Source organism: Gracilibacillus caseinilyticus (assembly GCF_022919115.1).
GTDB classification, from domain to species: domain Bacteria; phylum Bacillota; class Bacilli; order Bacillales; family Amphibacillaceae; genus Gracilibacillus; species Gracilibacillus caseinilyticus.
The window spans coordinates 3746791-3977476 of sequence record NZ_CP095072.1; the positions used below are offsets into that span (position 1 = coordinate 3746791).

General features: G+C 38.4%; 220 protein-coding genes, 5 pseudogenes and 1 other annotated feature (2 of these 226 running past the window's edge). Of the genes and pseudogenes, 70 read left to right on the forward strand and 155 right to left on the reverse strand.

Going from position 1 to position 230686, the window contains the following annotated elements:
• The 7 genes from fmt to MUN88_RS18015 form a co-directional block, all read right to left on the reverse strand.
• A protein-coding gene (gene fmt / locus MUN88_RS17985; RefSeq protein WP_244717661.1) for a methionyl-tRNA formyltransferase crosses the window boundary here: on the reverse strand, positions 1-470 show its 5' portion. It extends 469 nt beyond the left edge of the window; the window shows 470 of its 939 coding nt (coding positions 1-470); it begins with the start codon at positions 468-470; its stop codon lies off the left edge, out of view.
• Positions 471-484: 14 nt separating this feature from the next.
• A complete protein-coding gene (gene priA, locus MUN88_RS17990; RefSeq protein WP_244717664.1) occupies positions 485-2893 on the reverse strand; it encodes a primosomal protein N' in 2409 nt (802 codons plus the stop codon).
• An 8-nt stretch (positions 2894-2901) separates the two neighbouring features.
• Positions 2902-4095: a bifunctional phosphopantothenoylcysteine decarboxylase/phosphopantothenate--cysteine ligase CoaBC gene (gene coaBC / locus MUN88_RS17995; RefSeq protein ID WP_244717666.1), complete on the reverse strand. Its 1194-nt coding sequence runs from the start codon at positions 4093-4095 to the stop codon at positions 2902-2904.
• A gap of 70 nt (positions 4096-4165) precedes the next feature.
• A complete protein-coding gene (gene rpoZ / locus MUN88_RS18000) occupies positions 4166-4381 on the reverse strand; it encodes a DNA-directed RNA polymerase subunit omega (RefSeq protein WP_305852476.1) in 216 nt (71 codons plus the stop codon).
• Entirely contained in the window at positions 4378-4998 is a 621-nt protein-coding gene (gene gmk / locus MUN88_RS18005; RefSeq protein WP_244717669.1) for a guanylate kinase, read from the reverse strand. Before gmk ends, rpoZ begins: the two co-directional genes overlap by 4 nt.
• A gap of 15 nt (positions 4999-5013) precedes the next feature.
• On the reverse strand, positions 5014-5274 hold the full coding sequence (gene remA, locus MUN88_RS18010; protein WP_244717672.1) for an extracellular matrix/biofilm regulator RemA: 261 nt from the start codon (positions 5272-5274) through the stop codon (positions 5014-5016).
• Between the two features lie 30 nt (positions 5275-5304).
• On the reverse strand, positions 5305-6216 hold the full coding sequence (locus MUN88_RS18015; protein WP_244717675.1) for a YicC/YloC family endoribonuclease: 912 nt from the start codon (positions 6214-6216) through the stop codon (positions 5305-5307).
• Positions 6217-6324: 108 nt separating this feature from the next.
• Between MUN88_RS18015 and MUN88_RS18020 the strand changes: the two genes are divergently transcribed.
• Positions 6325-8037 carry an Rqc2 family fibronectin-binding protein gene (locus MUN88_RS18020; protein WP_244717678.1) on the forward strand — a complete coding sequence of 571 codons (1713 nt, stop codon included), beginning with the start codon at positions 6325-6327 and terminating at the stop codon, positions 8035-8037.
• Between the two features lie 416 nt (positions 8038-8453).
• On the opposite strand, the gene MUN88_RS18025 is transcribed toward MUN88_RS18020, so the two are convergent.
• The 21 genes from MUN88_RS18025 to MUN88_RS18125 form a co-directional block, all read right to left on the reverse strand.
• A complete protein-coding gene (locus MUN88_RS18025) occupies positions 8454-9155 on the reverse strand; it encodes a polysaccharide deacetylase family protein (RefSeq protein ID WP_244717681.1) in 702 nt (233 codons plus the stop codon).
• 757 nt (positions 9156-9912) lie between these two features.
• Entirely contained in the window at positions 9913-10536 is a 624-nt protein-coding gene (gene pyrE / locus MUN88_RS18030; protein ID WP_244717684.1) for an orotate phosphoribosyltransferase, read from the reverse strand.
• Positions 10529-11233 (reverse strand): orotidine-5'-phosphate decarboxylase, encoded by a 705-nt coding sequence (gene pyrF, locus MUN88_RS18035; protein ID WP_244717686.1) that lies wholly within the window; start codon positions 11231-11233, stop codon positions 10529-10531. Before pyrF ends, pyrE begins: the two co-directional genes overlap by 8 nt.
• Positions 11230-12141, reverse strand: a complete 912-nt coding sequence (locus MUN88_RS18040; protein ID WP_244717689.1) for a dihydroorotate dehydrogenase — start codon at positions 12139-12141, stop codon at positions 11230-11232. The genes pyrF and MUN88_RS18040 overlap by 4 nt, the downstream gene beginning before the upstream one ends.
• The gene (locus MUN88_RS18045) at positions 12138-12899 is read right to left on the reverse strand and encodes a dihydroorotate dehydrogenase electron transfer subunit (protein ID WP_244717692.1); all 762 of its coding nucleotides are present in this window, start codon (positions 12897-12899) and stop codon (positions 12138-12140) included. Before MUN88_RS18045 ends, MUN88_RS18040 begins: the two co-directional genes overlap by 4 nt.
• Positions 12896-16096 (reverse strand): carbamoyl-phosphate synthase large subunit, encoded by a 3201-nt coding sequence (gene carB, locus MUN88_RS18050; RefSeq protein WP_244717696.1) that lies wholly within the window; start codon positions 16094-16096, stop codon positions 12896-12898. Before carB ends, MUN88_RS18045 begins: the two co-directional genes overlap by 4 nt.
• A complete protein-coding gene (locus tag MUN88_RS18055) occupies positions 16096-17187 on the reverse strand; it encodes a carbamoyl phosphate synthase small subunit (RefSeq protein ID WP_244717699.1) in 1092 nt (363 codons plus the stop codon). Before MUN88_RS18055 ends, carB begins: the two co-directional genes overlap by 1 nt.
• Positions 17184-18464, reverse strand: a complete 1281-nt coding sequence (gene pyrC, locus MUN88_RS18060) for a dihydroorotase (protein ID WP_244717702.1) — start codon at positions 18462-18464, stop codon at positions 17184-17186. Before pyrC ends, MUN88_RS18055 begins: the two co-directional genes overlap by 4 nt.
• Entirely contained in the window at positions 18424-19353 is a 930-nt protein-coding gene (locus MUN88_RS18065) for an aspartate carbamoyltransferase catalytic subunit (RefSeq protein WP_244717705.1), read from the reverse strand. Before MUN88_RS18065 ends, pyrC begins: the two co-directional genes overlap by 41 nt.
• 33 nt (positions 19354-19386) lie before the next feature.
• Entirely contained in the window at positions 19387-20769 is a 1383-nt protein-coding gene (locus MUN88_RS18070) for a solute carrier family 23 protein (protein WP_244717708.1), read from the reverse strand.
• A gap of 208 nt (positions 20770-20977) precedes the next feature.
• Positions 20978-21526 carry a bifunctional pyr operon transcriptional regulator/uracil phosphoribosyltransferase PyrR gene (gene pyrR, locus MUN88_RS18075; protein ID WP_244724602.1) on the reverse strand — a complete coding sequence of 183 codons (549 nt, stop codon included), beginning with the start codon at positions 21524-21526 and terminating at the stop codon, positions 20978-20980.
• A gap of 203 nt (positions 21527-21729) precedes the next feature.
• Positions 21730-22644, reverse strand: a complete 915-nt coding sequence (locus tag MUN88_RS18080) for an RluA family pseudouridine synthase (protein WP_244717711.1) — start codon at positions 22642-22644, stop codon at positions 21730-21732.
• A complete protein-coding gene (gene lspA / locus MUN88_RS18085; RefSeq protein ID WP_244717714.1) occupies positions 22641-23117 on the reverse strand; it encodes a signal peptidase II in 477 nt (158 codons plus the stop codon). The genes MUN88_RS18080 and lspA overlap by 4 nt, the downstream gene beginning before the upstream one ends.
• Before the next feature lie 561 nt (positions 23118-23678).
• Positions 23679-26438, reverse strand: coding sequence for an isoleucine--tRNA ligase (ileS, locus tag MUN88_RS18090; protein WP_244717717.1), 2760 nt, complete (start codon positions 26436-26438; stop codon positions 23679-23681).
• Between the two features lie 115 nt (positions 26439-26553).
• Positions 26554-26774 (reverse strand) — a binding site (T-box leader).
• A 60-nt stretch (positions 26775-26834) separates the two neighbouring features.
• Positions 26835-27350 (reverse strand): DivIVA domain-containing protein, encoded by a 516-nt coding sequence (locus MUN88_RS18095; RefSeq protein ID WP_244717720.1) that lies wholly within the window; start codon positions 27348-27350, stop codon positions 26835-26837.
• An 84-nt stretch (positions 27351-27434) separates the two neighbouring features.
• The gene (locus MUN88_RS18100; RefSeq protein WP_244717723.1) at positions 27435-28208 is read right to left on the reverse strand and encodes a YlmH family RNA-binding protein; all 774 of its coding nucleotides are present in this window, start codon (positions 28206-28208) and stop codon (positions 27435-27437) included.
• A gap of 31 nt (positions 28209-28239) precedes the next feature.
• The gene (locus tag MUN88_RS18105; protein ID WP_244717725.1) at positions 28240-28506 is read right to left on the reverse strand and encodes a YggT family protein; all 267 of its coding nucleotides are present in this window, start codon (positions 28504-28506) and stop codon (positions 28240-28242) included.
• An 8-nt stretch (positions 28507-28514) separates the two neighbouring features.
• Positions 28515-28961, reverse strand: coding sequence for a cell division protein SepF (locus tag MUN88_RS18110; RefSeq protein WP_244717728.1), 447 nt, complete (start codon positions 28959-28961; stop codon positions 28515-28517).
• A 13-nt stretch (positions 28962-28974) separates the two neighbouring features.
• Entirely contained in the window at positions 28975-29655 is a 681-nt protein-coding gene (locus MUN88_RS18115; RefSeq protein WP_244717731.1) for a YggS family pyridoxal phosphate-dependent enzyme, read from the reverse strand.
• Positions 29656-29676: 21 nt separating this feature from the next.
• Complete coding sequence (pgeF, locus tag MUN88_RS18120) at positions 29677-30480, reverse strand: peptidoglycan editing factor PgeF (protein WP_244717735.1); 804 nt, start codon at positions 30478-30480, stop codon at positions 29677-29679.
• Between the two features lie 62 nt (positions 30481-30542).
• Entirely contained in the window at positions 30543-30836 is a 294-nt protein-coding gene (locus MUN88_RS18125) for a YlmC/YmxH family sporulation protein (RefSeq protein WP_244717738.1), read from the reverse strand.
• 135 nt (positions 30837-30971) lie between these two features.
• Between MUN88_RS18125 and MUN88_RS18130 the strand changes: the two genes are divergently transcribed.
• The gene (locus tag MUN88_RS18130) at positions 30972-31151 is read left to right on the forward strand and encodes a YfhD family protein (RefSeq protein ID WP_244717741.1); all 180 of its coding nucleotides are present in this window, start codon (positions 30972-30974) and stop codon (positions 31149-31151) included.
• Positions 31152-31270: 119 nt separating this feature from the next.
• Here MUN88_RS18130 and sigG read toward each other — a convergent pair whose 3' ends face one another.
• From sigG to MUN88_RS18245, 23 genes are all read right to left on the reverse strand, one after another.
• Positions 31271-32050, reverse strand: coding sequence for an RNA polymerase sporulation sigma factor SigG (gene sigG / locus MUN88_RS18135; RefSeq protein ID WP_244717744.1), 780 nt, complete (start codon positions 32048-32050; stop codon positions 31271-31273).
• A 94-nt stretch (positions 32051-32144) separates the two neighbouring features.
• On the reverse strand, positions 32145-32867 hold the full coding sequence (gene sigE, locus MUN88_RS18140; RefSeq protein WP_244717747.1) for an RNA polymerase sporulation sigma factor SigE: 723 nt from the start codon (positions 32865-32867) through the stop codon (positions 32145-32147).
• A 26-nt stretch (positions 32868-32893) separates the two neighbouring features.
• The gene (gene spoIIGA, locus MUN88_RS18145; RefSeq protein ID WP_244717750.1) at positions 32894-33787 is read right to left on the reverse strand and encodes a sigma-E processing peptidase SpoIIGA; all 894 of its coding nucleotides are present in this window, start codon (positions 33785-33787) and stop codon (positions 32894-32896) included.
• 772 nt (positions 33788-34559) lie between these two features.
• Positions 34560-35717 (reverse strand): cell division protein FtsZ, encoded by a 1158-nt coding sequence (gene ftsZ, locus MUN88_RS18150; RefSeq protein ID WP_244717753.1) that lies wholly within the window; start codon positions 35715-35717, stop codon positions 34560-34562.
• 66 nt (positions 35718-35783) lie between these two features.
• Complete coding sequence (ftsA, locus tag MUN88_RS18155) at positions 35784-37079, reverse strand: cell division protein FtsA (RefSeq protein ID WP_244717755.1); 1296 nt, start codon at positions 37077-37079, stop codon at positions 35784-35786.
• 124 nt (positions 37080-37203) lie between these two features.
• Positions 37204-37578, reverse strand: a complete 375-nt coding sequence (locus tag MUN88_RS18160) for a small basic family protein (protein ID WP_244717758.1) — start codon at positions 37576-37578, stop codon at positions 37204-37206.
• Positions 37578-38306, reverse strand: a complete 729-nt coding sequence (locus tag MUN88_RS18165) for a DUF881 domain-containing protein (RefSeq protein WP_244717761.1) — start codon at positions 38304-38306, stop codon at positions 37578-37580. Before MUN88_RS18165 ends, MUN88_RS18160 begins: the two co-directional genes overlap by 1 nt.
• A 2-nt stretch (positions 38307-38308) precedes the next feature.
• The gene (locus MUN88_RS18170) at positions 38309-38995 is read right to left on the reverse strand and encodes a DUF881 domain-containing protein (protein WP_244717763.1); all 687 of its coding nucleotides are present in this window, start codon (positions 38993-38995) and stop codon (positions 38309-38311) included.
• Entirely contained in the window at positions 38985-39776 is a 792-nt protein-coding gene (locus MUN88_RS18175) for a cell division protein FtsQ/DivIB (RefSeq protein ID WP_244717766.1), read from the reverse strand. Before MUN88_RS18175 ends, MUN88_RS18170 begins: the two co-directional genes overlap by 11 nt.
• 107 nt (positions 39777-39883) lie before the next feature.
• Positions 39884-40978 carry a stage V sporulation protein E gene (spoVE, locus tag MUN88_RS18180; protein ID WP_244724604.1) on the reverse strand — a complete coding sequence of 365 codons (1095 nt, stop codon included), beginning with the start codon at positions 40976-40978 and terminating at the stop codon, positions 39884-39886.
• 83 nt (positions 40979-41061) lie between these two features.
• Positions 41062-42408, reverse strand: coding sequence for a UDP-N-acetylmuramoyl-L-alanine--D-glutamate ligase (murD, locus tag MUN88_RS18185; protein ID WP_244717769.1), 1347 nt, complete (start codon positions 42406-42408; stop codon positions 41062-41064).
• Positions 42405-43391 carry a phospho-N-acetylmuramoyl-pentapeptide-transferase gene (gene mraY / locus MUN88_RS18190; protein WP_244717772.1) on the reverse strand — a complete coding sequence of 329 codons (987 nt, stop codon included), beginning with the start codon at positions 43389-43391 and terminating at the stop codon, positions 42405-42407. Before mraY ends, murD begins: the two co-directional genes overlap by 4 nt.
• 39 nt (positions 43392-43430) lie before the next feature.
• Positions 43431-44891, reverse strand: coding sequence for a UDP-N-acetylmuramoyl-L-alanyl-D-glutamate--2,6-diaminopimelate ligase (locus MUN88_RS18195; RefSeq protein WP_244717775.1), 1461 nt, complete (start codon positions 44889-44891; stop codon positions 43431-43433).
• A gap of 85 nt (positions 44892-44976) precedes the next feature.
• A complete protein-coding gene (locus MUN88_RS18200; RefSeq protein WP_244717778.1) occupies positions 44977-46902 on the reverse strand; it encodes a stage V sporulation protein D in 1926 nt (641 codons plus the stop codon).
• Between the two features lie 80 nt (positions 46903-46982).
• Positions 46983-49166, reverse strand: coding sequence for a penicillin-binding protein (locus MUN88_RS18205; protein WP_244717781.1), 2184 nt, complete (start codon positions 49164-49166; stop codon positions 46983-46985).
• Between the two features lie 10 nt (positions 49167-49176).
• Positions 49177-49557 (reverse strand): cell division protein FtsL, encoded by a 381-nt coding sequence (gene ftsL / locus MUN88_RS18210; protein ID WP_244717784.1) that lies wholly within the window; start codon positions 49555-49557, stop codon positions 49177-49179.
• A 15-nt stretch (positions 49558-49572) separates the two neighbouring features.
• A complete protein-coding gene (gene rsmH / locus MUN88_RS18215; RefSeq protein ID WP_244717787.1) occupies positions 49573-50532 on the reverse strand; it encodes a 16S rRNA (cytosine(1402)-N(4))-methyltransferase RsmH in 960 nt (319 codons plus the stop codon).
• A 23-nt stretch (positions 50533-50555) separates the two neighbouring features.
• On the reverse strand, positions 50556-50987 hold the full coding sequence (gene mraZ / locus MUN88_RS18220) for a division/cell wall cluster transcriptional repressor MraZ (RefSeq protein ID WP_244717790.1): 432 nt from the start codon (positions 50985-50987) through the stop codon (positions 50556-50558).
• Between the two features lie 439 nt (positions 50988-51426).
• Entirely contained in the window at positions 51427-53052 is a 1626-nt protein-coding gene (bshC, locus tag MUN88_RS18225) for a bacillithiol biosynthesis cysteine-adding enzyme BshC (protein ID WP_244717793.1), read from the reverse strand.
• A 94-nt stretch (positions 53053-53146) separates the two neighbouring features.
• A complete protein-coding gene (locus tag MUN88_RS18230; protein ID WP_244717796.1) occupies positions 53147-53542 on the reverse strand; it encodes a DUF3397 domain-containing protein in 396 nt (131 codons plus the stop codon).
• 211 nt (positions 53543-53753) lie between these two features.
• Entirely contained in the window at positions 53754-54206 is a 453-nt protein-coding gene (locus MUN88_RS18235; protein WP_244717799.1) for an RsfA family transcriptional regulator, read from the reverse strand.
• Positions 54207-54793: 587 nt separating this feature from the next.
• Positions 54794-54967, reverse strand: coding sequence for a 50S ribosomal protein L32 (rpmF, locus tag MUN88_RS18240; protein WP_244717802.1), 174 nt, complete (start codon positions 54965-54967; stop codon positions 54794-54796).
• A gap of 32 nt (positions 54968-54999) precedes the next feature.
• The gene (locus MUN88_RS18245; protein ID WP_244717805.1) at positions 55000-55527 is read right to left on the reverse strand and encodes a YceD family protein; all 528 of its coding nucleotides are present in this window, start codon (positions 55525-55527) and stop codon (positions 55000-55002) included.
• A gap of 184 nt (positions 55528-55711) precedes the next feature.
• Between MUN88_RS18245 and MUN88_RS18250 the strand changes: the two genes are divergently transcribed.
• Positions 55712-56920 carry a nucleotidyltransferase gene (locus tag MUN88_RS18250; protein WP_244717808.1) on the forward strand — a complete coding sequence of 403 codons (1209 nt, stop codon included), beginning with the start codon at positions 55712-55714 and terminating at the stop codon, positions 56918-56920.
• A 22-nt stretch (positions 56921-56942) separates the two neighbouring features.
• On the opposite strand, the gene MUN88_RS18255 is transcribed toward MUN88_RS18250, so the two are convergent.
• A complete protein-coding gene (locus MUN88_RS18255) occupies positions 56943-57965 on the reverse strand; it encodes a SepM family pheromone-processing serine protease (protein ID WP_244717810.1) in 1023 nt (340 codons plus the stop codon).
• 142 nt (positions 57966-58107) lie between these two features.
• Between MUN88_RS18255 and spoVV the strand changes: the two genes are divergently transcribed.
• Positions 58108-59298, forward strand: coding sequence for a dipicolinic acid transporter SpoVV (spoVV, locus tag MUN88_RS18260; protein ID WP_305852477.1), 1191 nt, complete (start codon positions 58108-58110; stop codon positions 59296-59298).
• On the opposite strand, the gene coaD is transcribed toward spoVV, so the two are convergent.
• The 7 genes from coaD to MUN88_RS18295 form a co-directional block, all read right to left on the reverse strand.
• The gene (coaD, locus tag MUN88_RS18265) at positions 59295-59780 is read right to left on the reverse strand and encodes a pantetheine-phosphate adenylyltransferase (RefSeq protein ID WP_244717812.1); all 486 of its coding nucleotides are present in this window, start codon (positions 59778-59780) and stop codon (positions 59295-59297) included. The two genes, spoVV and coaD, sit on opposite strands and share 4 nt — an antisense overlap.
• Positions 59773-60342 carry a 16S rRNA (guanine(966)-N(2))-methyltransferase RsmD gene (rsmD, locus tag MUN88_RS18270; protein ID WP_244717814.1) on the reverse strand — a complete coding sequence of 190 codons (570 nt, stop codon included), beginning with the start codon at positions 60340-60342 and terminating at the stop codon, positions 59773-59775. The genes coaD and rsmD overlap by 8 nt, the downstream gene beginning before the upstream one ends.
• Before the next feature lie 887 nt (positions 60343-61229).
• Positions 61230-61511 carry a YlbG family protein gene (locus MUN88_RS18275; RefSeq protein ID WP_244717816.1) on the reverse strand — a complete coding sequence of 94 codons (282 nt, stop codon included), beginning with the start codon at positions 61509-61511 and terminating at the stop codon, positions 61230-61232.
• A 30-nt stretch (positions 61512-61541) separates the two neighbouring features.
• Complete coding sequence (locus tag MUN88_RS18280) at positions 61542-61985, reverse strand: YlbF/YmcA family competence regulator (RefSeq protein ID WP_244717818.1); 444 nt, start codon at positions 61983-61985, stop codon at positions 61542-61544.
• A 61-nt stretch (positions 61986-62046) separates the two neighbouring features.
• The gene (locus MUN88_RS18285; RefSeq protein ID WP_244717820.1) at positions 62047-62280 is read right to left on the reverse strand and encodes a YlbE-like family protein; all 234 of its coding nucleotides are present in this window, start codon (positions 62278-62280) and stop codon (positions 62047-62049) included.
• Positions 62281-62290: 10 nt separating this feature from the next.
• On the reverse strand, positions 62291-62695 hold the full coding sequence (gene ylbD, locus MUN88_RS18290) for a spore coat protein YlbD (protein WP_244717822.1): 405 nt from the start codon (positions 62693-62695) through the stop codon (positions 62291-62293).
• A 68-nt stretch (positions 62696-62763) separates the two neighbouring features.
• Entirely contained in the window at positions 62764-63804 is a 1041-nt protein-coding gene (locus tag MUN88_RS18295; RefSeq protein ID WP_244717824.1) for a CAP domain-containing protein, read from the reverse strand.
• 153 nt (positions 63805-63957) lie between these two features.
• Here MUN88_RS18295 and MUN88_RS18300 point away from each other — a divergent pair, with 153 nt between their 5' ends.
• Positions 63958-64323 carry a YugN family protein gene (locus MUN88_RS18300; RefSeq protein ID WP_244717827.1) on the forward strand — a complete coding sequence of 122 codons (366 nt, stop codon included), beginning with the start codon at positions 63958-63960 and terminating at the stop codon, positions 64321-64323.
• Positions 64324-64435: 112 nt separating this feature from the next.
• Positions 64436-65491: a sporulation integral membrane protein YtvI gene (gene ytvI / locus MUN88_RS18305; protein ID WP_244717830.1), complete on the forward strand. Its 1056-nt coding sequence runs from the start codon at positions 64436-64438 to the stop codon at positions 65489-65491.
• Positions 65492-66154: 663 nt separating this feature from the next.
• Here ytvI and MUN88_RS18310 read toward each other — a convergent pair.
• The 7 genes from MUN88_RS18310 to cyoE form a co-directional block, all read right to left on the reverse strand.
• Positions 66155-66610, reverse strand: coding sequence for a DUF420 domain-containing protein (locus MUN88_RS18310; RefSeq protein WP_244717833.1), 456 nt, complete (start codon positions 66608-66610; stop codon positions 66155-66157).
• Between the two features lie 20 nt (positions 66611-66630).
• Complete coding sequence (gene ctaG, locus MUN88_RS18315; protein WP_244717836.1) at positions 66631-67530, reverse strand: cytochrome c oxidase assembly factor CtaG; 900 nt, start codon at positions 67528-67530, stop codon at positions 66631-66633.
• Between the two features lie 306 nt (positions 67531-67836).
• Positions 67837-68160 (reverse strand): cytochrome c oxidase subunit IVB, encoded by a 324-nt coding sequence (gene ctaF, locus MUN88_RS18320; protein ID WP_244717840.1) that lies wholly within the window; start codon positions 68158-68160, stop codon positions 67837-67839.
• 3 nt (positions 68161-68163) lie between these two features.
• Positions 68164-68784: a cytochrome (ubi)quinol oxidase subunit III gene (locus MUN88_RS18325; RefSeq protein ID WP_244717843.1), complete on the reverse strand. Its 621-nt coding sequence runs from the start codon at positions 68782-68784 to the stop codon at positions 68164-68166.
• Complete coding sequence (gene ctaD / locus MUN88_RS18330; RefSeq protein ID WP_244717846.1) at positions 68781-70643, reverse strand: cytochrome c oxidase subunit I; 1863 nt, start codon at positions 70641-70643, stop codon at positions 68781-68783. The genes MUN88_RS18325 and ctaD overlap by 4 nt, the downstream gene beginning before the upstream one ends.
• A 17-nt stretch (positions 70644-70660) precedes the next feature.
• Positions 70661-71755, reverse strand: a complete 1095-nt coding sequence (gene coxB, locus MUN88_RS18335; RefSeq protein ID WP_244717849.1) for a cytochrome c oxidase subunit II — start codon at positions 71753-71755, stop codon at positions 70661-70663.
• Between the two features lie 87 nt (positions 71756-71842).
• Positions 71843-72778 (reverse strand): heme o synthase, encoded by a 936-nt coding sequence (cyoE, locus tag MUN88_RS18340; RefSeq protein ID WP_244717852.1) that lies wholly within the window; start codon positions 72776-72778, stop codon positions 71843-71845.
• Between the two features lie 384 nt (positions 72779-73162).
• Between cyoE and MUN88_RS18345 the strand changes: the two genes are divergently transcribed.
• Positions 73163-74044: a COX15/CtaA family protein gene (locus tag MUN88_RS18345; protein WP_244717855.1), complete on the forward strand. Its 882-nt coding sequence runs from the start codon at positions 73163-73165 to the stop codon at positions 74042-74044.
• A gap of 967 nt (positions 74045-75011) precedes the next feature.
• Here MUN88_RS18345 and ftsW read toward each other — a convergent pair.
• Together ftsW and MUN88_RS18355 are read right to left on the reverse strand one after the other, a co-directional pair.
• Positions 75012-76202 (reverse strand): putative lipid II flippase FtsW, encoded by a 1191-nt coding sequence (gene ftsW, locus MUN88_RS18350; RefSeq protein ID WP_244717858.1) that lies wholly within the window; start codon positions 76200-76202, stop codon positions 75012-75014.
• A 139-nt stretch (positions 76203-76341) separates the two neighbouring features.
• Entirely contained in the window at positions 76342-76632 is a 291-nt protein-coding gene (locus tag MUN88_RS18355; RefSeq protein WP_369809899.1) for an Fpa/YlaN family protein, read from the reverse strand.
• 293 nt (positions 76633-76925) lie between these two features.
• Between MUN88_RS18355 and MUN88_RS18360 the strand changes: the two genes are divergently transcribed.
• Together MUN88_RS18360 and MUN88_RS18365 are read left to right on the forward strand one after the other, a co-directional pair.
• Complete coding sequence (locus MUN88_RS18360) at positions 76926-77378, forward strand: hypothetical protein (RefSeq protein ID WP_244717860.1); 453 nt, start codon at positions 76926-76928, stop codon at positions 77376-77378.
• Between the two features lie 209 nt (positions 77379-77587).
• Positions 77588-78181, forward strand: a complete 594-nt coding sequence (locus tag MUN88_RS18365; RefSeq protein ID WP_244717863.1) for a YhcN/YlaJ family sporulation lipoprotein — start codon at positions 77588-77590, stop codon at positions 78179-78181.
• A gap of 75 nt (positions 78182-78256) precedes the next feature.
• Here MUN88_RS18365 and MUN88_RS18370 read toward each other — a convergent pair whose 3' ends face one another.
• The gene (locus MUN88_RS18370; protein ID WP_244717865.1) at positions 78257-78514 is read right to left on the reverse strand and encodes a YbyB family protein; all 258 of its coding nucleotides are present in this window, start codon (positions 78512-78514) and stop codon (positions 78257-78259) included.
• Positions 78515-78654: 140 nt separating this feature from the next.
• Here MUN88_RS18370 and MUN88_RS18375 point away from each other — a divergent pair, with 140 nt between their 5' ends.
• The gene (locus MUN88_RS18375) at positions 78655-78861 is read left to right on the forward strand and encodes a YlaI family protein (protein WP_244717868.1); all 207 of its coding nucleotides are present in this window, start codon (positions 78655-78657) and stop codon (positions 78859-78861) included.
• A gap of 124 nt (positions 78862-78985) precedes the next feature.
• On the opposite strand, the gene MUN88_RS18380 is transcribed toward MUN88_RS18375, so the two are convergent.
• A complete protein-coding gene (locus tag MUN88_RS18380; RefSeq protein WP_244717871.1) occupies positions 78986-79369 on the reverse strand; it encodes a YlaH-like family protein in 384 nt (127 codons plus the stop codon).
• A 119-nt stretch (positions 79370-79488) separates the two neighbouring features.
• Here MUN88_RS18380 and MUN88_RS18385 point away from each other — a divergent pair, with 119 nt between their 5' ends.
• Positions 79489-79659, forward strand: a complete 171-nt coding sequence (locus MUN88_RS18385; protein WP_244717875.1) for a DUF5325 family protein — start codon at positions 79489-79491, stop codon at positions 79657-79659.
• Between the two features lie 31 nt (positions 79660-79690).
• Here MUN88_RS18385 and MUN88_RS18390 read toward each other — a convergent pair whose 3' ends face one another.
• Complete coding sequence (locus tag MUN88_RS18390) at positions 79691-80494, reverse strand: inositol monophosphatase family protein (protein WP_244717878.1); 804 nt, start codon at positions 80492-80494, stop codon at positions 79691-79693.
• Positions 80495-80636: 142 nt separating this feature from the next.
• On the opposite strand from MUN88_RS18390, the gene MUN88_RS18395 reads away from it, so the two are divergent.
• A complete protein-coding gene (locus MUN88_RS18395; RefSeq protein ID WP_244717880.1) occupies positions 80637-81257 on the forward strand; it encodes a YktB family protein in 621 nt (206 codons plus the stop codon).
• Between the two features lie 45 nt (positions 81258-81302).
• On the opposite strand, the gene MUN88_RS18400 is transcribed toward MUN88_RS18395, so the two are convergent.
• Positions 81303-81572, reverse strand: a complete 270-nt coding sequence (locus MUN88_RS18400) for a UPF0223 family protein (protein WP_244717883.1) — start codon at positions 81570-81572, stop codon at positions 81303-81305.
• Between the two features lie 145 nt (positions 81573-81717).
• Here MUN88_RS18400 and MUN88_RS18405 point away from each other — a divergent pair, with 145 nt between their 5' ends.
• A complete protein-coding gene (locus MUN88_RS18405; RefSeq protein WP_244724611.1) occupies positions 81718-83187 on the forward strand; it encodes an aminotransferase class I/II-fold pyridoxal phosphate-dependent enzyme in 1470 nt (489 codons plus the stop codon).
• Between the two features lie 833 nt (positions 83188-84020).
• On the opposite strand, the gene MUN88_RS18410 is transcribed toward MUN88_RS18405, so the two are convergent.
• From MUN88_RS18410 to MUN88_RS18435, 6 genes are all read right to left on the reverse strand, one after another.
• Positions 84021-84956 (reverse strand): polysaccharide deacetylase family protein, encoded by a 936-nt coding sequence (locus MUN88_RS18410; protein ID WP_244717886.1) that lies wholly within the window; start codon positions 84954-84956, stop codon positions 84021-84023.
• Positions 84957-86171: 1215 nt separating this feature from the next.
• Positions 86172-87581, reverse strand: a complete 1410-nt coding sequence (lpdA, locus tag MUN88_RS18415) for a dihydrolipoyl dehydrogenase (RefSeq protein ID WP_244717889.1) — start codon at positions 87579-87581, stop codon at positions 86172-86174.
• Between the two features lie 3 nt (positions 87582-87584).
• Positions 87585-88874, reverse strand: a complete 1290-nt coding sequence (locus tag MUN88_RS18420) for a dihydrolipoamide acetyltransferase family protein (protein ID WP_244717892.1) — start codon at positions 88872-88874, stop codon at positions 87585-87587.
• A gap of 30 nt (positions 88875-88904) precedes the next feature.
• Entirely contained in the window at positions 88905-89882 is a 978-nt protein-coding gene (locus MUN88_RS18425) for an alpha-ketoacid dehydrogenase subunit beta (RefSeq protein ID WP_244717895.1), read from the reverse strand.
• A 3-nt stretch (positions 89883-89885) separates the two neighbouring features.
• Entirely contained in the window at positions 89886-90968 is a 1083-nt protein-coding gene (gene pdhA / locus MUN88_RS18430; protein WP_244717897.1) for a pyruvate dehydrogenase (acetyl-transferring) E1 component subunit alpha, read from the reverse strand.
• A gap of 684 nt (positions 90969-91652) precedes the next feature.
• Positions 91653-92297 carry a YkyA family protein gene (locus MUN88_RS18435; RefSeq protein WP_244717900.1) on the reverse strand — a complete coding sequence of 215 codons (645 nt, stop codon included), beginning with the start codon at positions 92295-92297 and terminating at the stop codon, positions 91653-91655.
• 170 nt (positions 92298-92467) lie between these two features.
• Between MUN88_RS18435 and def the strand changes: the two genes are divergently transcribed.
• On the forward strand, positions 92468-93022 hold the full coding sequence (gene def, locus MUN88_RS18440) for a peptide deformylase (RefSeq protein ID WP_244717903.1): 555 nt from the start codon (positions 92468-92470) through the stop codon (positions 93020-93022).
• Positions 93023-93070: 48 nt separating this feature from the next.
• On the opposite strand, the gene MUN88_RS18445 is transcribed toward def, so the two are convergent.
• Complete coding sequence (locus tag MUN88_RS18445) at positions 93071-93847, reverse strand: Cof-type HAD-IIB family hydrolase (RefSeq protein WP_244717906.1); 777 nt, start codon at positions 93845-93847, stop codon at positions 93071-93073.
• A gap of 428 nt (positions 93848-94275) precedes the next feature.
• Here MUN88_RS18445 and MUN88_RS18450 point away from each other — a divergent pair, with 428 nt between their 5' ends.
• Both MUN88_RS18450 and rnjA read left to right on the forward strand, forming a co-directional pair.
• Positions 94276-94485 (forward strand): DNA-dependent RNA polymerase subunit epsilon, encoded by a 210-nt coding sequence (locus MUN88_RS18450; RefSeq protein ID WP_244717909.1) that lies wholly within the window; start codon positions 94276-94278, stop codon positions 94483-94485.
• Between the two features lie 3 nt (positions 94486-94488).
• Positions 94489-96156, forward strand: a complete 1668-nt coding sequence (rnjA, locus tag MUN88_RS18455) for a ribonuclease J1 (RefSeq protein WP_244717911.1) — start codon at positions 94489-94491, stop codon at positions 96154-96156.
• A gap of 359 nt (positions 96157-96515) precedes the next feature.
• Here rnjA and MUN88_RS18460 read toward each other — a convergent pair whose 3' ends face one another.
• The 3 genes from MUN88_RS18460 to MUN88_RS18470 all read right to left on the reverse strand — a co-directional run bounded on the left by MUN88_RS18460 (position 96516) and on the right by MUN88_RS18470 (position 100889).
• Entirely contained in the window at positions 96516-97190 is a 675-nt protein-coding gene (locus tag MUN88_RS18460) for a potassium channel family protein (RefSeq protein ID WP_244717913.1), read from the reverse strand.
• Positions 97191-97279: 89 nt separating this feature from the next.
• A complete protein-coding gene (locus MUN88_RS18465) occupies positions 97280-99118 on the reverse strand; it encodes an ABC transporter ATP-binding protein (RefSeq protein ID WP_244717915.1) in 1839 nt (612 codons plus the stop codon).
• Between the two features lie 19 nt (positions 99119-99137).
• Positions 99138-100889 carry an ABC transporter ATP-binding protein gene (locus tag MUN88_RS18470; protein ID WP_244717917.1) on the reverse strand — a complete coding sequence of 584 codons (1752 nt, stop codon included), beginning with the start codon at positions 100887-100889 and terminating at the stop codon, positions 99138-99140.
• A 167-nt stretch (positions 100890-101056) separates the two neighbouring features.
• On the opposite strand from MUN88_RS18470, the gene MUN88_RS18475 reads away from it, so the two are divergent.
• Complete coding sequence (locus MUN88_RS18475; protein ID WP_244717919.1) at positions 101057-101890, forward strand: mechanosensitive ion channel family protein; 834 nt, start codon at positions 101057-101059, stop codon at positions 101888-101890.
• A 424-nt stretch (positions 101891-102314) separates the two neighbouring features.
• Here MUN88_RS18475 and MUN88_RS18480 read toward each other — a convergent pair whose 3' ends face one another.
• From MUN88_RS18480 to cbpB, 3 genes are all read right to left on the reverse strand, one after another.
• Complete coding sequence (locus MUN88_RS18480; protein WP_244717921.1) at positions 102315-103430, reverse strand: N-acetyldiaminopimelate deacetylase; 1116 nt, start codon at positions 103428-103430, stop codon at positions 102315-102317.
• Between the two features lie 83 nt (positions 103431-103513).
• Positions 103514-104233, reverse strand: a complete 720-nt coding sequence (gene dapD / locus MUN88_RS18485) for a 2,3,4,5-tetrahydropyridine-2,6-dicarboxylate N-acetyltransferase (RefSeq protein ID WP_244717923.1) — start codon at positions 104231-104233, stop codon at positions 103514-103516.
• A gap of 69 nt (positions 104234-104302) precedes the next feature.
• Complete coding sequence (cbpB, locus tag MUN88_RS18490) at positions 104303-104743, reverse strand: cyclic-di-AMP-binding protein CbpB (RefSeq protein ID WP_244717925.1); 441 nt, start codon at positions 104741-104743, stop codon at positions 104303-104305.
• A 172-nt stretch (positions 104744-104915) separates the two neighbouring features.
• Between cbpB and MUN88_RS18495 the strand changes: the two genes are divergently transcribed.
• The 3 genes from MUN88_RS18495 (at position 104916) to MUN88_RS18505 (ending at position 106889) form a co-directional block, all read left to right on the forward strand.
• Positions 104916-105767: a metallophosphoesterase gene (locus MUN88_RS18495; protein ID WP_244717928.1), complete on the forward strand. Its 852-nt coding sequence runs from the start codon at positions 104916-104918 to the stop codon at positions 105765-105767.
• Positions 105768-105783: 16 nt separating this feature from the next.
• Positions 105784-106353, forward strand: a complete 570-nt coding sequence (locus tag MUN88_RS18500; protein ID WP_244717931.1) for an SCO family protein — start codon at positions 105784-105786, stop codon at positions 106351-106353.
• Positions 106354-106415: 62 nt separating this feature from the next.
• Complete coding sequence (locus MUN88_RS18505) at positions 106416-106889, forward strand: YkyB family protein (protein ID WP_244717934.1); 474 nt, start codon at positions 106416-106418, stop codon at positions 106887-106889.
• 89 nt (positions 106890-106978) lie between these two features.
• On the opposite strand, the gene MUN88_RS18510 is transcribed toward MUN88_RS18505, so the two are convergent.
• The gene (locus tag MUN88_RS18510; protein ID WP_244717937.1) at positions 106979-107290 is read right to left on the reverse strand and encodes a hypothetical protein; all 312 of its coding nucleotides are present in this window, start codon (positions 107288-107290) and stop codon (positions 106979-106981) included.
• A gap of 111 nt (positions 107291-107401) precedes the next feature.
• Between MUN88_RS18510 and MUN88_RS18515 the strand changes: the two genes are divergently transcribed.
• On the forward strand, positions 107402-108553 hold the full coding sequence (locus MUN88_RS18515) for an aminotransferase A (protein ID WP_244717940.1): 1152 nt from the start codon (positions 107402-107404) through the stop codon (positions 108551-108553).
• A gap of 77 nt (positions 108554-108630) precedes the next feature.
• Here the strand turns inward: MUN88_RS18515 and MUN88_RS18520 are convergent, their stop codons facing one another.
• The gene (locus tag MUN88_RS18520) at positions 108631-108816 is read right to left on the reverse strand and encodes an aspartyl-phosphate phosphatase Spo0E family protein (RefSeq protein WP_244717943.1); all 186 of its coding nucleotides are present in this window, start codon (positions 108814-108816) and stop codon (positions 108631-108633) included.
• A 712-nt stretch (positions 108817-109528) separates the two neighbouring features.
• Between MUN88_RS18520 and MUN88_RS18525 the strand changes: the two genes are divergently transcribed.
• Genes MUN88_RS18525 through MUN88_RS18535 form a run of 3 tightly spaced genes read left to right on the forward strand, consistent with a single transcriptional unit; the run spans position 109529 to position 112526 of the window.
• Positions 109529-110686, forward strand: a complete 1158-nt coding sequence (locus tag MUN88_RS18525) for a zinc-ribbon domain-containing protein (protein WP_244717946.1) — start codon at positions 109529-109531, stop codon at positions 110684-110686.
• A gap of 17 nt (positions 110687-110703) precedes the next feature.
• Positions 110704-111837, forward strand: a complete 1134-nt coding sequence (locus MUN88_RS18530) for a S1C family serine protease (protein ID WP_244717949.1) — start codon at positions 110704-110706, stop codon at positions 111835-111837.
• A 14-nt stretch (positions 111838-111851) separates the two neighbouring features.
• Positions 111852-112526 carry a hypothetical protein gene (locus tag MUN88_RS18535; RefSeq protein ID WP_244717951.1) on the forward strand — a complete coding sequence of 225 codons (675 nt, stop codon included), beginning with the start codon at positions 111852-111854 and terminating at the stop codon, positions 112524-112526.
• Between the two features lie 114 nt (positions 112527-112640).
• Here MUN88_RS18535 and MUN88_RS18540 read toward each other — a convergent pair whose 3' ends face one another.
• Positions 112641-113090 carry a hypothetical protein gene (locus MUN88_RS18540; RefSeq protein ID WP_244717954.1) on the reverse strand — a complete coding sequence of 150 codons (450 nt, stop codon included), beginning with the start codon at positions 113088-113090 and terminating at the stop codon, positions 112641-112643.
• Positions 113091-113240: 150 nt separating this feature from the next.
• On the opposite strand from MUN88_RS18540, the gene MUN88_RS18545 reads away from it, so the two are divergent.
• From MUN88_RS18545 to spoVAE, 4 genes are read left to right on the forward strand one after another with little or no spacing between them, the layout of a single operon-like run.
• Entirely contained in the window at positions 113241-113693 is a 453-nt protein-coding gene (locus MUN88_RS18545) for a YhcN/YlaJ family sporulation lipoprotein (RefSeq protein ID WP_244717956.1), read from the forward strand.
• A gap of 14 nt (positions 113694-113707) precedes the next feature.
• Positions 113708-114145 (forward strand): stage V sporulation protein AC, encoded by a 438-nt coding sequence (spoVAC, locus tag MUN88_RS18550; protein WP_244717958.1) that lies wholly within the window; start codon positions 113708-113710, stop codon positions 114143-114145.
• A gap of 15 nt (positions 114146-114160) precedes the next feature.
• On the forward strand, positions 114161-115165 hold the full coding sequence (gene spoVAD, locus MUN88_RS18555) for a stage V sporulation protein AD (protein ID WP_244717961.1): 1005 nt from the start codon (positions 114161-114163) through the stop codon (positions 115163-115165).
• An 18-nt stretch (positions 115166-115183) separates the two neighbouring features.
• A complete protein-coding gene (gene spoVAE, locus MUN88_RS18560) occupies positions 115184-115534 on the forward strand; it encodes a stage V sporulation protein AE (protein ID WP_244717964.1) in 351 nt (116 codons plus the stop codon).
• A gap of 374 nt (positions 115535-115908) precedes the next feature.
• Here the strand turns inward: spoVAE and MUN88_RS18565 are convergent, their stop codons facing one another.
• Both MUN88_RS18565 and MUN88_RS18570 read right to left on the reverse strand, forming a co-directional pair.
• Positions 115909-116874: a zinc-binding dehydrogenase gene (locus MUN88_RS18565; RefSeq protein ID WP_244717967.1), complete on the reverse strand. Its 966-nt coding sequence runs from the start codon at positions 116872-116874 to the stop codon at positions 115909-115911.
• A 16-nt stretch (positions 116875-116890) separates the two neighbouring features.
• On the reverse strand, positions 116891-117361 hold the full coding sequence (locus tag MUN88_RS18570; protein ID WP_244717970.1) for a DUF6884 domain-containing protein: 471 nt from the start codon (positions 117359-117361) through the stop codon (positions 116891-116893).
• A 671-nt stretch (positions 117362-118032) separates the two neighbouring features.
• Here MUN88_RS18570 and ilvB point away from each other — a divergent pair.
• The 8 genes from ilvB to MUN88_RS18610 all read left to right on the forward strand — a co-directional run bounded on the left by ilvB (position 118033) and on the right by MUN88_RS18610 (position 127480).
• The gene (ilvB, locus tag MUN88_RS18575; protein WP_244717973.1) at positions 118033-119769 is read left to right on the forward strand and encodes a biosynthetic-type acetolactate synthase large subunit; all 1737 of its coding nucleotides are present in this window, start codon (positions 118033-118035) and stop codon (positions 119767-119769) included.
• A complete protein-coding gene (gene ilvN / locus MUN88_RS18580) occupies positions 119766-120290 on the forward strand; it encodes an acetolactate synthase small subunit (protein ID WP_244717975.1) in 525 nt (174 codons plus the stop codon). The genes ilvB and ilvN overlap by 4 nt, the downstream gene beginning before the upstream one ends.
• Before the next feature lie 52 nt (positions 120291-120342).
• A complete protein-coding gene (gene ilvC, locus MUN88_RS18585; RefSeq protein ID WP_244717977.1) occupies positions 120343-121374 on the forward strand; it encodes a ketol-acid reductoisomerase in 1032 nt (343 codons plus the stop codon).
• Positions 121361-122890 carry a 2-isopropylmalate synthase gene (locus MUN88_RS18590; RefSeq protein ID WP_244717979.1) on the forward strand — a complete coding sequence of 510 codons (1530 nt, stop codon included), beginning with the start codon at positions 121361-121363 and terminating at the stop codon, positions 122888-122890. The genes ilvC and MUN88_RS18590 overlap by 14 nt, the downstream gene beginning before the upstream one ends.
• A gap of 18 nt (positions 122891-122908) precedes the next feature.
• A complete protein-coding gene (gene leuB / locus MUN88_RS18595) occupies positions 122909-123979 on the forward strand; it encodes a 3-isopropylmalate dehydrogenase (protein ID WP_244717981.1) in 1071 nt (356 codons plus the stop codon).
• Between the two features lie 87 nt (positions 123980-124066).
• Positions 124067-125485, forward strand: a complete 1419-nt coding sequence (leuC, locus tag MUN88_RS18600) for a 3-isopropylmalate dehydratase large subunit (RefSeq protein ID WP_244717983.1) — start codon at positions 124067-124069, stop codon at positions 125483-125485.
• A gap of 22 nt (positions 125486-125507) precedes the next feature.
• A complete protein-coding gene (gene leuD, locus MUN88_RS18605; protein WP_244717985.1) occupies positions 125508-126092 on the forward strand; it encodes a 3-isopropylmalate dehydratase small subunit in 585 nt (194 codons plus the stop codon).
• 698 nt (positions 126093-126790) lie between these two features.
• Complete coding sequence (locus MUN88_RS18610; protein WP_244724614.1) at positions 126791-127480, forward strand: TraR/DksA C4-type zinc finger protein; 690 nt, start codon at positions 126791-126793, stop codon at positions 127478-127480.
• A gap of 49 nt (positions 127481-127529) precedes the next feature.
• On the opposite strand, the gene MUN88_RS18615 is transcribed toward MUN88_RS18610, so the two are convergent.
• From MUN88_RS18615 to MUN88_RS18665, 11 genes are all read right to left on the reverse strand, one after another.
• Complete coding sequence (locus tag MUN88_RS18615) at positions 127530-128144, reverse strand: DUF421 domain-containing protein (protein WP_244717987.1); 615 nt, start codon at positions 128142-128144, stop codon at positions 127530-127532.
• A gap of 28 nt (positions 128145-128172) precedes the next feature.
• Positions 128173-129201 (reverse strand): spore photoproduct lyase, encoded by a 1029-nt coding sequence (gene splB / locus MUN88_RS18620; protein WP_244717989.1) that lies wholly within the window; start codon positions 129199-129201, stop codon positions 128173-128175.
• Positions 129201-129443, reverse strand: a complete 243-nt coding sequence (locus MUN88_RS18625) for a transcriptional regulator SplA domain-containing protein (protein ID WP_244717991.1) — start codon at positions 129441-129443, stop codon at positions 129201-129203. The genes splB and MUN88_RS18625 overlap by 1 nt, the downstream gene beginning before the upstream one ends.
• A gap of 135 nt (positions 129444-129578) precedes the next feature.
• Positions 129579-130244 carry a deoxyribose-phosphate aldolase gene (gene deoC / locus MUN88_RS18630; protein WP_244717993.1) on the reverse strand — a complete coding sequence of 222 codons (666 nt, stop codon included), beginning with the start codon at positions 130242-130244 and terminating at the stop codon, positions 129579-129581.
• A 16-nt stretch (positions 130245-130260) separates the two neighbouring features.
• Entirely contained in the window at positions 130261-130665 is a 405-nt protein-coding gene (locus tag MUN88_RS18635) for a cytidine deaminase (RefSeq protein WP_244717996.1), read from the reverse strand.
• Positions 130666-130686: 21 nt separating this feature from the next.
• A complete protein-coding gene (locus MUN88_RS18640) occupies positions 130687-131499 on the reverse strand; it encodes a purine-nucleoside phosphorylase (protein WP_244717999.1) in 813 nt (270 codons plus the stop codon).
• Between the two features lie 15 nt (positions 131500-131514).
• Positions 131515-132693 carry a phosphopentomutase gene (gene deoB / locus MUN88_RS18645; RefSeq protein ID WP_244718002.1) on the reverse strand — a complete coding sequence of 393 codons (1179 nt, stop codon included), beginning with the start codon at positions 132691-132693 and terminating at the stop codon, positions 131515-131517.
• Positions 132694-132716: 23 nt separating this feature from the next.
• Positions 132717-132881 (reverse strand): XapX domain-containing protein, encoded by a 165-nt coding sequence (locus MUN88_RS18650; protein WP_244718004.1) that lies wholly within the window; start codon positions 132879-132881, stop codon positions 132717-132719.
• A gap of 66 nt (positions 132882-132947) precedes the next feature.
• The gene (locus MUN88_RS18655; RefSeq protein ID WP_244718006.1) at positions 132948-134249 is read right to left on the reverse strand and encodes a pyrimidine-nucleoside phosphorylase; all 1302 of its coding nucleotides are present in this window, start codon (positions 134247-134249) and stop codon (positions 132948-132950) included.
• Positions 134250-134434: 185 nt separating this feature from the next.
• A complete protein-coding gene (locus MUN88_RS18660; RefSeq protein ID WP_244718008.1) occupies positions 134435-135631 on the reverse strand; it encodes a NupC/NupG family nucleoside CNT transporter in 1197 nt (398 codons plus the stop codon).
• Positions 135632-136094: 463 nt separating this feature from the next.
• Positions 136095-136820 (reverse strand): GntR family transcriptional regulator, encoded by a 726-nt coding sequence (locus MUN88_RS18665; RefSeq protein ID WP_244718010.1) that lies wholly within the window; start codon positions 136818-136820, stop codon positions 136095-136097.
• A 229-nt stretch (positions 136821-137049) separates the two neighbouring features.
• Here MUN88_RS18665 and htpG point away from each other — a divergent pair, with 229 nt between their 5' ends.
• The 3 genes from htpG (at position 137050) to MUN88_RS18680 (ending at position 141443) form a co-directional block, all read left to right on the forward strand.
• Positions 137050-138930 carry a molecular chaperone HtpG gene (gene htpG, locus MUN88_RS18670; RefSeq protein WP_244718012.1) on the forward strand — a complete coding sequence of 627 codons (1881 nt, stop codon included), beginning with the start codon at positions 137050-137052 and terminating at the stop codon, positions 138928-138930.
• Positions 138931-139308: 378 nt separating this feature from the next.
• A complete protein-coding gene (locus MUN88_RS18675) occupies positions 139309-141246 on the forward strand; it encodes an aconitate hydratase (protein ID WP_244718014.1) in 1938 nt (645 codons plus the stop codon).
• A 20-nt stretch (positions 141247-141266) separates the two neighbouring features.
• Positions 141267-141443: a hypothetical protein gene (locus MUN88_RS18680; protein ID WP_244718016.1), complete on the forward strand. Its 177-nt coding sequence runs from the start codon at positions 141267-141269 to the stop codon at positions 141441-141443.
• A gap of 36 nt (positions 141444-141479) precedes the next feature.
• Here the strand turns inward: MUN88_RS18680 and MUN88_RS18685 are convergent, their stop codons facing one another.
• From MUN88_RS18685 to MUN88_RS18715, 7 genes are all read right to left on the reverse strand, one after another.
• Positions 141480-142520: a lactonase family protein gene (locus tag MUN88_RS18685; protein ID WP_244718018.1), complete on the reverse strand. Its 1041-nt coding sequence runs from the start codon at positions 142518-142520 to the stop codon at positions 141480-141482.
• 277 nt (positions 142521-142797) lie between these two features.
• Positions 142798-143055 (reverse strand): hypothetical protein, encoded by a 258-nt coding sequence (locus MUN88_RS18690; RefSeq protein ID WP_244718020.1) that lies wholly within the window; start codon positions 143053-143055, stop codon positions 142798-142800.
• 72 nt (positions 143056-143127) lie between these two features.
• Complete coding sequence (locus MUN88_RS18695) at positions 143128-143664, reverse strand: RNA polymerase sigma factor (protein ID WP_244718022.1); 537 nt, start codon at positions 143662-143664, stop codon at positions 143128-143130.
• Positions 143665-143708: 44 nt separating this feature from the next.
• Entirely contained in the window at positions 143709-145427 is a 1719-nt protein-coding gene (locus tag MUN88_RS18700; protein ID WP_244718024.1) for an ABC transporter permease, read from the reverse strand.
• Positions 145402-146301 carry an ABC transporter ATP-binding protein gene (locus MUN88_RS18705; protein ID WP_244718026.1) on the reverse strand — a complete coding sequence of 300 codons (900 nt, stop codon included), beginning with the start codon at positions 146299-146301 and terminating at the stop codon, positions 145402-145404. The genes MUN88_RS18700 and MUN88_RS18705 overlap by 26 nt, the downstream gene beginning before the upstream one ends.
• Entirely contained in the window at positions 146276-146680 is a 405-nt protein-coding gene (locus tag MUN88_RS18710) for a GntR family transcriptional regulator (RefSeq protein ID WP_244718028.1), read from the reverse strand. Before MUN88_RS18710 ends, MUN88_RS18705 begins: the two co-directional genes overlap by 26 nt.
• A gap of 818 nt (positions 146681-147498) precedes the next feature.
• Positions 147499-148107 carry an alpha/beta hydrolase gene (locus MUN88_RS18715; protein ID WP_244718030.1) on the reverse strand — a complete coding sequence of 203 codons (609 nt, stop codon included), beginning with the start codon at positions 148105-148107 and terminating at the stop codon, positions 147499-147501.
• Positions 148108-148261: 154 nt separating this feature from the next.
• Here MUN88_RS18715 and MUN88_RS18720 point away from each other — a divergent pair, with 154 nt between their 5' ends.
• The gene (locus MUN88_RS18720) at positions 148262-148876 is read left to right on the forward strand and encodes an NAD(P)-binding protein (protein ID WP_244718032.1); all 615 of its coding nucleotides are present in this window, start codon (positions 148262-148264) and stop codon (positions 148874-148876) included.
• Between the two features lie 540 nt (positions 148877-149416).
• On the opposite strand, the gene MUN88_RS18725 is transcribed toward MUN88_RS18720, so the two are convergent.
• From MUN88_RS18725 to nirB (MUN88_RS18745), 5 genes are all read right to left on the reverse strand, one after another.
• Entirely contained in the window at positions 149417-150466 is a 1050-nt protein-coding gene (locus MUN88_RS18725; RefSeq protein WP_244718034.1) for an anthranilate phosphoribosyltransferase, read from the reverse strand.
• A complete protein-coding gene (locus MUN88_RS18730) occupies positions 150438-151205 on the reverse strand; it encodes a sirohydrochlorin chelatase (protein WP_244718036.1) in 768 nt (255 codons plus the stop codon). The genes MUN88_RS18725 and MUN88_RS18730 overlap by 29 nt, the downstream gene beginning before the upstream one ends.
• Positions 151206-151217: 12 nt before the next feature.
• On the reverse strand, positions 151218-151994 hold the full coding sequence (gene cobA, locus MUN88_RS18735; protein ID WP_244718038.1) for a uroporphyrinogen-III C-methyltransferase: 777 nt from the start codon (positions 151992-151994) through the stop codon (positions 151218-151220).
• Between the two features lie 404 nt (positions 151995-152398).
• Entirely contained in the window at positions 152399-152728 is a 330-nt protein-coding gene (gene nirD, locus MUN88_RS18740) for a nitrite reductase small subunit NirD (protein WP_244718040.1), read from the reverse strand.
• 17 nt (positions 152729-152745) lie between these two features.
• A complete protein-coding gene (gene nirB / locus MUN88_RS18745) occupies positions 152746-155145 on the reverse strand; it encodes a nitrite reductase large subunit NirB (protein WP_244718042.1) in 2400 nt (799 codons plus the stop codon).
• A gap of 236 nt (positions 155146-155381) precedes the next feature.
• Here nirB (MUN88_RS18745) and nirB (MUN88_RS18750) point away from each other — a divergent pair, with 236 nt between their 5' ends.
• The 4 genes from nirB (MUN88_RS18750) (at position 155382) to MUN88_RS18765 (ending at position 163032) form a co-directional block, all read left to right on the forward strand.
• Positions 155382-157718, forward strand: a complete 2337-nt coding sequence (gene nirB, locus MUN88_RS18750; RefSeq protein WP_244718044.1) for a nitrite reductase large subunit NirB — start codon at positions 155382-155384, stop codon at positions 157716-157718.
• A gap of 29 nt (positions 157719-157747) precedes the next feature.
• Positions 157748-159886: an assimilatory nitrate reductase catalytic subunit NasC gene (gene nasC / locus MUN88_RS18755; RefSeq protein ID WP_244718046.1), complete on the forward strand. Its 2139-nt coding sequence runs from the start codon at positions 157748-157750 to the stop codon at positions 159884-159886.
• Between the two features lie 63 nt (positions 159887-159949).
• On the forward strand, positions 159950-161389 hold the full coding sequence (locus tag MUN88_RS18760) for an MFS transporter (RefSeq protein WP_244718048.1): 1440 nt from the start codon (positions 159950-159952) through the stop codon (positions 161387-161389).
• A gap of 191 nt (positions 161390-161580) precedes the next feature.
• Entirely contained in the window at positions 161581-163032 is a 1452-nt protein-coding gene (locus tag MUN88_RS18765) for a NarK family nitrate/nitrite MFS transporter (protein WP_244718050.1), read from the forward strand.
• 581 nt (positions 163033-163613) lie between these two features.
• Here MUN88_RS18765 and MUN88_RS18770 read toward each other — a convergent pair.
• Positions 163614-163841, reverse strand: a complete 228-nt coding sequence (locus MUN88_RS18770) for a hypothetical protein (protein WP_244718052.1) — start codon at positions 163839-163841, stop codon at positions 163614-163616.
• A gap of 226 nt (positions 163842-164067) precedes the next feature.
• On the opposite strand from MUN88_RS18770, the gene MUN88_RS18775 reads away from it, so the two are divergent.
• The 4 genes from MUN88_RS18775 to MUN88_RS18790 are packed head-to-tail and all read left to right on the forward strand — an operon-like array spanning position 164068 to position 168349.
• Complete coding sequence (locus MUN88_RS18775) at positions 164068-165198, forward strand: ABC transporter ATP-binding protein (RefSeq protein WP_244718054.1); 1131 nt, start codon at positions 164068-164070, stop codon at positions 165196-165198.
• The gene (locus MUN88_RS18780; protein ID WP_244718056.1) at positions 165195-166121 is read left to right on the forward strand and encodes a carbohydrate ABC transporter permease; all 927 of its coding nucleotides are present in this window, start codon (positions 165195-165197) and stop codon (positions 166119-166121) included. The genes MUN88_RS18775 and MUN88_RS18780 overlap by 4 nt, the downstream gene beginning before the upstream one ends.
• The gene (locus MUN88_RS18785) at positions 166118-166930 is read left to right on the forward strand and encodes a carbohydrate ABC transporter permease (RefSeq protein ID WP_244718058.1); all 813 of its coding nucleotides are present in this window, start codon (positions 166118-166120) and stop codon (positions 166928-166930) included. Before MUN88_RS18780 ends, MUN88_RS18785 begins: the two co-directional genes overlap by 4 nt.
• Positions 166931-166948: 18 nt before the next feature.
• Positions 166949-168349, forward strand: a complete 1401-nt coding sequence (locus MUN88_RS18790; protein WP_244718060.1) for an ABC transporter substrate-binding protein — start codon at positions 166949-166951, stop codon at positions 168347-168349.
• Between the two features lie 899 nt (positions 168350-169248).
• Here MUN88_RS18790 and MUN88_RS18795 read toward each other — a convergent pair.
• From MUN88_RS18795 to MUN88_RS18810, 4 genes are all read right to left on the reverse strand, one after another.
• Positions 169249-170178, reverse strand: coding sequence for an aldo/keto reductase (locus MUN88_RS18795; protein ID WP_244718062.1), 930 nt, complete (start codon positions 170176-170178; stop codon positions 169249-169251).
• A gap of 13 nt (positions 170179-170191) precedes the next feature.
• Entirely contained in the window at positions 170192-171166 is a 975-nt protein-coding gene (locus tag MUN88_RS18800; RefSeq protein WP_244718064.1) for a 2-hydroxyacid dehydrogenase, read from the reverse strand.
• Positions 171167-171750: 584 nt separating this feature from the next.
• On the reverse strand, positions 171751-172563 hold the full coding sequence (locus tag MUN88_RS18805; RefSeq protein ID WP_244718066.1) for a pyruvate, water dikinase regulatory protein: 813 nt from the start codon (positions 172561-172563) through the stop codon (positions 171751-171753).
• A gap of 20 nt (positions 172564-172583) precedes the next feature.
• The gene (locus tag MUN88_RS18810; RefSeq protein WP_369809900.1) at positions 172584-173219 is read right to left on the reverse strand and encodes a helix-turn-helix transcriptional regulator; all 636 of its coding nucleotides are present in this window, start codon (positions 173217-173219) and stop codon (positions 172584-172586) included.
• 247 nt (positions 173220-173466) lie between these two features.
• Between MUN88_RS18810 and MUN88_RS18815 the strand changes: the two genes are divergently transcribed.
• Positions 173467-174702 (forward strand): MFS transporter, encoded by a 1236-nt coding sequence (locus MUN88_RS18815; RefSeq protein WP_244718068.1) that lies wholly within the window; start codon positions 173467-173469, stop codon positions 174700-174702.
• Positions 174703-174722: 20 nt separating this feature from the next.
• Positions 174723-175016: a helix-hairpin-helix domain-containing protein gene (locus MUN88_RS18820; RefSeq protein ID WP_244718070.1), complete on the forward strand. Its 294-nt coding sequence runs from the start codon at positions 174723-174725 to the stop codon at positions 175014-175016.
• A gap of 33 nt (positions 175017-175049) precedes the next feature.
• Here the strand turns inward: MUN88_RS18820 and MUN88_RS18825 are convergent, their stop codons facing one another.
• From MUN88_RS18825 to MUN88_RS18835, 3 genes are all read right to left on the reverse strand, one after another.
• A complete protein-coding gene (locus tag MUN88_RS18825; RefSeq protein WP_244718072.1) occupies positions 175050-176762 on the reverse strand; it encodes a DNA-binding protein in 1713 nt (570 codons plus the stop codon).
• 163 nt (positions 176763-176925) lie between these two features.
• Positions 176926-177453, reverse strand: coding sequence for a hypothetical protein (locus MUN88_RS18830; protein ID WP_244718075.1), 528 nt, complete (start codon positions 177451-177453; stop codon positions 176926-176928).
• 676 nt (positions 177454-178129) lie between these two features.
• Entirely contained in the window at positions 178130-178411 is a 282-nt protein-coding gene (locus MUN88_RS18835; RefSeq protein WP_244718078.1) for a DUF2524 family protein, read from the reverse strand.
• A 107-nt stretch (positions 178412-178518) separates the two neighbouring features.
• Between MUN88_RS18835 and mnmM the strand changes: the two genes are divergently transcribed.
• Both mnmM and MUN88_RS18845 read left to right on the forward strand, forming a co-directional pair.
• On the forward strand, positions 178519-179076 hold the full coding sequence (mnmM, locus tag MUN88_RS18840) for a tRNA 5-(aminomethyl)-2-thiouridylate-methyltransferase MnmM (protein ID WP_244718080.1): 558 nt from the start codon (positions 178519-178521) through the stop codon (positions 179074-179076).
• Between the two features lie 63 nt (positions 179077-179139).
• Positions 179140-180510, forward strand: coding sequence for an aldehyde dehydrogenase (locus MUN88_RS18845; protein ID WP_244718082.1), 1371 nt, complete (start codon positions 179140-179142; stop codon positions 180508-180510).
• A 481-nt stretch (positions 180511-180991) separates the two neighbouring features.
• Here MUN88_RS18845 and tbcS read toward each other — a convergent pair whose 3' ends face one another.
• A complete protein-coding gene (gene tbcS / locus MUN88_RS18850; RefSeq protein WP_305852478.1) occupies positions 180992-182062 on the reverse strand; it encodes a tetraprenyl-beta-curcumene synthase in 1071 nt (356 codons plus the stop codon).
• Between the two features lie 82 nt (positions 182063-182144).
• Here tbcS and MUN88_RS18855 point away from each other — a divergent pair, with 82 nt between their 5' ends.
• Positions 182145-182654 carry a gamma carbonic anhydrase gene (locus tag MUN88_RS18855; RefSeq protein ID WP_244718084.1) on the forward strand — a complete coding sequence of 170 codons (510 nt, stop codon included), beginning with the start codon at positions 182145-182147 and terminating at the stop codon, positions 182652-182654.
• 155 nt (positions 182655-182809) lie between these two features.
• Here MUN88_RS18855 and asnB read toward each other — a convergent pair whose 3' ends face one another.
• The 7 genes and pseudogenes from asnB to MUN88_RS18890 form a co-directional block, all read right to left on the reverse strand.
• Complete coding sequence (asnB, locus tag MUN88_RS18860) at positions 182810-184711, reverse strand: asparagine synthase (glutamine-hydrolyzing) (protein WP_244718086.1); 1902 nt, start codon at positions 184709-184711, stop codon at positions 182810-182812.
• 899 nt (positions 184712-185610) lie between these two features.
• Complete coding sequence (gene metK / locus MUN88_RS18865) at positions 185611-186813, reverse strand: methionine adenosyltransferase (RefSeq protein ID WP_244718088.1); 1203 nt, start codon at positions 186811-186813, stop codon at positions 185611-185613.
• Between the two features lie 290 nt (positions 186814-187103).
• Entirely contained in the window at positions 187104-187580 is a 477-nt protein-coding gene (ytkD, locus tag MUN88_RS18870) for an RNA deprotection pyrophosphohydrolase (protein ID WP_244718090.1), read from the reverse strand.
• Positions 187581-187602: 22 nt separating this feature from the next.
• Positions 187603-188139 (reverse strand): hypothetical protein, encoded by a 537-nt coding sequence (locus MUN88_RS18875; protein WP_244718092.1) that lies wholly within the window; start codon positions 188137-188139, stop codon positions 187603-187605.
• Positions 188140-188243: 104 nt separating this feature from the next.
• On the reverse strand, positions 188244-188564 hold the full coding sequence (locus MUN88_RS18880) for a hydrolase (RefSeq protein WP_244718094.1): 321 nt from the start codon (positions 188562-188564) through the stop codon (positions 188244-188246).
• A gap of 645 nt (positions 188565-189209) precedes the next feature.
• Positions 189210-190430 (reverse strand): annotated as a pseudogene (locus MUN88_RS18885) (ISL3 family transposase).
• Between the two features lie 189 nt (positions 190431-190619).
• Positions 190620-191462 carry an ABC transporter ATP-binding protein gene (locus MUN88_RS18890; protein WP_244718096.1) on the reverse strand — a complete coding sequence of 281 codons (843 nt, stop codon included), beginning with the start codon at positions 191460-191462 and terminating at the stop codon, positions 190620-190622.
• Between the two features lie 210 nt (positions 191463-191672).
• Between MUN88_RS18890 and MUN88_RS18895 the strand changes: the two genes are divergently transcribed.
• Positions 191673-192923 carry a DNA polymerase IV gene (locus MUN88_RS18895; RefSeq protein ID WP_244724623.1) on the forward strand — a complete coding sequence of 417 codons (1251 nt, stop codon included), beginning with the start codon at positions 191673-191675 and terminating at the stop codon, positions 192921-192923.
• 327 nt (positions 192924-193250) lie between these two features.
• On the opposite strand, the gene MUN88_RS18900 is transcribed toward MUN88_RS18895, so the two are convergent.
• The 5 genes from MUN88_RS18900 to MUN88_RS18920 all read right to left on the reverse strand — a co-directional run bounded on the left by MUN88_RS18900 (position 193251) and on the right by MUN88_RS18920 (position 199520).
• On the reverse strand, positions 193251-194714 hold the full coding sequence (locus MUN88_RS18900) for an o-succinylbenzoate--CoA ligase (protein WP_369809901.1): 1464 nt from the start codon (positions 194712-194714) through the stop codon (positions 193251-193253).
• 71 nt (positions 194715-194785) lie between these two features.
• Positions 194786-195604 (reverse strand): 1,4-dihydroxy-2-naphthoyl-CoA synthase, encoded by an 819-nt coding sequence (gene menB, locus MUN88_RS18905; protein ID WP_244718099.1) that lies wholly within the window; start codon positions 195602-195604, stop codon positions 194786-194788.
• The gene (gene menH, locus MUN88_RS18910) at positions 195582-196394 is read right to left on the reverse strand and encodes a 2-succinyl-6-hydroxy-2,4-cyclohexadiene-1-carboxylate synthase (RefSeq protein ID WP_244718102.1); all 813 of its coding nucleotides are present in this window, start codon (positions 196392-196394) and stop codon (positions 195582-195584) included. Before menH ends, menB begins: the two co-directional genes overlap by 23 nt.
• Positions 196381-198132, reverse strand: a complete 1752-nt coding sequence (menD, locus tag MUN88_RS18915; protein WP_244718105.1) for a 2-succinyl-5-enolpyruvyl-6-hydroxy-3-cyclohexene-1-carboxylic-acid synthase — start codon at positions 198130-198132, stop codon at positions 196381-196383. Before menD ends, menH begins: the two co-directional genes overlap by 14 nt.
• Positions 198129-199520, reverse strand: coding sequence for an isochorismate synthase (locus MUN88_RS18920; protein WP_244718108.1), 1392 nt, complete (start codon positions 199518-199520; stop codon positions 198129-198131). The genes menD and MUN88_RS18920 overlap by 4 nt, the downstream gene beginning before the upstream one ends.
• Positions 199521-199830: 310 nt before the next feature.
• Here MUN88_RS18920 and MUN88_RS18925 point away from each other — a divergent pair, with 310 nt between their 5' ends.
• Together MUN88_RS18925 and MUN88_RS18930 are read left to right on the forward strand one after the other, a co-directional pair.
• Positions 199831-200769: a 1,4-dihydroxy-2-naphthoate polyprenyltransferase gene (locus MUN88_RS18925; RefSeq protein ID WP_244718111.1), complete on the forward strand. Its 939-nt coding sequence runs from the start codon at positions 199831-199833 to the stop codon at positions 200767-200769.
• A gap of 13 nt (positions 200770-200782) precedes the next feature.
• Positions 200783-201163: a hotdog fold thioesterase gene (locus MUN88_RS18930; RefSeq protein ID WP_305852479.1), complete on the forward strand. Its 381-nt coding sequence runs from the start codon at positions 200783-200785 to the stop codon at positions 201161-201163.
• A 349-nt stretch (positions 201164-201512) separates the two neighbouring features.
• On the opposite strand, the gene MUN88_RS18935 is transcribed toward MUN88_RS18930, so the two are convergent.
• Entirely contained in the window at positions 201513-202088 is a 576-nt protein-coding gene (locus tag MUN88_RS18935) for an ECF transporter S component (RefSeq protein WP_369809902.1), read from the reverse strand.
• A 64-nt stretch (positions 202089-202152) separates the two neighbouring features.
• Positions 202153-203205 (reverse strand): M20/M25/M40 family metallo-hydrolase, encoded by a 1053-nt coding sequence (locus tag MUN88_RS18940; protein WP_244718114.1) that lies wholly within the window; start codon positions 203203-203205, stop codon positions 202153-202155.
• Positions 203206-203272: 67 nt separating this feature from the next.
• On the opposite strand from MUN88_RS18940, the gene MUN88_RS18945 reads away from it, so the two are divergent.
• Entirely contained in the window at positions 203273-204289 is a 1017-nt protein-coding gene (locus MUN88_RS18945) for a potassium channel family protein (RefSeq protein WP_244718117.1), read from the forward strand.
• A gap of 179 nt (positions 204290-204468) precedes the next feature.
• On the opposite strand, the gene MUN88_RS18950 is transcribed toward MUN88_RS18945, so the two are convergent.
• The 3 genes from MUN88_RS18950 to yugI form a co-directional block, all read right to left on the reverse strand.
• On the reverse strand, positions 204469-204885 hold the full coding sequence (locus tag MUN88_RS18950) for a YugN family protein (RefSeq protein WP_244718120.1): 417 nt from the start codon (positions 204883-204885) through the stop codon (positions 204469-204471).
• Between the two features lie 175 nt (positions 204886-205060).
• Positions 205061-206407 (reverse strand): glucose-6-phosphate isomerase, encoded by a 1347-nt coding sequence (locus MUN88_RS18955; RefSeq protein WP_244718123.1) that lies wholly within the window; start codon positions 206405-206407, stop codon positions 205061-205063.
• Positions 206408-206567: 160 nt separating this feature from the next.
• Positions 206568-206918, reverse strand: a complete 351-nt coding sequence (gene yugI / locus MUN88_RS18960; RefSeq protein WP_244718126.1) for a S1 domain-containing post-transcriptional regulator GSP13 — start codon at positions 206916-206918, stop codon at positions 206568-206570.
• A 252-nt stretch (positions 206919-207170) separates the two neighbouring features.
• Between yugI and MUN88_RS18965 the strand changes: the two genes are divergently transcribed.
• Positions 207171-207983 (forward strand): alpha/beta fold hydrolase, encoded by an 813-nt coding sequence (locus MUN88_RS18965; protein ID WP_244718128.1) that lies wholly within the window; start codon positions 207171-207173, stop codon positions 207981-207983.
• Between the two features lie 73 nt (positions 207984-208056).
• Entirely contained in the window at positions 208057-209220 is a 1164-nt protein-coding gene (locus MUN88_RS18970; protein ID WP_244718130.1) for a MalY/PatB family protein, read from the forward strand.
• A 759-nt stretch (positions 209221-209979) separates the two neighbouring features.
• On the opposite strand, the gene MUN88_RS18975 is transcribed toward MUN88_RS18970, so the two are convergent.
• From MUN88_RS18975 to MUN88_RS18985, 3 genes are all read right to left on the reverse strand, one after another.
• Positions 209980-210567 carry a superoxide dismutase family protein gene (locus tag MUN88_RS18975; protein ID WP_244718132.1) on the reverse strand — a complete coding sequence of 196 codons (588 nt, stop codon included), beginning with the start codon at positions 210565-210567 and terminating at the stop codon, positions 209980-209982.
• A gap of 61 nt (positions 210568-210628) precedes the next feature.
• Positions 210629-210796, reverse strand: coding sequence for a hypothetical protein (locus MUN88_RS18980; RefSeq protein ID WP_244718134.1), 168 nt, complete (start codon positions 210794-210796; stop codon positions 210629-210631).
• Between the two features lie 111 nt (positions 210797-210907).
• Positions 210908-211171 (reverse strand): phosphocarrier protein HPr, encoded by a 264-nt coding sequence (locus tag MUN88_RS18985; RefSeq protein WP_058306856.1) that lies wholly within the window; start codon positions 211169-211171, stop codon positions 210908-210910.
• 217 nt (positions 211172-211388) lie between these two features.
• On the opposite strand from MUN88_RS18985, the gene deoD reads away from it, so the two are divergent.
• Both deoD and MUN88_RS18995 read left to right on the forward strand, forming a co-directional pair.
• Positions 211389-212096 (forward strand): purine-nucleoside phosphorylase, encoded by a 708-nt coding sequence (gene deoD / locus MUN88_RS18990; protein WP_244718136.1) that lies wholly within the window; start codon positions 211389-211391, stop codon positions 212094-212096.
• 258 nt (positions 212097-212354) lie between these two features.
• A complete protein-coding gene (locus MUN88_RS18995) occupies positions 212355-212828 on the forward strand; it encodes a divergent PAP2 family protein (RefSeq protein WP_244718138.1) in 474 nt (157 codons plus the stop codon).
• Between the two features lie 695 nt (positions 212829-213523).
• On the opposite strand, the gene spsC is transcribed toward MUN88_RS18995, so the two are convergent.
• The 3 genes from spsC to MUN88_RS19010 form a co-directional block, all read right to left on the reverse strand.
• On the reverse strand, positions 213524-214201 hold the full coding sequence (gene spsC / locus MUN88_RS19000; RefSeq protein WP_244718140.1) for a stationary phase survival protein SpsC: 678 nt from the start codon (positions 214199-214201) through the stop codon (positions 213524-213526).
• Positions 214202-214268: 67 nt separating this feature from the next.
• Positions 214269-214580: a YuiB family protein gene (locus MUN88_RS19005; protein WP_244718142.1), complete on the reverse strand. Its 312-nt coding sequence runs from the start codon at positions 214578-214580 to the stop codon at positions 214269-214271.
• Positions 214581-214735: 155 nt separating this feature from the next.
• Complete coding sequence (locus tag MUN88_RS19010; RefSeq protein ID WP_244718144.1) at positions 214736-215956, reverse strand: NAD(P)/FAD-dependent oxidoreductase; 1221 nt, start codon at positions 215954-215956, stop codon at positions 214736-214738.
• A 279-nt stretch (positions 215957-216235) separates the two neighbouring features.
• Between MUN88_RS19010 and MUN88_RS19015 the strand changes: the two genes are divergently transcribed.
• The 3 genes and pseudogenes from MUN88_RS19015 (at position 216236) to MUN88_RS19025 (ending at position 219340) form a co-directional block, all read left to right on the forward strand.
• A complete protein-coding gene (locus MUN88_RS19015; protein WP_244724633.1) occupies positions 216236-217219 on the forward strand; it encodes an NAD(P)/FAD-dependent oxidoreductase in 984 nt (327 codons plus the stop codon).
• A 412-nt stretch (positions 217220-217631) separates the two neighbouring features.
• Positions 217632-217931, forward strand: coding sequence for a YhjD family protein (locus MUN88_RS19020; RefSeq protein ID WP_244718147.1), 300 nt, complete (start codon positions 217632-217634; stop codon positions 217929-217931).
• 180 nt (positions 217932-218111) lie between these two features.
• A pseudogene (locus MUN88_RS19025) lies at positions 218112-219340 on the forward strand (IS256 family transposase).
• A 73-nt stretch (positions 219341-219413) separates the two neighbouring features.
• Here the strand turns inward: MUN88_RS19025 and MUN88_RS19030 are convergent.
• The gene (locus MUN88_RS19030; RefSeq protein ID WP_244718150.1) at positions 219414-220256 is read right to left on the reverse strand and encodes an alpha-helical endospore appendage domain-containing protein; all 843 of its coding nucleotides are present in this window, start codon (positions 220254-220256) and stop codon (positions 219414-219416) included.
• A 309-nt stretch (positions 220257-220565) separates the two neighbouring features.
• Between MUN88_RS19030 and MUN88_RS19035 the strand changes: the two genes are divergently transcribed.
• Together MUN88_RS19035 and MUN88_RS19040 are read left to right on the forward strand one after the other, a co-directional pair.
• Positions 220566-221264 (forward strand): hypothetical protein, encoded by a 699-nt coding sequence (locus MUN88_RS19035; RefSeq protein WP_244718153.1) that lies wholly within the window; start codon positions 220566-220568, stop codon positions 221262-221264.
• The gene (locus MUN88_RS19040; protein ID WP_244718156.1) at positions 221215-221814 is read left to right on the forward strand and encodes a sensor histidine kinase; all 600 of its coding nucleotides are present in this window, start codon (positions 221215-221217) and stop codon (positions 221812-221814) included. The genes MUN88_RS19035 and MUN88_RS19040 overlap by 50 nt, the downstream gene beginning before the upstream one ends.
• 215 nt (positions 221815-222029) lie before the next feature.
• Here the strand turns inward: MUN88_RS19040 and MUN88_RS19045 are convergent, their stop codons facing one another.
• The 3 genes from MUN88_RS19045 to MUN88_RS21915 all read right to left on the reverse strand — a co-directional run bounded on the left by MUN88_RS19045 (position 222030) and on the right by MUN88_RS21915 (position 223562).
• Entirely contained in the window at positions 222030-222326 is a 297-nt protein-coding gene (locus MUN88_RS19045; RefSeq protein ID WP_244718159.1) for a chymotrypsin family serine protease, read from the reverse strand.
• Between the two features lie 137 nt (positions 222327-222463).
• A complete protein-coding gene (locus MUN88_RS19050; RefSeq protein WP_244718161.1) occupies positions 222464-222895 on the reverse strand; it encodes a spore germination protein in 432 nt (143 codons plus the stop codon).
• Positions 222896-223313: 418 nt separating this feature from the next.
• Positions 223314-223562, reverse strand: a complete 249-nt coding sequence (locus tag MUN88_RS21915; RefSeq protein ID WP_369810003.1) for a spore germination protein — start codon at positions 223560-223562, stop codon at positions 223314-223316.
• Positions 223563-224058: 496 nt separating this feature from the next.
• On the opposite strand from MUN88_RS21915, the gene MUN88_RS19055 reads away from it, so the two are divergent.
• From MUN88_RS19055 to MUN88_RS19070, 4 genes and pseudogenes are all read left to right on the forward strand, one after another.
• A complete protein-coding gene (locus tag MUN88_RS19055; RefSeq protein ID WP_244718164.1) occupies positions 224059-224814 on the forward strand; it encodes a metallophosphoesterase family protein in 756 nt (251 codons plus the stop codon).
• Positions 224815-224879: 65 nt separating this feature from the next.
• Positions 224880-225395 (forward strand): annotated as a pseudogene (locus MUN88_RS19060) (DinB family protein).
• 169 nt (positions 225396-225564) lie between these two features.
• Positions 225565-225747, forward strand: a pseudogene (locus MUN88_RS19065) (GNAT family N-acetyltransferase); the annotation flags it as partial.
• A 113-nt stretch (positions 225748-225860) separates the two neighbouring features.
• On the forward strand, positions 225861-226337 hold the full coding sequence (locus MUN88_RS19070) for a GyrI-like domain-containing protein (protein WP_244718167.1): 477 nt from the start codon (positions 225861-225863) through the stop codon (positions 226335-226337).
• A 94-nt stretch (positions 226338-226431) separates the two neighbouring features.
• On the opposite strand, the gene MUN88_RS19075 is transcribed toward MUN88_RS19070, so the two are convergent.
• From MUN88_RS19075 to MUN88_RS19100, 6 genes and pseudogenes are all read right to left on the reverse strand, one after another.
• Positions 226432-226542, reverse strand: a complete 111-nt coding sequence (locus tag MUN88_RS19075; protein WP_244718170.1) for a peptidoglycan-binding domain-containing protein — start codon at positions 226540-226542, stop codon at positions 226432-226434.
• Between the two features lie 390 nt (positions 226543-226932).
• Positions 226933-227238: a hypothetical protein gene (locus tag MUN88_RS19080; RefSeq protein WP_244718173.1), complete on the reverse strand. Its 306-nt coding sequence runs from the start codon at positions 227236-227238 to the stop codon at positions 226933-226935.
• 800 nt (positions 227239-228038) lie between these two features.
• A pseudogene (locus MUN88_RS19085) lies at positions 228039-228131 on the reverse strand (HesB/IscA family protein); the annotation flags it as partial.
• A 301-nt stretch (positions 228132-228432) separates the two neighbouring features.
• The gene (locus tag MUN88_RS19090; protein WP_244718176.1) at positions 228433-228588 is read right to left on the reverse strand and encodes a hypothetical protein; all 156 of its coding nucleotides are present in this window, start codon (positions 228586-228588) and stop codon (positions 228433-228435) included.
• A 13-nt stretch (positions 228589-228601) separates the two neighbouring features.
• Complete coding sequence (locus MUN88_RS19095; protein ID WP_244718178.1) at positions 228602-230533, reverse strand: phage tail spike protein; 1932 nt, start codon at positions 230531-230533, stop codon at positions 228602-228604.
• A 141-nt stretch (positions 230534-230674) separates the two neighbouring features.
• Positions 230675-230686, reverse strand: the final stretch of a protein-coding gene (locus tag MUN88_RS19100; RefSeq protein WP_244718181.1) for a hypothetical protein. 735 nt of this gene lie beyond the right edge of the window; 12 of the gene's 747 nt are visible here — the last part of the coding sequence; its start codon lies off the right edge, out of view; its stop codon occupies positions 230675-230677.

Sequence of the window (230686 nt, forward strand, 5' to 3'; positions counted from 1 at the left end):
GTCTCAGCAATGGTTAATGCTTTTTGACTAATTACATCTCCAGCATCGAGTTTTTCTGCCATATACATAATCGAGATTCCTGTTTGTTGATGTCCTTCTAAGATCGAATAATGGATCGGGGCACCACCGCGTAAACTAGGTAGCAGAGATGCATGCACATTAATACAACCGTATGTCGGAATCTCTAATAATCCCTTAGGCAGCAACTGACCAAATGCCGCAGTCACAATCAAATCTGGTTTGAGGTCTTCAATGTCCTGATAATTATCTTTTATTTTTTCAGGCTGAAAAACCGGGATTTGATGTTTCTCTGCTGCTGCTTTAACGGGTGGTGGAGTCATGATACGCTTTCGGCCGCGTGGACGATCAGGCTGTGTTACCACCAAATCAACCTGATATCCTTCAGCAAGGATTCGTTCCAGTACAGGTACTGCAAAATCTGGGGTACCCATAAAAATAATATTGTTCATAAGAAAAACTCCTCTTACATTAATGAATATGGTTCAAAATCTACTTGTATCGTTAAATCGTGACGATGGATGTCATCACGATAATGTGTTTGGATTTTACGAATAATTTCTTTTTGATTTGGTTCATGCTTATATTTTACCATGCACTGGTAACGATATCTATTATTTATACGGACCATCGGTGAAGGGGTAGGTCCCAAAATGGTCGCTTGGTCTGATAAATGTTTGTACAATAACTTACAAATCGTCTTCGTTACCTCTTGCACTTTTATTTGATTTGGGTGAGAAACCGTGATCAATGTCAGAAAATAATAGGGTGGGTAATGAAAGCTTCTTCGCATCGACATTTCCTGCATAAAGTATTGCTGATAATCATAATGACTGGCCAATTGAATACTGTAATGCTCAGGAGTGTATGTTTGTATGATAACTTCGCCGGGCAACTGATGCCTTCCTGCCCTGCCGCTGACTTGTGTTAACAGTTGAAATGTTTTTTCAGATGAACGGAAATCTGGTAAGTGCAACATCGCATCGACAGCTAATACTCCTACTAATGTAACATTCTCGAAATCTAATCCTTTGGCAATCATTTGCGTACCTAGCAAAATATTCGCCTTCCCGCTACCAAACTGATCGAGCAGTTTCTTGTGAGCTCCTTTTCGCCTGGTTGTATCCACATCCATTCGAATAATATCAGCTTCTGGAATCTGCTCTTTTAATGCTTCTTCTACTTTTTGGGTCCCAGTACCGAAATAGCGGATTGTTTTACTACTGCACGTTGGGCACTCGTTCACCATTGGAATTTGATAGTCACAGTAATGGCATTTTAACTGGTGAGAGCTTTTATGATAAGTAAGTGCAATATCACAATTGGGACATTTCATCACATCTCCGCACTCCCGACACATAACAAAAGTCGAATAACCTCTTCTATTTAAAAATAACACAACCTGCTGTTGTCTTTCTAATCGAGAACGGATAGCTTGTAATAATTTCACCGAAAACATCGTACGATTACCCGCATACAATTCTTCGCGCATATCTACAATTTCTACTGGTGGCATCGTTGCCTCATTCATCCTGTCTGGCATCTCTAGCAGTCGATAGACACCTTTTGTCGCTCTAGCATATGACTCCAGCATCGGTGTAGCACTACCAAGTACAACCGGGCAATGATGGTAGATGCCTCGCTGCTTTGCGACTTCTCGAGCATGATATCTTGGTTGTTCATCCTGTTTGTAGCTTGTTTCATGCTCTTCATCAATGATAATAATGCCGATATTTTCAAATGGAGCGAAGATAGCGGAACGGGCACCCACTACTACTTTTACTTCTTTATTATGAATTTTTGTCCATTCATCAAATTTTTCTCCAGCTGACAATGCACTATGCAAAACCGCCACTTCTGAACCGAATCTGCCTTTGAAACGGTTGACCATTTGTGGTGTCAGGGCAATTTCAGGGACTAATACAATCGCTTCTTTTCCTTTGTTCAACACTTTCTCTATCGCTTGCAAGTACACTTCTGTCTTACCACTTCCTGTAACGCCATGCAACAGAAATACTTCATTCTGACCGGTTTCCGTCGCCCGCCATATCGGTTCAATAGCGGTACGCTGCTGCTCACTTAGAGGGAGAGGCTTTGTAACTTTAAACTCACTGTCCTGATAAGGATCGCGATACACCTTACGATCAATTCTTTTCAAAAGATTACGTGAGATTAATTGGTTGACAGTCTGTGTAGTTGTTTTTAGCTTATCCAACAATTGTTTCTGACTGATCGGTTCAGGATTTCCAATAAAAAATTCGATGATTTGTTTTTGTTTTTTCGCTTGGTTTGGGACATCCTCTAAGGCCTCTTCTAACAAGTATGTCTCTTTAGCAGCGGCGATAAACCGTTGAATCTTGTTCGTTTCTTTCGATTTCACTTGATAGTTGATTTGAACATGTCCATTACGAACTTCCTTTAACAACAATGCATGATTTCCCTGCCTCTCGAGAAATTCCGCATAATCCATGACACGCCTTCCAGCGAAAAACTGTTGCAGTTCGTCATCTAACTCTTCTTCCGTTAATGCCTCTATTTCCTTTCTATACTTTGCCTTTAGTATCTGCGGTAGCATGGCCTGAAATGTTTGAATATAAAAACTAACCGTCTGCTCACTAATCCATTGTCCCAATTGCAATAATTCTTCTGTCAAAACGGGAGTCAAATCCATGACCTCATCAATGGCTTTTAATTTATCGAATTCCGAATGATTATCGATATCGAGAACAAAGCCCATCACTTTCCTCGGTCCAAACGGAACAGAAACGCGCATACCTTTTTGAATAAGATCTTCAAAATTCTCCGGTATCAAATAATCAAACGTACGATTCGTCTGATTTGTCGGTACATCGACAATAACTTTTGCAACTTGCATGTTTCGTTCTACCTCAATTCCTTATCAATAAGTTGAATAATTGCTTCGGCAATGTCTTTCTTACTTGACTGCGGAATAGAATGCTCTTTACCGTCTTTCGTCAGAAAAATCACTTCATTTTGATCAGAGGCAAAGCCTATATCTTTGTTACTGACATCGTTCATGACAATCGCGTCTAATTTTTTTCTTGTAAGTTTGCTCTTTGCATAATCCATTACATTGTCTGTTTCAGCCGCGAAACCTACTAAAAACTGATGTGTTTTCTCATTGCCTAAAAACTGAAGGATATCTGTTGTTCTTTCCATTTCAACAGTCATTGTACCTTCCTGTTTTTTAAGCTTCTTATTATGAACATGTGCAGGAGTGTAATCAGCTACAGCAGCCGATTTAATAATTACATCCATATCCTGGTAATGTTGTTTCACCTTTTCATACATATCGGCTGCACTGTTTACCTTCAACAGTTGTACACGTTGCGGAGGGCTAATATGGACAGGACCTGATACTAGTGTCACTTCTGCCCCTAGCTCCATAGCCGCTTGTGCAAGTGCATATCCCATCTTCCCTGATGAATAATTGGTCAAATATCGGACTGGATCTAATGCTTCACGTGTTGGCCCTGCGGTGATCAACACTTTTTTTCCTTGCCAAGCATTAGAACGATTTGTTTCACTCTCAAGTAGCTCTACCATTTTCTCCGGTTCTTCCAAACGGCCTTTGCCAACATAACCACACGCTAAATAACCTTCCCCTGGCTCAATAAATCGATATCCCCATGAATCTAACAGCTGCATATTGTGGATTACTGCAGGGTGCTGGTACATATGAACATTCATAGCAGGAGCGATGTACACCGGGGCTTGTGTTGCCATTAATGTCGTCGTCAGCAAATCATCTGCAATACCTCCTGCAATTTTACCAATTACGTTTGCAGTAGCTGGCGCAACTATTACCATATCTGCCCAATCTGCCAAATCAATATGGGCAATTTTTTGTGGATCTTTCTCGTCAAAAGTGTCCGTATAGACCGGATTTCTTGATATCGCCTGAAACGTTAATGGTGTTACAAACTCCTGTGCATGATCAGTCATCAGCACCTTCACATCTGCTCCAGCATGTGTCAATTTACTTGTGAAAGCAACGGCTTTATATACAGCAATGCCTCCCGAAACACCTAAAAGAATTTTTTTTCTTTTTAACACGTAGACACCCCATCTCTGATATAGAAGAAACCCTCGCAGCGCGATGCAATGCGAGGGAGATATTTAAATATTAATCATGTATGATTTCCTGATCAGGATCAACCATTAATTTTTCTTCAAGGATTTCTTCTAATGCTAACCCGACAAAAGTTGCTGCTTTCGGGTTTTCTACCTGATGCATTTTCGTATTTTGAATTTGACGAGCACGCTTTGCTGCTAACGTAACCAACGTATATTTCGAATTAATTTTTGTTTGTAATTTATCAATGGATGGTTCTAATATCATTTCTCATCTACCTCCAACAATGCTTTATATTGTTTTGCCACTCTTTCTCGTTTACAATGTTCACTTTTCACAATCGCCTGCACTTTATTTACCGCTTCTGCGACATTATCATTAACCACAACATAATCATACTTATCCATCATTTCGATCTCATTACGCGCTTCTTTCAAGCGATTAATAATCAGATCTTCTGTTTCTGTTCCTCGATCCATGATACGGTTTTTTAATTCCTCTAAACTAGGCGGAATTAAAAAGATGAACACACCTTGCGGAAAATTTTCTTTCACTTGCAGCGCGCCTTGCACTTCAATCTCAAGGAATACGTCATGACCTCTCTCGATGGTTTCCTCTACATATTCTTTTGGTGTACCGTAATAGTTGCCGACATATTCAGCATATTCTAGCATACGTCTTTCTTCGATCATCTGTTCAAACTGCTCACGCGTCCGGTAAAAGTAGTCTACACCCTCCTGTTCACCTTCGCGCATCGCTCTTGTTGTCATTGAAATCGAATATTTTAAGTTGGTATCCTGTTCAAATAATGCCTTTCTGACTGTTCCTTTCCCTACTCCAGATGGACCAGATAAAATAAACAGTATCCCTTTCTCTTTAATCAAAATAGTTCCTCCCTATTATTCTTCATTTATTTCATCGTGGCTGAGAACACGTTGTCCAACTGTTTCCGGTTGAACAGCTGAAAGTACTACATGATCACTATCTGTAACAATAACAGCTCTTGTTCTTCTTCCGTATGTAGCGTCTACTAGTTTATTATTTTCCCTAGCGACCGTTATAATACGTTTAATTGGAGCGGACTCCGGTGATACAATTGATATGATCCTGTTGGCAGAAACCACATTTCCAAAACCGATATTAATTAACTTTAAACTCATCTCGAGCTCCCCCTTAAATCTAAGAACAACTTACTCTACATTCTGTATTTGCTCTTTCATTCTTTCTGCTTCGCTTTTTAAAGATACAACGTGCTCACTTATCCATATGTCATTTGACTTCGAACCGATCGTATTTAACTCTCTATTTAGTTCCTGGACAATAAAGTCCAATCTCCTCCCAATCGGCTCCGTCTCTTTCATTAGTTGCTGAAACTGCATGACATGACTATGTATTCTTGTCAGTTCTTCTGTTATGTCGCCTTTTTCGGCTAGAAGCGCGATTTCTTGAAACAACCTGGATTCGTCGTAAACAGAAGTATTTTCGAGATAACTGTTTATACGTTCTTTTATTCGCTCCTGATACTCTATTATAACAATTTTTCGCCTCTCACCCAACTGTTTTATTCTATTTTGTATAATTTCTGTTCGTAATTGAAGATCTTTTCCAAGTTCAGCGCCTTCTTTTAGCCGCATAGCATGAAGGTTCCCTACTGCTTTTTCCAAAGTAAGCAGTACGTTCGTATCTGTATCCGTATTACTTTCCTCTCGTTGCTCCACTTCAAATATATCCGGATATTGCCCCAGCATGTCCAATGTTATTTCGCCATGAAGCTGATATGTTTGTTTAATTTGTTGAAACTGATTTATGTATTGTTCCACTAAATCCCAATTCGTGGTAAGCTTTTTAGAGCTCGTAAAGGTTCCACTCACATTGATCGTTACACTAACTTTTCCTCGCTTAACCTGCTGCTGAATTATCTTCTTCAACCGGTCTTCTAACGGAACTAAAAATTTTGGCATTTGAAAAGATATATCCAAATAACGATGGTTTACTGTTTTGACTTCTGCTATGATGTACATTTCATCCAGTTGCAATTCCTGTCTGCCGAATCCTGTCATGCTTTTCATTAATACATCACTTCCATCTTCTATTATAAACATAATCTGATTATCATAATCATCATATCAGACTTTTCAACTGTTCGACAAATGATTCTGGGCAGTTTTTTGCTTAAAGAAATGTTATAATAATCAGATGAGGTGATTTATATGGTATTTGACGGAATTGTTACACGTGCTGTAGGAAACGAGCTTGATCAAGAGTTGGTTTCTGGACGCGTTTTAAAAATATATCAACCAACAGAGACAGAATTAGTCATGACGATTCGCAAACATGGAGAAAATAAGCAATTATTAATTAGTGCTCATCCTAGTTACGCAAGATTGCACCTTACTAAGGATACATACGATAACCCGAAGGAACCATCGATGTATTGTATGATGTTGCGCAAATATTTAAGTGGAAGTTTTGTTGAATCAGTCGAACAGATTGAGAATGAACGAATTATTCATCTTCATTTCCAGACAAGAAATGAAGTCGGTGATCCAAGTGTTAAAATACTTGTCGTGGAAGTAATGGGAAAACACAGTAATATTATTTTAATCGATAAGGAAAGACAGGTCATTCTTGATAGCATCAAGCATATATCCAGTGCTCAAAATCGGCATCGATCGATTTTGCCAGGCAGCACCTATATACAGCCACCGAGTCATCAGAAGGTTAACCCTTTCTGCCTTGATGGGGATCAACTGATAAGAAAATTGGATTTTAATGCAGGTAAACTGGATCAACAGCTGGTTAATACGTTAATGGGCGTTTCTCCGGTGTTAGCGAAAGAAATCGTAACAAGAGCTGGATTAGGTGATCATCAAACATATAAGGATGCTTTTGAAGACGTTCAACATCAATTGCTAGCACATCAGTATCAGCCAAATATTATGCATGGCAAAAAAGAACGTTTCTATGTCATCCATTTAGCATATGCAACGGAAGATCGCGAAGATTTAAGCAGTGTTAGTGGAATGCTGGATCACTTTTACTCTGGTAAAGCGGAACGAGACAGAGTAAAGCAAAGAGCAGGTGATTTACTCCGATTCCTAACCAATGAACAAAAGAAAAACAAACGAAAATTAGGGAAGCTCGACAAAACATTAGATGATGCTAAGGATGCGGATCGTTATCAGCGTGATGGCGAATTATTGACAGCGCATATGCATTTAGTTCGTCACGGTGATAAAGAGGTCGAGGTGATTGACTACTATGATCCTGATCAATCGAAGCGAGTCATTTCACTAAACCCGAACAAATCTCCGAGCGAAAATGCACAGTCGCTCTTTAAGAAGTACCACAAACTGAAAAAGTCTAAAGAAATGGTAGAGGAAGAAAAGAAAAAAACGTATGAGGAAATGAAGTATCTCGATGAAATTATTGAACAGATTGATTCTGCACGTGAACAGGATATTGAAGAAATACGTGAAGAATTACAAGAGCAAGGTTACCTAAAGAAAAGACAGTCTAATACGAAACAGAAGAAAAAGCCAGCAAAACCAGCTCCTGAAATTTTTTATGCAACAGACGGTACAGAGATCTTAGTAGGTAAGAACAATAAGCAAAACGAATATGTGACAAACCGGTTAGCAAGAAAAGATGACATTTGGCTGCATACGAAGGATATACCAGGATCACACGTCGTCATCCGTGCCCAAGATCCAAGCGAAGATACGTTACTAGAAGCCGCACAACTGGCTGCAAATTTTAGTAAATCGAAACATTCCTCCTCAGTGCCGGTAGATTATACCTTGATTAGGCATGTTAAGAAACCAAACGGTGCAAAGCCTGGTTTTGTCACCTATGATAACCAAAAGACATTGTTTGTAACACCCGATCAGCGATTGATTGATCATTTACGGAAGAAAAGCTAGATTTATTAACACATTTAAGTCAACTGGTTTTATGATTCGACATTGTTAACCGTTCTAACATATCAGTTGTATAGAAAAAAGCTCCGTTAACATGGACGGAGCTTTTTTAATAAGCAAAGAAAATTATATACTTACAGTCATAAAGTAGAATTCAGAACCATACTTAAGAAAAAGTATAGGTTCTCATAATACAGATTATATAAAGTGGAACTGTATTCACAGTATGGTAAATTTGATTTATTGTATTTGCTTAGCACTTAAGTTAGTTTGATCAGCAAGTTTATACTCGGCTCTTCTAATGACCAAGGTAAGCACAATTCAATGAATGAGGTAATTGACTAGTAATAAACTGGATAGCCTTCAAATCATATAACATATTATACTGCTCAGCACTGCTTTATTTGTGGCTAGTTTTTTTAGTTTGCATGCTGTTGTAGTTCGTCTACTGTAACGAATCGGTAGTTTTGTTCTGTTAGTTCTTTTAAGATTGTTTCCATTACTTTTAATTCCTCTCCATCGTCGTACATTGGATGGAGTAAGATAATTGATCCTTTTTCTATGTTGTCGAGTACATAATCCACTTTTTCTTCTACTGTGGCCGCATAAGTATCTGGTTCAAGATTCCACATGATTGTTTCCCTTTTCTGATTGTTTAGAATCCATGGTAATACTACAAGCTTTTTACCAAATGGCGGTCGAAAATCGATGTCACCTTCATATCCGGCATCTCTGATTAAAGAATCTGTAGAGGATAATTCCTGCTGTACAAAAGATGGAGATTTCCCTATCATTCTAGAATGTGTATAGGTATGATTTCCGATTTGATGTCCGGCAGCTGCAATAGCCTTGGTCAGCTCCGGATATTTCCTAATATCATGTCCAATGAGAAAAAAGGTAGCCTTTACCTGATAATCCTCCAACATAGATAAAATACCTGGTACATTCTCAGACGGTCCATCATCAAAAGTCAGTGCAATGACCTTTTCATCAGTTTCCACTTGAGCTGTTAATTCACCAAATAATTGAAATTCCCGTGCATTCATCAATTTATAGCTGCCAAGACCCAGTAGTATTAGACAACATATAGCCAAACCACTCCATAGCAATTTCTTTTTCATCAAAAATTACCTGCTTTCCTAATTAATAAGTTTACTAAAATCTATCTTAGTCATTGTCGGTCCTATTCCACAACAAATAACATTTTACGATTTTGAGTATCACTGAAATGATTATCTGTGATTTCTTCAAGAAAACAGGGCAAAAACCCAACAGGACGTATCTAAATTAAGTATTTATTAAAGTTTCTATAATACGGATTATGTAATGCTAGCGTTGCATCCATTTTGAAATGTAGTTAGAGGTATGAGGAAGCAGATTGACTGGTACCCTCATGTGACCATCCATATAGCAGCTTCATTCTCAAATACATTATGCTAGCACTGTTGCTTTTAGCTGTTCCAATCGTTGTAGAACTTCCGTTAAGCGTAGGAAATATGTAGAGACTCCCGTGGGATCAGTCGTGTCCGAAAATCCCGCAGGAAAGCGGGTTTCTTTCCGAGGAAGTTGAGGCCGATCCCACAGGACGCGGAGCATATTTCCGGAGCTTTGCTAAGCAAATACAATATATCAAACTTAGCATATTATTATACAGTTTCACTTTACATAATCCGTATTATAAGCACCTGATGCTTCCCATTCTTCGACAAGCTCTCTTCTGCAAGTTACATTAATAACAGTGAAATATAATATTTTTACATAAAAAAACAGATTACAGATATGGTAGATCTGTAATCTGTTAGATGACTATTGTTCCTGTTTTGCCGTCGAATGATAGCGAAATAAACTGCATTTTGCGGTTGCCCAGGAAATATTATCTTAATTATTTTCTAGTTCATCCCGCCATTGTATTAAATCTGTTTTTTCTGCTTCGGTGATTTTATGATTCTCAACCAATGTCTCTGCAAGTACATCAAAATTACTGATCGTTGCGAATGGGATACCAGTAGCACTAAACTGTTTATCTGCCTTCTGTAAACCATAGCTAAAAATGGCTAAAACACTTAACACCTTAGCTCCTGCTTCCTGTAATACTACAGCACTGTCTAAGGAGGATCCTCCAGTCGAGATCAAGTCTTCGATGACAATGACATTATCACCTTCTGAAATTTTCCCTTCAATCTGATTTTGTTTACCATGGCCTTTTGGCTTCGATCTCACATAAACCATTGGTAAATCTAAATAAGACGCTAACCATGCAGCATGCGGAATCCCTGCCGTTGCGCAGCCAGCAATCACATCAGGCTTTTCATCCATCTGTTCGATCATTTGCGCAAATTGTTCCACGATTTGTTGTCTTATTTCCGGATATGACATGGTTAAGCGATTGTCACAGTAAATTGGTGACTGAATTCCTGATGTCCAGACAAAAGATCGATCAGGTCGTATTTGAATTGCATCAATATCATATAATGCATATGCCAATTCTTTTGATTTAAGCATGATCCCACTCCTCTAGTACACGTTGATAATTAGCTTTCGGGCTTTCTGCCTGTGTAATACTTCTGCCAATCACCAAATAATCGGCTCCGTTCTGTTTCGCAAGTGCTGGTGTTGCCACTCGTTTTTGATCATTATTACTTACATCTGTTAACCTGATGCCTGGTGTTACCGTCAAAAAGTCTTTGCCGCACACTTCTTTAATTGTACGCACCTCATGGGCCGAACAAACAACACCATCTGCTCCACTTTCTTTCGATAGCAAGGCTAGACGTTGAACTGTCTCGTCCACGGATTGCTTTACATACAATTCCTTTTGCAATGTCTCTTCATCCATGGAAGTAAGTACGGTAACTGCTATCAATTTTGGTAATGATCCATTTGCACCTGCATCAAGTCCTCTTCTGGCTGCTTTGATCATCTCTGAGCCACCAGCAGCATGAACATTTACGATATCCACTCCTAAATGAGCAAGATTGTACATCGCCTTTTCGACAGTTGTTGGAATATCGTGTAATTTCAAGTCTAAAAAAATCGAATGATTCCGTTCTTTTAACCAAGAAATAATGGCTGGACCTTCTCGATAAAATAATTCCATTCCTACTTTGACTGGGACCTCTGCTAAATCATTCGTTTGCAAAAAGTCTTTCACTTCATCCCCAGTCCGAAAATCCAAAGCTAGAAAAAATGGTTTGTTCACGCTTCATGCCCCTTTCCAATTGCATCTTCTACAGATTCAAACCCATATTTATTCAATACGTCTGGTAATGCCTGAATAATCTCAGGGCAGGCTAACGGATTTTGGAAATTGGCTGTTCCTACCGCTACGGCATTTGCACCTGCCAAAAGATATTCTACCACATCTTCAGCAGTCACGATGCCTCCAATACCGATAATCGGAAGATCTAATGCTTGACGCACTTCATAAATCATTCGGATCGCAATTGGTTTTACTGCTGGACCTGATAAGCCACCGGTTTTATTTGCTATGATCGGCTTACGTTGCTTCAAGTTGATTTGCATACCTGTTAACGTATTAATCATGGAGATTCCGTCTGCTCCACCATCAGCTACTGCTTTAGCCATGCCTATGATATTCGCTACATTTGGAGATAGTTTGACGTAAACCGGATAGTTACTTGCTTGCTTTACTGCATACGTCACTTCTTTTGCTAACTCAGGGTCTGTCCCAAATTGCACGCCGCCTTCTTTCACATTGGGACATGAAATATTCAGTTCAAGAGCAGATACGTCTTCTGAACGGTTCAGTGCTTTCGTCACGTGCTCGTATTCTTCAACCGTACTGCCAGCAACATTTGCTATAACAGGTGTATCGAATTGTCTTAAAAAAGGTAGTTCTTCATCAATGATTTTTTCCACACCTGGATTTTGTAAACCAATTGCATTCAACATTCCGCTTGCTGTTTCTGCAACACGTGGAGTCGGGTTACCATAACGTGCCTCTCTAGTAGCGGCTTTTACGATAATCGCACCCAGTTCGTTCAGGTCAAAAAACTGACTGTATTCTTTTCCGAAACCGAAACAGCCGGAAGCAGGCATTACCGGATTCTTTAAAGTCAGTCCTGGCATTTTAGTCGATAAACTCATGTTAACAACACCTCATTCGCCGCAAAGACAGGACCATCCTTACATATTTTTTTCGACTTGGTTGGATCTGTTTTAGATGGAACCACACATGCATAGCACGTACCCACACCACAGCCCATCCGTTCTTCCAATGAAATGTAACCATTATGAGCCTCTAATTGATTAGTTACAGCTTTCAGCATTGGGGTCGGACCGCATGAGAAATAATAATCAAATGCATCAGGAAGCCCTGAAATAATATCTGTGACAAATCCTTGTGAACCATAGCTGCCATCATTAGTAGCAATATGCGTATCCCCTAGCAATTGAAATTTCTCTTCATAAAATACCTGATCTTTATTCTGAAATCCTAGTACACTCGTTACCTTAACACCTTTTTCCTTTAAGGTTTTTGCCAGGTAGTAGAGAGGAGGAACACCGATTCCTCCACCTACTATTAAGGCATGATCAAGCTGTAAATCATCTAAGGGATAGTAACTGCCACACGGTAAAATCACATCTAATGCATCCCCAGCCCGAAACTGGCTTAATTCGCGTGTTCCTTCACCAAAAATTTTAAAGATAATAGTGAAATTGTTATTCTCTTTATCAATACCAGCTACGGAAACTGGTCTTCTAAGCATATGATTCTTTAAGGCAATATGCACAAACTGTCCTGGTTTTAATTCTTTTGCCAATGAAGATTGTAAGACCACTTCAAACGTATCTTCCGCAATTTGAACATGACTTATAATTTGCAGTAATTGTTTGGTTATCAAAGTATTATTGCCTTCCCTTCAACTGCTGGTTTTGCAGTAAACGTAGTTGAGTCAATCACATTCACAATTGCTTCTGCTGTATCAAGGCTTGTTAAACAAGGTACCCCATGTTCCACTGCTTCACGACGAATCCTAAATCCATCTGAACGAGGTTTCTTACCTGATGTTAACGAGTTGACCACAAGCTGTACTTCTCCTTGTTCAATAACAGAGATTACGTTCTTGTCATCTGCTCCTACTTTTCCTACTTCGGTTACTGGCAAATTCATTTCTCTAAGGACGTTTGCAGTACCTTCTGTCGCATACATGGTAAAGCCAAGTTCAAAGAAACGCTGAGCTAGTTGACTTGCTTCTTCTTTGTCTTTATCAGCAACTGTAATCAAGACTGCACCTTCCATTGGTATCTTTAATCCTGAAGCCGTTAATCCTTTATAAAGTGCTTTTTCTAACGTTCTGTCTCGCCCAATTGCTTCCCCGGTCGATTTCATTTCTGGTCCAAGCATTGTATCAACGCTGCGTAATTTCTCAAAGGAGAATACCGGTACTTTTACCGATACTGTTTCTGGTTCTGATAATAATCCCTTTTTGTATCCCATATTGGCTAATGATTCACCAATGATACAACGAGTTGCAATATTTGCCATTGTGACGCCCGTAATCTTACTTAAGAACGGTATGGTACGGCTTGCTCTTGGATTTACTTCCAGCACATAGACTTCATTTTTGTGAACGACAAACTGAATATTGATCAAGCCGCGTACGCCTAATTTTTCCGCGATATTAATGGTAATGTCCACACATTTGTGTTTGATCTCTTCAGATAAACGTTGTGTCGGGTATACCGCAATTGAGTCCCCAGAGTGTACACCAGCGCGTTCAATGTGCTCCATCACGCCTGGTATAATCGTCGTTTCCCCATCACTAATCGCATCTACTTCAACTTCAATACCTGTTAGATATTTGTCAATTAAAACTGGATGCTTATGTTTAATATGATTGGTCTTCGCTAAATAACTTTCCAATTCTTCCTGATTATAGACAATTTCCATCTGACTTCCACCGATAACATACGATGGACGTACTAATACCGGATAGCCAATCTCAGCTGCAGCTTCTTTAGCTTGGTCAAGCTGACGAACGCTTTTACCTTGTGGCTGTGGAATATTTAATTCTTGTAATAATTGTTCGAATTTGTCACGATCCTCTGCTGCATCTATTGCTGTAAGAGGTGTTCCTAGTATTTGAACTCCTCGTCTTTCTAAACCTTCTGCAAGATTGATCGCTGTCTGACCACCGAACTGAACGATTACTCCTTCTGGTTTTTCCAATTCTACAACATGCATGACATCTTCTAATGTTAACGGTTCGAAGTATAGTTTATCCGAAACACTGAAATCAGTAGACACTGTTTCCGGATTACTATTCATGATGATTGCTTCATAACCAGCTTCTTTTAATGCCAGTACGGAGTGCACAGTTGCATAGTCGAATTCAATCCCCTGTCCAATGCGGATCGGTCCAGAGCCAATTACTAATACTTTCTTGCGATTTGTTACTTCTGACTCATTCTCTTCTTCGTATGCACTGTAAAAGTATGGTGTCGCTGATTCAAATTCTGCAGCACACGTATCTACCATTTTATACACTGGTAAGATGTTCTCTGCGATACGCAGTTGGTATACTTCATCTACATCAACATTCCAGACACGAGCGATTTGAGTATCAGATAATCCAAGAGTTTTCGCTTCTTTCAGTAAATCGATATTTTGTGGAATGTCTGCTAATTTACGTTCAAAATCAATGATTTTCTTAATTTTATCTAAGAAGAAGCGATCAATTTTTGTTAAGTTAAAAATCTCTTCAACAGATAGCCCTTTACGTAAAGCTTCCGCTAATACATAAATACGTTCGTCATCAGCTTTCACTAAGCGCTCTTTTAGCACTTTCATTGATTCATCTGCGATTTTAGGTAAATAGAAATCTTCGCCACTAATATCTAATGAACGGATACCTTTTAATAAAGACTCTTCAAAATTACGTCCGATTGCCATAACTTCTCCAGTTGCTTTCATTTGTGTTCCTAGCGTACGATTCCCTAATACAAACTTATCGAATGGAAAGCGTGGGAATTTCGTTACGATATAATCTAGTGCTGGTTCATAACATGCATAAGTTGTTTCCGTAATAGGGTTCATGATTTCATCCAAAGTCATACCTATTGCGATTTTTGCTGCAATTTTCGCAATAGGATAACCTGTAGCCTTCGATGCTAACGCAGAAGATCGACTTACTCGCGGATTTACTTCGATAATATAATATTGAAAACTGTATGGATCGATCGCTAACTGAACGTTACAGCCACCTTCTATTTCCAAAGCACGGATAATTTTCAGTGATGCAGAGCGAAGCATTTGGTATTCTCTGTCACTTAACGTTTGAGATGGAGCTACTACGATGGAATCACCGGTATGTATACCGACCGGATCAATATTTTCCATATTACAAACAACGATAGCTTGATCGTTTTTATCACGCATTACTTCATATTCAATTTCTTTAAAACCAGCAATATTTCGTTCAATTAAACATTGGTTTACCGGAGAAAGCGATAATCCATTTCTAGTAATATCTCTTAAATCTGCTTCATTGTAGCACATTCCACCACCTGTTCCCCCTAATGTATAGGCAGGACGAACAATTAATGGATAACCAATTTCATCGGCAAAATCTAATGCTTGTTCCACTGTATTCACTATTTGACTCTCTGGTACTGGTTCGTTGATTTCATTCATCAACGTTCGGAATTTTTCACGGTCTTCGGCATTTTGAATCGCGTCTAATTTCGTACCTAACAATTCTACATTGTATTCGTGCAAAATACCTGATTCATCTAAAGAAACAGCCAGATTCAAACCTGTTTGACCGCCAAGTGTCGGCAATACTGCGTCAGGGCGTTCTTTTCGAATGATTTTGGACAGGAATTCAACGCTTAAAGGTTCCATATAAACCGTGTCTGCTATCGTATGGTCTGTCATGATCGTCGCTGGATTGGAATTAGCCAAAATAACGGTATAACCTTCTTCTTTTAACGACTGACAAGCTTGCGTTCCAGAATAATCAAACTCCGCAGCCTGTCCGATGACAATTGGTCCTGATCCGATCACTAAAATTTTGTTAATATCTGTTCTTTTTGGCATTAGACTTCCTCCTTGTTTGCACTTTGATAGCTTTCGATCGTTTGCATGAATTTATCAAATAAGTAGTTCGTATCGTCTGGTCCTGGCGAGCTTTCCGGATGATATTGTACGGAAAAAGCCGGATAAACAGTATGCTTAACTCCTTCAACCGTTTTATCATTTAAAGCAACCTGTGTTAGTTCTAAATCAGTCTCTTCTAATGATTCCGCGGTTACCGCATAGCCATGATTCTGTGAAGTCAAATACGTACGCTTCGTTTCATAATCATATACCGGATGGTTCGAACCACGGTGACCAAATTTCAATTTATCCGTATCTGCTCCGCAAGCTAACGAAAGCAGTTGATGGCCTAGGCAAATACCAAAAGTCGGTACCGATGGAATGACATCTTTAATCATTTCGATCGCTTCTGGTACTTTTTTCGGATCTCCTGGTCCGTTGGTAAGCATGATACCATCTGGTTTTAAGCGGAGAATATTATCTGCACTATAATTATATGGTACTACTGTTACATTACAGTTTCGTTTCGTCAATTCACGCAGAATACCATGCTTCATGCCAAAATCAACAAGAACAATACGAAAGCCTCTTCCTGGAGATACGTATGGTTTAATTGTCGAAACCTGTGCAACCTGATCGTGCATCGGAGTTGACTGAGAGAGTTTCTCTTCTGCACGTTCGTCTTCTGCGCCAGCCTCTGTCAAGATGCCACGCATCGTACCATGTTTACGCAAAATCTTTGTCAACTTTCGTGTATCAATACCAGCAATACCAGGAATATTATTGGCTTTTAAAAACTCGTCCAAATTCTCGTCACTGCGAAAATTAGACGGTGTCTGGCAATATTCTTTGACTACAAAACCGAATATGGAAGGATTAATCGTTTCGAAGTCATCGCGATTAATACCGTAATTTCCGATTAACGGATAGGTCATGGTAACAATTTGTCCACAATATGACGGATCTGATAAAGTTTCCTGATAACCAGTCATCCCTGTGTTAAAGACTACTTCCCCAATACTTTCATTTAAGGAACCAAATGCTTCCCCGTTAAATACCGTACCGTCCTCTAAAATTAGCTGTCTTCTCATCGTACTGCCTCCTCATATACTGTCTCACCTTGATAAATGGTCATAACTGGTTTACCTTTCACTTGCCATTGATCAAATGGTGTGTTTTGTCCTTTTGACAGAAACGTTGATTTGTCAATGGCTAGTTGATTGTTTAAGTCAATCAATGTCAGATCTGCACTTGCACCAAGCTCAATCCGACCGTATGGCAGACCAAATGTTTTAGCTGGTTTGATTGTCATCCAGTCAATCAGCTGCTTCAATGTGAAAATCCCTTTTTCTACGAAATGAGTATGCAATAAGCTAAAAGCTGTCTCAAATCCTACAATTCCAAATGGTGCTTCTGTCATACCGTTAGCTTTTTCGGCTGTGGTATGTGGGGCATGATCGGTTGCAATAAAATCAATTGTCCCATCAAGCAATCCATCAATTAAAGCTTGGTGATCTTCAATTGCACGCAATGGCGGGTTCATTTTGAAATTAGCATCATCTTCCTTAATGCTATTTTCATTGATTAATAGATGATGTGGTGTAACTTCTGCCGTCACTTTAATACCAGCTCGTTTCGCATCGCGAATCACACGAACCGATTCTTTCGTACTAACATGACAGACGTGATAATGACAGTCCGCCGCTTCTGCTAAAAGTACGTCTCTCGCTATCTGGACAGATTCACAAATAGATGGAATGCCTGGTAAGCCTAGTTGTTCACTAACTTTCCCTTCATGCATCACGCCACTATGGATCAACGTGTTTTCTTCGCAATGTGCCACAATTGGCATATTGATTGATGCTGCTTGTTGCATAGCTTTCAGCATCATGTCAGCTGATTGAATGCCAACACCATCATCAGTATAGGCAAAGGCACCAGCTTCTTTTAATGCTTTCATATCCGTTAATTTGTTGCCTACTAATCGTTCCGTAATGGACGCATACGGTAACACTCTAATCTGGGCCGTATCCTCGATTTTTGCTTGAATCATATCTAAAATCTCTACTGAATCAGGAGTGGGCTGCGTATTAGGCATCGCACACACCGTCGTATAACCGCCACGTGCTGCCGCAGCTGTACCGGTTGCGATCGTTTCTTTTGTCTCCCCGCCTGGTTCACGAAGATGGACATGTACATCGACAAATCCAGGCGTTACCAGATGGCCTTGCCCATCGATTTTTTCCGCATCATCCGCGGTAAGGTGAGTTCCAATAGCCGCAATCTTTCCATTTTCAATTAAAAGCTCACACGATTGTGTGGATCCATTATCCAGTAATTGCTTGACGTTTGTTAATAGTCTTTTCATGAAAAGTTCCCCCTTGATTTAGCAGTGTCTCGATGACAGCCATTCTTGTAGCTACACCATTCTGCATTTGTTTAAATATTCTGGAACGTCCACATTCAACAAGGTGTGTATCAATTTCTACTCCACGGTTAACAGGAGCCGGATGCATAATGATTGCATCATGTTTCATTTTCGCTTCCCTCGCCAATGTGAGTCCGTATTGCTCTAAGTAACTTTCCTGCTGAAATGAAACATGATCCTGATGTCTTTCATGCTGAATCCTTAACAGCATAAATACATCTGCTATCTCTGTAGCTTCATCAATCGGTACATATGGGTACGGTAATGTGTTATCCTGCCATTGTTCCATCCCTGTTAAGTAGACTTCAGCACCTAACGTTGACAATGCATATGCATTGGATCTTGCAACCCGACTATGTTTGATGTCACCAGCGATTACCACTTTAACTCCTTTGAATTGTTGAAATTCCTGATAGATCGTAACCAAATCAAGCAGTGACTGGGTCGGATGTTCCCCCGTCCCATCTCCTGCATTAATGACAGGGATGGAAATGGAGTCAGCTAGTTGGCTTGCGATATTTTCTTGCTGATGACGCAGGACGATGACGTTTGCGCCAATCGATTCAAATGTTCTTGCCGTGTCATAAATACTTTCACCCTTCGTTACACTAGAGGAATCAGCGGCAAAATCTAATGGTTCGATACCTAGTTTTCGTTCCGCTACAACAAAACTCATTTTGGTTCTTGTACTCGGTTCAAAGAAAAGATTTGCAGCAAAAAATGGTGACTGAAATGGGACAGTACCATGTTTACTAATATAATCTGCCTTTTTTACCAGTTGAAGAATATCTGCTTCGCTTTGATCCTTCATTGTCACAAAATGTTTCATCTAACATTCCTCCCTAAGAATTATACTATCTATTTATTGATCATCTTCAGGTGAAGAGAACATGCTGCCATTGCCATAACCTGTTTCTTTTCCTGGCAGAACAAGATTTAAAATCAGTCCGATAAATGCAGACAGTGCCATACCAGCGATCGTAACTACCTGACCATTACCGATTGGTATATTTACATATGCTCCACCAATCCCAATCACTAAGATTACGGAAGAGATGACTAAATTACGCTTGATTCCTAAGTCCACCTGATTGTCGATTAACATTCTCAGACCACTTGAAGCGATAATACCGAACAACAGGATTGACACACCACCCATCACAGGTGTTGGAATTGAACTAATGATTTCGGTGATAATACCGATAAACCCGAAGAGTATCGCAAGAAAGGCAGCTCCGCCAATGACAAATACACTGAATACGCGGGTAATGGCCAATACGCCGATATTTTCTCCATATGTTGTGTTCGGCGGTCCACCAAGGAATGATGCAATCATCGTTGCCACCCCATCCCCCATAATGGAACGGTGAAGACCAGGCTTTTTAATAAAGTTTTTTCCGACTACTTTTGAAAGTACCATCTGGTCACCAATATGTTCTGCTACTGTTACAACAGCGATTGGAACCATTAATAACACTACGGAAAGATTCAATACTTCGAAAGGCTGGTAGTCGACGAACGGAATCACAAAATTCGGTACAAGAAAAAGGGAATGGAAGAATTCGCCGATTGAATTACTCGATATTATTTGTGTCCATGCTGCCCGGACACCACTTGTATCTAAAACAGTCACTCCCGTAATTGCTGTAATCACTAAGGAATACGTATAACCGCCAATTATCCCGATTAAAATCGGTATGATACCAAAAATTCCTTTAAAAAGTAGTGATGCAAGAATTGTGATTAGCAATGTTACTGCCGCTGCACTGAAATGAACCGCGCTGTATTCTCCATCGACGTTCATTGCCATATCAACCGCAGTTGGTGCCAAACCTAATCCGATCACAATAATGACAGGTCCGACTACGACTGGTGGCAATACTTTAATAACCCAATCTGTACCAAATGCTGCGATTAAAAGCGACAAAATTCCGTAAACAATACCTGCCAGGAAACTCCCCATCATGACGCCTCCGGTTCCACCTAATGCCATTGCACTGGTGATTGGCGTAATGAAAGCAAAGCTGGAGCCTAAATAGGCTGGAATTTGCCCTTTGGTAATGATAATATAGGCTAATGTACCTAACCCACTTGATACTAAGGCAACAGCTGTTGAAAGATCTGTTAAATAAGGTACTAAAATGGTCGAACCAAACATTGCAAATAGATGCTGTATACTAAAGAGTATCCATTTTGATATTTTTGGTACTTCTTGTACATCTAAAACTACATTTTTGTCTTTCATTGTTGTAACTCCCTCTTGTCTTTTAAAGAAAAATTTTGTTCTTAAAAAATTTTGCCACGTCGCATGACGACTCTGATAAAATTTTATACTTTCCAACGAATAAAAAAACCTCTTTGCTAGGTCGCAAAGAGGCAGACGTGTCCTCAAAATGATACACGTTTCTCAAGATTGCAACCTTTTAAGCATCTCTGTACTTTTTTAAAGGTCTTTATTTATTTTTTTCGAATATACTAACGCTGTCTGACTGATCGATTTCAGCTAATTTTACTGTAATAATTTCACCCTGTGAGGTCGGAATGTTTTTCCCGATGAAATCTGCTCGAATCGGCAATTCACGATGACCTCTGTCTACCAGCACTGCCAATTGTACCTGTGATGGTCTTCCTTGATCCATGATAGCATCCATCGCAGCCCTTACTGTTCTTCCTGTATAGAGAACATCATCAACTAAAATAACTTTCTTACCTGATACTTGTTCATGTAGATTCGTTTCATTAAGTTGTGGCTCCTGATGATCAGCAACGGGTGATAAATCATCACGATAAAGGGTGATGTCCAATTCACCAATTGGCACTTCTACTCCTTCAATATCTTTGATTCTCTCTTGCAGTCGTCTAGCAATTGGTACTCCTCTGGTTTTGATCCCAACAAGCATTAGTCCGTCTACACCTTTATTCCGTTCTAATATTTCGTGGGCAATTCTGGTCAGTGCTCTACTCATTGCCGCTGCATCAAGTACATTTGCTTTTTTATTCATCATAAAAACCTCACTTTAATTCCTGTATTTATACTTAGATCATTTGCGTTATATAGTATAAAAAAATCCTTATTCTCCGCGAGAGAATAAGGATTCTGGGCATACGTATAGCTATGCTAACCGTCTTCCTTTTCAGCCTCACGGGACTGTTTTAAAAGGTCTTTATGATACTGTTAATAGTATGACAAATCCGAGTTGTAAAGTCAATAACTTTTGCGAATATTTTCTAAAACTTGCTCGAATTTCGTCGGTAAAGGTGCTTCAAATTCCATTTGCTCATCTGTGACCGGATGGACAAACTTTAATTGATAGGCATGTAATGCTTGTCCTTCCACATCAATCGTCTTTCGTTGTCCATATTTCGGATCACCTACTAACGGGTAACCGATATATTTCATATGCACACGAATCTGGTGTGTTCTTCCAGTTTCTAACATACATTTCACAAAAGTGAATTTACCATGCAATCGTTCGATTACTTCAAAATGCGTCACAGCAGGTTTTCCTTTTTCAGTTACCGCCATGAGCTGTCGATTTTTTTCACTGCGGCCAACAGGGGCATCGATCGTACCGTAATCATGCGGTATATCACCATGCACTATCGCTTTATAAGACCGTTTCATCGTTTTCTCTTTTAATTGCTTTGCTAGTCGTTCATGTGCTTTATCATGCTTCGCAACGACTAATAATCCACTGGTGTCTTTGTCAATTCGATGTACAATACCAGGCCGTTTCACACCATTTATTCCGGACATATCATCACAGTGATACAACAAGGCATTTACTAATGTGTCTTCAAAATGCCCTGCTGCAGGATGAACAACCATCCCACTCTGTTTATTGATAACTAAAATATCCTGATCTTCATAGACAATATCGATCGGTATATTTTTAGGCTCCACATCAAGTGGCTTGGCAACAGGTACCATCCATTCGATTGTATCTCCATTTTGACATTTATAATTTTGTTTGACCACTTTATCATTTACAGACACTAAATCTTTCTCGAACCACATTTTTATTTGTGATCTGGAAAAGTCCTCGGTTACGTCGACAAGTAATTTATCAATTCTTGTGCCTGCTTCTTCATTTGTTACTTGATAAGAAAACTCACTCATTTTTTCGTGTTACTCCTTTTTTGATTCCGTTCATCAAAGAATGTGTAGATAAATATAAAAATGACACCAACTACTAATGCTGAATCAGCGATATTAAAGATCGGATAATCGTAACTGCCAATATAAACATCAAAAAAGTCGACTACCTCTTTCCGGAACAACCGATCAATAAAATTCCCAATCGCTCCGCCAAGTACGAACGCCAAGGCAATGCCCAGCCATTTGCTTTCTTTCGCAAATTTCTGGATATAGAAAATAATAAAGCCAATGACAATAATCGTTATAATATAAAAGAATCCCATTTGACCTTGCAAAATTCCCCATGCTGCCCCTGAATTTCGATGAGACGTTATGTAAAAAAAGGATTCAATTACCGTTAAGCGATCGCCGATTTCCATGTTTGCGACAACCAGATATTTGGTTACCTGATCAACTAATATAACTGCTAATGCTATAAGATATACTCGCCACATAATGTACCTCCGCTTATTCTCTTACATACCTTTCACATTATACCACTAATATCTCAAATGAAAAAGTGGCTTCGATATAACAGAAGTGCGTATGCTGAAAATCGAACAAACCAGATATAAAAAAACTCTGCAAGTTACCAATTAATACGAAGTTGAAGCAAACTGCGAAGTAAATACCGCTCAAAATGCTACCTCTTACATCAGTTGTGAAATATTAACATTAGCGTAGGCCAACCACGTAGACTCCCACGGGGATTGTGCAGGTGCTGAAGATCCACTTTGTGAAGCGATCTTCTTTACAAAGTTAGCTTCAGCCGTGCCCCGCAGGACGCGAAGTGATTGGCCGGAGCGGAATTTAAGCACAGTATATATGTCAATATGATCTCAAAGCTGATCATCACGTTCATTTTTTACGGTTATATACGAAGTTACTTCATAGTTTATAGATACAGTTCAATAGACAAAGCCGAACATAACACGAATGTTAGTTAAAAACATTTCGTGGGATGTTCGGCTATGATTTGACTAAAACACTTTTGCTCCAGCCTCCTAGCAGACGGATTACTCTGCTATGTCCTGATAATTTTCTTTTACAACTTGAGCGCAGCGTTGACAAAGTGTTGGGTGGTCAGGGTCTTCTCCTACTGTATCTGCTACAACCCAGCAGCGTTCACACGTTTCACCATCGTGTTTGTTAATGTGAACAGAAACATGGTCATATTGCTTACCCACTTCAAGTTGATCAACCACTTCAACATGTGAAACGATCAATAACTGATGTAAATAAGGGATTTCCTGCAATAATGTCGCAATTTCCTGGTTGTTTGCTTTTAGCGTTACCGCTGCCTCTAAAGATTTACCAATTGTTTTCTCTGCACGAGCTTCTTCTAAGGCTTTGAGAATATCATCTCGTACTTCCATGAATTGAGACCATTTAGCAGCCAAAACTTCTTGATCTGGTAATTCTTTAGGTTCTGGCATATCTGCTAACTGTGGTGAAGCAGCTTCCACTCCCGGAATGTATTGCCACACTTCTTCCATTGTATGGGTTAGAATCGGCGTCAACAGTTGAACAAGTGACGTAATGATTTCATGATAAACTGTTTGAATGCTACGTCTTCTATGATCATTTTCTGCTTCAATATATAAAATATCTTTGGCAAAATCTAGATAGAACGAGCTTAAATCAATCGTACAGAAGTGATGGATTGTTTGATAGACAGTAGAGAAATCATACGCATCATACGCTTTACGTGCTTTCTCGATCACTTGTTGCAAACGGTAGAGCATATAACGATCAATTTCTTCTAACTTCTCATCTGCGACTTTATCTTCTACATTGAAATCTGCTAAGTTACCTAAAAGGAAGCGGAACGTATTTCGAATTTTTCGATAGCCTTCTGCAGATTGTTTGATAATCTCATCAGAAATACGTACATCCGCCTGATAATCAACAGATGCTACCCATAAACGAAGGATATCTGCACCATATTGTTTCATAATTTTTGAAGGAACAACGACATTACCTACCGATTTACTCATCTTACGGCCTTGACCGTCTAGCGCAAAACCATGACTAATGACAGTTTCGTACGGTGATTTACCCGTTACAGCTACAGCTGTCGAGATCGATGAATTAAACCAGCCGCGATATTGGTCTGATCCTTCCAAATATACATCAGCAGGTCGCTGTAATTCTTCTCTTGATTCCAGTACCCCTTGATGGGAACTGCCAGAGTCGAACCAAACGTCCATAATGTCGGTTTCTTTGGTGAATTCACCATTTGGACTGTGTTCTGAGCTGAATCCAGCTGGAAGTAAATCTGTCGTGTCCCAATCAAACCAGATATTTGAACCATGCTCTTCAAATAATCCTGCTACATGCTCAATGGTTTCATCATTAATAATCGGCGTTTTATCCTCGCCATAGAAAACAGGAATTGGTACACCCCAAGTACGTTGTCTCGAAATACACCAATCTTCGCGATCGCGAACCATGTTAAATAATCTTGTTTCGCCCCATCCTGGCAACCAGTTAATTCGCTTGATTTCAGAGAGAATGTCTTCACGGAAATCTTTAATCGATGCAAACCACTGACTAGTCGCACGGAAAATTGTTGGTTTCTTCGTACGCCAATCATGAGGATAAGAATGTGTAATGAAATTCATCTTTAACAATGCGTTTGTTTCTTTTAGTTTTTCTGTTACTACTTTATTTGCTGCATCATAGAACAAGCCTTCGAAACCAGGCGCTTCTTCCGTAAAGTTACCTCTTTCATCAACCGGACAAAGTACATCCAAACCGTATTTTTTCCCGATGATAAAGTCATCTTCACCATGTCCAGGTGCTGTGTGGACAAGTCCTGTACCACTTTCTGTTGTAACGTGCTCTCCTAAAATTACTAATGATTCACGATCATAAAATGGATGCTGTGCCACAACATATTCCGCATCCTGACCTTTAAAAGATTTGACTACTTCTGCTTGCTGCCATTCTAATTGTTCTGTTACTTCTTCCAGTAAATCATGAGCAACGATATACTTCGATCCTGCTTCTTTTACCACTACATATTCTAAATTCGGATGAACAGAGATTGCTAAGTTCGCCGGAATCGTCCAAGGCGTTGTCGTCCAAATAACGAACTTCTCGTCACCATCCAGCAACTGTTTGCCATCCCTCACATCAAATGCCACATAAATCGATGCAGATCGTTTATCCTGATATTCGATTTCTGCTTCCGCTAATGCAGACTCGGAAGATGGAGACCAGTATACAGGTTTACGTCCTTTATAGATATAGCCTTTTTTCGCCATCTCGCCGAACACTTTAATTTGAGCCGCTTCATATGATTTATCCAGAGTGATATAAGGATTTTCCCAATCCCCTCTTACACCAAGCTGTTTAAATTGAGTACGTTGGTTATCAATTTGTTTTAACGCATATTCAGCACATTTCTGTCTAAATTCAGATACCGTCATTTTCTTACGGTTTACTTTTTTCTTAGCCAGCGCCTGTTCAATTGGCAATCCGTGTGTATCCCAGCCTGGAACATATGGTGCGTGAAAGCCGGCCATCGACTTATATTTCACGATAAAGTCTTTTAATACTTTATTTAACGCATGCCCCATGTGAATATCGCCATTAGCGTACGGAGGGCCATCATGGAGCATAAACAATGGTCTTCCTTCTGTACGTTGTTGTACTTGTTGATAGAGATGTTCGCTATCCCATTTTTCTTGCAGTTTCGGTTCTTTGTTCGGTAAATTACCACGCATTGGGAAATCTGTTTGCGGCATTTTTAACGTTTTTTTGTATTCCAATTTGCATCCTCCTATTTAATTTCTGTTGATAATCTCATTCACAATACTAAGTAATGTTACCTTTTTAGGTCCATTTTAATTGTCTCACAGGACCATAAAAAAACTCCTCATCCCAAAAAGGGACGAGGAGTTCTCGCGGTACCACCCTTATAGACAGCAAGATCTTTCGTACTGTCCACTCAGCAATTCGTAACGTGAATGATTCGTTTACACTTACTCTATTTCGGTGTAACTACTCATGGGTGATCTTCTATTAAAGGGCTAAATTAGGCTCCCACTATCCCTAAATCGCTACGTTAGCATACTTTAATATACTGTCCCAATCCTAGTATTTAACTAACATCATCAAAAGTTTGTAATAAGAATTATATGTAATAATTCTTATTTCGTCAAGGCTTAATAATGTGTTGACTCTTCTTGTGCGGATTCGTCTTCATCCTGATCGAAATCCATATCGAAGAGCCCGTCCCAATCTTTATTATCCAAAAGGTCAAGCTGAGCTTCTACTAACATTTTCAATCTTGTGCGAAAGACCTTGGCTTGCTTCTTTAATTCTTCCACTTCCAACGCGATAGATCTTGATTTATGTAGAGCCTCATTAATAATTCGATCGGCATTTTTCTCTGCTTCTTTTATAATTAATTTCGATTCTTTTTTGGCGTTTTCTTTTACTTCTTCCGCTGTTTCTTGTGCAACCAGAATGGATTTATTCAAGGTTGATTCAATATTTGAGAAATGACTCAGCTTCTCATTTAAATGATCGACTTTTTCATTCAGTTCCTTCTTTTCACGAATGACTGTCTCATAATCTTTAATGACTTGATCCAGAAATTCATTCACATCATCTTCATCATAACCGCGAAATCCTCTGGCGAACTCTTTGTTATGAATATCGAGCGGTGTTAAAGGCACATTGGCCACCTCCTAATAGATGTCTTTCTTTTATACATTATCTTATCATACTTTTTAGGCAAGTCAGCAAAATTTTCGCAAAAATTATAATAATTTCTCATAATTGATCCTAAATTTATCTTTTTTTGTCATTCCTTGTAGTTCTGCTATCCGTGATCTGCCTTTTCCTCTTACCGAAATCATATCGGCTTCTTCCAAAGTAAAAGCTGGCTGTTCGATCGTTTGAAAATTTACTTTGACAAAACCTTTCTTAATAAGTGTTAAAGCTTGTTGTCGAGACATCTGGTACATTTCTTTCATTAGCACATCTAAACGTAAGGATGCGCATGTAGCAGTGCGTGATTGCCACTGATCCTGACTAATCAGCCGATTTGATAACCCCACTCGTTCAAATTGAATTCCAGCCTTCTTAATTCCGGTAATGTTGGCAATTAAATAGGCAGATATATCTTCTGTAACGAGGATCTGTATGACATTATCATGTATCACAATGTCACCTATTTTTTTCCGTTTGATACCAGCAGACAAAAATGCACCAAGTACATCACGATGTTCAATGGATACGAATTTATCCGGAAAAGTCGCTTGCAGCAGCTCTAATTCAAAATCAATATCGGTGATTTCTTCATAGTATGGTGCCAGAATTGCTCTTTTACGTTCGGCATGATCCCAGCCTCCAGCAAACGAAAGCGATAATTCTTCATCATTTCCAATAATGGATTGAAGTATTCGTTGTTCACGAGGATGTAAAAAATCGATGAGTTTGCGCTGGTAACGAGTTGTAATTTCCTCCCGCCAAGATAAAACTTGATCTATGAACGGGTATTCTTCTTTTCTAAAATGTTGATAAAGGTCCATTTAATCACCTGTCGTCTATGTAATACTGGATTTAAAGCAGATTAAAAAATAAAAAGCCTAATCCGCGCATCGCAAATTGTAATACAAATAAAGCAACGATTGGCGAAATGTCAATCATGCCACCGATAGGAGGAATTATCTTGCGGAACGGCTCTAAATAAGGCTCAACGATGGAGCCGAGAAAATTACCGATAGAAGATTGTCGTGCTCCCGGAAACCAGGACATTAAAATATAAATAATGATCGCATACGTATAAAGCTGCATTGCGTAATATAATATCTCATATAACATATACATTGAATTGATTACCACCTTTGTTCTGGATCTACTTCCTCCATTATTTCAGTAATATTACCTGATATTTCAATATTTTCAGGTGTACATAAGAAGGTCTGTGAACCTAATTTTTTTATTTGACCAGATACAGCATATACTGTACCACTCATAAAATCAATAATTTGACGGGCCTGCTGATTATCTACTCGCTGCAGATTGATGACAACCGATCGCCGGTTTACAATATGATCGGCAATGTCTTGTACTTCATTATAGTTTCTAGGTTCACATAATACCATTTTCGTATTCTTTTGTACCGAAGATAAGCTGACGACATTTGTTTTATCCTCTTTGCGCTGACTTCTTCTCATTGGTTCTGCTTCTGCAGAAGATTCCTGTTCCAGCTCCTCTTCTACTATTTCATATTCTTCATCTTCGAGTCCGAAAAGATTACGAAATTTTCCTTTCATACTCATCGTTCATTCACCTCTATTCTTCATATGGTCCTACAAGGCTCGAACCAATACGTATATGGGTTGCTCCCTCTTCAACAGCGATCTGATAATCATTGCTCATGCCCATCGAAAGATAAGTACAGGGTGCATGACTGTGTCCTTTTTGTTTAATTTGATCACGGAGTTTTCTTAACGAACGAAAAATTTCCCTTAATTGATTGCGATCTTCCATATATGGTGCCATTGTCATTAAGCCGACTACTCTAATATTAGAATACCCTTCTAACGTTTCGATAAACGGTTCCACCTCAGCAGGTGACAGACCGTGCTTTGATTCTTCTCCACTAACGTTCACCTGAACGAAGCAATCAACAGGCTTGTCTGCTCGCTTATTAATTTCCTTTGCTAAAGACTTACGGTCCAAAGAATGAATATAATCTACTTTATCGACCACTTCTCTTACTTTTCTCGATTGAAGGGTTCCAATAAAATGCCAATTAGCTTTACTGCCGATCTGCTCATACTTCTCTAAAAAACCTTCGATTCGATTTTCACCAAAATGGCTGATCGTTGCTTCTAATGCTTCAAGGGCTCGTTCAACGGATACATATTTCGTCACCCCAATTATTGAGATGTCTTTTGGATGACGTCCTGTCTTTTCACATGCTTGATTGATTTGCTGGTTGATTGCTGCTAAGTTTTCTGCTACAGACATGATTATACTCCCTTCTCACTTTTAAGCTAGACCAATGAATCCGATCATCCGGCCTGTCGGATGCTTGTCACGTCGATGAGAATAAAAAAGGCTGTCATGCGACGTGCAATACGATGTTGTATATATATGAGCTGGTAATACGCCTGCCTCGATTAGTAATTGCTTGTTTAACTGCTTTAAATCCAATTGGTATTGACCATCCCAACCGTCGTAACAATTTTGATGAGCAGGTTCAATATGCTGAATGACATGATCATTGACTTCATAACAGGACGGACAAATACTTGGTCCTATTACTACTTCTATATCACTTGGATCAGCAGACAATTGTATCATCGCCTGGGTGGTTTTCTGTGCGATTTTGTTTACGGTCCCTTTCCATCCCGCATGTGAGATGGCAACAATTCCTTTTTTCCTGTCTGCGAAAAATAACGGCACACAGTCAGCAAACAGTGCAGCACAGACCATCTCATTCTCCATTGAAACTAAACCATCGGCATCTGGTATTGCCGTTTCCATGGAGTGACTCCCCTTACCTTTATCTCGTTGCTCTGCTATGTGCACTTTGTTTCCATGCACTTGTTCTGCTAATACCCAATGATCTAAAGGTACAGAAATAGCATTCGCAAGTAATTGTCGATTGTTCAAAACGTGCGTAGGATTGTCCTCAACATGAAATCCTAAATTGTTGCTATCATAAGGGGGTAAACTGACCCCACCTTCTTTTGTCGTAAAACCTGCTATGATCTTCTTATCACCATTTATCCATGGAGCTATCCAAACTATCGGCTCTTTTTCATCTCGTACAAAGGGTTCTGTCATCATACCCCTCCCTATTTTACCCCATTTTATCACATATTGTGCGATCATAACAGCGACAATGTCGTTTATTGCGAATATGCGGAAGAATCGTCATCTTTTGGCGAAGTCGTTATTGCAGAAAAGCTGCCATTCTTTTTAACCAGGATCACGTCATGACCAATTTTCATAACATGCTCCCAAGGGATAATGACTTCTCTTGACTCTCCAAAAACACCGAACATTTTTGTTTTAGTGGCTACGACCAGATTTGAAATGCTGCCTAAATCGATATTAATTTCAATATCTGTCAAATTGCCAAGCTTAGTACCATCTTCAATATAGACAATATCTTTTAATTGTAGTGACGATAATGTGATCATGAATACCTTTACCTCCTTTTTATCAATATATGTCTTATTAAAAAAAATATGGTGTTTATGACAATAAAAATAGTTCATCTTCTCAGATGAACTGCGCAACCTATTAAAGTATTCGTAAAAGAAAGGATGATAAAAGTGGGTAGAGATGAACATAAGAAAAAAGCTGGAAAGAATCGCTTAGCACAAACACCAAAGCAAGAAAAGATGGATGGTTTTGACGTCGAATTTTCCTCTGAATTAGCAGATGCGGAGGACAAAGAAGCACAAGCGCGTGGTAAACAGGCGGACAGTCGAGCGAAACACGCTAGACCATAATAGAAGATTGCCATTTCTGTTTAAATTTGATGATAACGAAAAAGCCGAATTTAACACGAAGTATTTATCCTCCGTGTTAAATTCGGCTATATCTGTTTTTGCTCTAGCCCTTCTTTTACTTACTCAAACATTTCTTTATTCATTTCTTTAATTGCGGCTTTTTCCAAACGTGAGACCTGTGCTTGCGAAATACCGATCTCTTCTGCGACTTCCATTTGTGTTTTTCCTTGGAAGAAGCGTTTATTTAAGATCATTTTCTCACGTTTATTCAGTCGGTGCATTCCTTCTTTGATAGATAAATTATTAATCCAATCATTATCTTTAATGGAATCATCACCAACTTGATCCATTACATAAATAGGATCTCCTCCATCGTTGAAAATCGGTTCAAACAATGAAACAGGGTCTTGAATGGCATCCAATGCAAATATTACGTCTGTCACAGGCACATCTAATTCATTCGCAATTTCCAGAGGAGAAGGATCCTTTGATGTCTTATTCAAAAGCTTTTCTCTTGCATGAAGTGCTTTATACGCAATATCCCGTAATGACCTGGATACCCTAATTGGATTGTTGTCACGGAGATACCGTCTAATTTCACCAATAATCATCGGAACAGCATAGGTGGAAAATTTCACGTTTTGACTTAAATCAAAATTATCAATAGATTTTAATAAGCCGATACATCCTACTTGAAACAGATCATCACCATACTCTCCACGATTATGGAAGCGTTGAATAACACTAAGTACTAACCTTAGATTGCCATTGACCAATTTTTCACGTGCTGATTGATCTCCATTTTGCATGGCTTTGAATAAAATTCTCATCTCTTCATTCTTTAGAACCGGTAATGTAGCTGTGTCTACCCCACATATTTCTACTTTGTGTCTTGTCATATCGTACCCTCCCAATTGGAGATCCTTCTCAAAAATCAGTATCACCAATCAGGAGGTTTTTATGCATCATCCATCATTTACCATGAAGAGAGATTTACACCATTTTATTAAACTCTTTTTGCAATCTTTTGATGATTTTTTTCTCCAATCTGGAAATATAGGACTGCGATATTCCAAGCATATCTGCTACATCTTTTTGTGTCATTTCTTCTTCTTTTTCCACAAGACCAAAACGCAATTCCATGATTTGTCGTTCACGTCCATTTAATTGATCTAATGCTTTTCGTAATAACGATTTATCTATACTTTGTTCTAAGTCTTTAAATGTCACATCTTCATCAGTACCAAGTACGTCTGACAACAGTAATTCATTGCCATCCCAATCAACGTTTAACGGTTCATCAAAAGAAACCTCTGTTTTTATTTTATTATTTTTCCTGAGGTACATAAGAATCTCATTTTCAATACATCTTGATGCGTATGTTGCTAGCTTGATTTTTTTCTCAGGATTAAATGTATTGATTGCTTTAATTAAACCAATTGTACCAATACTGATCAAATCCTCAATATTAATACCAGTATTTTCAAACTTTCTAGCAATATAAACAACAAGACGTAAATTTCGTTCAATCAGCATTGCTCGAGCTGCCTTGTCACCTACCGGAAGCCGATTAATTAATTCAAATTCTTCTTCCTTCGACAATGGTGGAGGTAATGCTTCGCTTCCCCCAATATAATAAATTTCATCTACTTTAAACCCTAGCTTCTTTAAAATTTTGTAAAAAATCATTTTATATTTTTGTTGCACGATTTGCATTCCTTCCACTCCTTATCGATATAATGTCACCCTGTCTGTTGAAATAATTTAGGGTGTAATAAACAATGATAACTGTCATCAGATACCAAATTCCCAAATTGAATTCCTATTAACACCTTTTTACTAGTCAGTTGAAGATCCTTCATATGTATGTTCAAAAGGTCGGGTTTAAATGCCAGCATAAAATCCTGATCGCCACTAACACCCTGAAATGGTAATAGTCTAAATCCTACATTTTGAAATTCATTACTTTCACCTCCTAGCAGTTGTTGATAGGAAGTTCGAAGCTGTGCAATTTGCGCCTCTGTATACCAATGCCTTAAGATTGTTTCATCTACAATAATCACAGGCGTTTGGGTAAAAGGATCAACTAAATGGTTCCCACTGTCCAAATAACCGATCGTTTCTATGCTTTTCTCTTTCCAGCCGATCGAGACAGTATAGTAAAATTCCTGTTCAAACTGTTGCATTTTGTGCTTGTCCATTCGGAATTTTGTGAAAATTAGAACAATAGGAAAACCAATTAATACAAATAGTGCATGTATTTGACCTGCCTCCACTCCTTGACTAGTCAAATTCCCTTCTTGATAAAATAAAAAATGAATGGCAAATAAGCCACCGCCTATTGAAAAAGTCATAAAATAAAATGTACATAATAACTTTAAATAGACAGCAACATTTCGGAATCCAAACGCCATGCATACCATCAGCATGGAGTGAATAACTTTGAAATACCAAGCATCTATCGGGAATGTTGGAGCAATGAAAGATAACGGTACAATAATGGATCCAAATAAGCTCGCAAGTAAAAGGCGATACCATTTGCTCATGTTTCTGGTGATGGACTGGGTCAGCAAAAGGATCATCCAGTCAATCATAATATTGATAAGCCAAATGACTTCGATATAAACTGTCACCATGTCCTCCCTTTCCCAACAAACTTAACAAGCATTTCTTGTCTACTAAGTATAAAGAAAGAAAGGAAAGAAGTCTGTCACAGTTTGTATGCAAAAATCATCTAGTTTTAAGAAAATTTGATTGAAATTGTTGAATGAATGAATTAGCGGGAGGGTAGTTAGATCGCAACATGCCTTGATCAAGGCACTAAGTGTGAAACCGGCTAACTCAAGAAGTATGTCGATGCTAAATGAGGAAAACTTTCAATGAAGCTTGCAGCAGAAGTATAACAAAATGATTGCACGAACAGATAGGGTATTATGATCACCGCAAAATTCAAAAATTCTTCAGATCAGAACCACTCACAGTCCTATCAAAATTACATAATACGGATTATGTAAAGTGAAACTTTATGATGATGTGGTAATTTTGATAGTTAATATATGCGTAGCAAAGCTCAGGAAATATGCTCCGCGTTCTGTGGGGCAAGGCTTTACCTAGGCTATTACTTGCACTGCTTCTTTGCTGCCTTGTGCCGAGGAAGTCCACTTCGAAGCGATACTTGTAGACACAAGCACAAACAAAGTGGATCTTTAGCCTTGCCCGCAGGACGCGAAGTGGTTGTCCGGAGCGTTATCATAGCACTTTAAACATGCCAAAATGACCTCTACGCTGACATAATCCGTATTATCGACAGCAAAACATTTCCTTTATTCATAACGACATTCAATGCTTTGTGATGGTGTTTAAAAAATTGTTGATAAAAAAAGCTGCCAAGGATGGCAGCTTTTTAGATTATCTTCTTCTGTTACGATTTCTTAAGAATGTTGGAATATCCAACGTGTCTTCTTCTTGCTTTGGTCTTGATGCAGAAGATGTTGGTGTTGGCTCTTGTTGTGCTTTTTCTGGTTGTGGCTGTTGTTTTGGTTGTTGTTTTTCTCTTTTTTGAGGACCGGATTGTAATACGGATCTAGGTTTGTTTTGTGCATTTTTAATTTGTGTTTCATCAAATCCAGTTGCAATAACCGTTACAACAATCTCGTCTTTTAAATCTTCGTTAATAACAGAACCAAAAATAACATTTACTTCCTGATCTGCGGCAGATGTCACGATATCAGCAGCCTCTTGTACTTCATAAAGGCTTAAATTAGCTCCGCCAGTAATATTCATTAGAACGCCATGTGCCCCATCAATTGATGTTTCAAGCAATGGAGAAGAGATGGCCTTCTTTGCAGCTTCAGCAGCTCGGCTCTCACCAGTCGCGATACCGATACCCATTAATGCTGAACCTTTATCAGCCATAATGGTTTTCACATCTGCAAAGTCAACGTTAATTAAACCGGGTGTTGCAATTAAATCAGAGATACCTTGTACCCCTTGACGCAATACATTATCAGCTTCACGGAAAGCTTCTAACATCGGCGTGTTTTTGTCAATAATTTCTAACAATCGATCGTTCGGAATAACGATTAATGTATCTACACTGCTTTTTAATCCATCGATTCCTGAAACTGCCTGTGTAGCACGTTTTCTACCTTCAAAGGTAAATGGACGAGTAACAACCCCTACAGTTAACGCTCCTAGCTCTTTTGCTACAGAAGCGATGACTGGTGCAGCACCTGTTCCGGTACCACCACCCATACCTGCAGTAACAAATACCATATCTGAACCTTTTAAGATTTCTTCAATCTGTTCTTTGCTTTCTTCTGCTGCTTTTCTTCCTACTTCTGGATTGGCACCTGCACCTAATCCTCTCGTTAATTTCGTTCCAATTTGCATTTTTACTTCAGCTTTTGACAAGTTCAGTGCCTGTGCGTCGGTGTTTACCGCAATAAATTCCACACCTTGTACACCATGTTCTATCATTCGGTTCACAGCGTTGCTCCCGCCACCGCCGACACCGATTACTTTTATCGTAGCTAGCTGATCCATATTCGTATCAAAGTCTAACATGCCATTTCCTCCTATTTTGCAAGATTAATAGTCTGTATGTTTCCACGTGTGAAAAGATAGTCCTTCTTAATCAAAGAAATATTTGAAAAAGTTTGCTAATTTAGGCTCTTTCTTCTCTTTTGGCTGTCTTTGTTTCTGAGGTTTTGCCTGTGCCCGGTTCGGTTTTTCTTTTTGAACAGGTTTCTCTACCATTTCTTGTTCTGTTACTGCATTTGAAAACTGTTTCCCTTGTATTTTCGCATTCTTGTAGGCAAATTTCAAGATACCAATTCCGGCTGTAAATTGAGGCTCTCGAACCCCTATATAATCCGGTATCGCAATTCTGACATTACTTTGGTAAATATCCTGTGCTAATTCAGCTGTACCAGGCATACTCATAGTCCCGCCTGTAAGTACTAAACCACCCGGAATCTCATCATATCCCATTTTTTGTATTTCTCGAGCACTATATACCAGAATTTCTTCTAATCTAGCTTCAATGATTTCGGCTAAATCTACTTGATTATATGTTTGTCTTTGATTACTGCCAATAATATTGACATCAAAGATTTCCTCCTCATTCGCATCTTGGAAAAATGCATGTCCATGATCAAGTTTAATATCCTCTGCTTCTTCTGAGGTGGTCCGTAAGCCGATTGATAAATCTTTCGATATATTGTATCCGCCAAGTGGTATGACACTCGTAGCAGCTAATCCATCGTCTTCAAATACCGAAACGGTCGTACTTCCACCGCCGATGTCCAACAAGGCAACGCCTAAACTTTTTTCATCTTGTGATAATGCCACTTCACCCGTTGCCAAAGGCTGTAAGCAAATATCCATAATTTTTAAACCAGCTTTTTCAACACACTTCAAAATATTATGCAACATGGTTTTGGAGCAAGTAATAATAGTGCCTTCCATTTCCAAGCGTACACCAATCATTCCCCTAGGATCACGTATCTCGTCAAGCCCGTCCACAATGAATTGTTTCGGAATAACATCGACAATTTCGCGCTCTGGCGGAATGGACATAACTTGTGCCGCATCCATAACCCGATATATATCTTCTTCTGCAATTTCTTTACTGTCACTGGAAACTGCTACAACACCATGGCATCTTTGTAATTGAACATGATTACCATTAATGCCTACAATTACTTGATCAATATGTATATCTACCATACGCTCCGCCTGTTCGACTGCTGCACGGATTGAATGTACAGTTTCGTCTATGTCTACTATAGCTCCTTTTTTCATACCTAGTGACTTGGCTGTTCCTACACCAATTACGTTAAGTGAATCTCCAACAATCTCTCCGATAATCACTTTTATTTTTGATGTACCTATATCCAAGCTGACTAGAATTTCACCGTTATCCATAAGGCACCTCCTAATTCTATGCATTAAACTACGTATCTCTTCATATAATAAACTGTATTAAACACTATTATAATAAAAAAAACAACAATTTTACACGTATAAGTGCAAATTTAGCAGAAAAAATTCATTCCTTTTCTTTTGCATGCTTTTTTTGTTGTTTATATTCATCATATTTGTTGAGTAACAACCGGCGAATGATGGCCAAATTTTGAAACAATCGAACACCAAATGCAAATATAGCAGCTAGATAAAGATCGATTCCCAGCTGTACTCCTATAAAGGCAAGAAAAGCTGCCAGTGAGACATTGAAGAAAAAACCGGTAATGAAAACTTGCTGATCAAACTTCCGATCTAATTGCGCTCTAATTCCTCCAAATAAGGTGTCTAAGGCAGCCAATACAGCGATCGATAAATAATTTGAATATGCTTGAGGTATGGACACATTCGTCATAAAGCCCAATATTAAGCCAATTATTAAAAACAGTGCCGGTAGCCACATTACTTTTCATCCTCTTTCGTTACATCCGTGTCCTTAAGTTCGTCAACATTTAATGGACCATCGTATTTTGTTATCGTGATTGCATCTTTTTCCATCATTTTGATTGTAACATTTTCTAAAGCAAAATAGTCTGCAATTTCACTGACTTCAACGTGATCAATCACACTATCAGGTTCATTTGTCAGGAAATTGATTTGTACAGGCAGATCTCCAATCGATGTATTGTTTACATAGACATCGCCATTTACGTCCCTGATCGGGGTTAGACTGATAATCCTCTGGTCTTCAATGGCTATTTCTTTAACACCTGCTGCATTCAGTTCATTAATCAACAATTGAATCAATTCCGCATTTAATTCTGGGTATTCCTGATATTCTTCATCTAAAAACATGGGCTCTAATGTAATTTGAACACCTTTTCCTTCCACTTCAGTTAAACCAGCTTTCTTACGTAGATCACTAATTGAATCTTTCAATGACTCAATCTGCTGAAGCTGTGTTTGTTCTCCATAATCACTTAGAATATTTTGTGCTTCCGCGATTTCCTGATAAAGGTTTTGTTGCGTTATTTGTTCTTCTTGTATGGCTGTGCGAATTTCCCAACTGTCTCTTGTATCGCGCTCTGCTGGTTGCTGGTGGGTGTTAAATAGTATGGCAACCATAAAACCGATAAGCAAACAAATAAAACTGATGGTTACATATTGTTTGGAAAATAACTTCTTCATCATGTTCATATATCCTTCGCTTGCATTTCAATATCAGATTTTTTCTCAATCGTTACTTCGATATTATCTTGGACCAGTTGATCTATTACTCCGTTTTTTAAGTTTAGACTAACATCTAAAATGTCTTGATCACCTATAGCTGAAATAACGAATGGTGCGGGATAAGCATTACCATCAACAGAAATCACCGGGCCAATACACGTGATATAACTGTTGCGGTATATCCGCTGACCATTTATGGAAACAGCTTTTGCACCAGCACTAAACAGTTCGTTTACGGTTTGGTGAATGTGTCTGTCATGGACAATATATTGATTCGCGTGATCCTCACTAGGAATATAGCTGGCGTCCTTTAATGTCACCATAATACCATTCCCTTTCACAGCCAGCTCACCAGTTAATTTTTGCAGGGTGGTTTTCGTTTCAACCAACTGTTTTAAATCATCCGTGCTTTCCCCTAAATCCTGTTCCATTTCCTTCACTGCCTGCCTTGTTTGATAGAGTTCTGTCCGAAGTTGTTTATTCGATTCTTCCATTTCTATTAATTGCTTGCGATAGTAATAATCTCTTTCCCAATCATGATCATTCACTTGAACAATCTCTGCGGATGACTTGGTTTGCTGATAACTAAATGTAATCAGAAATCCTAATACTAAAAAAACGAATGCAAATATTACTGGATTACTCTTCATTATCCTCTATTTCTTCCTCCTCTTTCTTTTCGACCTTATAAGGAGTAAATACTGCCCCACTCTGGTCAATCTTAATTACGCCTTCTTTCTCTGGATCCAGCTGGCTGACGATCGATGGATAACTTTCTAAATTAGAGGATAAGTTTCGGATAGAAGACTCTACTTCCTGACCATCTGTCATATAAAGTTTAATTTTATACGGGTTCGAATCAGAAGGTACCCAATTCACTTCAGAAATTAACACCGCAACATAAGGAGAGGTGTTTGCTAATTCCTCCGATATTTCCTGCAAATAATGATCATCTGTAAATCCTTTTAGAACTGGTACATCACCTTTAATATCAGACCACTCTACCGAATCTAACAAATCACCGTTTTCTAACAAAGGATAAAGGTTGTCCTCCATCAGTGCATAAGCGACATGATTTAATTCTTTCACATTCATCACAATGGTATTTGGAAAGGACTTGGACACTTCCACTGATTTAATTTGTGGATGTGTAATAATATTTTCTTCTAGTTCTTTTGTATGTACTCCCCAAAAATTAGCATTGTCCTCTATATCACTCTGATTAATAATCACATCCTCATCAATCCATTGTGTCCCTTTAACTGTAATATGTTTCACATTACTCATAGGAGATTGAAGATAAATAACGATAAAAATTAATAGAAAAAAGACAAGCAAATAAAAAATTAATTTTCTATTTGCTCTTTTACGACGGTCCTGTTTCAATTTTGGAATACGATCTTCAATCGAAACGACTCTTTTTTGTCCCATATATATACTTCCTTTACTTTTAAATCAATATACTGCCAAATATATACTTGCTTTGTTCTATTATAGCACACACTACCCCATTAGAGCATCATCCAAATAGACCATGTTTACTGGCGATATTTACTAATGTTAATTAATATGCCAACTGAACATAGTGTAAGGGTTAAAGAGGATCCTCCATAGCTTAAAAAAGGTAAGGTAATACCTGTAACAGGGATCAGGCCAATAACTACACTGATGTTAATCATTACCTGGATCGCGATCATTCCTACAATACCAATGGCAAGCAATCTCGCAAATAAATCAGGAGCATGAATAGCAACTAATATACCTCGCCAAATGAACAAAAAGAACAATAAAATAACAAAACTTGCACCAAGAAAACCTAATTCTTCTGCAATAATAGCGAATATAAAATCATTGTGCGGTTCTGGTAAATAAAAATATTTTTGCAGGCTGTTTCCAAAACCTACTCCCAGTAATCCACCTGGCCCAATCGCATAGAGTGACTGAATAATTTGAAATCCTGTTCCAAGCGGGTCTTCCCACGGATCAAGAAATGCAGTAATTCGGTTAACTCGATACGGAGCAGAGATAATCAGCAGCATAAAGCCAATAAAGCCAAAGCCAGCTAAAAAAACAAAGTGAATGATTCTCGCCCCTACTACAAAGATTAACAGAAAGCATGTCAACAGAAAAACCATACCTGTCCCAAGATCCGGCTGAAGCATAATAATCAAAAATATCAACATCGACAAAGCTAGTGGTGGCACGAACCCTTTCTTAAATTCAGTAATTTTATCTTGATGATTGACCAAATAACCACTTAAAAACATAATCATGCCAAGCTTGATAAACTCTGCTGGCTGGATACTAAATGCTCCTACACCAATCCAGCTTCTTGCTCCCCCTCTAACCATTCCAACCCCAGGAATAAGGACTGCAACCAGAAGAATAAAGCAGCCGATAAAAATCCACTTACGGTATTTAATCCATTGAAAATAAGGGATCTGTGAAACAAACCACATCGCAGCAATCCCTACACCGGCAAATAACAGCTGCCTTTTCAAAAAATAATACGTGTCATCAAATTTATACTCTGCCCAGATCGAGGAGGCACTATATACCATAATCGTGCCTACTGCAAGTATCAATAAAATAAAGAAGATTAATAGATAATCCGGTTTTTGGTGTTTCACCATTGTTTGCACAAAAAAACCCCCAAATTCGTTTAGAATTAGGGGCTATTGCGTGATACGTGCTGATTATAATAGACAAGCCCCTATTATAACTTATGCACAGAATCGATAAACATGTTGCCTCTTTCCTCAAAGGTTTTATATTGATCCCAACTCGCACATGCCGGAGATAAGAGAATAACATCACCTTTTGCCGAAAGTTGATAGGCTTGTTGAACGGCTTCTTCCATCGTTGCTACGGTTTGAATTTGTTCCACTTCTGCTGCCTTACCTGCTCGAGTTAACTTCTCACTCGTCTCTCCGAACAAAATCATTCCCTTGACATTGGACATGTGTGGAATTAGTTCATCGAATTCATTCCCGCGGTCAAGTCCTCCTGCCAATAGAATAACAGGCTGATTGAATGCATTTAAGGCTTTCGTAGTTGCTAATATATTGGTAGCTTTCGAATCGTTATAACAAAGCCTTCCGTTTACTTCTTCAACAAATTCCAAGCGGTGCGATACGCCTGTAAAACTACCAAGTACTGCTTGTATAGTAAGATTAGAGATTCCTTCAATCTTAGCAACTGCCACTGCAGCCAGAATATTCTCTAGGTTGTGTGCGCCTACTAAAGCAATAGCATCAAGATCAATGACTTTCTCTTGCTTGAAATAAATTACATCATCTTTGCAATAAGCTCCCGTTGTGACATGCGCTTCACGACTGAATGGCACAAGTGTGGAGGAAGCGGGTTTGACCATCTGCTTGATACGTGGATCATCAGCATTATATACGAGATAATCCTGCTCCGTTTGATTTTTAAAAATAGTTGCTTTCGCATTTTGATAATGTTCGATCGTATGATGATAATCGAGATGTGCTTCAAACAGATTAAGTAATACAGCAATTCTCGGTTTGAATCGGTCGACGCCTAATAACTGAAACGACGACAATTCAATGATCATCGATTCATTCTCCTTCATGCCTTCTGCAACTTCTGAAGCAACATGGCCAATATTTCCAGCAAGTGCAGCCGGGAATTCTTCCCGTTTAAACATCTCATAGATCAATGTTGTAGTAGTGGTCTTTCCATTGGATCCTGTAATACCTACAACTTGATCAATACCAAAATAAGCAATTAGTTCAATTTCAGTCAATACCGGCAAACCTTTTTGCAACGCTGTTTTGATTAGAATATTTTCATAAGGAATGCCAGGGTTTTTGATCACAGCATCAACATCGTCTAATAAAGATAGTGGGTGTTCCCCTACGATTACTTGTATGCCAAGATCTCTAATTTGCTTGACATTTTTATCCTCTTCCGGCGTTTTCAAATCATTGACGATGACACCAATGCCATTGCGGTGTAATAATTTTGCTACAGCTGTTCCGCTTTTTGCCAGCCCTAATATTAATACTTTTTGATAAGGAAATGCTTTTAACTCATTCATGCTGATAACACCTCAATGTAAATGCCTAGTATCGCAAACAGTATACCAACTGCCCAGAAAGTCGTAACGACACGCCATTCTGACCAGCCTTTTAGTTCATAATGGTGATGAAGTGGACTCATCAGGAAGATTCGCTTCCCTCTCGTTTTGAATGATATAACCTGAATAATAACGGATAATGTTTCTAAAACAAAGACACCACCAATAATGACAAGTAAAATTTCCATTTTCAATAAGATGGCGATCGCCGCAATAGCACCACCTAATGCTAAGGAGCCTGTATCACCCATAAATACTTTAGCGGGATGCGCATTAAATACTAGAAAACCTAACAGAGCCCCAACAACAGCAAGACTGAATAGCGTAATCGTTAAATCAGGAATTCCGTACCAAGCTAAAATAGCAAAAGCGCCAAATGCAATTGCAGCAGTTCCTGCTAATAATCCATCTAATCCATCAGTCAAGTTGACAGCGTTAGAAGCCCCTACCAGCATGACCACAATAAAAATGGGATAGAACCAGCCGAGTTCGAGCGACATTTCCGTCCCTGGCACCGAAATCGTAGTGGCAAAATCTTCTTTTAATAATACGATATAAAAAATGACTGAAATGACAAGCTGACCTAGTAGTTTCTGTTTGGATGTTAATCCTAAGTTACGTTTTAAAACAACTTTAATAAAATCATCCAGGAAGCCTAACAGACCAAATCCGATTAATACTAATAATAATAAGAAAATTTCATAACCGAGCACACCATTGTTCACGCGAAGTACAACGAAAACAGTCGTAATCGTAATACTTAAAATAATCATCACGCCACCCATTGTTGGTGTTCCAGACTTCTTCTGGTGTGATTTTGGTCCTTCCTCTCTGATACTTTGACCAAATTTCAATCTGCGCAGAAAAGGGATCAATATCGGGGATAGCAGAACAGTGATCAAAAATGCGATCGCTACTGTAATTAAAAATGTATATTCATTCATCCATGTTCTCTCCAATCTTCTATCCAGCTGTTACGTTTATTACTCGCTTAAATATTTTTTTGCAACTTGCTCATCGTCAAAATCTAATACTTGGTCACCGACGATCTGATAAGTCTCATGTCCTTTACCTGCAATAAGTACAACATCTTTATCATTGGCTTGCTCGATAGCCTGTTTAATCGCTGTTTCTCTATCAGGAACAATTTGATAATTCTCATAGGACAGATTATCTACCATATCTTCAAGAATAGCCTGAGGTGACTCAGATCGTGGATTATCCGCAGTAAAAATCGCATTATCTGCGTATTTACATGCCACTTCAGCCATCAGGGGTCTCTTTCTTCTATCGCGGTCCCCACCACAGCCAACCACTACATGAATCGTTCCTTCACAAAAACATTTAATGGTCGTCAATACATTCTCAAGTGAATCAGGGGTATGAGCATAATCTACGATTACACCGAAGTCTCCACTGTGTTCCACCGGTTGAAAACGCCCTTTCACACCTGAAGTAGCATTTAACACAGCTTGTATCGTAGTTAACTCAATTCCCGCTGCATAACTCGCCGCTGCTGCAGCTAATAAATTGTAAACACTAAACATACCCATCAGCTTACTTTCAATTAGCACATCACCTTCCGGGGTCTTCAAGGTAAAGGAAACACCACTAGCCATCAATTTTACATTGACAGCTTGAAAAGTGGCATTATGCTTTACTCCATACGTTAATACCGGTTGAGCTGTTGCTTTTTTCAAGAAAGTGGCGTTGGCATCATCTTCATTGATAATAGCATACTTGGGCTGCTTTTCATCAAATGTATTACCTAATTGTGAGAATAATAAACTTTTGGCATGCAAATAGCTTTCCATTGACTCGTGATAATCAAGGTGATCCTGACTTAAATTAGTGAAAACGGCTATGTTAAAATCTACGCCATGAACCCTTCCTAAGTCAAGTGCATGTGACGAAACTTCCATTGTACACACATCAATCGCTTGATCGACCATTTTTTGAAAGCTGTTTTGCAAAAATAACGCATCTGGCGTCGTATTTTTCACTTCATATACCGTCTTATCAATTGTCATCTTAATCGTACCAATTAGCGCTGTTTTCTTTGTAGCCTGTTGCTGAATTTGATCAATGATATGTGTAACGGATGTTTTTCCATTTGTTCCTGTTACACCGATGACGTTCATGCGCTTAGAAGGTTGTTGATAGAACGTATTCGCTAATTGAGCTAGCGCTCTGGATGTATCCGGCACGATCACTACTGGTACGGAAACATTTAATTCTCTTTCTGCTACAATCAACTTTGCACCACTTTCTACAGCCGCCGCTGCATACTCATGTCCATCATTGGTATAGCCTTTTATACAAACAAATAATGCATTTGTTTTGATTTGTCTGTTGTCCATCTCAATTTGTTCGATTTCAATTGATTCTATATTGTTCGTGCAAGTATAGTCTGGTAAGACATTGATTAATTGTTTGGCATTCATTGTGTCACCTTTTCTTTTTCTTTTTATCCTTTACAACTATATTATTATAGCAGAGAGACATGTTCTTTACGATCAATCTTTTTAACTATTTATTTCCTAAAACAATGCGAATCTTACTTCCTTCTTCTACTTTTTCTCCTGCTTCAGGTGATTGATCAATAATATAGTCCCCTTCACCGACAGCATCCACTTCAAGAGAAAGTAGAGATTTTTGCAGTTCACTTTTCTTCAATCCGACTAAATCAGGGATCTCCACTGGTGATGATTCCGGCCATTGGTATTCCTTTTCAATACCTTCTTTTTGTTTCTCGACACCTAACGCACGTAAGCTGTCATCGATAATTGTTCCAACTATTGGTGCTGCCACTACGCCTCCAAATTGGACTGTATCCTTAGGGTTATCGACCGCTACATACACTACAATTTCCGGATCATTTGCTGGTGCAAAGCCAATGAATGAAACAATATGATTATTCTCCATATACTGACCATTTTCACCGACTTTTTGTGCTGTACCTGTCTTCCCACCAACTCGATAGCCTTCCACATAGGCACTGCGCCCAGTACCTTGTGCAACTACAGATTCGAGTGCTTCTCTTACCTTTTTGGACGTTTCAGATGAAATAACGCGATTCTTCAACACTGGTTCCGATTCTTTTACCGATTCACCAGTTACCGGGTCAAGAAACGCCTTTGCTACATATGGTTCATATAAATAACCGCCATTAACAGCCGCAGATACCGCCATTACTTGCTGAATCGGTGTCACCGAAACCCCTTGACCAAAAGCTGTGGTCGCTAATTCTACTGGGCCCACATTATCTATATCAAACAAAATCCCGGATGCCTCTCCTTGGAGATCTATACCTGTTTTTTCTCCGAAACCGAATTGATCAATGTAAGAAAATAAACGTTCTTTTCCTAACTTTTGCCCCATCACGATGAATCCCGGGTTACAGGAGTTCTGGACAACTTCTAAGAAGGTTTGCTCACCATGACCACCACTTTTCCAGCAATGAAGATGAGTACCACCTACTTCAATATCTCCGTCATCATGATAATGGTCATTTTCCAAATCGACAAGGTTTTCTTCCAGTGCCGCTGCTAGTGTAATAATCTTAAAGGTGGAACCAGGCTCATACGTACTCCAAATCGGCAAGTTTCGATTATAAACATCTGCACTGATTTCTTGATAATTTGCCGGGTCAAATGTTGGTCTAGAAGACATACCTAAAATACTGCCATCCTTCGGATTTACAGCAATAGCAATCGCACCATCCGGATTATATTTTTCTTCTGCAATATCCAGCTCACGTTCAATAATTGTTTGCACGCGACTATCAATCGTTAATTGCAGATCATAACCATCCGTAGGCGGCTTATATTTATCGGCCATCTTAGTCATTCGTTTTCCCTTCGCATCACTATAAAAAGAAAGACTGCCTTCTGTTCCACTCAACATATCATCATATGTTAACTCTAAACCAGTTAAACCTTGATTATCAATACCACTAAACCCTAGTACATGTGATAAATAGGCGCCATTGGGATAATGCCTGATCGAATCTTCAGCCACATATACCCCTTCTAAATCTAATGTCTGAACAGCGGTTGCCTTTTCTTCTGATATCTTTCGCCCTTCCGGCTTTAAGATAACGATACGTTCATTTTGTTGGACAGCAGCTAGTACATCTTCACTGGACATGTCGAGTACTTTGGCCAAAGCTTGTGCTGTGCGGTCAGGATCCGTTATCTGTCTTGGCACAAGCATTACAGTTGGTGCAGATACATTTTCTGCCAACACTTCTTCGTTTCTATCAACTATTTTTCCTCGCTCTGGTTCGAATACGATATCTCTGCTCCATAATTCATCAGCCTGAGCAATTAAGAAATCAGACCAGATAAATTGGACATACCCTAATCTGCCTAGGATAATTCCCATTATCACAAATACAATAAGAAACACAGCGACTATTCGGCGTTGTACCATAATATTGGTTACTCGTTTCATGACATTACTCCTTTATACGCAAGAAACTGTTTGTCCCAATATATGATTTTAAACGGATGAATAGAACACTGTGTCTGTTGTTACTCTTCTTCGCTTGTCTCTTCCGATTCGTTCGATGCTTGTGGCTGTTCAAGTTCAACCATCACATAATCTCCTTCATTTAATGCAGCACCTTTTTCAATACTTTGCTTGGTGACATAGCCGTCACCAACCCATTCCACATCTAAATCCAGGAAGTCCCTGAATGCCAATACTTCTCTAAAAGCCCAATCTGTCATATCCGGCATTGTTAAGTTATCGGTAGCGACAAAAACAGTCTGTCTCGATGTTAGTTTCGTCCCTGGTTTGAGGTTGACTTTCGTAACTTTCTCACCATCACCTATCACAATTGGATCGATACCTAACTCTTTCAGCTTCGACACATAGTTTTCTGTACTGCTGCCATCCCACTCGGGCATCTCTACTACTTTAACTGGTTCAGAAGCTTCTTTATCCGGTGCAATGTTTAAGTATTTTAAACTATTTTCCATCACATTTTTAAATACGAAGGAAACAGGTGCTGAACCTGACTCTGTATCTTTCAGCTTCGGCTCTTTGACCGAAACATACATAATCAGCTCTGGATCATCAGCTGGTGCCATCCCTAAGAACGAAAAGATGTAGCCTTCTCTTCCTGTTTTATACTTGCCTGTCTCTGAGTCTACAAAATTAGCGGTTCCTGTTTTTCCAGCAACAGTATAATCACTTAGATTATAAATATTATGTCCAGTCCCTTTCTCAGAAGTAATGACTGTCTCCAATACGTCCAATGTCTGTTGTGCTGTATCTGCTGAGATAGGCTGCCCTACCATTTCCGGTTCATTTTGAGAAATTACTTCCTTGGTATCATGATCAACGGTCTTATCAATGATATATGGTTTTAGCATTTTACCATCGTTGGCAATGGCGGTAGCTGCCTTCATTAGTTGGATTGGCGTTACAGTAGTACCTTGTCCAAAGGCGGTTGTCACTTTTTCATCCACCCAATTATATAAAATCGTACCTGGTACTTCGCCTGGTAAATCGATGCCTGTTTTTTGATCAAAATCAAACGCGTTTAGATACTCCAGGAATCGCTCGTGTCCAATTTTTTCGTAGGCTAACTTCGCTGCCGCTACGTTGGAAGAACGTTGTATACCTTCTAGATAACTGATCTCTCCCCAACCACGTCGACCATTATGATCACCAATTGTTTGTGCTTTTTCATTTGCTTTGTATGTTCCCGACATATACGTATCGTTCGGGTTCCAAACCCCTTCTTCAATTGCAGACGCTAGTGTGAACACCTTCATTGTCGATCCTGGTTCAATTGGTGTGGCAATGACATCATTATACCAGTTGCCCACATCCCCGAGATCATTCGGATTGTATGTTGGTCTGTTACTCATTGCCATCACTTCACCCGTCTTAGCATTCATCACAACGGCTGTCATTCGTGATGGTTCATATTCTTCCTCTACTTGGGACATAGCATCCTCGAGCAATGTTTGCACCTTCTGATCAAGTGTTAAATAGACATCATCACCATTTTCAGGCTGATTAATGACTTCTTTTGGGTTTAATAGTTTCATATTGAAATTGTCACGTTGATACGATATCGACCCGTCTTTTCCTGTTAAACTATCATTCATTAACCCTTCGATTCCGTTTATACCGACAATCTGGTCTTCCTTCTTATCCGTCAATCCAATAGTATGGGAAGCAAATACACCATTTGGATAGTAACGGATCGGTTCTTCAATAAAATTGAGCCCTGGAAGCTCTAATGCTTCGATCTCTTCTTTTTGCTCTTGATTAAGTTCTCTGGCTTGCTGACCAAATTCCACTTGAAACATGTCATTTTCCACACCGCTGTTTAATCGGTCTTTGATATCCTGCTCATCCATTTCTAAAATGGGAGCAAGCTTTTCGGCAGTTTTATCTATATCCTTCACATGTCTGGGTTTTGTCGGACTTGTTGTATAGCTTTCATCGACAATCGCATATAACCGGTAGACAACATGTTCCTGCGCCAAAGCCATACCATTTCGGTCATAGATTGTACCACGTTTCGCCGGAATACTATACTGATTAGTCCTTTTTTCATCAGCAAGTTCCTGAATCGACACGCCGCTCACTTCACCAGCAATTTCGATATATAAAAACCTGCCTGCAATAATAAGAAACAGCAATGAAAAAATGATCATCCATACGGTTGGCATGATTTTTGTTATTCTACTTTTCATTTAAAAACACCTAATCTGTCACTTCACTTGCTTGCTTTACTTGTGTGTTTTGTACTTTTAGACCATGTTCTTTTGCGTTTGCGATGATGCGCTCTGGTTGGCTTAACTCTTTCACTTTATACGTTAAGTTGGCATTATGTACGCTTTGCTCTTCGATCTGTGTATTGAGAGTATCAATATTTCGATTTAATTGATCAAGAGAAGAACTATAAGTAACAATGTAAGTAGAAAAGCTAAGAGTGATGGCGGCAAACAAAATATACATAAACTTTTCTCCACGCGTTACCCAACGCTTCTGTACTTTTACCTTCTTTCTTACAACATTCGGTTGTTGAACCGGATGTTGTACTTGTTCTTGCGAATGAAAGACTCTTGCGTGTTGACTACTCATCGTTTTTCCACCCTTCTAATGATAATTTTCTTCTTTATCTTCTTTTACTTTTTCAACTATTCGGAGTTTCGCTGATCTCGAACGTCTGTTTTCATCCAATTCCTCTTGTGAAGGCAATAAAGGTTTCCGATTTACCAGTTTAAATGCTGGCTGGAATTCCTCAGGTATAATCGGAATATTCTTCGGAACCTGCTTACTTGAACTCCATTGCTTAAAAGTCTGCTTACAAATACGGTCCTCTAAAGAGTGGAACGTAATAACAGAGATTCTACCGCCTACCGTAAGGAGTTTTCCTGCCTGGTTTAATGCATCTTCAAACACTTGCAACTCATCGTTCACTGCGATTCGGATAGCTTGAAAAATACGTTTGGCGGGATGTCCGCCTTTTCTTCGTGCAGGAGCCGGAATAGCTTCTTTGATTATCTCGACTAATTCGTAAGTTGTTTGGATCGGGGATTCCATACGGTGAGCTTCTATTTTACGCGCGATTTGCTTCGAAAATTTTTCTTCACCGTACCGAAAGAAAATCCTTACTAAATCTCCATATGACCAATGATTAACAACGTCATATGCGGATATTTCACCACTTTGGTTCATACGCATATCTAACGGAGCATCATGTTGATAACTAAAACCTCGTTCACCTCGATCTAGTTGCGGTGAGGAGACTCCTAAATCAAACAGCACGCCATTGACTTGATTTATCTGCAATTGCTGCAATTCATCTTCCAAATAGCGAAAATTCTGTTGAACAAAGGTAATCTTACTCTGATATTCGCTCAATCGGTCTTTTGCAGCTTTTATGGCGTCTTCATCTTGGTCAAATGCAATCAAACGTCCAGCATAACTTAATTGCTTCACTATGTATTCAGAGTGGCCACCACCACCTAAAGTGCAATCCACGTAAATACCGTTCGGATCAACATTAAGACCATTGACGGTTTCTTCTTTTAATACCGTATAATGTCCAAACATGGAGTTACTCCTCTCTTGGTGTCTTATAAATCAAAATCCATCATGTTTTCTGCAATTTCAGCAAACGATTCTTCTGATACATCGACAAATTCATTCCATTTTTCTTCTGCCCAGAACTCTACTCGGTTGGATACACCGATTACTGCACATTCTTTTTCAATTCCTGCATATTTGCGCAATGGAGCTGGTATGTTTATTCTTCCCTGCTTGTCCAGTTCGCATTCAACTGCACCTGAAAAGAAAAACCTGGTGAATGCGCGGGCATCTTTTTTTGTTAATGGTAATTTTTTGAGTTTTTCTTCCAGTTGGTGCCATTCGTTCATTGGGTATGCAAACAAACATTGATCTAATCCACGGGTAACGACAAATTGCTCTCCCAGATTCTCACGGAACTTGGAAGGAACAATAATACGCCCTTTTGTATCAATGTTATGCTGATATTCTCCCATGAACATACCATAGCACCCACCTTCTACCCTTATCGTACCACATTCCCCCACTTTCCTCCACTAAAACTTCAAAAAAATAACTATTTTTTAAAAAAGCTTGTGATATAGCGGTTTAAACCAGCTCTTGCCAGGAAGTTTGATAACCAATTCACTCGTATTTTCCCTGAGAAAGTGGGGTTCCGGATAAGAAATAACCGAAAAGGTGGCGGAAAGTGGTACAGGTTCAATCAGATATTGCAACTCCCTAGAACACAAGCAAATTCTGCAACCTAACACAACACGACTGTTACTTGCCGCAGGATGCGAAGTGGTTGGCTGGAGCGGTCTCCCATCACATGAATCATTTCAAAATTACCACATAGCCACTTGACGTAATCCGCATTATAAGAACCAATTCTTACCCATTAAAAAAAGACAATCGGTTTTTTACCGATTGTCTTCTTGTTTATACATAAACGATATAATGCTGTTCTTTCCAATCAAATGGATAATGATTAATTTCACGGAGCCAGTCAGATCCGTTCTGGTTGATAAAATAGATAATATTCCACATCCGCTCCTGCAGCCCACCTTCTGGCTTTAAATGAAGCTGGATGTAGTCGAATTCTTGTAAACTAAACTGATATTTTTTTGACAGCTCCTGATTCAACCTGTTAGTCAATTCATCCACGCGATTTAGTAGTAACTGTTTATTTTTTTCTGCGTATTGCTGCACATCATCAGACAATGCCTTTGCAGCACCTTGAATCGGCTGGTGACCTTGCGAAATCATTTGCTTCAATTGTTCCGTCATTTCCCCAATTGGCACTTGCTGCTGAGCAGCTAACCAATTCTGTTTGTAGGAGTGTACTCTCCCATTAATCGCAGCAGTTGTGGCAATATTATATTTTGCTAGCAGTTTCTCTACACGCTCTTCTATCAGAGTCAATGACACTCTAGGTAGTACCGGAGGCATCGTTAATGAGATGCTGTGAAAAGCATTTTTCAACAAGGACCAGTATGCTGCTTCACTCGGACCTGCAAAAAAAGCCAAGGTAGGGAAAAGCATTTCCTGCATCAAGGGTCTCGTCACGACGTTGTTACTCAATCTTTCTGGCTCTTTTTCGGCAATGTGCAATAATTGTTCCGTTGAATACCTACATTCACCGTTTTTCCCAACCCATATATCATCTCCAGCTTTCTGCAAAAGCACTCTGTCGCCATGCTCTTCTATAAACAAATGCGCGTCTTGTTCACCTGTATCAACGCTTACGTGATATCCTTTCGTTCTCATCGATTGTAACGAATGGTATGCATGCTGACTAATGTTCTTCTGATTATTTATAATCGTTTGAAAATAAGGTATTTCTAATTTCCGTAATTTCGGATTCCCTGAATCAATCAATATAATGCCAGTATCCTCAAATAATTCATGTATAAAGGAAGCGAAAAAATCAACAAAAGTAAGTGATTGTTCAATTTTATGCTCTAAGTTCTGGAATAATTTTTTCGTATAGGCTGTTTCCCGAAGCGCTCTGAATGTAGTTCTCAACCAAGCTCGTGCAGTTTCCTTGTCGAGCGTACGATTTGATACCGACACCTTCTCCTTCAAAGGATTGGTAATCGGGAACTTATGTAATTTCGTTGCTTCTGGCAAAAATATATGATTGACCTCATCGAAATCATGATCTTCACCCGCAATCCAGAACACAGGTAAAACTGGAACATTCAGTCGTTTTTCTTGTTCTTTCGCAAACGATAATATCGATATGATCTTATTGATAGTATACAACGGTCCTGTTAAAATCCCAGCCTGTTGCCCTCCAATGACCACAACACTTTCGGGATTTTTTAGCTTTTCTATGTTCTGACTTGTTAAAGCAGATGCAGACCAAGCTTGGTTCATGTCCTTTAACAAGTCAGAAAGAACATCTCTTTGAAATGAACGTTCATTCAAATCTGCGAGACGCTGCTCGTATACATCATTGTCATACGGATCATAATCAAAATGATCTAACAGTCCTTCAACACCATTTTGATAATCGGATAAAAATTTATTTTGAAAATCGAGTCTATGGGATTCGATGCGCATTACTGAACTGCTCCTTTATTTATCAATATATACAATAGTAATCCACTAGTATTGTACATAAAGCAAGCGATAAAAGCACATAATTTGTTTATGCTTATGACAGATCAATAAATACAACACTAATTTGATAAAATAATCCATAACAGACAGAGATAATATGTAAGACGAAAAACAATAAAAAGGTCGACTTCCAAAACCGTTTGCATACTTGGCGAAAGACGATATCAGTATATCTCTTCCAATGAATATAAACACAAATCATCAGAATAACAATAAGAATTAATGCGATGTATCCCATAGGATTTACTGAAAAAATAGAATAAATAATAGCTGCAACAGACCCAACATACAAAACCGTAGTTGAATCGATGGCAAAATGAAAGGAGAATTTCCGCTTTTTCACTAGTCTATAGGTCAATATGTATACAAGTAAGGTTATAACTGTGGGTAATGTTACCATTAACGCAAATAAATAATAAAAACCTTCCACTTCCACTCCTCCTTTCGACTCAACAACTGCATAACCAACCATTACTTTTGGTTTGTTCCTTTATATTATATAGGACTTTTTCACTCATGCAAGTCCATATACGAAATTCCTCTTCATAATATGCTGTATCCAAATTCCCGATTAAGGAACAATTAAAACTAGTTTCATGTAAAAAACCTCATCAAGTCGATGAGGTTTCTTCACGTATGAATTATGATTGCTTTAGCTTTTCCATCGCATGATATACGGAATCAGTAAAACTTTTATATTTCGTAATAGACTCTTTTAATTGTTGATTTTCCGCAATCATCGACTGCAATTCTTCCTGCTGACTATTATCCTGATAAAATTTTTGCAACTGCTCTAAGGTTTGAATTACTTCATGAATATTGGGCTGCTCTTGTGATGACATACTCACGTTCTTCTGGGTCGTAAATGTAATTTTTTTTCGATTTTGTTTGGCTAAGTGAATGGCTTCCTCATATTGCTTACGTAATGTTGCATTCCAACGAAATCCGCAAGCTGCAGCAGTTCGGGATAATTGCTTGCCCACTTCTTTAAATGCTTCTAATTGTGTATTTCCTTCTCGGATAAACCGTAATACTGTTTCTGCAAGCAATACATCTTCATCACTTGACCAGGCATCCTGACGATTTCCTTGCACAGCTCCACCTCCTCTATTCTTGATATAATGTATGCAAATAATAGAAGAGATAGACATATTGTTTTTTAAGAAAAAAAGACTATTTCAATTTAAACCATCTTCCACCTAACTGTTTTTTCATTCGTTATCTTACTACTGGCTATTTTTTCAGCAAGCCTGCCTTACCCTATTATTAATCAATTTAAATATAAATAATACAGATTATGTTAACTAGCGTTGGGACCATGTTGATATATTGTGTGTGTGCTGGAATACCGCTCCCGGCCAACCACTTCGTGTCCTGCGGAGCACGGCTGAAGCTAACTTTGTGAAGAAGATTGCTTCACAAAGTGGATCTTCAGCCCCTGCACGTCCCGCGGGAGTCTACGTGGTTGGCCTACGCTATTGTTTGAGTTCTACAACGGATGCAAGAGAATGCATACGGGTCTGTTTATACCGTTCCGCTTTACATAATCCGTATTTTAAGAAACGATACTCTTATTCTCTCAATCTTCGGCACTTCTGTCTTTTGCTTTACTTTGTTCAGAAACAAAAAAATAGTGCAGGAGATCTCTTCTCCTGCACTATTTGCTGTACAACATATCTAATTATTGTTCTACTACTTGTTTGCCATCATATTGTCCACATGATTTACAAACATGGTGTGGTTTTGTTAGTTCGCCACAGTTAGAACATTCTACCATTCCTGGTACGTGTAATTTTTTATGAGTACGACGTTGGTTTTTTACCTTTTTTGAAGTTCTTTGCTTAGGTACTGCCATCCGTTACACCTCCTTTAAAGAGAAGTAAAGAATTACTCTTTACTGTTGTCCTCATTACTATTGTCATCTAATAAAGATTTTAGTTTTTCAAGGCGAGGATCCACTTTTTCAGATTGTTCTTGTTCTGTTACAAGTGTCCATCCGTTGCCTTCAGTCAGTGTGTTTGCATCCAGCTTATTCTGATCCGCAAATACTCTGATAGGCATTTCTAATAATACATTTTCCTTGATAAATGGCGTTAAGTCAAGTACCTCCCCATTTACTAAATGCACTTCCTCTTCCTGATGATAAGAAGTTGTAGTAAATGATTCAATAGCATGGACCACGAAATTGTACGGTACATCTACCAAAGTCCGGGCACAAGGTAGAATCATCGTTCCTTTAATTTGAAAATCACAGGCAATATCCTCACCATCCATTCTAGCAGTGCCCTCCACTTGAACTGGATCAATTCGTCGAATATCATTTTCTAAATCGGTTAGATCAGAAATGTCTACCTTTTCCTGGAAAAGAACGGGTTCTCCCTGCGATTGTTTTAATTTTTGGATAAATAATTTCATTACATTCACCTCAAGGCAACAAGAAATATTTTAAAAGGAATTCAGCTATTTGTCAATATATTTTCTTTACACTGACAACTTTTATTGATCTATATGATATACTACTGATTATCATACACTTATATTTTACATTTACCTCAACAATCATTCGATAAAACATAAATCAGGAACAAAGGAGGTCCCTATGAAAAGCTGTGGACTTATTGTAGAATACAATCCTTATCATAACGGACATCATTACCACTTTCAACAGGCAAAAGAAATTACTGGTGCAGACTGTGTTATTGCCGTGATGAGTGGGAACTTTTTACAACGAGGAGAACCTGCCCTGATCGATAAGTTCTCCAGAGCAAGAATTGCGGTAGAACAAGGCATTGATTTGGTCGTGGAACTTCCCTACTTTTACGCTGTTCAACACAGTGAACTATTTGCCAAAGGGGCTATTCGAATACTGGACAGTTTACAGACAGATGCCGTCTGTTTTGGAAGTGAGCATGGTCAAATAGATGAGTTTCAACAATTATATCAGACAATCCAGCACCATCATCAGGAGTACCAGGAATCCCTAAAAGATTCTTTACAACAAGGACACTCCTATCCGAAAGCGAACGAAATAGCTTTTTACCAAGTAAGTAATCAACAGGTAGCGCTCGATTTTACTAAACCTAATAACATATTGGGATTTCAATATGTGAAGAATATTTACGATCTCGACAGCTCCATAACACCTGTAACGATAGAACGGATTAAAAATGATTACCATGATCTTGATATCCAGCATCCAATCGCAAGTGCCACTAGTATTAGACAGGCATTACTATATCAAGAGGAAGGCTCCATAGAAGAGGCCGTTCCCTCATACACGAACGATGTGATTGCACAATACAAAAAAACACATGGGACATGGCACCATTGGCAAGTATATTTTCCGCTTCTAAAATACCGGGTATTGACGATGACTATCTCTGAATTACAAGCAATCCATGGCGTAAAAGAAGGAATTGAAAATCGCATCGTGGAAACCGCAAAAGCAGCGAGCACATTCCAGGAATGGATGGAGCTATTAAAAACAAAACGCTATACGTGGACAAGTTTACAGAGAATTTTCACCCATATTCTGACCAATTCCCAAAAGTCAGAAATAGAGAACCTGTTAACAGATCATCATCCGAAAGGCTTTCGTATCCTGGCAATGTCTAAAAAAGGGAAGGAATATTTGCGTTACAAAAAGAAATCGATTGAAATACCTTGGTATACTAGTAATAAGCCACCATACCCATATCAATTAATCGATGAACGAGTTGATCATGCGTACTACAGCATCTTACCGATGCACTCTCAACAACAATTAGCTAAACAACCTTATTTGCGGCCAATTATAAAAGACGCCTGACACGAGGCGTCTTTTTGATACGTTATGATAATTCTTCTAAGTATGATACAGCTTCATCAAAGGTATCCACCGGGACAATTTTCATATCTGTGCCGATCTCTGCAGCTACTTGTTTGGCTACTTGATAATTTGAATCTTCACTGCCGCCTTCATTAGGGGCAAAAAAGATATCACAGCCAGAACGGTCCGCTGCTACCACTTTCTTATCAATACCTCCAATTCTGCCAACTTTTCCATCGTAATCAATTTCACCAGTTCCAGCAACTTGATACCCTTTCGTTAAATCTTCGTCAGTTAACTGATCATATATTTCAAGTGAGAACATTAATCCAGCACTCGGACCGCCAATATCTCCGCTTGAGAAATTCACTTCCGGCGACACTGATACGCTTCTGTTAGTTACGAGCTGGATTCCAATGCCAGGCTCACCATCCAACGCTTCTAACGCTTCAAGCGTGATGTCCTTCTCCAAGGTTTGATCATCCCGTTTGATCGTGACGTGAATTTGATCACCGATATTTTTTGATTTTACATAGTCAATGAGATCATTTGCTTCTTTAATCGAATTGCCATCGATCCTGGTAATCTCATCGCCTGTTTTAAGTTCACCGTCAGCTGGCATATCTGGTACAACAGATACAACATAGACACCATCATAATCAATCGTGATCTTCTCACCAGCCGCTTGATAAGCCACTACCATAGAAGCCTCCTGCGAACTCTCCATCATTAATAATTGTATTTGATGATAATCCTCGTTCGTCATACCCTCTTGTATTACATCTTCGATTGGGAGAATCTCGTTATAATTTCTAAATTTTGCCAATATATATTGAAAGGGTGTTGCCTGTCCTCCCCGAATGGTAACCAGGTGCATATCCCCTTCGCTGTCTTGAGCACCATCTACTTGCACGACTGGATTCAAAGGATCTGCATTACCTGGACTGTGAATATAATAAGGCAGTTGATAACTAAATAAAAAAAAGATGGCGATGACTGCCACTATAAACCCTATAATTCTTAGTTTTGATTTTGATCGATACATATCATCCCTACTTTCCGGTTTCTTGTCATAATCTTTGTACACTATTGCGTATATTTTACTAATACACGAGTTTTAAAACACTACATATTTTACTACTCAAACTATTAAAGGTACAGAAAAGTGCTATAAAGGAGTGCAAATTTTGAAGCAGAAACTCTACTCCACTATGTATGCATCATTTATTGTTTTATTAGCAGTTATGATTATCAGCTTTCCACAAGTTGTATTAAAAGCAAGTCAACGAGGACTGGAAGTTTGGTCGAATGTGGTCTTTCCTTCCCTGCTCCCATTCTTTATTGTAGCAGAATTGTTAATAGCGTTCGGAGTTGTTCATTTTATTGGGGTATTATTTGAACCTGTGATGCGGCCATTGTTTAATGTTCCAGGTGTAGGAGGGTTTGTTTGGACAATGGGTATGGCTAGTGGTTACCCATCCGGAGCAAAATTCACAGCTAGATTAAGACAAGAAAATCAATTAAGCCGAACAGAAGCAGAGCGACTCGTTTCCTTTACGAACGCTTCTAATCCATTGTTTATCATTGGTGCAGTTTCTATTGGTTTTTTTCATAATCAACAGTTAGGGATATTATTAGCAATTACTCATTATGTGAGTAATTTTCTTGTTGGAATCTGTATGCGGTTCTATAAATATAAGGAACGAGAGAAATTTCAACTGCAGCACCTTTCTTTCCGTAAAGCATTCGCCCATCTTCATCAGGCTCGTATTAAAGAAAACAAACCACTCGGCAAGATATTAGGTGATGCGGTCCAGCATTCTATTCAGACATTGCTCATTATCGGTGGGTTCATTATTTTATTTTCCGTATTAACTGAAATATTAAGACAAATTCATGTTGCAGATATGTTGGCAACCGGACTAGCATTCATCCTTAATTTGCTGCATTTACCAGCGGAAATGGCACTCCCGTTAATGACGGGATTCTTTGAAATTACAATTGGAGCAAACGAAGTATCTGCTACAGATACGTCATTGCTGATCCAGGCAATCATTGTTTCCATCATTCTAGCTTTTAACGGTTTTTCTGTACAAGCCCAGGTTGCTAGCATTTTGGCAGAAACAGATATCCGATTTGCTCCGTATTTCTTTGCACGCTTATTACACACCGTGATTGCCAGCATCACGGTGATCGTACTGTATGTACCCGTATATAAAAATCAAATTGCTTCACAAGAACCAGCAATGACCGCTTTCTCACAATTAGTGGTTCATCCTGCCGAAAGAGCTTATCTCGTATTTGGTCATGTTGGTTTTATGATTACCTTCTGTGCCTTATTCGTGTATTTGCTACTTTTATTAAATAATAAACGTTAGAGATGATGATATTTGTTTCGAAGAGCTTCTTCTACTACTGGTGGTACTAAATCTGAAACACTCGCATCATATTTTGCCACTTCTTTGATCATACTGGAGCTTAAAAAAGAATATTGATTGTTTGTCATCATAAAAAAGGTCTCAATCTCTTCATTTAATTTCCGGTTCATCGAAGTAATTTGCATTTCATATTCGAAGTCTGTTACTGCCCGAAGTCCTCTTAACACGGCTTGGGCATTTTTTCTTTTGGCATAATCCATTAATAAACCGCTGCAAGCATCAACAGAAACATTTTCAATATCTTCAGTCGCTTTCTGCAACAGCTCAACACGTTCTTCGACTGTAAACAATGGTTGCTTCGATTGATTATTAAAAACAGCTACGATCACTTCATCGAATACTTTTGCTCCTCTTCTGATAATATCTAAATGGCCATTGGTTACTGGATCAAAGCTCCCTGGACAGATAGCCAATCTACTCATCTTCATTCACACCTTTTCTCAGAATCGTTATTTGCGTTGTATTGTTGTAGCTTTCTCTTTTCATTAAATGATAGCCGGATGGAATGTTTTCAAATACCATTTGGGGATCATGCTCACATATTATGAGCCCCTGTTCTTCTATAATATCCATTTCTGTTATGGTCTTTAACAGCTTTTGATAAGACACCTTATGATAAGGAGGATCTAAAAAAATCAGATTAAATGTCAGCCCTCTTTTTTTGATTGCTTTCAGTGCCCGAAAAGCATCATTGCGATATATTTCTACTGTATCCTGTAAATGAAGATGGTTAATGTTCTGATGAATAACAGAAATCGCTTTCGACTGTATATCAACCAAAATAGCCCGATCGATTCCTCTGCTGATTGCTTCAATCGCCAATGCCCCACTTCCAGCAAATAAATCTAAACAGGTTCCCCCTTCAAAAAATGGCCCAATCATCTGAAACAAAGATTCTTTTATTTTATCGCCTGTTGGGCGGGTTAACTGATTCGGTACGGGCTGGATCCTGTTACCTTTTAATTCTCCAGCAATTACTCTCAAACGCATTCCCCTCTTTTCGTTATTTAAATCTACCTTACTATAGCACGAATGGAATCAAATTCTCAAATTCATAAGTATAAAAGTAATCAGATATGTACAAACTTTAATTAAAGCAACAGAATATGGTTGCTTTTAATTCGGAGAAGACTTACATTTCCCCATAAGTTCTTCCTCCGGTTTCTCCTCTCCCTTTATCTTTTTATTTTCTTGTGTCAAGAAAATAAAAAGAGCCTGCAGTTATGGTAACTGCAGGTTTTTTTTTGCAAAAAATCCTAGCGTTATGCCCAGAAGTCCCGAAGATTGTAAGAGTAAAATGATCTTTCTTATAATACGGATTATGTTACGTGAGACTGTATGACAATGTGGTAATTTTGATAGGTATTATCTGCTGAGCAAATCTCTGGAAATATGCTCCGCCTAAATGAAGTTCTACAACGCATGGAGCAGCTAAAGCAGTGATTCTAGACATTAGACATAATTAATATCAAGTAATACCGCTCAGATCCACTTACAATAGTGTAGAGCTTAAACATTAGCACAACCAAACCACATAGACTCCCGCGGAAACAGCGCGAACTGAAGATCCACTTTGTCTGTGCCTGTGTCTACAAGTATCGCTTCGAAGTAAGATTCGTCGTCACAAGGCAGCAAAGAAGTAGTGCGAGTAGTAGGCCATGTCCCGCAGGACGCGAAGTGGTTGGTCGGAGTGGTATCCCTACACTTGAAAACTCTCAAAATAAGCACTGAGCTAGTTAACATAATCCAAATTATAAAAGCTCCTACATCATCTTGAGCATGATTTCTTCTGCAATTCGCTTTATGACTGTAATTATATATTTTCTATACTTGTGAAAAAGTCCGGGCATAATAACTAGCCCGGACTTTTTTTAGATTCCCATTTTATAATCGTATTCTTTTTCTTTTTCTTTGTCGACAACTTTGCTTTCGAAGTCGGTTTTGATAAATGGTTTGTATGATGGTTCTGCTTTGGTAACATACGATAATTTTAACAACGACTCGTATGTATCATCGAATCGCTCCTGATCTACATAGATCATAGCATATTTCAACTTTTTGGATACGTGGATCATATGCCCGTATCTCTTAAGATGCTTTACATGCTTCATTTGATGGAACCATACAATTATGCCTTGTCTTTTGGTAATCAATGCTTTAAGCCTCCTTCATACCAGTTCTGGCTATGAAGCCTTACAGCCACAGCCTCCTCCACCAGAACCACAACCACAGCCTCCATCTGTTAAAGCTGCGCCGTCCATAGGAACTTTCACTTTATCACTCACACTAAACGCTACTAACTGACTAATTTCATCCAGTAGTTTTTGCAGATTGGTTTCTGCTAATTTATATGTTGCAATCGTATCATGCATATCCATTTCTCTCTTGGCAACACGAATTTCCTTCATAATCTTACTATAATCAGGATGGTATCTGCCGAAACGCTCCACCTCATCATACGATTCTTTCATGTTGTTGAACTGCTTTATTAAGTGTTGTGCCTCTTGGTCGTTTTCCATCCGTTGCTTCGCTTGATCAAACTCCTGCTTCACATCCGAATCGAGCACCATTTGGCCCAATGCTTCAGATTTATCTAAAAGGTCAATAACTTCCATATTTGCTAACATGATATAACACCTCCACACTAACATCATATCAAGTTTCTGGAAAAATGAAAAGAGGCAGGTTCTAATCATTCCAAGAACCTGCCATTTGCATTAACAACCTGACCATGTGAATATTTTGCTGTGTTCGTGCTAAACGTTGAGGAATTGTCTTACCGTAAAATTGTTTTGCCTCTTTCTCCATTTCCCTGACACGCTCAGGATTTCTTGATAAATATCGATACCAATCCGGATTTAAACGGATAAAACGCCATAAATCAGTTCGCTGTTGAATATAGCGATATGTTTCAGGCTCCATAGCATCCCTCCTAATCCTTTGGATGAAAGAAGAATTGATCAGAGGACGAACCTGCGCCTGATTGATTTTTACTTCTGAACTGCTTAAACTGTCCGATTAACGTCAATAAATTGTCGATTGCACCGTTTAAATCGTTAATATGTGTTTCGACTTTATTGGCGTCAAGCTCTTCAATATGTTTCCACATCTTTTGATACAATTGATTGCTTGTTTTCTCCTCTTTATCTTTCTTTACATCCTTCTTTTCTTTTTTCTGATAGTTTTTCCATGATGGATCGTCCTCACCTAACAGCATATATTGTTCATAGGCGTCCTGCATCGTCATGTTCCCTTGTCGAACTTGCTTTAATAACAAAGGATGATCTTGAAGAAACAGTTTAAATTGTTGTACAGAAGGGTTAAATGAATTCTTCATATCTGCACTCCTCTCACACAACGTAACTATTGTAATATATGCGTTTGTACCGATCCGTGTGCCAGTGATTACTTTTCGATAAAGTTTTGTGTATAGAAGGATTGATACACACCCACACCTAAATGGGTATATTCCTCTTTAAGCAATGCATCACGATGGCCTTCACTATTAAGCCACCCGTGGATAACTGCCGGAGCATCTACATAATGTGCAGCAATATTTTCTCCAGCTGATAAATAGTAAGCATCTGCGTCTACTAACCTTTCCTTCAATCCATCCCCATTCAAGCTATAATGAGAAAAATAATTCTCTTCCTGCATGTCCTTGCTGTGCGTTTTAGCTGCAACTGCGGCATGTTCATCCCATTCCAAAGTAGAAAGTTGATGGTGCTGACGGATAATATTCGTTAAATCAAATATTTGTTGTTCCATCCCTTTTTCCATAGCCATTTTTTCTTCTTCATTAGGTTCTTCCGTTTCTTTTAGTTCACCCCAATAATAAAGCTCATACGGCTTCATCACTTCTAATACCTCCTTATTCAAAACACGAATCCCTGCTAGTTTCTCTGTATATTGATCCACGTAAAGTTGAGCATAAATATTTTCATTCAATTTGATTACAGGCCTTTCCTTCAGGTCATCCTCTGTTAATTGGAAGCGAATCTGATCAAACTCTATTTCTTTTTCAAAGGGATATAACTCGTTTATTTCCTCTACAGTTTGACCAATTTTAATCGGTTGAAAATCTAACTCGCCGGAATTCGTATACATACTGACCAATTGCTCGTCTTTTACAGCAACTTGAACGTATTTATTCTCTGATCGATAAATCCACCATTCAAACCCGTATATTGAAGGGTCTTTGCGATCTGGCTCTCCGTATTTCTCAGTAAAATTTCTAATATCTCTATTTAGTAACTTCCATAATGCATGCTGTTGGACAATGAGACTGTGATCTTCGGCGATTTGTACTTTTTCACTTTTTAACTGTTGATTCTTTTGATGATATAACATCATCTTTTCGGGTTCATCCTGTAAGTTCACATACAGAACACTCGTTAAAACTATTAGAAATATTGCAGCAATAAAGAAGATCACTTTTATTTTCATTTTAACCCACCTACTATTTATTCTGATTTATTACAATATATGCTTCTCTATCTTTTTCATGAAAGTTTTTAGTAGGGAATGTCTAATTTAATTGCATCTTTCTTCAATTCATACTATTATAGGTTTAGTGATATTTTTAGATGAGGTGAAAGTATGAAGATTACAGACACAGGATTCGAAGATGTAGTTGTAGATTTGAAACCATTAGATCATGTAATGGAAAATGCTAATTTTATCCGTGCAGGACAGTGGGATTACGAACGTGTAACGTATGATTATAAGATCGGCTCCCCAGAAACAAATATTACGTATTACATAAGAGTGCAAGGCTATGCACTAGAAGGTGACGTAGATCGTGGTGACGCTGTGATCAAATTATTAACACCACTGCTTGGAAAGCATTACTACCCAACTGGCATCGAATACGGCGAGCAAGAGAATTTCCCTGCCACAACAGTAGAAAGAGCGTCAAAACTATTAAAAAATGCAAAAGCTAATTTGGAACCGTTTATAAAGTAAGGATCCTCGCACATATGAAAAACGGCTGTATAACGGATACAGCCGTTTTTCATAATCCTTCCCTAGTAACATTATCTGGTTGTTTTTAGAAAGGAGACAGAATTGTAATTAAATGAAAAATCCCAATAAAAAAAATATAAAACTAATTTTTATTATTTTATTGATTCTGGTAGCGGCATACTTTGTTCTACCCGTTTCACTCCCGATCATCATCGCCTTCATTACTGCTTTAATGCTTAACCCGATAGTTAGAAGTTTTATAAAAAGACTTAAATTAAATCGACAGCTTGCAGTTACGATCGTGTTTATTTTATTCATTCTTGTTATTAGTACTATTGGTACGTACGCAGTTGCGAAAATTATTGGTCAAGTTGTCAGTTTTACCGAAAATATCCCAACCTACATAAAACAAATCAATAATCAATTAACACAATGGGAATCTGATCTTGATCATGTTACCAAAGATTTACCAGAAAATCTGGTGACACAAGTAAAAACACAAATAGAAACCACTACCATTGATTTAGGTAACAATCTTCGAGAAAAACTTAATATTGATAAAATAGCGAATGCACTAAGTAAAGTACCCGAATATTTAGTTAGTCTTATTGTCTATCTGATTGCTTTATTTATGTTCATGCTTGAAATTCCTCGCTTAAAAGCGATCGGATATAGTCATTTGAAAGAAACAACTGCAAAAAAAGTAAAATTTATGAATGATCGTCTATCCTACGTCATTCTCGGATTTTTTAAAGCTCAGTTTCTAGTAAGTATTATCATATTTATTGTGTCGTTAATCGGATTGTACATTATAGTGCCGGAATATGCCTTGATTATGTCGTTAATCATCTGGATTATCGATTTTATACCTATTATCGGTTCTATAGCGATACTTGGCCCATGGGCTCTCTATTTGCTAATAATGGGTGATTTGCTAGTCGGCAGCCAATTAGCAATCCTGGCCATCATTCTATTAGCAATAAGAAGAACCGTAGAGCCAAAAGTTATGGGGAAACAAATTGGATTATCTCCACTTGCCACCTTAATATCCATGTATGTCGGGCTTAAGTTGATTGGTATTCTAGGATTCATTGTCGGGCCGTTACTTGTCATTGCTTTTAATTCTGCTAAAGAAGCCGAGATTATTAAGGCTAATTTTAAAATATAGAAACAAACAAGGCTATCACTTTATATGTGGTAGTCTTGTTTTACTTCATTCACTTTTATATTGAAAACAAAAATCACTCGACCCACTTAAAACTATCTATAATACGGATGTAAGGTGGAACGTAAGACAATATGGTAATTTTGATAGGTTTTATCTGCATAGTAAAACTACAGAAATATGCTCCGCGTCCTGTGGGGCACGGCTTCAGCTAGGCTACTACTTGAAAAAATTCTTTGCTGCCTTGTGCCGAGGAAGCCTACTTCGAAGCAATACTTGTAGACACTGGCAGAAACAAAGTGGATCTTCAGCTCGCGCTGACGCATGAGGAGTCTTAGATAAAAGCAGTGGTGCTAGGCATTATGTTATAACATCAAATGTTGATGCGCTCAATATGTTAGCTCTTACAAAAGTTGTAGAGTACCTATCCTAGCGCAGGCCAACCACGTAGACTCCCTCGGATTGTGCAGGTGCTGAAGATCCACTTTGTGAAGTGCCAGCCGTGCCCCGCAGGACGCGAGGTGGTTGGCCGGAACGGTATTCTTGCACTAACAACATTTCAAAATGACTAAGCTGGTTTTCATAATCCGTATTATAGGATTTCTAATTTTAACCTTACCAATTTAAACATGCTCAAAAAAAAACTGAGCAACTGCTCAGTCCTTTTTATGTACCTAAAATTGCCTTTATTAAACTAGTTGTTTTTCCACCATCATAAATAACGTATAACAACAGATAAACCGCAACACCTGTGATCGCTGTAAAAAACCAAATAATACTTGTTACAGGGCCGATCTTTTGGTGTTTAGCGATATTTCGTTTAAAGGCTAAAATAAGTGTAATCACACCAAAAACAGCACCTGTTGTAGCGAGGAAGATATGAAATATTAAAAAAATCGTATAGTAAAGCTTAATATCATCCGGCCCGCCAAAACTAGTATTGCCGATAAATACAGTACGTGACATATATATAATAAAAAACACCAACGCACTGTATGCAGCGGCAATCATCACTTTTCGATGCTGCTTATATTTCTTTTTTATTACGAGGCGCCATCCAATTGCCACTAGAATCGCACTCAAAATAATAAAAAAGGTACTAAGAGTTGGTAATAACTGCATTCCATCCATTCCTTCCCAAATTATATTTGCCCTGTGTGATGGTTGCTAGGTAATGGATCCACTTTATCTGCACCACTTCTAAACCAAGGAAAGAAAATTCTGGCTAAAATACTACCAAAAATGATTTCCTGTGTTATTTTCATCACGATGCCACCAAGCTGTTGATCCTCCACTATTCCTAATGGAGAAAACATTTCCGGTCCATTGATCGATAAACCACTTAGACCTGTTAACACATCTCCAGGTACACATAATGAAAGAGCTTGTACCCAACTACCTCCCGCACCATAAGTAGCATATAAGCTGTCTGTCGCAAATATGATAAGTGCACAGGCAGGTGTAATCAAAATTCCATTTGCACAAATATAACCAATTTTCAGTAATGGTTGCATTGTATCCAATTCCTTTAGTGGAGTATAAATAGGCCACCACATCAGGAATGCTGCTAATAATATTGTTAAAGAGATAGACGTATGCGCAACATCATTTGCTTTAGCAAAATCAAAAATAGCTGGAATATGATAAAAAGAAAATAACCCATTGAAAACTAGTAAAGCAATAAGCGGTTTGGTGCACAGCTTTAATATACTGCTTAATACAGGCATATTAAATACTTTTCTCCAGAACCAGGCTGGTATTCCACGAATCATTAAAATCGGAAATAACAGGTAATACAACGCCATTTGAATCATATGAGATGTAAACATGATGTGTGATAATAAATCAATCGGAGATCCTTTTATAATATACAATAACGCAATTCCACTATAAAAAAGGGTCATCTGTCTTCGATTGGCTTTTTTGTCATCATTACGTTTCACAAATAGCCAAAAATATAATACAGCCAGTAAAACGATAAAAAGTGCATAATATGGACTCCATAGTGCTCTGAACCCAAAAATCTGTATGTCTTGCCACATATTGAGATCACTCCATTTTTTATCCTTGCAACATACATTCATTATATCGGACTTATATCAGTCATAAAACAAGGTCTAGCATTTTTTTTCAACAATTTCATGAACAGTATGTTTTCCTTCTATATTTATTACATTTTCAAAAAAAATCGGCATCCGCCTCGTTTCTTAGCGAGTGCCGTAGTTATTCTTATATTTGACACACTCTAAATTTTCACTACGTCGAGCTTCATCATTACAAAAATTTTATGCTTTCCTAGCGTGTTAAAAAAGCTTGAAAGGTACCCTGGCACCTTTCAAGCTTTGACTTTACCACCAAACAAGAACAACTAATGCAAGTATTGTTAGAAATGCAGCAAATACACCGCCATAGAACATTAATGCTGGAAGTTCATGACCTTTGTGGCTCATATGCATGAAATAATACAATTGAAAGCCAACTTGAACAGCTGCTAATACTAAAATGACTGGGATGACAAATAATCGATCTAACTCTGCCAACACCATTGCAAATGATATAAGCGTGAAAACAATCATTAATGCAAATGTGATTACTTGCTGCTTCATTTCCTCTTTTCGTTTCTGCTTTTCATAATCAAATTGCTGACTTGTTTCAGATACTTTGTCTGTCATTGTTTACAGCACCCCCATCAGATAAACTACTGTGAAGATAAATACCCAAACAACATCGATAAAGTGCCAGTATAAACTAGCGATGTAGAACTTAGGTGCATTGTATAAATTCAAGCCACGCTTTGCGTTACGGACCATTAATGAAATAAACCATAATAAACCAAACACAACGTGCCCACCATGGAAGCCAACTAATGTGTAGAAGGCTGAACCAAATGCTGATGAACGCATCGTAAATTCATACTCATGAATATAATGATTAAATTCATATAACTCAAAGCAAAGGAATCCAAGACCAAGTGCAACGGTGATACCGAGCCATACCATCATCTTCTTAAAATCATTATTCTTCATATGATACATCGCATATACACTTGTTAATGAACTGGTTAAAAGGAGCATCGTCATTATGAATACTAATTCAAGACCGAATAACTCTTCTGAACCTTTCCCACCGTTTGTCGAATCATTCAATGCTAAATAAGTCCCGAACAAACTCGCAAATAAAACGGACTCACCACCAAGGAAGAACCAAAAACCGATGAATTTATTTTTCCCTTCCAAGGTTGCTTTCTCAGGATTATGAGGCATATGCTTCGGATTTAGTACATCTTGTTCACTCATGATTCCTCAGCCTCCTTCTGTAAGTCTTCCTTATGGATATGGTATCCAATATCGTCTTTCACGGAGCGAGTTAACATAGCACCTAATGCAATACCCATTCCGATAAATACTAGTGTCAACCATGATAAATCATTCTTCTGATAAATAAAACCAAAACCTGCAATAAATAAACCGACTGATATGACAAATGGCAAGAACGAATTATTAGGCATATGAATATCACCAATCGGTTCTGCAGGTGTCATGCCTTTACGTCCTTCTGTTTTTTCAACCCATAGCGGATCCAAACCACGCACTAACGGTAACTGTTTAAAGTTATAAAATGGTGGTGGTGAAGGAATCGCCCATTCTAATGTACGTGCATCCCAAGGGTCACCGCCAACTTTTTCATTTTTCATCGTTGTTTTTACAATATTGATTAAAAGGAAAATTGTACCGACACCCATTAAGAAGGCGCCAATTGTACTAACTAAGTTTCCTAAATCTAATCCTTGATTTTCTAAATATGTCCAATAACGTCTAGGCATACCCATTAATCCTAGGAAATGCTGAATAAAAAACGTCAAATGGAAGCCAATAAAGAAGAACCAGAATGTAATTTTGCCAAGTTTATCATCTAGAATCGTACCAAACATTTTTGGCCACCAGTAATGTAAACCAGCTAATAAGGCAAATACTACACCACCAACGATTACATAGTGGAAGTGCGCGACTACGAAGTACGTATCGTGGAACTGGTAGTCAGCGGAAGCCGCTGCAACCATAACCCCTGTCATACCACCAAGTGTAAAAGTTGGGATAAAGCCTAATGCCCAAAGCATTGGGGTGTTAATTTCAATACTACCTCCCCAAAGTGTAAACAACCAGTTAAAGATTTTAATACCGGTTGGCACAGCGATGGCCATAGTTGCAACTGCAAATATAGAGTTAGCTGCTGGACCCATACCTACTGTGAACATGTGGTGCGCCCACACCATAAATCCTAAGAAACCAATAAGTACAGTTGCAAATACCATTGCTGTATAACCAAACAAACGTTTTTTAGAGAAAGTAGAAATAATTTCACTAAAAACACCAAATGCCGGTAATGCCAGAATGTATACTTCCGGGTGTCCAAATATCCAGAATAAGTGTTGCCAGATTACAGCATTACCACCCATATTGGCTTCGAAAAATCCTGAGCCAAACAAACGATCAAACATCATTAGGAATAAACCGACTGTTAATGCTGGAAAGGCAAATAAAATAAGGGCACTTGCCACAAATGCAGTCCATGTAAATAATGGCATACGCATATAAGTCATTCCTGGTGCACGCATATTAACTATTGTTACCAAGAAGTTAATACCACCCATTAACGTACCTGCACCCGAAATTTGCAGACCTAACACATAATAGTCTACCCCTTCTCCTGGAGAAGTAGTAGAAAGTGGTGCATAAGCAGTCCACCCTGCGTCAGCTGCTCCACCTGTAAACCAACCTACATTCAGCATAATTCCTCCGAAAAGGAACAGCCAAAAACCTAAGGAATTTAGAAATGGGAACGCGACATCTCGAGCTCCTATTTGTAACGGTACAACAGCATTCATAAATGCGAAGATAAGCGGCATTGCTGCCAAGAAAATCATCGTGGTACCGTGCATTGTAATTAATTCATTATAGAAACCTGCACTTACAAAATCGTTCATCGGCTGCACTAATTGCCATCTAATTGCTAATGCTTCTAATCCTCCAACCAGGAAGAAAAAACCACCAGCAATTAAATACATAATAGCAATTTTCTTATGGTCTACCGTTGTTAAATAGTCCCATAACGTAGCGCCGAAGCTCTTCTTGTTCGTAGCTACCAATGTACTCAATTTAAATGAACCTCCCTTTAGTTACCTTGTCCTTCTTCTTCTCTAAAAATCTCCACACTTTCTACTGGTTTGTCAGTAGCTTTTAGTTCCATGAGAAAATCAGCAATTTTTTCGGCATCTTCTTCATTAATTGCATTGTCCGTCAGATAAGGTGCTTCCATCATACCATTACCTGGTTTAATTTCTCCTGGATTTAATATCCAATCCACCAGTGCTTCTTTACTGTAATGTTCTACACCAGCAATCATCGCACGATTACCGAAATCAGCCAGGTTTGGAGCGATAACCGGATTGGTTGCACTCGCATCAATTGCATGACAGCTAATACAATTATTATTAAATAACTGTTGTCCTTCCTGAGCCGATGCAGACTGTGCAGTATATTCAGGATCAGTATTCTTCAATCCTTCAATCCACTGATCGTATTCTTCTTGACTGACTACTACAATTTTAAAGTCCATCAACGAGTGTGAATCACCACAGAACTCCGTACATTTACCCCAATACACGCCTTCTTCAAATGCTTCAATGTACATCGTGTTTTCGTTTTCAGGACTTACATCCATCTTACCTGAAATAGATGGTACCCAGAATGCGTGAATAACGTCACCTGATAGCATGTTCAGATAAACTTTCTGATCTACCGGAATATAAAGTTCCTGACTTGTTTGAACTTCTTCATTTGCATATTCGAAATTCCACCAGAACTGCATACCTTTAACGTTTACATTAATACTATCTTCTTTTTCACCTTCATCAGCTAAATCATATGTACTAGCAATTGTAGGCACTGCGATAATAATTAATAGCAGAATTGGAATAACTGTCCAAACTACCTCCAACGTTTTGTTCCCCTCTGTTTGCTTAGGAATTTGATTTTCTTGTCCTTTTTTACGGCGGAATTTTAACACTACATAGATGTAGATCGCCATTACAACAATAAAGACAACAATCATAACAAGTATTGAAATAATAATGACATTAAAGGATTGCTCTGCCCCATACCCTTTAGGTACTAATGCTGTTAAGTTATTCTTACCGCATGCTGTAAGTACCATGACTAAAAAGGAAAAAATGGACAAAGTTCGGATTTTTCCCATCCAATCTTTCATGTTTGACCCTCTCTTTCTTTTGTAAGCTTAGTATATTATTTAGAAAAACTTGAAAAATTTCAAGTTAGACTGACAATTTTTTCTTCATTATAACAAATTACTTGGAAAAGTTATAATAATCATCGAAAGAAATACAATAGTCAAATATATTAGTGAATAGATAAACATTTGATTTGACCATTTTTTGTCATCTTTCACAAATAACCCTTTTATCGATAGGGCCAGCCATCCGACATTTAATAGCGTTGCTAAAATAACAAAAATTAATCCTATTTCGTGTAATAAAAATGGGATAGGCAATAAGCAGATAATATAAACAAGCATTTGGCGTTTTGTTATATTCACACCATAAACAACGGGTAACATCGGAATGTTCGCGTTGCGATAATCATCCACTTTTTTCATTGCAATGGCCAGAAAGTGCGGTGTCTGCCAGATAAATATTAACAAGAATAAAATCCAAGCTACACCGTGGAGGTCAGGATCAACAGCAGACCAGCCGATTAACGGGGGAACAGCCCCTGATAGGCTTCCAATTGCAGTGTTAATAGTATATTTCCGTTTTGACCAGAGCGTATACAACACGACGTAACTAAACCAGCCAATAAAACCAAAAATTGCGGTTTGAACAGACGCAAGAGATAAAATTAATATACCGATTACAGATAGCGCTACCCCAATAATCAAAACGTGTGTTATGTATATCGTCCCTGTTACGGTTGGCCTTTCTCTCGTTCGTTTCATTATTTGATCAATATCCCGATCATAATAATTATTGATTACACACCCGCCAGCTATGACAAAAGCAGTCCCTATAAGAGTTACTAATAAGAGATGCCAATAATTTAAAAAGGAGGTATTGGTATAATATAAGGCTAACCAAAAACCTGCAAAAGCAGTCATTGTATTCGAGTTAATGATACCGACTTTCATTACTGATTTAAGTTCGGACCATTTATACCAATACTCATTCGTCTGTGAAGATAAAATCGATTCCTGCGTTGTAAATTCCATTTTATCCATCTATCGTTGCACCCTCCTTTCTAACTTTTCAAATTTTGCATAACGCGAAGTTTACTGGTTTTATAACCAAGTAAATACAATTTTTTATCAAACAATGATATTGTACCATGTATTTGCATGCTTCGCTATTTAAGTTCCAGAATGATTTAAAAATGTGACATTTTTGTGAACGTTTTATGCAAAATCAAACTTATCGACACGAAACTATATTAATTTGTTATAATAGACAAGATTTTGATTTGGAATCAAACCAACATCCACCCTATTTATTTCTAGCATAATACATAATTATTTTGCAAGCGTTTTTCGGGAAAACTTGAAAAAACATTCATGCTATTTTTAAATAGAATGGAAACTTCTATGGGTAGACGAGGTGTACGAAATATGAAATTTTTAAAAGTGTTATCGATCCTTTCCACTTTAGTCATGATATTCGTGTTAATTGGTGGAGCATTAGTAACAAAGACTGGGTCAGGAATGGGCTGTGGCGCCAATTGGCCCTTCTGTTATGGTGATTGGTCCTTGGAAATGTTTATTGAATTGAGTCATAGGGTTGTCTCTGCTGGTGCCGGATTACTCGTATTGTTATTATCTATTTTATCTTGGCGTAAAATTGGTCACATTCGCGAAACAAAATTTTTAGCCTTTGTATCGATATTCTTCCTAGTTCTTCAAGGCTTAATTGGAGCGGCAGCTGTAGTATGGTCACAATCTGATTTTGTATTAGCTCTCCATTTCGGAATATCACTCATTTCATTTGCAGCAGTATTATTATTAACACTGCTTATCTTTGAAATTGATCATAAATTCGATGCTGACTCCCTTATGATAAGTGCTAAATATCGCAAACAGTTTTTCTGGTTAGCTCTTTACTTAATGTTCGTTGTTTATTCAGGGGCATTAGTGAGACATATCGATTCCAGTCTTGCCTGCCCGGACTGGCCGATGTGTGTAAATAACCAGCCTTTCAACTTTGATTTTCATTTGGGACAATGGGTGCAAATGGGGCATCGCTTACTTGCTGGTGTAGCTTTTATTTGGACTTGGATTCTGTTATTTAACATTATACGTGATTACCCATCAAGCCGTGTTATGTATAATGGCTGGATGATTAATACGATCCTGGTTACAATCCAAGTGTTGCTCGGTGCATTAATTATTTTCACTGTAGGAAATCTCTTCGTCGCCTTATTACACGCATTAGTACTTAGCTTATATTTCGGTATACTATGTTATTTCTTACTATTATCGTACCGAAGCTTATAGAATATACCAAGAACCGGGCTGTGTTCATTCATGCCCGTTTTTGTTATGTGATAAAATAATTTTCTTTTCATTGCCTAAATGTATATCTTGTGTAAATGTAATGGAGTGAATTTGCTTAGCAAAGCTAGTTAAAATAAACATAAAGAAGTTGAAGCAAACTGCGAAGTAATGACCATTCAGCTATATATAATGTGAAGATTTTCCAAGAGATCATTTTGACATGGTTTGTGTGCTAAAATATCGCTCCGGACATCCACTCCGCGTCCTGTGGGGCACGGGAGTCTCCGTGGTTTGCCTGCGCTAAGGTACTTGCTCTACAATTGAGGAAAGAGGTAGTATATTAGCTATTTCATTCGTTGTGGAACTTTGACTTAAGCGTATGAAATATACAGAGACTCTCCCCACTATTGTTAGTGTTTTGAATATAGGAACATCTTACAATGTATATCATTCATTAAAAAAGGTAGCTACTCCAGGCACTCTTTTCTATTGCTAGTCATACTGGGATTAAGAGATTTTAATTACCTGCAGTTAAAGCATTTTTTAAATGAAGTATAGACAAATATGGATACCGCTCAAAATGCTACCTCTTACATCAGTTGTAAAATATTAATATTAGCGTAGGCCAACCACGTAGACTCCCGCGGGATTGTGCAGGTGCTGAAGATCCACTTTGTGAAGCGATCTTCTTTACAAAGTTAGTTTCAGCCGTTGCCCCGCAGGACGCGAAGTGGTTGGCCGGAGCGGAATTTAAGCACAGTATATATGTCAATATGATCTCAAAGCTGATCATCACGTTCATTTTTCACGGTTATATACGAAGTTACTTCATAGTTTATAGATACTGCGCAAGAAAAAAACGAACATTGCACGAATCTTAATTGATAAGAATTCGTGTCATGTTCGGCTTGGCTTTGGCTAAAAATTTTATATCCCAGCTTCTTTGTAATAGAAGTTTCATCCCTATTCAGGATGAGAAATTTCTTCTAAATCTTTTGGTTACTGGACTTGTTTTCGTTTCTTCATTTTCTGTTAAGACGGTTTCCTCATTAAAACGCTGATAATTAACATGACGGGCAATATTATTTAATATTCCCATTGAAAATAGTAATACCAGCAACGAAGAGCCACCATAACTAACAAATGGCAATGTAACACCTGTAATTGGTAATAAACCAGAAATAGCACCTAAATTAATACAAGCCTGAATACCAACCATTGAAGAAATTCCTATGGCTAACAAACTGCCAAATGGATTCTCGCATTTTTTTGCGATGAATAGCCCTCTTAAGACGATAACACTGATCATAGCTAGTACAAACAGGACACCAAATGCACCTAGCTCTTCTGCAATAACCGCCATAATAAAATCACTTTCTGCCTGGGTTAGGTAGCCAAGCTTCTGAATGCCTTGTCCAATTCCCAGGCCAGAAACTCCACCTGTACCGATTGCTATGTAGGATTGTATCAGTTGGTAACCACTGTCTTCAGGATCTTCAAATGGTTGATAAGCACCCGTGAAACGTGAGATTTTTTCATCCGTTGACATTTGTACACCTACTGCTACTAATACTAGCAAACCAATGAGCATCAGCAATGACAAATGCTTGAATTTAATACCAGAACTGAATATGATCGTGCACGCAATAGCAAAAACAATCGCTGCAGTCCCTACATCCGGCTGCATAATAATTAATCCTAGTAACGCACAAGTAATCACTAGAGGAGGTAATACCCCTTTAAAAAAATCACCGATATAAGCTAATTTTTTTGTGTAAATAGATGATAAATAGATGATCAAGCCTATTTTTACAAATTCAGCGGGCTGAATGGAAAAAGGTCCGATTTTAATCCACGACTGGGATGAGTTAAGCGTAACCCCCATAAATTCGACAGCAAGTAATGACAGAAACATAATCAGAACAATCCATTTGGAAAGCTTCTGATAAAATGTATACTTAAAATAGCTGGCAAATACAAATACTACCAAACCCAGAACGAGCCATATCCCTTGTTTTAGTGCCATATAATATGCTGGCTCATCCTTCATAACAGACGTGACCATACTTGCACTGTAAATCATTACAATACCAAAACAGGCCAATACAATTGGCGAAATCATTAATAGAAAATCAAAAGTTTTCTTTTTTTGTGTCATAAACAGATACCTCGGAATCTAGTATATTGTTCAAACCTTATTCTATCATACTATCACTTATATTTAATATAGGACATTATAAATAGGATAAGCAAGCTAAAAAACAAAAACCTTGCCTATGATGGGGCAAAGTTTTCAGTTATCGTCTATAATGTTGTTGTGATGCCTCATGGAGTACATTCAGTTGCTTTTCCAAATTATCTAAAAGCGCTTTACCATCCTCTTCCCTGATCAGTTCCAAACGGACAGCGAAATCTATTTCTTTTGATAAACCAAACATTTGTGTATCTAGTACTTCTTCATATAAAGGGCATTGTGGCATTGTTAAGTTATCTATTTGAACTTTTATTAATTGTAATATTTTATCTGCGTCAGCCTTCAAAATCGCATAAGCTTGCTCTTCTTTACTTACAGCCACTTCAGGTATCAACTAAAATCCCCTCCGTATTCATACTTCTATTAGTAATAATACCTTGATCATAGCAAAAATGCAAGATAGGACACTAGTCATCAAGGTTAATATAATGTATATGTACGACAAGATTAATATTATATAAGATTTGTTAAAGCAGCCATCCATTTCACTAATGAACAGTCGAAATATTATTCAATTGTTCATCCTGTTGTGTAAAGATATTCCCGGGTTAGCACCCTGATAAATGCATTTTCCTCGATTGTCTGCTATCCTTAATAGTAACGCAACAATGAATGAGGTGAGAGTTAGTGATTATACAAATTAAAGGAAAAGTAAAGTACCCGATAACGTTAGATCCAAGTGTCTGGATTTTTGACGACAGAAAAGTGAAATTAGAGGATGCGTTCTCAGAGACTTCCAAGGAAAAAAATACGGAAGAATCCGGAAGTAAATTAAATAAGCCTCCAGTAAATCACAGTGTAAAAAAATATAACAAAAAAGAATTATTGGCTTATTCATATGTAATGCCGATCCGTGAATTTGCGGAAAATGCCGAAATAAATGAAAGCGCAACGCAAGTAAACATTGTGACAGCGGAGGATACATATTCCATTTCTGTTGAAACTTTATTAGCTTCATTTTTATTATTTTCTATTGATGGCAGACAAATTAAAGAAGATGGTCCCGCTCATCTGTATTTTGGGGATGGATCCAATCAGGAAAACCCTGTGAAAGCCATTAAAACAATCGAATTTGTGTAAAATCACAAAGATTTATTGCTGTATTTTTTATAATAAAATGAGCACACCCACATATTAGATCATGCTACTGGTTGACCCCAACGAAACAGTGCGTTCGGTAGCTTTGCACCCAGATAGCTGTAATAGAAAATCTTTCTAACCCTTCTTTTTCTCATGAGTATATTTTTTAAAAATAGACGAAAAATATACATAGGAAAAGGAGGGTTTTAATGATGAAATATCTGATTTTTTTCTGTTTAAGCCTTATTTTATTTGGCTGTCAACAGGATGTACAGGAAAATGATTTAGCACAAAACACGGATGATGATCTTGGTGCTGTTCAAGTTAAAAACTCTGATCCAACACCGAGTGATGATATGGATAATCAGGAAAAAGCTCAATATTTAGCTAACGTAGCGAGCCAAGTTCCAAATGTCAATGATGCGACTGCCTTGATAACCAATCGTGGCGTGATTGTGAGTATTGATGTAAATGAAGATCTGGATCGTTCTCGAGTCGGTACCATCAAATATGCCGTTCTCGAAGCATTAGAACATGATCCGTACGGCAGAAAGGCTATTATCATCGCAGATGCAGACGTATTTAAGCGACTGCAGGCGATGGGAGAAAAAATACAGGAAGGTCATCCTATTGAAGCATTTACCGAAGAGATCGCGAATATTACCGGTCGCTGGATGCCTGAACTACCATTAAACGAAAAACAAACAAAAAACATCGATCAAAACAAACAGATTATGGAAGACCAGGAAAAAGAAGATCTTGAAGAAATTAATGATGAGCAATCCAATCATCAGAAGGATTAATATGTACATGTAAAGAAGGACAAAACACCCTGCACCTAAAGTACAGGGTGTTTCCTTTATTTATGATCATTCACCTTATTGTTTTACTTTATTATAATAATCGACTCCAAATTGAGACCCTTCTGCAACCATATCTGCATTTTCTAATTGGTCTTTACCGGGATCACCAGCTTCCTCTATCGGTAAATCTGTATTCTCTGTGTTCAAATAATCCTTCATATCTGACCATTTATCCATGAGCATCGACCGCTTATTCTTATCCATTAACATATAAGAAATAGTAGCTACTCCCGCTGCTGCACCAACCATTCCGATCATATTTCGTTTTTGCATCAGTATCATCCTTTCGTGTATTCTTACTATAACTATACCCTTAGTATCACCAGCCAAACATTTAATATGACCTATGGTAAATACCAAAATTATGTTACACTTATATTAATGATGGTATTTCAACACTTAGAGGTGAGACAATGCGAGTAAAATGTGTCATTTGTGATAAAATTAATAAAATAGATAACGATAGCCCACAAGCAAAAAAACTGCGCAATCGCTTGATCCACACGTACTTATGTCCTGAGTGTGATAAACGAATCGAAGAGAAAACAATCAAGCGACATAAAACGGGTAATTTTAAACTATATCGAAAAAAAGAAGTACAAGACCAATATTTATCCTAAATATCTAGGAGAAAAACTCGGCATTTTAGAATAACCCTTACTCAACTCGAGCATGGTTATTCTGCAATTCTTTTATATGACTGTGATTAAATGCTTCCTTTACTAAAAAAAGCTGAACAATTGCTCATTGTTCAGCTTTTTTTTGATTATTATGTTTTCGTTCCTGAAACAACCTTAATCGGTAAACCCCCATGACGACAGCTATGATAAATAAACTTTCAGCCAATGGTAAGTTTAAACCAAAAATCAAAGTTAAAAAGAACATCCCAACAAATAATAAAATATAGATAATGAATGATTGGAGAGGCGATAATTTTTTTGCAAAGCCAAATTTGTAAGCTAATATGGCTAGCACTACTATGGTTAAATATAAAAAGAAAAAACCTCTGATTAAGCTAGCCATCTCTGTTTCATTTGCTATATTAACCTGGCCACCCAGATCCTTCATGAAAAAATCAGCTACTGGCCATAAATTATTCGGTACCTCTATTACAGTTCCTGATTGCATATGTAACCTCCATACTATACATTCAAACAAATCTATTATACTTTAAACGACAGATAAATACAATTTCATAAAAAATTATGATATGCTATTTATAGAGATAATTCAATTGAGGTGACATTATGAAATTCCAGCTATCTAAATTTTTACTAGCATTAACAGTAATCTTGTGCTTCTCTGCTGCTGGTGTCGGCATCGCTTTACGAAATGTTTGGTTTATACTCATTGCCCTATTAGCAGGATTTGCAGTGATGGGGTTTGGTATATCCTTAAAAAAAAGAGAAGCAAGTTAACATACTAGCATGATGCACTGCTAGTATGTTTTTATTTCAATTCGATATAATCAGAAAATAACCGTTCTGTAATCTGATTATTACATGTAAGAATCGTGTTTTTCTCCAACAAATTTACCGGTTGTTGATTCGCTTGCATAGTGACACCGCCAACTTCTTCTACAAGAATCATACCCGCAGCAAAATCCCAAGGTGCCAGGCGCATTGTTAAGTAAGCATCTATAATCCCTTCCGCTACAAAGGCGAATTCTAATGCAGCAGAACCATAAGACCTTGCCCCTCTGCTATCAAGAACTAACTGCTGCACCTTTTCTTCATTAATCCGTTGATTTTTACAAGCTAATGAGCTATTCATAGCTATAATACTCGTCTCAAGTGTGACTTTCTCGTTTAAAGACGGCAACTGCTGATCGTTCTTAAATGCCCCCTCTCCTCTCTTCGCACTATATAACACGTCTTCCATAACATTATAAATGAGACCAATTTCACCGACACCTTCAAAGAAAATTCCAATTGAAATTGCAAAATTCCGTTTTTGATGGACAAAATTCATCGTCCCATCAATTGGATCAATAATCCATATTGTTCCATCTAAATTTTCTACTTTGTCACCATACCCTTCTTCCCCAACAATTTTATGATCCGGGTATGTATGACGGATCTGTTGCGCAAAATATTGTTCAGTGGAACGATCCACTTCTGTAACCAAGTCATTTGCGTTTGATTTTGTATCAATTTGATAATGATCATCTATTTGATCGCGTATAGAAGCACCTGCTTCATAAATCCATTTTGTGGCATATTCGAATATTTCTTGTCGAAGGGCTGTATCCATAAGCCATCCTCCATTCCCAATAATGTACTTCCTATTTTAGCAAATTTTCTGTGTATTTAAAAACCTAGTGTATTCCTTTGCAATTACATAATAATTAGTATAAAATAATAATGATAATAATTTGATTGGAAAGGTGAAAATAATGACGTTCCGTGGATTTAGCAAAAATGATTTTGCAACATTTCAATTAGAAGGTCTTGACGAAAGAATGGAAGCGATCCAAGACCATATTCAGCCAAAGTTCAGAGACATTTACGAAGCAATAGAAGGAGATTTAAAAGCGTTAGCAGGGCATGACATGCACCTTCATATTGCCAGACATGCAAGGCGAACCGTCAATCCTCCAAAAGACACATGGTCAGCGTACTGTCATGATAAAAGAGGATATAAGAAACATCCACATTTTCAAGTAGGATTATGGGATGATCATGTTTTTATCTGGTTAGCATTTATTTATGAATTACCACATAAACAACAGATTGCTGAGAAATTTTTGAAAGAGCTAGAGGATATCGAAAATACGGTACCAGAGTATTTTGATATTTCACTGGATCATATGAAGAACAAATCAAGCAAACTAAGTGAGGTTAATTTACAAGACGGTTTAGAGCGATTTAAAAAAGTAAAAAAAAGTGAATGTCTTATCGGAAGATGTATTGATGCTGACGATCCATTACTTCAGGATGCTGATGGATTTATTGAGACGGTTCGAGATACCATAAGTACTCTTGCACCACTTTATCGCTCGTCAATGAATGTATAGAGAAAGCGGAACCCCTCTGTGCACCTGCGCTCGAGGGGTTTCTGTTCACATTTTAATCGTGTCTTGATTACCAAGATCTTTCGCCTTTTTAATGACACGAAATGGTGTATATCCTGACTGCTTTTCAAATTGTTTATCTAGTTGTTTTTCTTCACTTTTTGATGGAACAATTTCCTTGTAGCGATTATATGCAGCTACAAGATCTTGTTTAAGTACACCTTTTTCATATGCTTTTTCTATTAAAGAAAAGTAATTGACGACATCTACAATTTCCGCTGTCGTCCACGTTTCATCAATCGGATAACTGTAATTCATTACAAACACCTCTTTATAAGCTTCGTTCGTATTTTAACATGTACGTTAACGAAAGTATAGCTAAATAGCTAGCTATTCATCGTCTGATTTGCTATAATACCTTGTGCTTTTAATTTCAACCAGTAAAGGAGTTTCGATGACAGGCATGAATCAATCAGATACACCACTTTTTAGTGGATTAATACAACATACTAGAAAAAATCCAACTGCTTTTCATATTCCAGGTCATAAAGGTGGCAAAGGTATTGACCCTGAATTCCTAGAGTACATTGGTCACAATGCTTTAGCGATCGACCTGATTAATATAGAACCTTTAGACGATCTGCATCACCCTAAAGGAATGATAAAGGATGCACAAGATTTAGCGGCAGATGCCTTTGGTGCAGACCACACGTTTTTCTCTGTTCAAGGAACAAGTGGCGCGATTATGACAATGATCTTAAGTGTTTGTGAGCCTGGCGATAAAATTATTGTACCTAGAAATATTCACAAATCGGTAACTTCCGCATTGATTTTCTCAGGTGCGATTCCAATTTTTATCCATCCTGAAATCGACCATGAACTCGGTATTTCACACGGCATTACTCCAAACGCAGTTAATAAGGCATTGCATGCACATCCAGATGCAAAAGCAGTATTAGTTATTAATCCCACTTATTTCGGTATTTCTGCTGATCTTAAAGAAATTGTACGGATATCACATGAACATAACATACCTGTTCTCGTTGATGAAGCACATGGTGTGCACATTCATTTTCATGATAAGCTGCCACTTTCCGCCATGCAAGCAGGCGCTGATATGGCTGCTACTAGTGTTCATAAATTAGGTGGGTCCATGACGCAAAGCTCTGTCTTAAATGTAAGAGAAGGACTGATCAATCATGAAAGAGTACAAACTGTCATGTCCATGTTAACAACAACATCGACTTCATATATTTTGCTTGCCTCATTAGATGTCGCAAGAAAGAGGCTATATCAGCATGGCGAACAATTGTTACATGATGTCCTCCATTTAGCTGACATTACAAGAAACAGAATAAATCAAATGGAGAATCTTTATTGTCCTGGTGAAGAAATTTTGGGAACAGAGGCAACCTATGACTATGATCCAACCAAAATTATCATATCGGTTAAAGATCTAGGTATTACTGGTCACGATGCAGAAGTTTGGTTACGGGATCATTACAACATAGAAGTAGAACTATCGGACATGTACAATATTTTATGCATTTTAACTACGGCTGATACCGAAGAAGATATAGATTATTTGTTACAAGCTTTGTCTGCTTTAGCTAAGTCCTATCGACAGACTGCAAATCAGCGTGCAGTACATGTTTCGATCCCAGAAATTCCGCTGTTAGCCGTAAGTCCACGAGAAGCGTTTTATGCAGATTTTGAAATCATTACACTTGCTGATTCAGCAGGCAGAATAAGTGCAGAATCAATCATGATCTATCCACCGGGAATTCCAATTTTTATTCCAGGTGAAATTATTTCAGAAGACAATCTGCAATATATTTTTAAAAATGTTGCATCAGGGCTGCCTGTGCAAGGTTTGCAAGATGAAACCTTAGCTACCATTCGAGTATTAAAAGAACGCGTTGCATTTAAATAATACAAATGATGGTGAAAGGGATCTGTATGATGACAATGTAGTAATTTTGATGGTTATTATATGAGCAACGAAACTCCGCAAATATGCTTCGCGTTCTGTTGAGGCTTCTCAGCTAGTCTACTACTTGAATTAGCTTCCGAGCTGACTTGCGACGACTAAGCATACTTCGAAGCATTGCTAAAAGACACTGAAGCATCGCTGCGGATTTTTGGATAAGACTGCGTCAATTAATCCTACGCTTAAAGAAGTGCTACAACGCATGGAATTAGCTAAAAGCAGTGGTTCTAGGCATCATGCTGATTAATATCAAGTATTACCGTTCATAATGTTATCTCTTACTATAGTTGTAGAGCTTAAACATTAGCGTAGGCCAACCATGTAGACTCGAGGTCACTGAAAAACATATTACGGAAATTTATTCTCCCACTAATATAGCTATAAACAGGTTTAAAGTGGTTTCAATCCACCACTTTTATATGATATTTTGCATGAATTTTGGGATTCGATTTTCCTGTCGCAAATTTTTATGAACTTTTTCAGTGGCCTCTGTAGACTCCCGTGGGATCAGCACTAACAGAAGATCCACTACGTCTGCACCTGTGTCTACTAGTATCGCTTCGAAGAAAGCTTCCTCGGTGCAAGGCAGCAAAGAAGTAATTCGTAGAAGCATAGCTTCAGCAGTGCCCCACAGGACGCGAAGTGGTTGGCCGAAGCGGTGTCATACCACTAACAACATTTCAAAATGATATCAAAGCTAGTTTCCACATTCATGCTTTGCATATAAGAAAAAACGGTTCTGATCACTAGCTTTGCTGGTCAGAACCGTTTTAATGTTATTCTGGTAATTGAATTGTTTCTGGATCAGCCATTTCATATCCTTTGTCTCGTAAGCCTGTCACGATATCTTTTAACGCTGCCGTTGTCCAATCTCTATCGTGCATTAATAAAATAGCACCAGGTTTTAGCAAGGAATAATCAATACCTATTTCCGGTGCTTCACCAGACACCATCGCCTTCGTCAATTTTTCTTGATCCATGTATGGTTCAAAGTAATCGTAACCGTAAGTCCAATTCATTAATAACATACCTTGTTCTTTTACATATTGTTTGGCAAAATCCGTATTATCACCATGAGGAGCTCTAAAGAATTTAGGTTTTTCTCCAGTGATTTCTTCTACTAATTGGCTCAGTTCCAAAATTTCTGTTTTTTGCTTTTCTTCATTCACCACTGATAACTGTTGATGATTATATGTATGGTTCCCTATGGTAAATCCCATTTCATAGATTTGTTTTAAATCATCTTTACCTTCTTCAGATTCAAGAAAATGACCATTCACAAAAAAGACCGCGGGAGCATTCAATTCTTTTAAAGTTTTAGCCATTTTCACCGCATGTTCTTCTGGTGCATCATCGATCGTTAGTAACACCACTTTTTCATTAGTACCTTCTTTAAGCGGCTCTAAATTCCAGTTCTCTGTTACTTTATATAGTTTTTCCTTAGGCTGTTCTTCTTCCTTTTCTACTTCTTCAGTATTTTCACTTGAATCTCCCGAGTTGCTTCCGTTATCATCAGTATTTAGCTGGTTTGAGGTTTGTTCAGAATCATCTTCTGCCTCATCGTCGCCAGTGTTATCTGATTCATTCCCTGTCTCGATAGCTTGGTCCTCATTCTCTCCATTTCCATCATTTCCCTGATTTTGATCATCACCACAAGCGACGATAAATAAGAGCAAACCAAAAAGCAAAACTGTTATGTATTTTTTTAACACTTTTTGCTCCTCCTTTAACATAGTGATTGTCCACTCCTCTATTCTAACCCAAAAGACATCTGTGATTAAACCGAAAAGTTTCGTTTACCAAAAATAAGTAAAATAGTATGAGAAGATGATCCTCACTCTTTTATATATTTACATAACTAATTTAGTCGATCTGATATTCGAATATGCTTCATTGTTCACTATTACCAAAACACTTTGTATAGTAAAAAAACCCGGTTTAGCCCCACACGGTCTTAATAAACTAAAAACTATAGAGTTAGCTATAATACGGATTATGTCAGCCTAGTGATCATTTTAAAATGTTTTTAGTGCAAGGATATCTCTCCGGCCAACCACTTCGCATCCTGTGGGGCACGGGAGTCTACGTGGTTAGCCTACGCTAATGTTTAAGCTCTACAATTATTATAAGAGGTAACATTTTGAGCAGTATTATTTGATATTAATTATACATAATCTAGAACCACCGCTTTTTGCTATGCAAAAAAACATGTCAAAATTAACACATTGTCATACAGTTTCCTAATTATAAGAAAAACCGGGAAAGCCCACCCGGTCCTAACTAACAAAATAATATACAACTACCTATAATATGGATTATGTAAAGTAGAAATGTCTGACATTGTGGTAATTTTGATAGATTTCATCTGCTTTGCAAAGCTCCGGAAATATGCTCCGCGTCCTGTGGGGCACGGCTTCAGGTAACTTTGGAAAGAAAATTCTTTTCTTTTCAAAGTGGATCTTCAGCTCGCGCTGATCCCACGGGAGTCTCCGCATATTTCCTGCGCTTAAGGAAGTGCTACAACGTATAAAACAGCTAAAAGCGGTGTCCTAGGCATTATGTTTTGAAATGATATTGTGATATTTATCGATGTGCCCAATTTGCTAGCTCTTACAAAAGTTGTAGCGTATCTTTCACAGCGTAGGCCAACCACGTAGACTCGCGCGGGACGTGCAGGTTCTGAAGCTAACTTTGTTGAAGCGATCTTCTTCACAAAGTTAGCTTCAGCCGTGCCCCGCGAAGTGGTTGGCCGGAGCGGTATCATACCACTAAAAACATGTCAAAATGACTTCTAGGCTGGTTGACATAATCCATATTATAAGAACCCATCTTCATGTTCAGCATGATTACTTCTATGACTGTACTTATATACTTTCTTTACTGATAAAAAAAGAGCCTGCAAAAATTGCAGACTCTTTTCATTTTATTTATTTTGTAATATGGATTGGTGTACCCATTGCGACTTCCGCTGCTTCCATTGTAATTTCGCCTAATGTAGGGTGAGCATGGATTGTTAAAGCTAAATCTTCAACTGTCATACCTGCTTCGATTGCAAGACCAACTTCAGCAACCATGTCACTAGCATTTGGACCAGCAATTTGACCACCGATAATTAAGCCATCATTTTTGCGAGTGATTAGTTTAAGGAAACCTTCACCAGCGTTTAAGGAAAGTGCACGACCGTTAGCTGCGAACGGGAATTTAGAAGCTGCTACGTCATAACCTGCTTCTTTCGCTTCTTCCTCATTGTAACCTACTGTTGCTAATTCCGGATCAGAGAATACAACTGCTGGAATTGCAAGGTAGTCAATTACAGAATTTTCACCACCGATAACTTCTGCTGCAACTTTACCTTCATAAGAAGCTTTATGTGCAAGCGGAGGTCCAGCAACAATATCACCAATTGCAAAAATATTATCTACATTTGTACGACATTGATCATCGATATTGATTAAACCTTTGTCCGTCATTTCAATACCAACTTGCTCAAGACCTAATTCATCTGTATTTGGTTTACGACCAACTGTTACTAATACATAATCCGCGTCAACCGTTTCTTCTTTACCATTGGCTTCATATGATACTTTCACACCGTCTTTAGTTTCTTCTACACCTTTAGCCATTGCTTCAGTAACAATTGTAACACCTTTGCTTTTAAGCTTTTTCTTCACAAGGGCACTCATATTCTTTTCGAAACCACCAAGGATGTCTTTCAACCCTTCAAGAATTGTAACTTCTGTACCGAAGTTAGCATATGCTGTACCTAATTCCGTACCTACATATCCACCACCGATTACAACAAGCTTCTTAGGAATTTCTTTTAGATTAAGAGCACCTGTTGAATCAAGCACACGATCAGAATATTTGAAAGATGGTAACTCGATTGGACGAGAACCTGTTGCAATAATACAGTGCTTAAATGTATAAGTTTGAGAATTCTTGTCGTCCATTACTTTTACTGTATTTTTGTCTACAAAGTATACTTCACCTTGCACAAGATCAACTTTGTTTGCTTTTAATAAACCAGATACGCCTCCGGTTAATTTATTAACAACAGAGCCTTTCCATTCTTGTACTTTTGAGAAATCTACTGAAACATTTTCAGTTTTGATTCCTAACGTTTCATCACCATGTGCATGTTCTGCTTTGTGACTTGCTTCAATTAGGGCTTTTGAAGGAATACAGCCTACGTTTAAACATACGCCACCTACATTACCTTTTTCTACTACTGTAACTTTTTGACCTGTTTGAGCAGCACGGATTGCGGCAACATATCCACCAGGTCCTGCTCCAACTACAAGAGTATCTAATTCAACTGGAAAATCTCCAACTACCATTTATTACCCCTCCATCATAATTAATTGTGGGTCTGCTAAAAGACGTTTGATTTGATTCATTGCCATTTGAGCTGTAGCACCATCAACAATGCGGTGATCGAAGCTTAACGATAATGCAAGTACAGGCGCTACGACAATTTCACCATCACGCACAACTGGTTTTTCTGCAATACGACCAATACCTAGAATAGCTGCTTCCGGGTAATTAATTACTGGTGTGAACCATTGTCCACCAGCTGATCCGATATTAGAAATTGTACAAGATGCACCTTTCATTTCGTTCGGAGCAAGTTTTCCTTCTCTTGCTTTACCAGCTAATTCATTAATTTCACTAGAGATAGCGAAAATGGATTTAGCATCTGCATTTTTTACTACTGGTACTAATAGACCTTTTTCTGTATCTGCTGCAATACCGATATTGTAGTAATGCTTGTTGATGATTTCATCTGTTTCATCATCAATACATGCGTTTAGAATTGGATATTTGCTTAATGCAGAAACCAATGCCTTCACTACATATGGTAAATAAGTAAGTTTAACATCTTGTTCTGCTGCAATTGGTTTGAATTTCTTACGATGTGCAACCAATTCTGTTACATCAATTTCGTCATGTAATGTAACATGTGGCGCTTTATGCTTAGAATTAACCATAGCATTTGCAATTGCTTTACGAATTCCACTCATTTTCTCACGAGTTTCAGGGAATTCTCCTGCTGGAGCTGATGTTGTTTGAGAAGCTTGTGCTTCTTCTTTTGAATCTGCTGCTTCTTCTTGCGTATCAGCTTTTTGACCGCCATTTAGGAAGGCATCAATATCTTCCCTTAATACACGGTTATTTTTACCGGAGCCTTGGACTTCCGCAATATTCACATTATTATCACGAGCATATTTACGAACAGAAGGCATCGCAATAACGCGGTTGTTTTCATCCTTAGCTGCTGGCTTTTGTTTTGTTTCACTGTCTGAGCTAGTGCCTTTCTCTTCTTTTGGTTCTTCTTTAGGTGCTTCTTCCTTCTGTGAGTCATTATCGTCAGAAGCTCCATCATCTTCATAACCTTCTGCGTCGATGGTAATGATTGTTTCACCAACTGTCGCTACAGAGCCTTCATCAAAATGAACCTCTTTTACTGTTCCGTCAACTGGAGATGGAATTTCCACGACAGCTTTGTCATTTTGCACTTCACAAATAACGTCGTCTTCCTTAATTTCTTCTCCAGCTTTTACAAACCATTTTACAATTTCACCTTCATGGATACCTTCACCAATGTCAGGCAATTTAAATTCAAAAGCCATTCAAATGACCTCCCGTCTCGTAATATTGTTTTAGAAATTGATGACTTTGTTTACTTTTTCGATAATATCGTTATAGTTTGGCAACCATACTTCTTCTGCTTGAGTAAATGCATATACTGTATCTGGTGCCGCAACTGTTAAAATTGGTGCTTCTAAGTGCAGGATTGCACGCTCTTGAATTTGAGATACAACATAAGAAGCAAGACCTGCTTGACGTTGTGCTTCTTGAACAAAGACTACACGATTAGTTTTTTCAACAGATTTTAGAATCGTTTCAAAATCAATTGGCATAACAGTGCGTAAGTCGATCACTTCTGCATTGATGCCATCTTTTTCTAATTCTTCTGCCGCTTTAAGTGAAGATTGTACCATTGCACCATAAGAAATTAATGTTACATCGTTACCTTCACGTTTAACATTCGCTTTTCCTAATTCAAGTGTATACTCATCTTCTGGTACTTCCTCACGGAAAGAACGATATAATTTCATGTGCTCTAAGAACACAACTGGATCGTTGTCGCGAATCGATTGGATTAATAAACCTTTTGCATCATATGGACCAGATGGAATTACTACTTTCATACCTGGTTGTTGTGCAATAAGTCCTTCTAATGAATCCGCATGAAGTTCAGGTGTGTGCACACCGCCACCGAATGGTGAACGAATTGTCACTGGTGCATTCATTGTGTTACCAGAACGATAACGTAAACGCGCCATTTGACCATTAATTGCATCCATTGCTTCGTAAACGAAACCAAAAAACTGGATTTCAGGTACAGGACGGAATCCTTGTGTAGCAAGTCCGAGTGAAATACCTGCAATACCTGACTCAGCTAAAGGCGTATCAAATACACGATCTTCACCGAATTCATCCTGAAGGCCTTCCGTAGCACGGAAAACTCCACCGTTTTGACCAACGTCTTCTCCGTATACAAGTACGTTTTCATCATTTTTTAATTCTGTTCTTAATGCATCAGTAATTGCTTGGATCATTGTCATTTGAGCCATGATTTACTTCGACTCCTTTGCTTTAAATTCTTCCATTTGTTCCTGCAAGTGAGCTGGAAGTTCTTCATACATGTTACCGATAAGATCCGTAACTTTTTGTTTTGGTTGTTCATCGGTTTTCTTAATTGCAGCTTTAATTTCTTCTTTTGCTTTTTCGATTACTTCGTTTTCTTCTTCTTCAGACCATAAGCCTTTTTCTTCTAAGAATTTACGGAAACGAACGATTGGATCTTTTTTCTCCCATTCGCTATCCATGTCTTCGGTACGATAACGAGTTGGGTCGTCACCAGCCATAGTGTGTGGACCATAGCGATATGTTAATGTTTCAATTAATGTTGGACCTTCGCCGTTGATTGCACGCTCTCTTGCTTCTTGCGTCGCAGCATAAACAGCAAGCACGTCCATTCCATCAACTTGAATACCTTCGATACCAGCAGCAACAGCTTTTTGAGCTAGTGTCTCAGCAGCAGTTTGCTTTTCAACTGGAACGGAAATCGCAAATTTATTATTTTGCACAACAAAAATAGCTGGGGCTTGATAAGCACCTGCAAAGTTAATACCTTCGTAGAAGTCACCTTGAGAAGTACCACCATCACCAGTGTAGGTAATTGCAACAGATTTGCTGCCGCGCTTTTTCATACCTAATGCTACACCAGCTGCTTGCGTATACTGTGCACCAATTATAATTTGTGGACTTAATGCATTAACACCTTCTGGCATTTGATTTCCGTGATAATGACCACGAGAGAATAAAAATGCTTGGTAAAGTGGAAGTCCATGCCAAATCAATTGTGGAACATCACGATACCCAGGTAAGATAAAGTCTTCTTTTTCCAGGGCAAATTGTGTCCCTAGCTGAGAAGCCTCTTGTCCTGCAGTTGGTGCATAGAAACCTAAACGACCTTGACGGTTTAATGCAATAGAGCGCTGATCAAGAATTCTTGTATACACCATACGATACATAATTTCTTTTAAATCTTCATCTGATAGTTCAGGCATAGCATCTTCGTTAACGATCTTGCCGTCCTCATTCAGAATTTGAAACGTTTGGAACTGTTCTTCAATATTTTCAATAGTACGTTTCAAAAGAATTCACCTCTTCCTTTCTCAATACCTAATTTAATTTATCAAAATTAGCTTTCCCAAAAGATTAAAAAATCTGTACCAAAGTCATTATTATTGCTTTACCCTTTTCGAACAATATTTAATCAGCTTATGTAAATAAAAACTGTTACATAAGATTCTGCAATTAATATTGGTACAATTTTGGTTCATATACAGTTTAGCTTATTGAAAGGAGTTGGTCAAACACTTTGCAATAATTAATAATAATTTTCTTAAGGACTATATAAGATGCTTATCCGCTAAAATGAAAGCGTTTTATAATGATCTGTTTCATTATCTTTTTGCATCTGTACTATAAATTGTTTTTTTAAAACCGCACGTATCAATAATTTATTCATCCAATGAGAAACACCTCTGCTTCCATAATAAGGAAAAAACAGCGTTTAAACATAAGAAATTTAGGTACCTATAATACGGGATTATGTAAACTATCTGCATAGTCTCGCGTCCTGCGGAGCCTATTTCCGGAGCTTTGCTACGCACGATAAAAATATCAAAATTACCACATCGTCATACAGACTTAGTGTACATAATCCTAATTATGAGAACCCATTTTACTGAAATAATCATGAGTATGTTTCACTTTTGCCATTTGTTCAAAGATATTTTTTGGGCATATAAAAAAGCCTTCGGAAACCGAAAGCTTTACTCATATACTACATTTAATTCGACTGAATCATAAAAGTCCTGTTTTAATTGATTGTATGTATCCGTTAATTCGTTAAAATTATCATTGTATTCCATGACTTTATCGTAAGATTGATTAACCGTTTCTATCTGATTACGGAGGTCTTCTTCTTTTAAATCCTCTTTCTTGAACAGTTCATATAACTTCTGATCTTGTTCCAATGAATCCATATAAGCATCATGTAACTGCTGATATGCCTCATAACGTTGTTCCATCGTATCCACAAGTTCTTGTGCTACTTGTTTTGATTCTTCGTCTAAGTCCTCTACGTACTCTTTTACTTTAGTAAATTCTTCTTCTGCTTTGTTCATACTATCCAGCTCTGTCTGTAACAATTCCTTGCGTTCTTTAATAGTAGCAATAGCTTCATCTGATAGCGAAGTGATTTTGTCCATTTCATCAGCTGATAGTTCGATGATTTGATTATACAAATCCTGTTCTTCCTGTTCCAAAGCTGAAAAAGGTTCTTGCTGTTCTGCAAATGGCTGTTCTAATTCTACTGTCTGTTCAAGGTGTTCATACATGTCGTTAGCAACAGAGTCTCCACTGCACCCCACTATAAACAATACAAGTAAGAAACCAGTCAGTAATAATCTCCTCATATTCCCGAAATCCTCCTAAAAACAACATCATTGTTTAATAAGTCAATTCATTATAACATAAAATTACATATCATTTGTATAATTCTAAAAAATGAATATGCGAATTCTATATTTTTTATTCATTTTTCGATATGATAGTAATTACGAATATGATGTAAAGGAGCAATGCAATGATTACTATGGATGACATCGTTAGAGAAGGTAACCCTATCCTAACGAAATCAGCAGAAGAAGTAGCTTTACCCCCAACAAAAGAAGAAAAGGAAACGTTAGAAGAGATGCTGCAGTTCCTTAAAAACAGCCAGGATGATGAAATAGCAGAGAAATACGGATTGCGTGCAGGCGTAGGGTTAGCTGCACCACAAATCGGCATTCCAAAAAGGATGATGGCTGTTCATTTTTTAGATTTCGACGAAAATCAATATAGCTATGGCTTATTTAATCCAAAAATTGTTAGCCACTCCGTTGCTCTCACCTTTTTATCTGGTGGTGAAGGATGTTTATCAGTAGATAGAGAGGTTCCTGGTTATGTACCTCGTTACCAGAAAATAACTGTAAAAGCTACAGATGTAGAAGGAAATGAAATAAAAATTAAATTGAGAGGTTATGCGGCAATTGTATTTCAGCATGAGATCGATCACTTAAACGGAGTCATGTTTTATGATCATATTAATAAACAGGATCCATTCTTCGTACCTGAGAACGCCAAGGCATGTGACCAATAAAGTAACAGAAAAATCCCGGTTTCCTTCATTAGAAAACCGGGATTTTTATTATTTTATCAGTGAAAGCTTTCTCATCGCTTTACTTAATCCATCCTGATCAACATCATCTGTCACAAGACTTGCTACTTCTTTCACTTCCTGTACACCATTACCCATAGCCACACCTGTATGTACAGCTTGAATCATTTCTAAATCATTCAATCCATCACCAAATGCGTACGTATCCTCCCAATCGATATTTAAAGCTTCAATACATTCTTTGATACCATTTGCTTTAGAACCGATCCCAGGTAAGACATCACTCGAGAATGGATGCCACCTTACAAAACGGAGATCCGGAAAATCGGCTTCGTACTTACGCTGTTCCTCTGCTTCATTAAATACTAACACTTGATAAATAGCATTGTTTCGATAGTAGTCAATGTCAACCAGTGGATGATCTAATTTGAGACTCCCCATACTTTCAATAATATGTGGATGATCACTCACAGAAGAACGCATATCATCTACACTTTGGTATACAAGTGGATGGCCTTCCTTCACACTATAATCGGTTAGTTCCGATAGCAATTTATCTGAGATCGGATTGTGATAAATCACTTCTCCATTATGCACAGCATACTGTCCATTGAAGCTGATGTACGTATTTAGATTCAATTCTTTTAATATTTCCTGGATCATAAAAGGCGCTCGACCTGTAGCAATCGAAACAATGATGCCTGACTCCTGAAGTTGAGCAATCGCATCTTTAGAAGCTGGCGGTATTTGTTTGTCGTGGTCCAGGATGGTGCCATCGATATCCAGAAACACAATCTTTTGTCCCAATGTCATTCTCCTTTATTTTTAATTCAACACAAACACGCATCATTATATCATGAATAATGTGAATAAGTATAATCTCGAAAGTCAAAACTAAGTAAAAGAACTAACTGTAAGCATCATGAAAAACGGTACAAGATGAAAATATTTCATTTTTCTTAGCTTTTTTGTTTCAATATTTAGCAAATCATACTATACTATATAGTAATAGGGATTGGATCGGTTCGTTGAATACATGCTTTGCTTGTCTTTTCTATAATGTATAGGAAGGAGTTGGCAACACTTATGTTAAAACGTTTAAGAGAAAAATTAAAACGGCGCATGCGGGAAGTTTTACGGAGAAAACGTATACCAACTACAATAAATCGTTCTAGAGATTTTCAAAAGAATTCAAACAAACCATAGAATAGAAACATTACAAAAGGAGAGATAACATGATCTACAAAGTACTATATCAAGAAAACGCTGCAGAAATACCTGTACGTGAACATACTAAAAGTCTGTATATCCAAGCGTCTTCTGAAAGACAAGTAAGAGAATCGTTGAAAGATAAACAAATCAACATTGAATTTATCCAATTAATGAATGAGGCACATTTAAACTATGAACAACAATCACCTTTTTACAAGCTGGAGCATGCTTAACGTATGAAATTTGTAAAAAATGATCAAACTGCAGTTTTTGCATTAGGTGGTTTAGGTGAAATTGGGAAAAACACGTACGGTGTTCAATTTCAGGACGAAATCATCTTAATTGATGCAGGTATTAAATTCCCTGAAGACGAGTTATTGGGAATTGATTATGTGATACCTGACTACACTTACCTTGTGCAAAATCAGGACAAGATAAAAGGATTATTTATCACTCATGGTCACGAAGACCATATTGGTGGTATTCCTTATTTACTTCGCGAGATAAATGTGCCTATCTATGCAGGTAAATTAGCAATGGGACTAATTCGTAATAAATTGGATGAACACGGTCTTCTTCGTAAGGCGAAATTACACACTTATCAAGAAGATGACATTTTTAAATTCAGAAAAACAGCTGTGTCGTTCTTTAGAACAACACACAGTATTCCCGATTCCTATGGTATTGTTGTGAAAACCCCTCCTGGTAACGTTGTGCATACCGGAGATTTTAAATTTGATTTTACACCGGTCGGAGAACCAGCCAATTTATCAAAAATGGCTGAAATCGGTAAAGAAGGTGTACTATGTCTGTTATCAGATAGTACGAACAGTGAAGTTCCCGGATTTACGTTATCTGAACGAGTAGTTGGTGACAGTATTAATGATATTTTCTCTAGAGTTGATGGCAGATTAATATTTGCTACTTTCGCATCCAATATTCACCGCTTGCAGCAAGTCGTGGAAGCCGCCGTTAAACATAACCGTAAAATTGCCGTATTCGGCCGCAGTATGGAAGGTGCCATAAAAATTGGACAAGAACTTGGCTACATTCGTGCTCCAAAGAATACATTTATTGAAGCACACCAACTCAATCAGCTTCCTGCTAACGAGGTGACCATCCTATGTACTGGTTCTCAAGGGGAACCAATGGCGGCATTATCAAGAATTGCTAATGGTACTCACCGCCAAATTCAAATTATACCTGGTGACACAGTTGTATTCTCTTCTTCACCAATCCCTGGGAATACGCTAAGTGTCAGCCGAATTATCAATCAATTGTATCGCGCAGGTGCAGAAGTCATTCACGGACCATTAAATGATATTCATACATCTGGTCACGGCGGACAACAAGAACAAAAATTAATGCTACGTTTAATTAAACCGAAGTATTTTATGCCGATTCACGGGGAATATCGTATGTTAAAAGAACATACGAAGCTTGCTGACAGTTGTGATATCCCTTATAAGAACAGCTTTATCATGGATAATGGTGAAGTATTAGCGTTAGGTAAGGATCACGCTGCAATTGCAGGGAAAATCCCTTCTGGTTCTGTCTATGTTGACGGTAGCGGTATTGGTGATATTGGTAATATCGTATTACGTGATCGACGGATCCTTTCTGAAGAAGGACTTGTCATCGTTGTCGTCAGTATCAATATGAAAGAATTCCAAATTGCTTCCGGTCCGGATATTATTTCACGAGGTTTCGTGTATATGAGAGAATCTGAAGACTTAATAAACGAAGCACAAAAGCTTGTTTCTAATCATTTGAACAAAGTAATGGAGCGTCGCACAACGCAATGGTCTGAAATCAAAAACGAAATTACCGATACCATCGCTCCATTCCTGTACGACAAAACAAAACGACGCCCAATGATCTTACCTATTATCATGGAAGTCTAATATCAACCAAACAAAAAGAGCAGTGAATCCAATTCACTGCTCTTTTATGATGCTTATAATACGGATTATGTTAACTAACGTTGCGTCCATTTTGAAATGTAGTTAGAGGTATGATGTCGCTCCGGCCAACCACTTCGCGTCCTGTGGGGCATATTTCCGGAGCTTTGCTAAGCAGATGAAATATATCAAGATACCACATTGCTATACAGTAGTCCTAGTTAGTATAATCCGTATTATAAGAAGCGAGGCTATTATTCAATTGTCTCTTTTGTTGTTCAAGATGCTTTTTTCACTTGCCAACTGACAAAGAAAATCCGGGATGTTTATTCCCGGATTTTCAGTGATAAAATATTTTAAGCTTAATCGTCTTCCACAACTAACTGTTTTTCGAATCTGGAGATGTCTTTATCTGCACCAATGACAATCAAAATATCATCTTTTTCGATGTGTTGCGTTGCCATCGGTGAAACATTTATCCCTTTTTCGTCTGCTTCTTTGATCGCGACAACGTTACAGCCGTATTGTGCTCGGATATCTAGATCAATTAACGTTTTACCATGCATTTTCTCCCCTGCTTTTACCTCCACTATGCTGTGATCATCTGATAATTCAAGGTGATCGAGAATATTTGTGGAGATAATACTGTGGGCAATACGTTTCCCCATGTCACGCTCAGGGTGTACGACATGATCCGCGCCGATCTTATTCAACACTTTTTCATGATAATCGTTCTGTGCTTTTACCGTTATTTTCTTAATTCCTAATTCTTTTAACATCAGTGTGGTTAATATACTTGCCTGAATGTCATCACCAATGGCTACAATCACATGGTCAATATTACGGATCCCTAACTCTTTTAAAACATTTTCATCGGTCGTATCCGCAATTACTGCATGGGCAGCAATATTTCTAAATTCATTCACTTTATCTTCCTGCAAGTCGATTGCTAGTACGTCCATACCCTCTGCACTAAGCTCTCGGCAAATACTGCCGCCAAATCGACCTAAACCTATCACAGCAAATTCGCGTTTCATTAAGATTCCTCCAAGCTATGTAATCATACCTATTTTACCATAACAAACGAAAAAGAAAACCAGAAGTCATCCTGGTTTTCTTCCTCACCTTATAATGCGTCCAACATTTCAAATTGCGACTTTACAAGTTCATAATATTCCCCACCATGTTTCATCAATTCATCATGGTTCCCTTGTTCAAGAATCTTTCCATGCTCGAGCACAATAATGTTATCCGCTTCTCTGATCGTAGACAAGCGGTGAGCAATCATGATAGCTGTTCTACCTTCTAATAATCGTTTTAGTGCTTTTTGAATCATGACCTCTGTTTCTGTATCAATACTTGCAGTCGCTTCATCCAAAATTAAAATACGCGGATCAGCAAGCAGTGCTCTGGCAAAAGATAATAACTGTCTCTCACCTGCAGATAAAATGTTTCCTCGCTCCTCTACTTCTGTTTCATACCCGTTGTTTAGACGTTTAATAAAATCATCTGCACCCACAACACGAGCTGCTTCCTTTACTTCTTCATCACTTGCCTCAGGACGACCAAAACGAATGTTTTCCATGATTGTACCAGAAAATATAAACGTATCCTGCAGTACGACGGAAATATTCGTTCGTAAACTGTCTAGTTTCACGTCACGAAGGTCATGGCCGTCGATTTTAACAGTCCCTTCGGTTGGATCATAAAAGCGACTGATTAAATTCGCTATCGTCGTTTTACCTGAACCGGTATGACCGACTAACGCAACCGTTTGGCCTGGCTTCATTTCCAATGAAATTTCATGTAAAGCGATTCGATCCTCATTATACGCAAACTGGACATGATCAAAGACAACGTGACCTTTCATATCTTTAAATGGCTGCGCATTTTTTTTCTCTTTCACATTTGGTTGTTCATCCAAAAATTCAAATATTCGTTCTGACGAAGCCATCGCCACTAATAACTGGTTGTATATTTGACCAAGTCGCGAGATCGGCTCCCAAAACATTCCTAAATAGAAAGCAAATGATACAAAGATACCTATTTGAATGGTGTTATTAATAATTAAGTGTGCCCCATAGGATATCAGAATAACCGTTCCGATTGCATTACTCATTTCAACGAACGGACCAAAATAAGCACTTTTTTTCATGGCTACCCGTTCTTTTTCGTAGTTATCACTATTAACCCCATCAAAAAACTCCGTATTTTCTTTTTCCTGAGAGAACGACTGCGTAATACGAATCCCTTGCATACTTTCGTTCAGGTGGGAATTCAAACGTGATTTCTGGATACGCACATCTTGCCAGGATCGACGGATCGTTCGTCTAAGTTTCGTTGATATGAAGAACATGATAGGCAGAATGATTAATACTGCCAATGCCAAAGGTGGACTTAAAACAAATAACATTACGATAATCCCTGTAAGCAGAACGATATCCATCAATAAATTAATAATCCCATTTGTAAACAGTTCCTGTAAGGAGTTCACATCATTCAAAATCCTTACTAAAATAGAACCTGCTGAACGGGAATCAAAAAAATTGTGCGACAAGCGTTGTACATGGGAGAATAAACTTTTTCGCAGGTCATGAATAACACGCTGCCCAAGGATATTCACCCATTTAATCCTGTATTTGTTTGCTATAAAACTGACCAGGTATAGAATCGAAATGCCAATGATCAGATATGTAAGCAAACTGACATTCTGTTTTGTAATAGCTTTATCAATAACCCAAGTCCCGATAATTACTGGGACCACGAGTCTTACAATTGTAGAAATCAACATGACCGCAATCGCGGCAGGCATTAATGTTTTTACATACGGTTTTAAATATTTCAACAAACGTAACATCTGCTTCCAGTTAAAAGGCTTTTCTACTGCCTGATCTAACGGGTAGTAAAATCGGTTTAAATGAGGACTTTTCTTTTTCGATTGATTTGCAGATATAGATTTCGCCATTTCCCTTCCCCCTTTTTCATTATTTAGTTGATTGTAATACCGTTTCCCTGTCTTGGTATTGAATATCATAAATACGACGATAGGTTCCATGCTGATGAACAAGCTGATTATGAGTTCCTCTTTCGACTATTTCACCTTCGTCTAATACAATAATTTCATCTGCGTGCTTCAATGAAGAAATACGGTGCGCGATAATAAAGGTAGTTCTGCCATCCATTACTTCTTTTAATGCTTTTTGAATTTTGAATTCTGTTTCCATATCTACAGCTGATGTGGCATCATCCAGAACGAGAATGGAAGGATCTATCAATATCGCACGCGCAATAGCAATTCGTTGTTTCTGACCACCGGAAAGTCCCATGCCCCGCTCACCAAGTAACGTATCATATCCTTTTGGCATTTCCATAATAAATTCGTGAGCCTGCGCTCGTTTTGCTGCTGCAATGATCTCATCCATTGTTGCATCCGGATTCCCGTAAGAGATGTTTTCTTTGATCGTTGTAGAGAACAAGAACGATTCCTGTAACACAAATCCGATATTCTTTCGCAACGATTTAAGCGTATAAGAAGACGTAGGTCTGCCATCAACAAGAACCTCTCCCTGATCTGGTTCGTAAAATCTGGTGATCAGTTGGGTAATACTCGTCTTCCCTGCACCGGTCGGACCGATTAGCCCAATAACTTTTCCTTCTGGTGCATCAAATGAAATATTCTTAAGCGCCGCATCATCATCCTCAATATACGTTAATGAAACGTTTTTAAACGTCACATGTCCTTGAATCTGATCCGCTAGCATTGGATCTTCGTCTTCAACAATATCCTCTCTTGCTTCTAATATCTCTAACAACCGTTCTCCTGACGCCTTCGCCTGTGAGAATTGGTTCACGATAAAACCTAAATGCATTAACGGCCCTAATATATAGGTAACTAAACTAAAGAAGGCAACTAATTCACCAAGCTGTAATGATCCATTAATGACCAAATATCCACCGAAAATCAAAAGTGCTACCATAGATATATTCCCGATGAATTCCATCAAAGGAAAATACCGCGACCAAATATTTGAAGTGAAAATATTTACTTCTTTATAATTGGCATTATTTTTTGTAAAACGATCGATTTCAAAATCCTCTTTGGATAGGGATTTAACGGTATTCATCCCGCTAACATTTTCTTGTATTCTCGTATTCAGTCGTCCTAGAGATTTACGGACATTACGAAAAGCCGGGTGAACTTTTTTATCGAAGCGGTACACAACGATGGCTAGAAACGGCATTGCAGCCATGGTAACTAATGCTAATGGTATGGAATAAAAGAACATGACACATAGAGCAATCGTGATTAATAATGTGACTCGAATCAATTCTCTAAAACCTGCTGCCAAGAAAAACTTAAACCCTTCCACATCCATTGTAAGCCTTGACATTAAATCCCCAGTTCGTGCATTGTCATAATAAGTAAACGAAAGCCTTTGCAATTTTTTGTATAGTGCATCACGTAAAACATATACAGATTTAATTCCAAATAAGTCACCTAAATACTGTTGAAGGAAATTGGCTATCCCTTTAATAACCATTAACCCAATAAACGTCACCGATAGAATCGGTATAAGCTGATACTCCTGTCCTCTTACAACGTCATCAATCGTTTTTTGCAGAATGATTGGATAAGCGAGAGTAATTGCTGTAACGATTACAACGAATAAAACTGACATGAGAAAGTACCTTCGAAACGGCCAATAAAACTGTTTCAACTTCTTAAATATTTCCATTTAATTTGCACCCCCTAATTTTTTACGTATGTATAAATATAACGGCATCCGAAATAAAATTCCACCTTTTCGACTCAATTTCTTAAATTATTTTTTAGTTTTATTATTTGAATGTTGAGGTATGTATACTATATGATAGAAATATTCACATAAAAAGGAGGCATAACATGTTTGAAGATGGACTAGCAGTGGATTGGGGCTACATATTAGACATTGTCATCAAGTTTGGAATTCAGATTATTATTCTGATTATTGCTATGATGATAGTTAAACCAATTGGCAGAAAAATTATCTCTGCAAGCATAAGAAAATCAAGCTCAAAACAAAATGTATCAGAAGCAAGAATACAAACATTAGAGAAATTATTACTTAACGTATTTGCATATGTATTAATATTTGTATTCGTCGTCATGTTCTTTGCAATTATCGGATTAGATATTGCTCCTCTAATTGCAGGTGCAGGTGTTGTCGGTCTGGCTATTGGTTTTGGTGCTCAAGGTTTAGTCAGCGACATCGTAACTGGATTTTTCATTCTATTAGAAAAACAAGTTGATGTTGGAGACTATGTTACTACTGCTGGATATGGCGGTATTGTAGAAGAAGTTGGCTTGAGAACAACACAAATCCGCGGCTTTGACGGTACTCTGCATTTTGTACCGAACCGTGAAATTTCCGGCGTCAGTAACCACTCCAGAGGAAATATGCGTGCACTAGTTGATATTGGAATCAGCTATGATGACAATATTGATGAAGCAATGACTGTATTACAAGGAGTATGTCAGGAATTTGAATCTGATCCACGCTTTGCAGAAGGCCCTGATGTATTAGGTGTACAAGCTTTCGGCTCAAGTGAGGTTGTATTACGAATTATTGGTAAAACTGTCAATATGGAACAATTTGGTGCAGAACGCGATATTCGCAAACGTATTAAAGAAGCATTTGATGCTAATAACATTGAAATCCCATTTCCGCATCAAGTTTATATTCAAAAAGACAAGTAATAAAAAATCCGGGCCGTTAACGCCCGGATTTTTTACATCCATAAATAGTAACCGCTTTCCCCTTTCAGGTAGACCCTCACTCCGCTCTTTTTAAATTACACAACAGAGTAAAAAGAAAAACCAATCGTTCTTATCTAACTTGAAATAACTGTAAACTACCAATGATACGAATTATGAAAACTAGCCAACCTTGTGTTTATTTTGAAATATTTTATGTGTTAGGATTAGGATAACGCTCCGGCCAACCACTTCGCGTCCTGCGGGGCATATTTCCGGAGCTTTGCTAAGCACATCAAACCTATCAAAATTACCACATTATAATACTGATTCCACTTTACATAATCCGTATTATAAACATCTCCCCCCTCCTCCTTTATAAAAACCGAACAAGATTGAATGTTTCAAATCATTGCCCGGCTTTTTGTTATAATGCCCTCATCATAGCCGTAACAGCTTTTACCCCAACTTCGATTGCATCTTCATTGGGATTAAGCTGGCTGTGATGTAATCCGTACGGGGAATCAACTCCTAACCAGAACATGAATCCTGGAATCTCTTTTAAGAAATAACCGAAATCCTCACCGGTCATCGCGGCATTCGCTTCTTTAAATTGGATACCTTCTGCATCGACTGTTCTAGAAAACAAATCTACGTATGCTTGATCATTACTAACTTGATAGTAATTAGCACCATAGTCCACATCAATTTGACAATCATAAGCTAATTCAAATCCTTTGATTGCCCGCTCCAATTCTTGTTTAATCGTAATCATTGTTTCAGGTTGCAGAGTGCGAATGGTCCCTTCCAAACGAGCAGTTTCAGCAATAATATTCTGAACCGTTCCCGCGGTCATCTTACCTATCGTAATCACACCACTATCAAGTGGATCAACTTTTCTTGAAATAATTTGCTGGATTTGCGTAACAAACGTACTAGCAGTGACAATCATATCTTTCGTCAAGTGTGGATAAGCCGCATGTCCACCTTTTCCGGTGAAATCCATGAACAGTTCACTCGTATTGGCAAACAATAATCCCGCTCGGCTAGAAACCGTTCCAACTGGCAAATCAGGTGCAATATGTAATGCAAAAATACCATCGACTTCAAATTGTTGAAAGACCTCAGACTTCAGCATTGGAGCTGCTCCCCCAGGCCCTTCCTCTGCTGGTTGAAAAATAAATAATACATTATCTTCAATTGGATTAGCACTGATTTGATCGAGAGTGCCGAGAGCAATCGTCATATGAAAATCATGCCCACATGCATGCATTCGATCAGCATGTGCAGATGCAAATGGTAATCCGGTATTTTCCGCAATTGGCAATCCGTCTATATCCGTACGATAAGCCATTGTTTTCTTTGGATTTGTCCCCTTAACCAGTACGAATAACCCTGTTTCCCACTTCGTAATAGCAATATTTTCACGCCCCATTTGTTCGATCGCATCTATTAAATAGGCTTGTGTTTTAAATTCCTGAAAACCTAATTCAGGGATTTGATGTAATTCTCTTCTAATATTCAAAAGCTGGTTCTGCTCCATGATTTACTCCTTTACCTAATTAAAAATCATTATTCACTATTTTAAAACAAGGCAGGATCTTGGCGATCCTGCCTTGTTATTACTTAATCATCCAATTTGCGAAGTGCTTCCATGATTTCAGTTTTTGCCTTTGTTTGATCATCAATTTCTTTGATAACTTTAGCTGGAGTACCAGCAACAACAGTATTTGGCGGTACATCTTTCGTTACAACAGCACCGGCTGCTACAACTGCTCCTTCTCCAACACGTACCCCTTCTAATACTACTGCATTTGCTCCAATTACAACGCCATCTTCAATGACAACTGGCTGAGCAGAAGGTGGTTCAATAACCCCTGCTAATACAGCACCGGCACCGACATGACAGTTCTTACCTACTGTAGCACGTCCACCAAGCGAAGCATTCATATCAATCATGGTTCCTTCACCAATAACAGAACCAATATTAATCATGGCACCAAACATGATAACAGCACCATCGCCGATTTCTACTTGTTCACGAATAATTGCACCTGGCTCGATACGTGCATTGATATCTTTCATATCTAATAATGGGATTGCCGAATTACGACGATCATTCTCTACTACGTAATCTGTAATTTGATCACTGTATGTATCAAGTAGTGCTTTTATTTCTTTCCATTCACCAAAAATAACACCATTCGTTTCATTTAAGAATGTTTGTACAGAACCGTTTGCTTCTATTGACGCTAAATTAGTCCCTTTTACATACACTTTTACAGGTGTAGATTTTGTACTGTTTGAAATAAATGAAATTATTTCATTTGCATCCATTTGCTTCATTGATTAGTCCTCCATTAAATTGTTGTCTTTATAAATGTAACAAAACAATAGCCTTTTTAACAAGTAATATTATTTTGTTGTATACATGGATTTATTCACTTCTTTTAGTATGGCACGTCTTGTCAGGATACCAATAAAATAACCTTGCTCATCAATTACACAAGCAAAGGCATGATTAATAACCACTTTTAGACAGGTGAGAAAATCCGTATCCTCTGTCAAAGTTGGCTGATCCTTCTGCATAACAGCTTCCACTTTAATATCTGCTAATCGTTCCATCTCAAATCGTTCCATGCCCATTACGCTTTTTAAGATTGGTGTTTTCGCAATTGTACCTTTAAATTTGTATTCTAAGTCTAAAACAGGAACCGACGAATAACCTGATTCGACTAACACAAGCAATGCATGCTCGACAGGGTTCCCTTCTTGTACATGCGCTACCTTTTCAGCTGGGATCATTAAATCTCCTACCGTCAAATCAGTTAGCGTTTTCTTTAACACACTAGACATATGGGACACTCCTTTTTGTTTTGGTGAAGGAGCTATTATGACATCACCTCTCTATTTTAACATATTCTATAATAATTTGTGTAATCTAATGTCTCGATATCATATCTGATATACTCCATGCTATAATAAGTAATGAGTGTTCGTTAAGAAAAGAAAGGGTTTATTAAATAATATGAAGCGAAGAACTTTTTTAAAACGTTTATTTGGCAGTTTCATCGCGATGTTCGGGCTTAGTGGCGGAACTTATTATTATGCTCGGGAAATCGAAACAAGTATGCTGGATGTTCATCATGTAACGGTGCCAAATCTCAAGATTTCTAAATCATTTGAGGACTATCGTATCCTGCAATTTTCAGATACACATATTGGTTTTCAATATTCGTTAGATCAATTAGAGAAATTGGTTGTCGAAATCAACCAGGCAGAGCCGGATCTTGTCGTGTTTACCGGTGATTTGGTTGATAATCCGCACATCTATAACATCCCCAACAGATTGATTACTCTCTTGCAAAGTATAAATGCAAAAGATGGGAAACTGTGGATTTATGGAAACCATGATCATGGGGGTTATGGAACAGATATCATAAAAGAGGTATTTGATAAGGCTGGTTTCGAATTGTTGCAGAATGGACACAGACAAATACAAAAGAATGATGCTATGATAAATATTGCAGGCGTTGATGATGTCTTGTTAGGCTCTCCTGATTTGGGACAGGCAATGGATGGATTAAATGATACATATTTTACTATTTTGCTTGCTCACGAACCTGATTATGCTGACATCGCAAAAGATTATCCAATCGATATACAACTGTCTGGTCACAGTCATGGAGGACAAGTTCAATTGCCTTTCGTCGGGTATATTTATACGCCACACCTTGCTGAAAAATATGTGGAAGGCCATTATCAAGTTGGCGGTACACCACTGCAACTGTATGTCAGCCGCGGGCTCGGCACTACCAGGTTACCTTACCGTTTCTTGTGCAAACCTGAAATGACAATTTATCAATTAAAACAAATGTAATACAGGAGTGATGAGAATGAAAAAAATATTGCTAGTGTCACTGGCACTGCTCTTTATTTTAGTTGGATGCGGTACCAAATCATATAATGGTGATTTTTCGTTTGAAGTACAAGATTTTACATTCACTGACCAAGATGGTGAAAGCTTTTCAAAAAGTGACTTGGACGGAAAGTTTTGGATAGCAGATATGATTTTCACCAATTGTGAAACGGTTTGCCCGCCAATGACTGCCAACATGGCACGATTACAGAAACAATTAGACGAAGCTGGGATTGATGCAGAAATTGTTTCTTTCAGTGTAGATCCGACCAATGATTCTCCTCAAGTTTTGAAGAACTATATTTCCGAGCGCGGTGGAACTTTTGATAATTGGCACGCATTAACTGGTTATACCGACGAAGAGATAAAAAACTTTTCGGAAAAATCGTTTAAAGCCTTTGTTGAAAATCCTGAGAACGATGATCAAGTAATTCATTCCACTACCTTCTATCTCGTTTCACCGGATGGCAATGCAATTAAAGGGTACAATGGTCAAAAAGCGGATAATATGCAAAAAATAGTTGAAGATATTCAATCAATGAATTAAAGTGGAAAGTAGAAGAGTTCGCTCTTCTACTTTTTTATTACGAAGAAAAGGACGGTGAATAGATGGAAGAACAAAATCCAGAAATCAATGAAATTGGCCATGCCCTTTTTATTGTGAATCGCCATGCAAAAACAGCACTCGATCCGACGCAATTATATCAATTAAAAAACGAAACGATGAAAAAGCTCTTAGCAGATCAAAAAGCAGTCAAAGTTGGACTGCATTTTTCAAATAACCCAAAGCAAAGCAGACAACACTCTGTCTTACTTGTTCAAGTGGGAAGCTATTATTTTCATATGCCGCCATCCAAAAATGATATGCAAGCTCTGAATCATCTAGGTAACCTCGATGATTCTTATCGAAACCCTAAACCTTCCCTATCATTAACAAATGCGAAAAAAATACTGTTATCCTATTTGAATTGGCCAGCATCAGTATCTAAACAGAAACAGTCCAAGCCTAAACCTAGGTATTCACCATTTACAAATTCTCCTTCTTCTCTTTCTCCTTTTTATCATAAGCGAAAGAGGTGGTAATTTGCCTGCGCATTCAAGCCATAAAAGAGGCTTATACTTTACTAGCCTCTTTTCCCTAACACCTCTTTATTACGAGTGCTTTCTGCCTATCACTTTATAATAGAAATAGCCCGTTTCACACTTAAAACAATCGAAAAGATAGCAACTGCATATAAAAAATACTTCCAGTCATTAGCTGCTGTAAATCGAGTCATAATTAAACACATTAGTAGAATGACAAATAAATAGGTAATGAAGGCATTCCATTCTAAAGCCATCACAAATCGAACAAACGGTTTTAATAGAAAATACAGTGCAATAAGACCAATCACGACATATACGACAAAACGCGCTTCCGCTTGCATTGTTAATAGTATATAATCCGATCCACTCACTATTTTATTCCATAACTCTTTTAGCATATAGTATCTCTCCCTTTTGATTTATGATAAAATAAATGCTAGTTTTGATAACTAGTACTATTATCTCCAAGCTTTTTGCTAGTTATAATCGAAATATCGGGAGGTAACAAGATGGAAGCATCTATAAATCGTCAAGTCAAAGACATCGAAATATCAGGAATACGAAAATTCTTCAATATGGTCGCTGATAAATCAGACATTTTATCATTAACTATAGGGCAGCCGGATTTTCCTACTCCTGAACATGTAAAAGCCAAAACAAAAGAAGCGATCGATCTTAATAAGACTACCTATACTCATAATGCTGGTATTTTACCATTAAGACAGGCCATTGCCTCCTTTGTTAACAAGAAATATCAATTGGAATATAACGCTAATAAAGAAATTATTGTGACAGCAGGAGCTTCGCAGGCGATTGATGTTTGTTTACGTACAATAGTGGAAAATGGAGATGAAGTCATTCTCCCTGGACCGGTTTATCCAGGTTATGAACCACTTGTTAAACTTGCAGGAGGCGTTCCTCGTTATATTGATACACGCCAAACTCAATTTAAAGTAACGGCAGATGCAATCGAAAATGCGATAACTGACAAGACAAAAGCTATTATCATACCTTACCCATCGAATCCTACTGGTGTCACGTTAACCGAGAAGGAGCTAGCAGACATAGCGGCCGTCATTAAGAAACATCAGCTTTTTATGATTGCAGATGAGATTTATAGTGAATTGGTTTATGAAACAAGTCATATTTCAATCGGAAGATTTCAAGAAATTCGCGATAAAGTAATCATTATCAACGGGGTTTCGAAATCACACTCGATGACAGGGTACCGTATTGGCTATATTCTTGCTGCCGAATGGCTATGCAAACATATGCTTAAGGTTCACCAATATAACGTCTCCTGTGCGTCATCAATCAGTCAATACGGTGCATTAGAAGCTATTCAAAATGGGATGAATGATCCTGTTGAAATGAAAAAAATCTACCACATGCGTCGAGATTATGTCTATCAACGACTCAAAACGATGAATCTAGCTTTCTACAAACCAGAGGGTGGTTTTTATTATTTTATTGACATTCGTCATCTCGGCAGTACATCTTTTGAAGTTGCCTTACAATTAGTAGAGAAAGCAAAAGTGGCATTAGTACCTGGCAGCGCATTTTCCGAATATGGTGAAGGTTATCTTCGACTATCCTACGCCTACGATATGGATACATTACAAGAAGGATTAGACAGAATAGAACCGATCATAAAACAATAACGGTACTTATTGATTATTGAAGCTTCGGACTTGACGTCGGTCATAGTTCTGGTATTACGAAAGAACACCAGGATTGGTTAGTCCTGGTGTTTTTTTTCATCTTGTTTGCGCTTGTACATTTCATAATCATTAAGTAACTCATCAAGCTCTTGACTAATATGTATAGATTCTTTACTTGTAATTCCTTTTTTGAGAGCAACATCGGTCATCTCTTTGCGTAATTTCTCAATCTTACTTACTAAACTCATTGGATATACTGACATTTTTACCGTGTTACCCCCTATTTTGGTTCATTGTTATACAACATTTTCGTAAGCGTTATTGATTATCGCAAATAATTTTATCAAAGTAAAGCAAACCGCAAAATAAGACAAATCTTTTAAAATTCGCCACCGTTTCCCCCACTAAAAACAGGACCATTCGACATAGTTTTCCAAAAACAGTTTTAGGATAATCGATTCGGTTCTATTCCAAAAGAGGTAATATGTACTATTGTCCGACACAATATTCATTAGAAATACAGTCACCGCATACACCACCTACATCTTAATGTAAGCGTTTTTCCATTGCGTTCAGACAATTAGGGTTGTTTATTCGTTAGTATTGAGGTTCAGCTGTTATATAACGCATTTGTGGTACAGATTAGGAAAGTATAATGTAGTTTATTGACAAAAACCTCAATAGTCAATGAGCTATCGAGGTTTATCCGATTTGGTAATTATTTGACGCGATCAAAAATACTATATCCTATACATCCAATTAAGATCACAAAACAAACGATACCAAATAACTCTGATTCTCCCATCATTCACACCTCATTTTTTCAAGATAATGCTTCTTCTAGTATACCTCACCTGTCCATTTTAATAAAGAAAAATTCACTAAAATTTCTCTACTTATATTAAAGTTAACAGTCAGATCATGCTATAATAGAAGCGTCCGACTTATTTGATTTTGGAAGGCGAGGAATTATTTTTGTCATTTTGCCCAAATTGTGGAAGTCAGGTCCAGGAAATGGAGACATTCTGTGTATCCTGTGGTAAAAGACTTCCTGAAGATATACTTAAAAGAAAAAGACCAGTTAAACCATCCAAGAAATGGTGGTTCTTACCTGTTCTATCTATACTGATAGCCTGTTTAATCATTGGATCTGTTTATGTGTTTCAGCGCTATCAAACGAATAAAGCTTTATCCTATTTTAATGAAGCAGAAGAAATGGCTCAAATCGGTGATTACAAGCAAGCATTAACGCTAATAGATTTTGCATTGGAATATAAAGAACGTTTTCCAGCAGCTGAACAAGTAGGTGCTTTTCTGAAGGTTGCTATTCAAACAGAGGATCAGTTCAAGCAAGTCAAAACCACCCTTGACGAACATCATTTTCAACAATCATTTGATATCCTGCAACAATCAGAAGAATCCCTTCAGCACTTTAACGGTGATTTAGTCGATCAACTAATGGAACAGAATATGTTGTTGAAGAATCAGACGATGCTCGCACAGGCTACCTATCAACTAAGCAATGACCCTTCAAGAGACGATTTAAAAACATTACTTTGGGAAATACAGGATATATCAGAAGATCAGGCTGCTGATGTGAAAAGTCAAATTACTGAAAAACTAGTCTCCATGACATACAAAAAAGCGACTGCTCTCTTAAATGATCTGCAATTTTCAAAAGCGTTACTTGTAATAGATGACACAATGAAAGTTATCGAAAGCTCAGAACAACTGGAAAGTTTAAAGACAACCATCAATAAAGAAAAAACAGCTTTTGAATCTGCTCAAGAAGAAAGAATAGAACAAGCAATAACAGCTTTTGAAGAAGAACAGGAATTGAATGAGAGTCATGCTATCGAATTAAAGGATATACAATTACAAAAAGACAAAGACACGTGGAAAGTAACTGGTGAGTTAAAAAGTGTGGCAACTGTACCTATTCATTCAATATTAGTTAAGTATACAGTTTATGATGAGGAGGAAAATGCTCTCGTCGATAATGAGGTGTATGTCTTCCCTGAAACCTTATATCCAAATGAGGTCGGTAAGTTCGAATTCACTCATTATGACATGGAATCAGAGGCTAAACAGCTGACACCAAAAATGGAAGAAATCACTTGGTATTTAGACTAACGACTCGGAGGCAGATAATGTTTAAATATAGAAAATACATTCCGATTACCATGACGGTTTTGATCTTGCTTTCAGCCATCATTACATCTGTCTACCTGGTAACAAATTGGAATAATCAACCATTACAAGTTAATAATACATTGGCAACCAGTATTAAAAATAATGATAGTGACACGAGCTTAAAAAATATTATACACCAATCACAAAAATCCGTCGTTCAAATTGAAAGCACAATAGATGTCACAACAAAGACGGGTTCTGGTTTTTTGATAAATAATGATGGAGATATTATTACAAATGCACATGTTGTGAAAGGTGCAGATTCCATTGTCGTGAAATTATCTAACACTCGCGAATATCCTGCTGCCATCGTCGGGATCGGTGAGGAACAAGATTTTGCCGTCATTCGTATTCCTGATATCAATGATCTTGAGCCAATCCCTCTGGAAACGAAACAATCCATAGATATTGGAGATGAGATTATGGCAATAGGCAGCCCGATGGGAATACAAAACAGTGTATCATTAGGTTTGATTGTCGGTACAGACCGTTCTTTTACTATTAATGATTACCAATATGATGAGGTATACCAAATTTCTGCAAACATCACTCATGGTAACAGTGGTGGCCCACTCATTTTACGTAGTAATGGCAAAGTAATCGGTATTAATTCTGCTGGCATTTCTGATACTGATATTGGATTCAGTATTCCTATCACTCAAGTAGCAGAGAAAGTCAGCGAATGGACAAGTAATGTGGATGAAGATGAATTGAACTATCTTTCTCCTCTTAATCAGCAAGTCGATAAAGAAAAACTAGAAGAAAATGCAACCTATGTTGCCGATTACTTCTTTGATAATATCTCATTAAGAGATTATGTTAATGCCTATTCTCTTCTTGGCAGCCAGTATCAAGGACAAACAAGCTATACAGCATTTCGTCAATCTTTTCAAAATATGATTGATTTAAAAGTCGAGAAGAAAGCAATCAAAAATATTGAAAATGAACAAGCAGAAATTGAGATTAACGTAAAAACCACCGTTCGCAATAATAATTATGAAGAAAAAGAACAAGCAATGACATACAACGTGACAATCGGCTATGAGAACGATCAGCTGAAGATTTTACAACTTGATAAAGTAAACGAATGAGACGGGGTGCTCTGTTGAAAAATTTAATCACTACTCTATTCTTATTATTTCTAATAGCATGCAGTCAGCAAGATACGGATGAGACAATGATTACCAATGAAGAGATGGAGAATTCTGAACTACCTTTGACTGAAGAAGTGAATATAGAGAACACATTGGCAGAAGAGGAAAATCATAAGTTAGAGTTTGTTTTGGATCGGGAGACTGTTACATTAAATACAGAAAATATTCCAATACTAAAAGAATTTCTATCAGTAATTTCGGATCATCAACAGGCTTTAGCAGACATGTCATTGGAAAACTTAGACACAGAAGGACTCTACCTCCTCTCTTTTAATTGTAATGAAACAACATGTTCCTATCTATTACTTGATCGCAATGAACCAAATCGAACTTATTTACTTGATGATCTGGTGCTTATAAAAGAGATTATCCCGTCTCCCGAACGGAATCATTTAATTTTTTTATACAAACAATATGACGCAGAGTACTTCACGCTATTTAATGTCGAGGATTGGAAAGTTCTTCATCCCCAACCGGAATTAACAGACATTAAAGAAATTATAGAGGCGACATGGCAGGATGATGAAACCATCGACATCACATATCATATTAACGACAATCAAGAAGCACACCAGCAAACAATTTCCCTGTTCGCTGAAAATACTATTGAAAACGAAGACAAGTAAACACAATTTAACATAAATATAGTTGAAGCTTCCGTTGTTCAAAGTCACTCTAGATCATTAGATTCTTTTACAAACTATTAAAGCGAGCGTCCACATGGCGCTCGCTTTTTTTCACTACTCAAATGTGATCGTTTCTTTTGTTTTGATATCTACCCTTTCCCCATCAATGTAGAATTGAGTATGAATATAAACCGTATGATTACCTTTTTCTAATGTTTCGAACAGCAACGGTGCCTGTGGATAGTATTGGTAATCAGCATTTAACTGTTTGGTGACCGGACTTCCTGTGAATGTTGGGTTATCGGCATCTATAGTTACTTGCGTTAACGGGGAGCGATGCTCAATTACAAGTGACGCTTCACCTGTATATTGTAATGAGCGTAACACCTGAAAGCCATCCTCTATAGGCTCAATTCTTATATGTACGATGAAATCCTCATATTGCTTCTCAAGTTTAACTGTTTCTGCAAGGACAGGTTTTTGAAAGGCACCTGTAACGAACAGCATGATGGCCCCAATACAAGCGATTACAATGATCGTGAAAGTGAATCGTTTCCACACCACTTGCCATTCCTCCTCCACTCTTTCTCCTTATTCTATATAGACGATTATAAGTGCCTTTTTGTTTCATTTCATTTTAAAATGTATATTTTTTTCAAAATTCTACAAGATATGTATAAGCTTGATTTCATATATGGAAGGAAGAAATGAGAGATGAAAATAGCACGTTACATCATGATATTTTTTACCGCAATGCTTGTTGCATGTAATAATCAGGAACCTTCTGCTCAAGAAGATATCGAATCAGATATTACACAAATCAGCTCCAACACTCCAAATTCCAATGAAATTAATACAATCTCTACCAAAGTCAAAGATTATTTGGATAATCAGACTGACGATGTTGCATCTTACAAAGCAATACATATTAATGATGAACTATTTGTAGCATTTACAGCAACACCTTTTAAACAGGCAGTCGAGCAAAATATTGAAAAAAAACTAAAGAAAGAATTAAAAAAGATTACCGGATCGAAAGACGTATTCGTTACATCTGATCAGAAATTTTATATCGAATTAACAAAAATCGAAAACGAGCAGTTAACAAAGAAAGAAATGGAAAAAAGATTAGAAAAACTAAAAAAACTTGCCAAGGAAAGTGCATAACGGAGGAATAAGAAATGAAAGAACCACATTTATATAAAGATTATGAAAAAAGCAAAGAACCTAAACGTCCCATATTGAAAAATTGCATCAAAGCCTTTCTGGTTGGTGGCTTCATTTGTTTAATTGGTCAAGCATTATCGACGTTTTACATGTATTTTTTTAATTTTACGGAACAAACGGTTGGCAATCCCACTGTTGCGACATTGATTTTTATAACGATGCTTCTTACAGGATTCGGAGTATACGACCGATTCGCTCAATTTGCTGGAGCAGGTACAGCCGTTCCTGTTACTGGATTTGGCAATGCTGTTATCTCGGCTGCAATTGAACATCGAACAGAAGGTTTTGTGCAGGGTGTGGGCGGAAACATGTTTAAGCTTGCCGGTTCCGTCATTTTATTCGGTGTTTTTTCTGCGTTTATTGTTGCATTAATCAAAACAATTTTTTCTTAATTGGAGTGGCGCGATATGATTACAGGTAAACAAACATGGTTGTATGACACACCACCCACTATCATCTCAACTGGTGTAGTTGGAGGTCCTTTCGAAGAACAAGGCAATATTCCGAATGACTTTGATTATTTTTATACCGATCAATGGATGGATGAAAAATCATTCGAACTTGCTCATCAGCACATGATCGAAGATGCTTGTCATTATGCCATAGACAAAGCAAATCTTGATCTTAGTGATATACAGTTTTTTCTACATGGAGATCTTATCAATCAATTGACACCTTCTAATTTTGCAGCACGCGGTCTGGCTATTCCTTATCTTGGATTGTTTAATGCTTGTGCTACTTCCATGGAAGGATTAGCTCTATCTGCTTTAATAATGAGTCAGATGCAGGCTGAATATGTGATTACTGGTGCAGCAAGTCATAATTCTGCTGTCGAGCGACAGTTTCGGTACCCTACAGAATACGGCAGCCAAAAACCAGATTCATCTCAATGGACCGTTACAGGTGCTGGAGTAGCTATTTTAGCTAAAAATGGAACAGGCCCAAAGGTAACCTCTGCTACAATCGGCAAAGTCGTCGACCGGCAGTTGAAAGATCCGTTTAACATGGGGGGTGCTATGGCACCTGCAGCGTATGATACCATCACACAGCATTTAAAAGACCGGAATATCACAGCAGATTATTATGATTATATTATCACTGGTGATTTGGCCAAATATGGACGAGACATTTGCCTTGATTTATTGACTAAAGATAATTATCACATCCAAGAAAGTCAATTTATTGACTGCGGACTAACGGTTTACAAGCCGGATCAGCCAGTCTTTGCTGGCGGTAGTGGACCAGCTTGCTCTGCTGTAGTAACTTACGGCCATTTTGTAAAAAAACTCATGCAAGGGGAATGTAATAAAATCCTCGTAGTAGCGACAGGTGCCTTACTTTCTCCATTAACCGTACAGCAAAAGCAGACAATACCTTGTATTGCCCATGCTGTTTCAATTGAAAATGTTTAAGGAATGAGGTGAAGATAAATGGTATTTCTTTGGGCATTTCTCGTAGGAGGACTGATTTGTGTTATTGGTCAGTTATTATTCGATGTAGCCAAACTGACACCTGGGCACACGTTAAGCATCCTGGTAGTAGCGGGAGCTATTTTGGATGGCTTTGGATTATATGAACCACTAATTGATTTCGCCGGGGCAGGTGCAACCGTACCGATCACAAGCTTTGGTAATTCTCTCGTTCACGGAGCCCTCGCTGAAGCGGAGAAGCACGGGATAATTGGAGTTGTGACAGGAATGTTTGAAGTTACTAGCGCTGGTATTTCCTCTGCGATTATATTTGGCATGATCGGCGCAATTTTCTTTAAGGCAAAAGGATAAGAGCGGGACACAAATTTAATCAAGAACATTCTGTTGCATACGATGCTTTATGAGTTTAGATATGAAGGTGGTTCGCTTTTGTGGTACCTTCGCTTGCTTTCTTAGGTGCTTGCTCTAGTCTGGAGGCTTTCTTCCTCTTGAAGGTATTCCTTTTCCAAAAGCATTGCTTCTCTCATATCAATTCGTTCTCCTAAAGTCTATTAACATTGCTGAGGATGTATAAAAAAACACTAACGCTATACTCGAATTATAAGAACCCCTACTCATATTGAGCATGTTTAATTCTGCGTTTCGCCTTTATGACTGTAATTTTACTTTCATTACGCATAAAAAAGGTTCCGATCAGATAAGTTGACCGGAACCTTTTCTGTTAGTTACATCGTTATATAGACTTTACCAAGCTGCTGCTGCGAAGAAAGATACGAAAAGGCCTCGTCGATATCTTCTAAGCGATATCCTCTGTCAAGGATAGGCTTCAAATCATTATCTTCACAGAAACGGAGCAATTCACGAAATTCGTCCCTGCTCCCCATTGTCGAACCAATCATTTTATATTGTCCATAGAAAAATTGACGAAGATTAAACGTGAACTGATCATCTGTTGAAGATCCAAAAGTGACCAGACGTCCTCCCTTCTTCAGAACTTCTAATGACCTGTTAAACGTCGCACCACCAATACTCTCAATTACTAAATCTATTTGTTCATCTTCGAGCGCACTCACCCAATCTTCACTCGTTAATAGTCCTTTATCATAATCTAACTGACTAGCTTTTTCTAATTTTTCTTTATCTCTAGAGGTAGTAATGACTCGTGCACCTTTAGCTATGGCCATTTGAATAATAAAAGAGGTCACTCCGCCTCCTGCGCCAGGGATAAACAACGTCTCCCCTTTTTTCAAATTCCCTTGAGTGAATAATGCTCGGTATCCTGTAAGAGCAGATAATGCAAAGACACCAGCCTCTTCCCAGCTCATGTGCGAAGGCTTCGCTTCAATAAAATCTTCTGAAATCAACATATATTCAGCAAATGTACCATCCAGAATTTTGAAAGATGAAGGCGGTGCATCCGTTTTGTCATACCAGTTCAAGCTCGGATTGAACACCACTTCGTCCCCAGGTTGAAAGCGTGATACCTTTTCTCCGGTTGTCTCGACAACGCCCGCCCCGTCTGAACCAAGTATATATGCTTGATCTTGGGAACCAATTCGTTCTTTCATTTTTAAGTCGCGATGATTCAATCCAGCTGTTTTTACGCGTACTAGAACTTGTCCTTCATTCGGCTCTTTGACTGGATGTTCGAATAATTGCTGGTCTCCGTGTTTAACGCCAAAAACTTTCATCTACTCATCTCCTAATTTATTGATCATGAAGATCATGAAGGGGTTTACCTGTTGCAATACTATCTTTTAGCCACTTTTGTATATGTCCTATTCCTGTCGCTCCATTTAATGGGTACTGGATACGATCCACTTCGTCAAAGACTTCTTCCAGGAAAGGTCGATATTTTTTCCCTGTCAACGCAATAATTTCGTTAAATGATTGCAATTGCTTTTGTTTAACCTGACGTTGTAATGTCGATACGGTGACTACATTAGGGTCATTCTTCCGAAAAGTGAGATCATAATTTCCAGGAACAACATCGCTCGGCAATAACATGCCATGTTTTCCCGAAATAATCACCCAATCTCCTCCAAAACAATCGACATATTGCCTGCATAATTGGTGAAGCACACCAATATATGCATTTTTTGCTTCTACAGCTCCGATATCAGGTTCTCTATCCCAAATCTTTTTTTTGCCACAGGGAATGATAAATAATTGCGCCATTACCTTCTCTCCTATCTTATTGTCATATTATACAAAATCGAAGCTGACAGTGTAAAATAATTTAAAATTATTCATATGATGCAATCCAAATCAGCACAACATTGTAATCGTTTACTACTAAAAACACTAAAGTTAGAAATATTAGAAAGTTCACGAAAAACGGTTGACCAAATCGGATTTTGGTTGTATTATTGTCGTCAATCAGATATTTCAGAAAATTACTTATTTTTAAAAAATCTGTGGACAGAATAGTATCAATCGTATAGTATAAAATATAACAAGATAAATAGAAAAACGTTGACGGGAACAAAGGATTTGGATCAGGTATTCATAGAGAGCCAAGGCTGGTGGAAACTTGGCAGTACCCCCTTCTCCGATTACTCATCCCAGAGTGTTGTGTCGAAAAGTAAGTCTTAGTAAGCACAGCCAGGTGTACGCAACACCTGTTATCAAATGGAAGCTGACACAATCAGCTTCATGAGACAATATTCGCGAGAATGTTGTGAATCAGGGTGGTACCGTGAAAAGAAAGGCCTTTTCTCCCTTGTTTGTTGCTATTATCAATAGCATAAGCAAGGAAGGATTGGCCTTTTTTCTATCTATAAAGAAAATATAACTCATTATATAAAAGAGTTGGTTTTTATTAAATCGTACAATTAGGAGGGATTGGAATGGAAAGAACACAGAAGCAAGACCAGCAGACAGCCGCTGAAACAAAAGAACCCAGAACAGGTGCTGATCTACTAGTCGAATCGTTAATCAACGAAGGTGTTGAAACTTTATTCGGCTATCCTGGCGGGGCTGCATTACCCATCTTTGATGCTTTGTATAAAGCACAATCAGCCTTTGACCAAATTCTTGCACGGCATGAGCAAGGTTCAATTCATGCAGCGGAGGGCTATGCCAGGGTCTCAGGTAAACCAGGAGTTGTCGTGGCAACGTCAGGACCTGGTGCAACGAATTTAGTTACCGGGATTGCTGATGCAATGATTGATTCTCTGCCAATGATCATCATTACTGGTCAAGTTGCTCAGGGTGTCATCGGAACCGATGCCTTTCAGGAAGTTGATGTGATGGGTGTAACGACACCTATTACAAAGCATAATTATCAAGTACGAGATGTAAAAGAATTACCTCGGATTATCCGGGAGGCATTCCATATTGCAACAACAGGCCGGCCAGGTCCAGTACTGATTGATATGCCAAAAGATATTTCGGGAGAGATTATCGATGAAAGTTTCTCTCCGAACATCGAATTAGATTTACCGGGTTATCAGCCGACAACAAAGCCAAACCCACTTCAAACGAAGAAATTAGCAGAAGCAATCAGTAATGCGAAAAAACCTGTTCTGTTAACAGGCGCAGGTATTTTGTTTGCGAAAGCATCTGAAGAAGTGCTGGAATTTGCTGAAAAGTATTCTATTCCGGTCACTTCTACCCTGTTAGGATTAGGTGCTTTCCCTGGTAATCACCCATTATTCATGGGAATGGCCGGAATGCACGGGACATACACGGCAAACACCGCATTGTATGAATGTGATTTGTTAATTAATATCGGGGCAAGATTTGACGACCGTTTAACTGGAAAATTATCTTCCTTCGCTCCAAATGCTACAGTTGCCCATATTGATATTGATCCTGCTGAAATTGGCAAGAATGTACCTGCCGATATTCCAATCGTCGGCGATGCAAAGGCAGCACTAATCAGGCTGTTAACACATGAAATCGAGCAGCCGGAACATGATGACTGGCTAGTCCGAATTCATGAAAACAAAGAAAAATATCCATTATGGTTTAATAAACCTGAGCAGGATATGATTGGCCAATGGGTTATCAAGCAAGTGCATGAAGCAACCGATGGAAATGCGATTGTGACTACGGATGTAGGACAGCATCAAATGTGGACGGCTCAATTTTATACGTTCAACAAACCAGACAAATGGGTGTCATCAGGCGGATTAGGAACAATGGGCTTTGGTTTCCCAGCCGCGATTGGCGCTCAACTTGCAAAACCAGATGAAACGGTTGTAGCTATTGTTGGAGACGGTGGTTTCCAAATGACATTACAGGAATTGTCCATCTTACAGGAAAAAGGGTTACCAGTTAAAGTCATCATCGTCAATAATCAGGCTTTAGGAATGGTTAGACAATGGCAGGAGAAATTCTATTCCGAACGATATTCACAATCCATTTTCAGCATTCAGCCTGATTTTGTTAAACTAGCTGAATCTTATAATGTAAAAGGATTGCAGGTGAAATCACAAGAGGAATTCATCAAGGCTATTCCTGAAATATTTGATTATGAAGGTCCAGTTGTTGTAGATGCTCGTGTTTTACAACAGGAGAATGTATTCCCGATGATTGCACCTGGCAAAGGATTAAATGAAATGATTGGGGTGAAACCATGAAACGAATCATTACAGCAACTGTCAGAAACCGTAGCGGTGTTCTCAATCGGGTAACCAGTTTACTTCAACGTCGCCAGTTTAATATCGAGAGCATTTCCGTTGGCAGAACCGAAACAGAAGGCATGAGCAAGATGACTTTTGTGGTAGATGTGGAAGACTTTCAGAAGTTAGAACAGGTGACAAAACAGCTGAATAAACAGATTGATGTTATCAAAGTATCAGATATTACTGATAAAGCAATTGTTGCCCGGGAACTGGCACTCATTAAAATTGTCAGCAACAGTCAGCTTCGGGCAGAAGTGCAAGGAATTATTGAACCATTCCGCGCTTCTATTATCGATGTAAGTAAAGACAGCTTATCGATCCAAGTAACCGGGAAGCCGGATAAAATCGAAGCACTTATTGAACTGTTGCGTCCATATGGCATTAAAGAATTAGCAAGAACTGGTGTCACCGCATTCGCTAGAGGCCAACAGCCCAGCACACAAGATGGCAGTAGTTATTCTTCATTACTAGGCTAATAATAATTAAATTATTATATAAAAAAACAAATTTTGAGAGGATGTAGTAAAGATGACAAAAGTACTTTATAACAACAATATTAATGAAGAGGTTTTACAATCTAAAAAAATCGCTATTATCGGTTACGGTTCTCAAGGCCATGCCCACGCATTAAACTTAAAAGAAAGTGGTTTTGATGTAGTAGTTGGTCTTCGCCAAGGTCGTTCATGGGATAAAGCAGTTGAAGATGGGGTTGACGTTAAGTCTGTTGCAGAAGCATCACAAGAAGCAGACGTTATCATGATTCTTCTTCCAGATGAGTATCAGCCATCTATCTATAAAGAGGCAATTGAGCCAAACTTAGAAGCAGGAAATGCGCTTGTATTCGCTCACGGTTTTAACATTCACTTTAATCAAATCGTACCTCCTGCAGATGTAGATGTATTCTTAGTAGCACCAAAAGGTCCTGGACACTTAGTACGCAGAACATATGAAGAAGGTGCTGGTGTACCCGCACTATACGGTATCTTCCAGGATGCAACTGGTCAAGCGACAGACGTTGCACTTGCTTACGCAAAAGGGATTGGCGCTGGACGCGCAGGGATCCTTCAAACTACATTCCAGGAAGAAACAGAAACAGATCTATTTGGTGAGCAAGCTGTACTTTGCGGTGGTACCTCCGCACTTGTAAAAGCTGGTTTTGAAACATTAGTAGAAGCAGGTTATCAACCAGAAGTTGCCTACTTCGAATGTTTACACGAATTAAAACTTATTGTGGATCTTCTTTATGAAGGTGGCCTTGAAAACATGCGTCACTCTATTTCCGATACAGCAGAGTGGGGAGATTTCATGTCTGGTCCAAGAATTGTAGACGAAGATACGAAAGCACGTATGAAGGATGTACTTTCTGATATCCAAACAGGTAAATTCGCACAAGGATGGATCTTGGAAAACCAAGCAAATCGTCCACGTTATTCTGCGATTAAAACTGCTGAAAGCCAACATCAAATTGAGAAGGTAGGTAGAGAACTGCGTGAATTAATGCCATTTGTTAAGCAAAAGGCAATTAATAAGAAGGAAGTGGTCTCTAATGACACAAATTAAGATTTTTGACACCACTTTGCGTGATGGCGAACAATCACCAGGTGTCAATTTGAATCAACTAGAAAAATTAGAGCTTGCGAAACAATTAGAACGCTTTGGAGTAGATGTCATGGAAGCAGGATTTCCTGCTTCCTCCAAAGGGGATTTCGATGCGGTAAAGAAAATTGCTGACACGGTAAAGAATGTTTCCGTAGCAGGATTAGCACGTGCTGTTAAGTCAGATATTGACGCATGTCGCGACGCTTTAGTAAATGCTACCAATCCTAAATTGCATGTTTTTATTGCCACCTCCCCTATTCATATGGAATACAAATTAAAGAAAACACCAGATGAAGTCATTGAAACAGCCGTCGAAATGGTGAAATACGGCAAACAATTTTTCGACCATGTAGAATGGTCTGCTGAAGATGCCTCCCGCTCTGATCTTGCCTTTCTTGCAAAGATTATCGAGAAAGTCATCGATGCCGGAGCAACCGTCATTAACTTGCCAGATACAGTAGGTTATACAATGCCTCGTGAATACGGCGCTATGTTTAAATATATAAAAGAAAATGTTCCGAATATTGAAAAAGTAGATCTATCCTGTCACTGTCATGATGATTTAGGAATGGCGTTAGCCAACTCTTTTGCTGCAGTAGAAAACGGAGCCACACAAGTGGAAGGAACAATTAACGGCATTGGTGAACGTGCCGGAAACGCATCACTGGAAGAATTTGCTGTCGCATTAAAAATCCGCAATGATTATTATCCTTATTATACACAAATTGTATTAAATGAAACAAAACGTACTAGTGACATGGTTAGTAAATTCACAGGTATGACGGTTCCAGGTAATAAAGCAGTTGTCGGTCGAAATGCATTTGCCCATGAATCGGGAATTCATCAGGACGGTGTACTAAAAAATGCAGAAACTTATGAAATCATTACACCTGAATTAGTCGGTGTTCATTCTAACAATTTAGTGTTAGGTAAACACTCTGGACGCCATGCCTTTACAGATAAAATTAAGCAATTGGGATATGACTTACCAGAAGAGAAATTAAAAGAGGCTTTCAAAGCATTTAAATTATTAACTGATCGAAAAAAAGAAGTGACGGACGATGATTTATTCTCTATTCTTACCGATATCCAAACAGATACTTCGAATGTGAGACGATATCAGCTACGACATTTTCAAGTACAATACGGTTCTAATGATCAGCCAAGCGCTTCTATTTCTCTTTCCACTCCAGATGGTGAAACCATTGAAAATACCAGTACAGGTTCTGGTAGCGTGGAGGCTCTGTATAATACGTTAGATCAAATAGTTGCAGAAGACACACATCTTGCCGACTTTCAATTAAACTCGATCGGTCAAGGACGTGATGCACTTGCCGAGGTTCATGTCAGTTTAACCGTTGATGGCCGGACAGTAAGTGGTCGCGGCTCTGCTCAGGATGTTCTCGAAGCTGCCGTGCAAGCCTATATAAACGGTGTCAACCGTGCTATCTATCAACAAAAAAGCAATTTAGTCTGAAGCAGGAGGTTTAATCCATTGAGTCATAACATTGTCTTGCTTCCTGGCGACGGTATTGGAGCAGAAGTCATTTACGCTGCCAAAGATGTACTGGAAGCAATCAGTAAAAAATATAACAGAACATTCCGTTTTTCATCCTATGATATTGGAGGAGTGGCTATTGATCAGCATGGTACTCCCCTCCCCGATGAAACAGTAGAAGCTTGTAAGCAAGCAGATGCAGTCTTGTTAGGCGCAGTCGGCGGGCCTAAGTGGGATAATAACCCGTCTGATTTACGACCGGAACGAGGTCTTTTGGGAATTCGCAAAGCACTAGATTTATATGCAAACCTTCGCCCTGTCAAAGGCTTCCCAAAATTATTACACGCCTCTCCTTTAAAAGAAGAAATTATTCAAGGCAGTGATCTGCTGATCGTTAGAGAACTGACAGGCGGACTATATTTTGGTCAGCCAAGTGAACGAATCGATAATGGTAATGCAGTAGTCGATACACTGTCTTACACAAAAAAAGAAATGGAACGAATCATCGATAAAGCATTCCAAAGTGCTACATTACGTAACAACCACTTAACGTCGGTTGATAAAGCTAATGTGTTGGAATCAAGTAAATTATGGCGAGAAATTGTGGAAGCAAAGAAAGCCGAATATCCGGATGTAACAGTTGACCATGTGTTAGTTGATGCAGCTGCGATGAAGCTGATCACTAATCCAACACAGTTTGACGTCATCGTAACAGAAAATATGTTTGGAGATATTTTAAGCGATGAAGCTTCTGTACTAACTGGTTCACTTGGAATGTTACCTTCTGCCAGTCTTGCTGAGGATGGTGTTGGTTTATATGAGCCAGCACACGGATCCGCACCAGATATCGCTGGTCAGGGAATCGCCAATCCAATTGCCATGATTTTATCTTCAGCTATGATGCTTCGTTATTCTTTTGATATGAATCAAGAAGCAGATGCCATTGAAGTTGCTGTTGAATCTGTTCTCAACCAGAATTACCACACGGCAGATTTAAAAAATGAGCAAGGCGCTTTAGTGAATACATCTGAAATGACAGATTTAATTGTTAAAGCAATTAACCGATGAAGCTAAAATTCGTGAAGAAGTAATGCTCCTCTATACTTCTTCCCTCTTTTAGCCTCACCACATAAAGCATGTAAGGAGTGAAAAAAGATGAGAAAGCCAAAAACAATAATCGAAAAGATTTGGGAAAAACACGTCGTTCATCACGAAGCAGGTAAACCAGATCTTTTATATATTGATTTGCACTTGGTCCATGAGGTAACCTCTCCTCAAGCTTTTGAAGGACTAAGAATGAACAACCGAAAAGTACGCCGACCTGATCGTACATTTGCCACTATGGATCACAACGTTCCTACCATTCATCGTAATGTCATCAAGGATGAAGTGTCCAAAACACAAATGGAAACATTAAAAGCCAACTGTGATGAGTTCGGTGTACCTTTAGCAGATATCCATCACCCGGACCAAGGTATCGTACACGTTATTGGTCCAGAGCTGGGATTGACACAACCTGGGAAAACCATTGTATGTGGTGACAGTCACACATCTACACACGGAGCTTTCGGTGCTTTAGCCTTTGGTATCGGTACAAGTGAAGTAGAACATGTGCTAGCTACTCAATCCATTTGGCAGCAAAAGCCAAAAACATTGAACGTGAAGGTTAACGGCAAATTGGGTACAGGTGTTACTGCAAAGGATTTAATTCTGGCTATCATCGGCAAGTTTGGTGTAAAGTTCGGTACTGGATATGTACTGGAATATACTGGGGAAGCAATCCGTGACCTTTCCATGGAAGGTCGTATGACCATTTGTAATATGTCCATTGAAGCTGGCGCTCGTGCCGGATTAATTAGTCCAGATGATACAACGGTTGAATTTCTACGTGGCAAACGTCATGTACCACAAGGAGAATCCTTTGATAAGCTAGCAGAAGAATGGAAAGCATTAGCTAGTGATGATGGTGCTGTATACGATGAACAAGTAGAAATCGATGCAGATGAAATCGAACCTCAAGTAACTTGGGGTACGAATCCTGGTATGTGTATCCCTGTCAGCGCCAACGTACCAACCGTTGAAAAAGGTAAAAATGCCAATGACCAAGAAGAAATCAAACGCGCATTAGAATATATGGGATTAACTGGTGGCGAACCAATCTCATCTGTCAAAGTCGATCATGTTTTTATCGGTTCTTGTACCAATTCTCGACTTGCAGATTTACGAAAAGCATCTGAAATTGTGAAAGGTCAACAAGTAAATCCTGATGTACGTGCCATTGTCGTACCAGGCTCTCACAGCGTCAAAACACAAGCAGAAGAAGAAGGCATTGACGTTATCTTTAAAGAAGCTGGCTTTGAATGGCGCGATGCTGGATGCAGCATGTGTCTAGCGATGAATGATGATGTGGTACCTGAAGGGGAGCGTTGTGCATCCACATCCAACCGAAACTTTGAAGGGCGTCAAGGTACTGGAGCTCGTACACACCTGGTCAGTCCTGAAATGGCTGCCGCCGCGGCAATCAAAGGTCATTTCGTTGATGTTCGTCATTTAGAAGTTCCAACACCAAGCTAACAAATAAAGGGGGTAACGATGGATGGAACCAATTCGTAAGCATGAAGGACTTGTCTTTCCTCTAAACAGAGCAAATGTCGATACAGATCAAATAATTCCAAAACAATTCTTAAAGCGTATTTCTCGTCAAGGATTTGGCCAGTTCGTTTTCTATAATTGGCGATTTGATTCAAAAGGTGACTTACGCGAAGATTTTTCATTAAACCAGCCAAAATACGAAGGAACGTCTATTTTAGTCGCTGGTGAAAATTTCGGCTGTGGTTCGTCACGTGAGCATGCACCGTGGGCATTACAAGATTATGGATTTAGAGTGATTATAGCACCTAGCTATGCTGATATTTTTTACAACAATTGCACAAAAAACGGCATCCTTCCGGTCAAATTAACGGAAGAAGAAGTGCAAACACTTATCAGTAATGCTGAAGCAGCACAATATCATCTTACGGTAGATCTCGAAGCCAAAAAAGTATATGATAATAAAGGCTTCGAAGCATCGTTTGATCTAGATGATTATAAACGCGAAATGCTTCTAAATGGCTGGGATGAAATTGCCGTAACCCTAACCCATGCAGACAAAATCGATCAATTTGAAACAGCAAGGGACTAATCGAAAAGCTGACTTTCTAATAAGAAAGTTAGCTTTTTTTCATAAGAAAAGTTTTTATAATACGGATTATGTAAACTAACAGCTTAGTGATCATTTTGAAATATTTAGGGTGCTTGGATACCCGCTTCGGCCAACTACTCCGCGTCCTGCGGGGCACGGCTAAAGATCCCGCGGGAGTCTCCGTGGTTGTCCTACGCTATTGTTTAGGTTCTACAACGTATATAATAGGAAGGACTTTGAGCGGTATCTATCAGTGTCATGACTTGATATTAGTTATGCATATTGCTAGCACCACTGCTATTAGCTAATCCATACATTGTAGAACTTCCCTTAAGCGTAGGAAATAGGCGGAGACTCCCGTGGGATCAGCACGAGCTGAAGCCGTTCCCCACAGGACGCGGAGCGTATTTCTGGAGCTTTGCTAAGCAGAAAAAACATGTCAACATTACCATATTGCAATGCAGTTCTACTTTACATAATCCGTATTAAAGGAAGCTGTAAATATTATGTTCGCTATGTCTTGTCCGTGTAGATAATCAAAATCAGGACTGGAAGGTTGTTTGGCTTTGGCTTCGATTTTTAGCTTAACTGTAGTTTCTCTCCTCCCTTTCACATTATTCACTTCCTTTACCATAATCCTCATCTGTGGATTCGGCGAGTTATGGACATACTAAGCTCGTAAGGAGGTGCTTGAAGTGATGAATCATGAACTACTTCAGCTGTGCCAAGAAGAATTATTCCAGAGGAAGCAAGTCCTGCAGCAACACATTGCTGATCATTTCAACCTGGAACAGTCTCAGCGTGAATCCACATCTGAACTGTCCAATTATGATAACCATCCAGCCGATTCAGGCTCTGAATTATATGAGCGAGAAAAAGATATAGCACTGAATGAACATGAAAAACAAGAACTGTCAGATATCGAACGTGCTTTACAAGCGATCGATAATAAAACGTATGGAAAATGTGAAGTATGCCACAGAGCGATTGATCAAGAACGTTTAGCAGCAATGCCTACAACTTTACGCTGTAAAACACACGCAGAACAGCATATCGATAATCATCGACCAATTGAAGAAGATCTGCTCCACTCAAATGTCGATGAACAAGAGTTAGAAAACGAGGATTATACCATGTATGATGGTGAAGATACCTGGCAAGATGTTGAACAATACGGATCTTCAGACGGTGTATCTGACTTTTACGATACAGAAAAAGATTATTCGCATATGTATTATCAATCAGAAGAACTGGTCGGCAGTGTCGAAGAGCTTGAAGGTTTTTTATTAGCTGGATTAGATGGAAAATATATTGGCGTCAATGAAGCACATGAAAAATACGAAGATTATTTAGATGAAAATGACATTAATTCAATTATGTATGATTAAACAAGAGAGTAGGACCTGCCGTTCACACCGGTATGGTCCTACATTTTATTTATTGCAGTTTTTTCGGTATTGGAGTCTGATGTTTTTTGTCCGCGACTTCCTTAAAGATGTCTTCTTTGCTGTTTTTTTGATTTAGTGGCGGTTGTTGCTGCGGAAAAGCTTCATTCAGTTTTTTAATTTCTTCCATAACCATCTTCATATCTTTTTTTGTCATAGGTTGCGCATCCGGTTTCATTAGGCAGCCTAATTTCCCATTCGGTTCAATAGTAGCCCACTCTACATCGCTAATTTTATTGATATTTTGCTGACGAAGCATCATCTCTAGCAAATCCACCGTAAGCCTGTACCGCTTTAAGTTTTTTTCATTTAGTTGCCCATTCTCGATTAATATTGCTGACTTACCTGTAATAAATGTTTCAAATTTATCTGATTTTAATTGAATAAATTCCATCACAATTAAAGTAAGTATTAATACGGCACTGACACCAAATGTCACCCAAATATTTTTTCCGGAGACTGGCTGGATAAGTAAAGAACCTATTGCAATCATTAGCACCGTCTGTGTCAGTGTCATCTGGGAAATCGACTTTCTGCCTGCTAATCGTAAAAGCAGTGAGCCGAGTGCAATAATTAATATTGACTTCCAAATCCAATCAAATTCCACTTAGAACATCCTTTCTATGGCTAAGTACTTACGTAAAATACTCTAGCTGGGCATTCGGAAAGAATTGCTTCATGTAATCAAATAAATGTTCCTTAATTTCTTCTTCCTCATCTTTTTGATAAATATATTTGACCATTCCGTATTTTCCCCACTTATTTCTTCTTTTTCCTTCATCTAGCTCAAGCTTCGTCATCGGATAATTTTTTTGAATAACTCGCTTAGCCGGTTTGGTAAATCGATGTTGGATAAATTCGAAAGTTATATTCTTTTTAGCATCTTCAGGCAATTCCTTATCAAGACGTTCAAACATATGATAATAGCCTTCTTTCCAACCTTCATGCAAATAAATAGGCGCTACAATAAAGCCTAATGGATATCCTGCCCGTGCTACTTTCCCTGCTGCTTCTATACGTTTAGCCAATGGAGAAGTGCCTGGTTCAAAGTACTTAATTACATAATCTGCGTTAATGCTAAAACGGAACCTCGTCTTTCCATTGTGTTCCGCATCCAATAGATGGTCGACATGATGAAACTTTGTAACAAATCGTAATTTGCCAAGCTCTGATTTACCAAAAAATTCAATCGTTCGTTTTAAGGAATGGGTAAGATGATCAACCCCTACTACATCAGACGTACAAGATGCTTCAAACCTTGTTTCTTCTGGTGCTCGCTCCTTCATATATAATGTGGCGGCATCTAATATCTCCTCGACATTTACATACGTACGTATATATGGTTTACTTCCCATTGTCGTTTGTAAATAACAATAATGGCAATGCCCCATACAGCCAGTCGCTAATGGGATAGCGTATTCTGCAGAAGGTTTTGATGTATCAAATTTTAATGTTTTACGAATGCCTACTACTAAAGTGGATTTTGCAACGCGGTACTTTTGAAAGTCGTTTTCACCTGGAAGATTTCGAACTTGATTATGCGACGTAGTATATCTTATTTCTACATCTTCTTTTTCGAATTTTTCTTTCAATTCGGCACCTAATGGATATTCCAAAGCTTTCGGTTCAAAGTAAACGAGTTGAGGACGAAATGGTCTTACCATCAGATTTCGCCCCCGGAAACATCTCCGAAATAATACTGATAGGCTTGTTCCGCTTCCTCAGCACTTCCATATACAGCCATTTCTTCACTTAAAGGATAATAGGTTTCATAGAGAAATACTGCCAAACCACCATTCGGATCTTCAGGGTTCTTTACAACGGCTGCTTCTTGCACATTCGCTACATTTTGCGTATGTGGGTTGCGATAAAACACATAAACAATGTCACCTGCTTGATAATGCATACGTCACTTCCTTCCTACTTGATAGGATGGAATAGGATAGCTAAAATTATGTAATGAACCATTTATTTTTAGTATAATGGGATACAAAAAAGGGATACAGTTGTTTTTGTTTTTAAACTGTATCCCTTGCTACTATTAATAATCACTATCGCTTTCTTCACCTTTCACAATCGCAACACTGGCGCTTGCTCCAATTCGGGAAGCACCTGCTGCAACCATTGCTTCTGCGGTTTCGGTGTCACGGATTCCTCCAGAGGCTTTGACGCCGACATTAGGGCCGACTGTTTTTCTCATTAAGGCAATGTCTTCTTTCGTCGCTCCACCTGTGGAGAAACCAGTAGATGTTTTTACATAATCTGCACCTGCTGTGATAGCTAGTCGACAAGCCATTTCTTTCTCTTCATCTGTTAGCAGACAAGTTTCAATAATAACTTTTACTAATGCTTTTTCACTTGCAGCTTGTACCACTGCTTCGATATCTTGTTTAACTGTATCATGATGGCCATCTTTTAATGCCCCAACGTTGATTACCATATCAACCTCTGTCGCACCTTTTTCTACTGAATATTTTGCTTCAAATGCTTTTACTGCAGAGGCTGTTGCACCTAAAGGAAATCCAATTACTGTACATACTTTTACTTCTGAGCCTTTTAATAATTCAAAAGCATACTCCACCCATGTTGGATTCACACAGACAGAATAAAAACCATTTTCTCTTGCTTCATTACACAATGTTTCAATTTGCTCTCTGGTCGTGTCCGGCTTTAAAGCAGTATGATCAATTTTGTTTGCTAATTTCATTTTAGTTTTCCTCCTTTTAACCTTTTACCCGGGACATATCATTGGCGATAAACGCACCAGGCAGTAAAGCGCGTACCGATGTCTCTTCGATGTCCCCTTGCATATTTGTAAGTAAAACTTTCATATCTGGGTCACAAAGCTCAGCAAGAACTTGTCGACAGGCACCACATGGTGAAACTGGACGGTCTGTATCTGCCACAACGGCCATCATCTTAAATTTTTTGGATCCCGTTGCATAAGCATGGAATAATGCTGTTCTCTCACCACAATTACACATAGAATACGCAGCATTTTCAATATTACACCCATGGAAAATCGTACCCTGTTCGTCTAGAAGTGCTGCACCTACTTTAAATTTAGAATACGGCACATACGCCTTCTCTCTAGCTTTCTTTGCTTCCTCGATTAACTTCTCTTCCATTCAGGTTCCTCCTTTTATTTTTTAGCCAATGTCTTCTATCAGCTGTTTGACAAATTGTAAAAAGGATTCCCGTACTTTCTCAGTAGTCTCGATTACTTCATCATGCGTTAACGGCTGATCCAAAATTCCTGCAGCCATATTGGAAATACAGGAGATACCTACACAACGAATACCAGCTTGTCTCGCTACCGTTACCTCTGGAACAGTTGACATCCCAACAGCGTCCCCTCCTAATATATCGAGCATTTTAATTTCAGCTGGTGTTTCATAACTAGGACCAGTGTTCCAGACATACACGCCTTCTTTAAGCGAAAACGATAACTGCTTTGCTACTTTTCTGGCGATTGCTTGTAATTCACGGTCATAAGCCGTCGACATATCTGGAAAACGAACACCGTGCTCATCGACATTTTTACCGATTAAAGGGTTTTGTCCAGTATTGTTAATGTGGTCTGTAATCAGCATTAAGTCGCCAGGTTCTAGATTACGATTCACCCCACCTGCCGCATTGGTTACCAACAGTTTTTCAATACCAAGTTCTTTCATCACACGCACTGGAAATGTCACAGCATCCAGCCCGTAGCCTTCATAATAATGAAAACGACCTTGCATGGCAATCACATCTACACCTTGCAATTCACCAACCACTAATTGACCGGCATGTCCTTCTACTGTGGAGACAGGAAAGCCTGGAATCTCCTGATATTTAATTTTCGTCGGATTTTGGATTTCATCTGCCAGCATCCCTAAGCCAGATCCTAGAATTAAACCAATTGTCGGACTATTACTAAGTTTATTTTGCAAATATGTTGTAGCTTCTTGTAATTGATTCATTGACTCAACCTCGCTTTATTTAATGTCCTTTAGAAAGCTTTTCCCGTTTACAGGTAATGTTACACCAAAATTATCAGCAATGGTAGCACCAATATCGGCAAATGTTTCTCTAATTGGCAGCTCTTTTCCTTCAGCTATTTGGTTATGGTAGACGAGCAATGGTACGTATTCTCTTGTGTGATCTGTACCATGGTGTACCGGGTCATTCCCGTGATCTGCGGTAATAATGAATAAATCATCTTCTTGTAACTTGGCAAGCATTTCTGGCAAACGTCCATCGAATGCTTCTAACGCTTCGCCATAGCCTCGCGGATCACGACGGTGTCCATATTTGGCATCAAAGTCAACTAAATTAAGAAAATGAAGACCGTGAAACTCATCATCCATTGATTGAATGAATTTTTCCATTCCATCGTCATTATCTTTTGTACGGATTGAGGATGTAACCCCTTCTCCATCATAAATATCAGAGATCTTACCTAATGCGACGACATCGAAGGATGCATCTGCTAGTTCATTCATAACTGTCCTGCCAAAAGGTTTCAGTGCATAATCATGTCGATTAGAAGTTCGTTCAAAATTACCAACTTCCCCAACAAAAGGTCGAGCGATGACTCTGCCAATCATATACGTTTCGTTCATCGTTAGAGCTCGAGCTGTTTCACATATTTCATAAAGCTCATCCAATGGAATAACATCTTCATGCGCACAAATTTGCAAAACGGAATCCGCGGAAGTATAAACGATAAGATCTCCCGTTTTGACATGATGTTCACCTAGTTCTTCTATAATCTCTGTACCAGATGCCGGTTTATTTCCAATAATTTTTCTACCTGTTTTTTCTTCAAGTGTTTGGATTAAATCTTCCGGAAATCCATCCGGAAATGTTTGGAACGGTTGTTCAATGTGTAAGCCCATGATTTCCCAATGTCCTGTCATCGTATCTTTGCCATTAGATGCTTCCTGCATTTTTGTATAGTGAGCCATCGGTTTGGCAGCTTTTTCAATGCCTTTGATTTCTCGGATGTTACTTAAGCCTAATAGTCCAATATTTGGCATATTTAATCCATTCATGTGGGCTGCTATGTGCCCTAATGTGTCCGCTCCACTGTCATTAAATTGCTCAGCGTCAGGAGCTTCACCAATTCCCACTGAATCTAATACAATTAAAAATACTCGTTTAAAAGGTTTCAATTTTTATTCTCCTCTCATGATCATTAAAGGAAGGATTTTACCCATTCTGCAATCTGTCCACCGAAATAAATACCAAATATCCCCAAAACACCAGTAAGAACAGGCGGTGCAGGTAATGGTAATTTGATAAATTTAAATACGATACCGACGATAACACCGGCAAGTAAACTTAACAAAATTGCTTTCATGATGTCCCTCCTTATTGTACTGTTTCTAAGGTTGGATGTCCAACCTCTGACGGGTGAGTTTAGTCTTTATTTAATTATATCGTATATAAGTGATTGATTTTTATACGCTTGGTTAGCAATCTGATAGGCCTGCACAATTTTATCTTCAACTTCTTTGACATTCTGTTGATTACTATGAATCGTTACTAACGTATCTCCAGCCTTGACTTCATCGCCTAATTTCTTTTGTAATACGACACCTACCGCCAGATCAATTTGGGAATCTTTTGTTAAACGTCCAGCTCCTAGCATACTTGCAGCTATACCTATCTCATCTGCTGAAATGTGATGTACAATACCTGGCGTATTTACTTTTACTTCTGTTACATATGTTGCTTGTGGCAGATGCTCTGGATGATCAATAACCGAAGCATCACCGCCTTGAGAGCTGACAAAGGTCTTCAATTTCTCGATCGCTTTACCAGAATGAATGGCATCTTTTAACTTCTCTCTCGCTTCATCGATGGAAGAAGCCTTTTTCGCTAAATAAACCATTTGACTTCCCAATGTAAGGCACAATTCCTCTAAGTCTTCTGGACCTTTACCTTGTAATGTTTCAATTGCTTCTTTTACTTCCAATGCATTTCCTACTGCAAATCCGAGCGGCTGATTCATATCCGAAATAACAGCAATCGTCTCTCGGCCTGCTCCATTACCAATGTCAACCATTGCCTTCGCTAATGCTTTAGCATCCTCGAGTTCCGCCATGAAAGCACCTGAACCTGTTTTGACATCTAACACAATTGCATCTGCTCCTGCCGCAATTTTTTTACTCATGATGGAGCTTGCGATCAACGGAATCGAATTCACTGTTGCTGTTACATCGCGTAATCCGTAAAGTTTTTTGTCAGCAGGAGTTAAATTCCCACTTTGTCCAACGACAGCAACATTCTGTTCATTCACTAGCTTATTAAATTGATCTCCAGTCAATTCAACTTGGAATCCTTCTATTGATTCTAATTTGTCAATCGTACCGCCTGTATGCCCTAGTCCTCTTCCTGACATCTTAGCAACCGGCACGCCAACAGATGCAACTAATGGTGCTAATATTAATGTTGTCGTGTCACCTACCCCACCTGTGGAGTGCTTATCCACCTTGATACCATGAATATCCGACAGATCGACTTGATCTCCAGACTCTACCATTGCCATTGTCAGATGAACTCTTTCGTCCGTTGTCATTCCTTGAAAATACAATGCCATTGCCATTGCTGACATTTGATAATCAGGAATTTCCTCTTTCGTATAACCGTCGATCATGAAATCTATTTCTTCTTTTGTTAACTCTTTACCATCTCTTTTTTTGGCGATAAGATCTACCATTCTCATTAATTATCTTCCTCTCTAAATGAAAAATTGCTTTACACCAATAGTGGTGAAAGCCTTAAAATATTAGAAAAACTCGGCATTCGCCTCGTCTTTTAGTGAGTGCGATAGTTTTTCTTATACTTGGTACACTTTAAATTTTCACTACGTCGAGCTTCATCATTGCTAAAACTTGCTTTACTAACGAGTTAGAAAAACATACCTGCTACAGCTGCACTTAATAGGGATGCCAACATACCTGCTACTACCGCTTTAAGTCCAAGCTTTGCAATGTCTTTACGTCTTTTTGGTGCTAAACCTCCAAGTCCTCCAAGCAGTATAGCCATCGAACTTAAGTTAGCAAATCCACATAGTGCAAAGCTTACTACTACATTCGTTTTATCTGATAAATTTGCCATTTCTGGTGCAAAGGAAGCATAGGCAACAAATTCGTTCAACACAAGCTTCTGTCCGATAAAACCACCGGCCATGATTGCTTCATTCCATGGAACACCTACTGCAAAGGCAACGGGAGCAAATACATAACCGAGAATCAATTCTAATGTGATATCACCGAATATACCGAGAATCCCATTTATTAATGCAATTAATGCGATAAAGGCTAATAACATCGCACCCACATTTAATGCCAGCTTTAAACCATCTGATGCACCCTTAGCTGCTGCATCAATGACGTTGACCGATTCAGTATCCTTTTCAATTTCTAAATTGTCTGTTGTCACAGACTCCTCTGTTTCCGGCATCATCATTTTTGCCATAATTAATCCTGCCGGTGCTGCCATAAAACTAGCTGCAAGTAAATATTCCAGCGGTACTCCTAATAATGAATAGCCAACAAGTACGGATCCTGCAACAGATGCAAGACCTCCTGTCATGACAGCAAATAATTCCGATTGTGTCATTTTGTTTAAAAACGGTCTTACTACTAATGGTGCTTCAGTCTGACCGACAAAAATATTAGCGGCAGCTGACATTGATTCTGACTTACTCGTCCACAGCAATTTCGATAGACCACCACCAAGGATTTTAATAATCCATTGCATAATCCCCAGATAATAAAGGACAGAAATAAGTGATGAAAAGAAAATAATAATTGGCAAGACATGCAAAGCAAAGATCGAACCAAATTCGTCACTATTTGCTAAAGAACCAAACAGAAAACTGATTCCTTCATTGGCATAGTTTATAATATCTTGAACACGCAATGTAAACCACTTTAATGCTGTTTGTCCTGTTTCCCATTTTAATACGACAAATGCAAAGAAAATTTGGATCACTAAGCCCCCAAGAATCGTGCGGATATTAATCGCTTTCCTTTTTGATGATAATAGAAACGCTATCCCCAAGATGACTACAATACCTGCAATTCCCCACAAAAAATGCATGTGGCGTTCCCCTTCCTGTTATTTAATGATTGGACGTCCTACAACTATTCGCTAAAATGAAAACCCTTTCTAACAGGGTTCGAAATTATTATAAAGGTTAGACGTCCTACAAGTCAATCGCTTTTTTATATCCAATAATTGCATTTGACATCTGCAATGATCCGATATAATCCAGTGAATCAGTAACTTGACTCTCTATATGGCTAGTATCTTTATGATTTCGAACTAAATCTTTTTGTTCAGTTTCTACTTTTGTCTTCTTTCATTACTTATGGAGATAAATCTTACTTTTTTAACCATGATTTTGTATCCTTTCTGCTGTTTGAAGACAAATCTATTTGCTTATCCCTCTACTTTTGTATCCATTTACCACTTTTCAATTCAAATCTTCACTCTTTTCTCCTATTTTTGTATCCTTTGCTAACAGCCTTAAAATAGAAAAACCATCCCACGGTGGAATGGTTTAAAATAAACGCTTACGAAATACACTAAAACTAACCTGATCAGATCGAAAGAAATTAAGCGAATATAATATCGGATTATCGTTCAAATCATAATGTATCTGCTTTAAAATTAACAAAGGCTGGTTTTCTTCGCTATGTAGTATGCTGGATATCTCTTCATGGTAACCAATCGTTTTTATTTCTGCTTTGGCATAGCTTATGGTAATATCCTTTTTTTCCTGAAGAGATTGAAGCATGGATTGCTCGTCCAATTGATAATCTTCCCCTACTAGTGACAATGGAATTTTATCAATACAGTACACTAGTGGTTCGCTGTCTGCTGTTCTCACTCGTTTTACTAAGTATACTTGATCGTCCTCTTCCAGTTGCAATTCCAGCTTGTCTTCACTGAGCGCCTCTGTTGCACCATGAAATAACAATTCCGTTCCAGGTTCTTTTCCTTCTCTTTTAATAAAATCAGTGATGCTGAAAAGCTCTTCAATTCCGCCTGAAAATGCAGGCTTTTGGTTGATAAACGTACCAATCCCGTGTCGTCTTATAATAATATTTTCTTCTTCTAAAATACGAAGCGCTTCCCTTAATGTATTACGTGATACGTTTAGTTGCTTAGCCAGCTCCATTTCTGATGGCAACCGCTCACCGGCTTCGAGTTCCCCTTCATTTATTTTGGTTTTTATCTGCTCAATTACATGTATGTATCGAGGCGTCTGATAATCAAATGCCATCCAAATCCCCCCTGTTTGTTTATACGAACAACTTATGCCATATTTATATGATAGCATAAATGCAGAAAAATTCTGATACTTTACTTAAAATAAGTGATCAGAACTTGGAAGTCAAATCGTCATAAAGCTTGACAGGTCAGTGTTTTTGTGATAATTATAGTGTGTTAGCACTCTTGTGTCATGAGTGCTAACTTACATACTTAAGATGATAAAGGGAGGAAAAAGAAACATGGAGAAAAAACAATTCCAAGCCGAATCCAAGCGCTTGCTTGAAATGATGGTACATTCTATCTATTCACAAAAAGAAATCTTTTTACGTGAGTTAATTTCAAATGCCAGCGATGCGATTGATAAAATTTATTACAAAGCTTTAACAGATGATAGTATTTCTTTTAATCAGGATGACTATTACATTCGTGTCGAAGCAGATAAAGATAACCGCACCCTTACTGTAACAGATACCGGTATCGGGATGACGAAAGAAGAAATTGAGGACAATCTTGGTACAATCGCTAAAAGTGGTTCTCTAGCATTCAAAAAGGAAATCGAAATGAAGGACGGCCAGGAAATTATTGGTCAATTTGGTGTCGGATTTTACTCCTCCTTTATGGTAGCAGACAAAGTAACTGTCTATACACGTGCACTTCACAGCGACGAAGGATACAAATGGGTTTCTGATGGCACTGATGGATATACGATTGAACCTTTTGACAAAAAAGAGGTTGGTACAGAAATCATCATTGAACTGAAACAAAACGAAGATGAAGAAAATTATGATGAGTACCTGGAAGAATACAAATTAAAATCAATCATAAAAAAATACTCTGACTTTATCCGTTATCCAATCAAAATGGATATCACAGAACAAAAACCGAAAGCTGATAATGAAGATGAATTAGTGGATGTGACAGAAGAACAAACGGTTAACAGCATGATTCCGATCTGGCGTAAAAACAAGCAGGAGCTGACCGATGAAGACTACGAAAGTTTCTATCAGGAAAAACATTTTGGCTTCGATCAGCCTCTAAGTCATTTGCATATTAGTGTAGACGGGATGGTTCGCTTCCAGTCGATTCTTTATATCCCGCAGCAGCCTCCGTTTAACTACTATTCGCAAGACTATGAAAAAGGTTTGGAACTGTATTCAAACGGTGTGCTTATCATGGACAAGTGTGCCGACTTATTACCAGATCACTTCAGTTTTGTCCGTGGTATTGTTGACTCTGAAGATTTATCACTAAATATTTCCAGAGAAATATTACAACAGGATCGTCAGGTAAATCTTATTGCGAAAAATTTAGAGAAAAAAATCAAGAATCATTTGCAAAGCATGCTGAAAAATGATCGAGAAAAATATGAAAGATTCTTCGATGCTTTCGGACGCCAACTTAAATATGGTGCTTATGCTGATTTCGGTGCAAATAAAGACAAGCTGAAAGACTTACTGCTCTTCTATTCTTCTACGGAAGAGAAACTAGTAACATTGAAAGAATACCGTGATCGAATGCCGGAAGATCAAGAACATATTTATTACGCGACAGGTGAATCACACGCAAGGATCGAAAAATTACCACAAACAGAAATGGTCAAAGATAAAGGCTATGAGATCCTCTATTTCACCGATGAAGTAGACGAATTCGTTATAAAGATGCTAATGAATTATGATGAAAAAGAATTCAAAAACGTATCCAGCGGTGATTTAGATTTAGAAGATGAAGAAACGAAAAAAGAAGCAGAGAAACAAAAAGAAGAACATAAAGATTTGTTATCGGAAATGAAAGAAATCCTTGGCGACAAAGTAAAAGACGTCAAGCTCTCTACCCGATTAAAATCACATCCGGTTTGTTTATCTGCTGATGGCGATGTTTCAATCGAAATGGAAAAAGTGTTAAGTCAAATGCCTGATAACCAAAACATTCAAGCATCCAAAGTATTAGAAATTAATAACAAACACGACATTTTCCAAGCGCTTGTTAATGCACACCAATCTGATAAAGATAAAGTAAAACTATATACAAATATTTTATATAACCAGGCATTACTGATTGAAGGGTTGCCAATCGAAGACCCGGTAGCACTGACAAATGATATGTGCAAAGTAATGGTCTAACAGTGAAAACAGGAGGGATACAGTTCCTCCTGTTTTTTATTGGTCTTATGGACAGTTTTTTAGCTTAATGATCAAATATGTCCGTAAGAATTGATTTCATAGCAGCAAGAGAGAATATTGAACACTTTTTAATAATATCTATAACCTTTAAGCAACTATTATTCCGATAAATGGCGTCTGACTTGGCGCATTTTCTCAAGCTTCATATCGTTGGATATAACTTTGCTTCATAACTCTCCCACTCCGAATTTTAAGGTAACTAAAAAAGTTTGATCTCTCCTTTCCAATCAAATTAAAACGTTTATAAATTAAATTTTGTGAAATATTACATTATAGACGAGGTTTATTTTATCGGATGTTATAGAGGAGGAAATCAAATTGAAACAGAATGTCGCTCAAAAATTAATTAAACAGCATCTTGTCTCCGGTGGTATGCAAGCTGGAGATGAGATAGGATTAAAAATCGATCAAACTTTAACCCAAGATGCTACCGGTACCATGGTCATGTTGGAACTAGAAGCAATGGGCATTGATCGAGTGAAAACCGAAGCATCTGCTCAATACGTAGATCATAATTTAATTCAAGAAGATTTCCGTAATGCTGATGATCACTTATTTCTACGTAGTGCTGCCAGAAAATTCGGGATCTACTATAGTAGACCTGGAAATGGTGTCAGCCATCCTGTTCATATGCAGCAATTAGCTAAGCCAGGTAAAACATTATTAGGATCTGACAGTCACACTTGTGCGAACGGTTGTATGGGTATGCTGGCAATCGGTGCTGGCGGTATTGATGTTGCAATGGCAATGGCTGGTGAACCGTATTATGTCAAAATGCCTGAAATTATGGGGGTAAAACTAACTGGTGAAATTCCAGATTGGGTAAGTGCTAAAGATGTCATTCTCGAAATGTTACGGCGCCATGATGTTAAAGGTGGTGTTGGTAAGATTATTGAATATTATGGTCCAGGTGTAAAAAACCTCTCTGCAATGGACCGACACGTTATTGCAAACATGGGTGCTGAATTAGGCGCGACTGCCACTGTTTTTCCGTCTGACAAGGAAATTAAAAAGTTTTTAAAACAGCAAGGACGTGAAGAAGACTGGGTAGAATTAAAAGCGGACCGAGGAGCAAAATATGACATAGACGAGCATATTGATTTATCCACGCTGGAACCACTGATCGCTAAACCTTCCAGTCCCGGCAATGTTGTTCCTGTATCAGAAGTAACTGGCGAAACGATTTATCAATCTTATATTGGTTCGTCTGCCAATCCAGGATACCGAGATTTTGCGATTGCCAGTGAAATAGTCAAGGGAAAACAAATTGCTCCTGGAACATCTCTCGATATTAACCCAACTTCCCGACAATTATTGGAACAGTTGGTTGAAAATGGACATATTGCAAACCTCTTATCAGCAGGATCAAGAATGCACCAGGCTGGATGTAATGGCTGTATCGGAATGGGACAAGCACCTGCAACAGGGAGAAATAGCTTACGGACAACACCACGTAATTTCCCGGGACGTTCCGGTACAAAAGAGGACAGTGTCTTTCTTTGCAGTCCTGAAACTGCTGCCGCGTCAGCATTACACGGGGAAATCACTGATCCAAGAACGTTAGAAATGGATTATCCTGCTATTAAAGAACCGAAAAAGTTTGCAACAGAAGGCATGTTGGAAGCACCTGCATGTCCAGATGAACAGGTTGAATTGGAAAAAGGGCCAAATATTACATCTATTCCAGACTTTGAACCGATCAAAGATAATTTCGACCTTCCTATCTTGTTAAAAATGAGTGATAATATCTCAACAGATGAAATTCTCGCAGGTGGGTCCAGAGTATTACCTTATCGAAGTAATATACAAAGAATCAGCACCTTTGCTTTTGAAATTGTCGATGACAATTATTATGAGAATGCGATGAAAAAGCGTGACAGCGGAGGACATATGATTACTGCCGGTGTCAATTACGGTCAAGGATCCAGTCGGGAACATGCTGCATTGGCTCCCCGCTACTTAGGATTAAAAGTCGTATTGGTAAAAGATTTTGCTAGGATACATCTGCAAAATTTAATCAATTTCGGAATACTCCCGCTAACTTTTGTAAATGAGTCAGACTTTGAGCAGATTTCTGAAAATGACATACTGGAGTTCCGGAATATTCATGAAACGATTCAAACAAACAACACGTTCACAATTCATATTAAAGGAAAAGAAAAGCCAATTGAAGTCCGCCATGACTTAACGAAACGTCATATCGATATTATTCTTCAAGGTGGTATTATCAACTGGATTAAACAAAAACAAATCTAATACAGAAAGGAAGTACAACGATGGGTTCACAACATATGAAATGCAAAGCATGCGACGGAACGGGGCTATTAATGGATGATGAAGAATGGCGTTATACGTGTTCCATATGTCATGGGGATGGCTTCATTTCACGCTATGAATCGAAAGAAAATCAAGATTTGCTCGACGTTGACTTGAATAGCCGTACATTAAAATAAGTAAAAAAGCCGGATAGCAACTATCCGGCTTTTAATTTATTGATGTAAAAACTTCACACAAACGGCTTCAGGTGCTGTTACATCTTTTTGGACAAGTGATAAGGTTCCTTTTTCACTGTCTCTTTCAAATAAAACCAATGTACCTGACTCCTGATTGGATGCAACAATAAATTGTTCAGATGGATCGAGGACAAAATCACGTGGCCAGTCCCCTTCCGTATCCGTCCATTCCACCAATTCCACCGTATAATCTTCCTTTACACGGAAAACAGTGATCGAGTTATGTCCTCTGTTTCCAACATAGACAAATCTGCCATCTTCAGAAAGGTACACAGCACTGCCTTGACTGTTTTCAGTAAAGTCAGCAGGTAATGTAGAGATATATTGAATTTCTTCAAAGGATCCCGCCTGCTCATCATATGATAATACAATTACTTCATTACTTAGCTCTGTCATGACATACGCATATTTGCCATTGGGATGAAAGGCAATATGGCGTGGGCCACTACCTGCTTTCGTTTTCAATTCTTGCACTTTTTGTAATTCTCCATTAACAGGTTGGTACGTTGTAATTGCATCAGTACCTAAATCAACCACAACCACATATTTCTCATCAGGTGTATAACCGGCATAATGCAAATGGGGTTTTTCCTGTCTTTCATGTGGTCCATCCCCTGCATGCTCCACTGCAGCAGGTGCCTGAATAGAGCCATCTTCACTGGTTAAAAAGGCTTCTGCCTGTTTTGTATGATAATTCGCTGCTACAACCAGGTTATTCTTGCTGTCTACACTGACGTGACATGGTGCTGAACCAGGTGTTGCCTGACTGTTTAATAATTGCAGTGTCCCTTTATCATCAGTGATTTTATATGCAGTTACACCACCCTGATCTCCTTCTTTCGAGACTGCATAAACGAATTGATTATCTTGACTGATCGTTAAGTATGTAGGATTGTCCAGTGATGAAACTGGTTCTACATCAACCAGTTTCTTTTGATCCGTATCTAATGTGAATCGATAAACGCCTTCACTTTCTTTTTTTGTATATGATCCGATATAACCTATGTATTGTGCCATAATTATAAAATTCCTTTCTTTTTAGAATATTTGCTCTTCTTCATTATAGCAAAGAACAAAAATGAAAGAAAACCTGGCAAACTTTGCTGCCAGGTTTTCCATTCTTATTACATGGTTTTATTTTTTTTCATTTGATAATAAGCATACGCACCGATGCCGATAGAAGCAAGCATGGGAAGCATTTTGTTTCCATTCATTCTCATAGGTATCCCTCCATTCGATGGTACATTTCTATTTTGTACTTATCGCGAGGTAATACCCGTGAATATTTCAGCCTTTACTGGAATTTACTCCCGACAAAAAGAAAGAATAAAATAAACAAACCGATTGTAAATGGTAAAGTACCAATTAAACTTAAGCTCATACCGTTATAGCCGCCAACTACTTCGTTCCCTACCAAATAGATAGCAACGCCGCCCGCACAGCTAAGGAAGCCCCACCAGTATGGAAGTCTCTTCCACAAACTGTAGAAGACACCGACTACAAACAGGCATAAAAATATCCATGGCAACACAACATATATAATAAAACTCATCTTCTTCATCCTTTAACGATCATTACTACTTCCATTATAAACCTTTTTACAAAAAGAAAAAACCAGAAACATTTATGCTCCTGATTTTAAAGTGGACGCTGATTGCACATGATATGATTGTTTAATTAGTTTTCTCGTCCTGAAAATTCTCATTTTGACTGCAGAATGACTGATATTAAGCTGTTTAGCAATTTGTTCATCGTCTAAATTCAATTGGAACTTCATCCGGAAAATAGGCAGTAATTTTTTATTATTGACAAGCTGTTCCAAATATTCAAATGTGAATTTCCAGTCAAGTACATCATCTACTGCTTTTACTGAGCATTGTTCCAGTTGTTCCAGCAAATTCGCTTCATTTGATAACAGTGATTCATTTCTTCTTTTTTCCTTGCGTAGAAGATCAATCGCACTACGAGATGTAATCGTTCGAAGCCAAGATCCTAACGTCTCGATCCGTTCTAACTTCAATTGATGCTTAAAAACCTTTATCCAGGACTCTTGTACCACATCTTCTGCCATTTGAGCGTCCTTAACAATTTTTAATGCGGTATAATACATCATCGATTGGTATTGACCAACAAGTTCTTCAAATATCTCACTGGTTTCCAACGTCCAACACCTCCTTATTCCTCACTAAATACAACTTAAAGCCATTATTTTAAATCGAACCATCTTGCCAGTTTCTCTTCTTTCAGAACTTGCATTGTCTGGTCATATGCTTCATGTATAGGCATATGATAATAGTTATCTGTTCCATCAACAAATTGTATAGTTCCTGAATCGTATCTATAGCTTTCTAAAACATCCTCATAAGAAGCATTCAAATAGTCTTTTCTTAAAGCTTCTACAATTTTGCGAATGGTTTCCTGATCCTTAACTACCTGACGGCCATCCACTCCGTTAACAGAGATTTCTTTAAAGTCTGTACGTTTTTCTTCGTATAACCATGAAAAGTTTGCTTGCTTGTATGCATCTGACTTTAAAATTGGTACTATAAATTGGTCCAGTTCAGTACGATCAGGAATGATATACTCTCTTGTTATTTTATTTCCATTCGTTAAATAATAAGTAATTTGTGTAGTGACTGTATTACTAGTAAATTGTATATTTTGTTCATTTGCACCGATTTGCTCTGAAATGATTTTTTGGTGAAGTGAAATTACTTGCTGTTTTAACGCTTCATCAGTTATATTTGGCTGTTTTTCACTGTCATCTTCAAAAAAAGTATAGCCATCATAACCACTGGAGAAGTAAATCCCTTCGATATCTGCTGCCTCAGGAATTTTAGTCTCATATCCATACCAGTCAAACACTAAGGAGAGCAGGACGATCATCGAAATCCCCGTATAAATCGCAAGTCCTTTCCACTTGTTAAACACTCGCCACGATTTTTGAATCAGCATCTCTGCTAGAAAATAACCGAGCAATGCCCCTATAACGTATCCAAATAAGCTCCAGCCTATTATCTGTTGCTGATTCATGCCGAAATAAACACCGCCAAGCAGCATAAAACAGATGGTTACACCAAATTTAAAAATTGGTTTAATAATGGAAAACGCTAATGTTTGACTTGCCGATTCGGTTTGTCGGTAACGATACAGAATAAATGATAGTCCTATACATAAGACAGATAGTGGCCAGTAATACCAGGTTACAATACCTTCTGCATGATTCATCGTCAATTGGACGACCCAATAGAATGGCGAAAATAATACAAATAACCCTAGCAAACTCCCATTTTGCTCACTAAAACCGAACAGCACCATGTCGAGATTGTACATTATAAGCATCGAAATGCCGTAAGGAAACAATAAAAAGATATATGTTAAACCGCCTTGCACAACAGAAATCCCAGTTAACATACCAATTAAATAGCTAAATGAATAGAAAAATATATTGCACATGGCTGTATAATAAAGCCAGCTAGCTACATCCATTGGTTGATACATGTAGTTGACATCGATCATGCCATGAAGTATCCACATTAGACATGCAACCAATACTATTGGCAACAAGACCATGGTAATACCAATAAGATACTGATGAATGAATAAGCTGGATCGTTTAACAGGTAGACTATGCATAAAATCTGCCGAACCTTTTACTTGCAAATATCTGCATGCAAAGATGCCTGCAATTATTGGTACAGTAAATAATAGAACAAGCTGTATCTCTCCATTGATAAAAAATAAGTCTTGCGCATTATTTTGATAATAGCTAATCATTTCATTATCTTCTTTTGATTTCTCCATCAGTATTTCTAATGGCAATAAGAATAGCAAAATAAAAAAGTAAGCCAGTCCAATCCAGCCTGTAGAACGAAACCCTTGCTTCCAAATTTCTTTTTTAAAGTATGATGTTTTCAATAGCATAGCCTGCCCCCTCCATTTCATAAATAAATATTTCCTCGAGAGTTAACGGCAATATATCGAAGATGACCGGAGACATACTGGTGATTTGACTTTCCACCTGCTGATATCCACCTTTGATGATCAATACATAGACACTTCCGCGTTTTTCCTGATAAAGAATATTCATACTTGCAAACAGTTCCTTATCCACTTCCTCTTTAAAGGCTATTTGCACCTTGTGAATATCTGCCTTTAAATCATCCAATCCCTTTTGTAGTAGTAAAGTACCCTTATGTAAGATACCGACTTCATCACAAATATCTTCTACTTCTTTTAAGTTATGAGAAGAAACCAGCACTGTCATTTCCCGTTCTGCGACATCCTGAATGATCCATGATTTGATTTTTCTGCGAATGACTGGATCCAAGCCATCAAACGGCTCATCTAAAATCAAATAATCAGGCATGGCACATAAAGCCAGCCAGAAAGCTACTTGACGTTGCATCCCTTTGGAAAAACGCTGAATTTTCTGTTTGGGATCAAGCGCCAGCACTTGCTGAAGCTGCTCAAATCGTTGCTGGTTCCAGTTAGAATACAAATTTTGATAAAAGTTCGCCATTTGTTTCACCGTATATTGTGAAAAGAAATATAAGGAATCCGGAAGAAAAATGATTCGATCCTTCAGTACAATATTTTCAAAGACAGGTTTTCTTTCTATCTGTACAGCACCTTCCTGCTGTTTCATGATACCTGCAATAATCTTAAGCAGTGTCGTCTTTCCTGCCCCATTTGAACCAAGTAAGCCATAAACAGAACCTTTTTCAATTTGGAGACTAACGTTATCCACGACCTTGTCCTTTTCGAATTTTTTAATCACGTTTTGAACTTGAATCATCCTTATCCCCCCTCATCGCCTGATCAACTTCTCTGATCAGTTGTTCTATCTCTGAAATGGATACCCCTAAAAATAACGCCTCCGCAATTTGCTTTTTTAATTGGTCTTTCACTTGCTTCACTTCAGCAGTATTGTCCGTCACTATCATATGATTCACGAAACTCCCCTTCCCTTTCACAGAATAGATAAAGCCTTGCGTCTCGAGTTCACGGTATGCTTTTTGAATCGTATTAGGATTAATCGCCAACTGCTGTGCAAGCATGCGGACTGAAGGCAGTTTTTCATCTTGTTTTAATACATCATTTATAATCAGTTGTTTTAATTTATCTACCAATTGTTCATATATCGGTTTTCTGCTGCGCAAATCCAGTTCAAACATGGCACCCTCCCTTTCTACTGTATTACACTGTATCATCCGTATTAACTGTATTAGTATATTTAGTACAGTTTTATTATATGATATATTTTGAAAATAGCAAGACTTAATTTCATTTTATTTCAATATTTATAACGTAGTAACTATATACTTTCAAAGAGGCCTATCCGCGCCCCGCAGGCCGCGGATAGCTTGGCCGGAGCAGTATCCCAGCACATGAATTATTTCAAAATCACCATTAATCTGCTAGTTGACATAATCCGTATTATAACAAACCGTACTTCTTTTTGAGCATGATTCTGCAATTCGACTTTGTGACTTGCTTTCTATAATAAAAAATAGAATGGGACATAAAGATGAATTAGCTTGTAATACCGAGCAATATTAAGATTTAATATATTTTTTAACATGCCGCGAAGTGCTCACAATTCACTGAGACTTCATGGAATTCTGATGTTGGCCAGGGCAAATAGAGGGTGGATTGTTCCAGGGGGGTACTCTTTCGGACAATATGTGCTCGAAATGATGCCGATTTGTCCGATTGAACCACTCTTTCAACCAATATGCGCTTGAATTAAGGCTGAATTGTCTGATTGAATCGTTCGTCGTCCAAAAGCTTTTATGAAACAGAAACAAAAGGACTTGCCAATCTGCCATGATCAAAACCTTTTTTGTAGCGAAAGGTGTTCGTATCAAAGCCTTGCCATATTGAAATATAATAAATAAAAAAAACGAACGGAGATGATGTTATGTAAATACATCGGATTTCTCGTTCGTTTTTTCATAAGCTTGTACTTTTTGTCCCAGCCTCTTCTTCACTATTATTTGAATTTTCGCTGATACCAGTCTCTTGCAGCTTCTGCTTCGGTTTGGGTTAGCTGGTGACCGTTATTTTCCCAGTGCACTTCTACATTAGCACCATTTTCTTGCAGGATTGCTGCTAAATCTTGAGATTCCTGTTCTGTACATAAAGGATCATTTTTGCCTGCTGTGATCAAGACATTGACACTGGCAAGCTCTGGCAGTTCCATACCTCTTCTTGGTACCATCGGATGGTGCAGTACCGCAGCCGTAAGAGCATCCTGGTAATGGAACAATAGACTCGCTGTGATGTTAGCGCCATTTGAATAGCCTGCTGCAATCACATAATTGCGGTCAAATCCGTATTCCTGGGCTGCTTCATCGATAAATTGATACAATTCTTTCGTTCGTTCAATAAGATCTTCCTCGTCAAATACACCTTCTGCCAAGCGCTTAAAAAAACGTGGCATCCCATTTTCGAGTACATTGCCACGCACACTTAACACATTTGCTTCTGGATCTATAATTTCAGCTAACGGTAATAAATCTTGTTCTGTTCCGCCTGTTCCATGTAATAGTAATATGGTGGGGCCTGTTAGACTTTTCCCCTCTTTGAAAATATGTTTCATACTTACACCCTCTCTCATTATCTCAACTTCGAAACATTTTCCTAATTCTAGTGTAAAAATATCCATGATATCTGTCAAGTAAGCTTGCCCACTCTTCCCAAGCATACTACAATAAGAGGAGAAAGAGAAAGTAATTAATATTGGAGTGTATCATATGAAGCAATTTTCCCCTGTATTTGTGAATTTAAGTAATAAAAAAATCGTTATCATAGGTGGTGGACAAGTCGCACTTCGAAGATTGAAAGGTTTGCTTCCCTATCATCAGCAAATCACTGTGGTTAGTCCAGCAGTAACAGATGAGCTAGATCAGCTTATTCAAGATCATCAGATAGATTGGCGCAAGGAAAAATGTGAACTTCGGCACTTCGAAAATGCCGACTTTATCGTTATTGCAACAAATAAAGAAGCAGTCAACCAATACATAGTCGACCATGCACCTTCCCATGCGTGGATTAACGCCAGTCATCGCTCAGAGGATGGCAATGTACAATTCCCGATCACTTTAACCAGAGGGAAACTGCAAATTGCGATTTCAACAGGAGGAGCAAGTCCGATTCTTGCGAAAAAAATCAAACGTGCTATCGAGCAGGAGATTCCTGATCAATATGAACAGTATGTTGACTTTCTTTATCAGGCAAGAACATTACTAATACAGCAAGAGTTGACACCTCAGCTAAAAAAACAGCTGTTGGCACAATTGATAGAAGAACCTATCTATGACAAAGATGAACAGCAAGCATGGCTGCATAAGCAAAGTAACAGAACTTAAATCCTCCCAGCCCTGGTTGCAATAAAAATATATAAAGCTACCCATAATACCGATTATGTAAAGTGAAACTGTAAAACAATGTGGTAATTTGGATAAGCTTTATATGCATAGCGAAGCTCCGGAAACATCTCCGCGTCCTGTGTGGTCAGCCTCAACTTCCTCGTGATGAGCAAAGAGCGCTTTCCTGCGGGATTTTCGGACACGACTGATCCACGGGGGGAGTCTCCGCATATTTTTTACGTGCTACAACGTATGAAACAGCTAAAAGCAGTGGTTCTAGGCATTTTGTTATTAATTCAAATGCTGTTATTGATGGATGCGCTCAATATGCTAGTTCTTACAAAAGTTGTAGAGTACTATCTTAGCGCAAGCCAACTCCCGCGGGACCGGAGCGTAATCCTTGCACTAACAACATTTCAAAAGATCGCTATGCTAGCATAATCGGTATTACAAGGACCCACCCTTCATCCTGAGCAAGATTACTTCTGCGATTCGCCTTTAATCACTTTCTTTACTTACACAAAAGACAAATGTGAAGATTTAACTTACCTCACATTTGTCTTTTTGCAATTGCTGTAATTTTTCCATCGCCTTACCCGATTTAATTTGCTGATCGGCCAGTTCAGTACCCTCTTCAATTGAATTGGTTACTTTAAATAAATAATAGCGCAACCCAGCATTTAACAGAATTTGATGATAATAATATTGATTTTCCGGCAATGCCTCCCCAGCAAAGACAGAACGTACAATAGCAGCCTGCTCTTCTGCAGACAGTTTCACTGATTTATCAAAATCATCCGAATACAGCCCATAATCCTTTGGCTTAACCGAAAAAGATTCCAAACCATCAGGTGTCCAATCAAATACAAAACTGTTTCGATGGACAGGTACATCTTCTGATCCTTCTAACCCCTGCACGAGAAAAACATGGTCATAATCAAGCTGTTTGAAAACATGTGCTAGATTGTTGATAGCAGTACGGTGAAAGGCACCTAGCATTACATTTCGTGCCTGTGCAATATTGACTAGTTTTTCCACTGTATTAAACAAGGTTCGCACTCCAATTTCCTTACGAATCGAACGGATGCTTGCGAGCGGCAAACAATATTTTTCTGTATCTGCAAAAGCAAAACGATGTTGTACAAATCGCGCTTCATTCTTGGACTTATCAGTATCAGATGCTAAGCCAAGTGCTTGAATGATTGACTTCAATGATGTACCGTATTTAGGCGGTAACGTATCACTTGCCGAGAGGAAAGCAGGAATACCTTGCTCCGCTAATAATATGGAGACAGGAATGGTAGCAGCAAATGAATTACGACCATTATAAGGACCGACAAAATCAATTGTTTGTTGCTGCATCTCTTTTGATAAATGAAAGCGATCAGCATGCTTTTGTAGTGTATGAATAAACGCTAGCAATTCTTCAGGCGTCTCCATTTTAATACGCTCTGCTACCAGATAGGCGGCAATTTGCGCATCTGTCGCTTCGTTTGTCAGCATTGTTTCCGCAATTTTAACTGTCTCTTCATACGGTAAATCTTTTGAACCTTTCTTACCTCTAGCTACTTCTTTCAGCCATTGTTGCATCCGTACTCGCTCCTTCTCTTACTTCTACTACTCTTTCTGTTAAAATATCCACAATCAGCGGATGATGACCCAGATAATCCGATCGTAATATTTCTTGCCCTGGTTCCAATTCAAATGTTGTCAAGTAATCCTTGATTCCACGATCCAGCAGACCAGTAAATAAGATATAAGGTATCACTAATACTGATTTTCCTTGGTGGACCTTATCTGCTAAAAAAGGTTCAAATTTAGGTTCGCTAGCTGCTAGGAAACATTTTTCAATACGATTACCAGAAAATTGATGACGAAGCATTTCAGCTAAGGTTTCTGTATTCTCCACCGCTTGTGGGTCACTGCTTCCACGCCCGACAAGCAACATATCATAGTTTCCAGGATCATTGGTACAAGCATTGATCCGATCGACTAAAACCTCGATCATTTTCGGTTCTACCTCGATCGCACGACCATAATAAAAAGATAGATTTGAATGTTTTTCTTTTTCCTTTTCTATCATTGCCGGAATATCTTTCTTCGCATGACCAGCCGTCAATAATAAAATCGGCATAATATAAAGATTTGTCGCTCCTTGCTTCACTGCATTATCAATTGCTTGTGCCAATGTCGGCTCCTGCAATTCTAAAAAACATGTTTCCTGAATGGGGGCATCAATATTATTCTTAACTTTTTCTATCAGTTCTATTGATTCTTTCTTTGATTCTGTTAATCTACTTCCGTGACAAATATAAATAACAGCTTCCACTTGTGCTCACTCCTATAATGCAGTTGAAATTGGCTTTATCTCCTGAAAGCTTTCTTTTAAATATTGCAGCCTTTCACCAACTTTTACAACTTCTCCTATAACAATCATAGCAGGATTTTGTATTTGATGCTTTTCTACTTGCTGTATGATCGTTTGTAACGTACCGCATATCATCTTCTGATTAGCAGTCGTTCCTTCCTGGATTATTGCTATTGGTGTTGAGGCTGACAAACCATGGCTTATTAATTGTTCCGTAATATATCCGAGATTACTCATTCCCATGTATATCGCAATAGTATCAACGGATTTGGCGAGGTATTCCCATTTGATTTCAGATGGTTCGCCGTTTTTACAATGGCCGGTAACGACAGCAAAAGATCGTCCCAGTTCCCGATGAGTCACAGGGATGTCGGCATGTGCCGGTGCAGCAATACCCGCGGTTATCCCTGGCACAACTTCATAATGGATTCCGTTTTTGGCTAAAGCTTCCGCTTCTTCCGCACCTCTACCGAATACAAAAGGATCTCCTCCCTTTAATCGTACTACATTCTTCCCTTTCTTACCATATTTAATGAGTAAATGATTAATCGTATCTTGTTTCATCAAGTGTAATTTCGGTAACTTCCCGCAATAAATTAAATCTGCTTCCTCTTTCGCTTCTTTTAACAATTGTGGATTGACTAGACGATCATACAGAATGACATCTGCTTGCTGAATCGCTTTTAATGCTTTTACGGTGATTAAATCAGGATCTCCCGGACCTGCTCCAACCAGATAAACTTTCCCCATTTGTTATCCCCCTTTTTTAAGTTGCTCCCACCTATTTTTGCTATAAATATGATAGAAAGATACTGTGAAAATGTGATGTTTAGCTGTGAAATCATTTTGACATATTTTATGTGCTAAGATACCGAATGAAAGCAGGCTTTGCTTTCCGAGGCTGACCCACAGGACGCGGAGCATATTTCCGGAGCTTTGCTACGCACATAAAATATGTCAAAATAGCCAAATTGTTATACAACTCACTTTCACATCGACTGTAATTAGAGTATTTTTGCAATAAGTTACTTCGCAGCATTCTTTAAAGAAAAAGAAGAAAAGCCGAACATAACTTGAACCTTGATTGATGAGATTTCTTGTTATGTTTGGCTTTTATTTTGATAGAAACCTATTATCCCAGCCTCTTTCGCATTTTATTGATCTGTTATTTCAACGTACACTTTATTATCTTCTATTGTTGTTTTGTAGGTTTGAACACAGCCTTCATCCGGAGCTTGCACCAATCCATCTGATACATTAATTTTCCAGTCATGTAATGGACAGAATACGTGTTCTCCACTTACCATTCCTTCAGATAGTACGCCGCCTCGATGCGGGCATTTGTTTTCAATTGCTTTGACTTTACCGTTCGACAAACGAAATACTGCCAGTTCTTTATCATCAACCACTACTGCTTTACCAAGACTGACTGGTAAATCCTCATAATTGCCGATTAACACTTTACCTACCGTTCGTTGTTCCATTTTGATTCCCCCATCCGTTATTTAGCTGTTACTTTCTGATACAAGTCTTTTAAGGTTGTTTCACTTTCTAATACATGGCTCCATGGTTCTTGATAAACAGATAGCGCTTGATCCATTCTTGCATTTAATTCTGCACGTAATTGATCATCGTTGACAATCTCTTGAACATGTTCAATACCAACACGTTCGACATAGTGAGAAGTTCTTTCTAGGTAACTAGCATTTTCACGATAGTATTGTAGGAAAGCTGCCGTATATTCTAATACTTCCTGTTGAGTTTTTACTTTCACTAAGAGTTCCGCTTTTCGCAGATCGGTACCACCATTTCCACCGACATATACTTCCCATACACCATCTAACCCGACAACGCCTACATCTTTAATGCCACCTTCTGCACAGTTACGTGGACAGGCAGATACACCCATCTTTACTTTGTGTGGTGTGTTTAAACCTTCGAATTTTTTCTCTAACTGAATTCCCATCCCAGTAGAATCCTGTGTTCCGAATCGGCAAAACTCTGCGCCGACACATGTTTTTACGGTACGAACTGACTTTCCATATGCATATCCTGAAGGCATCCCCAAGTCTTTCCACACATCTGGAAGGTCCTCTTTTTTAACTCCCAGTAAGTCAATACGCTGACCACCTGTCAGTTTGATCATACCGACATCATATTTATCGGCAACATCAGCAATTGTCCGTAAATCCTCTGCATTTGTGACACCACCATACATTCTGGGAACGACGGAATAGGTTCCATCTTTTTGGATGTTGGCATGAAGTCTTTCATTGACAAAGCGGGACTCTCGTTCGTCTTCATGTTCTTGAGGATAAACCATTCCTAAATAATAGTTAAGCGCTGGTTTACATTTAGAGCAGCCTTCTTCTGTTTTCCATTCTAAGACGTTCATGACTTCCTTCGAATAGGTTAATCCTTTTTCCTTGATCTCTGCTACTACTTCATCTCGAGTTAAGTCTGTGCAAGCACAGATCGATTCTTTCGTATCTGCTTCATACTCATCACCAAGTGTATCCGTAAGTAAATCAGAAACAAGATTCTTACAAGTACCACAAGAACGAGATGCATTTGTTTTGCCTTTCACTTGCTCTACTGTTAATAAGCCATCGTTTTTAATCGCACTAACGATTGTGCCTTTGGATACACCGTTACAGCCACAAATAATTTCTTCATCACTCATGGCGGCGACAACACTTTCGCCATCATCACCTGCCTGTTGACTTTCAAGATACTCTTGGACATTGGCACCTTTTTTTATCAGACTCAGTAATTTTGTTCCTTCTTTTGTGTCACCGAAAAGAACCGCACCTGTTAATTTGTCATTCTGGACCAAAATTTTCTTATACGTATTTTGCCATTCATCAAATACTTTAATTGATTTTGTGTCTGCAGTCTCATTGATTAATCCGGTAGAGAAGACATCAACACCAGATACTTTAAGCTGTGTAGATAAAACAGATCCTTTATAGCCCTGATGGTTCATACCACATATTTGTTTTGCTAATGCTTGGCCTTGTTCATATAATGGAGCAACTAATCCATACACCATTTCTCGATGTTCGGCACATTCCCCTACTGCATAAATATTAGGAATATTCGTCTCCATATGGTCGTTAACGACGATCCCGCGATTGACTTCAACACCAGATTCCTGTGCCAACGCGATATTCGGTTTAATCCCGACCGCCATCACAACTAAATCAGCCGGAATTGCGCCACCATCTTTAAACTTCAATCCTGTTACTCTTTTTTTACCAGTAATTTCGGATGTTTGTTTTTCTAGATAAAAATTCATACCCTGTGATTCTAATTCTTTTTGCAGTAATTCCGCAGCTGCATGATCAAGCTGTCGTTCCATTAAATAATCAGCGATATGGATAACATCGACTTCCATGCCTAAATTCAGTAAGCCTCGCGCCGCTTCTAATCCTAATAAGCCACCGCCAATTACTGCAGCACGTTTGTAATTTTTAGAAGCATCAATCATTTTTTCACAATCTTCAATATCACGGAACGCTGTCACACCTTCTTTATCTGCACCTGGCAGTGGCAACATAAACGGGTTGGAACCTGTGGCAATAATTAGATGATCATAAGCTGTTTCTTTTCCTTTATCGGTATATACCACCTGTTTTTGTTTATCAATTTTTGTTACGGTTTCCCCTGGATAAAGTAAAATTCCATTGTCTTCATACCATTGCCATTCATTTAAGGTAATATCTTTAATTTCCGTATCCCCTTGCAATACTTTCGAAAGCTGTATCCGATTGTAATTCGGGTAAGGTTCTTTACCAAAGACCGTAATATCAAATTGGTCTGGTAATAACTGAAGAATTTCTTCGATTGCACGAATACCTGCCATCCCATTACCTATTAGTACTAGTTTTTTCTTTGCCATTTGTGAATCCCCCAATTTGGAAATTTATCTTAATCCCATCGTAATGCTATTAATTTCCACCTTCCATGAATTTGTTAAATTTTCTGACATATTATTTTGTGTATCCATAATACATCTTTTCTAAAAAGGTCGTTACATTTTCTTACATATACAAAGACATGTAATAAAATCTCATGATACGCTTCGTTTATCGATAAATCGTTCGTTGTAACGCAAAACTGGGGGGAACAATCGATATGAAAAAACAGAAGCTGGTCTTGATCGGCAACGGTATGGCAGGACTAAAGACGATCGAGCACCTGCTGCAAGAGAATACTTCCTTATACGAGATGACGATATTCGGTTCTGAACCATATACAAATTACAGTCGCATCATGTTATCTTCTGTATTGCAAGGAGATATAACTTTTGATGACATTACAATACATGATTGGAAATGGTACGAGGAAAACGAAATTACGTTATATCCGAATGAAACAGTTTTAGAGATTAATAGAAAAGAACAATTTGTTTATACAGATAAGAATAGAAAAGTAAATTATGATCGCCTGATAATCGCAACCGGATCAAATCCGTTTATATTACCTCTTCCTGGTGCGAATAAAGAAGGTGTAATGGCATTTCGTACAATAGATGATTGTAAACAGATGATAGAAGCAAGCAAAAAATATAAGAAAGCTGCCGTCATTGGAGGTGGATTATTAGGACTGGAAGCTGCTCGCGGACTTCTTAACCTGGGAATGGAAGTCGATGTCATCCATTTGGCTGATCAACTGTTAAATAATCAATTGGATCAGACCGCAGGAATAATGCTGAAAAAGGAACTTGAAGTACAAGGTATGCAATTTTTGTTAGGAAAAGACACTGCAGAAATCTATGGTGATGCACGAGCAGAAGGACTGCGTTTTAAAGATGGTACGTCGATTGAGGCTGACTTAGTGATCATGGCAGTGGGTATAAAACCAAATATCTCACTCGCTAAAGAGACCGGTTTAGAAATCAACCGCGGAATAGTCGTCGATCAATATTTACAAACAAACGATGAACATATCTACGCAGTTGGGGAATGTGCGGAACACAACGGTATCGTATATGGACTGGTTAAACCGTTATATGAGCAGGCTGATATCCTGGCAAAACAGTTAACGAAAAAAGCAGGAGTATATCAAGGTTCTACTGTCTATACACAATTAAAAATTTCTGGTATTGATTTGTTCTCTGTCGGTCAAATCAAAGATACAGAACAAACGAAATCAATCTTTGGATATGACGAAATTAATGGCACCTATCAAAAAGTGTTATTTGAGCAGGATAAAGCAGTTGGTGCTGTATTATATGGGGATACTTCATTAAGTGGAAGTTTGTTGGATATCATCTGGAAACGGAAGTATATACCAGATCATCAAAAACCCTCCCTTCTACAGCCGGTCAACATCAATGAATCATACGCAGCGACATTGCCACGAAATGAAAATGTCTGTACATGTAACAGTGTTTCGAAATCGTGCATTATCGAACAAGTCGTTTCTAAAGATCTACAAACTGTAGAGGATGTCAAATCCTGTACGAAAGCGTCCAGCTCATGCGGCGGATGTAAACCTGTCGTTCAGGAGTTACTAGATTATATCCATAGTGATTATTTCCATGAAACCGTACAAGATAATCGTTTCTGTACTTGCACACCACTTACCGAAGATGAAATTGTAAGCGAAATTCAGTACAAAAAACTGACTTCCTTGTCAATGATATTTCAGGAGTTAGCGTGGAACAATGCAACTGGATGTTCTACATGTCTGCCGGCCTTAAACTATTATCTTGAAATGATTTATCCGCAGAATTTTATGAATAATCAGATCTTTTATTTAGATCCAAAAACAAATGCCATTTTAGAAACAGATGGTACGTATACGATTATTCCACAAACTTATGGGGGGATTATTCACACAAACGACCTTCATCAAGTCAGTAAACTATTACGTCATTATCAACTAGATAATATTTATATCACAACTGAACAACGCTTGAAAATTTGTCATATTCCAGAGGAGCATCTTCTCCCGCTTTGCCGTGAGCTAAATATGCTGCTTCATGGCTATACAAATTATTCCATAAAGAGTATTGCAATACCCGAGAGTAGTTGTCAATGCAATAAGCTACAACAAATCAATCTAGCCACCCAGCTTGAAAAACAGACGGAGTTCGTTAATCTGCCTTATCAGGTGACGATAAAACTATTCTGTTGCAGAGAGGAATTGGACCGACAGTATTTTGATTTAGCCATCCTACAAACCAAAAACAGCTGGGATTTGATTACGCAGAAGGATATGCAACAACAGATTCTTTACGCTACAGACACTGCAGAAGAAATGACATTAATTCTGTTAGCGTTAATTCAATATTATCGTCAATCAGGCAACTTTCAAGAGAACCTGTTGCAATGGATTGAACGTGCAGGTCCCGTGCATATTCGAGAAGTATTATTAAACAGAGAATTTCACGAGATGTTGTGTTCTAACTTACAGCATGATCAAACAAAACGAAAACAAATGCTTGTGCGAAATCTTCAACCATAAAGAGATTGGGTTAGAAAGGGGACAGTTCTATGACAGAACTAATGCTTAAATATTTTCGCGATAAACAGCAAAAAGTGCAAACAGAAAGTATTTATGACACACAATGCCCATATTGCAGTATGCAATGCAAAATGCAACTGATCGAACAACGGGTAATTACAAGAAAAAAACATAAAACCATCGGAAAGGATAATCCCACATCACAGGGCCGACTTTGCGTGAAAGGTATGAATGCTCATCAGCATGCGCTCCATCACGACCGGTTAAAAAAACCACTTCACAAGGTAAATGGTGTATTTGAACCGATTAGCTGGGAGCAAGCCTACCAAATTATCGCTGAACAATTTACAAAGATTCAGCAAGAAGACGGAAAAGATGCATTATCGGTCTATGGAAGCGCCTCTATCACCAATGAAGAAGCATACTTACTCGGTAAATTCGCCCGGGTTGCATTAGAGACAAAGCATATCGACTACAATGGCAGACTATGTATGGCTTCCGCTGCAACAGCGGCCAATATGAGTTTCGGTGTAGATCGTGGTTTTACAAATTCATTGCAAGAGGTACCTCACACCAGATGCATCATCTTAGCTGGCACCAATATAGCTGAATGCCAGCCTACCATTATGCCTTACTTTGAAAAAGCAAAGGAAAATGGCGCATTTATCATTGCGATTGATCCACGGGAAACAAGTACAACCAAATTAGCCGATTTACACATTAAAAATAAACCTGGAACAGATGTCTATATTGCCAATGCTGTTATGAAAATTCTAATCGATTTAGACTTATTGGATCATGCATTTATTCAGGAAAGAACAGAAGACTTCCACGTAGTTCAAGACTATGTGAATACACTCCAATTAGATAAATTAGCCGATAGTGCTGGCGTATCATTGGATGACTTGTACCAAATGGCGCTTGTGTTCGGGCGCGAATCATCTGGAATGGTTTTTACAGCTCGTGGTATTGAACAACAAATTAATGGTACCGATACAGTGCGCGCCTTCTTAAATCTTCTACTTGCAACAGGCAAAATTGGTAAACCCTATTCCGGCTACGGTGCAATCACAGGCCAAGGAAATGGACAAGGCGCACGGGAGCATGGCCAAAAAGCAGACCAGTTACCAGGCTATCGGTTAATCGAGAATGAACAGGATCGGCAATACATCGCCAATGTATGGGGGGTTACAGCAGAACAATTGCCTCGTAAGGGAGTTTCCGCCTATGAAATGTTTGAGCGTATCATAGATGGTGAGATTACCAGTATGTTCGTCATGTGTTCCAATCCCGTTGTTTCTAATCCTAACGCCAACCTTATTAAAAAAGCCCTGAAACAGTTAAAGTTTTTAGTGGTAACGGATCTGTTTCTCTCTGAAACTGCGAAGTTAGCGGATCTAGTATTACCTGCCACTTCCTATTTAGAAGATGAAGGTACTTTAACGAACGTCGAAGGACGTGTCCTATTACGCGAAGCCAGTTATCCTATCCAAGGAGAAGCCAAGCATGATTGGCAAATTCTTTGTGAAATAGCAAGTATATTAGGAAAGAAGCAATATTTTGATTTCGAAAATGCAGAAGCAATCTTTGAGGAGCTGCGTATCGCAAGCAAAGGCGGTAAAGCAGATTATTCTGGCATAACCTATCAGCGTTTAAGACAGGAGAAAGGAATCCTTTGGCCCTGCCCTGATACCAGGCACAAAGGAACAGAGCGCTTGTTTGAAGAATCATTTGCTCATCCAAATGGAAAAGCAAAAATGGTAGCTATTCCTTGTCAAAGCAAACAATTGAAGCCCGTACCGACTGAACAATATCCATTGTTTTTAACAACTGGCAGAGTAATGAGTCACTATTTAACTGGTGAACAAACGAGAAAAAGTCCTTCACTTGCGGCTCGTGATTTCGAGGCATTTGTAGAAATACATCCAGATACTGCAGCTAAATATAGTATTCAACCTAACTCACTTGTTCGGATCACATCTGAACAAGGATGGATCGTTGTCAGAAGCAGATATTCTTCTACCATTCGCCAAGACACTGTTTTCGTTCCATTTCATTGGACAGAAGATCAAAATGTAAATCGACTTGTGGCCGATCAACTGGATCCCTATTGTAAAATGCCCGGGTTTAAAATGAATGTCGTCCGACTCAGCCCGATAGATGGCTAACAGAGATGACTAATATATATCACCTCTATATACCAACACTCACCGTTATAAAGGAGTAATACGATGACTAGTATAAATCAGGATTATCAAGGTCAGAAACAGATGCTGACAATTGCTACAATAGCCTTTTTTATCAGTGTTATGGTTTGGTTCAATATGGCACCTTTCCAGTCTTCGATTCAAGATCAACTTTCGCTTACAAAAGATGAAATAGGTGCATTGATGATTGTTAACCTGGCATTAAGTATCCCAGGAAGAATCATTTTTGGACGATTAGTTGATCGATATGGGCCAAAGAAAGTATTTTCTATATTCTTAATCATAATGAGTATGCCCTGCTTTCTATTTGCGATCGGTACATCTTATATTCAGCTGCTTATCTCCAGATTGATCTTAGGTACTATTGGTGCCAGCTTTGTGATCGGAATCAGAATGGTATCTGAATGGTATCCAAATCATCAATCCGGTCTGGCGCAAGGTATCTATGCAGGGTGGGGGAATTTTGGTTCTTCTTTTGCAGCACTTACTCTCCCCTCTCTTGCTTTGTTTTTCGGAGGAGATAACGGCTGGCGCTATGCAATATTTATCACTGGTCTTCTTGCGTTAATCTATGGCTTGTTTTTCCATTTCAAAGCTAAAGATACACCTGAATGGAAAACATTTCATTATACGAATACAGCCAATCCTATAAAAGCAACCAGTTCGACTGACCTTGTTTTCCTCATGTTGTTAAACTTTCCTGTATATGGCGGGTTTGCTATTTTAATCTGGACACTGGAAAATACATCGGTATTACCATCAAATCTGGCCAAAATACTATACGGAGGCATTGCCGTATTTTATATCTTCAACATGCGAAAAAGATGGAAAGAGAACCAAGTATATTTACAAAAAAAGATACCCTCTAAAGAGAAGTTTTCCATGAAGAATGTTGCTATATTAAGCTTAGGTTATTTCTCAACATTCGGCTCCGAATTAGCGATTATTTCAATGCTGCCAATGTTTTTCCAGGAAACATTTGCGATCACCACAGTCTTTGCAGCAGCGATTGCCTCCAGCTTTGCTTTTACTAACCTTATTGCTCGTCCTGCTGGTGGCTGGCTGAGTGATCGATTCGGACGGAAAAAAGTAACATTGCTGCTATTAGCTGTACTTACCTGTCTCTATCTATTAATGACGTTAATTAATAGCAGTTGGCCAATATTCTTAGCATTAATGATTACAGTTTGTTGCTCGTTTGTAAGTCAAGCTGCTTCTGGGGCCATATTCTCGATGGTCTCTCATGTCAAACAAAATCAAACCGGTCAAATTGCTGGTATGGTTGGTGCATACGGAAATATTGGGTCACTATGCTTTTTAGCAGTACTCAATTTGTTTTTTCCATCCATGTTTTTTATAGTTATATCATTTGTGTTACTAGTCTGTTTTTGTTCTACAACACAATTACATTTGCAAAGCAAACCAGCCTCAATCAAAAAATCGATTAACGCAAAAGCGCTTTAATTATCACATGTATGTCTCTGCTGTTTTTCTGCCAGAGACTTATTCGTGTTTTCTTGTTATATTTTCTTACATTGTTTTTGAGAAAACAGGATAATAATGATATTTCCATGTTAGATAACTTCACGACTTGGTTGTTTATTACTTCCAGTCTTTTATAATGAAACCATCACAAACCATAGGAGGTTATTTAAGTGAAAACAGGATATCAAGGAAACATTAAAACACTTGGCTTTACTACACTCGCATTCTTTATTACTTTTGTCGTCTGGTTTAATATGGCTCCATTTATGTCTACATTAAAGCAACAATTTGGTTTAACGAATGACGAGGTGGCATTGCTGACTGTAGCTAACGTCACCCTAACTATTCCCGCACGTTACTTAATTGGAATGTTCGTTGATCGTTTTGGTCCTAAAAGAGTATTTTCAAGTTTACTAATAATTTTAAGTATTCCCTGTTTTGCCTTTGCCCTTTCTACTAGCTTTACACAATTGATGATTTCTCGAATATTTTTAGCACTGATTGGTGCAGGTTTTGTCATTGGAATTCGTCTGGTATCAGAATGGTTTTCAACAAAAAGTGTCGGATTTGCAGAAGGTATTTATGGAGGCTGGGGTAACTTCGGTTCTGCCGCAGCATCGATGACATTGCCAGCACTCGCATTGTTATTTGGTGGAGAAGATGGCTGGAGATATGCGATCGCTCTTACTGGTATTATCAGCTTAGTCTACGGCTTTCTGTTCATGAAAATTGTCGAAGATACACCTGAAGGGATCACGTATCGCAAACCGAAAAAGAGCGGCGCGCTAGAAGTAACCAGTTATCGTGATTTAACAGGTCTTATGTTCATGAGTATTCCCCTTTTCGGTATCTTAATTTTTCAAAGCTATCGTTTATGGAATTTAGATTTTATCAGTTTACAAGTGATGATAGTTATTATCGTGGCATTAGTCGCCTTGTTCTTTTATAATTTATCAAAGATTTGGAGTGTGAATAAAGAGCATCTGGAACAAGGAGTACCTGAGAAAGAAAAGTATTCCTTCAAACAGGTAGCAATCCTTAATTTTGCTTATTTCTGTACGTTTGGCTCGGAGCTAGCTGTTGTATCGATGTTACCATTATTTTTCGAAGAAACCTTTTCATTGGGCGTTGCACAGGCTGGTCTAATAGCAGGGAGCTTTGCATTCATGAACCTGATGTCACGTCCAAGTGGAGGCTGGTTTAGTGACAAATTCGGCCGTAAAAAATCATTGATGATCTTTATCGGTGGTTTAGCTGTAGGTTATATGGGCATGGCGCTGATCGGTTCCGGTTGGCCAATTTGGGTGGCTGTAGTCGTAACAATGGGATGTTCTTTCTTTGTGCAGGCCGGCGAAGGTGCTGTGTTTGCTATGGTACCGACGATTAAAAAGTCGGTAACTGGTCAAATATCTGGTATGGTTGGTGCATACGGAAATATTGGCTCAGTTGTATTCTTAACCATTTTCAGCATGGTAAGCCCAAGTCTATTCTTTATTCTAATCGGCTTGTCCGCTGTCATTTGCTTTATCTGTATGTTCTTCCTTGAAGAGCCGGCGAAAGAAACAACGACCGAAACCTTAAAACAGCCGAAAGCAAAAGCAGGAAACGTAGCAACGTTTTAAGTTTCATCCAGGCTGGGACCAAAGATTTCTAGCCAAATAAAAGCCGAACATAACTCGAATCCTGATCAAACAAGATTCATGCAATGTTCGGCTTTTTTCTTATGCTGTAAAAATGAACTGCGAAGTAATTTCTAACAAAAATACTCTAATTACAGTCGATGTGAAAGAGAGTTGTATAACAATTTGGCTATTTTGACATATTTTATGTGCGTAGCAAGCTCGACAACGATAGGAACAGCTAGAAACCGTGATGCTAATATGCATCATTAGCATCACGTATGGACACTGGAGAATACACTCAATATTTCACCTCTTACGTCTGTTGTAGAGCTTAAACATTAGCGCAGGCCATCCAAGTAGACTCCCGCGGGACGCGAAGTAGTTGGCCGGAGCGGTATCTTAGCATATAAAATATGTCAAAATGGTCCCAACGCTAATTAACGTGAATTCTCACACCAAATCGTCATTACTTCGCAGTATTCTTCTACCTCGCATCACTTGTAATTCAGAACAGTACTTAATTATAGTTTGATTGTTCGTTTTCTAGCATACACACTTCTGCCACGCCACAGTCCCTTTCACTATATTTCCAGCGCAGGACTTAATATTACTTGCCACCAGATTAACAAACTTATTACGATTGCAATGAAAACGATTAAACTCTTTACTGCATATGGAAATCTGTTCGGAATAAATGTTAAGGATAATCCACTAATAAGTCCAGCTACCGCCATATAAATGACAGCATATATGAGCATCCCCAAGAAATTATCTACAGGAAGCGCCATTGATTCTCTGATCATACCCATTCTTACACCTCATTATAAAATACAATTTTCGGCTGTGTTCTTCACCAATACTATCATACAATATTTTTCTTATTATGAAAGTATTTTTTTATTTTTTCATGAATAATGTAAATCTTTGTTAAAAATTGTATATTTTATTTAACAGCAGCTTTATACCCTCTTCACACTCTCCTATTATAATCGGCTGTGGAATACTAGTCTAGCAATGATTAAAAGGAGAATGAATATGTACGCTGTCGAACTAAAACATGTGGACAAGAGCTATGACAAAAAACAGCTAGTCGTTAATGATGTAAGTGTCACCATCGAACCTGGTGAATTCTTTGTGCTAGTCGGGCCTTCAGGCTGTGGGAAAAGTACGCTATTACGTATGATAGCAGGACTAGAAGAATTAAGTGCAGGCTCCCTTCTTATTGATGGAAAACGTGCTGATCATTTACCGCCCAGCAAAAGAGAACTGTCCATGGTATTTCAAAATTATGCCTTGTATCCGCACATGACAGTAGCTGATAATATCACATTCGGTCTGGATGTGAAAAAAATACGAAAAAAAGAACGTAAAGAAAAATGTGATGAAATAGCAGCAATGTTAGGCTTAACCGATTTTCTTAAAAGGAAACCAAGACATTTATCCGGTGGTCAACGGCAGCGCGTTGCACTAGCTAGAGCAATCATTACGAACTCCCCCATTTGTCTGATGGACGAGCCTTTGTCCAATCTGGATGCAAAATTAAGAGCCTATATGCGAGCGGAGATCAGAGAACTACAAAGAAAACTAGGAATGACATTAATTTATGTCACTCATGATCAAATAGAAGCAATGACAATGGGCGATCGCATTATGGTATTAAATGAAGGAACGATACAACAAATTGGAAGACCTATTGACGTGTATAACACACCAGCAAATCCTTTTGTTGCAAAATTCATCGGTTCTCCCCCGATGAATATAACGAATGGCATCTTAGATTCTTCTACCTCACGCATCCACATCAATGATCAATCACATTTACCCTTTGATTCTAAACAGATACTAAACTCGACTTCTAATAAAGTTATCGTAGGAATTAGACCTGAACAGTTAACACGATATGACGAAACAGAGACAAATAGCGTGCCAATTACCGTTACGATTGATCATTACGAAATTCTCGGCACTGAAACATTACTTAAGTTTAACTGGAACAATGAAACTTGGTATGCCAAATGGTACGGACAGTGGGACGTTCAAATCGGTCAGTCTTTGACATTAGCACTTGACTGTCAATCTGTTTGTATTTATGACAGTATAACTGGTCGACTGATTAAAAAACCTGAGACTGTCCAGCATCAGGATGTAAGTGAGGAGATTGTATGAAGCAATCAGCAGAAATACAAGTTGCCACTGTCCCACAAGCAGTAACGAAAAAAAGATTGGTATACTGGCGAAGCGCTATTTGGTATTTGTTACCTTCCATTATTTTATTTAGTCTGTTCTTATTTTATCCATTGGCTAAAACATTCTATTTGAGTTTCTTCCTGACCGATCGGCAAGGTCTCGCCAATGTATTTGTTGGACTTGAAAATTATCAATACATATTACAAGCTGAAAGCTTTCACAAAAGTATAATAGCCACTTTATTATTCGTGTTTTATACAGTCCCGACAGGTGTATTGATCTCTTTGTTCCTAGCATTACTAACGAACGAAAAGTTAAAAGGCATCGGATTCTTTCGGACCATTTTCGCATCTACGATGGGAATATCTGTTGCTGCATCGGCTGTTGTATGGCTATTTATTTTTCACCCAAGTATGGGGATCCTTAATCAACTTATCACAGCAGTTGGTGGACAATCGGTGGAATGGTTATTAAACCCTGACTGGGCACTTGTTTCTGTTTCCGTCACCACGATCTGGATGAATATCGGTTTCTCTTTTTTAATATTACTAGGTGGTTTGCAAAATATTGATAATCACTTATATGAAAGCGCAAGGATTGCTGGTGCTGGCTACTTCTATCAGCTGCGCAGAATTACGATTCCGATGCTGTCGCCTACCCTGTTTTTCGTTGTTACGGTGTCATTAATTAATGCCTTTCAAACATTTGGCCAGGTTGACATTTTGACTCAGGGCGGCCCATCAGAATCTACCAATCTGATCGTCTATTCGATTTATCGAGAAGCTTTTGTCAATTACCAATTCGGAACAGCAAGTGCTCAGTCTATCTTTCTTTTCTTATGTATCCTGATTGTTACGATTTTACAATTTACATTTGGAGAAAGGAAGGTTCATTACCAATGAGTCGTCTACAAGTAACCGTCACCTATTTACTCTTATTACTATCAAGCATTCTGATCTTTTTTCCAATTCTTTATGCTTTCTTTATCAGTTTTATGTCCGGTGCTGAACTTTTGCAAGGTAGTATTTGGCCACAATCCTTTCATTTTGAAAATTACCAAAAAGCCTTCGACCATTTACCATTAGCACATTATTTATGGAACAGCTTCTTTGTTTCAACCGTTGTGATGCTTGGTCAGCTTGTGGTAAGTGCTTTGGCGGCTTTCGCCTTTGTCTTTATTCCTTTCAAAGGAAGATCTTTTGTGTTCTTTCTATTTATTTCGACGATGATGATTCCATGGGAAGCAACAATGATACCAAATTTTCTAACCATCCAGCATTTTGACTGGATCAATCGCTATGAAGGGTTAACTATACCTTTTTTTGCAATTGCATTCGGTACCTTTCTTCTTAGACAACACTTTCTTACTATTCCAACAGAATTAAAAGAAGCCAGTGATATTGCCGGACTGCGATCATTTACATTTTTCTGTAAAGTCGTCGTTCCTTACTGTCGCACTTCTTTTGTTACGTTGGGCACTTATGGTTTTCTTACCACCTGGAACATGTACTTGTGGCCGTTACTCGTAACCAATAATGATGAAGTAAGAACGGTACAGATTGGCTTAAAGCAACTGCAAACACAGGAAATGGCGACAGATTGGGGGGTGGTGATGGCTGGTGTAATGATTGTAATAATTCCGACACTAATTTTGTTGTTTTTAGGACAGAAACAATTGCAAAAAGGCCTCGCTCAAGGAGCTCTAAAATAATGAAAGGGGAAGTTTATAATGAAAAAAAATCTATTATTCTTACTTATGATGCTCATACTTATTTTTGTAACTGCCTGTTCCAATCAAGCCAACGGAAAAGAACCAACAGATAAATCTGCAGAGGGGCAAACCTCGGATAATGCCAATGCTGAAACAGATGAAACTGCTGAGGTACCAGAAGAAAAAGTTGAAGCGGTTTTTTGGCATGCCATGTCTGGTGGCGGTCAGGAATCAATTGAAGCAATTGTAGACAATTTTAATAATTCACAGGATAAATATACGATTATTCCTGAGTTTCAAGGATCGTATGAGGAGGCTCTAACGAAATTCAGAAGCGTTGGTGGAACAGAAGATGCACCTGCGATTATTCAAACTTTTGAAGTAGGGACAAAATATATGATAGACAGTGGCTTCATTGAACCTGTACAATCCTTTATCGATGAAGAAAACTATGATATTAAACAGTTAGAAGAGAATATTTTAAATTACTATACGGTGGATGATCAATTATATTCGATGCCCTTTAACTCTTCCACCCCAGTCATGCTTTATAATAAAGATGCGTTTAAAGAAGCAGGGGTAGACCCTGAAAATCCACCGCAAACATTTGCAGAAATAAAAGAGGCTGCAGAAGACTTGACAGTGAAAGATGGTGAAAATACGGAGCGATATGGTTTCTCCATTCTCAATTATGGATGGTTTATCGAAGAGCTTATTGCCACACAAGGCGGACTGTTTGTAAACAATGATAATGGTCGAGCAGAATCCGCAACAGAAGCTGTATTTAATGGTCAAGAAGGACAGCGAGTCTTTCAATTAATTGATGAAATGAACCAAGCAGGCACTTACGGAAATTTTGGTTCTAATTGGGATGATATTCGGGCAGCTTTCCAAACAGGGAAAACAGCGATGTATTTGGATTCCTCTGCGGGCGTATCAGCCACTGTAGAGAATGCGCCATTTGATGTGGGAGTAGCATATATTCCTTACTCAGAAGAAGCAGAACGTAATGGCGTTATCATCGGTGGTGCCTCTCTTTGGATGACAAACAGTATCGATAAGGAAAAACAAAAAGCAGCATGGGAATTCATGAAATTCTTGCAAACTCCTGAGAGTCAGGCAAAATGGCATTTAGACACAGGTTACTTTGCCATTAATCCGGCTGCATATGAAGAAGAAATAGTTCAAGAAAAGTGGGCAGAATTTCCGCAGCTAAAAGTAACCGTAGACCAATTGCAAGAAACTAAGCCATCCGTTGCCACGCAAGGTGCGTTAAGTTCGGTCTTTCCAGAGGCGAGACAACAAGTAGTGACAGCTATGGAAAATGTATTACAAGGAACAGATCCGAAAGAAGCGTTAGATAAAGCGGCAGAAGAAACAAATCGCGTAATCGAACAAGCAAACCGCGCCAATCAGTAAAATGAATCTTCCAATTTGTATTGAGTGACATACGTATGATTAAGTTCGCAACAATAACAGGACCGGGTAACACAACCCGGTCCTGTTATTGTATTGACACTTTTAGCATTACACTATTTTCTGCAACTTTTTGGAAAAACACGAACATCTCTAAACAATATTCGAGTTATGTTAAGATTTTCTATTGTGCTGTATCTATAAACTGCGCAGTAACAAAATAGTGCTCTTAAACCTTGAGACCATTTTGAAATGTTCTTAGTGTTATGATATCGCTCCGTCCAACCACTCCACGTCCTGTGGGGCACGGCTGAAGCTAACTTTGTAAAGAAGAACGCTTCACAAAGTGGATCTTCAGCACCTGCACGTCCCACGGGAGTCTACGTGGTTGGCCTACGCTATGGTTTTGCTCTACAACTAATAACACAGCTAGTATTTTGAGCGGTGTCCTTTAGTGTCTATACCTCATCTTTAATATGGATAATGCCTAGCACCCCTGCTTTTAGCTGTTCCATGCGTTGTAGCACTTCCTTAAGCGTAGGAAATAGGCGGAGACTCCCGTGGAATCAGCGCGAGCTGAAGATCCACTTTTGAAAGAAAAGAATTTTCTTTCAAAAGTTAGCTGAAGCCGTGCCCACAGGACGCGGAGCCTATTTCCGGAACTTTGCTAAGCACAGTAAAAATGTCATAATCACCAAATGGAAATAAAATTTTACAGCATTAGATAGATTCTTACTTAGGATAAAATATGATACATAGCCAGAGTCTCTTTCCTTCGCAGTATGTTTCTACTGCGTATTGTCTGTAATTAGAACAGCGCCTATCTATTTCCGGGTTGTTCGTTTTTTAGGATGCATAATTCAGTTATGTCCTCTTCTCTTATTTCGCCTTATCATAATACTTTACCGGTATATCTGATCAATCGCATTATATTCTTTGTCCGTTAATGCGACATCTAATGTGTTGAGATTCGCTTTTACTTGATCGGGTTTTTTAGCACCAGGGATGATCGTGTCGATTGCTGGATGGTTTAAATACCATGCCAGTACAAGGTGCGCTACCTCTACCCCTTTATTGTTGGCTATTCCTTTCAGTTGATCCACTCGTTCTAATTCCCTTTCAAATCGTTTCCCTTTAAACTGATCCATATTTTGTCTAAGATCATTAAAGCGTGTATCTTTAGTATATTTACCTGCTAACAAGCCAGCTGCAAGTGGAAAGTAAGGAACAAATGAAATGGATTTTTCCTGAACATATGGGAATAAGTCTTCTTCTGCTTTTCGATTAATTAAATTATATTCACCTTGATAAACATCGACATAGCCATCTTGATTGGCTTCTTGCAGTTGATCTCGGGAAAAATTAGAAACTCCAATTGATCGGATCTTCCCTTGTTCCTTCAGCTCCTGCAACGCACCTACCGCTTCATATTTAGGCGTGTCTTCATCAGGAAAATGGATATAAAACAGATCAATATAATCTGTTTTTAACCGCTTCAAGCTATCATCTACCGTTTGCTGTAAGAAGGCAGGTGAATTATCGTTAGCAATATCGTCTCCTTCGTAACGATGACTGCCTTTTGTCGCAACGATCATCTCATTTCTTTTTCCTGTCTCTTGTAATACTTCGCCAATTAATTCTTCCGATCTTCCTAATCCATAAATAAAGGCTGTATCAAGAAAGTCCATTCCTTGATTTATTGCCGTTCTAATTAATTCTTTTCCCGTTTCTTCATTCAAGTTTGGATAAAGATTGTGACCGCCAACAGCATTTGTACCGAGTCCTACAGGATTCACTTGTAAATCTGTTGCACCAATTTGTACTTTTTTCATGAAAATACCTCCATTATGATTGGTTTAGTTCTTTAATAATAGCTTCTGCTGTTTCACCGTGTAATGCTTGGAGCATATTTTTGGCAGCAAAAAATTTCATTTCCTCGCGTGTTTCGGACGTTGCAGAACCGATATGAGGTAAAGTAACTACTTGTTTCATCTTTAACAATGGATTGGCTGAATCAATGGGCTCTTGTTCAAATACATCTAAACCTGCTCCTGCAATTTCATTATTCTCTAACGCTTCAATTAATGCTTGTTCATCCACGACAGCCCCTCTTGCTGCATTAATAAAGTGACTAGTGCTCTTCATTTTGCTAAATGCTGCTTTATCGATTAAGTGATATGTCTCATCTGTTAATGGTGTCATAAGCAAGATAAAATCAGAACTTTTCAGCAATTCGTCCATCGATTGATATTCGATTTGCCATTCGTCTTCAACATCTTTTTTACGGGAACGATTATAGTAACTGACATCCATCTGGAAGCCCAGCTTTGCTCTTCTCGCAACCTTTTCTCCTATTCGCCCCATTCCGATAATACCTAATTTTTTGTGGTGAACATTCTGGCCAAACAATGGTTGTCCAACAGATTGATCCCATTGTCCTTGTTTAACATATTGGTCTAATTCTGGTATTCGTCGGGCACTGCTTAAAATTAATCCAAATATTAAATCTGCTACTGTTTCGTCTAATACATAAGGAGTATGTGTTGCGATAATTTGATGACGTTGTAACGCGTCTACATCAAAATTGTCGTAACCGACGGAAATATTACTGACCACTTCCAGTTGCGTTGCCTGTTCTAGCAATTCATCGTCTATTGCATCTTTGGCTGTAATTAACCCATGATAGTTTCCAATTTCCTTCAACAGCTGCTCTCTTGGCATCTGTTCATTATTATTCCAACAATCAAGTTCTACGTGCTCTTCTAAATATTGTTTGACACTATCAGGTATCGGCTCTGTGACTAACACTCTCTTCTTCATATGATCCTCCTATTGTAGCAATCTATTTTAATTGTAGCATGAGTTATTTTAATATTCGAAAAATGTGTTTATGTGAGGTTAAGAAGATTCCCTGATCAAAATCCGAATCTCCAATCACCGTCAGAAATTGATCATAAATCGTTCTGGCTTTTTAGTTTGATAATATAAATTATGTCTCTTTTTGAAATGTTTTTAGTTGTAGGATACCGCTCCAGCCAACCACTTCGCGTCCAGTGGGGCACGGCTGAAGATCCACTTCTCTGTGCCTGTCTCTATAAGTATCGCTTCGAAATGAGCTTCCTCGGTATAAAGCAGCAATGAAGTAGTCCAAGTAGTAGCCTAGCTGAAGAGCCTTGTCCCACAGGACGCAGAGCATATTTCCGGAGCTTTGTTAAATATCTAGAAATATCATAATACCCAAATCGGCAGACAGCTTCAGTTTACATAATCTATATTAACGGTATTACTAATACATTATTTCAAAGTACTTTGGGTGAATATGTACAATTACTTTATTGATAATAACTACACTTTAATTACACATAAAAAAGCAGTCCACTAATGTAAGGACTGCTTTTTCGCTTTTATTGCTGTTCCGATCTGAGTTCGATAATAACTCCTGCTGTTTCTTCGATTGATTTATCCGACACATTAATGACCGGACATCCGAGTCGTTCCATTAATGCATTGGCTGTTTTCAATTCTCGTTTTATTTGATCCATTGATGCGTATTTCGATTGTGCTGGTAAGCCTAATGTTTTTAATCGTTCCGTTCTGATTTTCAACAAATGTCCTGGATCGATGGTTAAACCAATGATCATTCTATCAGATGGTTTGAATAATTCCTCTGGCGATTCCATGTCAGGTAATATCGGAAGATTTGCTGTTTTGATTCCTTTATGTGCCAGAAAAATGCTAAGAGGTGTTTTCGAGGTTCTTGAAACACCAATCAATACCACATCAGCAGATAGAAGTCCCTTTACATCCTTGCCATCATCGTATTTCACAGCGAACTCGACTGCTTCAATCCGCTTAAAATATTCTTCATCCAAAACTTGGCGCTGGCCCGGCTCCGGCTTTGGATTATCATTGAACGTATCAATATATGCCTGCATCATCGGGCCCATCACATCAACCGCACGGATATCGTAACGAATTGCCTCCTGCTGCATTTTTGCTCGCAATTCTGGCTGAACAAGCGTATACGCTATGAAGCTTTTCTTCTCGCGCACTTCCTGGATAATCGCTTCAATTTCTTCTTCTGTCTGTATATGACTGTACCTTTTCATATCCACCTTATTTTGTGTGAATTGTCTGATCGTTGCTCTGACCACTGCTTCAGCGGTCTCTCCTACTGCATCCGAACATATATAAACAACAGAATGGTTATTTGTCATTACGAAGACTCCCCCTTGCGTTATGCTTCTGATCCCATCTCAATTAAAGCTTTGACTATATTTGTTTTGGTAATGCGACCAATTACTTTCAATGCCTGGCTATTCTCTGCAGATTTAACGACTGGTAAACTGTCCACTTCATAATAGACCATCATTTGTGCCGCTTCAAACGCTGTTTTCTCCGGCTCAATCGTATAGACCTTTGGCTGTTTGGTCATCACAAGCTGTACAGGCATTGATGCTGCCTGTGCGTTACCTAAAGTAACTTTCAACAGATCTTTTCGTGAGACAATGCCTTCTAATTCATTTTGATCATTGACCACCATTAGTGTTCCAACATCCTCAAGAAAAAGACTAATCACTGCATCATTGACTGTCGTCGTTCCCTTAACAGTAATTGCTACCCCTTGGATATCTTTGACAAACGTTTGATTCCAAATATCCTGTTGTTTTTGTTTTTGCATATTTTTGGATAAATAATAGCCTACCTTTGGTTTTGCTTCGATTTGTCCCGTCATCACTAATACGGCCAAATCAGAACGAAGTGTACCTTTGCTGACACCAAGCATTTCTGCAATTTGCTCTGCTGTGATCGGTTCATGTTTCGATAAAATATTCATTATTTCTTTTTGCCTTTTAGTAAAATCGATCATCATTTTCCTCCTGCTTTCGCACCAAAACGTCCAATTTCATGTATAAAAATATCATAACATATTTTGTACACAAGCGAGTAAAGCAATTCCTAAAAACTCGGCCACATTCCAAAACAAAGCCATTTCTACACTTATTTTATTCGGTGATTTACATTATCGGGAGAAATTCAAATTATCTGTAAAGCAGGTTACAAAATGCAGATAATATTATATGATATAAAGGAACGCTTACATAAGGAGTTTTATACATATGCCATTTAAAACGAAAACGACTTATTACATGTTACTTTTCGTTATTTTTGGAGGGTATCTTATATTTGGTGTCTCTGAAAATATTAAAGGTCCAGCATTACCTGAAATGCAAAGCGAATTAGTACTTAGTGATGGTACGCTAGGGTTATTGTTAGCGATTAACTCTTTCGGCTTTTTACTTGCATGCACGTACTCTTCATGGTTGATTGCCAAAATCGGTACTAAAGTAACGAGCATCTTAACCTTTCTATTAATGGCGATTTCCGGAGTTTGTATCTTTTATTCCACTAACTTTGCCTCGTTAGTTGGAGCATATTTTTTACTCTACATTGGGAATGGTATGCTTGAAATCAGTTTAGCGATTATCGCTGCTCGTTTGTTTACAAAAAACACAGGTACCATGTTGAATTTGTCTCATTTCTTTTATGGACTTGGTTCGACAGTGGCGCCAATAATTGCTGCCCAAATGATGGGATGGGAATGGAATGCAACAGAACTAGGCTGGCGCGGTATGTATATGATTATGCTAGCACTTTCTGTATTACCGATTATCCCAGTGATCTTGAGCAAATTTCCTGAAGAAGAAACGGAAGAGACGGAAGACCAAACCTCTTTCAAAAAATTAATGAAAGACCCGATTGCCTGGCTGATCGTATTTGCTCTAACCATGGGTGTCACGACTGAGTTAGGAATTGCCGCCTGGTTAGTCAACTACTTAGTGAAAGTGAGTGACTGGGGCATTTCGGCGGCGTCCAGCATGCTTTCTATCTTTTTCTTTTCTTTCATGTTGGCACGTTTGTTATTAGGGCCTGTCACAGATAAATTTGGATATGCCCGATCGATTATTGTGTTCTCCATTTTCGCCGGCGTATTCAGTCTTATTCCGATCTTTGCAGGTGGTTCAACCGCCATTTTGTTCGCTATTGCTGGATTCGGTGTTGGCCCGATATATCCAACTATGATGGCGCTTCTTGCCAAGAAATACACTAAGGGCACCGATTCTGCGATTACTTTTACCGTTGTGATGGTCGGTATCGGTGGTGTTATAACAAATTTATTAATTGGATATATTATTGAAGGCGTGACGCAGTTATCTTTTGGTACTACCCTGAAAGAGAGTAACCAGATCGGTATGCAAGCAGGATATGTCTTCATTGCCATTACAGCAATATTTTGCGCATGGGCAACCTATGAAATTCATCGAAGGTTGAAAAAAGCAGGCAATGTACTATAAAATTTCTGGAGGTGATAACCGTGGCAACAACAGAAAAAAAGCGTAAAACTTGTGAGAAAGGACATCACTATTACAAAAGCAGTGATTGTCCTACTTGTCCCATTTGTGAAACAGAACGTAAACCTAGCGATGGTATTTTATCTCAAGTATCAGCACCAGCTAGACGCGCATTGGAAAGTCTACAAATTGAAAACTTACATCAACTGTCACGATTTACCGAAAAAGAAATCAAGCAATTGCACGGTATGGGACCAGCTGCCATCAAAATACTAAAAGCATCTTTAGAAAAAGAAAATCTATCCTTTAAAAAGTAGAAAAGCCTGGGGCTGCCCCCAGGCTTTTACGTATTATTGTGATAGACCTTCAATAGTCATCTCTTCTACTGTAGCAGTTCCGTTGTCCAGCACCTTTACTTCGGCATTAATACGATCTCCTTGTTCCAGGAATATCGCCATCGGAGCTTTACTTGCATTCACAGAATAAATGGTACTGTTGTCTGTTAATAAGAATTGGACTACTTGCCCTTGTTCGGTGGATGTGACAAGCACACGGTTCACTTCTCCTGATACTGATTCTGTCTCTACTTCACCAGTCGATCCGACATTACCAGGCGCCTGTAACAATGCCATACGATACGCATCCAATGTTTCTTTAGCTGTATCACCAAATACAACAAAATCTGAATCATTGGCTTTTATATAAGCATATTGTTTATGCAAACCATTCGGGTCTAATACATTCACAATCCATGTCGGATTTCCATCCACATTATATAAAACGGGCATATATCCTTCCCACTTTTTCTCAGGGTACTCTTTGTTGACAATCTGTTTTGCCCCTTCACTATCCATAATGCCATTATTCATTTCTCCGCCATAATACGTTAACTCACCACTTCGTGCATTTATCAATGTGTAACCGAGCGCAGAGTCGATATTCTCTTTCGGAGATGTTAAATCAGTAAAATAAAACATTTCGCCATTCTCATCGAAAACAGGGGTCACTTCAGACTCAGAACCTGAAGCATTCGGTATTTTGACATCTTTTTTGCCAAACACACTATTTAGCCACCCATGAATATATTTACCAAAATAGTTATTTTCTAACGAAGCCATTTCCGAACTGACGGATCCTTCAATAAATTCAGGTGCATCAGCAGTATCCATCATTTTCATATCGCCAGAATCCGGATCGATAATTACCACTTTCAGCTCTTCCAGGTTTGGTTTATTTGTTATCGACATTGGACGGTATACCGTTTGTACATACCATGGCTTTCCATCTTCATCTACTTCCAGTTGTGCTTCACCACTTTGGATATATTGTGGATACTGGTTATAGATAACACGACCGACATATTTTTGAAAATAACTGGAATTTGTGTACTGCATGCTGTCCTCATGAAAGGATGGCTGCGCATTGACATTTGTAGCCGAAATCGTGAAATAACCTGCTGTTTCTTTGCCTCTTAAGAACTTCCAGAAATCCGAAAATTCTACTGGCGCCACGTAAACTACATCATTTCCTATTTTTTGTACTTGTAATTTACCTAAATCATAAAACTGCGGGTTTGGGACGACACTCATCGCCTTCTGAATTTTGTTTCGTGCAAATTCCGGTGCCACAGTAATCGGAGTCTCATCTTTCGATAGCGGTTTTGCCTGCTCTTCTTCGCTGACGATTATCGTTTGATTTGCTTCATCCAATGTCGTAAACCCTGCAATAATAACAACGATCATTGCGATCAGGCCGATCGTAAAAAAGAAAAAGATCGGTCTAACTACTCTTGTTTCTTTCTTTTCACCTGGTCGGATCATATACAAAAATAACGGCAGCAATACCGCTGCTATGATCAAATTCGCTGCCAGCATATTCGGTACGGTAATAGCAGGCATGATGAAATAAAACAATATAGCCGTCAAGACATATCCAGTAATAAAAAGGATCATCCCATGTTTCATAATACGTGAAGCATTGCTCTTGGAAATACTGACTGTTAGTATAAGTCCGATTACATATCCAATCATCGCGATTAACGATGCTATTAATACACCCATCATATACATTCCTCCTCGTTGTCTACTTATCTCTACGGATTTATCTTAGAGAAGGTTTCATTTTTTAATCCTGAAAGAGATTTACTTGTCACTTGAAGATTGAATTTTCTGTCACGAAATAATAATATCTTTCATCATTCGATACGAGAATACCTGTTCCATCTTGTTAAATATAGATGGCTGGGTAATAACCACTTCCCCATTTTGATTGGACGCCTCTCAGTACATATGGAAATTTTTCTTCTTCCATTTGATTGCCTGACAAATGGTTACTATCTTGAATAGTTGCTGAATTGATCACTTCTGATGACACAGTATGATCAATAACGACATTCGCTGGCGCTGAAGAATTCTCATACACGATTTCTGCTTGGTTCATTTGGGCTAAGTAAGTATCTAACTGATCTTCTGGATAAAATATGTTTTGCAACCCTAGTTCGATAAATGACGCTAATAAAAAGAGGTAGCTTGCCGTAAATCCCCACCAGGCATACGCTCTCACCCGTTGCCACCGAAAAGGCTCGCTGCGCGCAATCAGATAAATAATCCCTACACCTAGCGGGAATAGTGGAATTGTCCATTCTCGGTTCACACCTGTTTCCGGATTATTAAAATACCAGTTGAAATTAAGTGAAAACATCCCGACTAATACGATCAATACAATTTTCCATTTTGCTGTAGAGCTATTTTTCAACCGATAAAAATCACCACTCCACCTATTATCATCAACCAAGTAAGGCCGAAGACTATTACTCCAATGATATCGACCTGAAATTGCATGTCACCTCCTCCATTGACATTTTGATTGTCAGACCGTTTTCGTTATACCAAATAATGTAAATAATTCCATAAAATGTTCCAGTTGGTTTGTAGTCTTTTGATATAGAAAACAGTCTTCAAAGGATTTAGCATTAGAAAAACCGAGCACACACCCTCCCAGTTCTAGCGATAGCTATCTATAATACAGATTATGTGGTAGAACTGTATTGCAATGTGGTAATTTTAACATGTTTTATATGCACAGCAAAGCTCCGGAAATATGCCCCGCAGGACGCGAAGTGGTTGGCCGGATCGATATCCTTGCACTAACAACATTTCAAAATTACCACTAAGCAGTTAGTTTACATAATCTGTATTATAAGAATCTACACTTTTTTCTCAATCTTATTAAACAAAAATTTTTAAATTCGGTTTAAATAAGGTAACTCTATACTTTCTTTGCTTATTAGGCATTCGTCTTGTCTTATGGCGAGTGCTGTGTTTTTCTTATACTTGATGCATTCTAAATTTTCACTAGTCGATCTTCTACATGGCTAAAATTTTCCCGACGCACACATAAAAAAACTACCCCACAATGGAGGTAGTGAATGTCACTCAAACTTTGTGACATCTATCTGATCCAGGATCATATCATTTAATTTTTCATTGACCACTAATTGAAAACGATGAAGCTGTTCACGCTGCTGCGGGTTGGCACTTTTCATGACGCGATCAATGCTTTGTGATAATTTTTCTAATTCTAAATGGGCATTGGTGTAATCCTCGTTCATCGTAAACTGGCTACGATTGGACATGTCTAACTGTTCTTCAGCCTGCTGTATAATATGTTGCCCTTCTATTAGCAAATTTTCAACGGAATCTCTAGTCGCCATTGTCATCACCTCATCAATAGTGTGGGACAATACGCAAAAATCATACACTTTTCCATTTGAGTTTGCTAAAATATTATCGAATAATATGCATAGAGGAGCTATGACGAATGAAAGCAATTATCCCTTATTCCCACCAATTATTACAGGAAGTCATTAAGCCTGGAGATGTCGCGATTGACGCAACATGCGGGAATGGTAATGATGCGTTACTGTTAAGCAAATTGGTTGAAAACAATGGGCGCGTGTTTGCCTTTGATATCCAGCAACAAGCCATCACTCATTCAAGGGAGATGCTTGACCAACATAACGTCAAAAATGTTGAACTCATTTTGGATGGACATGAGCATGTTCAGAAGTATGTAATGGACACAGCGGTCGCAGGTGCGATTTTTAACTTAGGCTATTTGCCAAAAGGTGATCACAGTATTGTGACCACACCTGATACGACGATAGAAGCCATTCGCGAGATAACTGCATTATTAAAAAAAGGCGGACGAATTATTCTCGTTATTTATCACGGTCATCCTGGTGGTGCGGAGGAAAAAGATAGTGTCCTGCGTTTTTGCCAAGACTTGGATCAGAAACACTATCAAGTATTACAGTACCAATTCATCAATCAGGTTAATCAACCACCATTTATTGTTGCCATTGAAAAACTTATCTAATTCATTGGATTTCTTTTACTGGCATGATATGCTTTTAGAAACATGCAGAATTGGAGTGATAACATGAGTAACGCTCGAACAATTCTTAACGAGCAGCGTTCTTTTTTTGAAACCAATCAGACCAAAGAATTATTTTTTCGATTACAAGCCTTAAAAAAATTAAAAGCAGGTATTCAGCAATATGAAGATTCCATTCTAGATGCCTTAAAAAAAGACTTAAACAAATCGCGTTCTGAAGCATTTCTGACAGAAATCGGATTTCTATACAGTGAAATTGATCACATCATTAGTGAGTTACCAAAATGGGTGAAACGTCAAAAAGTCAAAACTGCGATGACACATACTGGTGCGAAAGGCTATGTTTATCAACAGCCATATGGGATTGCCCTAATTATCGCGCCATGGAATTATCCCTTCCAATTAGCACTGGCCCCCTTAATTGGTGCGATCGCAGCTGGTAATTGTGCCGTCATTAAACCATCAGAATATACACCTGAAACTTCTGCAATCATTAAAGAATTAATTAATGAGATTTACCCATCATCCTTTGTGGCAGTTGTAGAAGGCGCTGTGGAGACAAGCCAGCAACTCCTTGACGAAAATTTCGACTATATTTTCTTTACTGGAAGTGTCCCAGTTGGGCGTAAAGTGATGGAACAAGCCTCCAAGCATCTTACTCCTGTCACATTAGAGTTAGGTGGAAAAAGTCCAGCGATTATCCATCACGATGCTAACTTAGAAATTGCTGCAAAACGGATCGCCTGGGGGAAATTTACGAATGCCGGCCAAACTTGTGTCGCTCCGGACTATCTTTATGTCCATGAAGACATTAGACAGTCGTTCCTTTCGGAATTAAAACATCAAATTCAGTTAATGTATGGGGAGCACCCTCTTGATAACGATGATTTTGTCCGGATAGTGCATGAGAAACATTTTGACCGATTAGCATCTTTTTTATCAAATGGAACAACCATTCTAGGTGGAAAGACAGATCGTGATCGCTTAAAGATCGAGCCGACGGTACTGACTGGCATTTCGTGGGATGATGAGATAATGCAGGATGAGATATTCGGTCCTATCTTACCAATCCTGTCGTATCAACAATTGGATGAAGTAGTAACAGGAATACAGCAGCATCCGAATCCACTAGCGTTCTATTTCTTCTCAGATAACGATGCATTGGCTGAGGCAATCATTGATAAAGTATCCTTTGGTGGCGGCTGTATTAATGATACCATGTACCATCTCGCGACACCTTACTTGCCATTCGGCGGTATTGGAACCAGTGGTACCGGTGCTTATCATGGCAAGGATAGCTTCCTGACATTTTCTCATCAAAAAAGCGTGCTAAAACAAACAACCGCCTTTGATGTTCCATTACGTTATCCACACATGAAGAATGGATTTAAATGGATAAAACGTATCATGAAATAAGAAAAGAGCTTACACAGAAACCTTTTAGTTAAATTAAAAGCCGAACACCCACGAGTGTCACTTGATGACATCTCATGCTATGTTCGGCTTTTTCATATGCTGTATCTATAAACTGTGAAGTAACTTCTAAAACAGATCGTGAAAAAGCTTGAATCTAATGTTTAGGAAAAACTTTTTATTCCAATTTGGTCATTTTGACATTTTTAATGTGCGTAGCAAAGCTCCACAACGATTGGAACAGCTAGAAGCACTGGTGAATACACTCAATATGTTACCTCTTACGTCAGTTGTAGAGTTAGGCCAACCACGTAGACTCCCGAAGGACGTGCAGGTGCTGAAGATCCACTTTTTGAAGTGCCTGTATTCACAAAGTTAGCTTCAGCCGTGCCCCGCAGGACGCAAAGTGGTTGGCCGGAGCGGTATCCTAGCATATAAAATATGTCAAAATGGTCTCAACACTAATCTCTTTGGTTGGTGCCTTTTAATATCTTCCAGCCAACCGATTATACACTCTGATATTCCAGTGGAAAAATTGTGATTTGCGTCCGCTGGTTTTGATTAAACGTTTGACGATTGCTTCGAATTGTTTCATTTTTTTCACTTTCGGATCTGCGAGATAAAGTCCGACCAGGCCATGCTGAACCATTTCATGAAAAGGGCGATCAGGCAGTTCTTGAACATGCTGGTTCGTCTGTTGTACAAAATAAACAAGCCGCTCCTCTAATTCTGCTTCATCTGCGTAATAATTACAGAAGTTCAAATCACCTTCTTCTTCGTCCTCTTCTTGATCAATAAAGTAGTCAAGCATAATATGTAACCCTTGCAAGAATGGAAAATAACTGTCAAATATACGTTTCGCTAAATCGTCGGTCATCTGATTGCTTAAACCATAAGAAACCATACAAAATATCCCTAATGTTGAGCCAGTACACGCGGAAAATTCATACCAGCTTAGCATCGGCCACCTGTTTTGATGCTGTTGAAACCATGTTTCTAATCGAGGTATGCGCTCATCATGCTCTACATGTTTATGCACCTGCAGATCACTATATAATGACTCCAATTGAATCATTTGCTCTTGAAAAATGGAATAGTTACGAATATTGCGCAACACATTCTGACAAGTCTTCACTAAGTCTTTTAAATAATCCCCGTCATCTCGCTCATCACGGAATTGATAGTAATCTTTTTCATCATTTTCTGGAGATAACGCATCTTCCATAGACTGATGCAGCATACGAAAATCTTCAGGATCTAGTGATGTACTTCTATCGCATAAATTATCTAAGTAATCGCTGATTGTTTGATAAGCTACAATAAATCGTACCGCATCCTTCCATTTATCTCCAGCTAGCATACTGTAAACGCCGCCACCTTGACAATGGAATTTTTTATCTGCAATACTTGCCAATGCCTGGGTGCGAAGTTCTTCGTTTGGAATGTTATGTGCTCGTTGTTTCCAATATTTAAGTTCGCGACTTACTTGCGGAAAAATTTTTTGATATACATTTTTCATTAATATCAGTGCGTTTGTTGGGATGGTTACGGACAACTTTTTCCCCTCACTTTACTGTTATAGCATTCCTATATCTATGATATCATATATTTAAGAATATAATAGGAGGTTAACATAAATGATCTATTCGTATAAAGGAAAAACACCTTCCATTGATCAAACGGCATATGTAGCGCCAGATAGTGTGATCACCGGTGATGTAGAAATTGGTAAATACAGCAGTATTTGGTTCAAAACGGTGATACGCGGAGATGTTGCACCTGTAAAAATCGGCAATTACTCGAATATACAGGATTTATCCTTACTGCACCAGAGCCCTGACTTGCCGTTAATTGTAGAAGATAATGTAACGATCGGACATCAAGTTACCTTGCATTCTGCTATTATTCGAAAACATGCACTTGTTGGCATGGGCTCAATTATTTTAGACGGAGCTGAAGTTGGTGAGGGTGCTTTCATAGGAGCTGGCAGTTTATTACCACCCGGAAAATCTATACCTCCTGGCACACTTGCATTCGGCAGGCCTGCTAAGGTCATCCGTGATCTGACAGAAGAAGACATTGAAGAAATGAAACGGATCCAACAGGATTATGTTGATAAAGGGCAAGTATATAAACAGGAATCGTGACACTCCGATTAGAAAAACTCAAGATTCGCCTCGTCTTTTAGCGAATGCCATCGTTTTTCTTATACTTGGTACACTCTAAATTTTTACTACGTCGAGCTTCTTCATCGCTAAAATTTTATGCTTTCCTAGCGTACGAAATAAAGCAAACTTGTCCTTTACACAAGGGCAAGTTTGCTTTCTGTTTTATCCTCTTCTTGAAGTTGCTCAATATCATATGCTTGCTCGACAAAAATCTGATGCCAGAGCATAAACATAAGGACCGTCCATAATTTCCGGCTATTATCCTGTTTATTGGTCCGGTGATCTTCGAGTAGCTGGAACAATACTTCTTTATGGAAAAATTGCTCCGTATCACTATCGATGATTAATTGTTTGGCCCAATCATACCACTCATGCTTCAACCATTGACGAATCGGAACTGGAAATCCTAATTTCTTACGATCCAGCACATGATCTGGAACAATTCCTTTTGCGGCTAATCGTAATATATGCTTCGTAGTTCCTTGCGCTATCTTTTGTTCCACTGGTATCCCTTTAGCAATCTCAAATACTTCTTTATCTAAAAAAGGCACCCGTAACTCTAAAGAATTTGCCATCGTCATTTTGTCTGCTTTAAGCAGAATATCACCTCTCAGCCATGTATGCATGTCGATATACTGCATTTGATGAACCGGATGCTCTAACTGAATCTGATCATATAACGGATCTGTCACCGTCTGATATCGATGCTTATCGTTATAAGCCTTCATAAGACTCATCTTTTCTTGCTCCTCAAACATTTTGGCATTGCCTATATATCTATTTCGCAAAGGAGTTGTACCTCTTATTAAAAAGCTTTTGCCTTTTACTCCTTCCGGAATTATTTCTGCTGCTTTTGCTAACCATTTTTTTGCTTTATTTGGAATGACATTAAATACTCTTAGCGAATCTGGCTCTCTGTAAATATTATATCCACCAAACAGCTCATCTGCTCCCTCACCTGATAATACAACCGTGACATGGCGCTTTGCTTCTCTGGCAACAAAGTATAAAGGTACACATGATGGATCTGCTAACGGATCATCCATATGCCACATAATTTTAGGCAGTTTAGCGAGATATTCTTCTGCTGAAATAATTTTGGTATAATGCTCCACCCCTAATTCTTTCGCTGTTTTGGCAGCAACATCTATTTCAGAATAGCCATGCTGTTCAAACCCAACCGAAAACGTTTTGATGGATGGATGATATTTTTTTGCCAATGCAACAATAAATGAAGAATCTATTCCACCAGACAAAAACGCTCCGATCGGAACATCACTTCGCAAATGCATGCGTACGGATTGATCCATGGTGTCCCTTACACGATCCACCAAATCTGCTCCATTCGCTTGTTTCACAGCAAATGTCGGCAGATAGTAACGTTGTACGGCGATTGGTTGATTGTATTCTTTCACAAAATAGCAGCCTGGCTCTAATTTTTGAATGGATTCGGTCATGGACAAGGGTTCAGGTACATATTGAAACGTTAAATAATGTTGCAATGCTTCTATATCTATAGATGGTGAATCTGCTAACAGACTTTTTTGTTCTGAGGCAAAATAAACACCTTCGTTTTCTTCTTTATAATAAAATGGCTTGATTCCGAATATGTCTCTTGCACCATATAAACATTGTTCCTTCTTATCCCAAATTACAAAGGCAAACATACCACGCAATTCATTGAATGCGTCTATTCCTTTTTCGGTGAACATCGCCAAAATGACTTCAGTATCTGAATATGTTGTAAAGGTCACGCCTTTTTCCTGTAACGCTTCTCTTAATTCTATATAATTATAAATCTCTCCATTAAAAATCATGGCATACCTGTTATTTTCATAGGTAAACGGCTGCCGACCACTTTCCAGATCAAGAATACTGAGCCTTCTAAAGCCAAACATGATATGTTCATCTTCATAATAGCCTTCATCATCAGGTCCTCTATGATACATTCTCTTATTACGATTATGAAATGCTTCTAATTGTGTAGTATCCAACCAATTGGGTGTTGCTTTTAACAGTCCGATAAATCCGCACATCTGCTATCCTTCTTTCCTTTTTTAAAATAAATCTATAGTGTTGACGTTTTTATCACAAAGGATGTTACAGTATTTTTACGGAAATTGATGAAAATTATCCTTATATTGATGAATTTGTATGCTTACCTTGCTTATATAAAGAAAAAAATAGCCATAAACCCTCCTTACCAAAAATTTATACGACTTCCTTTAATACGGATTATGTCTAGCGTCTTGGTAATTTTGAGAATTTATTGTGTGCTGGGATATCGCTCCGGCCAACCACTTCGCGTCCTGTGGGGCACGGCTAAAGCTAGGCTACTACAAGAATTACTTCTTTGCTGCCTTGCACCGAGGAAGCTTATTTCGAAGCGATACTAGTAGACACAGGTGCAGACGTAGTGGATCTTCAGCTCGCGCTGATCCTACGGGATCTACGTGGTTGGCCTGCGCTATTGTTTTGGCTCTACAACTAATGTAAGAGCTAGTATATTGATCGGTATCTATTAGTTTTTAGAAATGTTATCAGCTTGTTGCATGCAAAACATAATGCAAAGCACAGTTGCTTTTACATGTACCAATCAATCGTTGTAGAACTTCCCTTAAGCGTAGGAAATATGCGGAGACTCCCGTGTGATCAGTCGTGTCCGAAAATCCCGCAGGAAAGTCGCCTTCTTTCCGAGGAAGTTGAGGCCGACCCCACAGGACGCGGAGCATATTTCCGAGCTTTGCTTGGCGGTGACAACTTGTCAAAATTACTATTTTGACATACAGTTCCACTTGACATAATCCGTATTATCAGAACTCTTAATTTATTATTTAAACATTGAATGTGAGTCACTTCTGCCAGTCGCCTTAATGACTACTTTGTTGCATCAAAAAAACCAAGTACTTAGAATGCACTTGGTTTTGGATAAAATTTATACTTCAGCTAAAAAACGTTTTAGTTGATCTACTTTGTCCGTTTTTTCCCATGGGAATGCTTCATCTGTACGTCCAAAATGTCCGTATGCAGCTGTTTTACGATAAATAGGTTGTCTTAAATCTAACATCTTAATAATACCAGCTGGACGAAGATCAAAGTTTTCGCGAACTGCTGCAACTAATTGCTCTTCTGTGTACTGACCTGTCCCAAATGTATTGATCGAAATAGATACTGGTTGTGCTACACCGATCGCATAAGCAAGCTGTACTTCACATGATTCCGCAAGTCCTGCAGCAACGATATTTTTTGCTACATAACGAGAAGCATACGCTGCTGAACGGTCTACTTTTGTTGCATCTTTTCCACTGAAAGCACCGCCACCATGGCGAGCATATCCGCCATAGGTATCGACAATAATTTTTCTACCGGTTAAGCCCGCATCGCCTTGTGGACCACCAATAACAAATCGGCCAGTTGGATTGATGAAATATTTCGTATCCTCATCTAATAATTCAGCAGGAACAACAGGATTAATAACAAATTCTTTTAAGTCTTTTTGAATTTGTTCTAATGTTATATCCTGATGATGTTGAGTAGAAATTACGATTGTATCAATTCGTTGTGGTTTATCATTTTCATCGTATTCAACAGTTACTTGAGTTTTGCCATCTGGACGTAAATAAGCTAACGTATTGTCTTTACGTACATCTGACAATCGTTTCGCTAAGCGATGCGCCAAACTGATCGGCAATGGCATTAATTCAGGTGTCTCATTATTAGCATAACCAAACATTAGACCCTGGTCACCAGCACCAATTGCTTCGATTTCATCATCTGTCATGTGACCTTCTCTTGCTTCAAGCGCTTGATCCACGCCGCCAGCAATATCTGCTGATTGCTCATCGATTGCTGTTAATACACCACATGTTTCGGCATCAAAACCATATTTAGCACGCGTATATCCGATTTCTTTAATCGTATTACGCACAATTTTTGGAATGTCTACATAAGTAGAAGTGGTAATCTCACCAGAAACAAGAACGAGTCCGGTTGTTACCGTTGTTTCACAAGCAACCCTTGCATTCGGGTCCTTTGATAAAATTTCATCTAAAATTGCATCGGAGATCTGATCACAAATTTTATCAGGGTGTCCTTCTGTGACAGATTCTGATGTAAATAAGCGTCTGTTTTTCGCCATATTTCTTACTTCCTCCCTCTTAGTTAACACCAAGACTTTCATTATCCTGTAATTTTATTTAAAAGTCTACCTTAATTTATTGTTGTTTTCAAAAAAATACTACATATTCCATCATACAACTTTTTTCACAAAAATGCACGAATCAAACTTTAACTCACTATCCCCATCTAATTACTTGGTTTTTATTCAATAGAGAACTCTAGACTGCTTAAGTCTAGAGTTCATCATTGTCTAAGTATAGAATACATCGATTTTTTTATTGTAGTCAATCAAATCGCTTTACTGCCAGACTATGCATTTTCTAGCATGTGCTGTACATATTGGATACTGTGTGACAAAACATCGTCCTTCATGATAAAACTGTACATCTCGTCTGTTTTGATTGTTGCAGGAAGTTTTTCAAGCAAGACAGGGCCTTCCGTTTCAAAATAGTTATCCTGTTTCTGCAATGCTTTCACTGTTGCAAAGTAAATATTTTTGGCTAATTGTTCTCTTTTACCAGACACATAATATTGCCCGATGTATTCAATGTGGGCAACTTCTCCTCCTGTTTCCTCCCATACTTCTCTTATTGCTGCCTCTTGCGGTGTTTCGTTCTTTTCCACTTTACCGCCCGGGAATTCTAAACCGCGGTTTTTATGTTTGGTTAGCAGCCACTTTTCATCAAATCTGCAGATCACCCATACATGCCTGGGTTCTGGATCAAACGGATGATTATCAAAAGACAACTGCACTTTGTTATTATAGTAGTCATAAAAAGTTTTCATAGCTCTATACTACCTTTTATCGTTACTGATTGCTAATGTTTACTATCTTCCATTGGTCATTAATTTTTTCGAATGTAATGGAAATGGTGTACTCACCATATAATGCATTTTCATTTTGCTGTGTGACAATTACCTGATTATCTTTCATCTGCTTGTCATAGTCGTTTGATTTGTCAAACCATGGTGGTGTTTCTGTTGGTACAATATATAATCCGTTCTTTTCTTCCTCATAGTAGTAATCAATGTAAGGTTGTACCGCTTCTTTTGTAACATATGGTTCAAATGCTTTAATCAATTCTTCCTTCGTCTGATAATTTATTACTTTATATTGATCATCAATATCCTGTACTAATAATTCCATAAATTTATCTGTCAACGCCACAATCTTTTTGTGTGATATTTCTTCTTGGTCGCTAACAACTTGTTTTTCCCCTGTTACTTTTTGGGTATGCACCTGTTTTTCTTCAGCATACGTTTTTTCCGTACTTGTTTGACTTATAGTAACAATCGCAAATGAAAAAAGGACTAAAACTGTAAACATCGTGATGATTTTTTTCATATTTTTCCCTCCTCACGTCCTTAGTAATCCTTACCTTTTTTACTATTTAGCTAAACATCTATTTATAAAATAGACGTGCAGGGCACGATATTTGTTTCACTTATTTATTGATTTTTTTCAATTCCAATGCCAGATTCCTCCATAGCTTGCCTAGTTTCCGGCGTTGCCAGCTGGTGTAACATTTGAAAGACATCTTTTAAATCATTATCATATTCATCATTTTCCAAGTCCTGATGATATTGGACAAATGGAATATGCGAGCGAACAAAAGTACCAAAATCATCTTCATGCAGCTCATTAAATTTTTCCCTTAACAAAAATACTTGTTCATCTGTTGCCTGAATGGTGTAGGATGCATTGTTTCCAAATGGAATCTGTGATATTTCCTGTGATGCGATATTGACATAGTATGTTTTTTTCTCCATATTATTCACCTCTTCTTCTGTATTGTATGTAATCACAAGAGAAACATGCATACGGAAAAACAAGGCTGAACCACCCCTTACCAAGTAGCTAAAGTGTATAAAGCTACCGATAATACGGAGTATGTTAGCGTTGAGATCATTTAGAAATGTTTAGTGTGCTGGCATACCGCTCCGTCCAACCACTTGGCGTCCTGCGGGGCTTCTACAACTTTTATAAGAGCTAGCATATTAATCGCACCCATAATCAGCATTTTGAACAACATAATGCCTAGAACCACTGCTTTTAGCTGTTCCAAACGTTGTAACACTTCCTTAAGCGGAGGAAATATGCGGAGACTCCTCATGTGTCAACACGAGCTGAAGATCCACTTAGTCTGTGCCTGTGTCTACAAGTATTGCTTCGAAGCAGGCTTCCTCGGCACAAGGCAGCAAAGAAGCAAAGCAAGTAGTAGCCTAGCTGAAGCCTTGCCCCTATAGGATGCGGAGCATATTTCCGGAGCTTTGCTAAGCAGTGACAATATATCAAAATTACTACATTCAAATACATTTGCAGTTAACATGATCCGTATTATAAGAACCAATAATTTTATTTTTTGTTTTGGGTTCTGCGTCAAATGTTGGGGTAGGAATCTTTGCTCCTATCCCTTAACCAACTTGAAAATCTAGGTTTTTAAATTGATGATGCAGTAATACACGTAACCTTAATCGATCGTATCGTTTAAAGCCAAATGCATTACGTTTAATAACCTTTGTTTGGTTATTTAGGCCCTCCACAAATCCAGTGTTGTAGTCAAAGGCAAAACTATTTAAAACTTCTGCTTGCCAGTTCTTGAGTGTACCAGCGGCTTTGATGAACTCATCTAGTCCTGCTTTTTCTACCTGTTTGTAATAGTTATACAGTCCTTGTTTTACTTCACCTAATTCTTTTGTTCCAACCTTTTTCGCTCCTTCAAACCAGGAGCGGAATGCTTCCTTTAAACCATAGGCCTGTCGTAAATCCTCCGACAAGCCAAAATATCTGTCTAAATACCAGTGTTGCTTACTACTCAGTTCTTCATATCGTTTATAAAAAATGTGTTTCATACGCTTGCACTTTTTGCGGTCGTAATCATGGAATTCTTTTTGAACACGTCTTCTCACTCGTTCTAAAGCCCAATAAATATACCGACAAAAGTGGAAGCGATCTGCAATGATGATGGGGTTCCGCAAAGCCTTTTGAACTGCTGACTTAAAGCTTTAGCTCATATCCATGACAACCATCTTTACTTGAGATCCTTTTTTAGCTAAGTACTTTTTAATCGTACGTACAGAGCGATTCGGTAATATATCAAGCGGGACACCCGTTTCTCCATTTGCGATGATTACTTGGTATTTACCTTCTGTTGTATCCCCTTTATATTCATCGATAGCTATTACTGGTGGTAACGTGTCCACTTCTTTTAAACTAGTAGCTGCTAGTTGATCAAATCGACGAATAGCTGTTGTTTGAGAAGTTCTGAACTGACCAGCAGTATCTTTAAAGTTTTTTCCCTGAATAACACGAAGCCCTAGGGCTTGATTCCATTCCTTTGAATGTCTTTGATATCGCCCTACAACTTGGTTTTTCTCAGGAAACCTCTTTCCACAAGTACAAACGTATCTTCGCTTCCTATAAAACAGATAAGATGTTCGTTCAAAGAGCTTTAAGTGTTGTACCTTTTGTATTCTATAGTCATGGACGTGGCTTGTTCTTTCCCCACAAGCAGGACAACGGTGTTTCTTAACAGGCAACTTTATATGTAAGTAAAAGTCCCCCTCCAACTCCTCCATCTTAGTAACAATAACACTTTCTAATCCTGGTAAATTCATGTTAAACTGCATGTACACGCATCTCCTATCCCTTTGGTTTGTTTCTAGTCCATTCAAGTGTAAAGGATATAGGAGCTTGCGTGTTTTATTATGCTTAATTTTTTCAAACCCCAACATATATAATAGAGCCTTGTTTTGAAGCAATCCATTTTTCATTGTGGTTAACACTAAAAACCCCTGTATTCCTTAGGGAATACAGGGGTTTTGTTAATTTCCGACTGATTGCATTTGTTGTTGTGATTCTGCTACAGCTTCTTTGATCAGGCATCGTCCACGTCCGTGCGGGATACACATAGGTGTTCCAAACATCGGATCATACATGACATCTGCTTTCATTTGGAATACATCGTGCACTAAGCCACAATTAATAATTTCCTCCGGTTTACCTTGCGCATACACCTTTTTGTCTTTAATTGCAACAATATGATGTGCATAACGGCAAGCAAGGTTTAAATCATGTAACACCATGACAATTGTGCTTTGACGACGTTCATTCAACTCGAATAATAAATCCAAAATTTCAATCTGGTGTGTCATATCTAAGTATGTTGTAGGCTCATCCAACAGGATAGTATCTGTTCCTTGTGCAAGCGTCATTGCAATCCAGGCACGCTGCCGCTGTCCACCTGATAAGGAATCCACGGCACGATCTTTTAAGTCGAGCATATTTGTCGATTCCAACGCTTCATTTACTGCTGTCTCATCTTCTTCGGACCAGCGTTTGAACATCGTCTTATATGGATGTCTTCCTTGTTTGACTAAGTCTTCTACTGTTAATCCTTCCGGGCTGATAGGACTTTGTGGCAAAATCGCCATTTGTTTTGCCACTTCTTTAGTAGGGATTTTCGCAATATCTTCACCGTTTAGTACGACATCCCCTTGCTTCGGTTTTAGCAACCTTGCTAATGAGCGAAGTAAAGTCGACTTACCACAGCCATTTCCACCAATAAAGACTGTAATTTCTCCTTTAGGGATTGTAATATCTAAGTCATCTATAACTATCTCTTCACCATATCCTAGTGTTAAATCTTTTGTTACTAATGTTTCCATTTGGAACCTCTCCCTTTTTGCACTGTTGGGACAATTTTTAAAATATTCAATTCGAACTTTTACTCTTCCTCTAGTTTAGTAGCTTTTTATAGCAAAGTCAATGAGTTTGATAATCTTTATCAATTAATTGCTATATTTTAACACTTTTCTTTTTGCGATGAATAGGATATACTACTTTAATAGAACAAACGTTCGTTGAGGTGTTGAATGATGGATTACACTACCTATCCAAAGCATGATGTCCTATGTATTGATATGCGTTCTTTTTACGCAAGTATTGAATGTGTGAAACGCGGTCTTGATCCTATGACTGCCATGCTCGCGGTAGTTGGTGACAAGAACCGTTCGGGCAGTATTATTCTGGCTGCTTCCCCCGCTTTAAAACGAAAGTATGGTGTCAAAAATGTCAGCCGGTACTTTGAATTGCCGGAGGATCCTGATATCTATGTTGTCGAAGCTAAAATGGGAGATTATGTGAACGTCTCCGTAGAAATTACGAAGCTGCTTTATCAATATGTCCCAAAAGAAGCGATTCACCCTTATTCTGTTGATGAAATGTGGATCACTGTTGATGGGATGAAGCATTTATATGGAGATGCTCAAAAAATTGCCAAGATGATCATGGATGAAATATATGACACAATGGGATTAACCTGTGCCATTGGAATTGGAGATAACAAATTTCTGGCAAAAGTTGTGATGGATATATACGCAAAAAAGACCGGAATTGCTACGTGCCGCTATCAGGATGTAGAACGGCTACTTTGGCCGATACCAATTGAAAAAGTTTGGGGGATTGGCAGACGGTTGACCGTTCACTTAAATAAAATGGGTATCATTTATTTAGGACAGCTTGCAAATTATCGCTTAGATCGCTTACAGAAACGGTTTGGTGTGATTGGCGAGCAGTTATATTGGCATGCATGGGGCATTGATTTAAGCCCTGTATATGATTCCTACTACAAAAAAGAAACCCAAAAAGGCTTTGGGCATGGCATGACATTATTAAGAGATTACAGCGCAGAAGAAACCTTAGTCTGTATACTTGATTTGTGCGAGGAGGTTTGTCGACGCGCACGTACCCATGAACGAGCAGGCAGAACTATCCATCTGGGTGTTGGTTATGCGGATAATGGAGGGGGTTTTCATCGCTCTCGTTCTCTTCATTTGCCTACTAATGTGACAATGGATATTTACCAGGTATGCTTTCAATTATTTCACGAATTTTACGATCAACACAGTAAAATCAGGCGTGTATCGGTATCCTTGAACAATCTATATGATGATATTGAGACGCAATTGAACTTGTTTGATAATGAGCCGAAAAAGAAAGATCTCGGCTATGTGATGGACGCTATTCGTGCTAAATACGGTTCCACTTCCCTGCTGCGTGCAACAAGCTATACGAAAGCAGGCATTACGAGAGAGAGAAGTAAAAAAATTGGCGGACACTATGCCTAATTGGAAACCCGGCAATTGCGGAGTTCCTTATCAGTCCGGAAAGATAATAACAGTCATTAAGGTAAATTATCTGAAGGAACCAGGCCCAATAATTATGAAAAAGGTGCCTATAATGCAGATTAATATTTCCTGCGCTTTAGTGGATGAAATAGCTAATAGCAGTACTAGCAAAGGTTGTAGAATGAATATAGCTCCGGCCAATCCCCTAGTGGTTGGCCGGAGCTATATATCCTTACACATCATTACTGAGTTCAAACATCACTACAAAGCGTAATCTGCAGTATAGCTAGCTTAAAAAGGATCAAGCGCGGTTGCTCGATTTTCCTATCAACACTCCTTCAACTTATAACGTTGCAGCTTACCAGTAGCGTTACGGGGCAGTTGAGAACAGAACATTAACCGTTTTGGGACTTTAAAAGCAGCCAGTCTTTCCTGACAGTATGCAAGTATGTGTTCTGATGTTATTTGCTCAGAATCGCATACAACAAAAGCGACCGGCACTTGTCCCCATTTTTCATCTTTCATACCAGTTACACCCGCTTCAAGAACACCATCGCATGAGAGTAGAACGTCTTCTATCTCAGCAGGGTATATGTTCTCCCCTCCCGAAATAATTAAATCGCTGCGCCGATCGACAACGAATAGAAAACCTTCTTCATCCAAATAGCCTAAATCACCAGTGTACAACCAACCGTCTCGAAACGCTTTTTGGTTGGCTTCCACTCTTTGATAATAGCCATTTGTCACCATCGGACCTTTAACAACAATTTCTCCCACTTCATTGGACAAAGCTTCTCTGTTGTCCTTGATAATTTGTAAAGAAGAAGTAAACAGTGGCTTACCTGCTGAACCGAGCTTCCTTAAGGCATCGGCTGCATTTAGAGTAATGATTTGCGAGCTTGTCTCTGTCATACCATAAGACTGAACAATCGGGACATGCCTTTGTTTCGCTTTTTCCAGCAACGACTTTGGGGCTGGCCCGCCCCCTAGTAGCATACAACGGAATGATGTGGGGTAATTCGCTTCACCTAATCGTTGTAACAACCGCTCGCATGTGACCGCTACAACCGAGATAATCGTCACTTGTTTTTCCATGATTGCGTGATGCACCTTGTCTTCCTCAAATCGCTCCATAAGATACACTGGCATACCATAAATCACACTTTTGAACAGGGTGGAAAGACCACTAATATGAAACAGCGGTAAACAGATCAACCATTTATCTGTGGGCATCAACCCTAAATTCAAAGCAGACGCAACTGCACTTGACCAATGGTTTTGAAAAGATTGCATCACCGCTTTTGCTCTGCCTGTAGTTCCAGAGGTAAACATCATCGAACAGACAGAATCCATATCGATCATAGAAGCGAGTGCTTTATCTGTTGGCGTCAAAGTATGGATATGCGAAAAGCTGTAAACGCTCTGTTGTAGGTGTTCTGCACCTACTATATAGCCATCTGCACATAAAAGCAGTTGAACATCAGCATCGTCGCATTGCTGCTGCCATTCTGTTAAAGTTAATCGCGTGTTAAGAAAAACTGTCGGGACTTTGAGATAAGTACAAGCCCAGAACGCAATGATCATATCAGCAGTATTATCTGATAAAATCGCCAGATGACCTTGCTGATGCACATTTGATAACTGTAACGCGAACCTCTCTGCCTTCTGTTTCAATTGTAAAAATGTATAAGTATCACCGTTATCTAATTCAATCGCCGTCGATCCTGGCGATAAATTGGCCCGCATTGTCAGCCAATGCTCCATATCTAACACCACTTTCCAAATTGCCACATTCATTTTTTTCTGTATAAGTTCTGCTCTAGAAAGAAAAGACCAACACGATAGTATTGGTCTTTGTCTTCTTATGGAAAACGAGGGAATTGTTTAAAGTCTGGCTTGCGCTTTTCTTTAAATGCGTCTCGTCCTTCTTTTGCTTCATCCGTAGTATAGTAAAGCAATGTCGCATCGCCACCCATTTGCTGCAAACCTGCCAAGCCATCTGTATCCGCATTGAAAGAGGCTTTTAGGAAACGAAGTGCAGTCGGTGATTTTTCCAACATTTCTTCACACCATTGAACCGTTTCTTCTTCCAGTTTGTCCAGAGGCACTACCGTATTGACAAGCCCCATATCCAATGCTTCCTGTGCATTGTACTGGCGGCATAAATACCAGATTTCACGTGCCTTCTTATGACCAACAATACGAGCTAGTAAGCCCGCACCATAACCAGCATCAAAGCTACCTACTTTTGGTCCGGTCTGTCCAAAGATTGCATTATCCGCAGCGATTGTTAAATCACATACGACATGCAGTACGTGACCACCACCGATTGCATAACCAGAAACCATTGCAACTACCGGCTTTGGAATAACGCGAATTAAGCGTTGCAGATCAAGTACATTAAGACGAGGAACTTCATCATCGCCTACATAGCCGCCATGACCACGTACTTTTTGATCTCCACCAGAACAAAATGCTTTATCTCCTGCACCAGCAAGCACAATCACACCGATATTGGAATCGTCACGTGCATATGTAAATGCCTCAATTAATTCGTTTACCGTATGAGGACGAAAAGCATTTCGAACCTCAGGGCGATTAATGGTAATTTTCGCAATCCCATTATACGTTTCATATAAAATATCATCATAAGTGCGTTCATTTATCCATTCTACTGTCATTTGATGACCTCCTCCTATTGATAAACTCTTTTACTATTGTACCAAAAATTCGCGATTGTTCCACATGAATTGCATGACCCGCTTGCTCAATGAGTTTACACTCACTATTTGGCAATAACTTCATCATTTCTTGATTAATATCGATAAATTTCTTATCCCATTCACCAACAAGCAGCAGAACAGGTATCCCGACCTGCTTAAGCAACTGCCAGCAAGAAGCCATCTTTCCTGTTCCCATGCTTTCCAATGACATTGCCAAGCCTTCTCTTGTATGGGAAAGCCGCTCCAACCTCACCATTTGTTGTACAGATAGCGGGAGCTGTTTTTGTGATGCAAACAACGGAATATTTTCCCACTTATCAACAAAATCGTCAAGCAAATGGTTGCGAATAAAGCTTGCAAGCTCCAGATCTTTATACATACGAGTCTCTCGCTCTACATCATCCGCAATGCCAGGTGATGCACTTTCTAGTGTCAGCGATCGAACCAGATCAGGATAGAGGCTGACAAACGCCAACGCGGTTCGTCCACCCATTGAATAGCCAACCAAATCAAACGAATCGATCCTTAGTTGCCTGAATAATTCATACAGTTGTAGGCAACATTGTTCCATGCTGGCTACTTTTGCAATCGTTTTGCCGTGCCCTGGTAAATCAACAAAAATCAGCTTCCGGTCCGGGATCATATCGCGAATAAATTGCCAGGTTTGAGCAGATCCGGTAAAACCATGGAAGAAAACAACCGGTTCCCCTTCCCCAAAAGACTCGACCCAAAAATCACAAATATACATCTGTATTATCCTTCAGAATCGATAAGGTATACTGTTCGATTTGCTGCCATTTCGCTTGGTGCCAGTTCACATTTTCCTGGCGATCTGTTTGTACTTCAATGAGCGACACCCCATCAGCATGATAACTGTTGTGTAATGCTTGTAAATAAGGTTGATACTCTGTAACGTTCTCGTAAGGCAAGTCATATAAATGGGCTACTTTTTTCATGTCTAACTGTTGCGGCGTACCAAACAGCAATTCATAATGTGGTATGTTTTGTTGTGCCTGTGGCAGAAACGAGAAGATTCCGCCACCTTTATTATTGATTAACACAACCGTGACACTCAAGTCATATTGTTTCGTTAACAAAAGGCCATTCATGCTATGCAAAAAAGAAATGTCGCCAACTAAAAGTGTCACTCGTTTACCTGACGCAGCCATTCCCATTGCTGTAGATACCACACCATCAATGCCGTTCGCGCCCCGGTTAGCATAAACAGGAACTTGTTTTTCATTATCAAACCAAAAAGAATCGACATCTCGAATCGGCATACTATTACCGACAAACAAAATACTTTCATTCGGAATGACCGACTGGATTCCACGTACCGCTAATCCCTCAGTTAAGTCATCAGCTGCTTCCTGCAATATAGATTTAGCATACTGATTCAGATGTTGCCAGGTTGTTAACCAGTGCTGATCGAAATGAAGTGACAACGTAGCTAGCTGCTTTGCGACATGTTCAGGCTGCCCATATAAATAATCAGCACGCTTTTGGGTAGGATTACGATATGTAACCAAATCATCCACGATCAATTGATCAATATCCTGTTCCTGCAACAGTTGTAACACAGGCTTCGCAACTGGCATGGCACCAAAACGAATGATAAAATCCGGCTTCATTAATCCTCTGACTTTTTTGTTTTTCAGAATACTGTCATAGCTTTCTATTAAAACTGCCCTGTTCGTATACATTCGGGTAAATGAAAGAGGATCGCCTAGGACTGGTAACCCCCACGCTTCCGCTAAGTCTAAAACAGCATTTGCCAGCAATTTATGATCATGAGGCCCGCAAATAATCAATCCTCTTTTTTTAGATTGAAGTCTTTGTTTAATTTGATCAAGATGCTGATCAGACAGGTTGGTTTGTTCCGGTTGAAAATGACGAACAGTATCATGCTGCTCGTTACTGAACCAGACATCCGAAAGTTCAAAATCCGGAATAAGTGGTTCACGGAATGGAAAATTCAAATGCACAGGACCTTTGATTTGGCTCGCTGCTGTCTGGACAGCCCGATCGGCATTATTTCGTGCATATTGCAACATTTGTGGGGATGCATCAGGTAATGCCATTTCGTGAAACCACTTCGGATAATTGCCATACATTTTGAGCTGATCAATCGCTTGGGCTGCCCCTACATCACGTAATTCATGAGGGCGATCGGCTGTTAGTACTATTAAAGGAACCCTGCTTTGTGCTGCTTCAATAATAGCGGGAAAATAATTAGCAGCAGCCGTACCGGAGGAACATACCAGTACGACTGCTTTGTTCGTTTCCTTTGCCATTCCTAATGCGAAAAAACCGGCAGAACGCTCATCAATATCCACCCAGACATTGAAGCGTTCGTATGCGGCAAAACTAAGAGATAAAGGCGTTGAACGTGAACCCGGTGAGATCACGATATCTATGACACCACTTTGATATAATTGATCAACAAAATGACCAACATATTTCGTTAATGCTTCGACATGGCTCATTTCGACTCCCCCAATGCATGCAACATCGGAGTGAATTTAATAGCGGTCTCTTTGTATTCCATCTCCGGATCAGAATCTTTCACAACACCACAACCAGCAAATAAGGAGGCTTTTTCCTGATTAATCAGCGCGGATCGAATTGCCACTGCAAATTCACCATTAAAGTTCTGATCAAACCATCCGATAGGTGCTCCGTACCAGCCGCGTTCCAGCTTTTCGAAATTGCGGATGAAATCCAATGCTGTTTCCCGCGGAAACCCACACAGTGCTGGAGTGGGATGCAATTTACCCACAACATCTAATAACGTATATCCATCATCTAATTCAGCTTCTACAGGTGTATATAGATGCTGGAGGTTTTTTAACGGATATAAAACCGGCTCATCCGGTATATGCACAGATTTAGCGAATGAAAATACTGCTTGTTTAATCATATCAACAACGAATTGATGTTCTTCACGATTTTTCTGATCATCAAGCAATTGCTTGCCTAATTCATGATCCTGTTCCACTGTTTTGCCTCGCGGTGCCGTACCAGCGATGCAAGTGGAAAACACCTTTTGATTGTTTACCTTTACCAGACGCTCTGGTGTTGCTCCAACAAAACATACTTCGTCCTTTTCCCAAGCAAATACAAAGCTGTGCTGTTGTGTACGTTGTAACTGTGACAGAACTTGTCCGATATCACATGTCTGGTCAAATTCCACTTGTAATTCTCGAGCAAGTACAATTTTATTAACTTGGTTATCAGCTATTTTTTTCGTAGCACGCTCAACTATTGTCTTCCATGCTTCTGGATCTACTTCATGTTTTAATACAATCTGATTTTCATGAAACTCGGCATGTGTGCCATGCAGAAGCTGATGCTTCTCTGTAATAAGTTCCGCGGCTAACTGATCAATATGACTTTCTTGTTCAACCAATACAGTTGTCGTTAAATAAACATCACTTTGATCAATAGTTAACAAGAATGTCGGTACACGAAACTGACTGCCATCAAAACCACGCCACAACTCTTCAACCGGTTCTTCAGAATCAAAAGGAAAACCGCCAAAGGCAATAGGACCCGACCTTTTATCATCATAGGGATTGACGATTTTACTGTTTTGCATCCATTTTCCCCATTTATTTTTAATCGTATTGTAAGACGCATTAGAATCAGTCAAATTTACAGCATCGCCGATCCCAGCAAATATAGTTTTTTGATCTGCACTAGACCAATATATTCTGTTCTTACCAAGTACTTTGCCGCTCTGAAAGAAATCGATCGCGTTAATCCTCTCGATCTTCTCCGTCACACTAACAAAGGTTGGTGCTGATTTATCGATGGATTGCTTCTGTGCTGCTTGTAACACACCATCTATATTTATTTCCTTTGTCTCAATCATGGATACCCCTCCAATGTAATAGGGCAATTTTCATAAACGCTATTCATTATATTACAATTTTGCATTTTTTAAAAGATAAGAATCATCGTTAGGAAAAACTTGGCATGTGCCTCGCGTCTTGGAGAGTGCCGAAGTTTTACTTATACTTTTCTAACGTGTAAAAAAGAGCTATAAACTGTATACCCATCCTTAGTATAACAAAAAACATTTAATTGGTGCTGAATATTGTTTATAACAATAGTTTGACACTTTTTTAAGTATTCACTAAACTTATAATGTTAGTTAATTTTAATAAGGAGACGTTAACAAAATGGGAACTAAGTCAGAAGCAAATCATTTAAACGAAAAGCCCGGCTTTCATATATGGTGGAGATTATTGCGGCCGCACACCCTTACTGCTTCATTTATACCAGTTTTTGTTGGTACAATGCTGGCAGTGTTAAGCGGCAGTTTTCACATAGTCACTTTTCTCACAATGCTACTTGCGTCCATGCTGATACAAGCAGCTACTAATATGTTTAATGAATATTATGATTTTGTCAGAGGGCTTGACAATGAAAAGTCCGTTGGTATAGGTGGTACGATTGTAAGAGATGGCATCAAACCAGTTGTAGTAAAACGGCTCGCTTTCACTTTTTTTGGAATAGCCATTTTATTAGGTGTTTATATTTGTATCGTGTCGAGCTGGTGGATTGCTGTTATCGGCATTATTTGCATGGTTACCGGCTATTTATATACCGGAGGTCCTCTGCCGATTGCTTACACACCATTTGGTGAGCTTTTTTCCGGATTTTTGATGGGGACCGTCATCATCGGAATCAGCTATTACATTCAGACGTTAAGCATCTCGTGGCAAGTTACCGTGATTTCGATCCCTATCGCTATCTTGATCGGATGTATTATGCTTGCTAATAACATTCGCGACTTAGATGGTGATAAAGAAAACGGCAGAAAAACGTTAGCCATACTGGTTGGCAGAAATAAAGCCATTTATTTGTTATCTAGCTTGATGATATTAAGTTATGCTTTAACAGCAGCTTTTATAATAGCAGGATTGCTGCCAATTTATAGTGTGATTAGCTATTTAAGTATACCGAAAGCTCGACAAGCCATTCAGATATTCCAAGCCAACACAACAAATATCGGGATGATGCCAGCAATGGGGGCTACAGCGAAGACAAACACGTTTTATGGTGCCTTAATTGGGCTGTCCTTACTTTTACAAATCCTGTTTCCAATACCATTGTAAGTGGAGGTAAAAGATGAGCAATCAAACATTAATGCAAGCATTACAAATGAATGTCAAGCAAACATCAAAGGAACTCGCGGAAGTAGACATGCCGATAACGAATAATGTCAAACAGCCAATGGGGTTCCTCCATGGGGGTGCATCAGTGGCGCTTGCCGAAACAGCAGCTAGCATCGGCGGCATGCAGCATATTGACGAAAAGACACAGGCTGTCGTCGGTATGGAAATTAATTGCAACCATCTGAAATCAAAAAAAGACGGGGTATTAACAGCCATTGCAACTCCTATCCATATCGGCAAAACAAGTATGGTATGGAATATTGAAATGAAAGATGAAAATAATCAATTAATCGCCATCTCTCGCTGCACACTCGCAATTATCAACCGTATATAAAGAAAACCGGGCTATGCACGCCCGGTCCTGCAAACTTGAATATGTATAAAGCTACCTATAATACGGATGATGTCAACTAGCGTTGAGATCATTTTGAAATGTTGTTAGCGGTATGAAACCGCTCCGGCCAACCACTTCCTGCGGGGCATATTTCCGGAGCTTTGCTACGCATATACTACCTTTCAAAATCATCAGATTGTAATACAGCTTCACTTAACATAATCCGTATTATAAGAACTCATACATTTTTCAATATTGAGAACGATTTACTCTGCTGTTGCCTTAATGACTATCGATGCTTGCTTTACTTTAACAAAAAGGAGTCTGCCACATGACAGACCCCTTTTTGTTAGTTTTTCTCTATTATCCATTTCTGAAGTTTTACAAAAATTAGTGCAAACACCACTGCAACAATAATACCTTTGATCAAATTAAATGGTAGTATTCCGACTAATACAGTACTCATCTTCACATTTTGAGACATCTCTTCCCATCCCATAAACAGGCTGTATGCTGGAATGATTGCAAAATAATTAAGTAATGACATTCCAATTGTCATGATAATCGTTCCTATCGCTAATCCGATCAGCACGTTTTTCATGGTTTGCTGCTTTTTAAACAAATAAACAACAGGCAATACATAAAAAACACCTGCAAAAAAATTGGCGATGGCGCCGATTGGATCAGAAATAGCTGTCACGATTACATACAGTAGGTTTTTGATGGCAACTACCAAGACACCTGCTAAAGGTGAAAACATAACTCCAGCTATTAATGCTGGAATATCACTTAGATCAATACGTAAATACGCTGGAATAAATGGAAATGGTAAAGGAAAATTTAATAAAATTAATAAAACCGAAATGGTTCCCATAATCGAAATAACGATTAATCGATAGAGATTACTCGTTTGAGCAGATTTCAATATAATGTCCCCCTATTGACACAATATTTAAATCGTATGTTTTTTCAAGCAAGTTGTCAATCTTTTAATCCTCTAGTGGGTTTAAGCTTTCCCTACCTGTCATATTTTTAATCAATTCCACGAGTAACGTAATTTCCTCTTCGATATCTTGAAGACTCGCTGTTTCGACTGGTGAATGCATGTAACGTAACGGCAGAGAAACGAGACTGACCGGCACACCTTTTCCTGTTAAACGCATCTTATCTGCATCCGTTCCTGTGAGACGAGGTGTTAATTCATATTGTACCGTCATATCAAGATCTTTTGCTGTCTTTTCCAATAGATGATTTAATTTGCGATTAATTGGCGCACCCTTTGCCAATACTGGTCCACCATCTAAGCGAATATCGCCATGCTTTCTTCTGTCAACGGATGGATAATCCGTAGCGAAGGTTACATCCAATGCCAATGCAGCATCTGGTTGGAGACCTGCTGCCGCAAAGTATGCCCCTCCCATATTAGTCTCTTCGTTTACTGTGCTGACTCCATAAACGCCAATATTAATTTGCTCATCCTTTAACCTTCTCATTACCTCTGCCACGATAAAGGCACCAGTACGATTATCGAGACCTCTTCCAGAAATATAGCGATCCTTCAATATCTCAGACTGTCTGCGGTAGACGACTAGATCACCGACTTGTACATTTGTTTCCTGCTTGGAAGCGACACCGCAGTCAATAAATAAATCTTCTACATCAAAATCACCTTTCATACCGCCATGATGCTGTGCATTAACACCAATAACTCCTGGAACAATGGCTTCTTCACCGATGATTTCGACCTTCATTCCGATCGCAGATTTTGGATTGATCCCGCCCATCTTGTCCACGTAAACAAAACCATCCTCATCAATTCGGTTCACGACGAATGCAATTTCATCACAGTGACCAGCTAGCAATAAATGAAAATCTGCAGATTCATTTTTTACTGCAATCACATTCCCGGCGTGATCTGTGCGAATTTCATCAGCAAACGGAGATACATACGCCATCCATTTTTTCTGTATCTCCATTTCCAAACTCGATGGTGAAGCGGTGTGTAACAATTCCTGTAAAAATGCTAATCTTTCTTTTTCCATAAAATATTCCTCCATTCAGAATAAGGTTTCTCAAGTTGCTTACACTATATGTAAAAAAGGTGATCAAATGATTTGGTATAAATGGATAAAATTTTATTTTCACCTTCCTGTCATAGTCCGACTCTTACTTAGTGTCACGATATTAATGATTGGATTTGGCTATCTCATACATATAATAGAGCCCGACCATTTTCCGACGACCTTCGATGGTGTCTGGTGGGCGTTTGTAACTGGATCAACGGTTGGGTATGGTGATTATGTACCATTAAGTTATTTAGGTAAGTTTCTTGGTATACTGTTGATATTAGCTGGCGGTGGCTTCGTAACTTTCTATATGGCTACTTTGTCTGCAGGAACAATTAAACACGAAAAAAATTTGACAGATGGTAAAATTTCTTACAAAGGGAACCATCACACTATTATTATAGGATGGAATGAACGCACCAAGCAATTAATTCAAATGATTCGTGATCATAAGCATGATTCCGATACGATTTTAATTGATCATACCTTGGATCAGCTTTCCTTTCATAAACACAGTATTCATTTTATTCACGGTTTACCAACTTCCGATGAAATATTAAAAAAAGCAAATATTTCAGAAGCTAAATCAGTAATTATCACAGCTGATCCAACATTAACGGAACAAGAAGCAGATCGGCAGACCATTCTTAATATTATCGCAGCCCGTGGGAATAATCCATCGATTCACATCATCGCTGAAATTCTGACAGAAATACAACGAATTAATGCGCTGCGTGCAGGGGCAAACGTGTTGGTCCGTTCCAATAATTTTATGAGTTCATTGTTTTATCAATCATTGTTTCAAGAGGATGTGCAAATCACAGATATAATAGCAAAAACATTGGAAGAGCAACAATTTTGTTCAGAAGAAATACAGGACACATTAACAGATAATGATTTTTATTACTGTGCCCAGCATTTATTGAAGGATGGCAAATGGTTAATCGGCCTAATTCGCGACAAAGAGATCATACTCCACCCTTCCTTTTCCCTGCAAACGAAAAAGGATGACAAGTTGATTTACCTGATTCCCACGGATCATGCCAACAAGCATTATTAGATGCACATTATGTTCATAAGAAGACTTTCTACTATTCCTCATTAGAGAACTTGAATACCGCTCCGGCAGAATAATTCAGTTAATTCATGTCTACCCATAAGAAAAAGCGAAACATAACACGAAGATTATTTGGAGATTTCGTGTTATGTTCCGCTTTTAATTTGCCTACAACTCTTTTTTTACTCATTATTAATTTGTGCCAGTAATACTTCGGCGTTTTGCAACATTACTTTGCCTTGTTCAATATAAGCAGACGGGGTGGCGGCATCCTTTTCCTTTGGAGTTTGAAATTGATTAAATGAAGCTTGCATGACTCCACTTTTTGCAGAGGCATCAACATCGTCCTTATATCGGTGTGACAATATATACGGTTTGTCCATTCTTATTACAGCATTTTCGTTGTCAATTTCTCCATGAATTGAATGAAACGGGATCCGTAAAAAGTGATAGCCACCGTCATTAGCCAACTTATAATCAAAAAAGCCATGATCATACTCCCAAGCTCCACCTAGCGTATAACCCTCATTTTCTAATATTGGCTTAACCTGCTTATAATAATAATCCTTACCCTGTATCGCGGAATCTAATTCATACATGTCGAATCCCCCTTTTTTTTAGAATGTCCTTGCTTCTGTAAAATATGTAGGAAGTGAGGCAAAATTACTAATAATGATAACTTAGCATTAACCTCTCTCTTTCCGCCAGTCATATCATGATATCAATAAAAAGTGGCACTTCCAACGTGTTGCTGGTAGTGCCACCTAATTTTATTTATAATCTTTTTTCTAATTTTGCTTTTTCTTCTTCAAATCCTGGTTTACCTAATAGAGCAAACATATTTTTCTTATATGCTTCCACTCCTGGCTGATCAAATGGATTTACACCTAATAGATAGCCGCTGATCGCACATGCTTTTTCGAAGAAATAGACTACATAACCAAATGTATAAGCATCAAGCTTCGGCAAATGAACTAACAAGTTTGGTACTTGTCCATCCGTATGCGCCAATAATGTTCCCTGGAACGCTTTTTCATTAACAAAGTCTAGCGTTTCTCCCGCTAGGTAGTTTAAGCCATCAAGGTCTTGTTCTTCCTTCTCAATCGTAATATTTGATTTTGGTTCTTCGACATGAAGTACTGTTTCAAAAATATCACGACGTCCCTCTTGCACATACTGACCTAATGAATGAAGATCAGTAGAAAAGTTTGCTGAAGAAGGATAAATTCCTTTGAAGTCTTTCCCTTCACTCTCACCGAAAAGCTGCTTCCACCATTCAGAGAAATACTGCAAGGAAGGCTCATAGTTGATTAACATCTCGATCGTATTACCTTTGTTATAAAGGATATTTCGCACCGCTGCATATTGGTAGGCAGGGTTCTTCGCTAAGTCTGCTTCGCTAAGTTCTTGTTGTGCTTTTTGAGCACCTTCCATCATACTATCAATATCAACACCACTTACGGCGATTGGCAATAAACCTACAGCAGTTAGAACGGAATATCGTCCACCTACATCATCCGGAATGACAAAGCTCTCATATCCTTCTTCTGTTGCTAAAGTTTTCAAAGCGCCTTTCGCTTTATCAGTAGTGGCATAAATACGTTTTCTTGCTTCCTCCACGCCATATTTTTCTTCTAAAAACTTGCGGAATATACGGAAGGCGATCGCTGGCTCTGTAGTTGTTCCACTCTTGGAAATAACATTTACGGAAACATCTTTATCTTTCAATACATCAAACAGGTCATTAATGTATGGTGCACTAATGCTATTTCCAACGAAAAAGACTTGTGGCGTATCACGCTGATCTTTTGCTAATTCATTATAAAAGGAATGATTTAACATTTCGATAGCAGCACGAGCTCCTAAATAAGAACCGCCGATACCTACAACTAACAGCACATCGGAATCAGACTTAATTTTGTCGGCTGCTTTTTTAATACGTGCAAACTCTTCCTTATCATAGTCAGTCGGCAGATTGACCCAACCTAAAAAGTCACTACCCGCTCCTGTTTTGTTATGTACCATTTCATGTGCTAGCTGAACAGGTTCTTTCAAATAATCTAGTTCATGTTCCCCAAAGAAAGTCAAAGCTTTCTCGTAATCAAAACGTACATGTGTCATGTTCTTGTAACCTCCAATAATTTTATCTCACTATTTTAATGTACCGAAACCTGCCGTCTAAATCAAGCAATGCAAAATGAGATTTTTCAAAAAACTTCTGAAAATAACCAATATTTCTATATGTAAGAATCGTTGTTAACCCGTATATTATGGTTTTAATTTATTCTGACTGTTTAATCCATTCTTTCAGCTTGTCCTTCAGCGTATTAAATCCGTGTTCCCCCTCTTTATCGCTTATTGTACTTTGTTGACGTTCTGTTTTCTGATCTGATTCGAGGGCACGTATAGAAAGCGCATATTTATTATCCTGTTCATCTACATCAATAATTTTTACCTTTACCTTGTCCCCTTCTTTGATATGATCTGAAATATTCTTTACAAATCCGTTGGTTACTTCCGATATATGCACCAAGCCTTGCATATTCTCACCAATAGAAACAAAGGCACCATACGGCTGCACACCACTGACGACACCTTCTACTATATCTCCTACCTGAAAATGATCTGACATGAGTTCCATCTCCTCTATCTATATACCATCGATATATGTTGTAAACATTATGTAATGTTAGCATATATCAGTAGAAAATAGCAAAGAATTGCCGGTCTTCATTTTTTTATCTTTTTTTAAAAAAAACAGGTTTGAAATACTTCTAATTGGGCAATATATAGTTATGTAAGACTTTCTCGTATTCCCCCTGGATAGCAAAGCGATACATCGCTTTGCTTATTTTTTTCTTAAGTGAAGGAGCGCTTAGGACAGATGAACACCATTCCATTCAAAGGACACATTATTAGCTATCAATTCTATTCCAACCCCACAAAACCAACGATCATTTTACTTCATGGCTTTTTGGCATCATCCTACTGCTATCGTAAAGTTATTCCTATTATCCAAGATAACTTTCAATTGCTTACGATTGATATTCCCCCCTTTGGTAACAGTGAAAAATCCAAATCATGTTTGTTTTCGTATGATCACATGGTGGAAGCTATTCAATTCATCATGGCAGACCATCAAATCGAAACCGCTGCTATTGTCGGACATTCAATGGGTGGTCAAATCGCATTACGTTGTGCTCATCAGCTTAACCAGATCTCCGAGCTATATTTATTGGCTCCGTGCAGTTTTATGAAGCATTCACCACTATTTGCCAAGATCATATGTCACAATCCATTTTCGCCTTTCATAGCACGACGTTTATTGAAGCAAAAAGGCGTATATGAAATGCTGCGTCATTCTATTTATAACGATTATTTAATTACTGATGAGATGCTAGAGCATTATAAGCAACCATTTTTGAATCGTAAAATGTATCCATGTATTATAAAAATACTCAATGACCACCAAGGAGATTTATCGGAACAAGAACTGACAGAAATCGATATTCCTGTCACCATCTTTTGGGGCAAGAATGATGAAATTATTCCCTATCAGATTGGTTATGAACTGATAAAGTACATACCACATTCCACCTTAACAACGGTTGAGCATGCTGGTCATTTATTACCTGAAGAAATCCCTAATATGATTGCCGACAGTATATTATCAAGTAAGGAATTCCCAGTTCAATAGAGCATTACACTTTTTTTTCAGTCACCGATATGATTAGATAGATATAGCTTGTGAAAAAAGGAGTGGAAATTTAATGACGCATTCTTTTGAGAAACAAATTGAAAGAAGAAATACACGAGCAGTTAAATGGGATTTAGTAAAATCTCTCTATGGCGCAGAAGATGTACTGCCAATGTGGGTAGCTGACATGGATTTTGAAGTACCAGAAGAAGTAATAAAAGCCTTAACTGCAAGAGCAAAACACGGTGTATTTGGTTATACATTTACTGATCATGCATTGGCGAGCACCATCACAGAGTGGTTAAACGACAGACATGATTGGCAAGTAAAAAAGCCATCCATTCTATATAGCCCAGGAGTCATTACAACTCTTTATATGGCGATCCAGACGTTTACTAATAAAGGGGACAAAGTATTAATTCAAACACCTGTTTATCCTCCTTTTTATCAAATTGTGACAAATCATGATCGTGAATTAGTCAAAAATCAGCTGGTATTACGTCACGACCGCTATGAAATAGATTTTGATGATTTCGAAGCAAAGCTGCAAGAAGGTGTGAAGGCATTTATCTTGTGTAATCCGCACAACCCCGTCGGGCGAGTCTGGACAGAAACCGAATTACGCAAAATCGTAGCGCTTTGCAAAAAATATAATGTCATGATTTTATCTGATGAAATCCATGCAGACTTGGTTTACTCAAATAACAAGCACATTCCAATAGCAAAATTAGATGAAGAGATGGCCGACAAGATTATTACCTGCATGTCACCAACAAAAACATTTAACCTTGCTGGCTTACAAGTATCTTATGCTATCGTTCCTAATCGTTCGAAACGAGAAGCATTAGAGAAAACATTCCAAAAGCAAGGGATACATATATTGAATACAATGGGAATTACCGCATTGGATGCTGCATATCAGCATGGCAGAGAGTGGCTCGAACAGCTGCTGGCGCAATTAACTCGAAACATTGACTATGTAGTGGAAGCATTTGCTGAGCATCCAAGGGTTGACGTCATTCGTCCGGAAGGTACCTATTTAGTTTGGCTTGATTTCCGAAAGTTACAACTGTCGCAAGCAGACCTTAAAGACTTTCTCCAAACACATGCCAAAGTTGGTCTTAATGACGGCGCCTCATTTGGTGAAGAAGGTACAGGTTTTATGCGAATGAATGTAGCCTGCCCATTTACTCTTGTTGAAGAAGGAACAAACAGAATAATTAAGGCTTTAGGATAGAAAAACTCGGCATTCGCTTCGTCTTTTAAGCGGGTGCCGAAGCTTTTCTTATGCTTGGTACATCAAAAATTTTCACCACCTCAAACTTCTCACCAGCTAAATTTCCCATTTTTTTGACGTGTATGAAAAAACGTATTTAAACCCCGACCTTCTCGTACTAATTTAAGTATATATTTAGCTACCTATAATACGGATTGTGTCAACTAACGTAGAGGTCATTTTGGCATGTTTAAAGTGGTATGATAACGCTCCGGCCAAACACTTCGCGTCCCGCGGGAGTCTGCGTGGTAGCCGGAGCAAATGTATGGGTTCTACAACTTATACAAGAGCTAGCATATTGAGCTGATTATAATTGCCATAATAGCATTCGAATTCTACATAATATGCCTAGCACTACTGCTTTTAGCTGTTCCATACGTTGTAACGCTTCCTTAAGCGTAGGAAATATGCAGAGTCTCCGCATGCGTCAGCACAAATTGATTTTGTCTCTGCCTGTGTCTACAAGTATTGCTTCTTTGCTTCCTAGGCACAAGGCAACAAAGAAGCATTGCAAGTAGTAGCCTAGCTGAGGCTCTATGGCTCTACAGGACGCGGAGCATATTTCCTGAGCTTTGCTATGCATATAAAATTCCACTTAACATAATCCGTATTATAAGAAACCCACACTTCATCTTGAACATGATTGCTACTGCATTTCTTCTTTATAGTTGTTATTATGCCCTCTTTACTCATAAACAAAAAGAAGAGCAAGCAAAAACTTTACTCTTCTTCTTCTTTTTTATTTGTTTGTGTTGGATCTGTCGGTTTTTCTTCATCGTTAGCTTGCTCTAATGAAATCACACCACAGACTAACCGTTCACCAGAATTACCTGAAGGCTGTGAAACCCCGTCATCCTGTCCACTATGAATAATAATGGAGGTTCCATCTTCTCTTAATAACGATTTATCCCCATCCATCAATGTTACACCTTGCAATTCGAACTCTACATCAGCTGTTCCATCTGCAGACACTTCGAGATTTGGCATATCACCTAAATGCGGACCGTCTGGATGCATTAACCCGTGTTCCTGTCCTTCCGGATTAAAATGATTACCTGCTGATTCAAAATCCGGCCCCTCACATTTTGCATATTCATGAATATGGACACCATGAAATCCCGGTTCCAGACCTTCCACCTTTATTTGAACCGATACTTTATCCGCCTGTTCCTTAAAGGTAGCAGTTCCAACTGCATCTTTATCTACATTAAAAAGCCGTACTTCTAATGGAGAACGATTATCTCCACCTTGACAGCTCATAAGCATCACTAATGACAACAATAAAATAATAGTTAGCTTTCTATACATAGCTGATCGACTCCTCTTAACTTGTCCATTACATAGTATGGACAAACAAAAGAAAAGTTAATCAGTCTTTTAACTCATCATATTCCTGTTCCCATTTTTCCTGCTCTTTTTTTGATGCTTTCTTAATCCAGTACATCGTTGCACATGCCCCGATTACAAATACAAGCAAACTTAAAACCGCGGGAATATATAACGACTTATCTTCTGGAAAGTAAAGAAATTCCATCATATGTATCACTTACCTTCTATTTGAAAATATATCTTCACAAAATAAACACTTCTGCGTTTGTTTTCTATATCGTAACACAAAAAAAGCTAGTATCAAAACTAGCTTTTTCCCTTACTTACCTAAATGCTCTTCGATTGTTTCAGCAATTCCTTCTAAAGCTTGGTCTTCGTCATTCCCATCGACAGTAATACGGATTTCAGCGCCTTTAGGTACACCTAGTGACATAACCCCCATAATGGATTTTAAGTTAACTGTTTTTCCATTATAATGTAATTCCACATGTGATTCATATTGCCCAGCTTTGTTTACTAATAAAGTTGCTGGTCTTGCGTGAATACCTGTGTCACTTTGAATAGTAAATGATTGCTCTTTCATACAATAATTCCTCCTCATCAATCGATCATCCATCACAGTCAAACATCATCATTTAACTTGTGAAATCGCTAACTAAGTATATTATATACGATATAAAGAAATTTAGAAACTAAAAAATGAAAAAATTCACGAAGCCCTGCTAAGGGTAGCATTTGTAATTCAATATTCGTTATGATATTTTTGAATTATATTATTCCGCCTTAAGGAGGGCTTAATCATGAGTGTACATATCGGTGCTAACAAAGGAGATATAGCAGATACTATTCTGCTTCCTGGTGATCCGTTACGCGCAAAATATATTGCAGAAAACTTTTTAGAGAACGTTAATTGTTACAATGAAGTAAGAGGAATGTACGGCTATACAGGTACATATAAAGGCAAAAAGATTTCGGTACAAGGTACGGGAATGGGTGTACCATCTATTTCTATTTACGTCAATGAATTAATTCAAAGCTATGATGTACAGAATCTTATTCGAGTTGGTACGTGCGGTGCGATTCAAAAAGATGTAAAAGTTCGTGATGTCATACTTGCCAGTACATCTTCTACTGATTCTCAAATGAACAGAGTAGTATTTGGCGGAATTGACTATGCACCAACTGCCGATTTCGAACTACTTAAAAATGCATATGATACTGGTGTGGAAAAGGGATTGTCATTAAGAGTCGGAAATGTCTTTACAAGTGACAGCTTTTATCGCGACAATATGCCGGAAATGTTAGAATTACTCGACACTTATAATGTATTAGGAATTGAAATGGAAACAACTGCCTTGTACACACTGGCTGCCAAATATAATCGTCACGCTTTATCCGTCCTGACTGTCTCCGATCATATCGTAACCGGTGAAGAGACAACAGCTGAGGAACGTCAAACAACCTTTAACGAAATGATCGAAGTTGCCCTTGATGCTGCTGTGAAATAGGATGGTTGTACCTGTTTTTATCAGTCTATGCAGACCGCACAGTTAATATGCTAAAAATCATCGGCCAAACTTATGTTTATAAACACATTCCGTATTGATTAAATAGAAAAGATGAGTAGCATATTTGATCTCATCTTATTCATAATAAGAGCATGTTAATTGCTTTTTAATCGATACTAAACAGGTAAATGCTATGCTATAATAGTTAGCAAACATACTGTACTCATATCCATCTGAAAGAAAGAGAGGATGTTCTCATTGGAGCTTTTCGATAACTTTCCACTATGGGTTGCATTAATTTCTATCACATTTGCCCAAACCGTTAAAGTCCCACTTCACCTGATTGCAACGAAGGAATTTAGGCCTGGCCTTGCATTTAGCACTGGAGGAATGCCGAGCAGTCACTCTGCTGCTGTAACCTCACTTGCAACTGGAATCGGCATCGAGCACGGTGTATCCTCGGGTATATTTGCTGTTTCCTGTGTTTTTGCCATTATCATCATGTTTGATGCAACAGGAATTCGGAGACAAGCTGGGGAACAAGCCATTTTATTAAATACCTTAGTTAAAGACTTCCATCGCTTTGTATCTGAAGCAAAAGGATGGGCACAAAAAGGGGAATACGAAAAGCAAAAAGAATTAAAAGAGTTGCTCGGACATCAACCAATAGAAGTGTTCTTTGGTGGATTAACAGGGATCATCTTAGCTTTCTTACTTTATCCGCTTTTCTAAATACCTAGTAAATAATGTTAACTAAGAAAAACCGGGAAAGTCCACCCGATCCTAACTAACAAAATAATATACAGCTACTTATAACATAGATTATGTCAACTAGCTAGACAGATCATCAACATGCCCATTTTGAAATGATTAATGTGCTAGGATAACGCTCCGTCCAACCACTTCGCGTCCTGCGGGGCACGGCTGAAGCTAACTTTGTGAAGAATACCGCTTCACAAAGTGGATCTTCAGCACCTGCACGTCCCGCGGGAGTCTACGTGGTTGGCCTACGCTAGAATAGGTGCTCTACAACCTTTGTAAGAGCTAGCATATTGATTCTCTTTCATAAATATCAGCATTTGAATAACATAATGCCTAGAATCACTGCTTTTAGCTGTTCCATACGTTGTAGCACTTCACTTAAGCGTAGGAAATATGCGGAGACTCCCGTGGGATCAGTCGTGTCCGAAAATCCCGCAGGAAAGCGGTCTTTGCTTTCTGAGGAAGTTGAGGCCGACCCCACAGGACGCAGAGCATATTTCCGGAGCTTTATGAAATCTATCAAAATTACCACAATGTCAGACAGTTCTACTTACATAATCTATATTATCAGAACTTATATAATCTTGAACGCGTTCACGTCTGCCATTCGCTTCAATGATTGGAATTGGTTATAAGTAAAAAAAACAGCCTTATCGGCTGTTTTTTTACTCTGCTTTATACTGCGACCTAAACACTTGTAATGCTTCGGTATTATTTAATTCAGATAATACATCTTCTGTCAACTTTCCTTCACCATATTCAACAACATAAACATCAACATTTTTCTTTCCCCATTTGTCATACACTTCTTTGACAGTTGGATAATACAAATCAATTTTATGTCCGTTGATTGCACCACCTGTATCTGCCACAACACCATAACCATAATCGGGAATGTACAAGATCGTTCCTATTGGGAAAATGTCAATATCTGCTGCGATCGTCGAATATAAATCTCTGGTTACTTTAACTCCTGAATAAGTAATACCATAGGCCGGATGACCAGGCGACTTTCCTGTCGACTCCACCCCAGCAGTATAACCTGTAGCCACAACATGTTTCTTTTCGTATTGACTTAAATCTAACGTTTCTTCTAAAGTTGCCGGGGCTTCAATTTCTTCACTCGAAATATATGTGATATTATCGCGAAAATTGATATATTTTTTTTTCGCTAATACTTCCCTGTCTTGTTGATAATGAAACGTGTATGCTTCGCCACCATCTCGCAAGCTAGTAATTACTTCCTTTGCTGAAACATTTGATATCATTGTAAAACTGGAAATGACAGCACAAAAAAACATGAGGACCATTACTAGATTCTTAATCATTTTTTTTACTAACATAAAAAGATCACACCTCTCTAGGTGTAATCTTTTCCACTACATACGGAAAATATACATTTTTGTGATGTTAAAACATTTGGTAGCCATTTTTCCGCAAGAAGCGAATGACAAACCCAGCTGTAAGTGTACCAATGAATCCTGATAATAAAATAATGGCATCTTGATAACCTAACGTAATGATCTCATGCCATAATGTTGAAAAGGCAAACCCAGGATCCTTGAAATATGTAGAAAATGAGAAGGTATCCACAATTAATATGACAATAATAGGAAAAACAAAAGCCATCAGCCATGTTTGTCGTAAAATCATATTAAGAATAAAGCTGATACCAAAAAACAAGACGAAAAATAAGAGAACCGATATAAATAATTGAATCATTGCTAAACTCCTCTTCCACCATATCAAAATCTGTCACACATTATATTGTAGCTTGAGGTGTCCCCAAGCGCAATACTGTTCAATGGATTGTAAGAAATGAATAATCTCAGATGAAAGAAAAAACAGAGGAATCGATCCTCTGTTTTTTTCACCTATTATGAAAAGAAATTGAATTTTCCTTTTTTCAATAGTAACCCTACACCACCGATTTTAAATAAGGCACGGTTGTCGATAACTTTCTTCATGACAGAAGCAGTCCATCCAAAGATTTTTTTGCCGCCAAAAATAGAACCCATTGCATCATTATGGCCTAATGAACAAACAGTACCTCGGTTAATGAATTCAAAGTGTTCTAATTCTCCACCTTTTACTAGCGCGATCAAGTTATGTGCACAAACTTCTGCTTCTTGCATCGCGATTTGAGCTGTTGGTGGATATGGACGATCAATTTCTTTGTTCCATACTAATGCACAATCTCCAACAACGAACACATCTTCATGAGATGGTGCACGTAATTCTGGCGTTACTTCTACTTTACCACGGTTATCTTCTAATGCAGATTCCTCAACTAAGTGATTAGCTCGTACACCAGCAGCCCATACTGTTGTCATCGTCGGTATATCTTCTTTTTCATCGTTTTGTTCTACTGTAATACCTTCAGCTCGTACTTCTTTCAAGAAAGCACCAAGCTTAAATTCTACACCACGAGCTTCTAATGAATTCATCGCATACTCGATTAATTCAGGATCGAATCCTGGCATAATAGAATCCATAGCTTCTACAACGATAATACGTACTTTGTTTCGGTCAATGTCATATTCTTCACATAGTTGTGGTACACGGTTTGCTAATTCACCAACAAATTCAATACCAGTAAAACCTCCACCGCCAACTACGATATTAAGACGTTCTTGCTTCGTTTCTGGTTCATTGTTATACGTAGCAAATTGATAATCGATATGCTCACGAATTTGACGTGCTTTATTAATGCTTCCGATCGTAAATGCATTCTCAAGCAATCCTGGAATACCAAATGTAGCTGCTTCAAATCCTAGTGCTACAACTAAATAATCATAGTCAAGCGCATTCCCATCTTGTAATTCCACTTTCTTTTCGTCTGGTTTAATTGCAGTTACTGTATCTTGTACAAAATTCACCTTTGCTGAATCAATTAAATCAGCAATTTTTACTCGGCTACGATCATGGTGTAATGTACCTGCAGCTGCTTCATGTAACCATGTAGATTCATAATGATAGTCGTTTTTGTTGACAAGTGTAATTTGAGCGTCATTTACACCAAGTTTATTTTGTAATTTTGCAACGGTAGTTAATCCACCATAACCTGCTCCAAGTATAACTATTTTTGGGTTATTCATGCTTCTCACATCCATTTAATTATTTTTCTGTTTAGTTCGTGATATTTTTCACGTACTAATCCGCAATGATACAACTATATTACTAATTAGTCCATAGTATATGTTAGACCTTTTTACGACATTTTTCAACCCTTATTTTGTTTTTGTATGATTTTTAGACAAAAAAATTTCACTTAGCAATTTGTACAAATCGTGAATTAAAACCTTACAATAATGACATAATCTGCACTATTGTGTTAAAATAAATGTCATTGATGTATGCATTAGGGGGAATCTATGATGTCAAATGAAGTGTATGATATAACCATTATCGGCGCAGGTCCGGTTGGATTATTCACTGCCTTTTACGGTGGTTTAAGACAGTCTTCTGTCAAAATTATTGAAAGCCTTCCACAGATTGGAGGGCAACTCAGCGCCTTATATCCTGAGAAATATATATATGATATTGCGGGCTTCCCAAAAGTTCGTGCGCAAGAACTCGTTGACAACTTAAAAGAACAAACAGATATGTTTAAACCCGAAATTGTCTTGGACCAATCTGTTGAGAACGTAGAACGTATAGATGAAGAAACTTTTCGAATTACTACTCCTACCGAAGAACATTACTCCAAAGTGATCATTATCACTGGCGGCAATGGCGCATTTCAGCCGCGAAAACTTACCATTGATAATGCGGAACAATTTGAAGATAAAAACCTGCACTATTTCGTTGATAATATGGATAAGTTCCGTGATCAGCGGGTTGTATTATTTGGTGGTGGAGATTCAGCGGTAGACTGGGCATTAATGTTAGAACCTATTGCGAAAGAAGTTTCCTTGGTTCACCGACGTGAAACTTTCCGGGCGCATGAAGCAAGTGTAGAAAATTTAATGAATTCCAATGTGAATATTTTAACACCTTATGTACCAGAAAGCCTAATCGGACAAAACAAGATTGATCAAGTTCGATTGAAGGAAGTTAAAAGTGATAAAGAGATTGTTTTAGATGTCGATCACGTACTAGTGAATTACGGCTTCATTTCTTCACTTGGTCCAATTAAAAACTGGGGTCTGGAAATTGATAAAAACAGTATCGTTGTTAATTCAAAAATGGAAACAAATGTGCCTGGAATTTACGCAGCAGGTGATATTTGTACGTACCCAGGTAAAGTAAACCTGATCGCTGCCGGATTTGGTGAAGGCCCAACTGCAGTAAACAATGCCAAAGCATTTATGGATCCAAAAGCAAGAGTACAACCGAAACACTCAACAAGCATGTTTTAGTGGTAAAATTATAATTATAAAAATATCACTAAACACCTATATATCAGCGTTTTTGTGTTTAAGATCGAAATATAATAATACATTATTTTTATTGAAAGTGTATCATATACAGTATCACAAAAATTCAAGCATCTACTTATTCGGTAGGTGCTTTTGTTTTTAATTCGATAATTCTAATACATTTTTATATTCGGTGTATTTTTCTTCATCCATATTAGGTCCTCTAAGCCTAACTAATACATTTTTATGTTTTATCGTACGATCTTATTTGCGCTTCCTGTTTCATCATAAAACGACTTCATTGCATCTTAATCACCACCAGTATTTTTCTTCGCACCAACACGAACGAATGTTCTTGGTAAATATTTAAAAGAATTATATAATGAAGTAAAAAAATAGTGAGGTGAAAACAATGCGATATTTGAGCAATGAAGAATTTCAACTTGGATCGCGTTATTTATTTTTATCTTTGGCCATACAAGTAATACAAAAGAACTTGGAGAAATTACGTAATCAGTCAATATTCAAACTCAACGAACCTTACGTTATGTTACTGGAAAGTATCGAAAAGAAAGCCATTGAAGAAAGACGGCAATCAAAGATAAGGATTAGTCAAGAGAAGATCGATGTGCTAGAAACTAACCAGACAGATACATTTACGGAGTACACTTATTTTTGCAAAGGGAAAGCAGAGAAAAAGAAATTATTTTAAGCCGGCTATTCGTAAGAAAGTGTTGGTCATTTTAAAAGAGTATTTTGAGAAGGTAGAAATGAAGATAGGATAAGTGGGAGTGTAATATAAACTGTGTAAGTAAGAAATGCGTACGATTTCTTACTCACACAGTTTTTTATTTGTTAGAATAATAAGTACAAAGCTAAAGGAGTGTTAAAAATGGGCAAACCGAAAAGAGATCCTAACTCCGTAGATTTAGCTAACAAGATTATCGAACAGTATCAACCTGAGACGGTAGAAGATATGCAACATGCATTAAAAGACATTTTTGGTCCTATGTTTGAGACGATGTTAAAAGGCGAAATGGACCATCACTTAGGTTATTCCTCCAATGAAAAAGGGCACAAAAGTACTCCAAACCGACGTAATGGATACGGAAAGAAAACCGTCAAAACATCAACGGGAGAAGTGGAACTAGAAGTGCCAAGAGATCGTGACGGCTCATTCGAACCACAAGTCATTCCCAAACGCCAACGAGATGTCTCCGCCATTGAAAACAAAGTAATTTCCATGTACGCCCGCGGTATGTCCCAGAGGGATATTTCCTCGGAAGATATTTATGGGTTTTCTGTGTCTCACGAAATGGTATCTAACATTACGGATCATGTGTTGACAGAATTAGAAGAATGGCAAACAAGACCCTTACAACCTTGTTATCCTTTTGTCTTTGTGGATTGCCTTTACGCAACTGTTCGTAATGATTACGAAACGAAGAAATACGCGGTATATACAATGCTTGGGTACACCATGGAAGGCAAGAAAGAGATACTAGGCTTATGGCTCAATGAAACCGAAAGTAAGCATAAATGGATGCAAATCTTCGATGAGATTAAAACAAGAGGAGTAGAAGATATCTTCTTTCTATCTATTGATGGCGTAAGTGGATTGGAAGAAGGTGCTCGTGCCATTTTTCCGGCGGTTACGGTACAACGATGTATTACCTTATTCGAAATTCACTTAAATATGTAGCAAGCAAAGACTACAAACCCTTCACAGCTGCTTTGCGAAAAGTGTATGGAGCATCTAGTCTAAAAGCTTGCCGCAGCGCTTTTGAAACCTTTCAACAACAGTGGTCTTCTTATCCTGGAGCCATTGATGTATGGAAACGTCACCTCTCTCATGTAGAACAGCTTTTTGACTACGGTAGTGCGATTCGCTAAATCATGTATACAACAAATGCTGTAGAAAGTGTTCACTCCAGCTATCGCAAAGTTACCCAAAAAGGAGCATTCCCACACGAGAATGCCCTATTAAAAGTCTTATATTTACGAACGAAAGAATTAGAAGATAAATGGGAAGGTGGCCATATTCAGCAATGGGCTATGGTGATGAACCAGTTATTAATTCATGACCATCTTAAAGATCGTGTTTTAAAGTATTTAGAATAACTTACACACTTTTCTTGACAAGCCCTCAAGGAGGGCATATATCTACCACTCCCCTCCCTTTACTCTTCTTATTCTATTCAAAGTTAGAAATCGCACTAATATGACAAAGAGATAAAACAGCAAAGTTATTACCTGCACCTAAGTTACCTTCTACTTTTACTAGTCCTTCCCCTACTTCAAGGATGTCTAAATTCTGTAGATTATTAAATCCACTTCCATTCACATCAATGTCAGCTGTGGAATATAGAGATAAGAATTCAGCAACTGGGTCTTCACAACAAGCACACTCTCCAGTACTTGTCACTTGGGGTTGTAATTCCGCATCTTCTAGAACATCCCCTGCTACAGCTGTAACCTGGCATAATGGTAATGCTATTGTATTTCCACCTTGATTGACAATTACAATGAAATTTCCAACAGATGAAAAACCTAAAAATGTTACGTTCTGAAGGTTTACTGTATTGGTATCTACACTACCTATAGTAATTAATGAATCTTCAGGAATTTGTTCAAATATTTCTGCTAAAGGTTCGACGCAACAATCGCAAGCTGTATCTTGTGTTGGCCCTGTTGGTCCTGTTGGTCCTGTTGGTCCTGTTGGTCCTGTTGGTCCGTTAGCAGATGGTGTAGAAAGGATGCTTTCTAATTTGTTTTCTAATATAAACTCTTTTTTAGTAATGGCTGAAATTGTATCTTGCACACTCCCGTTAACTGTTAAAATATCGCTAATTGTAGCTGTTGGTGAAGATACACCAGGTAATGTTCCAAGAACATATTGGAGTTTCTCACCTTCTGCATTTATTATATGACTAAGACCCAATTCTTCTAAGGCAATGGATGATAACAGTAAATTAATCGCATCATCTCTCGTTACACTTATTTCCGGCGTTATATTTGGAATATTGGACTGAGACATTTTTTCACTCCTTTTTTAGGTTTCTTTATCATTGTATAAATTTAAATGGGAAATTTCTTGTGCTATAGCACAAAAAAATAAATAATTTGTATTGAACTCCTTAAGTAATTAAAAATGATTAATAATCCCGAGACTCAATGATTCAATAAAATAACTACGCATTTTTGAAGTAAATTCACAACCTTATGATCAAAAAGTGTGTACATTCTATCATCTATAAATCTATCCCAATGCTTGTTTCACACATATAATTTATATATAATGAAGCAACTATATACGAATAATCTATCAAAATAATCGGAGGCTTATATGACAGTTGATATAGCAACACTTGATATTGTTTTAGGAATTGTTAATTTTATGGCATTTATTTTGATGATTATTTTCTGGAGAATAAACCCCATGGTGAAAGGGACAGCCATATGGGCTATTTCAGCTTCTTTATCTTTTATGAGCTTTTTTGTGATTGGGAGTTCAAACATCTTTTTAAACAATTGCGGTACGTTAATTGCTGCTGTTCTTTTAATGGAAGGAATACTTAGATTTCGAAATATTGGTGATCAAAGAAAACGGTTTAAAGGAATAATAGCGCTAATTTTACTATCCGTTATTATGTCGTATATTAATCAATCGAATCCGACAGACAGGTATCTGTATCATGATTTTGTGATTGTGATGGTTTGTATCATCTCGGCAATTACGATGCTTGTAAAAACAAATAAGATTCAATTTTTAGTGCACCTTTATACAGCCGCTTCCTTCTTTATTCTAGTTCCTGTTTTTTCTTATCGATGGTATTTAGCGTTTAGTGGTCAAATTGAAAATCATTTAATTGGACCTACGCAACATGAATTTCAAGGATTTTTTATATTTATCGGTTGTGCCTCATATCATTGGCTGGTCTCTAGGATTGGGGCTTGCTTTGACTTATCAAATGAGACAGGAATTAAAATCCGCAATGGAAGAAAAATGGTTACAAGCGCAAATACAACCCCATTTTATTTTTAATACTTTAAATTCCATTAGTGCATTAAGTGTCGTAGACGTTGAAAAAATGCGTAAATTAGTAGCTGAGTTCAGTGAATTTCTACGTAGTAAATTTGACTCTGGTTCCTTTAATACATGGACACCTTTCAAAGAGGAGATCGCTGTCGTTGAATCCTATCTGTACATAGAAAAAGTAAGGTTTAGAGACCGATTAGAAATTCATTTGAATATAGAAGATACTGAAGGGTTCTATTTACCAACTCTGACGATTCAACCAATTGTTGAGAACACAATTAAACACGGTATTATGCAACAAGCTGCTGGTGGGACGATTGAAATTAAGGCTTTTAAGAAGAAAGATTATTTACGTATCATCATTAAGGATGATGGAGTTGGTATGAGTAAGGATGTCATTAGCTCGATAAAACATAACAATTTAGATAATTCTACAGGTATAGGGCTTAGAAATACGCATAGAAGACTAATTGAAGGCTTTGGAACGGGAATACAGATTAAAAGCAAGGTAAATGTAGGTACTGTGATTGCCTTTAACATTCGCAAACGGACTTAACTAGAATCTACGAGGAATTGTAATGAATCCAGTACAAACCTCCCCTGGATTCTGGATATCTATCAGGGTTCAAAGATTTAGCCTAAGAAACTATCGATTGCTGATGAAGGAGCATCTACGCATCAATTTTTTCAAAAAAACAAACTGTGCAGTAGCCCTTATACGTACACAGTTTGTTCTAATTTCCAGTGTCTAACACAATTAATTTAGACTGTTTAATCTAGATAGGGATAGATGCCAAACTCAGAAATGATATTATGCACTTGCGTATATACTTCATAATCACCTCCATTACCTTGATGGATTCCCATAAGCAGTCCACTTTCACCACTATAAACAGTCCCTCCACTGTCTCCAGGCACGGCATAATAGTCTGCTCTTCTCATATCATATAAGTTTGATTTTGAATAACTAGTATCCACTATTTCCCCACACCTAGGTGAATAATTATGATATCCTGCTACACAAACAGTTTGTCCAACATAGTCTTCCCAATTCCTTTGGAAATCCACTAGTGTTACATCCTTACTGTAGTCTTCGTATACATAAGGACTAATATGACTAGAATTTCCATCTACAATTGTTAAGGCATCTACATTTCCACCAAATTGTTTATGATCATAGCTGTTAGCACCACCAATGAAAATTCCTAACCAATTTCCGATACATCCCTTTCCATCTTAAAACTTAAATAGGAAACTCCAAATGTTTGTATACTTCCTAAATAGGCCATGATAAATACCATTCCTGATAAAAGACCAAACACCCCATAGACAGCAGATGTAAGAACAATCAAATATTTATAAAATCTTAATGCAAATGAATTTTGGATACCAACAATAGCAAAGTTTGCAATAGTGGTTGCAGCTAATATAATAATGAGTAAGTTACTCACTAAATTCGCGTTTACGACAGCTTGACCAATAATTATCCCGCCTACCATCGTAATTGTTGGACCTATACTTCGAGGCAACCTAACACTCGCCTCCAATATCAATTCCAAAATTAACAGCATTAAAAAGATTTCTATCAATGATGGATAAGGAACATTTTGTCTACTTTGAGCTATGGATAGAGCCATTCTATTCTTAAAACACCTGGATTAACTGACACTAGAGCCACATACAAACCTGGAACACGCGTAAAATTAGTAAAGTGCATAAAAATCCTATTACGAATAAGAATAAATATCATTAATGGATAAGGATAATTCTTATCAGATTCTACTGTGAATAAATCCCAAAATAAACCTGGTAGAATAAATGCCATCGGAAGTCTATCTTGAATATGACGACCCTTCTTTGCATTATATGTTGCGCAACCTCATGAAGGTAATTCAGTTGTCATTATTTTTGGCATTGTAGACAATGAAGAAAAGCCAAGCAATTTATATAGATCCTGTTGACTTCTAACATCAAGTTTTCGAATGTTTTTTTCGATTTTCTTTGTTATATCGTCTAAAAACTCCGTTTTAATCCTATTACCACAATACACAAGATTTATCCTCTTTTGTTCAGACACTCAGAAATATAACCTTTAATAAGTAAATCTGATGAAACAATTTCTTTTCGAATTAGTCCTAAATTAGTATCTAAGTTTTCTGTAAAAGAACTTACAGATCCTTGTACAACATTTTCATTAGCAGGTTCTTGTATAGAACGTGATAATGTATTTGATACTGGTTCATATATAAAATATAAATCTAGTAATGGTCGGAATATAATTAGTTTTCCTTCAATTCCTTGAATTGCTTTATTATCTTTTTTTTACTACTATTTTCGAGTTCTTTTAATAAATCCTCTATCTTAATTTCATTCGAGACATTATGTTCGATATAATCCTGAAGCATTTTTTGGTTTCAGTTAAATCAACTAAACTTTTAAGGCCAGCGATTTCGATTTGCTGGTCATGTATTAGTATCGTTTGAAAGAAAAAATCATCATTTTTTTCTGATTGTATTTTTAATTACTACCATTCAATTTATTCCTTTCGCCCAGCATTTTACTTTGTAATAGTATTGCTGAGTTTTCTAAAGGATATACATATTTGATACAATATATTCACCTCACAGTAGGATTTACATAATCTATAACTAAATAAAAAAATTCCACCACTTTTAAATAGGAAAGAAGGACAAGGTCGTTCCTAATGAGTATGTCCCTAAATATGATTTTGTTGCAGGAAATTCCCATAAAAGCTCGAATAATGATGTAATAGGTATTTTTTAACCAAGGAGGTAAAAACATGAAAATTGCTGCGCTTTATGATATTCATGGAAACCTTCCAGCTCTTAACGCAGTGCTTAATGAACTAAAAAGTGAAAAACCAGATTTAATTCTCATTGGCGGTGATATTGTTTCTGGCCCTTTACCAGTTCAAACTTTAGAACGGCTTTTTCAATTAGCAGACCAAGACGTTCAGTTTATTAGTGGAAACAACGATCGAGAGGTAGTTATGGCATATGACGGAAAACCCCTAATGCATATGTCAGAGAAAGGACGTCAAAAACAATACTGGGTGTCTAAGCAATTATCACGTACCCAAAGAGATTTTTTAGCTACTCTAGATAAGTTAAAGATTTTTTCAATTGAAGAACTAGGAGAAATTTTATTCTGTCATGCAACTCCCAAAAGTGATAAAGAGATTTTTACACCGTTGACTTCTAAAGATCAACTCATTAACATCTTTAGTACTGTTGAACAGCAATTGGTTGTGTGTGGTCATACACATATACAATTTCAAAAGCAACTAGGGGAGGTATGTATTCTAAATGCTGGAAGTGTAGGCATGCCTTTTGCCAACCAACCAGGTGCATATTGGCTTCTACTTACACCAAAGGGTTATGAATTTAGACGAACAATATATGATATAGAAAAGGCCACAAAGGAGATTGAAACGAGTAAAGACCCATATACTTATGAATTCATCAAAAATTATATACAAAATACAATTCCAAAAGAAAGAGGCATTCAATTTCTTGAGAAATCAAAAAGATTATAAAAAGTATGAATTTGTCAATATTCATTTAAAACATATTAAGAAGATTCAATCATGAGGAAGTAATTATGTATAGAACATTAAACGATTTTTATTTATCTTGAGAATTTGAATCAAAATCTACTCATAAACTTTTCACAATACTTACAGATAAATCTATAAAGGAAAAAATATCAGATGAACAGTGGGAACTCGGACGCATTGCTTGGCATATGGTCACTTCCATTAATTTAATTTCTTCACATGCAGGTTTAACATTCGATGCGCCAAAGGATGATTGGATTATTCCTTCCTCCGCAAAAATTGTAGCTGAACATTATTTAACTACCTCACATAATTTTATTGAAGCGATTCAAAAGAACTGGACTGATACCTCGTTGCAAAAGAAAGTACCTTTTTTCGGCCAGCAAATGCCGATAGGAAGCCTATTACTATCTCTCAATCAGCACCAAACTCATCACCGCGGACAAATGACCATACTCATCAGAAAAGCTGGATTATCGGTACCTGGAATATATGGGCCTTCTAAGGAAGAATGGGAGAAATTCGGCTTGGAACAACCAAAAGAATCAACTTTCAAGTAATGATCACTTTATATTAATTTAGAATATATTAATGTTTTAAATTTATTAAGATAGTGAAATTATATTTACCGTTGCATATTTCATTAACGGAAACAAGCGAACACGGAAAAATCCCGTTTTGGTAGATGACTTTCATGTATATAAGAACAGAAAGGTTAATCATACGTAGTTTCAAGAATTAGACCTACATAGGGTTGTAGCCACTTGTCAGCCGGAAAATGTTCCCTCTTATCGTGTAATGGAAAAGAACGGCATGAGAAGAGAAGGATACTTTAAAAAATGTATTCCTCATGGAGATGATTGGTGGGATGAATACTCTTATGCAGTTCTAAAGGAAGAATGGAAGATTTAATCTGATGAATGATTTATGATATATCTAGAGTTCTATAGTGAGTGGGTACAATTTTCTGGGGGGCGAATTAATAATTCTTAAGGACGGATGTATGGGGGGAGATAAAATGAATTATGAAATATTATTTGTTACCAGCCTATCGAGCAATAGGATTACGATGGAAGGGTACATTTTCTGAAATCACACCACACTTAAAAAACGTTATTCAGCAAAGTCAAGACCGAGCTGATGAATTAAAATATAAAGTGAATCCGCATATTCAATTAGGTTTATCTTACCATGTAATAAAAGATGGATTCGTACATTACGCAGTGTATGAAGTCGGGGAGGAACAAGAGATTCCTGAAGGGATGATTGAAATACGAGTTCCTGAATTGACATATGTAAAGGGAAGACATGAAAAAGAGAAAAATATAACAAAGACCTATACGGAGTTACATAAGTGGCTAAATAAGAGTGACTATACCCCTTATAAAGAAATCGGCGTAGATTATTATGATCCTTATACTCCGATTAAACATGAATATTACCCAGTTGATCGTGATCCAAATGATCCGCATTTTGATATTTATATACCAATTGTTAAATAAATTTGTGTTAAGAACAAACGACATTTAAGCCCAGGTTTCCCATGCCTAGGCTTTTTACATAAACAATTTATTATAGTATCAAATAACGAATTACTTAGCTAAACAGCTTGCCAAACGTCACAGGACCAGGTACACCATCTACCTTAATACCTGTAGCACGTTGAAATGTTTTAACAGCTTTTGCAGTTAGCTCGCCAAAATACACCGTCAATTCCTTTTTGGATCAAACCCTTTACAGAACAAGATGGCCTGTAGAATCCAGGTAAGATTTCCTCTTGCACCTTCTTTGATAACAACTGAAGCGCCTTGTGTTTTTGGACCCCAGACGCCATCCACTTTCAGTCAGCGTCAAACTGTTTATTCAATTCAATCTGATATGCCTTGATCAATGCTTTTGGTGTTTCGGGACCGAATTTACTATCAACCGCAATGCTGAAACCAAATCGAACATATTTAACATTTTCTGAATAAAAGCTACGATACCCGTCAATTTGTCGTCAGCCATTTTATTGTCGTCACTAGAGTTACTTGCATTACCTAAATTAATAACCTGCCCAGGTTGCAATTTCTTAGCTGGGATTCTATTCTACAGCCTCTACATCGTCTGATGGAATCGATTCTGTGCTTGATTACTTTCTCGGATACTTGATTCTGCACTCTCCACATTTCGAATTAAACGATTACTGGACTGGAGTTTATCAAACGGTTCTACACTATCCCACTTTGGATCAGGTTGATCTCGAATTGTATTATTTATTCGTTCTTGTAATTTGATAGATTGATCAATAGCACTTTTCATATCTGATTCAACATTCACCAGCATACTTCTAGCTTGTTGCAAGGAACTAACATTCACACATTTATCTGTAACATCCTGCATTTCTTCCATCGTACTAATCACGATATTGATGCTATTGGATATTTATTGTATTTTATCCCATTCTAATATGTTTATCCTCTGCTAAATGTTTAAATTTTGATCAAATTCCTTATATTCTTTAATGACCAATTCTTTTCTGGAAAAAGTAGAGTCGTCACCTATTCCTCTAACCCACCATTAAAATCTTGTGCATGAAGAAATTCGTATAATAGATTTGCATGCCGATTCCTCATGCTAAAACGAACATAAGCATTTTTTTGCCTGCTTTATTGTAGCCATGAATATCATCACCCATCACAAGACGTCCTTAGATAAAGAAAAAACGGGCTTGACTTAAGTATATAATAAAGCTGTCTATAATACGGATTATGTAAAGTAAGGCTGGATTATCAGATGATAACTTTGACATGTTTTATGTGCGTAGCAAAGCTCCGAAATATGCTCCGCGTCCTGTGGGGCAAGGATTCAGATAGGCTATCTAATTAATGGATACGATTGATACCACTCCATATGCTAGCTCTTACATAATTTGTAGAGTTTTCACCTTAGCGTAAGCCACCACGTAAACTCCAGCGGGACGTACAGGTGCTGAAGCTAACTTTGTGAAGTGGTTGGTATAAGGTATCATACCACTAACAACACTTCAAAATGACTTCTACGCTAGTTGACATAATCATAAGAATCCATATTTTCTTCTTGAACATGATTCCACAATTCGCCTTTATGACTTTACTACTTCCATTACATAGAAAAAACACATCCTCTTAACGATAACTATTAATCGCTAAAAAGACGTGTTTTTTATAACCCTAAAGCAGTATTTAACAGTTTTCCGGTGTTCCTTCACGCTCTTTTGCTTTAAAGGATGAACCGCATCCGCAAGAAACGATAGCATTCGGATTATCGATGGTGAATCGTTAGGTTATACCCTCGCAAAGTTTAAAGGTTGTTTAGACGTTGACGTAACGGCATTTACAGACATTTTCGCATTCTATAAACAGGGTTGTTACTGTTCAAACCGATTGTTTTTATCGGACTTTCATAACGGTTATTAACGTTGCCTATATTCTACCCAACTTCGGCGGATATGGCAAGTTTTAATTCGCTTTAAAGTCCGATTATAATATAACGCTCTCAGTTGCAATAAGACGGACAACTATCCGCCTTTACGTTTCTCGTTGCGTCTGAATGCGTTCTAGCAACGCCTATCCTCCGTTATACCTCGACAACTACCTTATACCGGCTACCCTTTTTCCATTCATGTTTTACATACTTGATCCGTCCGCCTTGTTCTTTAGCGTACCGGTCAATGTCCGTTAATTCCTCGTTACTATATGCGGAAAAAGTTAACTCTTGCTTATTTGCGTTCATAGCTGCGCCCCCTTTAATTTTTACTACCTAAATCCGATTGAATAAATATTCGGAATATTACGTCCGCCTCAATACGTGCTAATCCGTTAGGTACTAGCGTTATTTCGTGTCTACCTCGCGTAACCTTTCCGTCACTGTCTCGGTCTAGGTACGGAAGTAAGTCGACTCTGTCTCCACTATTTCCTGTAGAACTAGCAGGATTTCCGTCTACTCGTATTAATACGCGAGAAGGCGTGGAGTTTAGTTGGTAAATGCCGTGTTTAATATCGTGTACATGGTCCGGCAAACTAATAGAATGGCTATGTGGATCGAGTGAAATGCTATGTTGGTGCTCCGGGACAGTAAAACTATGTGCATGCGATGGGATACTAATCGTATGTTGATGCGAAGGAAAATTAACTGTATGAGTATGATTTAACGCTGACGTTGGCACGTTTACTCTATGAAAGTGCCTTCCTGCCGGGGCAGGGTCGCCGTCTTGATCTAACCCACTATCGAAACTCAACGTCTGATACTGACTGTTTTGTGAGCTTGTTGTACTACCTCCGCCACCGCTTGATGACGTAGTAGACGTTCCTCCACCACTATTCGTACTCTTGCTCGTACCCCCTCCGGAACTAGTCGTTTTAGTCGTCCCGCCTCCGGAGCTTGTACTTTTAACTGTTGCGCCTCCGCCTTCTGTCGCTTGCGAGTATGAACGGAATGGCTTCGTACGATAAGTTAACTCGCACGTATTGACGTAGCGTACGTCGTCGTCAATATAAATCGGAATAGTAGCTGCGTTATCGCTATCGCAATTGTCCTGGTAGTTACTCGCTAATATGTTTGTAGCGCCTTGCGAGTATGCCTCGTTAATTCGTTGCTTGCGTTCAATGTCCGCTTGAATGGTAGCTGCGTCGTCTCTGCGGTTAGATATGACGTACTCAACTTCGAACTCTTTCGCTAGGTCCGGTATTTTCGCTTCTATAATTCTGCCGTAATAAGTTCGATCAAAGTCGGAGTCTATAACTACTATTTGCGTTCTACCGTTTAACAGGCGTCTTTCGTGCGCGTATTCCGGTAAAATAGATAAGTCCACGGAGTCAATAGAGAATGATATTTTCGGGTCTTTCCACTGCTTTAGTAACGCCTGTCCGGATTCCTTTAAAGAGTCGGCATCCTTAAAGCGTCGGTCTATCCAAATATACGAACGCTTTCCCCACTCCGTAATAGATGCGCTATCTTGTAGAAAATCGTCTCCGCCGTTTACGTCCTCGATAGTAAGCTGATTAACTCCCTCGCCCTGCCCCTTCGGAATGATATAGTTTACTATTTCTGTAGGGTCGCTTACTTCCTCAAAGGAAATCATATCTTTACCCCATCTAATTTCGCTTGTAACCTCGTTCGAAGGCTTTACAAGGTTTAATGTCCACGGATACGAAGAAGTATCAAACGTGAACTCGTAGTCCTCATCGAACGCTTTCGGAATGGATAAGATAGGCGCTAGTAATCCGTTTTCATTCTCGAAACTATATTGAAAGTACCGCTCAAACTCTACCGTTCCTAGCTGCCAATGCTCGGTACTTTGAAAGTTTAGAATGCGTTGTAAGTTGGCGCTAGTTGTCTGATTAATTAGTGCCGGTAATAGTCCGTTTATAACATCGTCTAGTAACGTCGCTAGAACGTGCTCCAATTCGTAAGTAACTCGGTTAGTTTCAATTGCTTTCCTCGTATTCGTCGGCATTATGCGATATAGTCCGTAATATCTTCCGTCCGGGTCTGCTGCGGTTTGCTCGCCTCTTATCTCGACATAGTTCATATGCGAACAAAGGTAGCGTTTAGGGTCGTCCATAGGTAGCGAAAACTCAGCCGTCCATAATTGATTAACACGTTGCTCTATTGAAATATTGTAAGCGTTTTCAATTATGCCGGTAGCTTTTAAATCTTTATCGTATATAGTTAACATTTAACCTCTCCTTTAAATTTGCGCATAAAAAAGAACGCCTCCCGCGTCGCGTCACGGTACAAACGGCGTTTTGATTTCCCTTTTTTTTATTAGTTTTCTGTTGTTCGCCCTCCGCCGTGGCTTCATCGGGCATTATCATTTTTAAAATACTCG

Bases quoted from the DNA above. Each gene is read 5' to 3' on its own strand.
- priA (WP_244717664.1), bottom strand. From the start codon at position 2,893: ATGCAAGTTGCAAAAGTTATTGTCGATGTACCGACAAATCAGACGAAT.
- rpoZ (WP_305852476.1), bottom strand. From the start codon at position 4,381: ATGATATTAGAACCATCCATTGATAAATTACAAACAAAAATTAATTCG.
- remA (WP_244717672.1), bottom strand. From the start codon at position 5,274: ATGAGTTTAAAGTTAATTAATATCGGTTTTGGAAATGTGGTTTCTGCC.
- MUN88_RS18015 (WP_244717675.1), bottom strand. From the start codon at position 6,216: ATGTTTATAATAGAAGATGGAAGTGATGTATTAATGAAAAGCATGACA.
- MUN88_RS18020 (WP_244717678.1), top strand. From the start codon at position 6,325: ATGGTATTTGACGGAATTGTTACACGTGCTGTAGGAAACGAGCTTGAT.
- MUN88_RS18025 (WP_244717681.1), bottom strand. From the start codon at position 9,155: ATGAAAAAGAAATTGCTATGGAGTGGTTTGGCTATATGTTGTCTAATA.
- pyrE (WP_244717684.1), bottom strand. From the start codon at position 10,536: ATGCTTAAATCAAAAGAATTGGCATATGCATTATATGATATTGATGCA.
- MUN88_RS18040 (WP_244717689.1), bottom strand. From the start codon at position 12,141: ATGAGTTTATCGACTAAAATGCCAGGACTGACTTTAAAGAATCCGGTA.
- carB (WP_244717696.1), bottom strand. From the start codon at position 16,096: ATGCCAAAAAGAACAGATATTAACAAAATTTTAGTGATCGGATCAGGA.
- MUN88_RS18055 (WP_244717699.1), bottom strand. From the start codon at position 17,187: ATGAGAAGACAGCTAATTTTAGAGGACGGTACGGTATTTAACGGGGAA.
- pyrC (WP_244717702.1), bottom strand. From the start codon at position 18,464: ATGAAAAGACTATTAACAAACGTCAAGCAATTACTGGATAATGGATCC.
- MUN88_RS18065 (WP_244717705.1), bottom strand. From the start codon at position 19,353: ATGAAACATTTTGTGACAATGAAGGATCAAAGCGAAGCAGATATTCTT.
- MUN88_RS18070 (WP_244717708.1), bottom strand. From the start codon at position 20,769: ATGAAAGACAAAAATGTAGTTTTAGATGTACAAGAAGTACCAAAAATA.
- pyrR (WP_244724602.1), bottom strand. From the start codon at position 21,526: ATGAATAAAAAAGCAAATGTACTTGATGCAGCGGCAATGAGTAGAGCA.
- MUN88_RS18080 (WP_244717711.1), bottom strand. From the start codon at position 22,644: ATGAGTGAGTTTTCTTATCAAGTAACAAATGAAGAAGCAGGCACAAGA.
- lspA (WP_244717714.1), bottom strand. From the start codon at position 23,117: ATGTGGCGAGTATATCTTATAGCATTAGCAGTTATATTAGTTGATCAG.
- MUN88_RS18100 (WP_244717723.1), bottom strand. From the start codon at position 28,208: ATGGACCTTTATCAACATTTTAGAAAAGAAGAATACCCGTTCATAGAT.
- MUN88_RS18105 (WP_244717725.1), bottom strand. From the start codon at position 28,506: ATGTATATGTTATATGAGATATTATATTACGCAATGCAGCTTTATACG.
- MUN88_RS18110 (WP_244717728.1), bottom strand. From the start codon at position 28,961: ATGAGTATGAAAGGAAAATTTCGTAATCTTTTCGGACTCGAAGATGAA.
- MUN88_RS18115 (WP_244717731.1), bottom strand. From the start codon at position 29,655: ATGTCTGTAGCAGAAAACTTAGCAGCAATCAACCAGCAAATCAATCAA.
- pgeF (WP_244717735.1), bottom strand. From the start codon at position 30,480: ATGATGACAGAACCCTTTGTACGAGATGAAAAAGAGCCGATAGTTTGG.
- MUN88_RS18125 (WP_244717738.1), bottom strand. From the start codon at position 30,836: ATGATCACATTATCGTCACTACAATTAAAAGATATTGTCTATATTGAA.
- sigG (WP_244717744.1), bottom strand. From the start codon at position 32,050: ATGACAAGACACAAAGTAGAAATATGTGGGGTAGACACAGCTACATTA.
- sigE (WP_244717747.1), bottom strand. From the start codon at position 32,867: ATGCAAATCGTGCAACAAAAATATAAAATGATTTTTTACAAAATTTTA.
- spoIIGA (WP_244717750.1), bottom strand. From the start codon at position 33,787: ATGGTGACAGTTTATATCGAAGTCATTTGGCTTATCAATATTATGATT.
- ftsZ (WP_244717753.1), bottom strand. From the start codon at position 35,717: ATGTTAGACTTTGATACGAATATGGATCAGCTAGCTACGATAAAAGTA.
- ftsA (WP_244717755.1), bottom strand. From the start codon at position 37,079: ATGGATAACGGTGAAATTCTAGTCAGCTTGGATATAGGTACATCAAAA.
- MUN88_RS18160 (WP_244717758.1), bottom strand. From the start codon at position 37,578: ATGTGGCTACCGGCACTGTTTTTAATAATTGGCTTAATATTGGGCTTT.
- MUN88_RS18165 (WP_244717761.1), bottom strand. From the start codon at position 38,306: ATGATGAAGAAGTTATTTTCCAAACAATATGTAACCATCAGTTTTATT.
- MUN88_RS18170 (WP_244717763.1), bottom strand. From the start codon at position 38,995: ATGAAGAGTAATCCAGTAATATTTGCATTCGTTTTTTTAGTATTAGGA.
- MUN88_RS18175 (WP_244717766.1), bottom strand. From the start codon at position 39,776: ATGGGACAAAAAAGAGTCGTTTCGATTGAAGATCGTATTCCAAAATTG.
- spoVE (WP_244724604.1), bottom strand. From the start codon at position 40,978: ATGGTGAAACACCAAAAACCGGATTATCTATTAATCTTCTTTATTTTA.
- murD (WP_244717769.1), bottom strand. From the start codon at position 42,408: ATGAATGAGTTAAAAGCATTTCCTTATCAAAAAGTATTAATATTAGGG.
- mraY (WP_244717772.1), bottom strand. From the start codon at position 43,391: ATGAATGAATATACATTTTTAATTACAGTAGCGATCGCATTTTTGATC.
- MUN88_RS18195 (WP_244717775.1), bottom strand. From the start codon at position 44,891: ATGAATGCCAAACAATTAATCAATGTCTTACCAGACTATACTTGCACG.
- MUN88_RS18200 (WP_244717778.1), bottom strand. From the start codon at position 46,902: ATGAAACGAGTAACCAATATTATGGTACAACGCCGAATAGTCGCTGTG.
- MUN88_RS18205 (WP_244717781.1), bottom strand. From the start codon at position 49,166: ATGAAAAGTAGAATAACAAAAATCATGCCAACCGTATGGATGATCATT.
- ftsL (WP_244717784.1), bottom strand. From the start codon at position 49,557: ATGAGTAGTCAACACGCAAGAGTCTTTCATTCGCAAGAACAAGTACAA.
- rsmH (WP_244717787.1), bottom strand. From the start codon at position 50,532: ATGTTTGGACATTATACGGTATTAAAAGAAGAAACCGTCAATGGTCTT.
- mraZ (WP_244717790.1), bottom strand. From the start codon at position 50,987: ATGTTCATGGGAGAATATCAGCATAACATTGATACAAAAGGGCGTATT.
- bshC (WP_244717793.1), bottom strand. From the start codon at position 53,052: ATGCGCATCGAATCCCATAGACTCGATTTTCAAAATAAATTTTTATCC.
- rpmF (WP_244717802.1), bottom strand. From the start codon at position 54,967: ATGGCAGTACCTAAGCAAAGAACTTCAAAAAAGGTAAAAAACCAACGT.
- MUN88_RS18245 (WP_244717805.1), bottom strand. From the start codon at position 55,527: ATGAAATTATTTATCCAAAAATTAAAACAATCGCAGGGAGAACCCGTT.
- MUN88_RS18250 (WP_244717808.1), top strand. From the start codon at position 55,712: ATGAAAAGCTGTGGACTTATTGTAGAATACAATCCTTATCATAACGGA.
- MUN88_RS18255 (WP_244717810.1), bottom strand. From the start codon at position 57,965: ATGTATCGATCAAAATCAAAACTAAGAATTATAGGGTTTATAGTGGCA.
- coaD (WP_244717812.1), bottom strand. From the start codon at position 59,780: ATGAGTAGATTGGCTATCTGTCCAGGGAGCTTTGATCCAGTAACCAAT.
- MUN88_RS18280 (WP_244717818.1), bottom strand. From the start codon at position 61,985: ATGTTAGCAAATATGGAAGTTATTGACCTTTTAGATAAATCTGAAGCA.
- MUN88_RS18285 (WP_244717820.1), bottom strand. From the start codon at position 62,280: ATGGAGCCTGAAACATATCGCTATATTCAACAGCGAACTGATTTATGG.
- ylbD (WP_244717822.1), bottom strand. From the start codon at position 62,695: ATGAAGAATTCATTTAACCCTTCTGTACAACAATTTAAACTGTTTCTT.
- MUN88_RS18295 (WP_244717824.1), bottom strand. From the start codon at position 63,804: ATGAAAATAAAAGTGATCTTCTTTATTGCTGCAATATTTCTAATAGTT.
- MUN88_RS18300 (WP_244717827.1), top strand. From the start codon at position 63,958: ATGAAGATTACAGACACAGGATTCGAAGATGTAGTTGTAGATTTGAAA.
- ytvI (WP_244717830.1), top strand. From the start codon at position 64,436: ATGAAAAATCCCAATAAAAAAAATATAAAACTAATTTTTATTATTTTA.
- MUN88_RS18310 (WP_244717833.1), bottom strand. From the start codon at position 66,610: ATGCAGTTATTACCAACTCTTAGTACCTTTTTTATTATTTTGAGTGCG.
- ctaG (WP_244717836.1), bottom strand. From the start codon at position 67,530: ATGTGGCAAGACATACAGATTTTTGGGTTCAGAGCACTATGGAGTCCA.
- ctaF (WP_244717840.1), bottom strand. From the start codon at position 68,160: ATGACAGACAAAGTATCTGAAACAAGTCAGCAATTTGATTATGAAAAG.
- MUN88_RS18325 (WP_244717843.1), bottom strand. From the start codon at position 68,784: ATGAGTGAACAAGATGTACTAAATCCGAAGCATATGCCTCATAATCCT.
- coxB (WP_244717849.1), bottom strand. From the start codon at position 71,755: ATGAAAGATTGGATGGGAAAAATCCGAACTTTGTCCATTTTTTCCTTT.
- cyoE (WP_244717852.1), bottom strand. From the start codon at position 72,778: ATGGATAAAATGGAATTTACAACGCAGGAATCGATTTTATCTTCACAG.
- MUN88_RS18345 (WP_244717855.1), top strand. From the start codon at position 73,163: ATGAAATTTTTAAAAGTGTTATCGATCCTTTCCACTTTAGTCATGATA.
- ftsW (WP_244717858.1), bottom strand. From the start codon at position 76,202: ATGACACAAAAAAAGAAAACTTTTGATTTTCTATTAATGATTTCGCCA.
- MUN88_RS18365 (WP_244717863.1), top strand. From the start codon at position 77,588: ATGATGAAATATCTGATTTTTTTCTGTTTAAGCCTTATTTTATTTGGC.
- MUN88_RS18370 (WP_244717865.1), bottom strand. From the start codon at position 78,514: ATGCAAAAACGAAATATGATCGGAATGGTTGGTGCAGCAGCGGGAGTA.
- MUN88_RS18375 (WP_244717868.1), top strand. From the start codon at position 78,655: ATGCGAGTAAAATGTGTCATTTGTGATAAAATTAATAAAATAGATAAC.
- MUN88_RS18380 (WP_244717871.1), bottom strand. From the start codon at position 79,369: ATGCAATCAGGAACTGTAATAGAGGTACCGAATAATTTATGGCCAGTA.
- MUN88_RS18385 (WP_244717875.1), top strand. From the start codon at position 79,489: ATGAAATTCCAGCTATCTAAATTTTTACTAGCATTAACAGTAATCTTG.
- MUN88_RS18390 (WP_244717878.1), bottom strand. From the start codon at position 80,494: ATGGATACAGCCCTTCGACAAGAAATATTCGAATATGCCACAAAATGG.
- MUN88_RS18395 (WP_244717880.1), top strand. From the start codon at position 80,637: ATGACGTTCCGTGGATTTAGCAAAAATGATTTTGCAACATTTCAATTA.
- MUN88_RS18400 (WP_244717883.1), bottom strand. From the start codon at position 81,572: ATGAATTACAGTTATCCGATTGATGAAACGTGGACGACAGCGGAAATT.
- MUN88_RS18405 (WP_244724611.1), top strand. From the start codon at position 81,718: ATGAATCAATCAGATACACCACTTTTTAGTGGATTAATACAACATACT.
- lpdA (WP_244717889.1), bottom strand. From the start codon at position 87,581: ATGGTAGTTGGAGATTTTCCAGTTGAATTAGATACTCTTGTAGTTGGA.
- MUN88_RS18420 (WP_244717892.1), bottom strand. From the start codon at position 88,874: ATGGCTTTTGAATTTAAATTGCCTGACATTGGTGAAGGTATCCATGAA.
- MUN88_RS18425 (WP_244717895.1), bottom strand. From the start codon at position 89,882: ATGGCTCAAATGACAATGATCCAAGCAATTACTGATGCATTAAGAACA.
- MUN88_RS18435 (WP_244717900.1), bottom strand. From the start codon at position 92,297: ATGAGGAGATTATTACTGACTGGTTTCTTACTTGTATTGTTTATAGTG.
- def (WP_244717903.1), top strand. From the start codon at position 92,468: ATGATTACTATGGATGACATCGTTAGAGAAGGTAACCCTATCCTAACG.
- MUN88_RS18450 (WP_244717909.1), top strand. From the start codon at position 94,276: ATGATCTACAAAGTACTATATCAAGAAAACGCTGCAGAAATACCTGTA.
- rnjA (WP_244717911.1), top strand. From the start codon at position 94,489: ATGAAATTTGTAAAAAATGATCAAACTGCAGTTTTTGCATTAGGTGGT.
- MUN88_RS18460 (WP_244717913.1), bottom strand. From the start codon at position 97,190: ATGAAACGCGAATTTGCTGTGATAGGTTTAGGTCGATTTGGCGGCAGT.
- MUN88_RS18465 (WP_244717915.1), bottom strand. From the start codon at position 99,118: ATGGCGAAATCTATATCTGCAAATCAATCGAAAAAGAAAAGTCCTCAT.
- MUN88_RS18470 (WP_244717917.1), bottom strand. From the start codon at position 100,889: ATGGAAATATTTAAGAAGTTGAAACAGTTTTATTGGCCGTTTCGAAGG.
- MUN88_RS18475 (WP_244717919.1), top strand. From the start codon at position 101,057: ATGTTTGAAGATGGACTAGCAGTGGATTGGGGCTACATATTAGACATT.
- MUN88_RS18480 (WP_244717921.1), bottom strand. From the start codon at position 103,430: ATGGAGCAGAACCAGCTTTTGAATATTAGAAGAGAATTACATCAAATC.
- dapD (WP_244717923.1), bottom strand. From the start codon at position 104,233: ATGAAGCAAATGGATGCAAATGAAATAATTTCATTTATTTCAAACAGT.
- cbpB (WP_244717925.1), bottom strand. From the start codon at position 104,743: ATGTCTAGTGTGTTAAAGAAAACGCTAACTGATTTGACGGTAGGAGAT.
- MUN88_RS18495 (WP_244717928.1), top strand. From the start codon at position 104,916: ATGAAGCGAAGAACTTTTTTAAAACGTTTATTTGGCAGTTTCATCGCG.
- MUN88_RS18500 (WP_244717931.1), top strand. From the start codon at position 105,784: ATGAAAAAAATATTGCTAGTGTCACTGGCACTGCTCTTTATTTTAGTT.
- MUN88_RS18505 (WP_244717934.1), top strand. From the start codon at position 106,416: ATGGAAGAACAAAATCCAGAAATCAATGAAATTGGCCATGCCCTTTTT.
- MUN88_RS18510 (WP_244717937.1), bottom strand. From the start codon at position 107,290: ATGCTAAAAGAGTTATGGAATAAAATAGTGAGTGGATCGGATTATATA.
- MUN88_RS18515 (WP_244717940.1), top strand. From the start codon at position 107,402: ATGGAAGCATCTATAAATCGTCAAGTCAAAGACATCGAAATATCAGGA.
- MUN88_RS18520 (WP_244717943.1), bottom strand. From the start codon at position 108,816: ATGTCAGTATATCCAATGAGTTTAGTAAGTAAGATTGAGAAATTACGC.
- MUN88_RS18530 (WP_244717949.1), top strand. From the start codon at position 110,704: ATGTTTAAATATAGAAAATACATTCCGATTACCATGACGGTTTTGATC.
- MUN88_RS18545 (WP_244717956.1), top strand. From the start codon at position 113,241: ATGAAAATAGCACGTTACATCATGATATTTTTTACCGCAATGCTTGTT.
- spoVAC (WP_244717958.1), top strand. From the start codon at position 113,708: ATGAAAGAACCACATTTATATAAAGATTATGAAAAAAGCAAAGAACCT.
- spoVAD (WP_244717961.1), top strand. From the start codon at position 114,161: ATGATTACAGGTAAACAAACATGGTTGTATGACACACCACCCACTATC.
- spoVAE (WP_244717964.1), top strand. From the start codon at position 115,184: ATGGTATTTCTTTGGGCATTTCTCGTAGGAGGACTGATTTGTGTTATT.
- MUN88_RS18565 (WP_244717967.1), bottom strand. From the start codon at position 116,874: ATGAAAGTTTTTGGCGTTAAACACGGAGACCAGCAATTATTCGAACAT.
- MUN88_RS18570 (WP_244717970.1), bottom strand. From the start codon at position 117,361: ATGGCGCAATTATTTATCATTCCCTGTGGCAAAAAAAAGATTTGGGAT.
- ilvB (WP_244717973.1), top strand. From the start codon at position 118,033: ATGGAAAGAACACAGAAGCAAGACCAGCAGACAGCCGCTGAAACAAAA.
- ilvN (WP_244717975.1), top strand. From the start codon at position 119,766: ATGAAACGAATCATTACAGCAACTGTCAGAAACCGTAGCGGTGTTCTC.
- ilvC (WP_244717977.1), top strand. From the start codon at position 120,343: ATGACAAAAGTACTTTATAACAACAATATTAATGAAGAGGTTTTACAA.
- MUN88_RS18590 (WP_244717979.1), top strand. From the start codon at position 121,361: ATGACACAAATTAAGATTTTTGACACCACTTTGCGTGATGGCGAACAA.
- leuC (WP_244717983.1), top strand. From the start codon at position 124,067: ATGAGAAAGCCAAAAACAATAATCGAAAAGATTTGGGAAAAACACGTC.
- leuD (WP_244717985.1), top strand. From the start codon at position 125,508: ATGGAACCAATTCGTAAGCATGAAGGACTTGTCTTTCCTCTAAACAGA.
- MUN88_RS18610 (WP_244724614.1), top strand. From the start codon at position 126,791: ATGAATCATGAACTACTTCAGCTGTGCCAAGAAGAATTATTCCAGAGG.
- splB (WP_244717989.1), bottom strand. From the start codon at position 129,201: ATGGTAAGACCATTTCGTCCTCAACTCGTTTACTTTGAACCGAAAGCT.
- MUN88_RS18625 (WP_244717991.1), bottom strand. From the start codon at position 129,443: ATGCATTATCAAGCAGGTGACATTGTTTATGTGTTTTATCGCAACCCA.
- deoC (WP_244717993.1), bottom strand. From the start codon at position 130,244: ATGAAATTAGCAAACAAAATTGATCATACTGCTTTAAAGCCGGACACG.
- MUN88_RS18635 (WP_244717996.1), bottom strand. From the start codon at position 130,665: ATGGAAGAGAAGTTAATCGAGGAAGCAAAGAAAGCTAGAGAGAAGGCG.
- MUN88_RS18640 (WP_244717999.1), bottom strand. From the start codon at position 131,499: ATGAATCAATTACAAGAAGCTACAACATATTTGCAAAATAAACTTAGT.
- MUN88_RS18650 (WP_244718004.1), bottom strand. From the start codon at position 132,881: ATGAAAGCAATTTTGTTAAGTTTACTTGCCGGTGTTATCGTCGGTATC.
- MUN88_RS18655 (WP_244718006.1), bottom strand. From the start codon at position 134,249: ATGAGAATGGTAGATCTTATCGCCAAAAAAAGAGATGGTAAAGAGTTA.
- MUN88_RS18660 (WP_244718008.1), bottom strand. From the start codon at position 135,631: ATGCATTTTTTGTGGGGAATTGCAGGTATTGTAGTCATCTTGGGGATA.
- MUN88_RS18665 (WP_244718010.1), bottom strand. From the start codon at position 136,820: ATGGCATTTGATTATCAGACGCCTCGATACATACATGTAATTGAGCAG.
- htpG (WP_244718012.1), top strand. From the start codon at position 137,050: ATGGAGAAAAAACAATTCCAAGCCGAATCCAAGCGCTTGCTTGAAATG.
- MUN88_RS18680 (WP_244718016.1), top strand. From the start codon at position 141,267: ATGGGTTCACAACATATGAAATGCAAAGCATGCGACGGAACGGGGCTA.
- MUN88_RS18685 (WP_244718018.1), bottom strand. From the start codon at position 142,520: ATGGCACAATACATAGGTTATATCGGATCATATACAAAAAAAGAAAGT.
- MUN88_RS18690 (WP_244718020.1), bottom strand. From the start codon at position 143,055: ATGAGTTTTATTATATATGTTGTGTTGCCATGGATATTTTTATGCCTG.
- MUN88_RS18700 (WP_244718024.1), bottom strand. From the start codon at position 145,427: ATGCTATTGAAAACATCATACTTTAAAAAAGAAATTTGGAAGCAAGGG.
- MUN88_RS18705 (WP_244718026.1), bottom strand. From the start codon at position 146,301: ATGATTCAAGTTCAAAACGTGATTAAAAAATTCGAAAAGGACAAGGTC.
- MUN88_RS18710 (WP_244718028.1), bottom strand. From the start codon at position 146,680: ATGTTTGAACTGGATTTGCGCAGCAGAAAACCGATATATGAACAATTG.
- MUN88_RS18715 (WP_244718030.1), bottom strand. From the start codon at position 148,107: ATGAAACATATTTTCAAAGAGGGGAAAAGTCTAACAGGCCCCACCATA.
- MUN88_RS18720 (WP_244718032.1), top strand. From the start codon at position 148,262: ATGAAGCAATTTTCCCCTGTATTTGTGAATTTAAGTAATAAAAAAATC.
- MUN88_RS18725 (WP_244718034.1), bottom strand. From the start codon at position 150,466: ATGCAACAATGGCTGAAAGAAGTAGCTAGAGGTAAGAAAGGTTCAAAA.
- cobA (WP_244718038.1), bottom strand. From the start codon at position 151,994: ATGGGGAAAGTTTATCTGGTTGGAGCAGGTCCGGGAGATCCTGATTTA.
- nirD (WP_244718040.1), bottom strand. From the start codon at position 152,728: ATGGAACAACGAACGGTAGGTAAAGTGTTAATCGGCAATTATGAGGAT.
- nirB (WP_244718042.1), bottom strand. From the start codon at position 155,145: ATGGCAAAGAAAAAACTAGTACTAATAGGTAATGGGATGGCAGGTATT.
- nirB (WP_244718044.1), top strand. From the start codon at position 155,382: ATGAAAAAACAGAAGCTGGTCTTGATCGGCAACGGTATGGCAGGACTA.
- nasC (WP_244718046.1), top strand. From the start codon at position 157,748: ATGACAGAACTAATGCTTAAATATTTTCGCGATAAACAGCAAAAAGTG.
- MUN88_RS18760 (WP_244718048.1), top strand. From the start codon at position 159,950: ATGACTAGTATAAATCAGGATTATCAAGGTCAGAAACAGATGCTGACA.
- MUN88_RS18770 (WP_244718052.1), bottom strand. From the start codon at position 163,841: ATGGGTATGATCAGAGAATCAATGGCGCTTCCTGTAGATAATTTCTTG.
- MUN88_RS18775 (WP_244718054.1), top strand. From the start codon at position 164,068: ATGTACGCTGTCGAACTAAAACATGTGGACAAGAGCTATGACAAAAAA.
- MUN88_RS18780 (WP_244718056.1), top strand. From the start codon at position 165,195: ATGAAGCAATCAGCAGAAATACAAGTTGCCACTGTCCCACAAGCAGTA.
- MUN88_RS18785 (WP_244718058.1), top strand. From the start codon at position 166,118: ATGAGTCGTCTACAAGTAACCGTCACCTATTTACTCTTATTACTATCA.
- MUN88_RS18790 (WP_244718060.1), top strand. From the start codon at position 166,949: ATGAAAAAAAATCTATTATTCTTACTTATGATGCTCATACTTATTTTT.
- MUN88_RS18795 (WP_244718062.1), bottom strand. From the start codon at position 170,178: ATGAAAAAAGTACAAATTGGTGCAACAGATTTACAAGTGAATCCTGTA.
- MUN88_RS18800 (WP_244718064.1), bottom strand. From the start codon at position 171,166: ATGAAGAAGAGAGTGTTAGTCACAGAGCCGATACCTGATAGTGTCAAA.
- MUN88_RS18805 (WP_244718066.1), bottom strand. From the start codon at position 172,563: ATGACAAATAACCATTCTGTTGTTTATATATGTTCGGATGCAGTAGGA.
- MUN88_RS18810 (WP_369809900.1), bottom strand. From the start codon at position 173,219: ATGATGATCGATTTTACTAAAAGGCAAAAAGAAATAATGAATATTTTA.
- MUN88_RS18815 (WP_244718068.1), top strand. From the start codon at position 173,467: ATGCCATTTAAAACGAAAACGACTTATTACATGTTACTTTTCGTTATT.
- MUN88_RS18825 (WP_244718072.1), bottom strand. From the start codon at position 176,762: ATGATGGGTGTATTAATAGCATCGTTAATCGCGATGATTGGATATGTA.
- MUN88_RS18835 (WP_244718078.1), bottom strand. From the start codon at position 178,411: ATGGCGACTAGAGATTCCGTTGAAAATTTGCTAATAGAAGGGCAACAT.
- mnmM (WP_244718080.1), top strand. From the start codon at position 178,519: ATGAAAGCAATTATCCCTTATTCCCACCAATTATTACAGGAAGTCATT.
- MUN88_RS18845 (WP_244718082.1), top strand. From the start codon at position 179,140: ATGAGTAACGCTCGAACAATTCTTAACGAGCAGCGTTCTTTTTTTGAA.
- MUN88_RS18855 (WP_244718084.1), top strand. From the start codon at position 182,145: ATGATCTATTCGTATAAAGGAAAAACACCTTCCATTGATCAAACGGCA.
- asnB (WP_244718086.1), bottom strand. From the start codon at position 184,711: ATGTGCGGATTTATCGGACTGTTAAAAGCAACACCCAATTGGTTGGAT.
- metK (WP_244718088.1), bottom strand. From the start codon at position 186,813: ATGGCGAAAAACAGACGCTTATTTACATCAGAATCTGTCACAGAAGGA.
- ytkD (WP_244718090.1), bottom strand. From the start codon at position 187,580: ATGAAAACTTTTTATGACTACTATAATAACAAAGTGCAGTTGTCTTTT.
- MUN88_RS18875 (WP_244718092.1), bottom strand. From the start codon at position 188,139: ATGAAAAAAATCATCACGATGTTTACAGTTTTAGTCCTTTTTTCATTT.
- MUN88_RS18880 (WP_244718094.1), bottom strand. From the start codon at position 188,564: ATGGAGAAAAAAACATACTATGTCAATATCGCATCACAGGAAATATCA.
- MUN88_RS18890 (WP_244718096.1), bottom strand. From the start codon at position 191,462: ATGGAAACATTAGTAACAAAAGATTTAACACTAGGATATGGTGAAGAG.
- MUN88_RS18895 (WP_244724623.1), top strand. From the start codon at position 191,673: ATGGATTACACTACCTATCCAAAGCATGATGTCCTATGTATTGATATG.
- menB (WP_244718099.1), bottom strand. From the start codon at position 195,604: ATGACAGTAGAATGGATAAATGAACGCACTTATGATGATATTTTATAT.
- menH (WP_244718102.1), bottom strand. From the start codon at position 196,394: ATGTATATTTGTGATTTTTGGGTCGAGTCTTTTGGGGAAGGGGAACCG.
- menD (WP_244718105.1), bottom strand. From the start codon at position 198,132: ATGAGCCATGTCGAAGCATTAACGAAATATGTTGGTCATTTTGTTGAT.
- MUN88_RS18920 (WP_244718108.1), bottom strand. From the start codon at position 199,520: ATGATTGAGACAAAGGAAATAAATATAGATGGTGTGTTACAAGCAGCA.
- MUN88_RS18925 (WP_244718111.1), top strand. From the start codon at position 199,831: ATGGGAACTAAGTCAGAAGCAAATCATTTAAACGAAAAGCCCGGCTTT.
- MUN88_RS18930 (WP_305852479.1), top strand. From the start codon at position 200,783: ATGAGCAATCAAACATTAATGCAAGCATTACAAATGAATGTCAAGCAA.
- MUN88_RS18940 (WP_244718114.1), bottom strand. From the start codon at position 203,205: ATGGAAAAAGAAAGATTAGCATTTTTACAGGAATTGTTACACACCGCT.
- MUN88_RS18945 (WP_244718117.1), top strand. From the start codon at position 203,273: ATGATTTGGTATAAATGGATAAAATTTTATTTTCACCTTCCTGTCATA.
- MUN88_RS18950 (WP_244718120.1), bottom strand. From the start codon at position 204,885: ATGTATGAATTAGATTCCGCGATACAGGGTAAGGATTATTATTATAAG.
- MUN88_RS18955 (WP_244718123.1), bottom strand. From the start codon at position 206,407: ATGACACATGTACGTTTTGATTACGAGAAAGCTTTGACTTTCTTTGGG.
- yugI (WP_244718126.1), bottom strand. From the start codon at position 206,918: ATGTCAGATCATTTTCAGGTAGGAGATATAGTAGAAGGTGTCGTCAGT.
- MUN88_RS18965 (WP_244718128.1), top strand. From the start codon at position 207,171: ATGAACACCATTCCATTCAAAGGACACATTATTAGCTATCAATTCTAT.
- MUN88_RS18970 (WP_244718130.1), top strand. From the start codon at position 208,057: ATGACGCATTCTTTTGAGAAACAAATTGAAAGAAGAAATACACGAGCA.
- MUN88_RS18975 (WP_244718132.1), bottom strand. From the start codon at position 210,567: ATGTATAGAAAGCTAACTATTATTTTATTGTTGTCATTAGTGATGCTT.
- MUN88_RS18980 (WP_244718134.1), bottom strand. From the start codon at position 210,796: ATGATGGAATTTCTTTACTTTCCAGAAGATAAGTCGTTATATATTCCC.
- MUN88_RS18985 (WP_058306856.1), bottom strand. From the start codon at position 211,171: ATGAAAGAGCAATCATTTACTATTCAAAGTGACACAGGTATTCACGCA.
- deoD (WP_244718136.1), top strand. From the start codon at position 211,389: ATGAGTGTACATATCGGTGCTAACAAAGGAGATATAGCAGATACTATT.
- spsC (WP_244718140.1), bottom strand. From the start codon at position 214,201: ATGTTAGTAAAAAAAATGATTAAGAATCTAGTAATGGTCCTCATGTTT.
- MUN88_RS19005 (WP_244718142.1), bottom strand. From the start codon at position 214,580: ATGATTCAATTATTTATATCGGTTCTCTTATTTTTCGTCTTGTTTTTT.
- MUN88_RS19010 (WP_244718144.1), bottom strand. From the start codon at position 215,956: ATGAATAACCCAAAAATAGTTATACTTGGAGCAGGTTATGGTGGATTA.
- MUN88_RS19015 (WP_244724633.1), top strand. From the start codon at position 216,236: ATGTCAAATGAAGTGTATGATATAACCATTATCGGCGCAGGTCCGGTT.
- MUN88_RS19020 (WP_244718147.1), top strand. From the start codon at position 217,632: ATGCGATATTTGAGCAATGAAGAATTTCAACTTGGATCGCGTTATTTA.
- MUN88_RS19030 (WP_244718150.1), bottom strand. From the start codon at position 220,256: ATGTCTCAGTCCAATATTCCAAATATAACGCCGGAAATAAGTGTAACG.
- MUN88_RS19035 (WP_244718153.1), top strand. From the start codon at position 220,566: ATGACAGTTGATATAGCAACACTTGATATTGTTTTAGGAATTGTTAAT.
- MUN88_RS19040 (WP_244718156.1), top strand. From the start codon at position 221,215: ATGGAAGAAAAATGGTTACAAGCGCAAATACAACCCCATTTTATTTTT.
- MUN88_RS19050 (WP_244718161.1), bottom strand. From the start codon at position 222,895: ATGGCTCTATCCATAGCTCAAAGTAGACAAAATGTTCCTTATCCATCA.
- MUN88_RS19055 (WP_244718164.1), top strand. From the start codon at position 224,059: ATGAAAATTGCTGCGCTTTATGATATTCATGGAAACCTTCCAGCTCTT.
- MUN88_RS19070 (WP_244718167.1), top strand. From the start codon at position 225,861: ATGAAATATTATTTGTTACCAGCCTATCGAGCAATAGGATTACGATGG.
- MUN88_RS19090 (WP_244718176.1), bottom strand. From the start codon at position 228,588: ATGAACGCAAATAAGCAAGAGTTAACTTTTTCCGCATATAGTAACGAG.
- MUN88_RS19095 (WP_244718178.1), bottom strand. From the start codon at position 230,533: ATGTTAACTATATACGATAAAGATTTAAAAGCTACCGGCATAATTGAA.